We start from the raw sequence: 223258 nt of genomic DNA, 5'->3' as shown, positions 1-223258 counted from the left end.
AGCTGCAGGGCCTGCGCCAGGGCGGCAGCCTGGCATGCCCGCTGTGCCCGCGGCCCGACTGGCAGTTCGACCAGGCGCTGGGCGAGCGCAAGCTGCTCGAGCAGCTCGGCGCGGCCAGTCTGCAGGCCTGGAATGCCGAAGGCCTGGGCCTGGCGCATGCAGCCTCGGCCGCGCTGCTGTCGTACGCCGAACACACGCAGGGCCGCGCGCTGAGCCATCTGCACAGCGTGCAGGTGCAGCGCAACGATGAGCTCATCGACCTGCCGCCGGCCACGCGCCGCAACCTGGAACTGCTCAGGACCCTGCGCGGCGAGGACAGCCCGACGCTGTTCTCGCTGCTCGATACCTGCCAGACCGGCATGGGCAGCCGCCTGCTCAAGAGCTGGATGCTCGAGCCGCGGCGCGACCGCAGCGCGGCGCGCGAGCGCCTCGAGGCCACCGAAGTGCTGCGCGGCAGCCAGGCCGCGGGCGCGGCGCCGTGGCAGCTGCTGCGCGCCGAACTCAAGGGCGTGAGCGATGTCGAGCGCATCACGGCGCGCATCGCGCTGCGCCAGGTGCGCCCGCGCGAACTGGTGGCGCTGGGCAAGACGCTGGCCAAGGCCCAGCTGCTGGCCGGCACCGGCGCCTCGCCCTCGGCCTATCTGAACCAGGTCTTCGCCGATACCCTGCCGCCCGATGGTTGCGCGGCGCTGCTGCAGGCCGCGCTGCTCGAGGAACCCGCGGCGCTGGTGCGCGACGGCGGCGTGATCGCGGACGGCTTCGATGCCGAGTTGGACGAGTTGCGCGCCATCCAGACCAACTGCGACAGCTTCCTGCTCGACCTGGAAACGCGCGAGAAGGCGCGCACCGGCATTCCCAATCTGCGCGTGCAGTTCAACAAGGTGCACGGCTTCTACATCGAGGTCACGGGCAGCTATCTCGACCGCGTGCCCGACGACTATCGCCGCCGCCAGACACTGAAGAACGCCGAACGCTTCATCACGCCCGAACTGAAGAACTTCGAGGACAAGGCGCTGTCGGCCAACGAGCGCGCGCTGGCGCGCGAGAAGTGGCTCTACGAGCAGATCCTCGACCAGTTGCAGCCGCACGTGCCCGGGCTCACGCGCGTCGCGGGCGCGCTGGCCACGCTCGATTTGCTGTGCACCTTCGCCGAACGCTCGCTGACGCTGCAATGGTGCGCGCCCGAGTTCGTCAACCAGCCCTGCATCGAGATCGAGGCCGGCCGCCATCCGGTGGTCGAGGCGCGCCTGGCGGAAACCTCGAGCGGCGCCTTCATTGCCAACCACACGCGCATGAATGCCAATGCGCGCATGCAGATCATCACCGGCCCGAACATGGGCGGCAAATCGACGTATATGCGCCAGGTGGCGCTGATCGTGCTGCTGGCCAGCATGGGCAGCCATGTGCCGGCCACGGCCTGCCGGCTGGGGCCCATCGACGCGATCCACACGCGCATCGGCGCAGCCGACGACCTGGCCAATGCGCAATCGACCTTCATGCTGGAGATGACCGAGGCCGCGCAGATCCTGCATGCCGCCACGCCGCACAGCCTGGTGCTGATGGACGAGATCGGCCGCGGCACCAGCACCTTCGACGGCCTGGCGCTGGCCAGCGGCATTGCCAGCCACCTGCATGACAAGACGCGCGCGTTCACGCTGTTCGCGACGCATTATTTCGAGCTCACCGACCTGCCCGCCAAGGCGCGCCAGGCCGTCAATGTCCATGTCGGCGCCACTGAATCAGGAAGTGACATTGTGTTTCTACATGAAATACAGCCCGGGCCTGCCAGTAGAAGCTATGGCATTCAGGTGGCTAAACTTGCCGGAATGCCTACCGCAGTGCTCTACCATGCTAGGCATACGCTGGCAGCGCTCGAGGAGCGTGCCGGCGAGGACCGGCGCCAGGTGGACCTGTTTGCCGCGCCCCAGACGCCCGAGCCGCGCGCCGAAGCGAGCCTGTTGCAGCAACGCCTGCTGGACCTCGAACTCGACACGCTGAGCCCGCGCGAGGCGCTTGATCATTTGTACGCTCTTCAAGGACTTGCCAAGAAGCCATGACCTACTGTGTAGCCATCAAACTCGACGCGGGGCTGGTGTTCCTGGCCGACTCGCGCACCAACGCCGGCCTCGACCACATCAGCTCCTTCCGCAAGATGATGGTCTACGAGTCGCCGGGCGACCGCTTCATGGTGCTGTTGTCGGCAGGCAACCTGTCGATTTCCCAATCGGTGCGCGAGATCCTGCAGCAGCAGCAGCTGCGCGACGAGCACACCGGAGAAATGCTCACCATCTGGAATGCGCGCAGCATGTTCGATGCCGCGCGCATCCTGGGCGCGGCGGTGCGCCATATCTATGACCGCGACGGCGTGGCGCTCAAGCGCGCCGGCCTGGACTTCAATGTCTCGCTGGTTCTGGGCGGTCAGATCCGCGGCGAGAACATGCGCCTGTTCCAGGTCTATTCGGCCGGCAACTTCATTGAAGCCACGAACGAGACGCCCTACTTCCAGGTCGGCGAGTCCAAATACGGCAAGCCGGTTCTGGACCGCGTGATCACGCCGCAGACGCCGCTCGACGAAGCCGCCAAATGCGCGCTGGTCTCCATGGACAGCACCATCAAGTCGAACCTCTCGGTCGGCCTGCCGCTGGACCTGATCGTCTATGAAGCCGACCAGTTCGCGAGCGACAAGATCGTCTGCATCGACGAGAGCAACCCCTATTACCGGCTGCTGCACGACAACTGGGGCGAACGCCTGCGCCATGTGTTCGACAGCATCGAGGACCCGGCCTGGGATGGCGGCGCCACCAATGCGCCGATCCGCGTCACGAGCCGCCGCTGCCACCCGCTGGCCAAGATCACGCCCGCCACGGTGGCCGCCCAGCCCGCGCTGTCGGTGCCGACCGGCCTGGGCCAGCCCGGCGTCTATTCGGCCGGCGCCGCGCTGCGCCCGCCCGCGCACCTGCCGATCGCGCCCGTGCATCCGGACCATTTGATGGCGGGAGAAGCCGACGCCGCAGATGACGGCGCGCCCGATAACGACGATCACCCCGAACGCTGAGCCTGCGGCCTGCCATGCTGCCGCTGGTCTTCTCCCACGCCAACAGCTTTCCTGCGGCCACCTACCGGCTGCTGTTCGCGCTGCTGCGCGAGCGCGGCTGCGAGGTCCGCGCGGTCGAGCGTTTCGGCCACGACCCGGCCTATCCGGTCACCGACAACTGGCCGCATCTGGTGCAGCAGCTGGCCGACTTCACGCGCGCCGAGGTCGAGCGCCTGGGCGAGCCGGTGTTTCTGGTCGGCCATTCGCTGGGCGGTTTCCTGAGCGTGATGGCCGCGGCGCTGCACCCGGAACTCGCGCGCGGCGTGTTGCTCATCGATTCCCCGCTGATCAGCGGCTGGCGCGCCAACGCGCTGGGCATGGCCAAGCGCACGCAGCTCGTGGGCTCGGTATCGCCGGGCAAGATCAGCCGGCGCCGGCGCCACCAATGGGCCAGCAATGACGAGGCGCTGGACTATTTCCGCGCGAAAAAGGCGTTCGCGCAGTGGCATCCCGCGATGCTGCAGGACTATGTCGAGCATGGCCTCGCGGACCACGACGGCCAGCGCGTGCTGGGCTTTGACCGAGAGGTCGAAACCGCGATCTACAACACGCTGCCGCACCACCTCGACACGCTGCTGCGCCGCCACCCGCTGCGCTGCCCCGCGGCTTTCATCGGCGGGCGCGGCTCGCAGGAAATGAAGCAGGTGGGCATGGACATGACGCTGCGCATCACCCAGGGCCGCAGCATGATTCTCGACGGCAGCCACCTGTTCCCGATGGAGCGCCCCGAAGCCACGGCCGCGGCCATCGAGGCCTCGCTGCTCAATCTGCTGTCGGTGATTGCAGGTGAACACCGGCTCAATAGATAAAAGCTCGCATTACCCACATCCTTTGCTCTGGCGCGTACCAGCTCAGGGGCACCGAGCAAGGGCCGCCCCGCAGCGAGGGTGCCGTCCCCCTCCACCGAAGGTTGAGAGGGGGAAGCGACGAAGTCGCTCAGGGGGTGCTTTAAATTGAGCGCGACAGGCCGCCATCGACGCGGATGTTCTGGCCCGTGATGTAGCCCGCGCCTTCCGACAGCAGGAAGGCCACGGTCGCGGCGATTTCCTCGGCCTTGCCGTAGCGCGCCATGGGCACGGTCTCGCGGCGCGCGTCGGTCTGCGGCAGGCTGTCGATCCAGCCCGGCAGTACATTGTTCATGCGGATGTTCCTGGCCGCGTAGCGGTCCGAAAAGATCTTGGTGAAGCTGGCCAGCCCGGCGCGGAACACGGCCGAGGTGGGGAAGGTGTCGACCGGCTCGAAGGCCCAGGCCGTCGAGATGTTGACGATCGCGCCGCCGCCCTGCTTTTCCATGATCGGCACCACCAGGCGCGCGGGCCGCACGGCGTTGAGGAAGTAGACCTCCATGCCCTTGTGCCAGTCTTCATCGGTGATGTCCAGGATGGGCGCGCGCGGGCCGTGGCCGGCCGAGTTCACGAGCGCGTCGATGCGTCCCCAGCGCTGCATGGCCAGATCGACCAGGCGCTGCAGGTCGTCGGTGGACTGGTTCGACCCCGTGACGCCGACGCCGCCGAGCTCCTGCGCCAGGGCCTCGCCCTTGCCTGAAGACGACAGAATCGCCACCTGATAGCCGTCCTGCGCCAGCTTCTTCGCTGCCGCGGCGCCCATGCCCGAGCCGCCTGCGGTGATGAGTGCCACTTTTTCCTGCGTCATGAAAATCTCCTCTCAGTGATATGCAAATCCAGGCCGGCGCGCTGCGGGGCGCAGCAGGCTTGGCGGATTGCGCATCATAGGCAAGGCTTCAGCCGCCAATGCGCAGATTGCGCCCGGCCAGCGCCCCCATCGCGATGGCGCCCGCGGCCAGCATCGCGCACAGCAGCAGCGGCATCTGCCAGCCGCCGAGCAGGTCGTGCAGCTGGCCCATGAGCACGGGCCCGGCCGCGGCCAGCAGATAGCCCACGCATTGCGACATGCCCGACAGTGCCGTCGACTGCGGCACGTCGCGCGTGCGCAGCGCGACAAACGTCAGGCCCAGGATGAAGGTCGCGCCCGTGCCCATGCCCAGCAGCACCGCCCACAGCCAAGCCAGCGCCGGCAGCAGCCACAAGCCCAGCAGCGCCAGCGTCGACAGCACGGCGGCAAGTGCCGCCGCCAGGCGCTGGTCGGGCATGCGGCGCACCAGGGGCGCGAGCAGCAGGCCGGGAATCGCCGTGGCCAGTTGCAGCACGCCATGCAGCGTGCCGGCCTGCTGCGCCGAAGTGCCGGCCTCGGCCAGCATCGCCGGCAGCCAGGCAATCGCCACGTAATAGACCGTCGAGTTCAGGCCCAGGTAGAGCGTGACCTGCCACGCCAGCGCCGAGCGCCACAGCGACACCGGTGCCGCGCCAGCGGCGGCCTCGGGCACGGCCCTGCCGCCGGGCAGCAGGGCCCAGGCCGCGATGGCGGCCAGCGGCACCGCGATGAAGCACGCCAGCGCCGCTTGCCAGCCGATGGCATCGGCCAGCGGCACGGCCGCGGCCGAGCCCAGCGCCGCGACGATGCCCATCGACAGCGCGTAGGCGCTGGTCACCGCGGTCACGCTGCCCGGGAAGTCGCGCTTGACCAGGCTGGGCAGCAGCACATTGCCCACCGCGATGCCCATGCCCAGCACGCAGGTGCCCAGATAAAGCGCCCATTCCAGGCCGCTGGAGCGCACGGCAATGCCCAGCGCGACAGCCGCCATCGCGCCCAGCAGTGTCCGCTCCAGGCCCCAGCGCCGCGCCAGTCCCGCGGCAAAGGGCGACAGCAGCGCAAAGGCCAGCAGCGGCAGGGCCGTGAGGGCGCCTGCGGCCGCCGTGCTCAGCTGGAAGTGCGCACTGATCTGTCCCAGCAGTGGCGGCAGCCCGGTCGCGGGCACGCGCAGGTTGGCTGCAGCCAGCAGGATGGCGGCAAGAAGAAGCGCATTGCGCGCACGCGGTGGATGGGTCAGTGCGGTCATCGGTACGGCTCGAAGGACGGACCTCCACTCTACAAACCCCGGGCGTGGTTGAATATCGAAGAAAAGACAGATGATCGCTAAAAGATGACAACCCCTTCCGCCCTCTCCGACCTCCTTTGCCGCCACGACACCGATGGCGACCACTGTGCCGCCGTGGCGCTCAATGTCGAGATCGCGCAGAACGACGTGGAGCAGCCCGTGCACCGCCACCGCAAGGGCCAGCTGGTGCTGGCCCTGCATGGCAGCGTGACCTGCGAGGTGCCGCAGGCGCTGTGGATGGTGCCGCCGCAGCATGCGGTGTGGATTCCCGGCGGCATGCCGCACAGCAACCGCGCCACCGACAATGCGCGCATCTGTTTCCTGTTCATCGAACCCGATGCCGCGCGCATGCCGCAGCAGTGCTGCACGCTGGCCATCAGTCCGCTGGTGCGCGAATTGATCCAGCATCTGGCCGCGCAGCCGGCGCGCAGCGCAGCGCGCGTGACCGAGCTGTTGCTGGAACTGCTGGTGGAGGCGCCGGTGCAGCAGCTGCACCTGCCGATGTCGAACCACCCCAAGATCCGCCGCATGGCGCGCGCGCTCGGCAAGGACCCGTCGGACCGCACCCCGCTGGCCGAGTGGGCCGCGCGCCTGGCCATGAGCGAGCGCACGCTGGCGCGGCTGGTGGCGCAGGAAACCGGGCTCAGCTTCGGCCGCTGGCGCCAGCAGCTGCACCTGCTCGTGGCATTGCGCCAGCTGTCCGAAGGCGCCACCGTGCAGCAGGTGGCCGGCAATCTGGGCTACGACTCCGTGACGGCGTTCATCACCATGTTCAAGAAGGCGCTGGGACAGCCGCCGGGGCGCTACTTCTCACGCCTGACGTAGCGCGGCAGCCGCTTCGCGCAGCGCCGCCACGGCCTGCGCCGCGTCGTGCTGAAAATCGGCGCGCCAGGGTGCCTGCCAGTCGGTGGGCCGTCCCTCGGATTCCCAGCGCTCCAGCGCCAGCGCATTGAGGATTTCGGCGTCGAACCAGACGCTGGCATAGCTTTCGCGGGCGCCGGCGTCCGCTGCCTCGGCAAGCAGCGCTTCCCCCTGCTCGATGAAGCGCGCAAACGCCGCGACGTCCGCCGCGGCGCCGCTTGCCAATGCGTCGAAGTCGCGCGCCCGCATCACTCCCCGTGCCAGGCAATCACGCCGGTCCAGGCCGTGACCAGCACCACGATGCCGAACACGATGCGGTACCAGGCAAACGGCACGAAGCTGTTGCTGGAGATGTAGCGCAGCAGCCAGCGAACGCACAGCCAGGCACTGATGAACGAGAACAGCAGCCCGACCGCAAACATCGGAATATCGGCAGCGCTCAGCAGCGCGCGCTGCTTGTAGAGGCTGTAGACCCCGGCGCCGATCAGCGTGGGCATGGCCAGGAAGAACGAGAAATCGGTGGCCGCCTTGCGCGACAGTCCCAGCAGCATGCCGCCGATGATGGTCGCGCCGCTGCGGCTCGTGCCAGGCACCATGGCCAGGCACTGCGCCAGGCCGACCTTGAGCGCATCCATCGGGGTCATGTCGTCGACCGAATGCACGCGCACGCTGGTGGCCGGCCGGCGTTCGGCCCAGAGGATCACGAAGCCGCCCAGGATGAAGGTGGTTGCCACCACGATGGGCGTGAACAGATGCGCCTGGATCAGCTTGCCAAAGGCCAGCGCCAGCACCACCGCCGGCAGGAAACCGATGAACACGTTCAGTGCAAAGCGTTGCGCCTGCCGGCTCGTGGGCAGTTCGACCAGGGTGCTGCGGATCTTCTGCCAGTAGACCAGGATCACGGCAAAGATCGCGCCGGTCTGGATGGCGATGTCGAACACCTTGGCTTTTTCGCCTTCGAAGCCGAGCAGTGCGCCCGCCAGGATCAGATGGCCCGTCGATGAGATGGGCAAGAACTCGGTCAGGCCCTCGACCACGCCCATGACGGCGGCCTTGACCAGCAAAACGATATCCACGGAATAGTCCTGTTTGGCGGTTGAAAGCCAATGATTATCTACGCGCGGCGCAATAGCCCGGAGCAGGCACTGGCTTCGCCGGTGCGCCGCCGGCCCGCGCCCTGCAGGCAGCAGTTCGCGCCGCGCCCCGGCCATCCGTCGCATGGCGCTGGCAACCGCGCGGCGCGCGGCGCACAGTCAAGCCATTGCTTTGACTGAAAGGAGACCCGCCATGGCATTTCCCGATACTTGCGGATCGAACGACGACGCGCTGGAGCAGCTGGCGCGCCGGCGTGCCGGCGCCAAGCTGGGCTGGGCGATCCACGCCGCGGCCTATGTGCTGGTGAACCTGCTGCTGGCAGCGCTCGCGGCGCAGCAGGGCCGCCACTGGGCCATCTACCCGGCGCTGGGTTGGGGCCTGGGGTTGCTGCTGCATGGCGCGGCCGTCTGGCTGGCATTGCCCGGCGGCGGACTCCAGGCGCGCCTGCTGGCACGCGAACGCCAGCGGCTGCAAGCCGGCCGGGAGTGAACAGCAATACGCGACAATGCCTGCGATCATGCTGCTGCCCCATTTCAACGCGCGCACCTTTGCCCTCCATGGCCTGTGGACGGCGGTGCTGTGCTGCCTCACCGCGCTGGCGCTGCAGGCCGCGGGCCTGGGCCGCTGGCAGGCGCAACTGATGATGTCGCTGTGCGTGGGCGGGATCAGCTGGCTGGTCATCGACCTGGGCCGGCTGCTGCTCACGCGCCATCAGCCCATTCCCTGGCCCGCAGGCTGGCGCGGGCCGGCGCTGGTTGCGGCCGGCATTGCGGCGGGTGCGCTGCTGGGCGGTGGCATTGGCCGCCGGCTGCGCGGCGACGGCGCAGCGTTTTCACCGGGCGAGTCCCTGACCAGCGCGACGGGCCTGACCACGCTGGCGCTCACGGCAGCGATCAGCACCGTGATGTGCCTGGTGTTCTACCACCGCGGCAAGGCGCAGGAACTCGAGCGCGTCGTCGTGCAGAGCCAGCGCGACAGCGCCGAAGCCCGGCTCAAGCTGCTCGAAGCGCAGCTCGAGCCGCACATGGTGTTCAATACGCTGGCCAACCTGCGGGTACTGATCGCCAGCGACAGCGCGCGCGCCGAAGCCATGCTGGACCACTTCATTGCGTATCTGCGCGCCACGCTCGATGGCGCGCGCACGCCGCAGCACGCGCTGGAGGTGGAATACGCGCGGCTGCGCGACTACCTCGCGCTGATGGCGGTGCGCATGGGCCCGCGCCTGCGTTACCGGCTGGAGTTGCCGCCGGAACTGGCCTGCGCGCCGGTGCCGGCGCTGCTGCTGCAGCCGCTGGTGGAGAACGCCATCGGCCACGGCCTCGAGCCGCAGATCACGGGCGGCGAGATCGTGGTGCGGGCGCGCACTTCACAAGACGGCCAAGGATTGGTGCTCGAAGTCGACGACGACGGCGCAGGCCTGGCCGCAGCGCCCGCGCAGCCGCCGCAGGGCCGGCACTTCGGCCTGGCCCAGGTGCGTGAGCGCCTGCTGACGCTGCATGGCAATCGCGCTGCGCTGGCGCTCGAGGCGCGCCCGGAGGGCGGAACGCGCGCGCGCATCCACTTGCCGCTGGAAACGCCGTGAACATGCAGGCGCGCGCACTCATTGCCGAAGACGAGCCGCTGCTGCGCCAGGCGCTGGGGCAGGCGCTGGCGCATGCCTGGCCAGCACTGGAAATCGTCGCCAGTGTCGGCGACGGCCTGAGCGCGGTGCGCGAAGCGCTGGCGCTCAGGCCCGATGTGCTGTTCTTCGACATCCGCATGCCGGGCCTGGGCGGACTCGAAGCCGCGGCCGAACTGGCCGATGCCTGGCCCGCGGGCATGCCGTTTCCGGCCCTGGTGCTGGTGACCGCTTACGACCAGTACGCGCTGCAGGCCTTCGAGGCCCAGGCCATCGACTATCTGCTCAAGCCGGTGCAGCCGGCGCGCCTGCAGCAGACCGTGGAGCGGCTTCAGCGCCGGCTCGCGCCACACGCTCCGGCCGGCGGCACGCCGCGCGACCTGGACAGCGTCATGGCGCAACTGCGCCGGTTGCTGCCCGGCGCAGCGCAGCTTCCCATGTCGCGGCCAGAGCCGCCGCTGACCGTGATCCAGGCCGGTGCCGGCGCGCAGATCCAGCTGGTGCCGGTCGACGAGGTGCTGTATTTCGAGGCGGCCGACAAATACGTGCGCGTGCTCACGCAGCAGCACGAGTATCTGATCCGCATGCCGCTCAAGGAACTGGGCGCGCGGCTCGACCCGGCGCAGTTCTGGCAGGTCCACCGCGGCACGCTGGTGCGCGCCACGGCCATTGCCGCCGCGCGCCGCGACGAGGCCGGGCGGCTGCACCTGCAGTTGCGCGGCCGGGCCGAAACGCTGGCCGTGAGCCGCCTCTACGCCCATCGCTTCAAGGCCATGTAGCGCGCGCGGGCCACAATGGCGGTTTTGCGCGGAGGCGGCCATGGCACTGGACTATCTCGATTTTGATTACAGCGAAGACGATGAAGGCACGGGCACCTGGGATGCGCTGGCCAGCGTCACGGCACAGCGCCTGCCGGCGCTGGTGGCCGAAGTCGAGCAACTGCTGCGCTGGGCGCATCAGGCGTTCGCGGGCCGGCGCGGGCCCGTCGAGGAAGGCGGCGACTGGGACTACAACCTGCATGCGCAACTCGAGAACGGCCAGCCGCTGGCCATCGGTTTCGACGAGCGCAGCGGCCTGCAGCTGACCGCGCCGGCCGGCCAGCGCATCACGCTGGGACTCACGCTCAGCGCCAGCGCGGCCTTCAGCGACGCCTTGAGAGCCAGCTACGCGCTGGATTGAGACTGCTGGAAAAGCAACCAAAAAACGACAATTGACCCGCTAAAGGTAAACCCCTATTGCTACCAAAACAGTAGCACTGTAACCGCTGAAAATATAGTAAAACTCCTATATTTTTAGTGCTACTTAGCTGACAGATGCTCCTTAGAATCGGTCGTTGCAAAAAATTACGGCAAGCCTGCTACCCGCGGCCGGCCCGGCAACACAAACGGCCTTTCCATTGGAGACACCATGCAGGCTCTACTCAAGTTTTCGCGAGGCGTCGACTGGCTTAACACCCAGGTCGGCAAATACGTCATCTGGCTCATTCTGGCCTCCACCGTCATCAGCGGCGTGAACGCGGTGGTGCGCAAGGTGTTCAACACCAGCTCCAACGCCTTCCTCGAAGTGCAGTGGTACTTGTTTGCCGCATCCTTCCTGCTGGCGGCGGGCTACACGCTGCTGCAGGGCGAGCATGTGAAGGTCGACGTGGTCGCAAGCCGCCTGTCCAAGCGCAAGCAGATCTGGATCGACGTCTTCGGCTTTGTCTGCTTTCTCACGCCTGTGACGCTTGCCGTGCTGTGGTTCGGCATTCCATTTTTCTGGCAGGCCTTCCAGACTGGCGAGATGTCGAGCAACGCGGGCGGCCTGATCCGCTGGCCCGTCTATCTGATGCTGCCGCTGGGCTTTGCGCTGCTGCTGCTGCAGGGCTGGTCCGAGCTGATCAAGCGCATTGCTTTCCTGCAAGGCCTGATCGACGACCCGACCGCGAAGAGGACGGAAAAGTCGGCCGAGGAAGACCTCGCCGAAGCCATCCGCAATCTCGCAGGCCATGGCAAGAAGAAAGACGCCTGAGCGCGGGAGACATCCATGGAATTTTTGACCCATAACCTGGCCCCGATCATGTTCGCGGGCCTGATTCTTTTCCTGCTGCTGGGCTTTCCCGTGGCCTTCAGCCTGGGCGCCTGCGGACTCTTCTTCGCGTTCATCGGCATCGAGCTGGGCGTGCTGCCCGAAGCGCTGCTGCAGGCGCTGCCGCTGCGCATCTACGGCATCATGCAGAACGACACGCTGCTGGCGATACCGTTCTTCACGCTGATGGGGCTGATTCTCGAACGCAGCGGCATGGCCGAGGACCTGCTCGACACCGTGGGCCAGCTGTTCGGCCCGGTGCGCGGCGGCGTCGCGCTGGCGGTGATCTTCGTCGGCGCGCTGCTGGCAGCCACTACGGGTGTGGTGGCCGCCTCGGTGATCTCCATGGGCCTGATCTCGCTGCCTATCATGATGCGCTACGGCTACGACCGGCGCATTGCCTCGGGCGTGATCGCGGCGTCGGGCACGCTGGCGCAGATCATTCCGCCCTCGCTGGTGCTGATCATCCTGGCCGACCAGCTGGGCCGCAGCGTTGGCGACATGTACAAGGGCGCGTTCCTGCCCGGCCTGATGCTGACCGGCTTCTACGCGCTGTTCATCATCGCGCTGGCGATCTTCAAGCCGCACATGGTGCCGGCGCTGCCGCCCGAAGCACGCACGCTGCGTGAAGCTGATGGCAAATCGGGCATGCCGTCGCTGCTGGTGCTCACGGTGCTGTGCGTGGGCGCATCGATCTTCGTCGGCAAGCACATGGCCGAGCTGCATACCTGGTGGACCGGTGAAGCGGTGGAACGCGTGGCGCTCGATGAAACCATCGTGGTCGCGATGTGCTTCGGCGTGGCGCTGGCCTTCGTCGCCGCGTCGATCAACCGACTCACCCACCTGAACCTGCTGTCCAAGGTCGCCGAGCGTGTGACCTTCGTGCTGATCCCGCCGCTGCTGCTGATCTTCCTGGTGCTGGGCACCATCTTCCTGGGCGTCGCGACGCCCACCGAAGGCGGAGCGATGGGCGCGCTGGGCGCGATGATCATGGCGATGGCACGCCGGCGCCTCGACATGGCGCTGCTGCGCCAGGCGCTGATGTCCACCACCAAGCTGTCGTGCTTCGTGCTGTTCATCCTGATCGGCGCGACCATGTTCGGCCTGACCTTCCAGGGCGTCGACGGTCCGCTGTGGGTCGAGCATCTGCTCGCAGGTCTGCCCGGCGGCCAGCTCGGCTTCCTGATCGTCGTCAACGTGATGGTGTTCTTCCTGGCGTTCTTCCTGGACTTCTTCGAACTCTCGTTCATCATCGTGCCGCTGCTGGCGCCCGTGGCCGAGAAGCTGGGCATCGACCTGGTGTGGTTCGGCGTGCTGCTGGCGGTGAACATGCAGACCTCGTTCATGCACCCGCCGTTCGGCTTCGCGCTGTTCTTCCTGCGCAGCGTCGCGCCGGCGAAGGCCTATGTCGACAAGGTCACGAAGAAGATCATCGAGCCCGTGACCACCATGCAGATCTACGCCGGCGCGGTACCTTTCCTGGTCATCCAGCTGGTCATGGTGAGCCTGATCATCGCGTTCCCGGGCATCGTCTCCAGCGGCCTCGATGAAAAGGTCGATTACGACCTCGACAAGATCCGCCTGGAAATGGAAGCCAGCATGCCGCCGGCCATGGACTTCAACGATCCCACCTTTGGCGCACCGGGCGAGGCCGCCTCCCCCGATGCTGCACCTGAGGGCGCGGCGCCGGCTGGTGAAGACGATCCGCTCAAGGCCATGCAGGAATCGCTGCAGCGCGACGCGGCCAAACCCTGACCGGGCCCTGCCCTTTCTTCAGCCCCTGCCGGTTCGCCCGCAGGGGCTTTTAGTTTCCGGAGAGCCGCGAAATGGCGATCTGGGCGGCTTTCTGGATGTGCGCGCGCGAGGCCTGTTCGGCCGCGGCGCCATCGCGGCGCAGCAGCGCATCGACCAGCGCCGCCATTTCCCGCGCCGTATCGGCCTTGCGTCCGGCCGAGCTGATGGTCATGGCGCGCAGCCGGTTGATGCGCGCATTGAGCGATTGCACCATCTCCCAGGCCACATCGAGGCCGCTGCCGAGGAACATGCGCTCGTAGAACGCCGTGGTGCGCGCCATGACCAGCGTGAACTCGTTGCGCTCAAAGGCCTGCTGGATATGCTGGTTCAGCGCGGCGAGTTCCGCCAGCGTTTCATCCGAAGCCTTCTCGGCGCACACGCGTGCCGCCTCGCCTTCGAGCAGCGCACGCAGGTCGTAGATCTGCGCGGCGCGGCCGGCATCGATGCGTGCCACCATCGGCCCCTGGGCAATGGTCTCGACCAGGCCCTCGGACTCGAGCTGGCGCAGCACCTCGCGGATCACCGAGCGGCTCACGCCCAGCAGGTCGCAGAGCTTGCGCTCCACCAGGCGCTCGCCCGGCGCGAAGTAGCCGCTGAAGATGGCCTCGTGCATCTTCTCCAGCGTCAGTTCACGCAAAGTCTTGGCCGAGCGGTCTACCTTGAGCGAAGGCGTGGGAGAGTCAAGCACAGAAAGAGGTCCTAGTTCAGATCGCCGTGGCACAGGGATTTGATGCTCAAGTAGTCATCGATTCCGTAATGCGATCCTTCGCGCCCGTACCCCGACTGCTTGATGCCACCGAAAGGCGCCACTTCGGAGGAAATGAGCCCGGTGTTGATGCCAACCATGCCGCATTCTAGTGCCTGGGCCACGCGCGCCACGCGCGCAGGATCGGCCGAATAGAAATAGCCGGCGAGGCCGAAGTCGCTGTCGTTGGACTGCGCCAGCACCTCGCTTTCGCTCTCGAAACGGATCACCGGCGCGACCGGGCCAAAGGTTTCCTCGCGCGTGATCAGCATGTCCGCACGCACATCGGCAAGCACCGTGGGCGCGAAGAAATTGCCGCCCAGCGCATGTGCGCCGCCGCCCACCAGCACGCGCGCGCCCTGGTCCACCGCATCGCGCACGTGCAAGGCCGCTTTGGCCACGGCGCGCGCATCGATCAGCGGCCCGATATCGACGGCCTCAAGGCCGTTGCCCACCGTAAGCGCACGCACGCGCGCCACGAACTTTTCCAGGAAGCGGTCGTAAACGCCGGCCTGCACGTAGATGCGGTTGGCACAGACGCAGGTCTGCCCCGCGTTGCGGAACTTGGAATGCATCGCGCCGGTGACGGCCAGATCGAGATCGGCATCGTCGAACACGATGAACGGCGCATTGCCGCCCAGCTCCATGCTCAGGCGCTTGACGGTATCCGCGGATTGGCGGATCAGCAGCTTGCCGACATGGGTCGAGCCCGTGAAGCTGATCTTGCGCACCAGTGGATTGGCGCACAGCTGCGCGCCGATGGCCACCGGATCGCCGGTCACGACGTTGATCACGCCCGCAGGAACACCCGCCAGCTCGGCAAGCCGCGCCAGTGCCAGCGCCGACAGCGGCGTCTGCTCGGCGGGCTTCGCCACCACGGTGCAGCCCGCAGCCAGCGCCGGCGCAAGCTTGCGCGCGAGCATCGCACAGGGGAAATTCCAGGGCGTGATGGCCGCGACCACGCCCACCGGCCGTTTCACCACGACAAAGGTGCTGCCAGGGCGGCCGCTTTCGATCACGTCGCCGTGGATGCGCCGCGCCTCCTCGGCAAACCACTCGACATAGGCCGCGCCATAGCCGATCTCGGCGCGCGCTTCGGCCAAGGGCTTGCCCATTTCCTCGGTGAGGATCTGTGCCAGTTCCTCGGTGTGGGCGACGATCAGCTCGAACCAGCGGCGCAGCAGGCGCGCGCGCTGGCCGGCAGGCGTTGCGGCCCAGCCCGTGCCCGCGGCATGTGCGGCCTCGATGGCGGTGCGCGCCTGCGTGCCATCGCAGCGCGGCACCCGGGCGATCAGTTGCCCGGTGGCGGGGTTGTGGACTGGCAGCTGCTGCCCGGCGCCCATCCAGGCGCCATTGATGAAGCAGTGGGTCTGCTGAAGTTCCTGGCGGGTCAAGTGCGTCATGGGGTGAAGAATGAATGGCGGTCGGCCTGGGATGGCAGGCGAAAAAAAACCTGGCCCGCCAAGGCAGCGGGCCAGGCCAGGCACGGGGGCTCAGGCCGGCAGGGCAATGAATCGCAACAGGCGCGCATTGACCTCTTGCGCATTGGTCAGGTTCATCATGTGGCGCGCGCCGGGCACGGTCTGCGCCTGCCCCTGCGGCGCGAGTGCCGCCAGGGCCTCGGACATCGCCGGGCTGGAGTTCGGATCGCCTTCCCCGGTCATGAACAGCGCCGGCATGGCCAGCTGGGGCAGCCGGCTCGCATGCACCGCGTCGCAAGTCGCAAACAGGCGGTAGGCGCGCGCATAGCCCTGTGCATTCACATCCGCCAGGATGTCCATGGTCAGCGCCGCTATCTCGCGCAGCGGCGCCGGCACGGGCGCGCCGAACCAGCGCTCGATGGTCGAGTCCACGGTGGCCGCCACGCCCGCGCTTTGCAGCAGGCGCGCGCGCTCCTGCACGGCGGCGCGCTGCGCCGGCGAGCGCTGGAACACCGCATTCAGCGCCAGCAGCCGCGCGCAGCGTTCGGGATGGCGCAGCGCGAACTCGAGCGCCACGAGCGCGCCCATCGAATGGCCGACGACGTGGGCCTGGGCGATCTGCAGATGGTCGAGCAGTTGCAGCAGCTGCGCGGCAAAGTCCGCCAGCGCCACGCCCTCGTCGGGCAGCCGGCTTTCGCCGTGGCCCAGCATGTCGTAGGTCACGACGCGGTGGTGCTGCGCGAGCGCGGCGATCTGCGGCTGCCAGGCGCGCTGGTCCATGCCCACGCCATGGATGAGCACGATGGGTATCTGTGCGCCCTCTCCCGCGCCATGCACCTGGAAGGCCGTGCCCTCGAAGTGGCGGCTTTCCATGGGCTTAGACAGTTTCATTGGAGCCCAGCGCGGCCAGATCCTGGTAACGGTCGCCAATGCGGTGGTGCGGGCGCCCGCCGATCGAGGCGCCCAGGGCGACCACGATTTCATTCGGGCCGGGCGCATCGTTGATCGCGAACTGCAGCGTCAGGTAGTGCGAGCGCTTGCCCTCGTCGTCCTTGTGCATCATCGGAATCGCAATCGAGCAGTTCGGGCCGCCGCGCACATTGGTGAAGCTCAGATAGCTCTTGGCGCCCACGGCCTTGCGGTAGAAATTGCCGAAGTGCAGGGTGTGGATCAGCGCCGAGGCATGCTCGATCTCGCCGTCGATGCCCACCACCGCGGCCTTGCCATAGGCCTCGATCACGGCCGCATCGCCGGCCAGCGCCACGATGCGGTCGGTCAGTGCCTTGCCCAGCACCGGCGCGATGCGCAGGATCTCGGGCTTGAGGTTGTCCTCGAACGCCTGGCTGGCCCAGGGGTTGCGCAGCACGGCGGCGACACCGAACATCCTCAAAGGCGTGGCCGCGGCCTTGCCGCCCTCGATCAGGCTTTCCTCGGTATAGGCCACGATCTTGCGCACGCCAATCTCTTGCAGGTCCGTCATGGTTCTTCTCTCTTCGTTGCTTTGGATTACTGGGGCTTGATGTCCGCGGCCTTGACCACGGCACGGTATTTCTCGACTTCCTGGGCCATGAAGGCCTTGAGCTCGCCGGCCGAAGCGCCAGAGGCGGCCACGCCCTGCTCGGCAAGCTTCCTCACGATCTCTGGATTGGCCAGCACGGCGCGCGCCGCGGTTTCCAGCCGGGCCGTCACGTCATTCGGTGTCTTGGCGGGCGCAAACAGGCCGAACCACACGCCCAGGTCCACGGCTTCGAGGCCGGGAGTCTGGCCAATGGCGGCAAGATCGGGCGCGAGCGGCGACTTCTCGCGGCTCAGCACGCCATAGGCCTTGATCTTTCCGGCCTTGATGAAGGACTGCGCGGCGGTGAGCGTGGCAATGCCCAGCTCGATCTGTCCGCCCATCACATCGACCAGCGCCGGCGAGGCGCCGCGGTACGGCACGTGCGAGATCCGCGTCTGCGCCTTGAGGTTGAACAGCTCGCCCGCGACATGCATGGGCGTGCCATTGCCGGCGGAAGCGTAGTTCAGCAGGTGCTTGGGGTCCTTGGCATAGGCCGCGAGTTCGCTCGCGGTGTTGGGCGGCAGGGCCTTCTTGCCGACCAGCACCATCGGTCCGGTACCGACGAAGGCCACGGGCCTGAGGTCGCGCAGGCCGTCGAACTGCAGCGCGGGATTGATCAGCTTGTTGATCAGCACTTCCGAGCCCGAACCCAGCAGCAGGCTGTAGCCATCGGCCGTGGCCCGCACCGCGCGCGTCATGCCCAGCACGCCGCCCGCACCCGCATAGTTCTCGACGACGATGGGCTGGCCCAACCGGGCACTCAACTCCGGCGCAATGGTGCGCGCGATGATGTCCGAGCTGCCCCCGGGGGCAAACGGCACGATCAGGGTCAGGGGACGCTCGGGGTAGACCGCCCAGGCGCTGCCCACCGCGCCCACGAACGTTCCCAACGCCAGCCAGCGTGCTGCGCAGCGGCGGTTCATCCCGGCAAAAGGCCATGCATCCACTTGCTGTCTCCTTGAACTTTTTTTGTCAGATGGTATACCAACAGACAAATTAACGCGTCTTCATTTTGCTCGGGTTTTCCCTTGCAACCACTATAAAAAAAGCCAGGCGACGCCTGGCTTGGAGGTGGATGCGGCGAGCCTCAGAGCTTCTGGGACGCCATGTAGTTGTCGAAGCGCGACTCCGCGAAACGGAACCAGAGGATTTCATCGCGCTGGAAGTTGCGGTAATCGGCGTAGATCTTCTTCCATTCCGGGTTGCTGCCGTCCAGTTCGGCGTAGAGCGCCATGGTGGCCTTGAACGACGCATCCATCACGGACTGCGGAAACGGCAGCACCTTGGCCTTGGCGGCCACGAGTTGCTTGAGTGCGCCCGGGTTGCGCGCGTCGTAGCGGCCTTGTGTGACCACATGCGCTTCGTGGCTCGCGGCGCGCACGATGGCCCGCTGCTCGGGTGTCAACGCGGCCAGCGCCTTCTGGTTCACGTAGAACTCGAGGTTCAGGCTGCCTTCCCACCAGCCCGGGTAGTAGTAGAACGGCGCGACCTTGTTCAGGCCCAGCTTCAGGTCATCGTAGGGCCCGATCCATTCGGCCGCATCGATGGTGCCCTTCTCCAGCGACTGGTAGATCTCGCCCGCGGGAATGTTCTGCGGCACGCCGCCGAGGCGCTCGATCACGCGCCCGGCAAAGCCGCCGACGCGGAACTTGAGGCCGCTGATGTCGGCCGGCGACTTCACTTCCTTGCGGAACCAGCCACCCATCTGCGCGCCGGTATTGCCGCCGAGGAAGTTCACGATGTTGTACTTGGCGTAGAACTCGCGCATGAGCTTCTGGCCATTGCCGTCGACCATCCACGCCGTGAGCTGGCGCGAGTTCATGCCGAAGGGAATCGCGCCGCCAATGGCAAAGACCTCGTTCTTGCCGAAGAAGTAGTAGGGCGCGGTGTGCGCGGCTTCGACGGTGCCGTTCTGCACGCCGTCGACCACGCCGAACGCGGGCATCAGCTCGCCCGCAGCATGCACCGTGACTTCGAACTTGCCGCCCGACATTTCCTTGACGGCGCGCGCGAACACCTCGGCCGAGCCGTAGATGGTGTCAAGCGACTTGGGAAAGCTCGAGGCGATGCGCCAGCGCACGACGGGCTGGGCATGTACGGCGGGGGCAGCGGCGGCCGCCAGCACACCGGCAATGCCGGTATTCTTCAGAATGGAACGACGATCCAATTTATGTCTCCTTTGTAGTACCAAGCCTGTCCACCGGGTGGCAGCAGGGCGAAAAAAAACCGTTCAGGGCAGCGGTGGACAGCCCTGAGCGGTTTCGTGCCATGGGCTGGAGCGCGTCTGCGTTGCCAGCCATGTGTGCTGTTTACAGCTTGACCGAAGTCATGTAGCTGTTGTAGCGGAACTCGGAGAAGCGCTCCCACAGCAGCTGGTCGCGCTGGAAGGCGCGCATGTCCTGGTGGATCTTCTTGAATTCGGCCGACTTGGCTTCGTGTTCGGCGAAGACCTCCATCGAGGACTTGTAGCCCGCGTCCATGACGTCCTTGGGGAAGGCCTTGAGCTGGGTCTTGTCGGCCACGAGCTTCTTCAGCGCGATGGGGTTGAAGGCGTCGTACTTGGCGGTCATGTCGCGCGCCGCGACCTTGGTGGCCGCATCGACGATGGCCTTGTTCTCGGCCGACAGTGCGGCATAGGCCTTGGTGTTGACGAAGAAGCCGAGCTCGGCGCCGCCTTCCCACCAGCCGGGGTAGTAGTAGTAGGGCGCGACCTTGTTGAAGCCCAGCTTCTGGTCGTCGTAGGGGCCGACGAACTCGGTGGCGTCCAGCGTGCCCTTTTCCAGCGCCTGGTAGACATCGCCCGCGGGCATGTTCTGCGCGACCACGCCCAGCTTGTCCATGGCCTCGCCGAACAGGCCGCCGCCCAGGCGCATCTTCAGGCCCTTGAGGTCGGCCACCGACTTGATCTCCTTGCGGTACCAGCCGCCCATCTGCGTGCCGGTGTTGCCCGCGCTGTAGCTCTTGATGTTGTAGTTGGCAAAGAACGCGTCGAGCAGCTTGCGGCCGTTGCCGTGCTCCATCCACGCATCCATCTGGCGCGCGGTGAGGCCGAACGGCACGGCGCAGGCAAACGCAAAGATGGAGTTCTTGCCGGTGAAGTAATAGGGCGCGGTCTGCGCCATCTCGATGGTGCTGTTTTGCAGCGCATCGACCACGCCGAAGGCGGGCATCAGCTCGCCTGCGGCATGCAGCGAGACTTCGAACTTGCCGCCCGACAGCGCCTTGACGGTGCGGGCAAAGGTCTCGGCACTGCCGAAAATGGTGTCAAGCGATTTGGGGAAGCTCGAGGCCAGGCGCCAGCGCACGGCGGCCTGGGCATGCACTGCGGGGGCCGCACCTGCGGCCAGGACACCGGCAATACCTGCCTGCTTGATCAAAGAACGACGATCCATTTAAACACTCCGGTTGAACGCCTGGCCGCTCTGGTGGCGGCCTTGGTGGCTGGTTGTCAGAGATTGTAAAAACGCCCTTGCTGCGGACCTTCCTGGGTAAACCCGGTCTTTGCGCTATTCGCGACAGATTTTTCTCGCTGGCGCGCCCGCAGCGGCGAAAAAAGCCGCCTCGCGGCGGCTTCGGGCACGGGCTGGAGGCGTTCAGCCCGCGAGGAAACGCGCGCGTACCGATTGCTCGATGCCGGCGGCATCGAGGCCTTGCAGCGCCAGCAGGCGCGCCGGGTCGCCATGCTCGATGAACTGGTCGGGCAGGCCGAGCTGCAGCACCGGGCGCTGCACGCGCGCCGCCTGCAGCGCTTCGAGCACGGCACTGCCCGCGCCGCCCATGATCGCGCCCTCTTCCAGCGTCACCAGCGCGTCGTGGCGCGCCGCCACTTCCAGCAGCAGCTCGACATCGAGCGGCTTGGCCCAGCGCATGTTGACCACGGTGGCGTCCAATGCCTGCGCGGCTTCGAGCGCGGGATACAGCAAGGTGCCGAAGGCCAGGATCGCGATGCGCGGGCCCGCGCTGGCCACCTGGCCCGACTCGCGCCGGATCTCACCCTTGCCGAACGGCAGGCCTTCGAGGCTGGCCAGGGGCTCCACCCCCGCGCCGCTGCCGCGCGGGTAGCGCACGGCGACCGGGTGGTTCTGCGCAAAGGCGGTGCTCAGCAGCTGGCGGCATTCGCGCTCGTCGGCCGGGCAGGCGATCGACATGTTGGGGATGCAGCGCACGAACGGGATGTCATAGGCGCCCGCATGGGTCGCGCCATCGGCGCCCACGAGGCCCGCGCGGTCGAGCGCGAACACCACCGGCAGGTTCTGCAGCGCCACGTCGTGGATCAGCTGGTCGTAGCCGCGCTGCAGGAAGGTCGAGTAGATCGCGACCACGGGCTTGACGCCTTCGCAGGCCATGCCTGCCGCAAACGTGACCGCATGCTGCTCGGCAATGCCGACGTCATAGTAGCGCTGCGGAAAGCGCTGTTCGAACTCGACCATGCCAGAGCCCTCGCGCATGGCCGGCGTGATGCCCACCAGGCGCGGGTCGTGTTCGGCCATGTCGCAGAGCCAGCGGCCGAAGACCTGGGTGAAGGTGGTCTTGGGCGGGGTCGCGGGCTTGACGATGCCCACTTCAGGATCGAACTTGCCCGGGCCGTGGTAGGTCACGGGATCGGCTTCGGCCAGCTTGTAGCCCTGGCCCTTCTTGGTCACCACGTGCAGGAACTGCGGGCCTTCGAGGCCCTTGATGTTCTCCAGCGTCGGGATCAGCGAGTCGAGGTCATGGCCGTCGATCGGGCCGATGTAGTTGAAGCCGAAGTTCTCGAACAGCGTGGCCGGCACGACCATGCCCTTGGCCGACTGCTCCAGGCGCTTGGCGAGTTCGAGCAGCGGCGGCACCTGCTTGAGCACGCTCTTGCCCATGTCGCGCGCCTTGGCATAGAACTGCCCGCTCATCAGCTGCGCCAGGTAGCGGTTGAGCGCGCCCACCGGCGGGCTGATGCTCATGTCGTTGTCGTTGAGGATGACCAGCAGATTGGCGTCGGCCACGCCCGCATTGTTCAAGGCCTCGAAGGCCATGCCGGCGGTCATCGCGCCGTCGCCGATGATGGCCACCGCGCGGCGCTTCTCGCCCTTGCGCTTGGCGGCCAGCGCCATGCCCAGCGCCGCCGAGATGCTGGTCGAGGAATGCGCGGTGCCGAAGGTGTCGTATTCGCTTTCGCTGCGCAGCGGAAAGCCCGACAGGCCGCCGAGCTGGCGCAGGCTGGGCATGCGGTCGCGCCGTCCGGTGAGGATCTTGTGCGGATAGGTCTGGTGGCCCACGTCCCAGACCAGCCGGTCCTCGGGGGTGTTGAACACCGCGTGCAGCGCCACGGTGAGCTCCACCGTGCCCAGGTTGGAGCTCAGGTGGCCGCCCGTGCGCGACACGCTGTCGAGCACATAGCTGCGCAGTTCCGCGGCCAGCGTCTTGAGTTGCGGCCGCGTGAAGCGGCGCAGGTCTGCGGGGCTGTTCACGGTCTGCAGCAGGGGATAGGAATTCGTGGACATTTGCTATTTATCTAGTAGCAGCCAATGCTGGCGGCGCATATGTGATAGACCAATTTACTATAGTTCTCACAGGCGGGACACGAAACCTGCGACAAGACCCGCAAATGCAGGCCGCGGCGCAGGCTCAGTGCGAACGGCGGATCACCTGGTCGGCCAGGGCTGCGAGCGCGCGCGTATCGGCCAGGCCGCAGCGCGCGAGCGCCGCATGCGCCTCGCCCGCCAGCCGGTCGGCATAGGCGCGTGCACCGTCAAGCCCCATCAGCGCGACATAGGTCGGCTTGTCGTTGGCCGCGTCCTTGCCCGCGGTCTTGCCCAGCGTCGCGGAATCCGCCACCACGTCGAGAATGTCGTCCACCACCTGGAAGGCCAGGCCCAGCGCCGCGCCATAGGCCGCCAGCGCCGTGCGCGCGGTTTCATCCGCAGGACCGCAGGCGGCGCCCATCAGCACGCTGCCTTCGAGCAGGGCGCCGGTCTTGAGACGGTGCATCTGGCGCAACTGGTCCTCGGACAACTGCAGGCCGACGCTGGCCAGGTCGATGGCCTGGCCGCCGGCCATGCCGCGCGCGCCTGCGGCACGTGCCAGCAGGCTGCACAGCCGGGCCTGCATGGCCGCGGGAATCTGCGCCTGCTCGTCATCCGCAGGTGCAATCAGCTCGAAGGCCAGCGCCTGCAGCGCATCGCCGGCCAGCAGCGCGCCGGCCTCGCCGAACTGCACGTGCACCGTGGGTTTGCCGCGGCGCAGCACATCATTGTCCATGCAAGGCATGTCGTCGTGGACCAGCGAATAGGCGTGGATCAGTTCGACCGCGCAGGCCGCGCGCACAGCCGCCTCGCGCAGGCCGCCCACGGCCTCGCAGGCTGCGAGCACCAGCAGCGGCCGCAGGCGCTTGCCGCCATCGAGCACCGCGTAACGCATGGCTTCGCCGAGCTGCACCGGAGCACCCGCGCCGACCCAGCGCGACAGCGCCTGCTCGACCTCGGCCAGCGGCTGGCGCATCCAGCCGGACAGGTCCAGCCCCGCATCGGTCATGGTCGCGGCATTCATTCCTGGCTCCAGACCTGGAGTGCGCCATCGTCGAGCTGCTGGATCTGGTCCTGCACGGCATCGAGCTGGCCACGGCAGTAGGCCAGCAAGCTCGCGGCGCGCTGATAGCCGCTGAGCATCTGGTCCAGCGGCAGCTGGCCCGACTCGATGCGTGCGATCAGCTGCTCCAGTTCCTCCAGCGCAGCTTCGTAACTCGAGGGCTCGGACAAGGGGGGAGTGGCAGCGGAAGCCTTGGGCATGGGTGCGGGCGGAAGAAGATAAAGCGTTTGATTTTAGGCGCTGCGCGAAGCCCCGCACAAAGCCAGCGCCGCCGGGCTCGGCCTGCTTCCTGCACCACGGCCGCCAATACACGCACCCCCAGGGCGGAAATAACCCTTCCGCCTATAATCCCATTCCCGTCGAAACCGGCCTGGCGCATGGCCATCTGCCGCGGGTTTGCAGTGTTGCCGGCGTAGCGCGCCGGCACCGCAAGTCCCGCAGGATCCGCGTCCATGGCCGGTTTTATTTTTTCTTCGTGTGCGCACGCGCACCCTCCCTGTGGGGAGTCTTTAGGTCAGGTCCTCCATGTCTGATTTAAGTCTTCAACTGCAGCAGGCCGCAAGCCAACTACCAGTTTCAAGCTATTTCGACGAAGCGCTGTTCCAGCGCGAGTTGGATACCATTTTCAAGAACGGCCCGCGCTATGTCGGGCACCAGTTGAGCGTTCCCAACCCCGGCGACTACTACGCCCTGCCCCAGGAGGGCGAGGGCCGCGCGCTGGTGCGCAACGCGCAGGGCGGCATCGAGCTGATCTCCAACGTCTGCCGCCACCGCCAGGCCGTCATGCTCAAGGGCCGCGGCTCGCTGCAGGGCCAGGGCAAGGGCCATGCGGCCGGCAACATCGTCTGCCCGCTGCACCGCTGGACCTACAGCCCCGGCGGCGAACTGCTGGGCGCGCCGCATTTCAGCCACGATCCCTGCCTGAACCTGAACAACTACCGCCTGCGCGAGTGGAACGGCCTGCTGTTCGAGGACAACGGCCGCGACATCGCCGCCGACCTCGCCGGCATGGGCCCGCGCGCGCAGCTGAGCTTCGACGGCTACGTGCTCGACCATGTCGAGATGCACGAGTGCAACTACAACTGGAAAACCTTCATCGAGGTCTATCTCGAGGATTACCACGTCGGCCCGTTCCACCCGGGACTGGGCAACTTCGTGACCTGCGACGACCTGCAGTGGGAATTCCAGAAGGAATACTCGGTGCAGACCGTGGGCGTCGCGCCCTCGTTTGCCAAGCCCGGCTCCGACGTCTACAAGATCTGGCACGAGGTGCTGCTCAACTACCGCAACGGCCAGCTGCCCGAGCGCGGCGCGATCTGGCTCACCTACTACCCGCACATCATGGTCGAGTGGTATCCGCACGTGCTCACCGTGTCGACCCTGCACCCGGTGAGCCCGACCAAGACCATGAACATGGTGGAGTTCTACTACCCCGAGGAAATCGCCGCCTTCGAGCGCGAATTCGTCGATGCGCAGAAGGCCGCCTATATGGAGACCTGCATCGAGGACGACGAGATCGGCGAGCGCATGGACGCCGGCCGGCGCGCGCTGCTGGCGCGCGGCGACAATGAAGTCGGCCCCTACCAGAGTCCGATGGAAGACGGCATGCAGCACTTTCACGAGTGGTACCGCAATGCGCTGGGCCCCGGCCAGCCGCAACCCTGAGCCCGACTTTCCTTGACACCCCCGCTGCATCCGCTTGAACTGCCTCAAGCGCATGCAGTTTTTTTTTAGCGCCTGGTTTCCCGTATGCAAGTTCTATGGATGGTGCTCGCGGCCTTTTTCTTCGCCACGATGGGCGTGAGCATCAAGTTTGCGGCCGAATACTTCAACACCGCTGAGATCATCTTCTACCGGGGCCTGATCAGCATGGCGCTGCTCTGGGCGCTGGCGAGCCGCCAGGGCGTGTCGCTGCGCACCGCCTACCCGGGCATGCATGCCTGGCGCTCGCTGGTCGGCGTGACCTCGATGGCGGCCTGGTTCTACGCCATTGCCCACCTGCCGCTGGCCACCGCCATGACGCTCAACTACATGAGCAGCCTGTGGATCGCGGTGTTCATGGTGGCCGGCGCGCTGATGGCGTGGCGCCCCTCCCCGGCCACGCCGCGGCCGGCGCTGCACATGCCGGTGATCATCACCTTGCTGGTGGGCTTTGCCGGCGTGGTGCTGATGATGCGCCCGAGCATCGGCGCCGAGCAGGGCCTGGCCGGCATCGTCGGCCTGATGTCGGGAATGATCTCGGCCATGGCCTACATGCAGGTGGTCGCGCTGTCGCGGCTGGGCGAGCCCGAGCAGCGCGTGGTGTTCTACTTCTCCCTGGGCTCGGCGCTGGCCGGCGGCGTGGCGATGCTGTTCATCGGCATCTCGGACTTTCCCGGCTGGCCCGCGCTGTGGCTGATCCCGATCGGCATCTTTGCCGCCGGCGGCCAGCTGTGCATGACGCGCGCCTACGCCAATGCCACCACGCGCCGCGCGACCCTGGTCGTGGCCAACCTGCAGTATTCGGGCATTGCATTTGGCGGCGCCTACAGCGTGCTGGTGTTCGGCGACGTGATTCCGCCCATGGGCTGGATCGGCATGGCGCTGATCGTCGGCAGCGGCATTGCCGCCACCGTGCTCAGGGCTCGCAACTGATCGCGCGGCGTTCGCGCCGTCGGATAATGGACTGATCGAGCGCGGCCCCGGAGTACGGGGCTGCCATAGCTGCCATTGCCGAGGAAACGCCGATGCCCAAGACCACCTACACCACCCTGATTTCTCCCGAACAGCTGGCTGCGCTGCAAGCCAGCGGCCAGCCGCACATGGTGTTCGACTGCAGCTTCGACCTGGGCCAGCCCAAGCTGGGGCGCCAGCAATACGAACAGGCGCATATTCCAGGCGCGGTGTTTGCCGATCTCGACCAGGACCTGAGCGCCAAGCATGGCATGCCCGGCAGCGACGGCTCGGTCGCGGTCTTGCAGGCCGACCAGCCCGCGTCGGGCGGGCGCCATCCGCTGCCCAGCCGCGAGCGCTTCTCGGTCTGGCTGTCGGATATCGGCTTTTCCAACGACATGCAGGCCGTGGTCTATGACCGCAATGGCGCCAACTTCTGCGGCCGGCTCTGGTGGATGCTCAAGTGGGCAGGCCACGACGCCGTGGCCGTGCTCGATGGCGGCCTGCAGGCCTGGCAGGCTGCGGGCCAGCCGGTGAACCAGGGGGCCGAGCCCAGCCATTTCCAGACCAGCTTCGCGCTGCAGCCGCCGCTGCGCCGCCTGGTGAGCGCCGACACGGTGCTGAGCGGCCTGGGTTCGGCCACGCAGACGCTGATCGACGCGCGCGCCCCGGCACGCTACCGCGGCGAAGTCGAGCCGCTGGACCCGGTGGCCGGCCATATCCCGGGCGCGCTCAACCGCCCGTTCAGCGAGAACCTGGGCGCCGATGGCCGGTTCAAGCCGCGCGAACTGCTGCGCGCCGAATTCGAGCAGCTGCTGGGCGAGCGCGCGGCTGCCAGCGTCGTCCACCAGTGCGGCAGCGGCGTGAGCGCGCTGCCCAATCTGCTGGCCATGGAAGTCGCGGGATTGGGCGAGAGCGCGCTGTTCGCGGGCAGCTGGAGCGAATGGTGCGCCGACGCCACGCGGCCTGTGGCGCGGGGCTGACAACAAAAAACAACGCTGCGGATAAGCGCCGGCCGCGGCCGGCGCGGCACCAAGGGCAAACCCGCATCTCTATGCAGCAGCAACGCCAAGGTGTGCAATTCCAGATCTGCGACAGCGCTTGTAGGAATTTCCCTTACACACCCCCCGGCCGAACGAGACACCACGCACCTACGTCCCCCGACTTAATTTCTTTTTGACCCTGTTTGACAATCCATTTCAACAGATCGCGACACCAGACACCTGCGGTTTTTGTGCTCTGTTTCCCGTTCTGAGAGATTTGAAAAGGATTGACCATGACCAACGAACAACTGCTTGCCGAGATCCGCGAAGCCAACCTCACGTACCTCATGCTGGCCCAGACCATGATTCGCAAGGACAAGGCCGAGGCAGTGTTCCGTCTGGGCCTGAACGAAGAAGCCGCCGACATCCTGATCGCGCTGTCTTCGGCCCAGGTGCTCAAGCTCGCATCGCGCAACACGCTGCTGTGCAGCTTCCGCGTCGACGACGAACTGGTCTGGAGCCTGCTGACCAACCACTCGGCCAACAAGATCGGCAACGAAGCCACCAACACGCTGCACGCCAACATCCTGATGGCCAGCCGCGTCTCCGAAGTGCTGTAAGCAGCGCTTTTCGTTCCGCCCTTCTTCTGCCGCGAAAGTCCCGCCATGTCCGCCCCCACCAAAAGCGTCCTCAACGAATCCAAGCAGATCGAACGCGCTGCCATGCTCATTGAAATGGGCGCGCGCATGCAGGTCCTGGAATCCGAAACCACGCTGTCCTACGAGCGCCTGATCCGCCTGTACAAGGAAATCGCCGGCAAGTCGCCGTCCAAGGGCCAGTTGCCGTTCTCGACCGACTGGTTCCTGACCTGGCAGGAAAACATCCACAGTTCGCTGTTCCTGAACATCTACGAATACCTGTCCAAGGGCGTGAGCCTGGACTCCGCCGAACAGCTGACCAAGGCCTACCGCCTCTACACCGAGCAGATTGAAACCGCCGGCCTCGAAGCGCTGCTGTCGTTCACGCGCGCCTGGCGCCTGGTGAAGTTCGTCGACGCCAACATGCTGACGCGCACCGCCTGCTCGAACTGCAAGGGCCAGTTCGTGACCGAACCGTATGAGAACGCGCGCCACTACCAGTGCGGCCTGTGCAATCCGCCAGCCCGCGCGGGCAAGAGCAAGAATGCGGGTGCGCTGATGCTGCACTGAGCTTTCTGCTGCATTCGCTCACGCCCCGATGGCATGGCCTCGGGGCGTTTTTTGCTTTGGGGGTGGCGTTAGCTTAGCGGTGTTCGTGAACGAGGCGGCACTCTAGTCTTGCACACGCTATTTGACAGCAGGCCGTCCATGGTTCGACAGGCTCACCACGAACGGATTTTTAGGACGTGGCGCTTATTCACCCGTTCGTCCTGAGCTTGCCTCGCCGGCCGCGTCGAAGGATGAACGTCCTGCCCTAGAACGCAAGCCTCCCTCACTCCCCCTCCCCCTGCAAGCGCAGACACGCCTCCCGCAACGGCTCGAGCTGCTGGCACACCAGCAGCAGCGGGCTGAAGGGATCGGCCAGCGTGTCGATCTGCTGCTCCAGCTCCAAGCCCAGCGCGGCGGCACGGCCGTCGTCGGCGGGTACGGGCTGGCGCGTCTTCAGGGCCTGGGCCATTTGTTCGAGGCTGTCGGCGGCCTGCTGCGCGGCCTGCACGGCCAGGGGGTGGCTTTCGCCCTGGAACAGCTTGTCGCGGTGCGCGCCCAGCGCCGAGAGGTAGTTGAGCAGCGTGTGCGACAAAAGCAGCAGCTGCATGCCCACGCGCGCATGGCGGCGCACTGCGCGCGGCTCGAGCAGCAGCTGCGACAGCGCGGTCGACAGCGCGGCATCGGCGTTGTGCGCATTGCGCCGCGCCAGGCGGTAGTCGAGGTCGTCGTCCTTGCCGCTCGCGTACTGCGACATGATTTCCCGCAGGTAGGCCGCATGCGCGCCAATGGCCTGCGCGACCAGCAGGTGCAGGCGCCGGCCCTGCCAGTCGGGCAGCACCAGCAGCATCGCGGCGGCGGCAATCGCCGCGCCGATCACGGTATCGAGCAGCCGCGGCCAGATCAGCGCATAGGCGTCGCCCGTGGTCTGGTGAAAGCACAGCAGCACCAGCAGCGTGATAGCCGCCGTCGCCGTGACGTAGCGCCGGGTGCGCGTGATGAAGAACAGCACGCCCGCGGCCACGGTGATCAGCGCCTGCTCGGGCAGGCCGGGAAACAGCCGCAGCAGCGCCCAACCCGCAACCAGCCCGATCACCGTGCCCAGGATGCGCTGCGCGACGCGCTGCAGCGTCGCGCCATAGGTCGGCAGGCAGACGAACAGCGTGGTCAGCAGGATCCAGTAGCCATGCACCGGGTCGGTGAGCTGCATCGCGACAAAGCCCGCGCCCAGCGCCAGCGACAGCCGCAGCGCATGGCGCAGCAGCGGCGCGCTGGGATGCAGCTGCAGGCGGATGCGCGTCCAGGCTTCGGCCAGCGTGCGCGGGCGGCGGTTGAACAGGCTCGGATCGGCCAGCGCCGCACCCGCCGTCGGGTGGGCGGCCGCGGCCAGCTGCGCATCGAGCGTGCTCAGGTTGCGCACCAAAGCGCGCAGCGAGCGCAGCGCGCGCTGCCAGGCGGGCTGCTGCTGCGCCGCGAGGTAATCGATCGCGGCGCGCAGGTCCTCCATCGCGCGCGCGCCTTCGGCGTCGGGCATGAAGGGCTGGCGCAGCCGCAAGGCCTCGGCGAGCCGGGTGCAGGCTGCGCCCTGCAGGCCCAGCACGCGCTGGCAGCGGTAGAGCACGTCGCTGTGGAACAGCAGCTGCGCCCATTCGTTGTAGCGGTAGTGCGAGGAGCTGGCGCGCTCGTGGATGTCCTGCGCAATGAAGTACAGGTTCATGTGGCGCAGCATCTCGCCGTCGATCGCCGGCCCGGGCTTGGGCCCCAGGCGGTTGAACAGGCTTTCCTTGACGGTGTTGAGCTGCGCGACGACGCGGCCGTTGGTCTGCGCCAGCGCCATGCGCCGGCGCTCGAGGTCGACGGCGCGCACCGGCTCGAACAGGCTGGCCTTGAGCCGCAGATAGGCGCCCAGCTGCTCGAACAGCGCGGCCAGGTTCTCACGCACCGGCGCATGCGGAAACAGCGCGCACCAGCCGACCGACAGCAGCCCGTACCAGGCCGCTCCCGCGAGCAGCAGCACCGGCACGGACCAGGCGCCGGCGTGGGCCGCCCCCACGTGGGCCGCCCCTGGCGCCATGCTGATGGCCGTGTAGAGCGCGAGGATGACGCAGGCCGAGGCAATCGCGCGGTAGCGCTCGCCGGCCGCGCCCAGCAGCGTGAACACGAAGGTGAACAGCACCAGCGCCAGCGCGAAGCCCAGCGGCTGGCGCAGCAGCGCCTGCACGCCGAACGCCACCAGCGCGAAGCACACCAGCGTCGCGGCCAGCGCGCGCAGGCGGCCGCGCCAGCTGTCGTCGGTCTCGGCCAGCGCGCTCACGATGATGCCCAGGAACAGCGCGATCACCGAGGACAGGCGATCCTGCCACCAGCACAGCGCCATCACCGATCCCAGCGCAATGCTGATGCGCAGCCCGTAGGCCCAGGCCCCTTGTGCCCGCATGCGTTGCCAGGCTGTTGCAATACCGCTTTCCACCGTCATCCTTTCGATCCCCTACCTACCACCTGCTAGCAAGCTTCGCGCCGGCCGCGGCGCTCAGCCGGTGTTACGCAGACCCGCGGCAATGCCGTTGATGGAGATGTGGATGCCGGTCTGCACACGGTCGTCGCCCTGCCCCGCGCGCCAGCGCCGCACCAGTTCGACCTGCAGGTGGTGCAGCGGATCGATATACGGAAAGCGGTGGCGGATGGAGCGCGCCAGCGCGGCGTTGTGCGCCAGGCGTTCGGCGTCGCCGGTGATCTGCGCCAATGCCTGCGCGGTGCGCTGCCACTCGGCCTCGATGGCGTCGAAGATGCGCCGGCGCACGCGCGTGTCGCTGACCAGCTCGCTGTAGCGCGAGGCCAGCGCCAGGTCGCTCTTGGCCAGCACCATGTCCATGTTCGACAGCAGCGTGCGAAAGAACGGCCATTGCCGGTACATGCGCTGCAGCAGCGCCATCTGCGCCTTCTCGTCCTTGCCCGGCTGCTGCAGGAAGTCCTGCACCGCCGCGCCGAAGCCATACCAGCCCGGCAGCGTGAGCCGGCACTGGCCCCAGCTGAAGCCCCAGGGAATCGCGCGCAGGTCCTCGATCTTCTGCGAGGGCTTGCGCGAGGCCGGGCGCGAGCCGATGTTGAGTTCGGCGATCTCGCGGATCGGCGTGCTGCCGAAGAAATAGGAAGTGAAGCCCGGGGTCTCGTAGACCAGCGCGCGGTAGGCCGCCATGCTGGCTTCGGACAGGCGCGCCGCGGCGGCGAGAAACGCCGGCGTCGCGGACTTGGTCGGCTGCAGCAGCGTGGCTTCGAGCGTCGCCGCGACCAGTGTCTCGAGGTTGCGCCGGCCGATCTCGGGATTGGCGTACTTCGAGGCAATGACCTCGCCCTGCTCGGTCAGGCGGATCTGGCCGCGCACCGTGCCCGGCGGCTGGGCCAGGATCGCCTGGTAGCTCGGCCCGCCGCCGCGTCCCACGGTGCCGCCGCGGCCGTGGAACATGCGCAGCCGGATGCCGTGGCTGGCGGCCAGCTCGTCGAACAGCTCGACCAGCGCGATCTCGGCGCGGTACAGCTCCCAGTTGCTGGTGAAGATGCCGCCATCCTTGTTGCTGTCGCTGTAGCCGAGCATGATGTCCTGCTCGGCGCCCGAGCGCTGCACCAGCGCCGCGACGCCGGGCAGCTGGTAGTAGGCCCGCATGATGGGCGCGGCATTGCGCAGGTCCTCGATGGTCTCGAACAGCGGCACCACGATCAGCGCCGAGCGGCCGTCGCTGTCGAGCGTTCCGCGCATCAGGCCCACCTCCTTTTGCAGCAGCAGCGCTTCGAGCAGGTCGCTGACGGTTTCGGTGTGGCTGATGATGTAGTGGCGTATGGCCTCGGCGCCGTAGGTTTCGCGCATGCGCCGCGCGGTCTCGAAGATCGCCAGTTCGCCCTCGGTGTGCGCCGAATACTGCGCGCCGACCACGCGCAGCGGGCGCGCGTCTTCGAGCAGCCGCACCAGCAGCGCCTGCTTGGCGCGCTCGGACAGGCGCGCGTAGTCGGGTTCGAGCCGCGCCGTGGCGAGCAGCTCGGCAACCACCGATTCATGCTGGTCGGAGCTCTGGCGCAGGTCCACCGTCGCGAGGTGGAAACCAAACACCTGCACCGCGCGGATCAGCGGCCGCAGGCGCTGCGCCGCCAGCGGCCCGCCGTGGTGGCTGCGCAGCGAGCGGTCGATGGTCTGCAGGTCGGCAAGAAATTCCTCGGCCGTGGCGTAGCCGTTTTGTGGCGCCACCGCATGCCGCGCGGCCTCGCCGCCGGTCAGCGTCTTGAGGCTCGCGGCCAGGCGCGCGTACATGCCGGTCAGCGCGCGCCGGTAGGGTTCGTCGCGCCGGTGTTCGTTGGTGTCGGGCGAGCGCTCGGCCAGCGCCTGCATCTCGGGCGTGAGCCGCACCAGGTGCGCCGACAGCGACAACTCGCCGCCCAGGTAATGCACCTCGGTCAGGTAGTGGCGCAGCGCGACTTCGGCCTGGCGCCGCAGCGCGAGCTGCAGGCTGTCGGCGGTGACGTTCGGGTTGCCGTCGCGGTCGCCGCCGATCCACTGCCCCATGCGCAGGAAGCTGGCCACCGGCAGATCGCCCAGTTCCTGCTCGAGTTCGGCATAGAGCTTGGGAATCTCGCGCAGGAAGGTGGCCTCGTAATAGGTCAGCGCGTTCTCGATCTCGTCGGCCACGGTGAGCTTGGTGTGGCGCAGCAGCCGCGTCTGCCAGAGCTGGGCGACGCGTGCGCGCAGCTGGGCCTCGTTGTCCTCCAGCGCGCGCGGCGTGAGCGTGTCGCGCGCGCTGTTGTAGAGCTGGGCGCGCTCGCTGATGTCGTCGCGCGTGGCCAGCAGCTGGGCGATGTCGCGCTCGGCCGACAGAATGCTGTGGCGCTGCACTTCGGTCGGGTGCGCGGTGAGCACCGGCGCGACATAGCTCTCGGACAGCGTCTGGGCAATCGCGCCGGGCGCGATGCCGGCCCAGCGCAGGCGCGCGAGCGCCACGCCGATGCTGCCCTCCTGGGTGTTGCCGGCGCGCTCGTGCAGCGCGCGCCGGCGGATGTGGTGGCGGTCCTCGGCCAGGTTGGCGAGGTGGCTGAAATAGGTGAAGGCGCGGATCACGCTCACCGTCTGGTCGGCGCTCAGGCTCTTGAGCAGCTTCTTCAGCTGGCGGTCGGCATCGTGGTCGTCGTCGCGGCGAAAGGCCACCGACAGCTGGCGGATCTGCTCGACCAGTTCATAGGCCGCGACGCCGTCCTGTTCGCGGATCACGTCGCCCAGGATCCGGCCGAGCAGGCGGATGTCCTCGATCAGCGGCAGATCCTTGTCGGTCTTGCGGCCGTTCCTGGCGGCAAACGGTTCATCATTCTTGCGCGAAGCTTGGTTCATGCGGATATTTCCTGAGCCGGTACGAGTGCAGCGCACCATGCTAGCATTCCCCGTTGCCCCGAGGCCGCTTCCGTTGACGCCATGAATACCGCTACTTCCCCCGCTTCCCCCATCGTCATTGCCACGCGCGAAAGCCGCCTGGCCCTGTGGCAGGCCGAACATGTGCAGGCCCGGCTGCAGCGCCTGGGCCATGCGGTGGAACTGCTGGGCATGACCACCAAGGGCGACCAGATCCTCGACCGCTCGCTGTCCAAGGTCGGCGGCAAGGGCCTGTTCGTCAAGGAACTCGAAGTCGCGCTCGAGGAAGGCCGCGCCCACATTGCCGTGCATTCGCTCAAGGACGTGCCGATGGAGCTGCCCGAAGGCTTCGTGCTGGCCTGCGTGATGGAGCGCGAGGACCCGCGCGATGCGTTCGTCTCGCCGCACTACGCCACGCTGGCCGACCTGCCCCGGGGCGCGACCGTTGGCACCTCGAGCCTGCGCCGCCAGGTGCTGCTGCAGGCCCAGCGTCCCGACCTGAAGATCGCCCCGCTGCGCGGCAACCTCGACACGCGCCTGCGCAAGCTCGACGAAGGCCATTACGACGCCATCGTGCTGGCCGCCGCGGGCCTCAAGCGCCTGGGTCTGGACGAACGTATCCGCTGCGCGTTCGAGACCGAGGACATGCTGCCTGCAGCCGGCCAGGGCGCTTTGGGCATCGAAGTGCGCGCCGACCGCACCGACCTGATTGCCGCGCTCGCGCCGCTGGTGCATCAACCCACCTGGCTCGTGGTCGCCGCCGAACGCGCGGTGAGCCGCAGCATGGGCGGCAGCTGCTCGATGCCGCTGGCCGCGCATGGCGTGTGGCATGGCGACGAGCTGCATCTGCAGGCGGCCTGGGGCGACCTCGACGGGCAGCTCGCGCTGGTCCAGGTCGACGACCATGCCAAGGTCGCCACGCTGGCCGAGGCCGAGGCGCTGGGCGAGGCCGTGGCGGCGCAGCTGCGCGCGTCGGGCGCGCGCACGGCCACGGCGGGACACTCCTGAGCCGCGTGCGCAGCGCCCTGCCGCCCACCCCGGTCCTGGTCACCCGCCCTGCGCCCGATGCGCAGCACTGGGTGCAGCAGTTGCAAGCGCGCGGCATTGCCGCCAGCGCACTGCCGCTGATCGAGATCGCCGGCTTGCACGCCGGGCAGCTGGCCCAGGTGCAGCGCGACTGCGCCACGCCCGGCCGTTACCGCGCCGTGATGTTCGTCAGCGGCAATGCAGTGCAGTATTTCTTCGCGTCGGGCGCACGGCTTGCGCCCGGCACGCGCGCCTGGTCGCCCGGTCCGGGCACGGTGCGCGCGCTGCAGGCCGCAGGCGTGCCCGCGGCGCAGATCGACAGTCCGCCGGCCGATGCTGCGCAATTCGACTCCGAAGCGCTGTGGCCCGTGGTGCGCGCGCAACTCCAGCCCGGCGACCGCGTGCTGATCGTGCGCGGCAGCCAGGGCGATTCGGCGGGCGCCGCCGCCATCGCCGGCCAGGGCCGCGAATGGCTGGGCGAGCAGGTACGCCAGGCCGGCGCCGCGCTGGATTTCGTCGCCGTCTACCAGCGCCGCGCGCCGCGCTTGTCGGCGCCGGCGCAAGCCTTGGCGCAGGCCGCGGCGCACGATGGCACGCTATGGCTGTTCAGCAGTTCCGAAGCCATTTCCAATCTGCAGCGCGCACTGCCCGGCACCGACTGGCGCCAGGCGCGCGCACTGGTCACCCATCCGCGCATTGCCGCCGCCGCGCAACAGGCGGGCTTTGGCCATATCCAGGAATGCCGTCCTTCACTGAGTGACGTGGCGGCCTCGATAGAATCAGCACATGAGCACTGACGCCGTCCACGACCAGTCTGCCCCTTTGCCGCACGCGGCCCAGGGCCCTGCCGCATCCGCGCCGGCACCGACGCGCCCTGCCTCGTCCCTGGCCATGTACCTCGTGGGTACGGTGGCCGTGGTGGCGCTGGTGGGCAGCGGCATGCTGTGGCAGCGCATGAGCAGCATCCAGGAGCAGCTCGCGCGCCAGAGCGCCGACTCCGGCAGCCAGGCCATCGAGGCGCGCACCATGGCGCGCGACGCGCAGGACCTGGCCCGCGACAGCGCGGCGCGCATCTCGGTCATGGAAGCCCGCGTCGGCGAAGTGGCGTTGCAGCGCAGCCAGCTCGAGGAACTGGTGCAGAGCCTGTCGCGCACGCGCGACGACACGCTGATGGTCGACATCGACAGCGCCGTGCGCATGGCCCAGCAGCAGTCGCAGCTCACGGGCAGCCTCGAGCCGCTGGTGGCCACGCTGCGCAGCGCGGCCCAGCGCATCGAGCGCGCGGCCCAGCCGCGGCTCACGCCGGTGCAGCGCGCCATCGAACGCGACCTCGAAGCGCTGGCGCGCCTCGAAGTCACCGACACTGCCGGCCTGCTGGCACGGCTCGACGACCTGCTGCGCGGCGTTGACGACCTGACGCTGGCCAACGCCGTCGCCAAGCCCAACGCCGTGCGCGGCGCCACGCCCGCGGCCATGGCCGCGCCCGCACAGGATCCAGCGCTGTCGCCCGGCGACTGGGCCTGGTGGCAGGATTGGGGCACGCGCGGCTGGAACGTGGTGCGCGCGGAAATCTACGATCTGGTGCGCGTGAGCCGCATCGACCAGCCCGAAGCCGTGCTGCTGTCGCCCGACCAGGGCTTCTTCCTGCGCGAGAACCTCAAGCTGACGCTGCTCAATGCCCGCCTGGGTGTGCTCGCGCGCCAGTACGACGCCGCGCGCAACGACCTCGCGGCCGCCAACCAGGCCTTGACCCGGTATTTCGACCCCGCATCGCGCCGCACGCGCAACGCGCAGGCGCAGCTGCAGCAAATGCAGCTGAACCTGAAGAGCCATGAGCAACCCTCGCTGGATGAAACCCTCGCGGCGCTCGCAACAGCCGCCGCCGGACGCTGAGGAAACGACATGCGCGCTGCACTGTGGTTCATTGGATTGTTTGGCATCGCCGTGGCGGTGGCCCTGTTCGTCGGCAACAACCAGGGCACGGTCACGCTGTTCTGGCCGCCGTATCGCATCGACCTGTCGCTGAACATGGTGCTGCTGCTGCTGTTCGCGGCCTTCGTGCTGTGCCATGCGGCGCTGCGCGGTCTGTCGGTGCTGACCCAGCTGCCGCGCCAGGCGCGGCGCTGGCGCGAGCAGCAAAAGGAGCGCGCCATGCACCATGCGCTGCTCGACGCGCTGTCGCACCTGCAGGCCGGGCGCTTCCTGCGCGCGCGCAAGTCGGCGCTGGCCGCGCTGTCGCTGCAGGAATCGCTGCCCGACGTGCCCCACGGCCGGCATCTGCGCGCCACGGCGCACATGGTCGCGGCCGAAGGCTCGCATGCGCTGCAAGACACACCGCAGCGCGAGATCCATCTGGCGCAGGTGCTGGAATGCGCGCCGCTCGATGGCTCGGCCGTCGAGCAGGAAACGCGCGAAGGCGCGCAGATGCGCTCGGCGCGCTGGGCGCTTGACGACCGCGACGCGCTGCTGGCGCTCGAACGCCTGGCGGCGCTGCCCCAGGGCGCGGCCCGGCGCACGCTGGCGCTGCGCATCAAGCTCAAGGCGGCGCGCCTCGCGCGCCACACCGCACCCGCGCTTGAAACCGCGCGCATGCTGGCCAAGCACCGCGCGTTCTCGCCCGCGGCCTCGGCCAGCATCGTGCGCGGCTTGCTGCTGGAGCTGCTCCACGAAACACGCGACACCGCCCACCTGCAGCAGTTCTGGCTGGACCTCGATCCCGAGGAACGTGCCATGCCCGAGATCGCCATTCCCGCCGCGCGCCAGTTGGTGCGCCTGGGCGGCGACCGCTCGCAGGCACGCGCCTGGCTGCTGCCGGTATGGGAATATGCGACCGCGCGCCTCGACGGCTTGAACGACGGCCAGATGCAGACCCTGGTGCTGGCCCTGCAAGACTGCCTTGACGGCCTCGACAGCCAGTGGCTGGCGCGCATCGAGGCCGCCAGCCGCGCCAACCCGCGCGAGCCGCGGCTGCAGTACCTCGCCGGCATGGCCTGCGTGCAGCGCCAGCTGTGGGGCAAGGCGCACCAGCTGCTCAGCCAGAGCGCCCCGCAGCTGCCCGCAGGCCCGCTGCGCGTGCACGCCTGGCAGCAGCTCGCGCGCATGGCCGAACACCGCGGCGACAGCGAAGCCGCGGCAGCAGCGTGGAAGCAAGCCGCGCTGGCGCAATGAACGGCGCGCGGCGCCCGGAGTTTTCTGCAGAGCCGGTGCTGACTTCATCTTTTTTGAATTCAGCCATCAAACTCACTGAACTCTTTTCAACCGAACGCTTCCTATACTGGGAAAATGCATGCCACCCGGCATGTGACGGACACAACCAGCGCCCGCCTCTCCCATGTCTTCCAACACCGCCGTTTCCTCCGCGCCCACGCGCTATACCGCCACTGCCAAGCTGCTGCACTGGGTGCTGGCCATCGCGCTGATCGGCGCCATCGGCCTGGGCCTGTACATGGTCAGCCTGTCGTTCTCGCCGCTGCGGCTCAAGCTCTACAACTGGCACAAATGGCTGGGCGTTTCGATCCTGGTGCTGAGCGTGGTGCGCCTGGGCTGGCGCTTCGCGAACAAGCCGCCGGCGCTGCCGGCCGCGATGCAGGCGGCCATGCCCGCGTGGCAGCATCTGGCGCACCACGGCACGCACCTTGCGCTCTATGCCCTGTTCTTTGCCGTGCCGCTGCTGGGCTGGGCCTACAGCTCGGCTGCGGGCTTCCCCATCGTCTTCCTGGGCATGTTGCCGCTGCCCGATTTCGTCTCGCCCAGCCCGGAGCTCGCCGAGATGATCAAGCCGCTGCACCAGTGGAGCGCCTATGCGTTGGCAGCGCTGATCGTGCTGCACGTCGCCGCGGCGCTCAAGCACCAGTTCATCGACCGCGACGGGCTGCTGCTGCGCATGCTGCCCGGCCAGCGCTGATCCCTTTCCCGCCTCTCAGAACCTCTGCTTTTCGGAGTCTTTCATGACCATGCGTACCCTGGTTTCCTCCATCGTCCTGGCCGGCAGCGTGCTGGCACCCGCCGCGTTCGCACAGCAAAAGCTCGTGCCTGCACAAAGCTCGGTGGGCTTCACCATCAAGCAGATGGGGGTGCCGCTGCAGGGCCAGTTCAAGCAGTTCGATGCCAACGTCCAGTTCGACACCGCCAAGCCCGAAGCCAGCAAGATCCAGTTCACCGTCAACACCGGCAGCGCCACCATGGGCTCGAAGGAAACCGACGCCGAACTGCCCAAGCCCACCTGGTTCAATGTCCCGGCCTTCCCGCAGGCGCGCTTCGAGTCCACGGCCGTCAAGGCCCTGGGCGGCGGCAAGTACCAGGTCGACGGCAAGCTGAGCATCAAGGGCCAGTCGCAGAACGTGAGCGTTCCCGTGACGCTGACGCAAACCGGCGCCACCACGGTGGCCGCGGGCACGCTGCCAATCAAGCGTCTGGCATTCAAGATCGGCGAAGGCGACTGGACCGATACCTCGATGGTCGCCGATGATGTGCAAGTCAGCTTCAAGCTCGCCCTGACGGGCGTCGGCAAGCTCTGATTCCCTTCCCGGCCGGCGGCGCGCCGCAAGCCGGCCTTCCCTGTCACGCAACCCTTTTCCCCTTCAGGAGTTTTTCCATGCGCACTTCGCTGTTTGCACTTGCCGCCGCCGGCCTGTTTGCCACCGCTGTCCAGGCCGCGCCCGCGACCTATGCCATCGATCCGACGCACACCTTTGCGACCTTCGAGATCGACCACATGGGCACGACCACCAACCGCGCGCGTTTCGACAAGAAGCAGGGCACGGTCGAGTTCGACCGCGAGGCCAAGGCCGGCAAGGTCGAAGTGACGCTGGACATGACTTCCGTGAACTCGGGCACGCCCAACTTCGACAAGCACCTGCAAAGTGCCGACATCTTCAATGTCGCCAAGTTCCCGACCGCCAAGTTCGTCTCGGACAAGTTCGTGTTCGACGGCGACAAGCTCAAGGAAGTCACGGGCCAGCTGACGCTGCTCGACAAGACCCAGCCCGTGACCTTCAAGGCCAACAAGTTCAACTGCTACCCCAGCCCGATGCTGCAAAAGCGCGAAGTCTGCGGCGGCGACTTCGAAGCCACGATCGACCGTACCGCCTTCGGCGTGGACTACGGCGTGAACTTCGGCGCCTCCAAGCAAGTGCGCCTGGTGCTGCAGATCGAGGCCGTGAAACAGTAATCCAAGCCGCCTGCGGGCAGCCAGAGGGCCGGTGCTTCGCAAGAGGCACCGGCTTTTTTTGCGCCGGTAGCGCTGGCATGAAACTTCCTGCGCAATTACGTTTAGGTAAATTGATTTAATATGGAGGAAATTTTTCCAGGAGACATCCATGGCTGCCTTTCCTCCCCTTGACGCGCTGCCCCCTGCCGCACCGGTCCAGCAATTGCACCATTTCGCCTACAAGGCGCGCGATGCCGAGGAAACGCGCCACTTCTACGAAGACATCCTGGGCCTGCCGCTCTACCACATCATCCAGAGCGACTATGTGCCCAGCACGGGTGAATATTGCCCCTACACGCACTTCTTCTTCCGCCTGCAGGACGGCTCGTTTATTGCGTTCTTCGACCTGGGCGACGACGTCGCGGCAGCGCCTTCGCCGAACACGCCCGCCTGGGTCAACCACATTGCATTTCGCGTCAACACCGTCGAGGAACTGGAGAACACCAAGCTGCGACTGCAGGCGCATGGCATCGAGGTGCTGGGCGTGACCGACCACCACATCTTCAAGAGCATCTATTTCTTCGACCCGAACGGCATCCGCCTCGAACTGTCGGCCCAGCTGGCCGACGCAGTGCAGATGGAGAAGGACAGCACCACGGCCCACGCGCGCCTGGCCGAATGGACCGCACGCAAACAGCAGTGGCGCCGCGAGCGCGCCGACGGGAAAACCGGCGAAACCCTCAAGCCGCAAAGCAATGACCGGCCGGAATTCGCGCCTGGCAAGACCAAGGCCTGAGCGCAACGCCTGACGGCATCACCCGCGGATATTGCGCCCAGTGCCCCCACCCGCCAGCAGGGTCGGTAAAATCAGCGGCAATCCGTCATCTACAACCCCTGCGGACGGCATCCTCCTGTACTGGCGGATGCCGTTTGCATTGGCACCCCCCCCTCCATGAGCGACACCATTGCACAGCCGGGCCTCGACAGCCTCTCCAAATCCTTTGAACCCGCGGCCCTCGAAGCCCACTGGGGCCCCGAGTGGGAAAAGCGCGGCTATGGCGCGGGCGGCGTGCGCGGCACGGGCCGGCCCGATGCGTCGCAGCCCTCGTTCTCGATCCAGCTGCCGCCGCCCAACGTCACCGGCACGCTGCACATGGGCCATGCGTTCAATCAGACGATCATGGATTCCCTCACGCGCTACCACCGCATGAAGGGCTTCAACACCGCCTGGGTGCCGGGCACCGACCATGCGGGCATCGCCACGCAGATCGTCGTCGAGCGCCAGCTGCAGGAGCAGGGCATCAGCCGCCACGACATGGGCGCGACGCCCCCCGAAGCGCGCAAGAACTTCGTCAGCAAGGTCTGGGAGTGGAAGGAACAGTCGGGCAACACCATCACCACGCAGATGCGCCGAATGGGCGCGAGCGTCGACTGGGAGCGCGAGTACTTCACGATGGACCCGAAACTGTCCACCGTGGTCAACGAGACCTTCGTGCGCCTCTACGAGCAGGGCCTGATCTACCGCGGCAAGCGCCTCGTGAACTGGGATCCCAAGCTGCAATCCGCGGTCTCCGACCTCGAGGTCGAAAGCGAGGAAAAGGACGGCTCGCTGTGGCACATCGCCTATCCGCTGAGCGACGGCTCGGGCCAGCTGGTGGTGGCCACCACGCGCCCCGAGACCATGCTTGGCGACGTGGCTGTCATGGTCCACCCCGAGGATGAACGCTATGTGCACCTGATTGGCAAGACCGTGACGCTGCCGCTGGTCGGCCGCGAGATTCCGGTCATTGCCGACAGCTATGTCGACAAGGAATTCGGCACCGGCGTGGTCAAGGTCACGCCCGCGCACGACCCCAACGACTACCAGGTCGGCCAGCGCCATGGCCTGCCGATGATCGTCGTGCTGACGCTGCAGGCCACCGTGAGCGACGAGGCGCCCGAGAAGTACCGCGGCATGGACCGCTTCGTGGCGCGCAAGGCCATCGTGGCCGATCTCGACGCGCTGGGCCTGCTGGTCGAGACCAAGAAGCACAAGCTGATGGTGCCGATCTGCACGCGCACCGGCCAGGTCGTCGAGCCCATGCTCACCGACCAGTGGTTCGTGGCCATGACCAAGGTCGGCGAAGGCGACCCCACGGGCAAGTCGATCACGCAGAAGGCCATCGATGCCGTGGCCTCGGGCGAGGTCAAGTTCGTGCCCGAGAACTGGGTCAACACCTACAACCAGTGGATGAACAACATCCAGGACTGGTGCATCTCGCGCCAGCTCTGGTGGGGCCACCAGATCCCCGCCTGGTATGACGAAGACGGCAACGTCATCGTCGCGCGCGACGAAGCCGAAGCCCAGGCCAAGGCCCCGGGCAAGCAGCTGCGCCGCGACGAAGACGTGCTCGACACCTGGTACTCGTCGGCGCTGGTGCCGTTCAGCACCATGGGCTGGCCCCACCAGACCGACGCGCCCGACGACGACTTCAACCTCTACCTGCCCTCATCGGTGCTGGTCACGGGCTACGACATCATCTTCTTCTGGGTCGCCCGGATGATCATGATGACCACGCACTTCACGGGCCGCGTGCCGTTCCGGCACGTGTACATGCACGGCCTGGTGCGCGACGCGCAGGGCAAGAAGATGTCGAAGTCCGAAGGCAACGTGCTCGATCCGGTCGACCTGATTGACGGCATCGGCCTCGACGCGCTGCTCGACAAGCGCACCATCGGCCTGCGCAAGCCCGAGACCGCACCCCAGGTGCGCAAGAACACGCAAAAGGAATTCCCCGAAGGCATTCCCGCCTACGGCGCCGATGCGCTGCGTTTCACGTTCGCGGCGCTGGCCTCGCTGGGCCGCTCGATCAACTTCGACAGCAAGCGCTGCGAGGGCTACCGCAACTTCTGCAACAAGCTCTGGAATGCCAGCCGCTTCGTGCTGATGAACTGCGAAGGCCAGGACTGCGGCCTGCAAGCCCACACCAAGGAGCAGTGCCAAAGCGGCGGCGAATTCGAGGGCTACATGGAGTTCAGCCAGTGCGACCGCTGGATCACCTCGCAGCTGCAGAAGGTCGAGGCCGAGATCGAGAAGGGATTTGCCGACTTCCGCCTCGACAACGTCGCCAACGCGCTCTATGACTTCGTCTGGAACGAGTTCTGCGACTGGTACCTTGAAATCGCCAAGACGCAGATCCAGCACGGCAACGCCGCCCAGCAGCGCGCCACGCGCCGCACGCTGATCCGCACGCTCGAAGCCATCCTGCGCCTGGCCCACCCGATCATTCCGTTCGTCACCGAGGAGCTGTGGCAGAAGGTCGCGCCCGTCGCCGGCCTGCCGGGCGAATCGGTGAGCATTGCGCGCTACCCCGAAGCTCAGCCCGAGAAGATCGACGAAGCCGCGATTGCCCATGTGGCGCGCATCAAGTCGATGGTCGACGCCTGCCGCACGCTGCGCGGCGAGATGAACGTCTCGCCGGCCCAGCGCGTGCCGCTGTTTGCCGTCGCCGGCAATGCCGAGGAAAGCGCTTTCCTGCGCACCGTGGCGCCGGTGCTGCAGTCGCTGGCCAAGCTCAGCGAAGTCAAGGTGTTCGATGACGAGGCCGCGTGGGCCGCGGCGGCGCAGGCCGCGCCCGTGGCCGTGGTCGGCGACATCCGCCTGTGCCTGTTCATCGAGATCGACGTGGCGGCCGAAAAGATCCGCCTGGCCAAGGAAGCCGCGCGCATCGAAGGCGAGATCACCAAGGCCAACAACAAGCTCGGCAACGAGGCCTTCGTCGCCAAGGCGCCGCCGGCCGTGATCGACCAGGAAAAGAAGCGTGTGGCCGAGTTCGGCGCCACGCTGGCCCGCCTGCGCGACCAACTGGCCCGCCTGGGCTGATGCCAGCGCCGCCGTGGACCTGTCCGCGGCGGCCGGCGCGCTGCCCCATCCGTCCCCGCAAAGGAAGAAACATGCCCCTCAACACCGTCGTGCGCAAAGCCGTATTTCCCGTGGCCGGCCTGGGCACGCGCTTCCTGCCGGCCACCAAGGCCTCGCCCAAGGAAATGCTGCCCGTGGTCGACAAGCCGCTGATCCAGTACGCCGTCGAGGAAGCCTACGCTGCCGGCATCCGCAGCATGATCTTCGTCACCGGCCGCAGCAAGCGCGCGATCGAGGACCATTTCGATACGGCCTACGAACTCGAGAACGAGCTCGAAGCCGCGGGCAAGCAGGAACTGCTGGACCTGGTGCGCTCGGCGCAGCCCGACGACATGAACTGCGCCTTCGTGCGCCAGCACCGCTCGCTGGGCCTGGGCCATGCGGTGCTGTGCGCCGAGCCGCTGGTCGGCAACGAGCCGTTTGCGGTGCTGCTGGCCGACGACCTGATGGTCGGCCCGCAGGGCGGCCAGCCGGTGCTCGCGCAGATGACCGAGGCCTTCCAGAAGCAGGGCCGCTCGCTGCTGGCGGTGCAGGAAGTGCCGCTGGACCAGGTCAGGCGCTACGGCATCGTGGCCGGCGAAGCCGCTGGCGGCGCATTGATGCGCGTCGACCATATCGTCGAAAAGCCCGCGCCCGAAAAAGCGCCCTCGCGCATGGGCGTGGCCGGCCGCTATGTACTCACGCCGCGCATCTTCAACGAGATCCGCAACCAGCCCCAGGGCGTGGGCGGCGAGATCCAGCTCACCGACGCCATCGAACGCCTGATGGCGCACGAAGCCGTGTATGCGTTCCAGTACCAGGGCAAGCGCTACGACTGCGGCAGCAAGGAAGGTTTCCTGCAGGCCACCGTGGAGCTGGCGCTGCAGCACCCACAGGTCGGCGAGGATTTCCGCGCCTATCTGAAGACGCTCGCGCTCTGAGCGCTGGCACAGGCAGGCTTGGCGCGAAGCGGTGACCGTCAGCCCTGAGAGCGCATCGACCGTTCGTCTTGAGCGCTAAACCGTTCGCCCCGAGCGCATCAACCGTTCGTCTTGAGCGCTAAACCGTTCGTCCTGAGCTTGTCGAAGGATGAACGTCCTGCCCTCAAGCCCCTCAGCGCCGACGCAGGATATGAATGAACTCGCTGCCCTGCGTCTGCTGCTCGACCAGCTCATTGCCGGTCTGGCGCGCAAAGGCCTGGAAGTCGCGCAGCGAGCCGGTGTCCGTGGCCACCACCTTGAGCAGTTCGCCGCTGGCCATCGCCGCCAGCGCCTTCTTGGCCTTGAGGATGGGCAGCGGACAGTTCAGGCCGCGGGTGTCGATTTCTTTGTGGATGTCCATAACGCAGCATTTTAGGCGGGCTGCTGATTCTCTTCCCGGCGCCAGAAATCAATGAACTCGGGCTCATGGCCGCGGCTGCGCAGCCAGGTCGCGAGCGCCTGCCCCGTGCCCGCGGGCCAGCACTGCACCTTCTCGGGCGCCACCAGCCGGTACTCGAGCAGTTCGGGCGACAGCTTCACCTGCCCCGTGGCCTCGACATGGTAGGCAATGATCACCTGGTTCATGCGCAGGAATTCATAGGCGCCGATCAGCTGGTGCGACTGCACGACCAGCCCCGTTTCCTCGAGCACCTCGCGCGCGATGCCGTCCTCGGGCGACTCGCCGGCCTCCATGAAGCCGGTGATCAGGCCGAACACCTTCTCGGGCCAGGCCGCGTTGCGCGCCAGCAGCACCCGCCCCTCATGCTCGACGATGGCCGCCAGCACCGGCGTGGGATTGTTCCAGTGCGTCCAGCCGCAGCTGGCGCAGCGCAGGCGCTGCACCTCGCCGCTGTCTTCGGCCACCGTCAACCATTGCAGCGCACCGGCACAGTGGCTGCAAAACCGGACTTCATACTGCATGCGCAGCTCCTTGGAGACAAAGGCTGCAGGCGCAGCCGAGACGCCGTGCGCGCGCCGGTCAGGCCGGGAACACGCCGGTGGACAGATAGCGGTCGCCGCGATCGCAGACCACGAACACGATGGTCGCATTTGTCTCGCGCTTGGCAATCTCCTGCGCGACCCAGCAGGCGCCGGCCGCCGAGATGCCCGCGAAGATGCCCTCTTCGCGCGCCAGGCGGCGGCACAGGTCTTCGGCATCGTCCTGGCTCACCGACACCGTCTCGTCGACCAGCGAGGCGTCGTAGATCTTGGGCATGTATTCCTCGGGCCACTTGCGGATGCCGGGAATGCGCGAGCCTTCATGCGGCTGCGCGCCGATGATGCGGATCGCGGGATTCTTTTCCTTGAGGTACTTCGCCACGCCGGTGATCGTGCCGGTCGTGCCCATCGCGCTCACGAAGTGCGTGATCTCGCCACCGGTCTGCTCCCAGAGCTCGGGACCCGTGGTTTCATAATGCGAACGCGGATTGTCGGGGTTGGCGAACTGGTCGAGGATGCGGCCCTTGCCCTGGACCACCATCTGGTCGGCCAGGTCGCGCGCGTATTCCATGCCGCCGCTCTTGGGCGTCAGGACCAGCTCGGCGCCATAGGCCTTCATGGTCTGCGCGCGCTCGACGGACAGGTCCTCGGGCATGACCAGCACCATGCGGTAGCCCTTGATGGCCGCGGCCATCGCCAGCGCAATGCCGGTATTGCCCGACGTGGCCTCGATCAGCGTATCGCCCGGCTTGATCTCGCCGCGCTCCTCGGCGCGCCGGATCATCGACACCGCCGGACGGTCCTTGACCGAACCCGCCGGATTATTGCCCTCCAGCTTGCCCAGCACCACGTTGCCGCGTGCCTTGTTGTCCTCGGCGCCGATGCGTTGCAGCGCAACCAGCGGCGTCTGGCCGATTGCGTCCTCGATGGTCAAATACGTTTTCATAAGCCTCAAATGTGCCATAATTCCCGTCTGCGCAAATGCTAGCCCGGGTGGTGAAATTGGTAGACGCAGGGGACTCAAAATCCCCCGCCGCAAGGCGTGCCGGTTCGATTCCGGCCCCGGGCACCACTTCAAAAAGCCGTTAAGTTTCAATGACTTAACGGCTTTTTTCATTTCCGATCAGGAAGCGCCGCGCCGGCGAATTTGGCGCAAAAAATAAAAACGTAGGCGCAAAAAACCATAGCAGTCTCCGCACCCTGATCAGCAGCACCGCCAAGCGCCATCGTTCAAAGAAAATGTTTTGTTGCAACTGTAAGTACAAGTCCGTACATATATACTGTACGCAAATACAGTAACCAGCTATCCAAGGTGGCGCGATGCGTTTGATCCAGGCAGTTCGAGACGAGGTGGAAACAGCGAGTGGCAGCGTTGATGCGCTGTGCGACATCCTCGCGGCGGCGAGCGACGAGACCATCCGCGCGTCGTCGGTGCGAGCGCTGCTCCAGCCAGTCGCGCGTCAGCTGAACATGGCCGCCAGCCGCATTGCTGATCATGTGGAAGCGCCAACACCTGCAAGCAGCAATTTCCCGTAATTTCCCATAACGTGAAAAATGAGACCATCGGATCTCCAAGCCAGGGCTGGCGCGGAATCGGCAATGCCGACCAGCACGTAATTTGCGCGCCACGAAGCGCGGAGGCGCGGCGGGGGCGATGTGGCGCGCCGCGGGGTAAAGGGTCACGGCTTAGGGGGGGGAGGCCAAAAGCCCCATCCGCCCCGGAAATCGGGCCGTGTGGGCCACGCGCGCGGACGCTGCAGGGGTGGGGTGGTCGGGGCGTGAAAAAGGGCGCCTGGGCGCCCTGGTGAGGTTGAAAGGTGGCCGCAGTGGCCTAGCGTGTCAGCTCGCGCCCTGTCCGCCGGGCTGGTACGGCTCGAACCGGACTACTTCATCACCGGCCCAGTCGTTGAGGGTCTCGAAAAGCGTCTGCAGTGGCGCGATCTCGTTTTCCATGAACACGCCCAGGGCCTCCTTCGCATTGCCGAATCCGCCGGTGTTGTTCGGGATGATGCCCAGCAGCCCGGGCGGGACCCGGTGGGCCGCCAGCACATCGGCCATGCTGGCATTCTTGATTGCGCTGAAGTCGTCTTTGGCCGCGACCTCGCTGACGGGGATCAGCTTCAGGCCGTCCGGCTTGCCGTTGGGCGCATGCACGAACAGATTGCGGAAGTTGCCCGGGCCTTTGGCGCGGCGCAGCTGCTCGCGCAGCGTTTCCACATCCGCATTGCCGACGGAACCGTCCGACAGGTACATGATGAAGCCGGCATGGCTGCCGTTCTCGTAGTAGCGGCGGCGGAACATCGTGGCCGATTCGTTGAGCAGCGCGGACTGCAGCGCGCTTAGATACTCCGGCAGGCCGTAAAGCTCCTGGTTGATATCCGGCTCGCGCAGGTGGAACACCTGGTGCGCGGGAAACTCATGCTCTTCGTTCCAGCTTGGCACGTAGAAGTAGCGGTTGTCCTTTCCCCTGCGTGTGTACCGACTGAGCGCGTGCTCGAAACGCATGGTGCGGCCGGTGACGGCGCGCCGCCCTTCCAGATAGCCATTGCCGAACACCAGAAAATCGAGCGCAAATGCCTTGAAGGTCTCGCGCGACAGGAGCGGGTGCGGAATGAATGCCGCGGTCAAGATGTTGCGCTTGAGGTAGATAGCCGAGCCGTGGTGCGGCGACGCGCGGAAAGCGCTGGCCAGCCCTTCCAGCGGGAAAGGCGGCTCATACCAGCGACCATTGAACATGGCCTCGACGTAATCGAGCAGCCGCAGGCGGCTGATGGGTTCGGGCTCGCCAAAGGTGAACACCTCCAGGCCTGCGGGCTGGGTGGCGCCGGCAGATGCGGTGTGATGGGTTGCTTGAGGCGCGTGCGTCGTCATTCGTAGATCTCCACAGAAGAATTGCCGCCGAGGACATCCCCGGCAAGGTTTTCGTTGTCCAGTGCGTGCATCACCGCCCAGGCCAGGTCGGCGTGGCCGATGGCGTCCGAACGGCCGGATTGATAGGTCACGTGGCGCTGGCTCGGCGTCAGCACCTTCTTGATGGCCATGAAGGCTGCGGCCACATCGGTACAGTCCGCATCCATTTCCAGTCGGCCCTTGGTGATGACCTGCTGCGCCTTGAGCACCAGGCGCGACTTGAGCGCCAGGTCATAGTGGTAGGCGCGGGCCTGGGGATAGAACTTGATGACGTTCTGATAGACCCCCTGGCCCAGCCCGGTGGTGTCGATGCCCATGAACGCCACGTTGTATTGCTGGGTAATGCTGCGGATGTACTCGGACTGAGCCTCGAAATCCGCGCCGCGGAACTGCTGGCGGTGCAGGAGCCGGAACTTGCCGCCTGCCACCTTAGGCGGCGCGATGACCACCAAGGCGGCGGTGTCGCCCGTGTGGGATGGGTCATACCCGACCCAGACCGGCTGCAAGGCGAAGGGACGCTGCGCCAATGGCTTGAAGTCGCTGGCCCATGCTTCCCATGAATCGACCATGCACGACTGCATCAGCTTCAGGCTGAAAATCGAATTGCTGTCATCGATGAAATCGCACATGAACAGGTTGGCGAATTCGTCGTCGGGATATTCGGCCTGCAGCTCGGCCAGGTCGAACAGGTTGCAGCCCTGGCGCAGCGCGTCCTCGATGGTGACGATATGGCGGAAGCGGCCATCCAGACAGCGCATGCCGGCGGCCAGCGCCTTGTGGCTGAGATCCAGCTGCACATGCTTGGACCTATCCCGGCCGCGGTTGCGGTCCTCGCCCGTCCAGAAGGGATAGGCCTCGTGGCTCTTGGCTGAAGGCGTCGAAAAATAGGTCTTGCGCCAGTGCTTGTGCGTGGCCATGGCGCTGGCCACCTTGTTGAGTTCCTTGAAATTCCCGGTCCAGAAGAACTCGTCAAAGTAGAAGTCGCCGCTTCGGCCCTGGGCGGTCTTCGCGTTGGTGCCCAGGAAATGCAATTCGGCGTTGTTCCAAAGCACCATCGGGTCGCCGCTGAGGTCGACATCCACCTCGCGCGCAAACGCGATCATGTAGTTCTTGAACTGGTGCGCCTGGGCCTTGGATGCCGACAGGAAAATCTGGTTGCGGCCCTCGGTCACCGCGCGAATCAGCGCTTCGCGGGCGAAGTAGAAAGTTGCCCCGATCTGCCGCGACTTGAGCAGGATGCGCGTGCGCTCCTTCTGTGCCTCGAACCAGCGGTTCTGATAGCCGAAGTTCCCTTCGTGGAACAGCTCGACCAGGCGCTCGATCTGCTCGGCCGTGAACTCGTTGCGCTTGGGCTTGCGCTTCGGCGTGGCATTGCGCCGGGCAATGGCGGGATTGAGGTCGCCTTCCTTGCCGGTTTCCTGATAGCGCTCGATGCGCGCGGTGCGCTCCAGCTGGCGGCCCAGCAGGTCGATTTCCTTGAAATCGCCGCCGGACTTCTCCTCTTTCATGATGAGCTGGACCATGCGCAACTCAAGCGCGCCATTCACGCGCTCCAGCGGCGTGAACTTGTCCCACTCCTCCGCATCCCGCCAGCCGTAGACCGTAGTGGCTGGAACACCTAACTTCTCGGCGATCAGCTTGGGCCGCCAGCCCTGCCAATACAGATGGCGTGCCACGGTGCGCGGCTGCGATTGCGTGACCAATGCGGCGGCGTGGTGCGCGGTGCTCTGCGCCTGCGCCTGAGCGACAACCAGCGCGCCGAAGTCGGCGGCCGGCATTTCGGCCGCGGCAACCGCAGCAGGGTCACCAGCGGCAACAGGGGCGCGCGCGCGCCCCGAAGTCTTCTTTTGTGCCATGCCGGCAAGTCTTCCGGCTGCACCCGCGATCAACCAGCACTCGCATCCGTCCCCAGCCGCGCCACACATGCCATTGCTTGAGGCTGCAGGGCCGGCTGGACACCATGGGACTTCACCGCCACCACCCGGCAAATCCACCTGCGAGGTCCACACCACCATGGCCAAAAAATCCAAGTTCTTCCGCGTCGCTGTCGAGGGCGCTACCTCCGATGGCCGCACCATCGACCGCGACTGGCTGCTGCAAATCGCCAAGCACTACGACCCGAAGCTCTACGGCGCGCGCGTCAACATGGAGCACATCCGCGGCTATGGCGCAAGCGGCGAATTCCGGGCCTATGGCGATGTGCTGGCCGTGAAAACCGAAGAGGTCGAGATCGGCGGCAAGAAGAAGCTCGCGCTTCTGGCCCAGATCGACGCCACCGACGAACTGGTCGAGTTGAACAAGCGCAAGCAGAAGCTCTACACCTCCATCGAGGTCCGCCCGAGCTTTGCCGACCTCGGCGAGGCCTACCTCGTTGGCCTGGCCGTCACCGACAACCCGGCCAGTCTGGGAACCGAAATGCTGGAATTTGCAGCGAAGCACCCAGAAGCAAATCCTTTCAAGGCCCGAAAGGAGCAGCCCGAGGATGTGTTCGCTGTGGCCGAAGTCTTCACGCTGGAAATGGAGGAAGAAGCCGAAGCCGGCATGGCGGCCAAGTTCAAGGCCCGCATCGAAAGCGCGCTCGCGAAGTTCAAGGGCAAGACGGAAAGCGACGACGCCCGCTTCGACGCAATGGCCGACGGCATGCAGGAAATGGGCGACAGCTTCGCCGAACACGCCTCCGCGGTGAACAAGCACCAGGCCAAGACCGACAACTCCATCAAGTCGTTGCGCGCCGACCTCGACAAGCTGCAGAAGCAATACACCCAGCTCGACAACACCGAGCAGCCCGGCCGCCGTCCCGTGGCCAGCGGCGGCGGCGGCCAGCAGCAAGCCGACTTCTGACCGTACCGCCCCGTCCCACTCCCCGCCCATCACCGTCCCACCATCCGACAAGGAAACCCCTATGCGCAACGACAGCCGCCGCGTCTTCAACACCTACATGGCCCGCGTGGCCGAACTCAACGGCATCGACCTGGCCGATACGGACAAGTCCTTTGCCGTCATCCCCAGCGTCCAGCAGAAGCTGGAAACGGCGATGCAGGAGTCCAGCGAGTTCCTGAGCAAGATCAACGTCATCCCCGTGACCGAGCAGCAGGGCGAAAAGCTGGGCCTGTCGCTGTCGGGCCCCAGCGCTGGCCGCACCAACACCGCGGACAAGGAACGCAAGACGCGCGACCTGACTGCGCTGGGCGCACGCGGCTACCACTGCACGAAAACCAATTTCGACACGCATCTGAACTACGCCAAGATCGACGCCTGGGCCAAATTCAAGGACTTCCAGATCCGCGTGGCCAAGATGCTGGCCCAGCGTCAAGCGCTGGACCGCATCTGCATCGGCTTCAACGGTATCTCGATTGCGGCGGACACCGACATCGATGCAAATCCGCTGCTGCAGGACGTCAACAAGGGCTGGCTGCAGCACCTGCGTGAAGAAGCGCCCGAACGCGTCCTCGGCGAAGGCAAAGCAGGTGGCAAGCTGCTCATCGGCAAGACAGGCGATTACCGGAATCTGGATGCTGCGGTTTTTGATGCCCGCGAACTGCTGGACCCCTGGCACCGCAACAACCCGAATCTTGTGGTGATGTTGGGCAGCCAGCTGCTGCACGACAAGTATTTCCCGTTGGTCAACACCGACCAGGCACCCAGCGAAACCATGGCGGCCGACATCGTGATCAGCCAGAAGCGCGTGGGTGGGTTGGCAGCAGCCTCGGCGCCGTTCTTCCCCGAGAACGCCATGCTGATTACCACCTTCGACAACCTGTCGGTGTACTGGCAGGAAGGCGCCCGCCGCCGCCACATCAAGGAAAACCCGGCGCGGGATCGCGTCGAGGATTTCCAGTCCAGCAATGACGCCTACGTGATCGAGGACGTTGGCCAGGCGGTGCTTGTGGAGAACATCGAGATCGTCGAAGCCTAAGCCGCACGGGCCGCCCTTCGACGGGCGGCCCGCCTCCGCAACCCACACCAGACACCACCATGGCACTCACCCCCGCCCAGCGTCACCGCGCCCGCGTCATGGCCGAGAAGGCCCAGGCGGCCAGTCCCTTCGGCATCGAGCTGCAGGGCAGCGATTACCAGCTGATGCTGGCCAAGCTCGCCACCGACAAGCGCACGCTCAAAGCCCTGCAATCCGTCCAGCTCAAACGCCAGACCAAGGCGCAGCTGCTGCCTGAATACCTGCCGTGGATCGAGGGCGCATTGTCCAAGGGCCAGGGCGCGCGGGATGATGTGTTCACCACCACCATGGTCTGGGCCATCGACGCCGGCGCCTACGGCCTGGCGCTGCGCATGGCTGCCTACGTGCTGCAGCACAAGCTGCCGCTGCCCGACCAGTACCAGCGCGGCGCCGCGGCGGTGCTGCTGGACGAATACGCCGACGCCTATCTGCGCGGCCAATGGCAGCCCCTGCGCCCTGGCGCCGACGAGAAAGGCCAGCCGGCCCTGGTGGCCGACGAAACACACCCGGCCGAACACCTGACGGCCCTTGCCGGCCTCACCAACGGCCAGGACGCCCCCGACCAGGCACGCGCCAAGCTCCTGAAGGCTACGGCCTATGCGCTGCTGGGCAAGGTCCAGACCGCCGAGGATCCAAAGCTGGACGGCTTGCCGCCCGAGATCCTGGGCGATGTGCTGGCCCTGCTGGTGCAGGCCCTGCACCTCGATGCTCAATCCGGCGTGAAAAAGGACATCGAGCGCATCGAGCGCAAACAGCGCGCGCTGGCCAATCCCGCATCACCCGCGTCCCACGCGCTTCAGGGCGCTGCCGACCAGGCCAGCACGGCCGATACCGCGCCCGACGCCGCCGAGACCCAGCCGGCCACGGCTGCGGCCCGGCGCAAGACCCCAGCCAAGCCTCCCGCACGCGCCGCGGCCAAGACCGGGAAGGCCGCCAAGACCTGACAACCACCGAGCACCCCCAGTGCCGGGCGGCTCGCCAGGCCGCGCGAGGGTTCATTCCCTGCAGCAACGCCTGGCGACCACCGCCCACCTATTGACCCCAGCCACGCATCACCATGTCCTTTCTGATTGCCAACGGTCCTCCTATCGTGCGGACCACCCCGCCCGAAGACCCGGCCCCGCTCGGCACCCTGTCGGCGGGCGGCTTCTGGCCCGCGATTGACCTGGCGAAGCTGCGCGCCGACGTCGCAATCGATGGTGTCGTGACCGCCGCGCGCCTCACGCATGCCGCCACGGATGCGCTGGCGCATGTCCTTGATGAGCTCGACCAGTGGGCCATCGCGCAGCAGGCCGCAGGCCATGCCACCCTGGCCAGCGTGCCGGCGGCTGCCATCAACGGCGTGAGCGTCCAGGTCAGCCGCTTCGAGCGGGCCGTGTATGCCTATGCCAAGGCCAACATCACCGAACGCTATGCCGATGCCGACGCCACCGGCCGGGCCGAGCGCGGCGATGCGGGCCGGCGCCTGCTGGCCGACGAGTACCGCCGCGACGGCCTGCATGCGCTGCGCGACATCCAGCGCGTCTCGCGCATGACATCGGAACTGATCTGACATGCCCACGACCGTGCGCACCCAGCAAGGCGACACCGTGGACCTGCTGTGCTGGCGGCACCTTCGCGCCACGGCCGAAGTTACCGAAGCCACGCTCGCGCTGAATCCTGGCCTGGCTGCCCACGGCACCAACCTGCCCATGGGTCTGCTGGTCACCCTGCCAGACCTGCCCGCCGCCCCCACCGCAACCCAAACCGTAAAGCTATGGGATTGATCCGCCCCCGCCCTCTCACCCACCACCGCCACCACCACCAACCGACGCGCACCACCATGACCGAACCGACCTCCGCCGCCGGCACCTTCGCCGGCTACAAGCTCGCCCTTTTCTCGCTGCCGATTGCGGCAAGCCTTCTTGCGTTCTGGCTGGGCCTGCGCTTCGTGCCGCTGCGCGCCACCGACCCGCGCGGCGATCTGCTCAACCGGGTTCTGGCCTGCCTGGTCAGCGGCTTCGTTCTCGGCGTGCCGGCACTGGTGATGCTCATGCAGCACTGGCCGGGCATCTTCGACGCCGGCGCGCGCCTGGCCATCCTGGCGGCCCTGCCCGCCATCGCGGGATTCTTCGTCATCACCGGATGCGTGTTCGTGGTGTGTTCCATTCCTGGTCCGTGGGTGGTTGCGGGCGTGTTCCTGTGGCTCAAACGCAGCGAGGGCAAGACCATCACCGAGATTGCCCGGGACGCCCGGCACGACCTGGCCGAATCGAGCCGCGGCGCGTCTGCCGGCGGCAACGCGAACGCGACGGGAGGCCGCCCATGACTGCCGAAACCATCCGCTACATCAATGACCTCATCGAGCGTGAAGGCGGCTACGTCCATGATCCGCAGGACTCCGGCGGCGAGACCAATTACGGCATCACGGTGGCAACTGCGCGCGCCTATGGCTACAAGGGCGACATGCGCGACCTGCCGCGCGAAACCGCACAGAGCATCTACATCAAGCGCTATTGGGTCGAACCCGGCTTCCACCGCGTGGCGCAGCTGTACCCTGGCCTGGCCGACTGCATGATGGATTTCGGCGTGCTCGCAGGGCAAAGCACCGCCGTGCGCCACCTGCAGCGTGTCCTCAACGTGCTCAATCGCAACCAGGCCGACTACGCCGATATCACGGCTGATGGCCGCATCGGCACCCTGACCCTGGGCGCCCTGCAGGCCTTTCTGGGCAAGCGCGGCCGCGAAGGCGCGAACGTGCTTTTCGGCATGGTGGCCTCGCAGCAGTCGAACTACCTGCTCGAACTGGCGGAACGCCGCCCCAAGGACGAACGCTTCCAGTACGGCTGGCAGCTCAATCGCGCGCTGGGCGAACTGCTCAGCGACAAGCAGTTCCTGCCGGCATGAAAGCCGCCGCCACGATGATCCTGAAGGCGGTGCTTCCCCTGGCCGTGCTGGGCGCGCTCTACGGCGCCGACCAGCGCGGCGAGGAGCGCGGCAGCCTGCGCGTACAAAACGACCAGTTGGCCGGCACTGTGCAGCAGCTCGCCAAAACCCTGGAGCGCAGCGGCCAGTTGGCCGACTCGCTCGAACAGATCCTCGACACCAACCGCACAGGACAAAACGATGCGAAAAGCTCAATCGACAGCCTGGCTGCTGGCCTGCGCAGTGGCTCTATCCGCCTGTCAGTCCGCACCTCTCCAGAGCCCGGCCCTGGCGTCAGCGCCGAACGTGCCAGCCCTGGCAATCCCGAAGCGCGCGCCGAACTTGACCGAGAGGATGCTGCAGCGCTTCTTGGAATCACCGGCGAAGGCGACGCCGCAATCCGGGACCTCAACACCTGCATCGACGCCTATGGCGCCGTCCGGGCAAAAGTGAACGGCGCCGCACCATGAAAAAGCCGCACGCGCTCCGCGCATTCCTCGCCGGCGCGGTGCCCGCGCTGCAGACCGACCCGCAGCGCCTCAAGATGTTTGTCCAGGGCGGCAACGTCGTGGCGCGCAGCGGCGATACGCTCTCCTTCGAGTACCGCTACACGGTGCGCCTGGTGCTGCTGGATTTCACGGACGATCTGGACCTGATCACAGTGCCCCTGCTCGCCTGGCTCCACACCTACCAGAACGAGCTATTCCAGAACAAGGAACGGGCCGCCAAGGCTGTCCGCTTCGACGTAGAGCCGTTGGCCGACAACCTGATCGACCTGGCCATTGAGGTCGATCTGACCGAGGCAGTGACGGTGACAGAGGGGCGCGATGAACAGGGCCGGCAGACCCTGACTACCAGCCACCGCGGCGAGACCTATAGCCCCAAGCCCTACGCGGAAGGCGAGTACACCCTGTACCTTGGTGACAAGATCGGGGCCGAGTGGCACACCACGCAAGGTATCGGGTAATGGCCGAATCCATCGACCAGATCGCCGAATGGGCCACGCCGCTGCTCGCGCGCCTCGCGCCGGTCGCGCGCAAAGCCGCCATGGCCGAGGTGGCGGAATACCTCCGGCGCAGCCAGACCCAGCGGATCGCCAGCCAGCGCAACCCGGACGGCTCACCCTATGAGGCACGCCGGCCGCGCGCATCGTTGGCCGCCAGCAAAGGCGGCATCCGGCGCGGAATGTTCCTGGGCCTGCGCAAAGCGCGCAACCTGCAGCGCAAGGCCACCAGCGACTCGGCGATGGTGGCCATGCAGCCGCGTGCCTTGCGCGTAGCCCGAGTCCACCAGTTCGGCCTGACCGACAAGGTGGACCGGCGCGACCCGGGCAGTCCGTCGGTGCGCTACGCCCGCCGCGAATTGCTGGGCTTCATGGCGGCCGACCTTGAAGCGGTCGCGGACATCCTGATCCGGCACGCAATCCCCGCCTGAATCCGCCCCATTGGCGGGCCGCTTCCGTCCCGGCTCCCGCCACACATAGCATTCCTCGCGCGCCAGGGCGCCAACCGGCAAATTAGGGGGGATGTCTACGCCCGACCCCATCCTTGTCCTGTCCGAACTGCAGCGTCTGGTGCATAACCTCATCCGCGTGGGTTCCATCCATTCCGTGGATCACGGCGGCCCAGGCAAACCTGCCCGGGTGCGCGTGCAGATCGGCGAACTGGTCACCGACTGGCGCCCGTACCACGAATGCCGCGCGGGCGGCACCAAGACCTGGAACCCGCCCACCGCGGGCGAACAGGCAACGGTCCTCTCGCCCAGCGGCGACCTGGGCGCGGCCGTGGTGCTGGTCGGCCTGAACAGCACCGGCAACCCTGCGCCCAGCAACGACCCGAACAAGACCATTACCGAGTACCCAGACGGCACCGTCGTGGAATATGACCACGCCGCGCATGCCCTGCTGGTGACGCTGGCGGCTGGCGGAACAGCGACGCTGATCGCGCCCGGCAGCGTCACGGTCGACAGTCCCGAAGTCACGATGACCGGCAACTGCACCGTGGATGGATCGCTCACCTACAAGGGCGGCATGCGCGGCAGCGGCAAAGCGTCTGGCGCAGGAAGCTCCGCCGATATCGAGGGGACCCTGAGCACTACCCAGGATGTGGTGGCCAACGGCATCAGCCTTGCCGGACACGTTCACGGCGAAGTTCTGCGCGGCGGAGATAACACCAGCTCGCCGCGAGGTGCCGCATGATGAACGTGAACACCGGCCGCCGCATAGGCTGGAGCGACCATATCGGCCAGTCCATCACGGACATCATCACCACGCCCATCGGCTCGCGCCTGATGCGCCGCGGCTACGGCAGCTACATCCCGCAGATGATCGACCAGCCGATGACGCCAGCCAACATCCTGCGGCTGCAGGCGGCGACAGCGCAGGCCATCATGAAGCATGAGCCACGTACCCGGCTGCGCCGTGCCACGTTGGAGCTGGGCGCAGACGGCCGGACGGTGCTGTCCATCGAGCGCACCGACAAGGGCCAGTCCAGCATCACGCGCCAAACCGTCGAACTCCGCGGGGGCCAGGCATGAGCAGCGCCCAACTGATCGACATGAGCAAGCTGCCCGCTCCGGCAGTGGTCACGGTGCCCGATGCCGAGGCCATCCTTGCTGCGCTGAAAGCCGACCTCATCGCGGCCATGCCTGCCGAGCTGCGCACCCTCACCGCTGCCACCTTGGGACTGGAATCCGAGCCGCTGACAAAGTTGCTGGAGCGCCTGGCCTACCAGCTTGTGGTGGAGCGCAGCGCGCGCAACGACAGCGCGCATGCGGTGATGCTGGCATATGCCCACGGCAGCGACCTCGACCAGCTGGCGGTGTTTTTCGGCGTCCAGCGGCTGACCATCACCGAGGCCGACCCCGCCGCCGTGCCGCCGGTCGTGGCAGTGATGGAAGACGATGACACCTTCCGCACCCGCATCCAGCTTGCGCCGCGCGGCTACAGCGTGGCCGGCCCGGTCGGCGCCTACGTCTACCACGCCAAGACGGCCGACGGCCAGGTGCTCGATGCCGCAGCCACCAGCCCATCACCCGGCACTGTCATCGTGTCCGTGCTGGCGCGCGATGGCAGCGGCGTTCCGCCGCAGGCGCTGCTCGCCAAGGTGGCAGCCGCCGTGAATGCCGACGATGTGCGACCGCTCACCGATGAGGTCATCGTCCAGGCGGCCGGCATCGTGCCCTACCTGATTTCGGCCAAGGTCTACACCTTGCCCGGCCCTGATTCTTCGAGCGTGCTGGAAACCGCGCTGCTGCGCGTGCAGGCTTATGCCGCGGACATGCACCGCATCGGGCGCAGGCCCACGCTTTCGGGCATCTACGCGGCGCTGCACATCGAGGGCGTGCAGCGGGTGGAACTGACCAGCCCGGCCGCCGATGTGGCCGTGAGCGAGACCCAGGCCAGCTGGTGTACGGCCATCGATGTGACCTATGGAGGCACCGTTGACTGATTCGCTGCTGCCGCCGAATGCCTCGGCGCTCGACCGCGCGGCCGAGCAAGTCATGGCGACCCACCTGTCGGCCATTCCACAGCCGCACCGCGCGCTGTGGAATCCCGACACCTGCCCGCTGTCACACCTGCCCTGGCTGGCCTGGTCCATGGGCGTCGAGGCCTGGCGCAGCGAGTGGCCAGAAGCCATCAAGCGCGCCATCGTGCGCAACGCCATTCAGGTCCAGCGCCAAAGGGGAACCATCAAAAGCGTGCGCGACACCGTGGCCAGCTTCGGCGGCGCAATCAGCATCCGCGAATGGTGGCAGACCACCCCCCGGGGCACACCACACACCTTCGAGCTGGTCTTCACCATGACCGGGCAGGACGGCGCGCAGTCGAGCGCTGCATTTGTCCAGGACGTAATGGCCGAGGTGGCGCGCGTCAAACCGCTGCGGTCGCATTTCACCTTCATCCAAGGGCTCAACGCTTCGGCATCCATCAAGCTCGCGGCGGTCGGCCGGCCCATGGCTTATGCCCGCCTCGACATGGCCGTGCAGTGATCGGCGAATCCACATGAACATCATCTTCAAACTCACCAACGCCGGACGGCAAGCCCTCATCAATGCCAAGCAGGACGGCAGCCAGGCGCGCACCATCGTCAGCGTCGGAGTCACGGCCACCGCATTCACACCGACCGACGCGCTGGCCAGCATCCCGAACGAAATCAAGCGCCTGCCTTCCATTGCCGGCGATGTGGTGGCCAAGGACACCATCCACATCACCATCCGCGACGATGGCGAGGACACCTACACCGTGCGCGGGCTGGGCCTCTACCTCGACAACGGCGTGCTGCTGGGCACCTACAGCCAGGCCGCGGTGATCCTCGAAAAGTCCGTGGCGTCCATTCTGATGCTGGCGACCGACATGCGAGTGCTCGACGGCAGCGTGGACATCAGCACGCTGCAGTTTGGCGAAACCAACTTCATCAACCCGCCGGCAACCACCGAGCGCCAGGGCGTGGTGGAGTTGGCAACCGCGGCAGAGGCCGAGCAGCTGAAGGATGGCCAGCGCGCGCTGACGCCGGCCAGCGCGGCCAAGCTGTTTGCGGATCGCGCGCTGGTGGCCACCAAGATCAAGGCAGGCACCGGTTTGAAAGGCGGCGGCGACCTGGCCGCTGATCGCACGATCGAACTGGACAAGTCCGGCGTGACTGCCGGCGAATATGGCAGCGAGACCGAAGCGCCCGCCTTCAAGGTGGACGATTTTGGACGGGTTGTCGAAGCCGCCCGCAAGACGATGAAGCCCGACTGGAGCAACGTGCAGAGAAAGCCGACCACGCTGGGCGGCTATGGCATCACCGACGCTACGCCCAGCAACCATGTTGGCTCGCGCGGCGGCTCTCATGCCGTGGCTACCACGACAGAGGCCGGCTTCATGGCCGCCGGTGATCGCGTGACCCTCGACGCTCTGCCACAGGATCTGGCCAACCGCGTTGCTATCGAAAGCGGCAGCGCGGTGCTGATCGAAGGTCAGAACGTAAACGACCTGAACCGAACGGGCTTTTTCCGCGGCCACGGCATGCCTGGCGCGCCAAGCATGGGCTGGTGGTTCGTCATCCACATCCAGCACGGCGGCGATTGGGCAACGCAGTTTTTCACTTCGTTCGGCACGGATGGCCAGTATCCAGCTGGAGCGTCGCTCAAACGAATGCGAACAGGTGCCGCAGGCTGGCAAGCATTCCAGCGCGTGCTGGACAGCGACAACTTCAACAACTATGCGCCCACGCTCATGGGCGACGGTGCGATGGGCACTTGGCCCATCAGCGTTACAGGGAATGCTCAGACCTTTGGCGGCAAAGGCCAATCGGAATATCAACGCTATCGCGGCTCCATCACAGCGGAACAACTCGATGCAGCGCTGGAGCGTGGCACCTACCACGTCAATAAAGGCAATTTCTCCACTGCGCTGAACACCATCGCCGCGGGCGGCTCGACCTCTCGCGTGCAGACAGAATATAAGTACGACGGTGAAGTGCGTTGGCGCGTGCGCATCGATGACGCCGCTTTTTCGCCCTGGTGGTATTACCTGCATTCGGGCAATTTCACCAGCTATGCGCCCGCGCTCAATGGCACAGGTGCCTATGGAACGTGGAGCATCCGCGCTCTGGCGGCCAACCAAGCGGATAGCGCCGCCGCAGTGCCTTGGGCTGGGGTCAGCGGCAAGCCCCTCCATATCATGGCGCACGCCGGCTGGTCGGTGCATGCAGACAACATGGCGCCGAACAGCACAGGCTTCACCTACAGCGCAGGTGCGCCATTTCCCGGGCCAGTGGTTCGCTTCGACGCTGCGGGCGACAAGGCATCCAACTGCAGCTTGTGGCTGAATGCGATGCACACAAACAGCAGTGTCATTGCCATGCGCACGCAGTCGGAAAGCGGTGCCATGAATGCCTGGGAGCGCATCTCTATTTACCGCGATCGCGCCAACTGGGCTGGTGACGATGTAGCGAAAAAGAAGGTTGCAGGTGAGCTGGGTTGGACGGGCTACGGCAATGGGCACACCATCATCGATGCGAGCAGTTCAGTCGCGCCTGACGGTGTAGCCGTAAACCGAACGACACCCACGTTTAGCACGCAGAAGGCAATCGCCGATGGGGTGGCAATCCCCACACTCATGGGGTACAACGGCAGCAAGACCTACCCTGTGCGCGTGACACTGGCGCAATGCATGGAACGCGGGGAGCACTGGTCCGAGCAGGTAAGTGCCTATGGATCGGCTGCCGCTGGCATGGTTCGTGAGAATGCCTACGCAAGCTCCACGCAGACCAGCAACGACTATGCGCCGCGCTGGGCTTTCCAGTGGAACAGCCGTGTGCTGAACCAGTTCGGCATGGATGCCAATGGCATCTTCCACATGTGGGGCGACTGGGCGCGAGACACCCCACAGGATCACCGCGATCTGTGGCTGCGCAGTCTGCGCGCTCTGGGGAACGTGACCGTAGACGACGCCCTCATCGTCTCAGGCTGCAAGGGTGGCGTGGTGCCAGCAGGCTCATACCTTGACTACGCCGGCGAGGGCTCGCCTGTGGGATACCTGCGCTGCAACGGGGCGGCCTACTCGCGCGCGGTCTATACAGATCTCTTTGCAGCCATCGGAACCCGGTACGGCGCAGGCGACGGTTCCACCACCTTCAACGTGCCTGACCTGCGCGGCCTGGCGCGGCGCGATCTGGACGAAGGGCGCGGCGTTGACCCCAGCCGCGTGCTGGGCAGCTATCAAGCCAGCGCGCTGGGATCGCACAGCCATACCGGCACGACCGCCAGCGCGGGCGACCACACGCACAGCGGCTACACCACCACGGGCGGTGAGCACAGCCACGTCATGCGGCGAGATTCTGGCGGCGGCACCTGGGACGGGCAGCTCGGGATCGTCGCCGCCGAAGGCTGGGAGGGACTGGTCGCAACCGCCGAAGGCACCGGTACCCATTCGCACGGCGTGCAGACCTATGGCGGCGGCACGCACCTGCATACCTTCACCACGAACGCAACGGGCGCAAGCGAAACCCGCATGGCCAACCTTTCCGGCCGCGCATTCATCAAGTACTGACCATGACCAACAGCACCACCGAGACACCCGCGGCAGATGCCGCCGACATCGAGCAGGCGCCGCAGCAGGCCGCGCCGGAATTCAAAGTAGTTCCGCAGCTCAACATGGCCGGCTTTTTCCTGGGCGCCACCCGCGCCTATGCCAGCCCGCTGGAGCCCGGCTTCTACCCACTGCCCAGCCTGGCACTGGATGCACCATTGCCGCGCGCGCTGGGACCGCTGGAGTGCGCCCGCTACAACCCGGAAGGCGAGCCGGCCGACCCGTGGGACTACCTGCCCGACTACAGCGCGGCCACCGTCTACGACACGACCACGGGCGAACGCATCGGCGTGCCGCCTGGCTCGACCCTCGCCGACGTTGGCGGCACGCTGCAGGCGCCCGAGGAGGTCACCAGCACACCCCAGGCCGCCACGCTGGCCGACCTGCAGGGCGAACTGCTGCGCGCCGCGGCTGCGCACCGCTGGGCCGTAGAAACCGGCAGCATCGTCGTGGCCGGCGTGCGCGTGGCCACCGCCATCGAGGACCAGAACCGCATCACTAGCGTGGTGGCCAATGCCACGCTGGCCGGCGTCGAGTCGGTCGACTTCAAGGCCGCATCCGGCTGGGTATCGCTGTCCATCGCGCAGCTCACCGACATTGCCGGCGCCATCGCCCGCCACGTGCAGCGCTGCTACACCGCCGAGCGCGCCCACGCCGACGCCATCGACGCGCTGAAGTCGCTGGAAGAAGCGCGCGCCTACGACATCACCAGCGGCTGGCCCTCGGCCGAAGCCGCGGCCACCACGCAAACCACCACCACGCAACAGGAGTCCCAGCCATGAGCACCGAATATCACCACGGCGTTCGCGTCATCGAAACCACGGGCGCCGGCGCGGCCATCCGCGTGGTGTCCACCGCCGTCATCGGCCTGGTGGGCACCGCGCCCGATGCCGACGTCGACGCGTTCCCGCTGAACGTGCCCGTTCTGCTTACCAACCCGGCCGGCTCCGTCGGCAAGGTCGGCGCGGCGGGAACGCTGGCCAAGGCGCTCGCATCGATCAGCAAGCAAAGCCGCGCGCTCACCGTCGTGGTGCGCGTGGAGCAAGGCGTGGATGCGGCAGCGACCACGACCAATGTGATCGGCACCACGACCGCTGCCGGCCAGCGCACCGGCCTGCAGGCCCTGCTCGCGGCCGAGGGCGCGCTCGGCGTCAAGCCGCGCATCATCGGCGTGCCCGGCCTGGACACCAAGGCCGTGGCCACCGAAGTGGCCAGCATCTGCCAGCAGCTGCGCGCGTTCGGCTACGCCGCGGCGCGCGGCGTCAATGACCAGTACGCAGCGACCAAGGAAGAAGCCACGGCATACCGCGCCGAATTCGGCCAGCGCGAGCTGATGGTGATGTGGCCCAACTTCCTGGCGTGGGATGCCGAAGCCGGCGAGGCCGCCGAAATGCCAGCCGTCGGCTACGCGCTGGGCTTGCGCGCCAAGCTGGATCAACAGGTCGGCTGGCACAAGTCGATCTCCAATGCCGTCGTGAACGGCCCCGAGGGCATGACGAAGGATGTGTTCTTCGACCTGCAGAACCCTGCCAGCGATGCCGGCTACCTCAACAGCAAGGAAGTCACCACCATCATCCGCCGCAGCGGCTACCGCTTCTGGGGCTCGCGCACCTGCGAGGAACAGGGCGGCAAGTTCGCTTTCGAGAACTACACCCGCACCGCCCAGGTGCTGGCCGACACCATCGCCGAGGCGCATTTCACCTTCATCGACAAGCCCATGCACCCCAGCCTGGTGCGCGACATGCTGGGCTACATCAATAGCCGCTTCCGCGATCTGGTGGCCGGTGGCTACCTGATCGGCGCCGAAGCCTACTTCGACCCGGACCGCAACAGCAAGGAAGACCTCGCGGCCGGCCGCCTGCTCATTGGCTATCGCTACACGCCCGTGCCGCCGCTGGAAAACCTGATCTTCGAGCAGGCCATCACGGACGAGTACCTCGCCGAGTTCGCCCTGTCCATCCAGGCATAAGCCATCAACCACCCAACATAGGAGCACTACCCCATGGCACTGCCCTCCAAGCTCAAAAACTTCAACCTGTTCGGCGACGGCAACAGCTGGCGCGGCCTGATCGATTCCGTCACGCTACCCAAGCTCACGCGCAAAGTCGAGGAATGGCGCGGCGGCGGCATGCATGGCCCCATCGAAGTGGATCTCGGCCTGGAAAAGCTCGAGTTGTCCTTCAAGGCTGGCGGCATGCTGCTGGACGGCTACGTCGCCTTCGGCGGCACGACGCACAACGCCAACCAGTGGCGCTTTGCCGGCGCATATCAAGACGACAGCACGAACGAAGTGATGACCGTGGAAGTGATGGTCAGCGGCCGTGTGCGCGAACTCGATCCAGGCGATGCCAAGGCCGGCGACGACACCGAGCACACCCACACAGTCAGCGTCAGCTACTACAAGCTGACGATCAACGGCGCCGACGTCATCGAAATCGACATGCCGGGCATGGTGTTCCGCGTCAATGGCGTTGACCAGCTGGGCGCCATCCGCCGCGCCATCGGCATGTAAGCCTGCCCGCTCCACCACCATCGATCCACCAGGGCGGGCCGCAGGGCCCGGCCTTCAAGCCACATCCACCGAGAACCGACATGAACGAAAACCAGACCACCGCCAGCGACGAAAACACCGTGAAGCTGGACCAGCCCCTGAAGCGCGGCGAGCAATTCATTGAAACCGTGACCCTGCGCAAGCCGCGTTCGGGCGAACTGCGTGGCATCAAGCTGACCGAACTGCTCAACCTCGATGTGGTTGCGCTCCAGATGCTGATGCCACGCATCACCACGCCAACGCTGACCACCCAGGACGTCGCGGCGCTGGACCCTGCCGACCTCACCGAGCTGGGCGTGCGGGTGGCCAGTTTTTTCGTGCGCAAGAGCATCCGCGAGGAATACCAGACTGCATAGAGGAAGCCATGGCCGACCTGGCCATGGTCTTCCACTGGCGCCCGGTGGACATGCACGACATGGCCATCGCGGAGCTTATGGAATGGAGAGAACGCGCCCGCGTGCGGGCCCAGACGCAAAGCGTGTAGCATCATGACCCATGACATTCCTGATCGTCGTCCTCGCAGTCCTGGCAGCAATTGCCCTGCTGGGCTTCGCCCTGGCGCCGCTGATGGCGGCTTCCGGCTGGTGGGCCAGCACAAGCGCCAAGGACAATGCGGCCCGCGCCGACGAGATCCAGCGGCTACTGGACGCGCCCGACCGCTGACGCCCGCCGCCCTGCGCGCTCACCGTTTGAACGGGGGCGCCCATGGCTGATGCGCGCATGCAGTTGGTTCTGGACCTGCGCGAGAAAGTCCTTGAACCACTCAAACGAATCCGCGGCGGCAGCCAGGAAGCCGCCCAGGCCCTCAAGTCCACACGCGACCAACTGCGCGACTTGGAAAAGGTGCAGCAGGACGTCAACGGCCTGCGCAACACGCGCATCCAGCTGCGCGGCCAGCAACGCGACCTGCAGGAGCTGCAGGGAAAGCTGGGTGCCCATAACGCAGGGCTCCAAGATCAGCGCGAACGACATCGCCAGATCACGGCCAGCCTCAAGACAGCCCGAGAATCCCATGCGCAGCTGACCCGATCATTAGAGGATGGCGCCACCGCCACACCGGAGTTTTCGCGCCAGCTGGAGATGGCCCGCATTCGGCTGTTGAGCAGCCAAAGCGCCTACGAACGCTCTAACGCATCCATCAGCAAATACCGCTCGCAGATCAAGAACACGCAGGGCGATATCGGGCAGCTGACCGGAAAGATCACCGCCGGACAGGAACGCCTGCAAGGCTACGAGCGGCGGCTGCAGGACGCTGGCATGGGCACCGACCGCCTGGGCGCCAAGTCGCGCAGCCTGAAAACCCAGATCGACACGGCGACTGCGGCGGTGAACCGTCAAAAGCAGGCGCTGGCCACACTGAAGGCGCAGCAGGATCGCGTTGCCGCGCTCAAGGAACAGCACGGTAAGGCAATGAAGCACACCGGGATGATGGCCGCGACGGGCGTGGGCATGGTTGCCGCCGGTCGCACCATGGCGCGGCCCGTGAAGGCGACATTGGGCACCTATGCTGAACAGGAGAACGCATCCACCCAGCTGCGCGCCAGCATGATGCAGGCTGACGGCAGCGTCTCGGCCGAATTCGCGCAGATCGATGCGTTGGCCAAGCGCCTCGGCGACCGCCTCCCGGGCACCACGGCCGACTTCGTGAACATGATGACGGTGCTGCGCAAGGAAGGCATTTCCGCGCAGGCCATTCTTGGCGGCACCGGCGAGGCAGCGGCGCTGCTGGGCGTGCAGCTGGAGATGCCGGTGGTTGAGGCTGCTGCCTTTGCCGCCAAGATTCAGGACGCCACGCAGGCCACCGAGGGCGAGATGCTGGGCCTGATGGACATGCTGCAAAAGAACGCCTACCTCGGCGCCGATCAGAACTATCAGCTGTCCGGCATCACCAAGATGGCCGGCGCCATGAGCCTTCTGCGCAAGAAAGGGGTCGACGCATACAAGGACCTGTCCCCCCTGCTGGTGATGATGAATCAGGCCGGCATGACCGACGGGGCCAGCGCGGGCAATGCCATCGACAAGATTTTTGCTGCGGGTCTGAACGGCAAGAAGCTGCAAAAGACCAATGCGATGTTGAGCGGCAAAGGCATCAAGCTGAACTTCGCCGACAAGAAGGGGAAGTTCGCCGGCATCGAGAACCTGTTCAAGCAGCTGGACAAGCTGAAGGCGCTGGGCGACAACGACATTCTGAAAACAGCGGTGCTGTCCGAGCTGTTCGGCACTGATGCGCAAAACATGCAGGTGCTGCGCAACTTCATGGCCAAAGGCTTCGACGGCTACAAGGAAACCACGGCCAAGATGGATGCCCAGGCCAGCCTGCAGCAGCGCGTCGAATCGCAACTCGGCACACTGTCCAACGTGATGGAAGCGGCGCAAGGTGGCTTCACCAACGTGATGGCCAGCATTGGTGAAACGGTCCAGGGCGACGCCAAGGGCATCATTAACTGGATCGGCGAAATCACCAGCAGCATAGGTGCCTGGGTCAAGGAACATCCAGGTATCACCGCCGCCATTGTTCGCACCGTGGCTGCCTTGGCGACATTGACGGCAGGACTCGGCCTGTTGCTTGTTCCTTTGGCCCTTTTCGTGGGCAAGGTGATGCTGGTCCGTTTTGCTTTTGGGATGCTGGGCGTCAAGCTGCCAGGCATTATTGCGGCTCTGCGAGGGCTGACCATTGTGTTCATGCGCCTGGGGCTGGCCATGCTGACCACGCCGCTTGGCTGGTTCATCATTGCGGCGGCCGCAATGGGTACCGCTGCCTATTTCATCTACAAGAACTGGGAGCCGATAACACAGTTTTTCAGCAGCATGTGGCAGACGATCGCATCGACCATCGGCAGCGCCTGGCAGTCCATCACCGCCACGCTCGTCAACGCCTGGGCGCAACTGCTGGCCGGTGCCACCGGCATCTGGCAACGGCTGCGCGGGATGGTTTCCGGGGCGCTTCTTTCCATCGGTGCGGCTATCGTCAACTGGTCCCCCGCTGCCCTGTTACACCAAGCATTTGCGGCGGCGATGGCCTATCTGGGGTTCGAGTTGCCCGCGCGCTTCACCGAGTTCGGCTCCAACATCCTGCAAGGGCTGGCCAACGGCATCACCAGCCGACTCGGCGCGGTACGCGAAGCCATTGGCGGCGCTGCCGACTCCGCAATCGGATGGTTCAAGGAGAAGCTGGGGATCCACTCGCCAAGCCGCGTATTTATGGCGGCGGGCGTCAACGTCGGCGAAGGCGCGGCGCTTGGCATTGGCAGCACTTCCGATATGGTGCGCAAGTCAGCCGCGGCGATGGCGGCCGCTGCTGCGGTTTCGCTGCCAGCGGCAGTACTCGCCATGCCGGCGGTACCTGGATTGCCTGCTTTTCCAGCTCTGCCCGCCGTGTCGGCCATGGCACCCCAGGCGGACGCAATACAGCCAGGCCAACCGGATGCCTTCCGTATCGACAGGCGCCCCCCACTGGCCGCAAATTCGTCGCCCCGCCCGGCACCCATAATCCAAGGCGACACCATCACGCTGCAGATCCACGCCGCGCCCGGGATGGATGAACAGGCCATTGCCCGCATGGTGACCGCCGAACTCGAACGCCGCGAGCGCGCCAAAGCGGCACGCGCGCAATCTGCCTTCTACGACTGGAACAACTGACCATGCAGCTTTGCCTCGGCCTTTTTGTCTTCGGCCTCGACACCGCGTCCTATCAGGACCTGCAACGGCGCACTTCCTGGAAGCACCCCACCCAGGCCCGCGCCGGCGCGCGCGACGCTTCGCAGTTCATGGGCGCGGGCGAGGACACCATCAGCCTGCGCGGCAGCATCGTCCCAGAATTCGCCGGCGATGTTGCCAGCCTGGACGAACTGCGCCGCATGGCCAACACCGGCCATGCCTGGGCACTGGTCGAGGGAAGCGGCACCGTCTACGGCGCTTTCGTCATCACCGAGCTGGAGGAAACGAAAACCCTGTTTTTCGTGGACGGCACGCCGCGCAAAGTGGAATTCAGCCTGAACCTGCGCCGCGTTGACGAAGACGACAGCGAAGCCGATTCCGACGATTCCGATGAATCCAGCGAATACAACTCCATGGGGGAGTTGGCGGGATACGAGGGAATCAGCATCACCTGATGGAGTCACCATGAGCGACGTTTCCGACATCGACGCCACCCTGCCCAAGGCCAGCACCACCGGCCGCCGGCGTGGGCGCACATTGAGCCACCTGCGGCCCATCTGGCAGATCAACGTCAAAGGCCAGGACATATCCGCGCGGCTTAACCCGCGCCTGGTCAGCCTGACCATCACGGACAACCGCGACGGCGAGGCCGACGAAGTGGAAATCGTCATCAGCGACCATGACGGCGCCGTGGAACTGCCAGAAACCGGTGACCCGCTCACGGTGGCCATTGGTTGGGCCGTCAGCCCTTCCACCGGGCCATTTCAGGCAGCCACCCAGGCCGAAACGGGGGACTTCCCATTGGGCCTGATCGATAAGGGCAGCTACAGCATCCAGGCCGTCGAATACAGCGGCAGCCCCGACACCATCACCCTGCGCGCGCGGGCCGCCAACCTGCTCGATGAGCTGCGCACGGTGAAGGATCGCAGCTGGCACAAGACCACCCTGGGCACCATCGTCCGCAGCATCGCCGCGCAGAATAAGCTCAAGGTCAGCATCGACAAGGAAATCGCTGGGCGCAAGGTCACGCACGCCGATCAAGCGCATGAATCCGATGCGTCATTTCTGCGCCGCCTGGGCCGGCAGTTCGACTGCCTGTGCAACATCAAGGCCGGCACGCTGCTTTTCAGCCAGGCGCGCAAGACGCGCACGCCGAGCGGCAAGGAACTGCCCACCGCCAGCATCGTGCGCAGCGATGGCGACCAGCACCGCTGGGCCAGGTCAGACCGGGATGCCTACAGCGGCGTCAAGGCGTTCTACAACAACGTCAAAAAGGGAACCCGTTCCAGCGTGATTGCGGGCATCAGCGGCCGAGCGAAGACCCTGCGCCAGACCTTTGCCAGCGAGGCCGACGCGCTGGCCGCCGCGCGTGCCGAATGGCTGCGCATCCAACGCGGGATCTACTCTTTCGACATCGCCCTTGCCTACGGCCGCGCCGACCTGATGCCACAGCGGCCGGTGGTTGTCAGCGGCTACAAGCCCCAGATCGACAAGACAGCGTGGATCATCACGGCCGTGCGGCATTCACTGAGTAGCAGCGGCTATACCAGCCAGATCACGCTGGAGACGCTGCAGGCCGAGGGGGTGGATGGTGGGGATGAAGCCAGCGAGGATTAGAAGCCCCAGGCCCACGTATACGCTAGATGGACTGGGGTGCCTCATACATCGATCTGAAATTAAATTATCGAACAGCTGCCAGACATTGGTGTCTTGGCAACATCGCCCTTGCCAGTGCAAATTAACGTGATTTTGCTGCCCTTGGTCACATTGGCCAGTTGCGCGCTGGCACCTTTGTCGAAACTGAATTGTGGTTGATTAAAAGGGTTGCCACTCGCGCGCAAAACGAGATATGGGTTGCCCATAATGTCTGTGTTGATGTCGCCAATTGTTCCGGTGACTTTGAATTTCTTGCCCTTGAATTGCTGATCGGCCGCGATGGTATTGGCCTCATAAGCTTTGACCATTTCAGTTGCCGTGACGGTGGGCAAACTGTCGGCTTCCTGCTTAGCCTGTAATGCTCTAGCCTGAGCTTCATCGGCCTCTCGCTGCTGAGCATTAGCCTGATCGGCAGCTTTCTGCTCTGGAGACTTGGTCGACTCAATCACGAAACCCAGCACCAGTAAACCGAGAAAGCCAAAAGCAATCCACTTGAGCAATTTTTTCATTACCACTCCCTCCTGAAATGCGCCTTTGGGCGCTATAGAAAATTATTTTCTTTGCCAGAGTCAAACGATTCGCATCAATCGTCTTTGACCAATGCGGCAACAGCTTGCAGCGCAGCCTTGCCCTTAGCGGAGCCATCGCGCCACGCCTGCAGCAACTCACGCTCGGCCGGTGCCAGCGTGCTGGAAGACTCGGCTGAGCGGGCGCCCGTGACGACGTACAGCAGGTCCACACCAGCCCGCGCCATTACAGCCAAGACCGCAGCATTGGGGGACTGCTCTCCTTTCTCCCAGGTGGCCAGAGTCCCGCGGTTCACCCCGCAAGCATCGGAAAAAGCCAGCTGCGAAAAGGCGAGGCGCATGCGCTCCTCCCTCAGACGCTCGCCCATTTGTTGTAAATTTCCAGCGGTCATCTATTGACATGCTGGAAATTTCCAGCAATGATCCGTTTACGTTGTAACACCCAGTTCTCAATAGTACATGACCACCACCGCGCACCTCACCCGCCACCGCTCCGGCACGCTGGACGGCTTGGTAAACGACAAGCCCATCGCCCTGCGTTTGCCGAAGGAAGAGCTGGCCTACGCGCACGCGTGCGCTGCGGCTGAGGGGCGTTCGTCAAGCAACTTCGCGCGCATCGTCTACCTAATGGGCATGCAGGCCTACCGCGATGCCGGCCGGTTGAGCATGCCGGTGGCCGCCACCACAACGACCACCGGCACAGCCAACTGAGCCGCCTCCACCATGAGCAGCCCATTCACCACCGATAGCAACCAAGCACTACAGGCACATCATGGCTTCGCCCAGGCGGCCATGGGTGTAGGCGTGCGCAGAATCAGCATCAGCAACCAGTCTCCCAAAGCTGTCGGCACAAGCGCACACGGTTGTTACAAACCTGCACCTGCGAAATCTGAGGCATTGTTTAGCGATCGCGGTGATCTGGAATGCCCACATTGCGGTGCCGTCAGTGTGTTTCGTATCCGCCGCATCACGGACGAGAAGTTCTCACCAGAAGCGAGCTACTGCTGCACGAACAAGGATTGCGGCCATGCGTTTGTGGCACGTACCGAGTCAATCACCACGCCTGCACAGGAAGACAGGCCTTCGCACGCTCCAGAGTTGCCCAACGAACGCACGCGTCTGGAATGCCCTCACTGCGACACGCCCAGCTTGATCCGCAGCAGCCGCCGAATCACCAAGCTCACCCGCGAGGTGACCTATTGCTGCAACAACCCCGAATGCGGCCACACCTTCGTGGCGCACACCGAGATCGTCCGCACGCTTTCCCCCAGCGCCACCCCCGATCCATCGATTCACCTGCCGCTATCCACCCATGTGCGCCGTGACCTTGTGCGCGCGCAGATGGACTACGCGCAGCAGTCGCAACACTGCCCGGTGTTCACAAAGCCGTTGACCGGCGACCTGTTCGGCGGCAATCCGCCACCAGCCGACTAAGGCGCACGCCTTCCCCCTTTTCCTTGATCTTGCGGGGCCTGTTTCAGGCCCTGCGGGATTCGCTCACCCTAAAGAACCTGAAACCCGGCTATGACCACCACCGAAACCCCAGATAGCACTGGCTGCGCCACTCGCCAGTTGACGATTCCACGCCGTTATGGGCGCAAGCTGCTCGGTGCCTTTTTTGAGCATCTTGTCGAGGGACGAGAGCCGCATGAGAGCGACCTTCTCTACTACGTGCCAGTAGGCGTACAAATCAAAGGTGTGGCGGGAATATCGTCTGTCGGTGTACGCAGCGGCGTCACGCGCGGTGATACGCAATGCAAGCCCTCCATCACCGTAATTGTGGTGAGAGTGGATGGCTACGGCTTCCCGGTAGAGCTGACACCCATGCAGGCCCTGGTAATGGCAGAGCGGTTGAAGCTCGCAGCGCGCGATGCTGTCCGCGCTGCAAATACCTTTGACAGCTACGCACGCACCCACTGCGGCGAAGAGGCTTCTAAATGAGCAGTTTCGCCATCACCCATGTGGATGAAATGCGCGTGCGCCGCCGTTTGGTGGTCGGTGCAGCCAACCGCGACATGGCAATCGACTTTGCAGAGCGTCTGTATGGCCTGGCCCTGTACCTGTGCGCCGTGCGCGTGAAGGATGGCGCGCAATGAATCTGGCGGATGTGCGTCTCGACGAGTTCCTGCGGATGATGCAGAACACCGCGCAGCCGACCCAAGCGCCTGCGCTGGCGCCTGCGCAGCTGCTGCCCAAGGCGCGCGACCTGCCCGAGAACTACCGCAGCATGTCGCCGACAGAAGCCCGCGCACGGCTGCGAGACCTCAAAAGCGAGGCTGTGCAGCGCGCCAGCAATCAACGCTGGAGCGATGCCGAAAGCAAGGAGTGGGCAGCGCTTACCCGCGAGCACCGCATGTGCCTGCATCTGCTGGCAGGCATCGATGGCGAATTGACCGAGCTTGCGCTGCGCGAATGGCGCGAGCTACCAGGCCCGGAGCGCGCGGCGATCAAAGCCGAGGTGCGATCCCTGCGCGCCGCCATGGCTGGCGTTTTCAGCTTGTCGGGGAACTGGTAGCCATGTCCCGCAATTTGCCCACCGAAACCCTGAAGGCATGGGAGAAGAACAAGCCGCGCGCTTGGCATGTCTCCTTTGCGCTTGAAGCACTGCTCAAGGCCGTGCCGGCACAGTGGCACGAGCCCATGCAGCGCCTGGGCCTGGGGGAAATGGGCAAAGAAGGCCCTGAATGGCTCAACGCGCATGACGCGCTGCTGGCCATCGAGGAATTCGACGAGAACTATGGCCAGGCCGCGCGCTGGAACATGAGCGACGATGAGATCCGCGCCATGGCCAAGCGGCTGGCCGCGGAGGCCGACGAATTGGATGACTACGCCATTGGCAAGGGCTTGCCGCTGTCCGAGCGTGTGGACGCCATCCGTCTGCTGGTCCGAATGGTGGGACTGCAGGAAGAAAAGCCCATCGTTGGGGAACCAGCCATCAAGCGCGCGCAGGATGCTGCCTGGTGGCGCCGTGGACTGCGCAAGCATGTGGCGCGCGTGGTCGAGGCCGGCGCTGTGCGGCTGGGCATCGTGAACCGTCGCGCCGGCGGCTATGTCAGCAATGCCGGGCTGGCAAGGCGCACTGCCCAGCTGCAGCGAAACGCTGAAGGCCTGCAGCGCACCCTCTACCGCAACGAAGCTGGCCAGGTGTTCAACCTCGCCGAGCTGGCAGCCCTGTCGCCGTCCAACCCGGTAATCCGTGGCGGCGAGTTGATGACCCGCATCCGCGGCGCCGAGGAATACGCGGACCACCGCGCCCATGTGGGCCTGTTCCTCACGCTCACCACACCCAGCCGATTTCATGCCGTGAGCGTAGGCAAGAACGGACGCGGCCGGCCCCGTCCAAATCCGCGCTATGACGGCCATAGCACCCCGCGTGACGCACAGCTGTGGCTGCGCGACATGTGGGCCAAGGTGCGCGCGAAACTCAAGCGCCAGGGCGTCAATATCTACGGCATTCGAGTGGCCGAGCCGCACCACGACGCTACGCCACACTGGCATGCGCTGCTTTGGGCTGAGACCGAACAGCAGGCCCAACTGCTGGAGGCTGCGGTGCGCAAATACTGGTTGAGCGATGACGGCGACGAGCCAGGCGCAAAAGCCAACCGCGTGAATATCAAGCGCATGGTCGCTGGCGGCGCTGCGGGCTATGTGGCCAAGTACATCGCCAAGAGCGTGGGCCACGCCGCGCTGGCTGATCACCTGGATGTGGTGCAAGGCGACCTGTTCGACGTGTCCACTGGCGACGTGCCGGGCCATGTCCGCGTGGACGCATGGGCCAGCACCTGGGGCATTCGCCAATTTCAGGCCGTGGGCATGCCCAGCGTGACTGTCTGGCGCGAGCTGCGCCGCGTGGGCAAGGATCAGGTCGAGCGCCTGCACTTCGACGGCGACAAGACTACCTCCCAGGCTTGGCATGCATGCCACCGCACGGGCGACATCAAGGCGGACTGGTGCCGCTTCATGGGCGCCATGGGCGGCCACTGCGTACCGCGCGGCCGGTGGCACCTGCGCATCGCGCGCCGCGATGTGCCAGCCGGCGCCGTGAACGCCTACGGCGAAGAAATCACCGAAGGCCGCGTGGTCGGCCTCGAAGCACGCACCGGCCGCTGGCTGGTAAGCCGCCGCATTGCCTGGAGCCCGGTCGCCCAGGAAGCGCTTGCCGCCGATGTCGCCGCGCCTGCAGCAGCTGCGGCTCTGGATTCTGGCGCAGCGCCCGCGCTGGGCGCTGAACGGGCGCCGCTGGCGCCCGCTTGGACTCGTTTCAATAACTGTACGGCTCGCCTCGGCGGCGAGCTGCGCCGCGCCTTCATGGGCCGCGGCCGGCACGAAAAAGAGGACTGGTCTAGCCCCGACAGCCGTGATTCGGTGCTCTACCGGCCCGAATCGACTACCACCCCCGCCGTTTTTTCGCACTGATCCGTCAAAGGAGAAATCGCCATGCCCGCAGTACGCACGAACGCCCGTCACACCGGGCAAACCCGCCGACCTCCCGAAGACGCGAAAGCCTCATCCCTGCGCGCGCAAGTGCTGATGGCCGCCAGCCGTCGATGCGCTGACATGCAGGACAGCCAGCCGGCGCGCGACGAGATGGAGCGCGAGGTGATGGCGACGCCGCCCGAGCTGCTGGCGGATCTGCTGATCGCACTTTCCACCGTGCGCGTGCTGCGCACCGAATTTTTTCCCACCACTACCTGCTGGAGATAAGGCCATGCCCGCCAAACGCACCGAACCAACCCGCCGCGCCACCGATATGGCGGCCGGCTTCAAGTACACGAACGCCGTGAGCACCGACATCGGCAAACGCTTCGCCGCCATTCGCCGCGCAGAGGCAAAGACTGCGCGCGCGCAGCAGCCTGTGGCCCCTCACCCCGGCCAGGGCCAGCTTGATCTGGACAGCGGCGCCCAGGTGGTGCCGCTGTTCAAACAGGCCAGCGCCGCATAAGCCACCCGACCCGACACGCATCCAACCGGAAAGCCAACCATGCATCACAACATCCAGGCGCTCAAAAGCTACCGCGCCTACCTGATCCCCAAGAACGCCGACCCTGCCGGGCTGGAAGAACTGGCCGACGCCGGCCTGCTGCCCACGATCCGAGTGAAGGCGGCCAACGCAGACCAGGCCGAAAACCGCGCCCATCTGGTCAGCGGCAAGGGCGTGCTGCGTGTCGAACGTGTGGAGGCCATTCATGCGTGAACCGACGTTCCGCGAAGTGCTGGCGCACATCGATGCGAAGCACAAGGTTGCAGCCAGCGAGGTCGCACACCTGCCTGCTGCGGAATGGCGCACTGCTCGCGGCTACGAACTGTGCAACCGCGAAAAAGAGTTGCACATCGCCCTGGTGGTCCTGCTTGAGCTGGCCGCCGAAAACGCTCCCCAGGCCGCGCCCGTGGCCGCCTCACGCTGAAAGGAACCTGACCATGTGGACCCAAATTCTTCGCATCGTGCTGCTCAAGCTGGCCTTGGTCGGCGGTGGCGCCATGGGCTGGCGCATCGCGCGCCATGTGCTCGCCGATCAGGTACGCCGCGCGGGCCAGGTGCTGCTGGGTAAGCAGGACCTGCGCTGCATCGTCTCGATGCTGAGCGTCATCCAGGCGCGCCATGGCGCCAAGCGCGTCTACCTCGCTGGACCCATGTCCGGCCTGCCGGACCTGAACTACCCAGCATTCAACGCCAAGGCGGCCGAGCTGCGCGCCCGCGGCTGGCATGTCGAGAACCCGGCCGAGAACCCAGCCCCGCCCTGCGGGACATGGCAAGGCTATATGCGCATGGGCCTGTGGCAGCTGATGACCTGCGAGGCCATCTACCTGCTGCCTGGCTGGGCCGGCAGCAAGGGCGCGGCTATGGAATTCAGCATCGCCCAGGCGCTGGGCCTGGAAATCATTGAGGCCGTTTCGCAACTGACCTCCCCGTTTGCTAAGCCAGTCCAGGCGTAAGAAAAAAATGAAGCGTGACGACTTCACCCTACCGCTTGCCTTCCCGGGCGAGCTCATCATCGACAACTTCGCCGGCGGCGGCGGCACCAGCACCGGTCTGGAAGCCGCGTTCGGGCGCCCGGTCGATATCGCCATCAACCACGACCCGCAGGCCCTGGCCATGCACGCGCTGAACCACCCGCACACCCAGCACCTGTGCGAAAGCGTTTGGGAGGTCGACCCGATCAAAGTCACCCGCAATCAGCCCGTGGCGCTGGTCTGGCTGTCGCCCGACTGCAAGCACTTCAGCAAGGCCAAGGGCGGCACGCCGGTGGCGAAGCACATTCGCGGCCTGGCCTGGGTCGGCATGCGCTGGGCCGCGAAGTGCAAGCCGCGCGTGCTCATGCTCGAGAACGTGGAGGAATTCCAGGATTGGGGCCCGCTCATCATCGACGCGGGCGGCAATGCGCGGCCGTGCCCGCGGCGCAAGGGCAAGACCTTCGAGAGCTTTGTGCGCCAGCTGCGCGGCTTGGGCTACACCGTCGACTGGCGCGAGCTGCGCGCCTGCGACTACGGCGCCCCGACCATCCGCAAGCGCCTGTTCCTGATCGCGCGCCGCGACGGTCTGCCCATCGTGTGGCCCGAGGCCTCCCACGGCGAGCCCACTAGCCGCGCGGTGCTGGCCGGCAAGCAGGCCGCGCACCGGTCGGCCGCGGAGTGCATCGACTTCGACCTGCCCGCGGAAAGCGTCTTCGGCCGCAAGAAGCCGCTGGTGCCCAACACAATGCGCCGCGTGGCGAAAGGCCTATGGCGCCATGTGCTGACCAGTGCCAGTCCGTTCATCGTGGGCGTGGGCGGTCGCATGGGCCAGTCGCCGGAGCGATCAGTGCGCGCGCCGATGCAGACCATCACCTCGAAGGCTGACAGCTGCGTGGCAATGCCAATCCTGGCCGCGCTGCGCGGCACCAGCGAGCAGCATCTGGGCGGGCATGACGTCGGCGCTCCGCTGTCGACCATATCGGCCGGCGGGACGCACCACGCGCTGGCCGGGGCCCACCTGATCACGATCGGATACGGCGAACGCGAGGGCCAGGCGGCGCGGGCGCAGGACCTAAGCCTGCCGCTGGGCACGGTGGTGGCCGGCGGCGTGAAAAGCGCACTGGTCGCGGCCTACCTGGTTAAGTACTACAGCGAAGGCGGACAGGACAGCGCCTGCAACGAGCCCATGCACACCGTGCCCACCAAGGCGCGCATGGGCCTGGTGCAGACCCAGCAGGTGCCGGCCGCGCTGCTGAGCGATGAGCACCGCGAGCGCGCGCGCCTGTGCGCCGAACTGCTGCACCAGCACCTGCCCGAGCACTTCCCCGAGCCCGCCGCCCTCGTGCTGATGTGGCATGCGGAGCAATGGTGGGTGCTGGTCGACATCACGCTGCGCATGCTCAAGCCGCGCGAGCTCTACCGGGCCCAAGGTTTCCCCGAGGGATACCAGATCACCGAGATCCCGGACCCTGCCCTTCTGTTCATCGACGGGCAGCAAGCCGGCCATCCGCTGGCGCTGCCCCGCGTCCCGCTCACGGCAACGGCCCAAGTCCGCATGTGCGGCAACAGCGTTTCCCCGCCGGTGGCTGAAGCCCTGGTGTCCGCCAACTTCGCCCATGAGGCAATGATTTACGGAGTAACAGCAGCATGACCAAGACCCCCACCATCACCGGCATGAAATCAGCGCCCGATCCACAGCCCAAGGCCCTGCAGGTGGCCGCAATCCTGCGCGAGAGGCTGGGCATCGACTGCCTGGCGGCCGAACTGCTTGAGTCCCAGCATGCGCGCATCGTCGAGTTGCAACTCGCCCTGGCTGTGCAAGCCCAAGATGCGCGCGGCATGAGTTTGAACGACGAAATGCTGCAGAAGCTTTACGACCAGTTCCTTGTGCAGCACCCCGAAAGCACTGCCGAATTCTCGGCGTTCAACTGGTTCATGGCCGGTGCGACCATCGCTGATTGCTTCAGAGCTGTGCCAAGAGGCTTGTGATGGCGCTCCTCCAGTTCATTTTCCAAAGTGGCTGGCACTTCGTCGGCTCGCTTGTCCTGATCCATGTCGTTGGCAGTTGCATCGTTGACCTGGTGCGCGCAGCCCGGAAAGGCGTTGACCATGAATAACGAATATCTGAGCAACCAAGAAATCAGTCGCCTGACCGGCAGCAGCGAAAACCGCTGCAAGTCGAACTGGCTGCGCGGCCAGCGCATTCCCTTCAAGGAAGACGGAAAGCGCTTGATTGTGTCGCGCATGCATGTTCAGCAGTGGCTGGAAGGTAAGCCCGTGCTCACGCATAGCGGCCTGAACTTGAGCGCCATCCGATAGAGGGTAAGAGGAACAGCGTGCCGAAGATCACCAAATATCCGCGCCTGCGCACCAAGGTTTACAAGACAAAGGACGGCAAGGCCCATGTCTACTACGTCTACGACATGCGCAAAGAAGGAAAGCCAGACATCCGGCTTGGCAACGACCACGCCAAGGCACTGGTGCAGTGGGAGGAACTGCATAACAAACGCCCGCTGACCATAGGCCGACTGGAAGAAGCGTTCGCCCATTGGAAAGAGCGGGAACTGCCGAAATACAGTGGCGACACCCTTTCCGGGTACACCAAGAACCTGAAGACTATCTGGCCCGTGTTCGGCCAGATGGTATGGGAGGAAGTGGACCTACCGACGCTGCGGCAGTACTTGGACCTGCGCACCGGAAAGACCCAAGCCAACCGCGAAATGTCTTTGCTCCGGCTGATCTGGGGCAAAGCCAGGTTGTGGGGGATGACGCGGTGTCCGTGGCCGGCAGAAGGAATAAAGGGCTGGAAGAACGAGGAAAACGCCCGCACCTTCGAGGTCACTGTCGAACTGTTCCGGGCCGTCTACGCGCAGGCCGATCAGGTGCTGCGGGATGGCATGGACACCGCCTCCGCCACGGGCCTGCGGCTGAGAGACGTGATTGCCGTAGAGCTACCGAAAAACGGCCTCATCAAGCACATAGCGAACAAGACCAAAAAGACGAAAGGCGCTATCGAGTTTGCGGTGGCCGAGTCTCCGGTTCTGACCAGCATTGTGGAGCGCCGGCTAAAGATGAACTCGCTTTGCCGAAACCTTATCTGCCTGCCGGATGGCCGCCCTGTGACATCGCGCATGTTGTCCCGCCGCTGGGAAGATGCGCGCGATGCCGCTGCATATCGGGCGGAGGTCTCCGGCGATGAGGAACTTGCCAAGCTGATCCGCTCCATGTATCTGCGTGACATGCGCAGCTTTGCCGCCAACCTGGCAGATGACATTACGGAGGCATCGAAGCTGCTCGACCACAGCAATGTGAGCGTTACGCGAAAGCACTACAGAACCCGTGCCACAAGATTGAAAGCAGTGCGGTAACAAGCTGCTACAACAAAAAAGGGCCTGCACCTTCACCGGATGCAGGCCCTTTTTGCATGCGCTGCAGCTAAAGCGATAGGCGCAAAAGGCATTTGTTAGAAGGGGGCTTTGGGGTCTTTTTTGCGCCAAAAACAGGGTGAAAACCGCATGGATTCTCATGTTGCACTGTGACTCAAAATCCCCCGCCGCAAGGCGTGCCGGTTCGATTCCGGCCCCGGGCACCACAGATATAGTGCTATGAAATTTGAGGTGTTTTCCTCTTAGTTTCCTCAGCCGTTTCCTCAAAGCCTGCAACCTTCACTGGTTGCGGGCTTTTTGTTTTTTTAGCTAAGCGCCCGATCAACCCGCTATCGGCCGCGATCTGGCCCTTGAGCGCCTTCACCTGGGCGTCTCGGATTTCGACCAGTCCTCCAAGTCGGCCAACCCATCCCACGCCTCTTGCAGAAAGCCCGCCGAGCTCCTTGTGTCGATCTGCGAAACAGGCTGTTTATGTACGTACAAAAATAGATTGCACGACACTATTTATTGTGCGTACAATAAATAACATGAAAACAGAATTCGATGCCATCAAGGACGCCGCGAACCAGCAAAAGCATGGCGTGTCGCTTTCGCTGGCAAGCATGATCGAATGGCAGGACGTGCTCTGTTTCGTGGACGATCGCGCCGACTACAAGGAAGTGCGCGAAGTCGGTTTCGCTGTGATCGATTGGCGCCTGTACGTGGTGGTGTTTGTGCAGCGCGGCGACACGATGCGAATCATCAGCCTGCGCAAGGCCAACAAGAGGGAGTTAAAGCACTATGAACAAGCGTCTGAATAAATCGGGGCTCATCGCCCCTACCGATGCCGAGGATGCAGCGATCAATCGCGGTATTGCTGCAGACCCCCACACAGTGGAAATCACGGCGGAACTGGCTGCCCGGATGCAGCCATTACGCCGGCGTGGACGGCCGGCAGTCGAGCGCCCCAAAGCTCCGATGACCACGCGCGTCGATGCAGATGTCCTCGAGGCCATCAAGCACAGCGGCAAGGGCTGGCAAACCCGCCTGAACGATGTGCTGCGGGAGGCAGTTCAAAAGGGAAAATTCAAGGCTGCGGCATAACGTCCTGCCGGCCATCAGCCAATCCATTGAGGCCGGCACGCGCGGGCCTTGTCACATACAGCGGCCGCATACGGCCTCATGCTCAGGCTCAGTTGCAAACCTTCTTGCTCGCGCTGGTGGAGCCATCCTTGCAAATGAACTTCCCAGCGGAACAATGCGACACGCCGCCCTTTTTGCCCGAGCATGGGGTGTTGGCGGCGTAGCTCGCCAGGGGCACGGCGCATGCCATCAGCAGCGCTATGAGCTTCTTCAATGCGTTCGATGTCATCTCTCCCTCCCCTTATTGGTGAATTGGCCTCTGCGGTCCATCAATCGGTAAGTTAGCAACAACTTATTCCGGCTTCGGAACATTGCCGGCCGCCGTCAATAGCGCGCGCGCTTTTTCGGACCCATTGCGTCACATCTGCAGCAGCGCGCTCGGCTGGTGCCAGCGTGCTGGCGGACGCGCCTGAACGGGAGCAAGTGACGACACATAGCACACCTACGCATAGGGTTGAATTGGCCCGGGCACAACGAAAGCCGTCAAGTCTCAACGACTTGGCGGCTTTTTTCGTTGTCGCCCCTGCCTTTCATCGGCAGACCGCAAATAACTGTCGTAAATCCGACATAACAGCCTCAGCCCTGGCGGCTAACGGACGAAAGCAACACAGAAGCGCCAGTAGTATTGCCGGCGCCCACCATCCGTGAAAACCCTAGCCCATGCCTACTCTCTCTCTTCGCCAGAAACTCCTGGCGCCGCTGGCTTTTTGCCTGCTCGCGCTGCTTACGCTGACCCTTTTCAATGCCTTCGAGGCGCGCGGCAAGGCCTATGAGGCGCGCCAGACGGCGCTGCGCGATTTCGTCGATTCGGCCGACAGCATGATTGCGGCTATTGCCGCCGAGGCCAAGGCCGGCAAGCTGCCCGAGGAAGAAGCCAAGGCCACGGCCATTGCGCGCGTGGGCCAGCTGCGCTATGCCGGCGGCTCCGGCTACATCACCAACATCACCACCGGCTCGGTCGTGCTGAACAACCCCTCCACGCCGAAGTTCAACGGCAAGTTCATGGGCGATTTCCAGGATGCGAAGGGCGGCTATCTCTACCGCGACATCGCCGCCGTGGGCGCGTCGCCCAAGGGCAACGGCATCATCTCCTATTGGTGGCCACGCCCCGGCGCCACCGAGCCCAGCGAGAAGCTGGCCTATGTCAAACGCTCGACGGCGTGGAACTGGGATCTGGTCGCGGGCGACTATGTGGACGACATCCAGCAGGCCTTCGTGGCCTCGCTGCTCAAGTCGCTGGTGGTGCTGGCCGTGCTGGCGGCGCTGCTGGCCGTGATTGCCTGGATGGCGACGCGCAGCGTGCTCCATGCCATTGGCGGCGAGCCCGCGGTGGCGGCCGAGATTGCCAACCGGATTGCCAGCGGCGACCTGTCGCAGACCGGTCTCGAGGGCGCCGCACCCGCGCCTGAAGGCAGCGTCATGGCTGCCGTGCAGCAGATGAGCGTGCAGCTGCGCGATCTGGTGACACGCATCCACGCCACGGCGGGCGTCATCCACCACTCGGCTGGCGAGATTGCCACCGGCAGCCTGGATCTGTCGCAGCGCACCGAGCGCCAGGCCAGCGCGCTGGAGGAAACGGCGGCTTCCATGGAAGAGCTGACCGCCACCGTGCACCAGAACGCCGAGAATGCCCAGCGCGCGAGCCAGATCGCCACCGGCGCCTGCACGGTGGCCGAGCGCGGCGGCGCGGTGGTCGAGCAAGTGGTCGCCACCATGGGCGAGATCAACAGCTCCTCGCGCCGCGTCGTGGACATCATTGGCGTGATCGATGGCATTGCCTTCCAGACCAATATCCTGGCGCTGAACGCGGCGGTGGAGGCCGCGCGTGCCGGCGACCAGGGCCGTGGTTTCGCCGTCGTGGCCGGCGAAGTGCGCACGCTCGCGCAACGCAGCGCCTCCGCGGCGCGCGAAATCAAGACCATGATCCAGGCTTCGGTGGAACGGGTGGATGCGGGCGCCGCGCTGGTCGACGACGCTGGCCAGACCATGCGCGAAGTGGTCTCGACGGTGCGCAACATCACCGGCATCGTGACCGAGATTGCTGCGGCAAGCCGTGAGCAGAGCAGCGGCATCCAGCAGGTGGGACAAGCCGTGACCGATATGGACCGGGTGACGCAGCAGAATGCCGCCTTGGTCGAGCAATCGTCGGCCGCGACGCAAGTCTTGCAGGAAGAGTCGGAAAAGCTGTCGCGCCTCACGGCTTCGTTCAAGCTCTGAGCCGGGGCACTGTCTGAAACCACGCCAGCGGCGGCGCGCGTGGCGCCCGTCACTGACGTTTTTTCTCCACAAACGCACAGGACAAAGCTGTGGACAAGCTGTGCCCAGCCAGTGCAAAGCCACGCCAAGTCCTTGCCGGACCAGCAGCCCGGCTGGCGTGCCGCAATTTAAGGCATTGCCGCTATCGGAACGGGTTCAGCGATACGCGCTATTGCCCATCAGTCCTCCTGGCGGCGGATCAATTCGCGCCCCAGCGGAGTGATCGTCCACTTCTTGTCCTCGTCCTGCTTTGCGAGCCCGAACTCCAGCAGGCGCTTGGACAGATGTTCGCGGGCTGCGGTCTCGAATGAAATGACTTCGCCCATTTCCATGTTCTTGAGCGCTTCCAGTTCATCGATGGTGGGCTCGAAATGCGGCAGGTGGTCACGGGCGGTCATGGTTCTCTCCGGAAATCTGTAACAGGTGCCCCAGCGTAGCCTCTCGTCGGGGCCGGTGCAAGCGTGCAGCACGAGGTCGGCGCGACCGCTGACAAAAGCGCGCAGCAAGTTATCCCCGCTGCAGACGCCCAAGCATGTGGACAACTGCCGCCCTTGGCCGGGATAAGCATGCCAAGTTCTTGTCGCCAAAGGAAAAAACCCAGCCTGCCTGATTTTTAGGCAGTGAAAACCGGCGCCGGCGTCAGTTCTTCCAGCGCGCGCTGGCCCAGGCGCACCACAGCAGTCCGGCCAATGCCAGCGCACCGCCAGCCGTGCCGATATGCGTGAGCGATGCATGCTGGATCACTTGGTTGCCCAGCAGCGCGCCGCCGCCAATGCCGATGTTGTAGATCCCCGAAAACATGGCCATGCCGACATCGGTGGCGTCCGCTGCCTGGCGCAGCACCAGCGACTGCATGGCCAAGCCAAAGCAGATCATGCCGGCGCCCCATACCGACACCACGGCATACATCGACCAGGGATGGGCCGACGCGGGCAGCAGCAGCCACAGGCACAGCACCAGGCCGGCGCAGGTGGCCAGAAGAAAGCCGCGCGGAAAACGCATGCCGAAGCGGCTGAACAGCAGGCTGCCGCCCAGGCCCATGCCGCCAAACAGCAGCAGCGCCAGCGTGACGCTCTCCCCGCCCAGCCCGGCCACGGTGTGCACGAAGGGCTCGATGTAGCTGTAGCCCGTGAACTGCGCGGTGATCACCACCACCAGCAGCACATAGAGCCAGACCAGCGAACCACGGCGCAGCAGCATCGGCACGCTGGCCAGCGAGCCAGCGTTTTCGCTGGGCAGCAGCGGCAGCAGACGGAACAGGCTCAGCATGGCCAGCGCCGCGACCGCGCCAATGGCCAGGAAGGTCATGCGCCAGCCCAGCAGTTCGCCCACCACGCGCCCCAGCGGAATGCCCAGCACCATGGCCACCGACGTGCCCACGGCCAGCAGGCTCAGCGCCTGCGCCTTCTTGCCCTCGGGCGCCAGGCGCACCGCGAGCGACGCGGTGATGGCCCAGAAGATCGCATGCGACAGCGCCACGCCCACGCGGCTGACCAGCAGCATGGCGTAGCTGTTGGCAATGCCCGAGAGCATGTGGCTCGCGATGAACACCGCCAGCACACCCATCAGCAAGCGGCGGCGCTCGACATTGCGCGTGAGCAGCATGCAGGGCAGCGAGGCCAGCGCGACGATCCACGCATAGACCGTCAGCATCAGGCCGACTTCCTCCGCGGGCATGGCGAAGCTCGCGCCTATGCCGCTGAGCAGGCCGACCGGAACGAATTCCGTGGTGTTGAAGACAAAGGCCGAGATGGCCAGGGCGACCACCGCCATCCAGGAGGTGGGTTTTGCAGAGGGGAGAGTGGACATGGAGGGCGCGCGCAGCACGCAATTGAGACGCGGGAAACCGTGGCCTGCGCCCGAAGGGGCGCTCTCGGCCACGGCCCGGAGCATAGCGGTCCGGCGCCACCCCTGCGCCCATGCGGCAAGTGCCCTTATGCCGCACCAGGCTGAGCCTGCGGCTTCTCAATAGGCAATCGTGAAGCGCTGGCGCACATGGGCCGGGCGCTCGAGTTCGTCGACCACGGCCACGGCCAGGTCGGCGGCCGAAATGGTGCCGGGCTGGTCGCCATCCATCAGCGGCTCGTCCTTGCCCACGCGGTACTTGCCGGTGCGCTCGCCGCGTCCGCCGGGTACGAAGCCGATGGGCGGGCTCAGCAGGGTCCAATCGAGCTGCTGCTCCAGCTCCTGCAATTCCTTGAGCAGGTCGCGCGCCGCGCGCGCGCCGTCCAGGATCGCCGCCGGGAAACCCGGGGTATCGACGATCTGCACGCCGGGCGCCGCGTACAGGCTGCCGGCGCCGCCCACCACGATATAGCGCTTGACGCCCGCGGCTTTGATGCCGGCCTGGATCGCACGCGAGCCCTGCATGAAGTCTTTGTAGATGTCGGGATTGCCCCAGCCGGCATTGAAGCCGCTGAGCACGGCATCGCAGCCGGCCACCGCCTGCCGCACCTGCTGCGCGTCCTGCACATCGGCGCGCACCACGCTCAGGCCCGGGCGCGGCGTGTATTTGGCGGGGTCGCGCGCCAGCGCCACGACCTCGTGCCTGCGCCGCAGCAGTTCATCGAGCAGGGCCGAGCCGACAAAGCCCGTGCCGCCGATCAGTGCAACTTTCATGGAAACTCCTCGAAAAGACAGTGAAGAAGGCCTCACGATAGGCCTGTGGACGCCATGGCGGTAGAGGCCCAAAGGCACATTGACCTTGAAGCCGTGCTTCACAATCCACGGCATGGACGATTTCAAACGCATGGCGATCTTTGCGCAGGTGGTGGAACGGGGCTCGATGAGCGCCGCGGCGCGCGTGCTGGGCATGAGCCCCTCGGCGGTAAGCCAGCAGCTGCGCCAGCTCGAACGCGCGGGCGGCGTCACGCTGCTGCACCGCACCACACGCCAGCTCACGCTCACCGACGCCGGCAGCCGCTTCTATGCCCAGTGCGCGGCCATGTGCGCGGCCGCGGCGCAGGCCCGCGCCGAACTCGAGGCCGAGCGCGAGCAACCCGGCGGCGAACTGCGCATTGCCGCGCCCGTGGGATTCGCCCGGCATATCGCACCCGCGCTGGGGCAGTGGCTTGCAGGGCACCCGGCGCTGCGCCTGCTGTTGCTGGTGGACGATGCGCCCATCGATCTGGTGCAGGGCCGAATCGACCTGGCCATCCGCTTTGGCGATCTGCGCGACTCGGGCTGGGCCGCGCGCCGGCTGGGCCGCATGGCGTGGTGGCTATGCGCCGCGCCGCAGTGGGTCGCGCAGCATGGCGCGCCCCCGCACCCGGCGCAGTTGGCCGGCGCGCGCTGGCTCGGCATGAGCGGACGGCTGGATTGGGAATGCCGGCACCCCGACGCGGGCGTGCACCACTGGCAGCTTCAGCCGCAGGTGGCCAGCAACAACCATTGGTCGCTGCAGCAGATGTGCGAGGCCGGGCTGGGGCCGGCGCTGCTCGCCGCCATGGATGTCAGCGATGCAGTGCAGCAGGGCCGGCTGCTGCGGCTGCTGCCGCAGTGGACGCTGGGCGGGCTCGATATCTGGGCCATGACGCCGCAGCGCGACGCCCAGCCCGCCAAGGTGCGCCAGGCCATCGCGGCGCTGCAGGCCTATCTCGCGCAGCTGCCGGGCGTGCAGGCGCCCAGCGGGCCCGCGCCTTAGGCGAGAGACTTTACGCGCTGCAGCTGGGCCATGGCGCTAAGGCACGACTGTGCCACTTCCACGCCCTTTTTGACGAAATGCGTCCGGAAGAACTCCAGGTGGTCCGCGTGTTCGTGGAAATCGCGCGGCGTGAGCACCGCCGACAGCACCGGCACGTCGGTGTCGAGCTGCACGCGCATCAGGCCGTCGATCACGGCGCTGGAGACGAACTCGTGGCGGTAGATGCCACCGTTGACGACCAGCGCGCAGCCGATGATGGCGTCGAACTGGCCGGTTTGCGCGAGGCGCTTGGCCATCAGTGGAATCTCGAAGGCGCCGGGCACGTCGAAATGCGCGATGTGCGCCGCCGGCATGCCCTGTTCGATCAGTTCGGTCACGGCGGCATCGCGCGCCTGGTGCACGACATCGGTGTGCCAGCTGGCGCAGATCAGCGCGACGCGGCTGTCGCGTGCGACGGAAGTCCAGGCGGGCGCCTTGGCAACAGAGGAGGAAACGGAAGAAACGATGGCAGTGGAAGTCTGATTCATGACAAGTACAAGGTTGGCAACATGAATCAGGGCGCGCGCGAAGCTGCGCGGCCACAGGGCCGGAACTCCAGGCACACTGCGGCTGCGAGGGAATGCGCGATCTCTTGCATCCGGACTATGACCGTCGGCTCTGGCATCTCACCAGATCTGCTGACCCTGCAAGCTGTGCGTGCAGGAGTGCACGCTTCACCTCCAGGCGCTCGCGGGCTGCTGCGATCGGGTCGCAGATACCGCCGGTGGGGAATTGCACCCCGCCCTGAGAACGCTGGCCCCACGGGGAGGCCGAGGTCGATTCTAGCGCCACGGCTGCGGCGCCACGCGCAAAACAGTTATGCGGATACGGCTACATCTGGCAACAACCATGGAGCGCAGGCAAAGCTCAAGGCGATGGCGTCTTGACCGTCAACCAAACCCCGTGCTGCCGCGTATAAGAGGAAAGCATCGCGGTAGCCACCGCACTGCGCCCAGGGGCGCCCACTGCATCCACGGCACCAGCGCCCCGGGATGCCTTCCAAGACGGAGATACCTATGCGCCATCCTTCCACCCGCCTTCTGGCCGCCAGCGCGCTGGCCGCGCTGGTCGCGGGCTGCGTGGTTCCGCCCGAGCCCTACTACGACGGCCCGGGGCATGTTTACGAGTCGCGCAGCACGGTCATCTATGACCAGCCGGCCACCATCTACCGCAGCGCGCCGCCGATCTACGGCAGCCCGCCGCCGGTCTACGTCATACCCGACCGGCGCGACGAGCGCGCCTGGCGCGAGTACGAGCGCCGCCAGATGGAGCGTGAGCGCATGGCGCGCGAGCGCGAACGCGACCTGAACCGGCTGCAGATGGAGCAGCGCCGCGCCCAATCCGACCTGCAGCGCCAGCAATTCGAACGCATGCGCGACCAGCAGCGCGCGCAGGCCGAGCGCGAGCGCTTCCAAGCCGAGCGCCAGCGAGACCAGCAGCGCGATCAGCAGCGTGCCCAAGCCGACCGCCAGCGCGACCAGCAGCGCGCCGAAGCCGAGCGCCAGCGCGCGCAGCAGCAACAGCAGCAACAACAACGGCCGCCGCAAGACGACCGGCGGGGCCAGCGCGATGGCGAGAACCGCGGCTGGGGCCCGCGCGGCGACCGCGGCAGCTGATCGCCGCACGCCATGGCCTTGCACCCGCGTGCCCTCCTTGCCCGCGCCCTTGCCGGGGCGCTGGCGGCGCTGTGCCTGGGCGGCGGGCCGGCCCAGGGCCAGGTACTGCGCTGCACCGATGCGCGCACGGGTGCCGTGAGCTATACCGACGGCAGTTGCGCCAGCCCCGGAAAAGCCGAGCAGGTGCTGCCGGCCCTGAGCCCCGAGGCACTGGCCCGGGAGCGCGAGCAAGCGGCCCAGGCCATTGCACGCAAGGAGCAGCGCCTGCGGCTCGAAGCCGAAGCCGCCGCGCTTAGTCCCCCGACGCCGGCTCCGGCGCAGGCCCAGACCGCCGCCGAAACGCCGCGCTGCGGCGCATCACGCCAGCAGCTGCAGGGCCTGCTGGCCCGTCCCGGCAGCGATGCGGCGGTCTACAGCCAGCAACTGGCGGCCGCGCAGCAGCAGGTCGAGCGCGATTGCCTGGGCCCACAGGCCTATGGCGAACTGGAGCAGGCGCGCGCGCGCACGGCGGCGCCCATCGCACCGGTGATCGTGGTGCCGCCGCTGCGGCCGCCACGTCCGCTGCCACCGCCGGTGCAGCCGCCGCGCCCGCAGATGCAGCACTGCAACGTCTTTCGCTGCTACGACCGCCAGGGCAACACCTATCCGCACTAGCGCACTGGCGTGCCGCGCAGTCCCAGCTCCACCGTGGGATAGCGCAGCGCCACGCGCAGTTCGTGCGCCAGCCGCGTGGTGCGCAGCCGGCGCGACTCGCCCATGAAGCTCAGCAGCGTGAGCGGCAGTTCGCCCTGGGCCTGGCTGCGCGAGACGCGCTGCGGCCTGGGCATGCCATACAGGTCGGCAGCCAGGTCGAAGTAGTCGCCCATGCGCATGTCGCTGGCATCGGCCACGTTGTAGATGCGTTGCGCACGGCCACGCCACAGGGTCGCGATGCAGGCGCGCGCGAGGTCGTCGGCATGGATGTGGTTGGTGTAGACATCGTCCTCGGGGCGCAGCACCGGCGTGCCGCGCAGCAGCCGTGCGCGCGGCGTGCCGCCCGCGCGGTCGGGCGCATAGATGCCGGGAATGCGCAGGATGCTGGCGCGCAGGCCCTGGCGGCCCACCCAGCGCAGCGTGCGCTCGGCGTTGGCACGGCGCATGGCGCGCGCGGTATGCGCCGCGGCCGGCCGGCTCTCATCAACCCAGGCGCCGCCGCAGTCGCCGTAGACACCGCTGGTCGAGGCGTAGACCAGGCCCTGCGGCAGGGCGCGCCGGCGCAGCGCCTGCACCAGCGCCGTCGTGCGCGGATCGAGCCACCAGCGCGGTGCTTCCTCCGAGGCGGACGGCGGCGGCGCAAGATGCAGCACGCGCGTGCCCAGTCCCGCAAGGCGGCGCAGGCTGCGCGCATCGTCGAGATCGCCCAGCAGCGGCGTGATGCCCTGGGCACGCAGCGAGGCGCGGCGCGCGGGTGTCGAGGTCAGCGCCAGCAGGCGCACGCCGCGGTTGCCGCGCAGGTCGCGCGCCACGCGCTGGCCGACATCGCCGCAGCCGACGATCAACAGGCGCTGGCGGCGAAAGCGCGCTGGACGTGCCCCGAGAGGGTTTTGGTTTGAAGGCAAAATTCACCCTGTTGTGCAGGCAGGCCATGACCCCGGCCCGGCCCGCAAAAGCTCCTAGGATAACGAGAACATGACCCTGATTGCGAACCCCATCCACCAGATCACCGTGCAACCCAGCGGCCGAGCCTTCGCGAGCCAGGGCGAGGAAACCATTCTGGCCGCCGCCATCCGCGCCGGCGTGGGCCTGCCCTATGGCTGCAAGGATGGGGCCTGCGGTTCGTGCAAGTGCAGGAAACTCAGCGGCAGCGTGGTGCATGGCGAACACCAGGCCAAGGCCCTGACGCCCGATGAAGAAGCCGCCGGGTTCGTGCTGACCTGCTGCGCCACGGCGCAGACCGACGTGGTGCTGGAGTCGCGCCAGGTCACCGATGAAAGCGCGTTTCCCGTCAAGAAGATGCCGGTGCGCGTGGCGGCGCTGGAGAAGCTGGCGCACGACGTGATGCAGGTGCGCCTGCAGTTGCCCGCCATGGAGAAGTTCCGCTACCACGCGGGCCAGTATGTCGAGTTCATCCTGCGCGACGGCGCGCGCCGCGCCTATTCGATGGCCACGCCGCCGCACCAGCAAGACACGGCGCCGGGCATGGAGCTGCACATCCGCCACATGCCCGGCGGGCTGTTCACCGAACATGTGTTTGCCGGCATGAAGGAGCGCGAGATCCTGCGCATCGAAGGCCCGTTCGGCAGCTTCCACCTGCGCGAAGACAGCGACAAGCCCATCATCTTGCTGGCCTCGGGCACGGGCTTTGCGCCGATCAAGGCGCTGATCCTGCACATGCAGCACAAGCAGATCACCCGCCCGACCACGCTGTACTGGGGCGGCCGCCGGCCGCAGGACCTGTACCTCGACGGCTGGCTGCGCGAGCAACTGGCGCAGATGCCCTTCCTGACCTACGTGCCGGTGGTGTCCGAAGCCCTGCCCGAAGATGCCTGGACCGGCCGCACCGGCTATGTGCACCAGGCCGTGCTCGATGACTTCGAGGACCTGAGCGGCCACCAGGTCTATGCCTGCGGCGCGCCCATCGTCGTGGATTCGGCGCGCACCAGCTATATCCGCCAGGGCGGCCTGCCGGAGGAAGAGTTCTTTGCCGATGCATTCACGTCGGAAGCCGACAAGCACGGCGCATGATCCATGAGTAAAACTACGCATGTGCAGTGCGAATGATACAAAATTTACGATTTTTCTCAGGAAAGCTGCATTGAGACGTTGACCCAGGGGACAGAAAGCAGTTTTTTTGCAAGAATCGACGGGCAATGAACCGTCGCAACAGTCTCCTCTCGCTGCTCGCCGCCTGCGCGGCCCTCGCAGCCCCCCTCGCCCACGCCCAAGAACCCATCCGCCTGATCGTGCCCTATGCGCCCGGCGGTCCGCTCGACATCACCTCGCGCGCGCTGGCCGAGCGCGTGCGCGACACGCTGGGCGTGGTGATCATCGAGAACAAGGCCGGTGCCGGCGGCAACATCGGCGCCGATGCCGTGGCCAAGGCCGCTCCCGACGGCCTGACGATCGGCCTCGCGGCCACGGCAACGCATGCGGTCAACCCCTGGCTCTACTCGCGCATGCCCTTCGACGCGGCCAAGGACTTCGCCGGCATCACGCAGATGGTGCGCGTGCCCAACGTGCTCGTGGTCAACGCCGACTTTGCCGAACGCAACAAGATCAACAGCGTTGCCGACCTGCTGGCCTACGCCAAGAACAACCCCGGCAAGCTCAACTACGGCAGCGGCGGCAACGGCAGCGCCGGACACCTCGCGGGCGAGATGCTCAAGCAGAAGGCCGGCATCTTCGCGCTGCACGTGCCCTACCGCGGCGCCAACCCGGCGCAGCTGGCACTGCTGTCCGGCGAAGTCGACTTCAACATCGACAACCTGGCTGCGGCCTCGCCCAATATCCGCTCGGGCAAGCTCAAGGCCCTGGCCGTGACCTCGCTGGCGCCGTCCCCGCTGCTGCCCGGCGTGCCCGCGCTGTCCAAGACCTTCCCCGGTTTCTCCATCGACACCTGGTGGGGCCTGGTGGCGCCGGCCGGCACGCCGCAAGCCGTGCTCGACAAGCTCAACAAGGCATTCACCGACGCCCTCAAGGCGCCCGAAACCAAGACCCGTTTCGAGATGCTGATGGCCGAACCCGTGGCCTCGACCCCCGCCGCGTTCGACCAGTTCATGGCCGCCGAACGCAAGAAGTACCAGCAGGTGGTGAAGGCTTCCGGGGCCAAGGTGGATTGATATCTGCCGGCTTGGATGAAAAAACCCCGTCGCAGGTGACTGCGGCGGGGTTTTTCATTGGGGTTGGTGAATGGGTTTTCGTGCAGGCCCTCAGGCCCCGTTCAATCTCTGCACCCAGTCCGCCCCCTCGACCCGTTCGATGCGCTGGTCCGCCACGGCCTGCAACTGCGCCGCGGTCACCCGATTCGGTGCCAGCTCGGCCAGCGGCAACAGCACGAAGGCGCGCTCGCCGATGCGTGGATGCGGCAAGGTCAGGCGCTGCGTGTCCAGTTGCTGCTCGCCATGGGCCAGCAGATCCAGATCCAGCGTGCGCGGTGCATTGCGGTAGGGGCGCTCGCGCCCCGCGGCCTGTTCGATGGCCTGCAGCGCGTCCAGCAGCGCCAGCGGCGCCAGGCGTGTCGATAGCTCGGCCACGGCATTGAGGTAGTCGGGGCCGCCGGCATCGATGGGCGCGCTGGCGTAAAGCCCCGAGACCCGAACGTGCCGCGTTGCAGGCAGCGCCGCGAGGGCCCGCACGGCGCGCGTCAATGCCGCGCCGCGGTCGCCGAGATTGGCGCCCAGCCCGATCCAGGCCAGGACTTCAGGCGCTTGCGACACGGCTCAGTACGGCGAGGCGTCGTCGGTGGTGCCGCGGTGCAGGTCGCCCCCGGCATCGGCGGCGCCATCGGCTGCGCCATCGGTGGGCTTGCGGCGGCGGCGGCGGCGTTTCTTCGGCGCGGCGCCCTCTTCGCCCACGGCCGGCAGGGCATCGGCGGCGCCGGGCTCGGGCGCGGCGACAGGTGCCGGTGCCGCCTTGGCAACGCGTCGCGGCGCCGGCGCGGCGGTCTTCTGGCGCTGGCGCTGCTCCTCGCGCGCCTGCGCGATCAGATCGTCGCGGCGCAGGTCGTCGGCCTGCTGGAACTCCTGCCACCAGTTGGCCAGGCCTTCCTCGACCTCGCCCACGTCGGCGCGCAGGCGCAGGAAGTCGAAACCGGCGCGAAAGCGCGCCTGCTCGACCAGGCCCAGCGGCGTCGCGCCGCTGCGCTTCTCGAAGCGCGGCTGCATGACCCAGATCTCGCGCATGTCGGCGGCCAGCTTGCCGCGGCCGGAGACGTCGCCGATGCGCTGGTTAAACACGTCGTCGATCGCATCCTGCAAAGCCGGGAACGAATGCTGGCGCTGCTGCAGGCGCTGCTCCCAGCCCTGCTTGACGTCCTGCCACAGCACGCAGGCCAGCAGAAAGCTGGGCGCGACCGGCTTGCCCTCGCCCACGCGGCGGTCGGTGTCGGCCAGCGCGGCCTTGACGAAGGGATGGTCGGCACGCTCGACCACGACATCGAGCAGCGGATAGATGCCGCGGTCCAGGCCCAGCGAACGCAGTTGCGCCACCGAGGCCAGCGCATGGCCGGTCTGCAGCAGCTTGAGCATTTCATCGAACAGCCGGCTCTGCGGCACTTCGTTCAGCAGGTGCTGGCTGGCAATCAGCGGCGCGGCGGTCTTGGGCTCGAGCTTGAAGCCGACGTCATGCAGCTTGGCGGCAAAGCGCACGGCGCGGATGATGCGCACCGGGTCTTCGCGGTAGCGCGTGGCGGCATCGCCGATCATGCGCAGCACGCGCTTCTTCGCGTCCTGGATGCCCTTGTGGTAGTCGACCACGATCTGCGTGGCCGGATCGTAGTACATGGCGTTGATGGTGAAGTCGCGGCGCGTCGCGTCCTGGTCCTGCGGGCCCCAGACGTTGTCGCGCAGCACGCGGCCGCTGGCATCGACCGCATGCTTCATGCCGGCCAGCGCCGCCTTGCTGGTGCGCTCGTTGCCCGACACGCTCTCGGCCAGGCTGTTGTCGAGGAACGCGCGGAAGGTCGAGACCTCGATGACCTCGTTCTCGCGGCCGCGGCCATAGACCACGTGCACGATGCGAAAACGCTTGCCGATGATGAACGCGCGCCGGAACAGGCTCTTGACCTGCTCGGGCGTGGCATTGGTGGCGACGTCGAAATCCTTGGGCCGCAGACCCAGCAGCAGGTCGCGCACGGCACCGCCGACGATATAGGCCTCGAAGCCCGCGTCCTGCAGCGTCTCGACCACGTCGAGGGCGCGCCGGTCGACGAGTTCGGGATCGATGCCATGCACCGAGGCCGGCACTTCCTCGCGCTTGCCAAAGGGGTGCTTTTGCGCACGCGCGCTGGCGCCGGGCTTGCCCAGCAGTTTGTCGATGAAGGTTTTGATCATGGGTGTTCGGTAAACAGGTCCAGTATGCGCCAGCCGCGCTGCCGGGCCAGGGCGCGCAGGCGCGCGTCGGGGTTGGTCGCGACCGGGTGGTCGACTTTTTCCAGCAAGGGCACGTCGTTCATCGAGTCGCTGTAGAACGTGCTCTCGACATCGCCCCAGTCCAGCCCGCGCTGCGCCAGCCACTGCTGCATGCGCAGCACCTTGCCTTCGCGCATCGTCGGATGCCCGTCGATCTCGCCGGTGATCCAGCCCGACGCATCGCGCGCGAGCTGCACCGCCAGCAGTTCATCGACGCCCAGCGCCTGGGCGATCGGGCGGGTGATGAACTCGTTGGTCGCGGTGACGATCACGACCTGGTCGCCGGCATCGCGGTGCGACTCGATCAGCGCCAGTGCCGCCTGCCGGATCGCGGGCGTGATCACTTCCGCCATGAACTGCGCATGCGCCCGGGCCGAGGCCTCGGCGCCGCGCGCGCGCACCGCCTCGGTGGCAAAGCGCACGTAGTCATGCACATCGAGCGTGCCCGCCTGGTAGTCGGCGAAGAACGCGTCATTGCGGCGCCCGAATTCCTCCGGGTCCGTCCAGCCGATGCGGGTCGTGAAAACGCCCCACTCGTAGTCCGAGTCCAGGGGCAGCAGGGTGTGGTCCAGATCGAACAGCGCGAGCCGCGGGCGGGCGCTGGGCGCGTGAGAGGTTGGCATGGGGTTCCAGAAAAAGAGGCCGGCAGCGGTGGCTACTCGGTCTCCAGCATGGTCTTGAGCAGTGGAATGGTGATGGCCCGCTTGTTGCGCAACGCAAAGCCATCGAGCATGTCGAGCAACTGCATGAGGCTGCCCAGATCGCGCGAGAAGCGCTTGAGCATGTAGTCCATCACATCGTCGCCGAGAAACACGCCGCGCGAATCGGCCTCCTGGCGCAGCACCGCGCGGCGCGCGGGCTCGTCAAGCAGCCGCAGCTGGAACACATGGCCCCAGCCCAGGCGGCTGCGCAGGTCCTCGCGCAGCTTCAGGTCGGCCGGCGGCAGTTCGCCGGCGGCCAGCACCCAGCGCGGAATGCCCGTGGCCGGGCTGGTCGCGTTGACGAACCAGTTGAAAGCCCGCGCCTGCTGCATGGGCGTGTACAGATGGACATCGTCCATCAGCACGGCCGACCAGCGCTCGTCGAACTCCGGAGGATAGCCTATCGACGCATCCAGCCAGCCGACAATGGCCCCCTGCTCGCGCAGCGCTTCGCGCACCGACTTGAGCAGATGGGTCTTGCCAGAGCCCGATTCGCCCCACAGATAGGTCGGCACGGGCGAGCGCGGCATCTGGCCGCGGCCCTCGCCGACCCACAGCCGCAGGTGCTGGAGCACCGCCGTGTTCGGGCCGGCAAAGAACCGCGACAACGAGGGACTCGTCGCCAGGCCGATATCCAGCGCCATCTGCTTCATGAACGGCATGCGCGGCACGCCCTCCTGCCTGGAACCAGGGGAGGCCGTGCGCAACAGGCTGGCAAGGGAAAGTTCGGCAACATTACAGGCGACAGGACAAAAGGCCCCCGGCACAGAAGACTGCACCAGGGCTCGGAAGGCGCAACCAGGGTTGCGCGCCGCTGATTTTAGTCTGCGCGCGCGTCCACGGCACGCTGCCGCGCTGCACAGACCCGGGGAAAAGCCCTTGAAACCAGCCTCATGCCTCCCGCGAAGCAGGCGGTCGCCGTAAAATCCCGGAGTTCCGCCCCTGCCGGGCACACCTGCACTGACCCATCCATGAGCTCCTCCGCCACTCCCTCCACTCCCATTTCCTATAAAGACGCTGGCGTCGACATCGTTGCCGGCGATGCGCTGGTCGAGCGCATCAAGCCGCTGGCGAAGAAAACCATGCGTGAAGGCGTGATGGCTGGCATCGGCGGCTTCGGCGCGCTGTTCGAAGTGCCCAAGCGCTACCAGGAACCCGTGCTGGTTTCGGGCACCGATGGCGTGGGCACCAAGCTGCGCCTGGCATTCGAGTGGAACATGCATGACACCGTGGGCATCGACCTGGTGGCCATGAGCGTCAACGACGTGCTGGTCCAAGGCGCCGAACCGCTGTTCTTCCTCGACTACTTCGCCTGCGGCAAGCTGGACGTGGACACCGCTGCGGCCGTGGTCGGCGGCATCGCGCGCGGCTGCGAGCTCTCGGGCTGCGCGCTGATCGGCGGCGAAACCGCTGAAATGCCCGGCATGTATCCCGAAGGCGAATACGACCTCGCCGGCTTCGCCGTCGGCGCCGTCGAGAAGTCGAAGATCCTCACCGGCCAGAACGTGCAGGCCGGCGACGTGGTGCTGGGCCTGGCCTCGGCCGGCGTGCACTCCAACGGCTTCAGCCTGGTGCGCAAGTGCATCGAACGCGCCGAAGCCAATGGCAGCGTCCCCGCCACGCTGGACGGCAAGCCCTTCAAGCAGGCCATCATGGAACCCACGCGCCTGTACGTGAAGAACGTGCTGGCCGCGCTGGCCCAGCATCCCATCAAGGCGCTGGCCCACATCACCGGCGGCGGCCTGCTGGAGAACATCCCGCGCGTGCTGCCCGAAGGCCTGGCCGCGCACCTCGATGCGGGCAGCTGGCCGCAGACCGAGCTGTTCGCCTGGCTGCAGGCCACGGCCGGCATCGACGCGGTGGAAATGAACCGCACCTTCAACAACGGCATCGGCATGGTGGTGGTGGTGCCCGCCGAGCAGGCCGAGGCCGTCGCGGCAACGCTGCAGGGCCTGGGCGAAACTGTCTATACCATTGGACGCATCGCCGCGCGCGGTGACGGCGAACCCGTCGAAGTGCGCTGACCCAGCCCGTACCACGCCGCGCCCAGATGTCAGATTACCTTCCTGTTCCCCGAGAAGTACTTCCCCAGACACCTTCGCGCAGCGTGGTAAACGCCAGCTATCTGCTGATGGCCGGCACCTTGCTGCTGGTCATGTGGCAAGGCCTGCTGCCGGGCTTGCTGAGCGTCTGCGTCGGCTTCATGCTCACGCGCGCGCTGGCCCGGCTGCTGGCGCGTCTTTCGCGCCGCCGCGTTCCCGGCTACCTTCCGCACTGGGCCCAGGTGGTGGCCGCGGGCGTGGTCATGCTCGCACCGCTGGCGCTGCTGAGCAGCGCCCTGCCCCATACCCGCGGCTATATCGTCGAGGCCCCGCAGCAGTACAAGGAACTGCTCGACTACCTGGCGCGCACCGTGCTCGAGCTGCGCCACAAGCTGCCACCCGACATCGCCAGCCAGTTGCCCGATGGCGCGCGCGAGATCCAGACCATGATTGCCTCCTACCTCGGCGCCAAGGCCGGCGTGCTGGCCATGGCCGGCCGGGCCTGGTTGTCGGGGCTGCTGCATGCCTATGTCGGCCTGCTGATCGGCGCGCTGGCCGCGGTACGCCACATTCCGCTCAAGCGCCCGCCGCTGGTCGAGGCGCTCTACCAGCGCATCATGCTGTTCGGCGAGGCCTTCGGGCAGATCGTCGCCGCCCAGTTCTGGATCGCGGTCTTCAACTCCCTGCTCACGGCGTTGTTCCTGCTGCTGGTGCTGCCCTACTGGGACCTGGCGCTGCCCTATACGCCGGCGCTGATCACGCTGACCTTCGTGGCCGGGCTGATTCCCATCGTCGGCAACCTGCTGTGCAATGCGGTCATCACGCTGGTGGGCCTGTCCGTGTCGCCGGTCGCGGCCGCGGCCTGCCTGGGCTTTCTGATCCTGATCCACAAGGCCGAGTACGTGATCAACGCCAAGGTCGTGGGCCGGCGCACGCACATGGGCGTGTGGGAGCTGTTGTCGGTGATGTTCGTGGCCGAGTCGGTATTCGGCCCGGCAGGATTGGTGGCCGCGCCGCTTTTCTACGCCTACCTCAAGAAAGAACTCGAGGCGCGCAAGCTGGTCTAGTTCGGTCGGGCCTAACCGCGCAGCACCGCCAGCCGGTTGGCAATCAGTCCCGCATCGGGCCGGTCGCCAGCGTGCTCCAGATAGGTTTCCCAGTCCGACACGGCCTCGCGCGTGCGGCCCTGCTCGGCCAGCACCGCGCCGCGGTCGCGGTATTCGGCCCAGTCATCGGGCAGCAGCACGATCAGCCGGTCGAGCGTGGCGGTGAGCAGCGCCCACTGGCTTTGCGCGAAGTAGATTTCCTTGAGGTTGCGCAGCAGCCGCTCGAGGATGTCGCGCGGCGTGGCGGCCTGCAGATGCAAACCCAGCGGGATGTTGTCTTCGCGCCGCCCGCGGCCCAGCCCGAAGGGTTCGAGCCGCTGCGCCAGTTCCTGCGCGGAAAACGAGGTGCCGGTCAGCGGATCCATGACCACCTGGCCTTCGGGCAACCCGACCTTGAGCAGGAAATGGCCGGGAAACGCAATGCCCGACGCCTGCAGGCCCGCGGCCTGGGCCAGTTCCAGCCAGACCAGCGCCAGGCTCACCGGTATGCCGCGCCGGGTCGCCAGCACCACCGGGATATAGCTGTTCTCGGGCGCGTAGTAGTTGTTGACGTTGCCGCCAAAACCCATTTCGCCGAAGAAGAAATGGTTGAGGACCTTGAGCCGCTGCAAGGGCGTATGCACGCCCGTGAGATGGCGCGCGAGGCGCACCTGCATCTGATCGATATCGGCCAGCACCGCCTGGATATCGAGTTCGGGGAATTCATCCTGTGCAATGCAGACGGCCGCCTCCATCAGCGGCAGATGTTCATCGCTTTGCACCAGGGTGGCAAAGTATTGCAGCGAAGAAGGCGCATCGAAACGCAGTGACATGCTTTCCTTGTACGACCAGGCGGCGTCGAGTGCAAGAGGGAAGGCCGTTGGAATCCACCCGCCAACGGCCGCGGCAATGCCTACCTTATAACCAAAAACCGATACATGCCCTATCGGTGCAGCAACTGGCGCAGCTTCAGCCCTGCCGCCCACAGCGCGCCAAAGTACAGCGTGGCCGCCGCCGCGATGATCAACGCCAGCCAGCCCATGCGCTGCCACTGCTGCTGCTTGAGCGCGATCCAGTCCAGCGACTGGGCGCTCCAGGCCAGCAGCACGGCCATCAGCACGCTGGCCGCGACCACCTGCAGCAGCAGCCGGCCCCAGCCCGGCCGCGGCGCATAGGTGCCGCGGCGCAGCAGCACCACCAGCAGCCAGGCCGCGTTGACCAGCGCCGCGAGGCCGATCGACAGTGCGAGCCCGGTATGCGCCAGCCAGGGCACGAACGCCAGGTTCAGCAGCTGGGTGATGACCAGCACCGCCACCGCGATCTTCACCGGCGTGCGGATGTCCTGGCTGGCGTAGTACGCGGGTGCGAGCACCTTGATGGCCACCAGGCCCACCAGGCCGGCGCCGTAGCCGGCCAGCGCCAGCGCGATCTGCGCCACGTCGCGGTCGGTCAGCGCGCCGCGGTGGAACAGCGTGGCCACCAGCGGCTCGGCAAACACCAGCAGCGCCACCGCGCAGGGCACGGACAGCACCAGCACCAGCCGCAGGCCCCAGTCCAGCATGGCCGAATAGCGCTCGGCATCCGCCGCCGCCTTGGCGGCCGCCAGCTGTGGCGTAAGCACCACGCCCAGTGCCACGCCCAGCAGCGCCGTGGGAAATTCCATCAGCCGGTCGGCATAGAACAGCCAGGAGACGCTGCCCGGCGCGAGATAGGACGCGATCTGCGTGTTGATCATCAGCGAGATCTGGGCCACGCCCACGCCCAGCAGCGCCGGCGCCATCAGCGACAGGATGCGGCGCACGCCCGCGTCCTGCCAGGCCGCGTGCACCGTGCTCCAGCGCAGGCCGATGCGCGGCAGCAGGCCCAGGCGGCGCAGCGCCGGCAGTTGCACCGCCAGTTGCAGCACGCCGCCCAGCATCACGCCCGCGGCCATGGCATAGATCGGCTCGATGCCATGCGCCGCCAGGCGCGGCGCGCCGATCAGCGCCGCGCCGATCATGCTGACGTTGAGCAGCACCGGCGTGGCCGCGGGCACAACGAAACGCTTCCACGTATTGAGTACGCCGGCGGACAGCGCCACCAGCGACATGAAGCCGATGTAGGGAAACATCCAGCGCGTCATCAAGACCGCGGCGTCGTAGCCCGCGGCGTTTTGCTGCAGCCCGCTGGCCAGCAGCCAGACCAGCAGCGGCGCGCCGGCCACGCCCAGCACGCAGGTCAGCACCAGCGCCCAGGTCAGCACGGTGGCGACATTCGCAATCAGCACGCGCGTGGCCTCGTCGCCCTCCTTGGCCTTGGTCGCCGCCAGCACCGGCACGAAGGCCTGGCTGAACGCCCCTTCGGCAAACAGGCGCCGGAACAGGTTGGGAATGCGGAAGGCGACGTTGAACGCGTCGGTCAGCGCATTGGCGCCGAACATGGAGGCCATGAGCAGGTCGCGCAGCAGCCCGGTGACCCGGGAAGCAAGCGTGAGCAGCGAGACGGTGGAGGCGGCTTTGAACAGTGACACCCGCGCAGTGTATGCCTTGTACGGTCTTCGGACCCGAAGATTCCGTCGCACAGGCAACAGGTGCTACAATCGCCGGCTTCGCTGACATCATCCTCAGACACTAGGAATTTGAATCATGGCATCTGCTAAACCCAAGAAAAAGAACCCCCGCCTGGCATCGGGCCGCAAGCGCGCCCGCCAGAACGTCGCCCTGAACGCCGCTAACACCTCGCTGCGCTCGAAGTACCGTACCGCTGTCAAGAACGTCGAAAAGGCTGTTCTGGCTGGCGACAAGACCAAGGCATCCGAACTGTTTGCCAAGGCCCAATCCGTGCTGGATACCATTGCCGACAAGGGTATCTTCCACAAGAACAAGGCAGCTCGCGACAAGAGCCGCCTGTCCGCCAAGGTCAAGGCCCTGGCCCTCGCCGCCTAAACCATTTAGGCAATCGCACGGATGGCGCAAGCCATCTGCCGTTTGTAACGGGTGCGCTGTCAACGAACGTGAAAACCGCCTTAGGGCGGTTTTTTCGTTATGTTGCCCCCACGCTCCCCCACTGCGTGTGGGTCGCTGCCCCCCCGGGGGCCCTCGCCGCCTTGGGGCGGCCCGGCGGCGGCTCGATTCGCCCGCTTCAAACGCACTGCTTCACCGTGCGGCGCCCTCGCCAAGCTCACCACGGACGCTTTGTCGAGCACAGCACCCAATCACGCTGTGCGCTCTTTTCAAACCAACCAGACACCGTTCGCCCTGAGCCTGCCTCGCCGGCTGCGTCAAAAGGGGTTTCAAGTCGTGATTCGTGCCTAACGCTGGGCCCACAAAAAAGCCGGCATGAAGCCGGCCTGGTCGAGATGCCAAAGCAAGACGCGACTAGGCCTTCGGCGGCGCGTCCGGCAGCAGGCAGGCCTCGGCGATCTGCAGGTTGTTGTCCTTGGCGAAATTGATCACGAAGTCCCAGGCCATGGGCTCATGCTCGCGCAGATCGGCGTGCAGCACCACGCACTTGGTGCCGTTGAGGGTGGTGGGAATGCACCAGGGCGAATAGCTCAGATGGCTGCCAGGGCTGGCTCCCCCAGGGCGGAACTGGCTCATGACACCGGCCAGGCGCTCTGCCCAATCACTGGGCCGAAAGGTTTTTCCATCGCGGGTCAGGCCCTGGATGAACAGTTCTTGAGAATTGGGGGAGACCATCGATATCGTTGTGCAAAGTGATGTGACCGGGGCGGGATCGCCGCTGGCGGGTCAATGGGAGAGTTTAACTCTTATACAAGAGTCGAGCTTGCCATGGGTGCATTGCACGGCTGTGATGCGTATTCGTCAATTTTCATCGCGCCGCGTCCATCTAAAATTGTAGTTCGCTCAACCCGGCGCATGGATGCAATGTCCATGCCACCCCTGCATTCTTGGGAGATTTTTGCAATGACCGCTTTCATCGAGGCAGCCTCGCCCCACGTGATGAACACCTATGGCCGCGTCCCGATCGCTCTGGAACGAGGCCAAGGCTGCCGCGTCTGGGACGTGAATGGCAAGGAATACCTCGATGCGCTTGGCGGCATTGCGGTGAACACCCTGGGCCACAACCACCCGCGCCTGGTGCCCGCGTTGCAGGATCAGCTGACCAAGCTCATCCACACCTCGAACTACTACCATGTGCCCGGCCAGGAAATCCTCGCCAAGATGCTGGTCGAGCGCGCGAAGATGACCAACGTTTTCTTCTGCAGCACGGGCCTCGAAGCCAACGAGGCGGCAATCAAGATCGCGCGCAAGTACGGTGTCGACAAGGGCATTGCCCGCCCCGAGATCGTCGTTTATGACCATGCCTTCCATGGCCGCTCGATCGCCACCATGACCGCCACCGGCAATGCCAAGGTGCGCGACGGCTTCGGCCCGCTGCTCGACGGCTTCATCCGCGTGGCGCCCAACGATTACCAGGCGCTGCTCGCGGCCACCGAAGGCAACGCCAACATCACGGCGGTGCTGATGGAGCCCATCCAGGGCGAAGGCGGCCTGCACCCGATGCGCGCCGAATACCTGCAGCAGGTGCGCGCGCTGTGCGACGAGCGCGGCTGGCTGCTGATGCTGGACGAAGTGCAGGCCGGCATGGGCCGCACCGGCAAGTGGTTCGCGCACCAGTGGGCCGGCATCGTGCCCGACGTCATGTCGCTGGCCAAGGGCCTGGGCTCGGGCGTGCCGGTCGGCGCCGTCGTGGCGCATGGCAAGGCGGCCGAGGTGCTCAAGCCGGGCAACCACGGCTCGACCTTTGGCGGCAATCCCTTCGCCATGCGCGCGGGCATTGAAACCATCCGCATCATGGAAGAGGACGGCCTGCTCGAGCATGCGGCCCGCGTCGGCGAGCATCTCAAGGCCGCGCTGCGCGCCAAGCTGGGCGTGCTCGACGGCGTGGTCGACATCCGCGGCCAGGGCCTGATGATCGGCGTCGAGTTGAACAAGCCCTGCGGCCAGCTGATCGGCCAGGCGGCCGCGGCCGGCCTGCTGCTGAGCGTGACGGCCGACACCGTGATCCGCCTGGTGCCGCCGCTGATCCTCACCGAGGCCGAAGCCGACGAGATCGTGGAGCGGCTGCTGCCGCTGGTGCAGGCCGTGCTGGCCGCCTGAACATGAAAATGAACCTATGAAGCATTACCTCCAATTCAGTGATTTCACCGCCGAGGAATACGCCTACCTGTTCGAGCGCGCGGCGCTGATCAAGAAGAAGTTCAAGAACTACGAGAAGCACCATACGCTCAGCGACCGCACGCTGGCGATGATCTTCGAGAAGGCCAGCACGCGCACCCGCGTGAGCTTCGAAGCCGGCATGTACCAGCTTGGCGGCTCGGTGGTGCACCTGACCTCGGGCGACAGCCAGCTCGGCCGCTCCGAGCCCATCGAGGACAGCGCGCGCGTCATCAGCCGCATGACCGACCTGGTGATGATCCGCACCTTCGGCCAGGAGCGCATCGAGCGCTTTGCCGAGTACTCGCGCGTGCCCATCATCAACGGCCTGACCAACGAGTTCCACCCCTGCCAGATCCTGGCCGACATCTTCACCTTCATCGAGCACCGCGGCTCGATCCAGGGCAAGACCGTCGCCTGGGTCGGCGATGGCAACAACATGGCCAACACCTGGCTGCAGGCCGCCGACCTGCTGGGCTTCAAGGTGCACCTGAGCACCCCGGGCGGCTATGAGGTCGACGAGCGCCTGGCCTTCAACGGCAAGGCCGCCAACCCGGGCAGCTATGCGGTCTTCAAGGACCCGCTCGAGGCCTGCGCCGGCGCCGATCTGGTCACGACCGATGTCTGGACCAGCATGGGCTACGAAGCCGAGAACGAGGCGCGCAAGAAGGCCTTTGCCGACTGGTGCGTCGATGCCGAGATGATGGCCGCGGCGCGCCCCGATGCGCTGTTCATGCACTGCCTGCCCGCGCACCGCGGCGAGGAAGTCGAAGCCGAAGTCATCGACGGGCCGCAGTCCGTGGTGTGGGAAGAAGCAGAGAACCGCATGCATGTGCAGAAGGCGCTGATGGAGTATCTTTTGCTGGGCAAGCAGGCCGACTAAAACTTCGGGGACCGTCCATCCTTCGACAGGCTCAGGACGAACGGATAAAGCCCGTTCGCACTGAGCCTGTCGATGTGCTTTTGGCGCGCCCGTTTTCCCTATACCCTGCAAGCTGCACGCGCAGAAAGATTCCGGCCATGGCCACCTTCCAAGATATCCAGCAACGCGAAACCGGCCTGCAGCAGCACCTGAGCGGCGCGCAGATCGTGATGATCGCGATTGGCGGCGCCATCGGCACGGGCCTGTTCATGGGCAGCGCGTTTGCAATCGGCTTTGCCGGCCCGAGCGTGCTGTTGAGCTATGCGATCGGCGCGCTGATCGCGCTGCTGCTGATGGGCTGCCTGGCCGAGATGACCGTCGCGCATCCGACCTCGGGCTCGTTTGGCGCCTATGCCGAGCACTACATCGCGCCCTGGGCCGGCTTTCTCGTGCGTTATGCCTACTGGGCCGCGGTGGTGCTGGCCGTGGGCATGGAAGTCACGGCCGTCGGCCTCTACATGGGGTACTGGTTTCCCGACTCGCCGCGCTGGCTCTGGGTGGCACTGTTCTCGGCGGGCCTGATCGCGGTGAACGCCTCGAGCGTCAAGGCCTTCGGCCAGGTCGAGTATGTGTTCTCCATGGTCAAGATCGTGGCCATCGTGGCCTTCATTCTGATCGGCGCCTATGTGGTGTTCGGCACGCAGCGCCCCGACATCGGCTTTCACCTCTACACCGCGCAAGGCGGCTTCTTCCCCAACGGCCTGTGGGGCACCTGGGTCGGCGTGATCGTCGCGATCTTCAGCTATCTGAGCCTCGAAGCGATTGCCGTGGCCGCAGGCGAGGCGCAGGATCCGCAAAAGGCCATCACCAGCGCCTTCCGCACCACGGTGCTGCGGCTGGTGCTGTTCTATCTGCTGACGCTAGCGCTGATGCTGGCCATCGTGCCCTGGCAGGCGGCCGGCACCGACCGCAGCCCGTTCGTGCGCGTGATGGAGATCCTCGGCATTCCGGGCGCCGCGCATGTGCTCAATTTCGTCGTGCTGGTGGCCGCGCTGTCGGCCATGAACAGCCAGCTGTATGTGACCTCGCGCATGATGTTCAGCCTGTCGCGCGGCGGCTACGCGCCGCGGGGCCTGGGCCGGCTCAACGCGCGCGGCGTGCCCACGCGCGCGATTGCGGTGTCCTGCGCCGGCATTGCCGTGGCCATGGTGCTCAACGTCTGGCAGCCCGAGAAATCGCTGGTCTGGATGATGTCGATTGCGATGTTCGGCGCGATGTTCACCTGGTTCATGGTGTTCGTGACGCATCTGTTCTTCCGCGCGCGCTGGCAGGCCGAGGGCAACCGGCCGCTGGCGTTTCGCATGTGGGGCTTTCCGGTGCTGACGCTGCTGGGCGCGGCGCTGATGCTGGGCGTGCTGGTCACGACCTACTTCACCGCGGAATTCCACCTCACGCTGCTGACCGGCGTGCCCTTCCTGGGTGTGCTGCTGCTGGCCTACCGGCTCTGGTTCCGGCGCCGCGCCGTTTAAAGTCGACTCCCATGGCACAGCAACTCTGGGACATCTCCCCTCCGATCCACAGCGCCAGCCCGGTGTTTCCGGGCGACACGCCCTACAGCCAGCAGTGGTGCGCGACGATTGCGCCGGGCTGCCCGGTCAACGTCAGCGCCATCACGCTGTCGCCGCATGTCGGCGCGCATGCCGACGCACCGCTGCACTATGCGCCCGATGGCGCGGCGATTGGCGCGCTCGACCTGGAAAGCTTTCTCGGGCCCTGCCGCGTGATCCATGCGATTGCGCAGGGCCCGCTGCTGCGCTGGCAGCACCTCGAACATGCAATCACGGCCGACTTGCCGCCGCGCGTGCTGGTGCGCACCTATGCGCAGGCACCCACGGGCTGGGACGATGGCCTGGCCGCGTATGCGCCCGAAACCGTCGAGCGGCTGGCCGATCTGGGCGTGCGGCTGATCGGCATCGACACCGCGAGCATCGATCCCGCCAGCAGCAAGACGCTCGACAGCCACCAGGTCATTCGCCGTCGCGGCCTGCGCGTGCTGGAAAATCTGGTGCTCGACGCCGTGCCCGAAGGCGACTATGAACTGATTGCGCTGCCGCTCAAACTGACGCAGGCCGATGCCTCGCCCGTGCGCGCCGTACTGCGCACGCTGCGCTGAACCCATGGATGAAACACGCATGACACTGACCTTGCAAGACTGCCGCGACCGCGATGCCGAGGACCCGCTGCGCGCGCTGCGCGATCTGTTCGCGCTGCCCGCGGGCCAGATCTATCTCGACGGCAACTCGCTGGGCCTGGCGCCCCGGGCCACGGCCGCGCGCGTGGCGCAGGTCGTGCAGCAGGAATGGGCGCAGGACCTGATCACCTCGTGGAACAAGGCCGGCTGGGTCGATCTGCCGCAGCGCCTGGGCAACCAGTTCGCGCCCTGGCTGGGCGCGCGCCGGGACGAGCTGGTATTCACTGACACCACCTCCATCAACCTGTTCAAGGTGCTCACGGCCGCGGCGCGCATTGCCGCCGAAGACGCGCCGGCGCGCCGCCGGCTGCTGACCGAGCGCAGCAACTTCCCCACCGACCTGTACATCGCCGAGTCGGTCTGCGCCCAGCATGGGCTGCAACTGGTGCTGCTCGAGCCCGAGGAAATCCCCGCCGCGCTCGACGACCAGGCCGCCATCCTGCTGCTGACGCATGTGAACTACCGCACGGGAGCGATGCACGACATGGCCGGCCTCACGGCCGCGGCGCATGCGCACGGCATCCTGTGCGTCTGGGACCTGTGCCACAGCGCGGGCGCGGTGCCCATCGATCTGCATGCCGCCGATGCCGACTTTGCGGTGGGCTGCGGCTACAAATACCTCAATGGCGGCCCGGGCGCGCCCGCGTTCGTCTGGGCGCACCCGCGCGTCGTCAACCGCTGCGCGCAGCCGCTGGCCGGCTGGTTCGGCCATGCCGCGCCGTTCGCGTTCACGCCCGGCTATGCACCTGCGGACGGCATACAGCGCTATCTGTGCGGCACGCAGCCCATCATCAGCCTGTCGGCGCTGCAGTGCGGGCTCGATGTGTTCAGCGCCACCGAGCCGCTGGGCGGCATGGCGGCGCTGCGCGCCAAGTCGCTGGCGCTGACCGATCTGTTCATCGCGCTGGTCGAGCAGCGCTGCGCGGGCCACGGCCTGGGCCTGGCCACGCCGCTGGCCCATGAAAAGCGCGGCTCCCAGGTCTGCCTCACGCGCGACGAGGGCCTGGGCGTCGACGGCCAGGGCAGCGGCGCCTATGCGATCGTGCAGGCATTGATCGCACGCGGCGTGATCGGCGACTTCCGCCAGGGCGACGGCGGCGTGGGCCGGCACAAGGACATCCTGCGTTTCGGCTTCACCCCGCTGTACCTGGGCTTCGAGGATGTATGGAATGCCGCCGAACAGCTGCGCCAGGTGCTGGAGAGCGGCGAATGGCGCGAGGCGCGCTTCCACCAGCGCCAGGCGGTGACCTGATCAGGCGTTCAGCGCCTGCATTGCCCACAGGTGCGCCGCCACCAGCGCGCGCCATGGCGCAAACGGCGCAAGCCAGGCTTCGGCACGCGCCATGTCCACATCCTCCTGCAGCAGCCGCTCGATGCCGCGGCGCACCGCCACATCGCCATGCAGCGAACCATCGAGCCAGCCGAAGCCGCGCAGCAGTGTGTAGTTGACCGTCCACGGACCTATGCCCTTGATGGCCAGCAGGGCGGTGCGGATCTGCTCCACCGACAACTGCGGCGCCGCGGCCCAGGCATCGAGCGGCAGGCGTCCGGCCCGCACCGCCTCGGCCACTGCCAGCAGACTCTGCGCCTTGCCCTGTGACAGCCCTGCCGCGCGCAACGACTCCAGGCCCAGCGCCAGCACGGCATCGGCCTGGGGATGGCAATACAGGCCGCCCGGGTGGCGCAGATCGGCCGCCAGGATCAAGCGCCGGCGCAGCGACACCGCGGCCGCCACGCTGATCTGCTGGCCCATGATGGCCCAGGCCAGCGCCTCGAACGGCGTGCCCGCGAGCGGCACGCGCAGGCCCGACTGGCGCTGCAGCACCGGACCCAGCAGAGGGTGCGCGGCCCATTGCGCCTCGAAGCGGCCTATGTCCTGCGTCAATCCCAGCATGCGTTGCACCAGCGGCAAGACATCCTGCGCGGGCAGGCCCTCGGCATCCCACCGCACGCGGGCCCGTCCCGGCAGGAAATCGATCTGCAGGCACACCGGCCGGCCCTGCCTCCACAGCCCCTTGCGCAGCGTGTCCGCGGCCACCTGCTCGGCCAGCGCCTCGCGGTCGCGTGCATGGAAGGCCAGCAGTTCGTGCACGCGGAAGTTCACGGGCAAAGCCAGGGTTTCAAAGCAGTCGTTCATGGAGCGAGGGTGCGAAGACAATGCCGCAACAAGGCGGGAACAAAGGGGCACAGGACCAAGCGGCGGCCTATGATGTATCGACCGATTATTGCCCTGCTTCCATGACCGACCACCCCCCCGCACCCGAAGCCATCGTGCAGCAAGAGCGCGCGCAGCTCGACTTCAGCCAGAGCATGAGCTATGGCGACTACCTGCAGCTCGACCAGATCCTCACGGCGCAAAAGCCGCTGTCGCCGGACCACAACGAGATGCTGTTCATCGTCCAGCACCAGACCAGCGAACTGTGGATGAAGCTGATGCTGCACGAACTGCACGCCGCCATCGCGCATGTCGCCAAGGACGAGCTGCCGACGGCCTTCAAGATGCTGGCGCGCGTCTCGCGCATCATGGAGCAGCTGGTGCATGCCTGGGATGTGCTGGCGACGATGACGCCGCCCGAATACAGCGCGATCCGCCCCTATCTCGCGCAGTCGAGCGGCTTCCAGAGCTACCAATACCGCTGCATCGAGTTCTCGCTGGGCAACAAGAACGCGGCCATGCTCAAGCCGCACGCGCACCGGCCCGAACTGCTGGCCCTGGTCGATGCGGCCTACCGCGCGCCCTCGCTGTACGACGAGGCGCTGCGCCTGCTCGCGCGCCGCGGCATTGCGGTGCCCGAAAGCCATCTGCAGCGCGACTGGACCCAGCCCTACAGCGCCGATCCCGGCGTCGAGCAGGCCTGGCTCACGGTCTACCGCGATCCCGCCACGCATTGGGACCTGTACCAGCTGGGCGAGGAACTGACCGATCTCGAGGACGCGTTCCGGCTCTGGCGCTTTCGCCATGTGACCACCGTCGAGCGCGTGATCGGCTTCAAGCGCGGCACGGGCGGCACGGGCGGCGTGAGCTATCTGCGCAAGATGCTCGACGTGGTGTTGTTCCCCGAGATCTGGACGCTGCGCAGCGCGTTGTGAGCCAGGGTTTCCCCCAGCGCCGCAGGCGACAGCGCCGGCCCTGGCTTCAGGCTAGGCTCGGGCAATGAGGAACATTGTGCCGTGAACCAGCCTGCCGCCCCCGACCTGAATCCCGCTCCTGGCGCAAGCGCCGCCGGCTCCCCACCGCTGACCGCCAGCGGCGCCTGGTCCATGCTGCTGGTGCTGCTCAGCGGCTTTGCGCTGAGCCAGGCCTACCGCACCGTCACGGCCATCATTGCCGTGGCCCTGCAGACCGACTTCGGCCTCTCGCCCTCCTCGCTGGGCCTGTTTGCTGGCCTGTTTGCGCTGACCTTTGGCGCGGTGCAGCTGTTCATGGGTGTGGGCATCGATCTCTATGGCCTGCGCCGCACGGTGCTGTTGACGGCGCCGCTGAGCATCGTGGGCGCGGCCCTGTCCGCCTGGTCGCCCAGCTATGGCTGGCTGCTGGCGGGCCAGGCGCTGATCGGCCTGGGCTGCGCACCCGCCTTCCTGGCCTGCACGGTCTTCATCGCACGGCATTTTCCCGCCGCGCAATTTGCCGCGGTGTCGGGCATCAGCCTGGGGCTGGGCGGCATAGGCATGCTGTTCACGGGCTCGCCGCTGGCCTGGCTGGTCGAGCATTACGGCTGGCGCAGCGGATTCGCCACGCTCGGACTGCTGTCGGCACTGTCATGGCTGCTGATTGCCTGGAAAGTGCATGAGCCCGCCCCGGGCGCCGCCGCGGGCCCGCGCCAGAGCTGGCTTTCGGCGTCGCGCGAATTCGGCGCGCTGATGATGCAGCCCTACAGCTGGGGCATCCTGGCCATGGGACTGGTGACCTATGCGTCCTTCCTGACGCTGCGCGGCCTGTGGCTCGGACCGCTGCTGATGGAGCGCCACCACTGGTCGCTGGTGGCCAGCGGCCATCTGGCGCTGCTGGTGTCGCTGATCTCCCTGGTAGGCCCGGGCGTCTTCGGCCGCCTGGACCCGGGTCCGCTGCGCCGGCGCCGCCTGCTGGTGACCACGACGTCGATCATCGCCCTGCTCTACGCCGCGCTCGGGTTGATGCATGTCGGCTGGCTCACGGTGGCGTTGATCATCGCCATCGTCTGCATTTCGGGCGGCTCGGCGCTGCAATATGCGCATGTGCGCTCCTCCTTCCCGCCTGAAGCCACGGGCCGTGCCATGGCCCTGCTGACCATGGCCATGTTCCTGGGGGCGGCGCTGATGCAATGGCTGACCGGGGTGCTGGCTTCGTGGGCGGTGCACCATGGCTGGGATCCGTTCGCGGCGGTCATGCTGGGCATTGCGGTGATGCTGGGCCTGGGCGCGCTGCTGTTCCATACGCTGCCGGTGTCGCAGCGCCTGGGACAGGCGGGTTGAGCGCAGCGTCTTAGCTTCCGACACCTTCAGTACCGCCGACCGGACCCCGCGCCGCGCAGTTACAGCGAACTCGCGCTGGACCCATCGCCCCGGTAGAGCCAGGGCAGATCCATGATGCGCGCGCCCAGCAGTTTCAACGCGGTGTCGCGGCCCCAGCGCATGGGCCCGGTGGCATGGAAGATGCGGCCGTTGCGCTGCGAGCGCGCCTGCACGCGTGCGTTGCGCTGCCAACGGTTGAGCGCGTAGCGGCGCAGGCGCAGGTCCAGGTCGAGGTCGTGCATGGACAACGCGCGCTGCAATTCGGCAGCATCCTCGATGGCCATGCCTGCCCCTTGGGCCAGATAAGGCCGCATGGGATGGCTCGCATCGCCCAGCAACGCCACCAGGCCCTGCGCCATCTCGGTGGGGGCGCGCAGCGGCGGACGGTCGGCCAGCGGCCAAAGGCGCCAATCCATGCCCATGCGCGGCACGCTGCGCACCAGGTCCTGCAATGCGCTGCAGGTGCCGGACAGCGCGGCTTCGAGATCCTGCGCATTGGCCGCGTGGTCCCAGCGTTCCATATCCGCGGGTGCGGGGCCCTGAACGATCACCACGAGGTTCTGCAATTCGCCGCGGCGCACCGGGTACTGGATCACATGCAGGCGCGGCCCGAGCCAGGCGGTGACTTGCTGCGTGCGCAGCCGCTGCGGCAACTCGGCCTGGCGCACCATCGCGCGGTAAGCCAGATGGCCCGTGGCGCGCGGTGGTCCGTCGCCCAGCAACTGGCGGCGCAGGCGGCTGTGCACGCCATCGGCGCAAACCAGTGCATCGCCCTCGATCAGCTTGTTCGCCTGGTCGCGCACCGTCACCACCCCGTCGGCCTCACGGTAATGCTCTATCGTCTCGCCAAGGTTCAAATGCACGTCGGCATAAGCGCGCAGCGCGGTCAGCAGCAGCTGATGCAGGTCGGCACGGTGGATGGTGACATACGCTGCGCCATAACGCGCCACCGCCGCACTGCCCAGTGGCATGCGCGCCAGCGCCTCGCCGCTCAAGGCGCTGCGCACCTGCAGCGCCTCGGGTACCGCCACGACCGCCTGCAGGCTGTTCTGCAGCCCCCAGGCCTGCAGCCTTCGCACGACATTCGGCCCGAGCTGTATTCCCGCGCCCACTTCGCTGAAATGCTGCGCGCGTTCGAACAAGCGAACCTCGCAGCCGGCGCGCAGGGCGCCAATGCCTGCCGCCAATCCCCCAATTCCACCCCCGGCAATCAACACCTGCTTTTTCATGCGCTCCATTGTGCCCCGGCTTGCGCGGGTTTCATGGGTTTTGCTTATCGCACATAAGCGTTACCGCTCGCGGATTAAATGTAGGCAACAAATTGTTGCGACTGCGCAATCTCGCGCTTTTTTCTGACTTCTCTTGCCCGTTTATGCAGCCAGCATCCACGAAAACCGTTAGTTCCATAATATTGAACAACCGTGGTGAGCAAATCGATTCACGCCATAAATTCAGTCGACGGTATACCAAATTGCGCCGGCAACAAAAAAGGCCTGCAATGCAGGCCTTCTTCTTCAACGCGATGCCATTCAGATGGCAAACTTTTCGCGATCTTCGTTTTGAATCCACTTTGGCGCCTTGCCGCGGCCGGTCCAGGTCTGGCCGGTGTTAGGGTCGCGGTACTTGGGAGCCACCTTGGCACCGCTGCCCGAGCTGCGTGCGGCACGTGCCGGGGGAAAAACGTCTTCAGCCGTCATTTCATACTCGGCGACCAGCGAACGCACGCGTGCCACTGCATCGGACAGTTCGCGGCTGCGGGCCTCGTGGATCTGCTGTTCCAGGGCTTCTTTTTGCTTGAGCAGTTCTTTGTATGAATTCATGGTGTTGGTATCTTCTGAAGAAGTAGAAAGTGTCTGGATATTATAGAAAAATTAGAAACCACGCCAGCGAACTTGCCATACGTAATATCCACAGATTTCAAGCCTCCATTTTCAACCTTGGATCAGGCACTCTCCGCAGGTTTCTCGGCCAGCACCTTGTCGATTCGTTTTCCATCGAGATCCACGATTTCGAAGATCCAGCCGGCGCAGGCGATGCGTTCGCCAACCGCGGGCAATCTGCCGGTTTCAGCCAGCAAAAGCCCGGCAATGGTGTTATACCGTCCTCTTTCTTCATCTGGAAGATCGCGGATATCGAGCCGGGCCTTGAGTTCGGCAATCGGCATCAACCCGTCCAGAAGCCAGGAGCCGTCTTCACGCGGCGTGGCCCAGGCATCGGCATGCGCACCTGGCTTGAGTTCGCCAGTAATGGCTTCGAGCAAATCACGCGGCGTCATGATACCTTGCACCACGCCATACTCATCGACGACGAATACCATGCGGCCCGAACGCGCGCGCAATTGGTCCAGCAATTCCATGCCGGTCAGGGTTTCCGGTAAAAATGCCGCCGGCAATGCATGTTCACCCAGTTTGCCCTCGGCACCCGCCCCCAGCGCCAGCATGCGCGCCACGCTGATGACACCCACCACATCGTCCAGCGAACCGCGGCAAACCGGATACCACGAATGGCTGCCTTTTTCCTGGCCGTCAGCCGATAAACGCAAACCTTCGGCCACGGATATATCGGCGTCGAGCCATTGCACATCCGAACGCGGCACCATCAATGATGTCAGCGAGCGCTCGTCCAAGTGAAAAACATTCTGCACCATCTGATGCTCATGGAATTCAATGACGCCGGCATTGCGGCCCTCTTCGAGACTGGCGACGATTTCCTCTTCGGTCACCGCGCGGCTTGCCGAATCGTTGACGCGCAGCAGCGTCAATACCGCCTGGGTCGATGCCGCCAGCAGGCGCACGAAAGGCTTGGCCACCGAAGCCACCCAGGTCATGGGACGCGCAATCAGCCGCGCGACGGTTTCGGGATAAAGCTGGCCAATGCGCTTGGGCACCAGTTCGCCAAATACGATGGTGATGAAGGTAATCACTGCCACCACGATGGCCGTGGCGGTGATGCTGGAAGCACCTTCGGGCATGCCGACCGTTCGCAGCCAGGCGGCCAGGCCATCGCTGAATGCGGCCTCGCCAATGATGCCGTTGAGCATGCCGATGGAGGTAATGCCCACCTGCACCGATGACAGGAACTGGGTTGGATTATCCAGCAGCACCAGGGCCGCGGCAGCGCCCTTGTCGCCGTCTTCGGCCATGCTTGCCAGGCGCGCCTTGCGGCTCGACGCCAATGCCAATTCCGACATGGCAAACACACCATTGAGCAGGGTCAAGAGTGCAATCAGCAGAAAATCCATGAATCTATAAATAGAAAGAACACCATGTCAATGTACTGTATCGGCGATATCCAGGGCTGCGACGAAGCCCTCGGCCGCTTGCTCGATGTCATCGATTTCTCCCCGAGCCGCGATACGCTGTATCTGCTGGGCGATCTGGTCAACCGCGGGCCGACCTCGCTGCAAGTGCTGCGCCGCTGCATTGCGCTGGGCGATGCGGTACGCCCCCTGCTGGGCAACCACGACCTGCACCTGCTCACGGCCGCGCATGGCCTGCGCGCTCCCGGCAAGCGCGACACGCTGCAAGACATCCTGCAGGCGCCCGACCGCGCGCAGCTGCTGGACTGGCTGCGCCGCCAGCCGCTGGCGCGCCTGCACACCACGGCCGGCGGCGAACGCCTGCTGATGGTGCATGCGGGCGTGCTGCCCGCATGGAGCGTGGAGCAGACGCTGGCGTTGGCCGCCGAAGTCGAAGCCGTGCTGCGCAGCGACGCGCTGGTGGATTTCCTCGCGAAGATGTACGGCAACACGCCCGCGGCCTGGAGCGACGACCTGCAAGGCGCCGACCGGCTGCGCGTGGTCGTCAACGCGCTCACGCGCATGCGCTTTTGCACGCCTGACGGCCGGATGGATTTCGAGAGCAGCGAAAGCGCAAGCGATGCCCCGGCCGGCCTGCTGCCCTGGTATGACGCGCCCGGACGCCGCACGGCCGACACGCCGATTGCCTTCGGCCACTGGTCGACGCAGGGACTGGTGGCCCGCCATGACCTGATCGGCCTCGATACCGGCTGCGTGTGGGGCGGCTGCCTGAGCGCGATGCGCTTTGGCGCTGCGCTGGCCGAGCGCGAGCTGATCCAGGTCCACTGCGAGCAAGCCCAGCCGCCCAAGTAAATGGGCATAAAAAAACCGGGCCTGCGCCCGGTGTAAAGAGAAGTCCTGTGGCCTCTGCGCCGGCTTAGGCCAGCGTGTACGCGGTCTTCACCGTGGTGTAGAACTCCTGCGCATAGCGGCCCTGTTCGCGCGGGCCGTAGCTCGAACCCTTGCGGCCGCCAAACGGCACGTGGTAGTCGACGCCTGCCGTGGGCAGGTTGACCATGACCATGCCGGCCTGGCTGTGGCGCTTGAAATGGGTGGCGTGCCTGAGGCTGGTCGTGGCAATGCCCGCGGCCAGGCCGAAGGGCGTGTCGTTGGCCACGGCCAGCGCTTCTTCGTAATCGCGCACGCGGATCACGCTGGCCACGGGGCCGAACACTTCCTCGCGGTTGATGCGCATGCCGGCCGTGGAATCGACAAACAGCGCGGGCTGCAGGTAGAAGCCGTCCTTGCCGCTGCCGGTGTGGCACGCAATGCGCGCGCCGCCCGCAGCCAGCACCGCGCCTTCGGCCTTGGCGATCTCGACATAGCTCAGGTCCTGCTCGAGCTGGGCCTGGCTCACCACCGGGCCGATGTCGGTGCCCGCGGCGCGCGCGTCACCGACCTTGATCTTCGCCATGCGCGCCTGCAGCGCCTCGATGAACGCCGGGTAGATCCTGTCGGTGACGATCAGGCGGCTCGACGCCGTGCAGCGCTGGCCCGTCGAATAGAAGCAGCTTTGCGCCGACAGCTCGACGGCCTGGTTCAGATCGGCGTCGTCCAGCACGACTTGCGGATTCTTGCCGCCCATCTCGAGCTGCACCTTCTTGCCGCTGGCGACACACGCGGCGGCAATGCCCTTGCCCACCCCGACCGAGCCGGTGAAGCTGATGGCCGCCACGTCTTCATGCTGCACCAGCGCCTCACCGATCACGCGGCCGCGGCCCATGACCAGATTGAAGACGCCGGCGGGAATGCCGCTGCGATGGATGATGTCGGCCAGCGCCCAGGCGCTGCCCGGCACCAGGTCGGCGGGCTTGAGCACCACGCAGTTGCCAAAGGCCAGCGCGGGCGCGATCTTCCACGCGGGAATCGCGATCGGGAAGTTCCAGGGCGTGATCAGGCCGACCACGCCGATGGGCTCGCGCGTGATTTCCACGCCGATGCCCGGGCGCACCGAGGGCAGGGTCTCGCCCGCCAGGCGCAGGCATTCGCCCGCGAAGAATTTGAAGATCTGGCCCGCGCGGGCGACTTCGCCAATGGCTTCCGGACGGGTCTTGCCCTCCTCGCGCGCCAGCAGGTCGCCGAGTTCCTCCTTGCGCGCGAGGATCTCATTGCCGATCTTGTCCAGCGCATCGTGGCGCGCCTGGATGCCCGAGGTGCTCCACGCGGGGAAGGCGGCGGCAGCGGCAGCGACGGCGGCGTTGACGTCCGAGGCATCGCCCTGCGCATACTCGCCGACCACGTCGGACAGGTCGCTGGGGTTGGTATTCGGGCTGTAGCTCTTGCCCGCGGTCCACTGGCCGTTGATGAGATTGTCGAATTGGTTCATTGCATCGATTCCTGGAGAAAAAAACTTATGCCGCGCCATGGGCCTCGACATACAGCGCATACAGCGAGTGGCTGCTGGCCATGTAGAGACGGTTGCGCTTAGGACCGCCGAATTCGAGATTGGCGCAGCGTTCGGGCAGGCGGATGAAGCCAATCGGCTTGCCGCTGGAATTGAAGATCTTGACCCCATCCATTTCCTCGGATTTGCCCAGCGGCAGATGCGCGCGCATGCCGCCGCCGATGTCGCTGGCCTCGGGGCTGAAGGCGCCGCTGAAGCCCCAGCCGCACCACAGGTTGCCGTCGCGGTCGACGCGCAGGCCATCGAAGGCGCCCGGGCCGTCGGCATCGATCAGCCGGGTCTTGTTCGACAGGCTGGTGCCATCGGCCGAGACGTCATAGCTCCAGACGCCGCGGTTCGGATTGCCCTTCCACTCGACCACATAGAGCTTCTTCTCGTCGGGCGAAAACGCCAGGCCGTTGGGGTTGACGAGATCGGTGATGACGGCGCTGATCTGGCCGTCCTTGCCGATGCGGTAGACGAAGGTGCCGGGCTGCTCGGGCGTGGCGCGCGCGCCTTCCCATTCACCGTTGATGCCGAACAGCGGATCGGTGAACCAGATGCTGTCATCCGAGCGCACCACCACGTCATTGGGCGCGTTCAGGCGCTTGCCCTGGTAGCGCTCGGCCAGCACGGTGATGCTGCCGTCGCGCTCGGTGCGCACGACACGGCGCGTGACCGAGTGCTCGCAGGTGATCAGCCGGCCCTGGCGGTCGCGCGCATTGCCGTTGGCATAGTTGGCGTTTTCCTTGTGCACCGAGAACCTGCCGGTCTTTTCCTCGTACTTCATCAGCCGGTTGTTCGGGATGTCGCTCAGGATCAGCGTGCCGGTCTCGGGGAAATAGGCCGGCCCCTCGGCCCAGCGCATGCCGGTGCCGAGTTGCTCGACCGTGCTGCTGTAGATGCGGTACTTCGCAAAGCTCGGGTCGAGGATGTAGACCGACGGATCGGGATAGCGCTGCTGGGGCGTGAAGCCAAACGACTGGGCGCCGGCGGCGGCGCTCCAGGCGCCCACGGCGCTGGCACTGAAAGTCTTCAACAGCTTGCGGCGGTTCATGTGCAGTCTCCTGGGAAAGGGCAAGAAGGCCGGCGCACCACAGCGCGCCCGGCGTCGATCAGCGTGCGGCGGACCAGGGCACTTCGGCCGCGGGACGCCCGGTGGCGATGAACTGCTGCAGGTTCTGCAGCACCAGGTCGGCCATGGCGCGGCGGGTCTCATGCGTGCCACTGGCCACGTGCGGCGCAAGCACCACGTTCTCCAGCGCCAGCAGATCGGCGTGCGGGCGCGGCTCGTCCTCGAACACGTCGAGGCCCGCACCCGCGATGCGGCCGCTGCGCAGCGCCTCGGCCAGCGCTGCTTCGTCGACCACGCTGCCGCGCGCCACGTTGACCAAAAAGCCCTGGGGACCCAGCGCATCGAGCACCTCGGCATTCACCAGATGGCGCGTGTTGTCGCCGCCCGCGGCGGTGATGACCAGGAAATCGCACCAGCGCGCCAGCTCCAGCAGCGAATCCAGATAGCGGTGCGGCGCGTCCTCGACCGGGCGCCGGTTGTGGTAGCCGACCTCCATGTCGAAGCCCTGCGCGCGGCGCGCCACGGTGCTGCCGATGCGGCCCATGCCGAAGATGCCCAGGCGCTTGCCCGAGACCCGGGTGGTGACGCCGAAGCGCTGGCGGCTCCAGTCGCCGCGGCGCACGAAGCGGTCGGCGGCGCTCACGCCGCGCGCGCTGTCGAGCAGCAGCGCAACGGCCATGTCGGCCACGCAATCGTCCAGCACGCCCGGCGTATAGCCCACGCGCGCGCCGCGCCGCAGCAGCGCATCCTTGTCCAGCGCATCGAAGCCGACACCAAAGCTGCTGACGAACTTGAGCGCGGGCAGCGCATCGACGACGCGCGCCGGCAGGCCCATCGCGGCCGAGGTCACCGCATACTCGAACTGCGCGCCCTGCTCGGCAAGGAAACGCTGCGGATCCGCTTGCTCGGACAGGATCTGCACGTCGTAGGCCTGCGCCAGCTCGGCATCGAGCTGGGGCAGCGGCATCTTGCCGTATTGGAGAACGCGGGGTCGGGAAGGCGCCATGCCGGAAAATCCTGGGTAATGGATGGAAAAAAAGCCGGGCGCCTGCAGGAAGCTCCTGCCGGCACGCCGGCCTGCGGGGCACTTCGGCCCCGGCGCAAAGCGCTTACTGCTCGACCTTCTTGATCAGCGCGGCCAGTGCCTCGATCTCATCGGGCTTCAGGTCGGCCAGCGGCGCGCGCACCGGGCCCGCGTCGTGGCCGACGATCTTCGCGCCGGCCTTGACGATAGACACGGCGTAACCGGCGCTGCGGTTGCGGATCTCGAGGTAAGGCAGGAAGAAGGACTTGAGCAGCTCGTGCTGCGTGGCGTGGTCGTCGTTCTTTACCGCTTCGTAGAAGCGGATCGCGGTCTTGGGGATGAAGTTGAACACCGCCGACGAGTACACCGGCGTGCCCAGCGCCTTGTAGGCCGCGGCATAGACTTCGGCCGTGGGCAGGCCGCCCAGGTAGGCCAGGCGGTCGCCCATGGTCAGGAACATCGCGGACATGGCTTCGATGTCGCCCACGCCATCCTTGAAGCCCACCAGGTTGGGGTTGCGCTCGCACAGCTTGGCCACGGTCTCGGGCGTGAAGCGGCTGATGCCGCGGTTGTAGATGATCACGCCGAACTTCACGCTCTTGCAGACGGCCTCGACATGCGCGGCCAGGCCTTCCTGGCTGGCTTCGGTCAGGTAGTGGGGCAGCAGCAGCACGCCGTGGGCGCCGGCCTTTTCCGCTTCCTGCGCGCACTGGATGGCAAAGCGCGTCGGGCCGCCGGCGCCGGCAATGATCGGCACCTTGCCCTTGCAGGTATCCACGGCGGTCTTGATGATCGCCGGGTACTCGTCCGCCGTCAGCGAGAAGAATTCGCCCGTGCCGCCGGCCGCGAACAGTGCGGTCGCACCGAACGGGGCCAGCCATTCGAGGCGTTCGGCATAGCTCTTGGCATTGAAGTTGCCCTGGCTGTCGAAGTCGGTCACGGGGAACGACAACAGACCGGAACTCATCACGCTTTTGACATCTTGGGGGCTCATGGCAAATCCTTAGGGAGAAAACAAAAAAGGAAAAAAGAGGTGGGACGGTCAGTCCAGCTGCAGGTTGGCGCCCTGCACGACGCTGCGCCACCGCGCACGCTCGGCGTTGAAGAACTTGGTGGTCTCGGCGGGCGACATGGTCACCACTTCGGCGCCCTGGCCGGTCAGGCGAGCGCGCACGTCGGGCGTGCGGATGGCTGTCAGCAGCACCTGGTTCACGCGCTGCACGATGGCGTCAGGCGTCTTGCCCGGCAGCACCACGCCCTGCCAGGTGCCCGAGGCAAAGCCCTTGGCGCCCTGCTCGGCCAGCGTCGGCACGTCGGCAATCAGCGGCATGCGGGTTTCCTTGGAAATGCCCAGCAGCTTGAGCTTGCCGCTCTGCACATGCGGGTAGGTGGCCAGCATGCCGTTCATCAGCACCTGGGTCTGGCCGGCCACGGTGTCCTGCACCGACTGCACGCCGCCCTTGTACGGCACATAGACCCATTTCGCGCCCGTGAGGCGGGCCAGTTCCACGCCCGCCAGGTGCGGCGCGCTGCCGGTGGCCGTGACGGCAAAGTTCAGGTCTTCCTTCTTCGACAGCGCCACCAGCTCCTGCAGGTTGTTGGCCTTCACGCCGGGATGCACCACCAGCATGTGCGGCGAATAGGCCAGCATGGCCGTGCCGCGCAGGTCCTTGGACGGGTCGAAGCTGAGCTTGGTGTAGACCGAAGGCGAGATCGCCAGCGCGCCCAGGTCGGCCAGCAGCCAGGTGTAGCCATCGGGCTGGGCCCGGGCCACGAACTCCGCACCCAGGTTGCCGTTGGCACCGGGCTTGTTCTCGATGACCACGCTCTGCTTGAGTTCCTGCGAGATCACCTGGCCGATCGAGCGCGCAATGATGTCCGAGCTGCCGCCTGGCGGGTACGGCACGACCAGGCGGATGGGCTTGCTGGGCCAGGCATCGTTGGCCAGGACCGGAGTGGCGAATGCACTGGCGGCAGCCAGGGCCAGGGCGGAACACAGGAAGCGATTGCGGGTAAGCATGGCAGGTGTCTCCAATTTTTAGTGGTCAGTCATCATACAACTGGAAAGATGAAAACGGATCACCAAATTTCTAGGGGTAAACACGAGGACTGGGACGGCACGCGAACGCAGCGCCGCATCATGCCGCCGAACCGGACTCCGTACCCTGGCTCAAACGCTGCGCCAGTCGCAGGCGCTCGCGCGAGTTGGTCAGGTGGATGCGCATCGCGGCCCGCGCCGAGTCCGCGTCCTGGCGCTCGATGGCGGCATAGATCTCCTCATGCTCGCGATTGACGCGGCGCAGGTAGTCCGGATCGCGTGCCGGCGCGTGGATCGATGCAATGCGGTTGCGTGGAATCAGCAGGGTGCCGAAATGCTGCAGGATTTCCTGGAAATAGCGGTTGCCCGTGGCCTGCGCGATGCTCAGGTGAAAGGCCAGATCCTGGCTCACGGTCTCGTTGCCCAGCGCGAAGTGGTGCTCGAATTCCTGCAGCGCCGCGCGCATTGCCTGAAGGTGCTGCGCTTCACGGCGCTGCGCTGCCAGCCCCGCGGCCTCGGTTTCGAGGCTGATGCGCAATTCCAGCACCGCCAGCACATCGACCGACTCGCTGAGTTCATGTGCGTTGAGCCGCAAGGCGGCACTCTCGGGCGCAGGCAGTACGAAGGTCCCGATGCCGTGGCGCGTTTCCACCAGGCCCGCGGCCTGCAGCTTGGACAGCGCCTCGCGCACCACGGTGCGGCTCACGTCGTAGCTGCGCACCAGTTCCGACTCGGTGGGCAGCTTGTCGCCTTCGTGCAGCAGCCCCTGGCGGATCTTCTGGCCGAAGTCCTCCGACAGCAGATTCGCCAGGCTGCGGCTGCCGCGGCTGGCCTTGCTGCGCAGTGCCGACCCGTCCACCTCGGACAAAAATGCGGCGGATTGGGGTAATTCCGATGTCAGGGTGCTCATGAGACTGATGATAATGGTTTTTAGTTGTACGACAACATATCACTTATGACCGATTCGTAGGGGTTATCAACGGGGCGCAGCCAGCCATGGCCGGCGCCCCGCGAGCGTGCCGTACCGAATCGAAGAATGGAATGAAACGATGAGCAGTCCCCTTTTTATCCGCATGCATGCTGCCGACAATGTGGCCATCGTGGCCAACGATGGCGGCCTGCCCGCGGGCACGGTGTTTGCCGATGGATTGCGCCTGGTCGACCCTGTGCCGCAAGGCCACAAGGTGGCGCTCGAAGACCTCGCGCAAGGCGACGCGGTGCGGCGCTACGACGTGGTGATCGGCTATGCGCTGCAGGCGCTGCCGCGCGGCAGCTGGGTCAACGAGCGCGTGCTGCGCATGCCGGCAGCGCCCGAGCTCGAAGGCCTGCCCATGGCCACCGTGAAGCCGCCCCTGCTTCCTGCGCTCGAAGGCTATACCTTCGAGGGCTACCGCAATGCCGATGGCTCGGTGGGCACGCGCAACATCCTGGCCATCACCACCACGGTGCAATGCGTGGCCGGCGTGGTGGATACCGCGGTGCAGCGCATCAAGAGCGAACTGCTGCCGCGCTACCCGCAGGTCGATGACGTCGTCGGCCTCGAGCACAGCTATGGCTGCGGCGTGGCCATCGACGCGCCCGACGCGATCATTCCCATCCGCACGCTGCGCAACATCAGCCGCAACCCGAACTTCGGCGGCGAGGTGATGGTCGTGAGCCTGGGCTGCGAAAAGCTCCAGCCGGAGCGCCTGCTGCCCCGGGAAGCACCGCTGCTGCCCATGGCGCGCACCGCGGCCGCCCCTGCCCTGCCCCCAGACGATGCCGCCCTGGATGTGGTCTGCCTGCAAGCCGAGGAGCATGTCGGCTTCATGAGCATGATCGACTCCATCGTGCGCCAGGCCGATGTGCACCTGCAGCGCCTGAACCGGCGCCGGCGCGAGACCGTGCCCGTCAGCGAGCTGGTGGTCGGCGTGCAGTGCGGCGGCAGCGATGCGTTCAGCGGCGTCACGGCCAACCCGGCCGTGGGCTTTGCCACCGACTTGCTGGTGCGCGCCGGTGCGAGCGTGATGTTCTCCGAGGTCACCGAAGTGCGCGACGGCATCGACCAGCTGACCGCGCGCGCCAGCACGCCCGAAGTCGCGCAGGCCATGATCGACCAGATGGCCTGGTACGACAGCTACCTCGCGCGCGGCCGCGCCGACCGCAGCGCCAACACCACGCCGGGCAACAAGAAGGGCGGGCTGTCCAACATCGTCGAGAAGGCCATGGGCTCGATCATCAAGTCGGGCACGGCGCCGATCACCGGCGTGCTCGCACCGGGCGAGAAGCTGCAGCAAAAGGGCTTGACCTATGCGGCCACGCCGGCCTCCGATTTCATCTGCGGCACCTTGCAGCTCGCGGCGGGCATGAACCTGCACATCTTCACCACCGGCCGCGGCACGCCCTATGGCCTGGCCGCCTGCCCGGTGATCAAGGTCGCCACGCGCAGCGACCTCGCGCGCCGCTGGCACGACCTGATGGACGTGAATGCCGGGCGCATTGCCGACGGCGCAGCCACCATCGAGGAAACCGGCTGGGAGATGTTCCAGCTGATGATCGATGTGGCCAGCGGCCGCAGGAAGACCTGGGCCGAACAGTGGAAGCTGCACAACGCGCTGGTGCTGTTCAACCCGGCGCCGGTGACCTGATCCCTCCGCGCAAACCCCGTTTCGAAACCCGCACGCCTGAGCCTACAGGCGGCATCCATCAACCAGGAGACAACACATGCAACGCAGACAACTTCTCAAGGCCGCGGCCGCCCCGCTGGCGCTGGCCTGCCTGCCCGGCGCCGCGATGGCCCAGGCCAGCTGGCCCAAGGGCAAGGTCATCACCTATATGGTGCCGTTTGCCGCAGGCGGCACCACCGACCAGCTCGGCCGGCTGATCGCGCAGCAACTGGGCCCCGCGCTGGGCACGACGGTGGTCATCGACAACAAGGCCGGCGCCGGCGGCAGCGTGGGCTCGGAACTCGCGGCGCGCGCCCAGCCCGATGGCTTCACCATCCTGGGCGGCACCATCAGCTCGCATGCCATCAATGTGAGCCTGTACCCCAAGCTGGGCTACGACCCGCTCAAGTCGTTCACGCCGATCACGCTGATCGGCACCAATCCGCTGGTGCTGGTGGTGCCGGCCAACAGCCCCTACAAGACGCTCAAGGACGTGCTCGAAGCCTCGCAGTCCAAGTCCGGCGGCCTGTCCTCGGCCTCGGCGGGCGCGGGCACCTCGCAGCACCTGGCGCTGGAAATGCTGGCCTGGAAGTCGGGCGTCAAGTTCACGCACGTGCCCTACAAGGGCAGCGGCCCGGCGATCCAGGACGTGATGGGCGGCCAGGTCGACATGATGTTCGACACCACCGTGGTGGCAGCGCCGCACATCCAGAGCGGCAAGCTGCGCGCGCTGGCCGTGACCTCGAAGCAGCGCCTCGATTCGCTCAAGGACGTGCCCACGATCGCCGAGTCGGGCCTCAAGGGCCTGGGCGACTTCGAGGTCACGTCGTGGCAGGCCATCTTCGCGCCCAACAACACGCCCGATGCCATCGTGCAGCGCCTGCACCAGGAAATCGCCAAGGTGCTGGCCACACCGGACATGCAGGCGCGCCTCAAGACCATGGGCATGGAGCCCTCGACCATGTCCACCACGCAGGTCGCGGCCTTCCAGAAGGCGGAAGTAACCAAGTGGGCCACCGTCATCAAGGAAGCCAATGTCAAAGTCGATGGCTGAGCGGCCCATGCAGACACAAAAAAAAGCGCCTCACGGCGCTTTTTTTGCATTTGCCCTCGGCTCAGGACTCGGCGAGTTCCGGCGCGCGGAACAAGGCCGCGAGCTTGCGCTTGGGCTTGATCGAAGGACGCGCGGCCGGCTGGCGCGAGTCGTCCCACTTGGCCACCGGGGCCGTCGCCGGTGCCACATAAGGGCGGTCGAAGAACGGATCGGCCGAGGGGCGCGAAGCCGGGCGGGCCGAGCGCGGAGCCGGGGCAGAACGGCCGACGACACCACGCGCGGCGTCATCGCCCTCGCCGCGCCAGGCGCGGCGGCCGTCGTTCATGCGGCCACGCGGGCGCGCATCGTCGAGCTGCAGGGCTTCGACGTCGATCTTCTTCTTGATCAGCTTCTCGATCTCGCCGACCTGGCGTGCGTCGCGCGAGGACACCAGCGTGACCGCCAGGCCCGAGGCACCCGCGCGGCCCGTGCGGCCGATGCGGTGCACGTAGTCTTCGGCATTGAACGGCACGTCGAAGTTGAACACGGCCGGCACGTCCTTGATGTCGAGGCCGCGCGCGGCCACGTCGGTGCAGACCAGCAGGTCGACATTGCCGGCCTTGAAGGCTTCCAGCGCCTTCAGGCGCTCGTCCTGGCTCTTGTCGCCGTGCAGCGCCGTGGCGCGCAGGCCGTCGCGTTCGAGCGCGCGCGTGAGGCGGGCGCAGCCGAGCTTGCTGTTCGAGAAGATGAACGCCTGGCGGATGCCGCGCTCGCGCAGCAGCTTGTGGATGGCCAGGCGCTTTTCGTCGTCGTCGGCGGCGCTGAAGAAGCGCTGCTCGACGGTGGAAGCGGTTTCGTTTGGACGCGCCACCTCGATGGTGACCGGGTCCTGCAGGTAGCTGCCCGCCAGGCGCTTGATCTCGGGCGAGAACGTCGCGCTGAACAGCAAGGTGGTGCGGGTATTGGGCAGGTACGACAGGATGCGCTGCAGGTCGGGCAGGAAACCGATGTCCAGCATGCGGTCGGCTTCATCGAGCACCACGTATTCCACCTGGTTCAGGATGGCGTTCTTGGCTTCGATGTGGTCCAGCAGGCGGCCCGGCGTGGCGACCAGCACCTCGACGCCCTTCTTGAGCTCGAGCGTCTGGGGCTTCATGTCCATGCCGCCGAACACCACCGTGCTGCGCAGCTTGGTGTGCTTGGCGTAGAGCGCGATCTGCTGGGCGACCTGGTCGGCGAGTTCACGCGTGGGCAACAGCACCAGCGCACGCACCGGATGGCGCGCGGGCGAGGTCGAACTGTTTTCGTGCTTGAGCAGGCGCTGCAGCAGCGGCAGCGAGAACGCCGCGGTCTTGCCGGTGCCGGTCTGGGCCGCGCCCATCACGTCCTTGCCCGTCAAGACAACCGGAATGGCCTGCGCCTGGATGGGCGTCATGGACTCATAGCCCATCTCGGCAACAGCACGCGCCAGGGGTTCCGACAGGGATAGATTGGAAAAAGAACTTGTCATTTAGCCTGCTATTGTCGCACCGAGCGGAGAACACCCGTATTTATCCTGCCGATTCCAGGGGTTCAGCGATGGTTCCACGCGACAAATGCCGGCTTTCAGCCCGGCCTGCGGCTCACAGCTGGCGCGCGCTGAAGGTGTCGCAGCCCTTGAGTTCGCCGCGCTGCAAGCCGGTCTGGAACCAGCGCTGGCGCTGCGCGCTGGTGCCATGCGTGAAGCTGTCGGGCACGACGGCGCCGCCCGAGGCGCGCTGCAATGCATCGTCGCCGATGCGCGATGCGGCATTCATGGCCTCCTCGACGTCGCCCTGCTCCAGGATCTGGCGCGCGTTCTGGGCGTGGTGGGCCCAGACGCCCGCGAGGCAATCGGCCTGCAGCTCCAGCCGAACCGACAGCTGATTGGCTTCGGTGCGGCTGACGCGGCCGCGCATGCTGTCGACCTTCTCCTCGATGCCCAGCAGATGCTGTACATGGTGGCCGACCTCGTGCGCAATGACATAGGCCTGCGCGAAGTCGCCGGGCGCGCCCAGCTGGTTCTTCAAGGTTTCGTAGAAGCCCAGGTCGATATAGACCTTCTGGTCGGCAGGACAGTAGAACGGGCCCATGGCGGCCTGGCCCGTGCCGCAGGCAGTGCGCGTCGCGCCGCGGAACAGCACCAGCCGGGGCTGCTGGTAGCTGCCGCCGTTGCGCCGGAACACATCGGTCCAGACGTCTTCGGTATCGGCCAGCACGGTCGACACGAAGCGCGCCATGGTGTCGTCGGCGGGAGGCTTGTCGACGTGGGCGGGCTGCTGCACCGCGACCTGATTGCTGCCGCCGCTGAGCATGCCCAGCAGCGTCAGCGGATTGATGCCCAGCACCCAGCCACCGACCAGCGCGACCACGATGGTGCCGATGCCGATGGTGCGCCCGCCGAAGATCGGCGAGCCTGCGGCGTCGCCGCGGCGATCCTCGATGTTTTCCGACTCCCGATTGCCTTCCCAGCGCATGACGACTCCTTTGCGCCGGAACCCGCGGCGCCTGCCCGGGATATTACGTCGCCGCCGGCATCCGCGCCGCGAAATGGGGCTGAAAACGTGTAGGCAGAGATGCCGTCGCTCCTACATGCGCGGATCACTGGACCTGTGTACATTCGCATCATGCACTTCTCCCCTGCCTGCCATTCAGCGCTGCACCGGATGTTCCTGCATCGGCGTTGGCGAGCGGGGGCGCGCCCCGGTGAATCAGCGCCGAACGGGGTGCGCGCATGAGCGCGCCGGCGCCTGTCGGCGCACGCCGCCCCTGGAGCCTGCGCACGCAGATTGCCGTGGTTTTCGGCAGCCTGGTGTCGGTGGTGGCAATGCTGCTGTCGCTGGCCTTTGGCGAGCTGCTCAAATTGCGCGTGCAGCAGGAGGCGGCAGCGTCGCTGCACATGGTGGCCCACAATGCCGCGCGCGTGCTGGCCGACGAACTGTTCGAACGCAGCCGGCTCGTCCAGGTGCTGGCGTCATCGCAGGATCTCTGGGAAAAAGGCCTCGATGCGCCCGATGTGCTGCCGCTGTTGCAGCGCATGCAGACCACCCGGCCCTACAGCCGCTGGATCGGCGTGGCCAACGTCCAGGGCATCGTCCAGACGGATTCCAACCACCTGCTGCGCGGGCAGTCGGTGCTCGACGCATCCTGGTTCCAGGCCGGCATCAAGGACTTGTATGTCGGCGACGTCCACCCGTTTGCGGCCCTGGCCAGCCGCATCGCGCCCAGCACCACGGGCGAGACACAACGGTTTCTGGATTTCTCCGCGCCCATCCATCGCAACGGCGAGACCCTGGGCGTGCTCGGCCTGCATCTGAGCTGGGACTGGGCGCGCGATACGCTCGAAAGCCTGCGCCCGGCCTATGCCGACCACGCGCAGATCGAGCTGTTCGTGTTCGACCGCCATGGCGAGCTGATCTATGCGCCCGGCGGCCGGATCGCGCCCTTTGTCGCGCTGGGCCAGAAGCTGCCGCAGACCGTGCCGCCGCGCGTGACCGGGCGCGACAGCCTGACCATGCCGGGACAGGCGGGGCTGGCGTACTGGAACGATGCCCCGCAGCAGTTCCTGACCGCGGTGGAGCACCTGCCGGCGCGCAATCTCGCCAGCGACCTCGGCTGGTCCATGGTCGTGCGCCAACCCAAGGCCATGGCGTTTGTCGGCGCCGACAGCGCCGTGGCCAAGGCGCTGGCCGGGGGACTGGTGGCCGCGCTGCTGGCGGCGCTGATCGCCTCGCTCGCGGCACGGCGGCTCAGCGAGGATCTCAACAGCCTGTCGCGCGCGGCGCTGCATATCGAGGCCGGCACCCCGGGCGCGGTCGTGCCGCAGGCGCACAGCACGCGCGAAGTGCAGCGCCTGTCGAGCACGCTGGACCACATGACACGCCGTCTGCTGACCATGAACGAGGCCATGGAGGAACTGGTGCGCCAGCGCACGCTGGAGCTGGAGCACGCCAACCAGGCGCTGGAACGCCTGGCCAGCAGCGACCCGCTGACCGGGTTGCTCAACCGCCGCGGTTTCGACGCGCGCATGACTGCCGCACTGGCACTGGCGCGGCGCAGCGGCCGGCCGCTGAGCGTCATCACCATCGACATCGACCACTTCAAGCGCGTCAACGACAGCTTTGGCCACGAGATCGGCGACAACGTGCTGCGCAGCCTGGCCTACCAGCTCAAGGCCCGGTTGCGGGTCTCCGACGCGGTGGCACGCCTGGGCGGCGAGGAATTCATCGTGCTGCTGCCCGACACTGCGCTGGAGGACGCGCTGCAGATGGCGCACGAACTGGTGGCGATGGTGGGGGGCCGGCCGCAGGAACTGGTGGGACGCGTGACCATCAGCGCCGGGCTGTCGGCGTTGCGTGCGCAGGAGGAGGATGCAGGCCCGATGCTGCGCCGCAGCGACGACGCGCTGTACGCGGCCAAGACCGCCGGACGCAATCGCGCCCAGGCCCAGGCTTGAAGCGCCCGGCGCGGCCCTCAGTGGGTTTCAATGCTGCAGGCGCAGGGGGCTTGGTCGAAATACGCCGACAGGCGCTCGCCCAGCGCGCGCAGTTTGGGACAACCGGTGGCCACGGCCAGGGCCAGCTGCTCGCGCGCATAGTCGAAGTCGCCCAACATCATCGCGGAATGGACGCAATGGCCATGGCCCGCCATCTGCAGGATGAAGGAATCGAGTTCGTGCTGAGGCCAGTAGGCACTATGGCGCCGGCCTGCGCGCCAGGCGGGTGCGGCGGCTGGCGGCGTGCCGGGACCATCTGGGTCCACCACCTGCGCCTGCGTTACCCAGGCAAATCGCAACATCGCCAGCATAGAACCTCCTGATCTGATGGCGCAGCCGGACACGCTGTCGCCTTGACAACGCAATGATAGAGGCCGTAGGCGGCCGGGAGCCAGGACAAAGGCGCCCTGCCATGTCGGATGAATTCGACACCAGAGGTATTAAAGCGTCAGCACATGAAACCGTTGTGACGCCGCCCCGACGCAGTGCCTAGGCGCGCGGCAGCGTGACGCCGCTCTGGCCCTGGTACTTGCCGCCGCGGTCTTTGTAACTGACCTCGCAGACCTCGTCGCTTTCGAAGAACAGCACCTGCGCACAGCCTTCGCCCGCATAGATGCGCGCCGGCAGCGGCGTGGTGTTGGAGAACTCGAGCGTCACATAACCTTCCCATTCCGGTTCGAACGGCGTGACGTTGACGATGATGCCGCAGCGCGCATAGGTGCTCTTGCCCAGGCAGATCGTGAGCACATTGCGCGGAATGCGGAAGTACTCGACGGTGCGCGCCAGCGCGAAGCTGTTGGGCGGAATGATGCAGCTGTCGCCCTCGAAATCGACGAAGCTCTTCTCGTCGAAGTTCTTCGGGTCGACCACGGTGCTGTGGATGTTGGTGAACACCTTGAATTCAGGCGCGCAGCGGATGTCATAGCCATAGCTGCTGGTGCCGTAGCTGATGATCTTGCGGCCTTCGGCCTCGCGAACCTGACCGGGCTCGAAGGGCTCGATCATGCCGTGGTTCTCGGCCATGCGACGGATCCATTTGTCGCTCTTGATGCTCATGAAAACTCCTGCCAATTCGACTGTCTTGATAGCCGCAGGACCCGTGCTCGAGCCCCGCGCAATGCGGCTATTTTGCTTGAGAAATCACCGTCTGCTCGATCAGCCGGTCATCGCCGAGCACGATCAGCGCAAACAGCAGCTCGTCGAGATTGCGCGCCGCCTGCGTCTTGCGCGCCAGCATGGGCGTGGCGCCCGGGTCGATCACGACAAAGTCGGCTTCGCAGCCGGGCAGCAGATTGCCGACCACGCCGGCCAGGCCCATGGCCGCGGCCGCGCCACCGGTATGCTGCCACCACAGGTCGGCGGGACTCAGGCTCAGCCCGCGCTTGGTCTGGCCTTCGCGCCCCACGGCGTACGCTGCCAGCATGGTGCGAAACGGCGAAAAACTCGTGCCCGCGCCGACGTCGCTGGCCAGCCCATACTTGAAACCCGCCTCCTGCGCGCTGGCGTAGTCGAAGAACCCGCTGCCCAGAAACAGGTTGCTGGTCGGGCTCACGGCCGCGGCCGTGCCGCTGTCGCGCATCAGCGCGCGGTCTTCGGCATCGAGATGGATGCAGTGGGCATACACCGCCCGTTCGCGCAGCAGCCCGAAATCGCCATAGACCGAAAGATAGCTGCGCGCGTCGGGAAACAGTTCGCGCACCCAGCGCACCTCGTCGAGGTTCTCGGCGACATGCGACTGCACCCAGACATCGGGGTAGCGCGCCGCCAGCTCGCCCGCGCCGCGCAACTGGGCCACCGAGCTGGTGGGCGCGAAGCGCGGCGTGATCGCATAGCCGAGCCGGTCGACACCATGCCAGCGCTGGATCAGCGCCTCGGTGTCGAGCAGGCTCTGCTCGGTGGCATCGCGCACGCCGTCGGGCGAATGCCGGTCTTGCAGCACCTTGCCCGTGACCAGGCGCATCTGCGCCTTCTGCGCGGCCGCCATCAGCGCATCGACCGAAGCCGGATGGCTGGTGGCAAACGCCAGCGCCGTGGTCACGCCATTGCGCAGCAGCTCCTGCAGGAAGAAATCAGCCACTGCGGCCGCATACGGCCCATCGCAAAAGCGCTGCTCGTGCGGGAAGGTGTAGTTCTCGAGCCAGGGCAGCAGCCCGTCGGCGGGCGCGCCGATGACATCGGTCTGCGGGAAGTGGATATGCAGATCGACAAAGCCCGGCGCAATCAGCCGCCCGGGAAAGTGCTGCACCGGCAGCCCCGCGTACGCGGGCGCCAGCGCCGCCCAGCTGCCCGCGGCCTGCACGCGCGCGCGGCCGTCGGGCGTGCGCGCCACGGCCAGCAGGCCGTCTTCGTCATAAAGCGGCTGCCCCTCGGGCGTGAAGCGCAACAGCGCACTGCGGTAGATCTGCATGGTTTCCAAGCTTAACGCAGGCCTCAATGGTTGATATGGCCGCTCACACCTCCCACCAGCCAGTTCATGCCCAGGATCTGCGCATCGCTGAGTTGCGTACCCTTGGCGATCACTAGCTTGCCGGTGTTGTCGCGCACATCGGACCGGCCCGCGCCAAACGGCTGCAGGCGGCCCTGGGCCATGGCCTGCTGCTGGGCCAGCACTTCCTTTTGCACGGCGGCGGGCACCTTGCGGCCAAAGGCCTCGAGGCGGATCATGCCTTCGCGCACGCCGCCCCAGACATCGCCGCTTTTCCAGCTGCCGTCCTGCACTGCGCGCGCACGCCGCGTGTAGTAGTCGCCCCACTGGTGGGTCACGGCCAGGATCTGCGCGTCGGGCGCGACCGCGCGCATGTCGGAGTGGTAGGCCACGGCAAACTTGCCGCGCTCCTGCGCCGCGACCATCACCGCGTTGCTTGCCGAATGAAAGGACAGCACATCGGCGCCCTGGTTCATCAGCGTCATGGCCGCATCGCGCTCCTTGGCCGGATCGAACCAGGTATCGAGCCAGACCACCTTGACTTCGGCGCGCGGGTTCACCGAGCGCATGCCCAGCGTGAACGCGTTGATGCCCTGCAGCACTTCGGGAATCGGAAAGCCCGCGACATAGCCGGCCACGCCGCTCTTGCTCATGCGCGCCGCGGCAATGCCCGACAGGTAGCGGCCCTCGTAGTAGCGCGCATTGGCCGTGGCGACGTTGTCGGCGCGCTTGTAGCCCGTGATCGACTCGAACTTCACCTGCGGGAAGTCGCGCGCCACGCGCAGCGCCGGCTCCATGTAGCCGAAGCTGGTGGTGAAGATCAGCTGGTTGCCGCTGCGCGCGAGATCGCGCAGCACGCGCTCGGCGTCAGGCCCTTCGGCGACATCGGCAACGACGGTGGTCTTGAGCTGCTTGCCCAGCGCGGCCTCGGCGGCCTTGCGGCCTTCGTCATGCTGGTGCGTCCAGCCGGCTTCGAACACCGGCGTGACATAGACGAATGCGGCGGCAACCGGCTTGGCGGTGGCGGCCGACTGGGAAAAGGCGGGGGCGAAAAAACAGGCGGCCACGAATGCGGCTGCGAGGTTTTTATACATGGTAGTCCTCTACATGGCCCGGGGTGAGATGAAAAAAGCCTGTTTCCAGCGGGCACTGGAAACAGGCGCGGCGGATTCTAGCCCGTGCCGCGGTTACAGCCGGGCGCAGGGTTTTCCGCGCTGGCGCCCGGGCCGGGTCATGCCCTACCCTGGCATGCAAAGGAGACCCCAGCACATGCCCGAGTTTGTCGACCGTTCGCCGCCAGGCGAATGCATTTTCTGCCGCATCGTGCGCGGCGAGTTGCCCGCGGCCAAGGTCCATGAAGATGCGCTGACGCTGGCCTTCATGGACATCGGCCAGGTCACGCCCGGCCATGTGCTCGTGGCGTCGAAACGCCATGCGGCCACGCTGCTGGACCTGACGCGCGAGGAAGCCGGCGCCGTGATGCAGACCGCGCAGCGCATGGCGCAGGCGCAGCAGGCGGCGTTCGCGCCCGACGGCATCACGCTGCTGCAGGCCAATGGCGCGGCCGGCGGGCAGACCGTGGCCCACTTCCACCTGCATGTGGTGGCGCGCCATACGGGCGATGGGGTCAGTTTTGCCTGGCCGCGCCAGGAGCCGGGCGCCGGGGTGATTGCCGGCTATGCGCAGCAGCTGCGCGCGGCGCTGGATTGAATCGCTGGCCGCTCAGCCGGCGTCGATGGCCGCGGCAAAGCCGTTGCGCACGAAGCAGTCGTCCAGCTGCTGTACCCAGGCCTTCTTGCGCGCCTCGCCCACGAAACCCGCTTCGAGGCTGTTGCGCGCGAGCTGGTAGGCCTGCCGCGGGCCCATGCCGGTGGCCGCGAACAGCTGTTCGAAGTTCTCGTTGATGTAGCCGCCGAAATACGCGGGATCGTCGGAGTTGACCGTCACGGCCACGCCGGCGTCGAGCATCTGCGGCAGGTTGTGCAGCGCGAGGTCCGGGAACACCTGCAGCTTCTGGTTGGACAGCGGGCACACGGTGAGCGCAATGCGTTCGCGCGCGAGCCGCTGCATCAGCGCTTCATCCTGATGCGCCTGCACGCCATGGTCGATGCGCTCGACCTGCAAGGTGTCGAGCGCGCTCCAGACATAGGCCGCCGGGCCCTCCTCGCCCGCGTGCGCGACGAGGTGCAGGCCCAGTTCGCGGCAATGGGCAAAGACGCGCGCGAATTTCTCGGGCGGATGGCCCAGCTCGCTGCTGTCCAGGCCGATGCCGATGAAGCGGTCGCGCAGCGGCATGGCCTGGGCCAGCGTGCGGAACGCGTCGTCCTCGCTCAGATGGCGCAGGAAGCACAGGATCAGCGTGCAGGAGATGCCCCAGTCGCGCTCGGCGTCGCGGCAGGCGCGGTACAGCCCGTTGATGACCGAAGCCATGGGCACGCCGCGCGCGGTGTGCGTCTGCGGATCGAAGAAGATCTCGGCATGCAGCACATGGTCGCTGACCGCGCGCGCCAGGTAGGCCCGCGCCATGTCGTAGAAGTCCTGCTCGTGCAGCAGCACGCTCGCGCCCGCGTAGTAGATGTCGAGAAAGCTCTGCAGGTCGCTGAAGGCGTAGGCCTCGCGCAGCGAGGCGACATCGGCATACGGCAGATCGACCTGGTTGCGTTCGGCCAGCGCGAAGATGAGTTCGGGCTCGAGCGTGCCTTCGATATGCACGTGCAGTTCGGCCTTGGGCATGTCGCGCAGCAGGGCCGCGAGCGCGGGGTCGGGCAGTCGGTAGGACATCAGCAGACTCCGAAGGTGATGCCGCGCCCCTTGAGATAGCGGCGGTAGGCCACGGACAGGCGGTCGGCGGGCGAATTGAGTTCCGCGCGTGCATCGAGCGGCAGGCCCTTGGGCTGCTGCGATTCCAGCACCGGCTGGTCCTGGGTGAAGATGGTGTGCTGGAAAGCCTGCAGCTGCGCATCGGGCGTATCGAAGTCGGCCACGGCGAGGCGGAACCAGACGCGGCTGGTTTCGGGCGTCACCGGGCAGACGAACAGGCCGATCGACTCGTACCAGCCGTCGCGGCTGGTGCCGGCCTCGGGCAGCTTGTTGAGCAGCGCAGTATAGGGATCGGTCACCTCGTAGGTGTAGTGCACCTCGGCCGCGGCCGTCGAGTGCAGGTTGGACTGCGGCTGGCGCGCCTTGCAGTTGGTGGCGCGCACGCCGGTTGGCGTGTTCTCGACGTCGTAGCGCTCCATGGCGGTGGCATCGCGCGAACCAAGCCAGCCCTCGTGCACGAACCCGAAATGCGACATGTCGAGGAAGTTCTCGATGATGCGCGGCGCGCTGGCCGCGACGTCGTAGGGGCCGCAATTGAGCTTGCGCAGGCGTGCATCGCCCTCGGCTTCGAACTGCGGCGGCGGCACGTCGGCCGCGGCTTCGAGCTGCAGCCAGACCAGGCCATAGAGCTCCTGCACCGCGAACGAACGCACGCAATGCGCGGGCGGGGGTGCGAAGTCGGGCACGGCCGGCACGCGTTCGCAATGGCCGTCGCCGGCGAACTGCCAGCCGTGGTACGGGCATTCAAGCCGGTCCTGTTCGATGCGGCCCAGCGACAGCCGCGCGCCGCGGTGCGGGCAGCGGTCGACGAAGGCATGCACCTGCCCCGCCAGATCGCGCCACAGCACCAGTTCCTGTTCCAAAAGACGCACGGCCAGCGGTGCGTGCACGACTGCTTCGGCAAGAGCCACCGGGTGCCAGAGTGTTTTTTCCATCGCGCGAGTGTATGCGTACGTAAAAAGGGCTGCCGATGGCAGCCCTATGTCCCAGCGTACCAGTAAAGACTTACTTCTTGTCGCCGCCAGGCACGTTGCCTTCCACGCCCTTGACGTAGAAGTTCACGCCGGACAGGAACTTGTCATCGGCCACGGTGCCGTCGGCAACGACGGGCTTGCCGTCCTGGCCGGCGATCGGGCCCTTCCAGATCGAGAAGCTGCCGTCCTTGAGGCCGGCCTTGACCTGCTCGACCTTGGTCTTGATCTCGGCCGGCACGTCGTCGGCAATCGACACCAGGTCGATCGTGCCTTCCTTCACGCCCCACCAGCTCGAGCCCGTGGCCCAGCTGCCGCCCAGCGCTTCGTTGACGGCCTTGCTGTAGTAGGGCTGCCAGTTGATGATGGACGAAGCCAGGTGGGCCTTGGGGCCGTAGGCGGTCATGTCCGAATCCCAGCCGAACGCGCGCTTGCCCTTTTCCTGTGCGGTCTTGAGCACGGCGGGCGAGTCGGTGTTCTGGAACAGCACGTCGGCGCCGCCGTTGATCAGCGAGGTCGCGGCTTCGGTTTCCTTGGGCGGGCTGAACCATTCGTTGACCCAGACCACCTTGGTCTTGACGTTCGGGTTCACCGACTGCGCGCCCAGCGTGAAGCTGTTGATGTTGCGAATGACTTCGGGAATCGGCACCGAGCCGACCACGCCCAGCGTGTTGCTCTTGGTCATGGCGCCGGCAATGATGCCCGCCAGGTACGCGCCTTCGTAGGTGCGGCTGTCGTAGGTGCGCACGTTGGCCGCGGTCTTGTAGCCGGTGGCGTGCTCGAACTTCACGTCCGCGAAATCGGGCGCGATCTTCTGAATCGCTTCCATGTAGCCAAAGGTCGTGCCGAAGATCAGCTTGTTGCCCTGGCCGGCCAGGTCGCGCAGCACGCGCTCGGCGTCGGGGCCTTCGGGCACGCTTTCGACATAGCTGGTCTGGATCTTGTCGCCGAATTCCTGCTCGAGCTTCTTGCGGGCCTGGTCGTGGGCAAACGACCAGCCGCCGTCGCCGACGGGGCCGACATAGGCGAACGCGACCTTGAGCGGCTCGGCCTTGGCGGGTGCCGCGGCCGCCGGTGCGGCGGCGGGTGCCGGCGCGGCTTCTTCCTTCTTGCCACAGCCGGCCAGCGCCGCCGCGGCAACGGCGGCCACCGCCGCCAGCTTGAACATCGAACGCTTGTTCAGATCAGTCATGGGTCAATCCTTGAAAATGCAGGGTCTTGAAACAGGGGGGGTGCTCAGGCACGCCGGCCGGCCGGCACGTCCTTGCCCGACAAAAATGTGTCAGCAAGTAACGTGCCTGCCCGATGCCGGAGGCTTACTTGCCTGCGCCCGGCACGGCGCCTTCGATGCCGGCCACGTAGAAGTTGATGCCGCTGAGGAACGCATGGTCGCCATTGTTGCCCTCGGCCAGCAGGTCCTTGCCGGTGTTGTCCTTGAGCGGGCCCTTCCAGATGTGGAAGCTGCCGTCCTTGAGGCCGGCCTTGGCCGCGGCGACCTTGTCCTTGAGTTCCTGCGGCACGTCCTCGGCGATGTTCACCAGGTCCATCGCGCCTTCCTTCACGCCCCACCAGTCCTGGCCCGTGCTCCAGGTGCCATTGAGCGTGTCTTGCGTGATCTTCTTGTAGTAGGGCAGCCAGTTGATCTCGGCCGAGGCCAGGTGGGCCTTGGGCGCGTAGGCGCTCATGTCCGAATCCTTGCCGAAGGCGCGCACGCCGCGCTCCTGCGCGGTCTTGAGCACGGCGGGCGAATTGGTGTTCTGGTAGAGCACGTCGACGCCGCCGTTGATCAGCGTCGTGGCGGCTTCGGATTCCTTGGGCGGGCTGAACCACTCGTTGACCCAGACCACGCGCGCCTTGATGTTCGGGTTCACGCTCTGCGCGCCCAGCACGTAGCTGTTGATGTTGCGCAGCACTTCGGGAATCGGCACCGAGGCGACGACGCCGATCTGGTTCGACTTGGTCATGCCGCCGGCAATGATGCCGGCCAGGTACGCGCCTTCGTAGGTGCGCGCGTCATAGGTGCGCACGTTGTCGGCGGTCTTGTAGCCCGTGGCGTGCTCGAACTTGACGTCCTTGGCATCGGCCGCGACCTTCTGCACCGGCTCCATGTAGCCGAAGCTGGTGGCGAACACCAGCTTGTTGCCCTGGCCCACCATGTCGCGCAGCACGCGCTCGGCATCGGGGCCTTCGGGCACGCTTTCCACCAGCGAGGTCTGGATCTTGTCGCCGAATTCGGCCTGCAGTGCCTGGCGCGCCTTCTCGTGCTGGAAGGTCCAGCCGCCGTCGCCAACCGGGCTCACGTACATGAAGCCGATCTTCAGCGGTTCGGCGGCCGCCGCCGCGGCGGGCGCGGCAGCAGGCGCGGCGGCCTCTTCCTTCTTGCCGCAGGCAGCCAGCGTGGCCAGGGCCAGGGCCGACAGCGCGGCGGCTTTGAGAAGGGAGCGCTTGTGCAGGTTCGTCATTCTTGTTCCTCGGATTGATTGTTATGGAAAGGGATGCTTCAGGAGCCGGGATAAAACGGCTTGCCCAGCGAGGCCGGCATGTTCGCACGAATCCAGGCCGGATTGCGCGAAATCAGCACCAGCACGACGATGGTCGCGAGATAGGGCAGCATGCTCAGCAACTGGCTCGCCAGCTGCACGCCCGAGGCCTGCAGATGGAACTGCAGCATGGTCACGCCGCCGAACAAATAGGCGCCCAGCAGCACGCGCGCGGGGCGCCAGGTGGCGAAGGTGGTCAGCGCCAGCGCGATCCAGCCGCGCCCGGCAACCATGCCCTCGACCCACAGCGGCGTGTAGACCACCGAGATGAAGGCCCCGGCCAGGCCGCACATCGCGCCGCCAAACATCACGGCCGCCAGGCGGATGCGGCGCACCGGGTAGCCCAGCGCATGCGCCGATTCGGGCGACTCGCCGACGGCGCGCAGCACCAGGCCCGCGCGCGTGCGGTAGAGGAACCAGATCATGGCAATGGCCAGAAGCACGACGATGTAGACCAGCGGATGCTGGCGGAACAGCGCCGGGCCCAGCACCGGAATGTCGGACAGACCCGGAATCGCGTACTTGGGCAGTTCGGGCAGCTTGGCCTGCACATAGTTGAGGCCGGCAAACGCCGAGAACCCGGCGCCGAACAGCGTCAGGGCCAGGCCCGTGGCCTGCTGGTTGGTGTTGAGCCAGATGACGAGCACGCCAAACAGCCCGGCGAGCAGCGCGCCGGCCAGCATGCCGGCGCCAAAGCCGACCCAGGTATTGCCGCTGTGCACCACGGCCGCGAAGCCGGCAATGGCCGCGCACAGCATCATGCCCTCGGCGCCGAGGTTGATGATGCCGGCCTTCTCGTTGATCAGCAGGCCCAGCGCGGCCAGCGCCAGCACCGTGCCGGCGCTCAGCGTGGAGCCGAAAAGCAATGCGTACGACTCCATCACGCGCCTCCCTTGGCCACCGTCGCCGCGGCCGCGGCGCGCGGCGCGCGCTGCCAGCGCAGGCGGTAGTTCACCAGCGTGTCGCAGGCGAGCAACGCGAACAGCAGCAGGCCCTGGAACACGCCGGTCAGGGATTTGGGCAGGCCCAGGCGCGACTGCGCCAGCTCACCACCGATATAGAACATGCTCATGAGAATGGCGGAAAAAATCATGCCCACGGGGTGCAGGCGGCCGACGAAGGCGACGATGATCGCGGCGAAGCCGTAGCCCGCGGGAACATAGGGCGTGAGCTGGCCCATCGGGCCCGCGACTTCAAGCGCGCCGGCCAGCCCGGCTGCGCCGCCCGAGATCAGCAGCGCCGTCCAGAGCGCGCGGCGCGAGGAGAAGCCCGCATACAGCGCCGCGGCCGGCGCCAGGCCGCTGACCTGCAGCGCGAAGCCGGCGCGCGTGCGCGCCAGGAAGACCCACAGCACGCCCGCGCCCAGCAGCGCCAGGACCACGCCGATGTTCATGCGCATGCCGTCGATCAGCTTGGGGATCTGCGTCACGCGGTCGAAGGTCTTGCTCTGCGGGAAGTTGTAGCCCATCGGGTCCTTCCAAGGACCGTAGACCAGATAGCCCAGCACCAGGATCGCGACGTAGACCAGCATCAGGCTGACCAGCGTCTCGTTGGCATTGAAGCGGTCGCGCAGAAAGGCCACGATACCGGCCCAGAGCATGCCGCCCAGCACACCCGCCACCAGAATGGCGGGCACGATCCACGGCCCGGTGTTCTTGTCGGCCAGCAGCGCCAGACCGCCCGCAGCAATCGCGCCCATGACGAACTGGCCCTCGGCGCCGATGTTCCAGACGTTCGAGCGAAAGCACACCGCCAGGCCCAGCGCCACCAGCAGCAGCGGCGTGGCCTTCATCGCCAGTTCGCCCAGCGCGTAGCCGGACTTGATCGGCTCCCAGAAGAACGCCTGCAGGCCGCGCACCGGGTCCTTGCCCAGCAGCGCGAACAGCGCGACGCCGATCAGCACGGTGATCGCCAGCGCCAGCACCGGCGAGGCATAGGTCCAGGCCTTCGAGACCTGGGGACGGGGTTCAAGCTTGAGCATGCCGGCCTCCCTGCGCGCGCGCGGCCGCGTCGGCCTGCCACAGCCCGCTCATCCATTCGCCGATGCGCTGCACCGTGGCTTCGGCCCGCGGCACGGAGGGCGACAGCTGGCCCTTGGCCACCACATGCAGCCGGTCACAGATTTCAAACAATTCGTCCAACTCCTCGCTGAGCACCAGCACCGCACACCCCGCGTCGCGCAGCGCCAGGATCTCGCCCCGGATCTGCGCGGCCGCGCCCACGTCCACGCCCCAGGTCGGCTGCGAGACGATCAGCAGCCGGGGCTTGGCTTCGATCTCGCGGCCGACGATGAATTTCTGCAGGTTGCCGCCCGACAGCGACTTCGCGGCCGAATGCGGCCCGCCGGCCTTGACCTTGAAGCGCTCGATGATGCCGCGCGCCTGGCTGTTGAGCACGTCCATGCGCAGCCAGCCGCCGCGGCCCACGGCGTCATCGCGCGTGAGCAGCAGGTTGTGCGCCAGGCTCATGGTCGGCACCGCGCCGCGGCCCAGCCGCTCCTCGGGCACGAAATGCAGGCCCAGCGCGCGCCGCTGGCCCGGCGCCATGCGCCCGGCTTCGCGGCCCGCGACCTGGACCATGGCCGGCGCGGCGCGCCGGTCTTCGCCCGACAGGCTGTAGAGCAGTTCCTTCTGGCCGTTGCCCGACACGCCGGCAATGCCCACGACCTCGCCCGCGCGCACCTCGAAGTCGATGCCCGACAGATCGACACCGAACTGGTCGACACGCGGCAGCGTCAGCCCCTGCACGCGCAGCACCACGGCGCCGGTGGCGACCTCGCGGTGCGTCAGCGCCGGCGGCTCGGCGCCGATCATCAGCCGCGACAGCGAGGCATTCGATTCCTGGCGCGGCTCGCACACGCCCGTGACCTTGCCGCCGCGCAGCACCGTGCAGTGGTTGCACAGCTCGCGGATCTCGTGCAGCTTGTGGCTGATATACAGAATGCTGCAGCCTTCGGCGGCCAGCTTGCGCAGCACCACGAACAGCTTCTCGACGGCCTGCGGCGTGAGCACCGAGGTCGGCTCGTCGAGAATCAGCAGGCGCGGGCGCGTGAGCAAGGCGCGGATGATCTCGACGCGCTGCATCTCGCCCACCGACAGCGTGTGCACCGGGCGCTGCGGGTCGATGTCCATGCCGTAGACCTGGGCGGTTTCCTCGATGCGGCGCACCACTTCGGCGAGCGCAATCTGCTTGTCGAGGCCGAGCCAGACGTTTTCCGCCACCGTGAGCGTGTCGAACAGGCTGAAATGCTGGAACACCATGGCAATGCCCAGCTGGCGCGCTTCCTGCGGATTGCGGATCTGCACCACCTGGCCATCGACCTGGATCATGCCTTCGTCCGGCTTGACCGAGCCATAGATGATTTTCATCAGCGTCGACTTGCCCGCACCGTTTTCGCCCAGCACGGCATGCACTTCGCCGGGCTGGACGGTCAGCGAAACGCCGCTGTTGGCCACGACGGCCGGATAACGTTTGGTGATGCCCGTCAATTGCAAGCGCGGCGGTGCGTTACCGGGCGCGGAATTTGTTTCAGGGGGATTCATGGCCGCGATTGTCTCTCAATTTTCCAAACACCTTGCACAAGATACCCTGCAATTGCTTGCCTGGCGTGGCCCATAAGCTATTAAATATGTAGCAACAAAGTCCCGCTAGCTATCGGACGGAGCACTCCTTCGGCGGTGCCGGCGAGCCGTGATTTCACTTCTGGATGCAACTGTCTGCGGGACCGGGCCGCCAGCGCGCGTAGGCGGACGCCGGACGGACCAGTCTGACGCAAGCAAGACTCGTGCGCATTGGTGCTTTACCGCAAGCCCGGGCCGCCACCGATGGACGCGGACCGCGGTCAGCACGAAAATTGCTTGGCAGCTGTCGCCAAAAGCGCAGGCGCCGGGCCCACCCCGCGCCGCGCGCCGGCCGGCACTGCTACCCTTTTCCCATAAGCTGCCTTTTCCACGATCCATGACCCTGCCTGTTTTGCAATTCGTTCGCCGCGGCCAGACCGTGACACTGCGCAACGTGCCGCCCGAGCGCACGCTTCTCGAAGTCCTGCGCGAGGACATGGGCTGCACCGGCACCAAGGAAGGCTGCGCCGAGGGCGACTGCGGCGCCTGCACCGTGGTCATTGGCGAAGCCGTCGCGACGCCCGCGGGCGAGACGCTGCGCTACTCGGCGATCAACAGCTGCATCCGGCTTGCCCATTCGGTGAACGGCCTGGCGCTGTGGACCGTCGAGGACCTGGCGCGCGATCCGCTGATCGCGCGCGACACGCCGGCCAGCATCCACCCGGCGCAGGCCGCCATGGTCCACTGCCACGGCTCGCAGTGCGGCTTCTGCACGCCGGGATTCGTCATGAGCTTGTTCGGCATGTACCAGAACCGCGTCTGCCAGGGCCAGTCCATCACGCGCGAACAGGCCCAGCATGACCTGTCGGGCAACCTGTGCCGCTGCACCGGCTACCGCCCCATCCTCGACGCCGCGCAGCAGATGGAGCAGCTGCCGCGCGCCCAGGTCGACGAAGCCGCGGTGCTCGAACAACTGCAGCGGCTGGGCGCGCCCGCGCCGGCCGCAGCCGCCTATCTCGCGCCGCGTACCCTGGCCGAGCTGCTGGCGGCGCGCGCCGCCCACCCGCAGGCGCAGATCGTCGCCGGCGGCACCGATGTCGGCCTGTGGGTCACCAAGCAGTTGCGCGAATTCGGCCAGGTGCTGGATGTGACGCGCGTCGCCGAGCTGCGGCAGATCGACGACCAGGGCGAGCATCTGTCGATCGGCGCGGCGGCCACGCTGACCCAGGCATTTGCCGCGCTGCAGGCGCTGTGGCCGGAGCTCGATGAATTCGCCGCGCGCTTTGCGGGCCTGCCGGTGCGCAATGCCGGCACGCTGGGCGGCAACGTCGCCAACGGCTCGCCGATCGGCGACTCGATGCCGCTGCTGATCGCGCTGCGCGCGCGCATCGTGCTGGCCAGCCAGCGCGGCGAGCGCCGGATGCCCATCGAGGATTTCTACACCGGCTACCGCCAGAACCAGCTGGCCGCCGATGAAGTGCTGGCGCGCATCGAGGTGCCCAAGCCGCGCGCGGGCGAACTGCTGCGCGTGTACAAGGTCTCCAAGCGCACCGACGACGACATCTCGGCGGTCTGCCTCGCGATCCAGCTCACGCTGCAGGACGGCGAGGTTCAGGCCGCATCGATGGGCGTGGGCGGCGTCGCGGCCACGCCGGTGCGTGCGCGCGCCACCGAGGCGGTGCTGGCCGGCGCGGCCTGGAACGAAACCAGCGTCACGCAGGCCGCGGACACGCTGCGCCATGAATTCCAGCCGCTGTCCGACATGCGCGCCAGCGGCGACTACCGCCGCGCGCTGCTGGCCCACCTGCTAGAGCGCTACTGGCTTGAAAGCCAGGGTCCGGGCAGCACCCTGGCCACTCTTATTCCCCTGGCGCAAGCTGCTGCCGTCCAGAAAGCCCCGGTATGAAAGTCCTCCCTCCCCTGATTCCCGAAGCCGCGCAGGCGCTGGCCGCGCCGCGCGTGGCGCCGGCCATGGGCCGGTCGCACATCCATGAAAGCGCGCAGGCGCAGGTGCTGGGCGCGGCCCACTACATCGACGACCTGCCCGAACTCAAGGGCACGCTGTTTGCCGCGCCCATCCTGTCCAAGGTGGCGCACGGCCGGCTGCGCGGCGTCGACGCCGCGGCGGCCCTGGCGCTGCCCGGGGTCTGCGGCGTCGTGCTCGCGGCCGATGTGCCCGGCGACAAGATCCTCGCCGCGTTCGGCCACGACGAGCCGGTGTTCGCCCTCGACAGCGTGCAGCACGTCGGCCAGGTGATAGGCCTGGTGGTGGCCGACAGCCAGCGCCTTGCGCGCCGCGCGGCGCGCCTGGTGGTCTGCGACATCGACCCGCTGCCCGCGGTGCTCGACGTGCACACCGCGCATGCGCAGCAAAGCTATGTGCTGCCGCCGGTGTTCGTGCGCCGCGGCGATGCCGAAGGCGCGCTGCTGCGCAGCCCGCACCGCCTGGGCGGCCGGCTCGAAGTCGGCGGCCAGGAACATTTCTACCTCGAAGGCCAGATCGCCTACGCGCTGCCGCTCGAGCAGCGCCAGTGGCATGTGTACTCCAGCACCCAGCACCCGGGCGAGGTGCAGCACTGGGTCGCGCATGCGCTGGGCCTGGAGAACCATGCGGTCAAGGTGGAGTGCCGGCGCATGGGCGGCGGCTTCGGCGGCAAGGAGACCCAGGCCGGGCACCTGGCGGTCTGGGCCTGCCTGGCGGCGCACAAGTTCGGCGCTCCGGTCAAGCTGCGGCTCGACCGCGACGACGACTTCATGGTCACCGGCAAGCGCCATCCTTTTGCGTATGAATACGACGTCGGCTTCGACGACACCGGCCTGATCTTCGGCCTGCAGCTGGAGATGTTCGCCAACTGCGGTTTCTCGGCCGACCTGTCGGGACCGGTGGCCGACCGCGCGATCTTCCACGCCGACAACGCCTATTTCCTCAGCGACGTCGCCATTGCCTCCTACCGCTGCAAGACCAACACCCAGAGCCATACCGCCTTCCGCGGCTTTGGCGGGCCCCAGGGCGTGATCGTCATCGAGGCCATCATGGGCGACATCGCGCGCCAGCTGGGCCTCGATGCGCTTGCGGTGCGCATGCGCAATCTCTACGACGCCGATCCGCGCGGCCAGCGCAGCCTCACCCACTACCAGATGCGCGTCGAGGACAACATCCTGCATGCGCTGCTGCCGGCGCTGGCCAAATCCGCCGACTACCACGCGCGCCAGGCGGCGATCGGCGACTGGAACGCCGGGCAGCCAATCATCAAGCGCGGCCTGGCGATCACGCCGGTCAAGTTCGGCATCAGCTTCACGGCCACGCTGTTCAACCAGGCCGGTGCGCTGGTGCATGTCTACACCGACGGCAGCGTGCAGGTGAACCATGGCGGCGCCGAGATGGGCCAGGGCCTGAACACCAAGGTCGCGCAGATCGTCGCCGACGAGCTGGGCGTGCCGCTGGCGCGCGTGCTGGTCACGGCCAGCGACACCAGCAAGATCCCCAACGCCAGCGCCACCGCGGCCTCAAGCGGAACGGACCTCAACGGCCGCGCCGCGCAGTACGCGGCGCGCACCGTGCGCAACAACCTCGCGGCCTTCGTCGCCGGCCTCGACGGCTGCGGCGCGGGCGCGGTGGACTTCGCGGGCGGCCTGGTGCGCACGCCCAGGAGCGAGCGCCGCTGGGAGGATGTGGTGGGCGAAGCCTATGCCAACCGCATCCAGCTGTGGAGCGACGGCTTCTACCGCACGCCCAAGATCCACTACGACAAGCACACGCTCACGGGCCGGCCGTTCTACTACTTCGCCTATGGCGCGGCCTGCACCGAGGTCGCGCTCGACACGCTGACCGGCGAGAGCCGCGTGCTGCGCGTCGACATCCTGCACGACGTCGGCCACAGCATCAATCCGGCGCTTGACATCGGCCAGATCGAGGGCGGTTTCGTGCAGGGCATGGGCTGGCTCACGACCGAGCAGCTGGTCTGGAACGACCAGGGCCTGCTGACCACGCACGCGCCCAGCACCTACAAGATTCCCACGGCCGGCGACATTCCCGCGCACTTCCAGGTCGACCTCTGGCCCGAAGCCAACCGCGAGGACAACGTCGGCGGCAGCAAGGCCGTGGGCGAGCCGCCGTTCATGCTGGCCATCAGCGTGTACGAAGCCTTGCGCAACGCGGTGGCGGCCAGCCGGCCGCCCGCGCTCGCGCAGCAGCCGCTGACGCTCACGGCGCCGGCGACGGCGGAGAACCTGTTGCGGGCGATGGGAAGGGTCTGACAGGCTGGGGCCCGGTCACCCCGGCCCCGCCCCGTTCTCCGCGATCTCGCAGCGCTCCTGCACCTGCACCCGGCCGCGGCCCTGGCGCTTGGCTTCGTAGCAGGCCATGTCGGCGGCATGCAGCATGGCCGCAATGCTGCTTTGTGCATCGAGCACCACCAGGCCTATGCTCACGCCCAGCCAGAAGCGCTGGCCCTGGTAGGACGCCTCCCAGGCGCCCACGGCTTCGCACAGCTGGCTGGCATGGGCGCGGCCCTCGCGCAGGCTCGATTCCGGCAGCAGCACGGCGAACTCGTCGCCGCCCAGCCGCGCCGCGACGCCCGGGGCGGGCACCAGGGTTTCGAGAAGGCGCGCGAAATGCCGCAGCAGCGCATCGCCGGCGTCGTGCCCGGCGACATCGTTGACGCTGGCGAAATGGTCGAGATCGAGAAACAGCAGCACCCCGCCCTCGGCCGGCGCCTTGCGGCGCTCGTCCAGCCACTGCTGCAGCCGCAAGGTGAAGGATTCGCGGTTGGGCAGCTGCGTCAGCGCATCGTGCTGGGCCATCCACTGCGGGTGGGCGCGCGCCTTGCGCTGGTCGGTCACGTCCCTGACCATCCACACCATGGCCACGCCGGCCCCGGCATCGCGGCGCAGCGGCGAGGCCACGCGCCGGCCCTGCATGCGCAGCCACACCGGGTGGCCGTTCTTGTGCATCAGCGAGACTTCGCCGTTGAACTGCCCATAGGCGCGCATCTCCCAGTGGATGCGCTCCATCAGCCGCGCATGCTCGGCATCGCTGGCGCAGAGCTGGCGGATCGGGTAGCCCTGCAATTCATCGGGCGCATAGCCCAGCAGGCGTGCGGCCTGCATGCCCAGCAGCTCCACGCGGTCGTGGCGCGTGACGACGATGGCCACGGGTGCTTCCTCGAGGATGGTCTGCGTCTGGGCCTGAAAGCGCGCGGCGCGCCGCGCCTGGGTATCGCGCTGGCGCGACAGTGCATGCAGCGCGCGCCACAGCACCGCGACCTCGCCCCAGGCATGGGCCACCGAAGGCATGCAGCCGAGCCGCGGCATGCGTCCCGGCGCATGGCGCTGCAGCAGTTGCTCGGCACGCGCCGTGAGCTCCATCCAGGGATAGGCCAGCACGACCATCGCCGCCGCCGCGAGCAGCGCCAGCGCGGCCGCGCCCAGCAGCGCCGCGCTGCCCTCGCCCGACAGGCCCCACAGCGGCGGCGCCTCCAGGCGCGCCACGCGCACCACGAACCATTGCGGCAGCGGCATTCCTGCCAGCGTATAGAGATATCCGTCCTCGGCCTGGCTGGTGCTGCGGCTTTGCACCGGCAATTGCGCCTGCAGCGTGCGCAGGAAAGGCAGTCCCAGGCCGGCTTCGTCGCGCACATGGCCCAGCCAGCGCGCGGGGCTGGAGTGGGCGACGATGCTGCCGTCGGGCGCGACCAGCATCAGCCGGCTCGCGCTCCAGCCGTCGGCCGCGGTGGGGGGCAGCAAGGCCTGAGATGACAGCCGCATGCCGCCGGCCATGACGCCGACCACCGCGCCCGCGCTGGTGCGCAGCGGCGCGGTGAACAGCAGCCGCAGGTCCTCGCCTTCGGGCTGCAGCACCGTGCCGACCATGGGCTTGCCGCCCGCCAGCGTACGGCGCAGCAGTTCGCGCTCGTTGCCGTCGAGCGATTCCAGCGGACGGTCCTTGCCGGCGCGCATGTAGGCCATGACCCGGCCGTCGGCCAGCGCCACGCTCAGCGAATCGAACCAGTCGGCCAGCGGCAGTTCCTGGTGCAGTTCGCCGGCCAGTGCCGCACTGTCTTGCAGGCGCTTGAGCGGAAGGGAATCGGCCAGCGCCAGCAACACCTTCTGCTGCTGCTCGATGCGCGCGGCCAGCAGCCGCGCCACCACTTCGACCTCTTCGGCCTGCTGGTCGACAGCGCGCGCCACGAACTCCTGCGCAACGCCGCGCTGCACATACCAGGCACTGCCCGCGCCGGCCAGCAGCACGGCCGCGACCAGCAGCAGCAGCAGGCTGCGCAGCAGCGGCCCGAGCCGGGCTCGCGGCGGCAGGCGGCCCTCTTCGGACAGGCCGGCGGCACGGGAGAGGTCGGCATCAGGGGCCATGGGCGGGGGACGGAGCCAAGGTCCAGCCAATATAAACAGCCGCCGTGCCCGGCCCTATGGGTCGAACCCTCATACCGCGGGGAAACGATTTGTAAGCCCTGCTCGGCCCCCCGCGCGGCGGGACGCGCGGGCCTCAATCCGCGAGCAGCATCTGCAGCCCCGCGGGATGCGGCAGCTGCAGCAGGTTGCCCTTGCCGGCCACCAGCCCCTGATCGCGCAACTGGCGCAGCACGCGCGAGAAGGTTTCGGGCGCAATGCCCAGGCGCGCGGCAATCTGCCGCTTGCGCTCCTTGAGCAGCACCTGCACCCGGCCCTCGGGCCCGGCCTGCGCATGCTGAAGCAGCCATTGCGCGCAGCGCCCCTCGGCGTCTTGCAGCAGCCGGCTCAGTGCCAGGTCGGTCTGCGCGCAATACGCCTGGGCCAGGTCATCGACCAAGCCGCGCAGCAGGGGCGGCAGGCGCTGCACGCCGGCATCGAAGCTGCCCAGCGCCACGCGGCGCAGTTGCACCGGGCCCTGGGCCACCATGTCAAGGCTGCAACTGCGCCGGCGCAGCGCAAACGCCGCGTCGAGCCAGGCCGGTCCCTCGACCAGGCCCAGCTGATGCTGCAGCTTGCCCGTCGATTCGAGAATCCCGAGCGCGACCCGGCCACGGTCCAGATACAGCACGTCGGCGCAGCGCGTGTGGCGCGCGCGCAGCAGCGAACCCGCGCTGCGGTGCTCGGCAGGGGAAAGGGCATCGACGCTGGGCAGGGACAACATCCGCCCAATGTGCCGCGCCGGCGCGGCGCGGGTTTTGCGTTAGGTCAAGAATCCGCGCCGAGCACGAGCAACGCGCGGAAATCGTTGACATTGGTGAAGGTGGGGCCCGTGACCACCAGATCGCCGAGCTGATCGAAGAAGGTCCAGGCATCGTTGCGCTCCAGATGGTCGCGCAGCGACAGGCCCTGCGCGCGGGCGCGCGCCAGCGTATCGGGCGTGACCAGCGCGCCGGCGTTGTCCTCGACGCCATCGATGCCGTCGGTGTCGGCCGCCAGCGCCCAGATGCCGGGCTGGCCCTGCAGCGCCTGGGCCAGGCCCAGGCAGAACTCGCCCGCGCGCCCGCCGCGGCCCTTGGGCGCACCGGGCGCGCGTGGCCGCACCGTGACCGTGGTCTCGCCGCCGCTGAGCAGCACGCAGGGCGTCTGGAAGGGCTGGAACGGCTGGCCCGGGCGCGCCGCCGCGCGCGCCAGCGCCGCATGCACGCGGCCGACCTCGCGCGACTCGCCTTCGATCTCGTCGCTGAGCACATAGGCGTGCAGGCCCGCGGCGCGCACCTGCGCCGCCGCGGCTTCGAGCGCCTGCTGCGGCGCCGAGATGACGGCCAGCCCATGGCCGTCGAACATCGCTGCGCCGGGCTTGGGCGTTTCCAGCGCGCCGCTCTCCAGGCCCGCGCGCACCGCGGCGGGCAACTCGATCTTCAGCCGGTCGATGATGGCCAGCGCCTCGGCGCAGCTGCCGGCATCGGCCACCGTCGGACCGCTGGCAATCGTCGCCGGGTCGTCGCCGGGCACGTCGCTGATCGTCAGCGTGGCAACCTGTGCGGGCGCGCAGGCCGCGGCCAGGCGCCCGCCCTTGATGCGCGACAGGTGCTTGCGCACGCAATTCATCTCGGCAATGTCGGCGCCGCTTTCCAGCAGCTGGCGGTTGATGCGCTGCTTGTCTTCGAGCGTGAGTCCCTCGGCCGGCAGCGTCAGCAGCGACGAGCCGCCGCCCGAGATCAGGCACAGCACCAGGTCGTCGGCCGTGAGGCCCTGCACCAGCGCCAGGATGCGTTCGGCGGCCTGCATGCCCGCGGCATCGGGCACCGGGTGCGACGCCTCGACGACCTCGATGCGCGGCGCCAGGCCCGCGGGGCGTTCGGGCACATGGTGGTAGCGCGTGACGACCAGCCCGCTCAGCGGCGCTTCGGCCGGCCACAGCGCCTCGACCGCCTGCGCCATCGCGGCGCCGGCCTTGCCCGCGCCGATCACCAGCGTGCGCCCGCGCGGCGGCGGCGGCAGGTGCGCGGCCATCGCATGCAGCGGCTGCGCGCTGCGCACCGCCGTGGCAAACAGCGCCTGGAGGAATTCGCACGGCTGCCGGTGCGGATCGGGCAGCGCGCCTGTCTCGGAAGTATTTTTTGTAGTCATGGCCGGTCATTTTGCATGCTCGCGGCCATGCGGGTTCATTGCACGGGGGCGCCGCCCTCGTACCAGCGCTTGACCAGGCTGCGCTCGTCATCGGTCAACGCGCCCGGATTGCCAAACGGCATCTTGCGCAGCACCACGACCTGCTGGTAGACCTGCGCCGCATGCAGCTTGACGTCCTCGGGCGTGTCGAGCTTGACGTTCTTCTGCGCCAGCGTGGCCGCGCTGTGGCAGACCACGCAGTGCTGGGTGAACAGCGTGCTCATCGCGTCATAGCCGGGAACGCCCGCCGCCGGGGCCGCAGACGGCGCGGCTGCCGCCACGGGCGCCGCCGCCGCCTTCGGCACCGGCTTGAGCCACACGGCCGTGGCGATCAGCACCAGCACGCCGGCCAGCGCATAGGGCCAGGGATGGCGGTTGCGGCCCAGCTTGAAGCCATGGCGCATGACGAAGAACTGGCGGATGGCCGCGCCCGCGAACATCATCAGGATCAGCACCAGCCAGTTCTGCGCGTGGCTGTGCAGCCAGCCATAGTGGTTGGAGAGCATCGCAAACAGCACCGGCAGCGTGAAGTAGGTGTTGTGCACGCTGCGCTGCTTGCCGCGCTTGCCGTGGATGGGATCGACGGGCCGGCCCGCCTTCAGGTCCGCCACCACGGTGCGCTGGCCTGGAATGATCCAGAAGAAGACGTTGGCGCTCATCGAGGTGGCGAGCATCGCGCCCATCAGCAGGAAGGCGGTCTGGCCCGGGAAGATGTGGCAGGCCAGCCAGGCGGCCCCGCAGACCAGCACCAGCACCAGCGCGCCGACGATCGCATCGCCGCGCTCGCGCTGGCCGAACACGCGGCAGATGCCGTCGTACAGCAGCCAGAACACGACCAGGAAGGCAAGCGCCGCGGCAATGGCCGCATGCGGGTGCAGCGCATGCGGGTTGGACGGATCGACGAGGTAGATGTCGGCGTTCCACAGGTACGACACCGTGAGCAGCGCAAAGCCGCTGAGCCAGGTCGTATAGCTTTCCCAGTAGAACCAGTGCAGGTGGTCGGGCAGCTTCGGCGGCGATACCGCGAACTTCACGGGATGGTAGAAGCCGCCGCCGTGCACCGCCCAGAGTTCGCCGCTCACGCCCTGCTTCTTCAGGTCTTCGTCCTGGGGCGGCGTGAGGCTGCTGTCGAGAAACACGAAGTAGAACGACGAGCCCACCCAGGCAATCGCGGTGATGACGTGCAGCCACCGCAGCAGCAGATTGGCCCAATCGAGAAAGTAGCTTTCCATAGCTCTCAATCCTGGCAGCGTGGGGCTGCCATGTAGATCCACCTGCCCACCACTGCGGGCGCTCTGGGCAGGAGAAGATCGCGCACCTCGGGTGGCTGGACCACCGCCATGGGCACCGCTGCGACCAAGTCTGTTTGGCGAAAGTGTATACAAAAAGTCACGAAAACCGCGGTTCAGCCTGCGCACCAATTCAAGCCGGCGCGCACCCGCACAGTGCGCACGCACTCACCACCCTGGTGCGCAGCGAAAAACCGATCGCTACGCCTCGCATGGATCGAAAGCGATGACTCACATCGTAAATGATGACTTCAGCCAAGCATAGCAAGCAGCTATCGGGTCGAGCATTTTTTGCAAGCTATTTTCAATACCGCGCAACACCTGCCGCCATGCCTATCCCGTATGATTTACGAAAATACCGAACATAGTTCCAAAATATTGAACTGAGACATTGCCATGAGCATTCTGGAAAACGTGCAGCGCCTGCTGACGGTCTACGCCCAGGGCGTGACCGACCTGAGCTTCAGCGAGGTCGCCGAACAGCTGGATCTGCCGAAAAGCTCGGCCTCGCATCTGCTCAACCAGATGCACCGCTTCGGCCTGCTCGAGCAGAACCCGCAGACGCGGCGCTACCGCACCAGCGCGCTGCTGGCCCAGGCCTCGCACGCGCAGAACCACAGCAGTTCCTGGGACGATCAATGCCGGCAGGTGCTGGAGGAGCTGTCCGAGCGCACCGGCCTCACGGCCTATGTCTCGACGCTCAGCGGCGCGCAGACCATGGTCATCCAGCGGCTCGACGGCCGTTCGCCGGTGCAGGTGGTGTCGCCGCCGGGCTCGCTGCGCGCCGCCGGCGATACCGCGATGGGCCGCGCCATGCTGTCGCGCCTGAGCGCCAGCGAGTTCGAACTGCTGTATGGCAACGACCCGCTCGCGCCTCTCGATCCACCGAGCCAGGCCGGCCTGGCCCATGTCGGCGCGCTGGCCGAACAGGTGGCGCTGACCGCGCGCCAGCAGCATGCGGTGCTGGTCGACGCGGCGCTGCCCGGCGTGGGCGCGATCGCGGCCGCGGTGCGCCACCCGGTGAGCGGCGAGCTGCGCGGCTTCTGCCTGTCGTTTGTCGCCGGTGTCCATGCGCCCATGGATGCCCCCTCCCTCAATCAGTACCGGCAGCTGATGCTCGATGAGGTCGGCGCGCTCGGCCGCCGCGTCAGCGACCGCTACTGGAGCGAACCCGCACTGCCGCCCGCGCAGTGGTCCCCTTCCCTGTGAACCTCCGAACATGCAACTTCTTCTCCTGAGCAACTCCAGCAGCCCGCTGGGTTTCCTGACCCATGCGCTGCCCGCGATCGCCGAATGGGCCCAGCCGGCCGCGGGCACGCGCGTGCTGTTCGTGCCCTATGCGGGCGTGACGCGCACCTGGGACGCGTATGAAACCCTGGTTGCCGAGGCGCTGCAGCCGGCGGGCCTGGCGCTCGACTCGCTGCACCGCGCGCAACGTCCGCTCGAGGCCATCGCGCGCGCCACGCACATCGTGGTCGGCGGCGGCAACACCTTTGCGCTGGTGCGCGAACTGCGCCGCACCGGCCAACTGGCCGCGATTGCCGAGCGCGTGCGTTCGGGCGGCGCGCGCTATCTGGGATGGAGCGCCGGCGCCAACCTGGCCTGCCCGCGCCTGTGCACCAGCAACGACATGCCCATCGTCGACCCGCTGGGCTTCGACACGCTGGGCCTGGTGCCGTTCCAGATCAACCCCCACTACACCGAGGCCCACCCCGAGGGCCACCGCGGCGAGACGCGCCAGCAGCGGCTGCGCGAGTTCGCGCTGCTCAATCCCGGCGTGCCGGTGCTGGGCTTGCCCGAAGGCACGGGCGTGCGCGTCGATGCCGGCAGCTACACGCTGCTGGGCGACCCGCAAACCCCGGCGCGCTGGTTCACCGATGCCGATGTCCCCGCCATCCTGCCGATGGGCCCCTGGAAATTCTGACCCCATGAAACACACTTCCCACTTCATCGATCTCCTGTCCAGCGCCCATGTGAGCGGCGAGAGCATTGCCCAATACCTGCGCGGCTTCGGCGTCGGCAGCATCCGCGTGACGCCCGTGAGCCAGGACGGCTTGTCGACCGACTTCATCGCGATTGAAATCCCCGGCAGCAACCCCGAGGCGCCGCGCCTGGGCCTCGTCGGGCGCCTGGGCGGCGTGGGCGCGCGCCCCAGCGTCACCGGCCTGGTCTCGGACAGCGACGGCGCCGTCGTCGCGCTGGCCGCGGCCGCGCAGCTGATGGAGATGCACAACCGCGGCGACCAGCTCGAAGGCAGCGTGCTGATCCACACCCATATCTGCCCGCGCGCCGGCACGCGCCCGCACCACCCGGTGCCGATGATGAAGTCGCCGTTCGCGATGCGCGAGATGATGCGCCATGAAGTCAGCGCGCGCATGGATGCGATCCTGGCCGTGGACACCACGCGCGGCAACCGCCTGGTGAACCAGCGCGGCGTGGCGCTGACACCGGTCGCCAAGCAGGGCTACCTGCTGCCGATTCCCGATCTGATGCTCGACCTGATGGGCTGGGTCAGCGGCGAGCTGCCGTTGACGCTGCCGCTGACCACGCAGGACATCACGCCTTATGAAAACGGCCTGCCGCATGTGAACTCGATCATGCAGCCGACGATTGCCAGCGATGCTCCCGTGGTGGGCGTGGCGCTGACCGCCCAGACCACGGTGCCGGGCTGCGCCACGGGCGTGACCAACGCCTGGGACACCGATGTCGCGATGCGCTTTTGCATCGAAGTCGCCAAGATGTTCGGCGCCGGCAAGCTGCCGTTCGTGCATGCCGAGCACTGGGCCCAGCTGCAGGCGCGCTACGGCTCGCTCGCGCACCTGCAGACCGTCGGCAACGCGCCGGCGGGCGCCTGAGGAGCCGCAGATGGCACGCCGCATCGCGTTCTTCACCATTGGCGAATCGCCACGCTCCGACGTCGTGCCCGAAATGGCCCAATGCCTGGGCGCGGATGTGCGCATCGACGAGTTCGGTGTGCTGGACGGACTGGATGCCGCGCAGCGCGCCGCGCTCGCGCCCGTTGCGGGCCGGCACCGGTTTGCGACGCGGCTGCGCAGCGGCGGCCAGATCGAGCTGGACCAGCATGCGACCGAGGCGCGCCTCGCGGCGCTGATGCAGCAGGCAGACGGCAAGGGCTACGACCTGCTGGTGCCTTTGTGCACCGGCACGCTGATCCCGCGCATGCGCAGCCTGGTGGTCGAGCCGCAGCAGGTCGTCGACCACCATGTCGCGGCGCTGTCCGCGCACTGCACGACGCTGGGCCTGATCGTGCCGCTCGCCGCCCAGGTCGACACCTTCCACCTGGCCCAGCCCGTGGCCTGCGCGGTGCAGACCGTGCATGCCTCGCCCTACGAAGCCGATCCCGCGGCCGCGGCCACGGCATTCGATGCCGCGGGCCGCGCGCTGGCCGGCTGCGACCTGATCGTCATGCACTGCATGGGCTACAGCCAGGCCATGCGCGCACGCGTCGCCGCCGCCAGCGGCCGGCCGACGCTGCTGTCCAACCGCATCGTCGCCGATGCGCTGGCGCAGTTGCTGGCGTGAACCAGATCCGAGCATCCTGAGCCTGTCGAAGTTACCCCCCCTTTTTTCACTGTGATTTTGAGGAATTCTTCCATGTCGATTCGACCAATGATCCACGCCGGTGCCTGCGCCCTGACCCTGGCCGCCACCGCCCTTGGCTCCACCGCGGCCATGGCCCAGTGGAAGCCCGAGCGTCCCGTGAAGCTGCTGGTGGGCTTCGCGCCCGGCGGCTCGGCCGATACGCTGGCGCGCCTGATCGCCGATCCGCTGAGCCGCAGGATCGGCCAGCCTGTGGTGGTCGAGAACATCCCCGGCGCGGGCGGCAACATCATGGCCCAGCGCCTGTCCACCGCGCCTGCGGACGGCTACACGCTGGGCATGGGCGCCGCGGGTTCGATGTCGGTGACCTTCCACCTGAACCCTTCGGCCACCAAGTACAAGCCCGAGAGCTTCGCGCCCGTGACGCTGCTCGCGACCCAGCCCAACGTGGTCATCGTCAACAACAATGTGCCCGCGTCGAACATCAACGACCTCAAGAGCTACATCCAGAAGAATCCGCAGGCCAGCTACGGCATTGCCGGCATCGGCATCTCCAACCACCTGATTGCCGAGTCGATGCTCAGCCGCATGGGCGTGAAGATGGAAGCCGTGGCCTACAAGGGCGCGGCGCCCGTGATCACCGATCTGCTGGGCGGCCACATCGCGATGACGGTCGACAACATCACCACCGCTGCCGCGCTGGTCAAGGAAGGCAAGGTCAAGGCCCTGGGCGTGACCACCGCCAAGCGCGCGCCGCAGCTGCCCGATGTGCCGACGCTGCAGGAGCAAGGCATCCAGAACTTCGACATGCCCACCTGGCAAGGCCTGTTTGCGCCCGCCGGCCTGCCGGCCGACGTGATGAAGACCTATTACCAGGCCGTGCAGGAAGTGCTCAAGGACCCGGCAACGCATGAAAAGATGGCGCTGCTGGGCTCCGAGCCCGTGCCCGGCGTGTCGTCGGCCGAGTTCGTGAAGTACCTGGCCAAGGACCGCCAGCAGTGGGCGCAGACCATCAAGGCAGCGAATATCCAGCCGCAATAAGCGATGGGCCGTTTGCGCCGAGCGGACGGCCGCGTCGCACGGCCTGGGGCGGTGGCAAAGGCCGCTTGCCCGGCCGAGTTCAGGCCGTCCATGCTTCGACAGGCTCAGCACGAACGGACGGTCCTGTTCGTGGCTAACTCCACCTGTTCGTGCTGAGCCCCACCCGTTCGTGGTGAGCTTGTCGAACCACGGTCCCCGGGGCGACGCAAAACCCGCTTGCTTGGCCGAGTTCAGGCCGTCCATGCTTCGACAGGCTCAGCACGAACGGACGGTCAGGTTCGTGCTGAGCCCCACCCGTTCGTGGTGAGCTTGTCGAACCACGACCCCGGAGCGATCGCAAAGCCCGCTTGCTTGGCCGAGTTCAGGCCGTCCATGCTTCGACAGGCTCAGCACGAACGGACGGTCAGGTTCGTGCTGAACCCCACCCGTTCGTGGTGAGCTTGTCGAACCACGGCCCCGGGGCGATGGCAACGCCCGCTTGCACGGCCGAGCGCAGGCCGTCCATGCTTCGACAGGCTCAGCACGCACGGAGGACCCAGGCGGGGCGTCCATTGCGCGGCGTGAACGGATGAAGCCTCAACCCCGCCGCTGCAGCAGCTGCGCCGCCACGGCCACCGCAATCACTTCGGGCTCCTTGCCGGTGATGCCCGGCAGGCCTATGGGGCAGGTCACCTGATCGAGCTCTTGCTCGCTGAAGCCGCGCTGCGCGAGCCGCTTGCGGAACACCGCCCATTTGGTCGCGCTGCCGATCAGGCCGATGAAATCGAGGTCGGCGCGTTCGCGCTGGCGCTGCAGGCAGGCGGCCACCACTTCCAGGTCTTCGGCATGGCTGAAGCTCATGATCAGCACCTGCGCATGCGCGGCGAGATCGGCGACCGCGGCCTCGACCGGTGCGGAATGCTCGCAGTCCACGCCGCTGTCCGGCGCCAGCCACTGCGGCGCGAAGACCGCATCGCGGCTGTCGATCCAATGCAGCCGGCACGGCAGCCGCGCCAGCAACTCCACCAGCGCATGGCCCACATGGCCTGCGCCAAACAGTGCGACCTGCAGCGCCGGCCGCTGGCGTCCGGCGCTGCGCTGGCCCAATGCGCGCAGGCCCGCCATATCGCCCTGCGCCAGCGGTTCGAAGCGCAGCCACACCACGCCGCCGCAGCACTGGCCCAGGCTCGGACCCAGCGCGAAGCGCTGCTCGAATGCATTGCCGCCCAGCGCGAGCAAGGCGCGCGCGCGGGCCATGGCCTCGAACTCGAGGTGGCCACCGCCTATCGTGCCCAGCAACTTGTCGGCAAACACCAGCATCCAGGTCCCGGCGCCGCGCGGCACCGAACCCTGGGCGTCGATGACTTCGACCCAGCAGGCCGGCGCGGTGCCGAGGCTGTCAACGGCTGTATTCAATGTATTCAAATGAAAATCCCCCTCGGCTTTGTCAGCGTGGTGCATGGTCTTGGCCACTTTCAGCAGCGTTCGGGCAGGCTTTCAGGATAATCTTGCAACATGTCCGATAAGCGTTCATCTTCCCCGTCTTCTTCCCGCCAGCGCCCCTGGCTCTGGGGTGGCCTGATGGCCGCCATGGCCTCGCTGCTGCCGGCTTGCAAGTCGCCGCCGCGTCCGCCCGAGCCCGGCCCGGGTTCGGCCGTGCAGGGCCCCTCGGCAGGCCGGCCCGGTTCCTCCGATGCCGCCACCCCGCGCGCCTATCGCCAGGACGCGGCCCGGCATCTGTATGCACAAAACGCGCCACGCATCTACCAGGGCCAGCTGCCCGCGGTGCTGTATGCCATCGGCGTGCTCGAAGTCGATATCGACCGCAATGGCCGCGTGCAGCGCCTGCACTGGATGCGCGCGCCGCGCCATGCCCCCGAAGTCATTGCCGAGATCGAACGCACGGTGCGCGCCGGCGCGCCCTACCCCGTGCCGGCGCGCATGGGCAAGGTCACCTATACCGATACCTGGCTCTGGGACAAATCGGGCAAGTTCCAGCTCGATACGCTGACCGAGGGTCAGCTGTAGCCCGGCCCTGGTTCAAGAACCCCTGTAGGTCGAATAGCTCCACGGGCTGACCAGCAGCGGCACGTGGTAATGCTGTTCGGCATGCGCGACCCCGAAGTCCAGGCTCACGCGGTCGAGGAAATTCGGCTCGGGCAGCGCCACGCCGCGGGCCTTGAAATACGCGCCCACGTCGAAGCTCAGGCGGTAGGTGCCGGGCTGCAGGCTGGCGTTGTCGAGCAGCGGCCCATCGGTGCGGCCGTCGGCGTTGAGCACCAGCTGGCGCACCAGCGTGGCCTGGTCGCCCTCGGTGCGGAAAAAGGCAACGGCCATGCCTGCGGCGGGGCAGCCGTGCATGGTGTCGAGAACGTGGGTGCTCAGGCCCATGGGAAATCTCCTGGTGCGAAGGGCTTGCCGGCTGGCAGCCTGTGACGCAAAATTGTATACAATTTTAGTGTTCATTCGCCACGATCCGACCATGGAATCCACGACCACCCGCACCATTGCCGACGCGCTGACCCGCGCCATCGTGGAGCACCGGCTGCGCCCCGGCACCAAGCTCGGCGAGCAGAAGCTGGCCGACCATTTCGGCGTCTCGCGCACGCTGGTGCGCCAGGCGCTGTTCCAGTTGACGCAAAACCGCCTGGTCACGCTCGAGCCCGCGCGTGGCGCCTATGTCTCCACACCCTCGGTGCAGGAGGCGCGCGAGGTGTTTGCCGTGCGCCGCATGCTCGAGACCGAAATGGTGCGTGCCTTCATCGGCGAGGTCACGCCCGCCAAGATCGACGCCCTGCGCACCCATGTGGCCGCGGAGCAGGCCGCGCTCGACCAGCGCGATGTCGGCCAGCGCACCGAGCTGCTGGGCGACTTCCATGTGCGCATGGCCGAACTGATGGGCAACGAGGTGCTGGCGCAGCTGCTGGGCGACCTGACCTCGCGCTGCGCGCTGATCATGCTGATGTACCAGTCGCAGCTTGCCGCCGAGCACTCGCACGAGGAGCATGCGCAGATCGTCGAGGCCCTCGCGGCCAAGGACGCCGAGCTTGCCGTGCGCCTGATGCAGGAACACTTATTGCATGTCGAGTCTGGCCTGAGCTTCGAGCGCGAATTGCCCGTCAACGAGCTGTCCCAGGCCCTTTCTCCCCTCTGAACCCTTCACGCATGCTCTACGACGCCACCGCTTCCTACCCCCGCGACCTGGCCGGCTACGGCCGCAACCCGCCCCACGCCCAATGGCCGAAAAAAGCGCGCATCGCAGTGCAGTTCGTGCTCAACTACGAGGAAGGCGGCGAGAACAGCGTGCTGCATGGCGACCCCGCCAGCGAGCAGTTCCTGTCGGAGATGTTCAACCCGGCGGCCTATCCCGAGCGCCACATGAGCATGGAAGGCATCTACGAATACGGTTCGCGCGCGGGCGTCTGGCGGCTGCTGCGTGAGTTCGAGAAACGCGGCCTGCCGCTCACGGTGTTCGGCGTGGCCAGCGCGCTGCAGCGCCATCCCGACGTCACCCAGGCGTTTGTCGACCTGGGCCATGAAATCGCCTGCCACGGTCTCAAGTGGATCCACTACCAGGGCGTGCCCGAGGAAGTCGAGCGCGAGCACATGCGCCAGGCCATGGACATCTTCGCGCAGCTGTTCGGCAGCCGCGCCGAGCACGGCCTGGGCTGGTACACCGGCCGCGACAGCCCCAACACCCACCGCCTGGTCGCCGATTTCGGCGGCTTTGCCTACGACAGCGACTATTACGGCGACGACCTGCCGTTCTGGATGAAGGTCGCCCGGAGCGACGGCAGCCGCACGCAGCAGCTGATCGTGCCGTACACGCTCGACTGCAACGACATGCGCTTCGCGCTGCCCCAGGGCTTCTCGCATGCCGACCCGTTCTTTCAATACCTCAAGGACACGTTCGACGTGCTCTACGCCGAAGGCGATCCCGCGGGCGACAACGCGCCCAAGATGATGAGCATCGGCATGCATTGCCGGCTGCTGGGCAAGCCCGGGCGCATCGCCGCGCTGCAGCGTTTTCTCGACCATATCCAGCAGCACCGCCATGTCTGGATCTGCCGCCGCATCGATATCGCGCGCCATTGGGCGCTGACCCACCCCTGCCAAGACTGAACCACATGCCCCTGACGCTGGAACAACTCAATCGCGCCGACCCGGTCGAGGCGCTGGCCCTGCTCGACGGGCTCTACGAACACTCGCCCTGGATCGCCGCCGCCGCGCTGGCGCAGCGGCCGTTCCGCTCGCTGGCCCACCTGCGCCAGGCGCTGATCGCGGTGCTGGCCGCGGCGCCCGCGCAGGCGCAGCTCGACCTGATCCGCGCCCACCCGGAGCTGGCCGGCAAGGCCATGGTCGCGCGCAGCCTCACGGCCGAGTCGACCAATGAGCAAAACCGCGCCGGGCTCACGCAATGCACGCCCGAGGAATTCGCGCGCATCCAGCAGCTCAACGCCGACTACAACGCGCGCTTCGGCTTCCCGTTCATCCTGGCGGTGCGCGGCCCGCGCGGGCTGGGCCTGAGCAAGCAGGAAATCATCGACACGTTTGCGCGGCGCCTGCAGCACCACCCCGACTTCGAACGCGCCGAGGCGCTGCGCAACATCCACCGCATTGCCGAGATCCGTCTGAACGACAAGTTCGGCATCGAACCCGTGCTGGGCAACGATGTCTGGGACTGGCAAGAGGCGCTGGCCGAATACTCCGACCCGGGCTTTGCCGAAAAGGGCCAGCTCACCGTCACCTACCTCACCGATGCGCACCGCGCCTGCGCCCAGCGCATCAGCGCCTGGATGCGCGACTGCGGTTTCGACGAGGTCTTCATCGATGCCGTGGGCAATGTCGTCGGCCGCTACCACCCGGCCGCGCCGGACGGCCGCTACCTGCTGACCGGCAGCCACTACGATACCGTGCGCAATGGCGGCAAGTACGACGGCCGCCTGGGCATCTTCGTGCCCATGGCCAGCGTTCGCGAGCTGCATCGCGCGGGCCGGCGCCTGCCGTTCGGCATTGAAGTGGTGGCCTTTGCCGAAGAGGAAGGCCAGCGCTACAAGGCCACCTTCCTGGGCTCGGGCGCGCTGATCGGGGACTTCGAACCCGAATGGCTCGAGCAGCAGGACGCCGATGGCATCACCATGCGCGCCGCCATGCTGCATGCGGGCCTGAACCCGGACGACATTCCCGCCATAGAGCGCGATCCGTCGCGCTACCTGGGCTTTGTCGAAGTGCATATCGAGCAGGGCCCGGTACTCAACGAGCTGGACCTGCCGCTGGGCGTGGTGACTTCGATCAACGCCGGCGAGCGCTACTTCTGCGAGATGACCGGCATGGCCAGCCATGCGGGCACCACGCCCATGAACCGGCGCCGCGATGCCGCCATGGCCGTTGCCGAACTCGCGCTGTACGCCGAGCAGCGCGCCGCGCGCGACGGCGATTCGGTGGCCACCATCGGCCAGTGGGAAGTGCCCAACGGCTCGATCAACGTCGTGCCCGGGCGCTGCCTGTTCAGCCTCGACATGCGCGCGCCCACCGATGCGCAGCGCGATGCGCTGGTGGCCGACGTGCTGGCCGAACTCGAAGCCATCACCGCGCGCCGCGGCGTGCACTGCAGCTGGGAACGCGCGATGAGCGGGTCCGCCGCGCCCAGCCATCCGGCCTGGCAGCAACGCTGGGAGCGCGCCGTCGAGGCGCTGGGCCTGCCGGTGCTGCGCCTGCCCAGCGGCGCCGGCCACGATGCCCGAAAGCTGCATGCCATCATGCCCCAGGCCATGCTGTTCGTGCGCGGCCTCAATGCCGGCATCAGCCACAACCCGCTGGAAAGCACCACCGCCGACGACATGCAGCTCGCAGTCGATGCCTTCACCCATGTCCTGAACCAATTGAGCGAGCAAGCCCCATGAGCCAAGCCACGACCTACAGCGCACTCGATGCCTGGATCGACCAGCATTTCGACGAGGAAGTGCGCTTCCTGCAGGCCCTGGTGCAAATTCCCACCGACACCCCGCCGGGCAACAATGCGCCGCATGCCGAGCGCACCGCCGCGCTGCTGCAAGACTTCGGCATGCAGGCCGAGAAGCATGCCGTGCCCGCGGCCGAGGTCGAGGCTTATGGCATGCAGTCGATCACCAACCTCATCGTGCGCCGGCCTTATGGAAAGCCAGGAACGGGCCGCACCATTGCGCTCAATGCCCATGGCGACGTGGTGCCGCCCGGCGAAGGCTGGAGCCGCGACCCATATGGCGCGCAGATCGAGGACGGCAAGCTCTACGGCCGCGCCGCGGCCGTGAGCAAGAGCGATTTCGCGAGCTTCACCTTTGCCGTGCGCGCGCTCGAAGCCGTGGCACGCCCGGCGCAGGGCGCAATCGAGCTGCACTTCACCTATGACGAGGAGTTCGGCGGCGAACTCGGCCCGGGCTGGCTGCTGGACCAGAAGCTGACCAAGCCCGACCTGATGATTGCCGCGGGTTTCAGCTACGAAGTGGTCACCGCGCACAACGGCTGCCTGCAGATGGAAGTCACGGTGCACGGCAAGATGGCGCATGCGGCCGTGCCGCATACCGGCGTCGACGCCCTGCAGGCCGCCACCGCGCTGATGAACGCGCTGTATGCCGAGAACGCCAGGTACCGCCAGATCACCTCGGCCGTGCCCGGCATCTCCCATCCGTATCTCAACATCGGACGCATCGAGGGCGGCACCAATACCAATGTGGTGCCGGGCAAGGTCGTGCTGAAACTCGACCGGCGCATGATTCCCGAGGAAAACCCGCAGGACGTCGAAGCCAGCATCCGCGCCGTGATGGCCGGTGCCGTGGCCGCGTTCAACCAGCTGCACGGCCTTGAAGGCGACGCCGCGGTGCGCATCGACATCAAGCGCCTGCTGCTGGCGCGCGCCATGACGCCGCTGGCGGGCAACCAGCCGCTGGTCGATGCCCTGCAGCAGCATGGCGAGGCGGTATTCGGCAAGAAGCCGCCCGCCGTGGGCACGCCGCTCTACACCGATGTGCGCCTCTATGTCGCGCACGGCATCCCGGGCGTGATCTATGGCGCGGGTCCGCGCACGGTGCTGGAGTCCCATGCCAAGCGCGCCGACGAGCGCCTCGATCTCGAAGACCTGCGCCGCGCCACCAAGGTCATTGCGCGCAGCCTGCACGACCTGCTCGCCTGAGCACGCCAGGGTCCGCCCCGTATGGAGGCGCGCCCTTGACCCGCATCAAGACCCCCCTGCAATACGGGACATTGGCCGACATGGGCACGGCCCGTGCGACGGCCTGGGCGCTCGCGGCGCCCCGGTACAAACAAGGCATGGCGCGCCATTGCCCGGTGCGCCTTCCATTTGCCAGGAGCGCCGCATGAGCACACAGATCCCTCCCCCAGCAAACCCCGTCCCCGCCGATCCGGACCTGGCCGAGCAGGCCGTTCCCGGCCATGGCGTCCCGTCCCAGGATCCCAATCCCGCGGCGCAGGTGGCGCTGACGCCGCAGGAGGCGGAACGTGAATCCAAGTCGGTGCTGATGGGCGGCGGCCTGGTCGCGGGTGCCGCCACCGGCGCGGCCGTCGGCGCCGCGGTGGCCGGGCCCGTGGGTGTCGTGGTCGGCGGCATGATAGGCAGCGTGGCCGGCACGCTGGGCGGCGCGGCCGCCGGCGGCGCCGCCGATGCCGATGGCCCTGCGCACCCCGCCGCACCGGGCGAAAAGGCATAAGCCGCCTGCAACAACCCTGTCTCCGTGCCGGCTCCCGGCCTGCACTTGCCCGCCCGGCCAGCCCCGGCGGGCTTTTTTGCGCGCGCGGCCGTGGCTGCGGCCATCGATTTGCTTGTCCCAGTGCCCCGCGATGGCACTTGAGCCCTGTCACGCCGCCGTCATCAGGTAAGCTCGCAACAAAAGCCATTTGTTGTCGAGACTCTTTCGTATGACCCAGAACCTGTCCACCGCCGAGCAAGCCCTGCGCGATGCTGCGCGCGAATACCACCGCAGCCCGAACAAGGGCAAGATCTCGGTGACCCCGACCAAGCCGCTGTCCAACCAGCGCGACCTGTCGCTGGCCTACTCCCCGGGCGTGGCCTATCCCTGCCTCGATATCGAGGCCGATCCCTCGCTGGCCGCCGAGTACACCGCGCGCGGCAACCTGGTCGGCGTGGTCACCAACGGCACGGCCGTGCTGGGCCTGGGCGACATCGGTCCGCTGGCGAGCAAGCCGGTCATGGAGGGCAAGGGCTGCCTGTTCAAGAAATTTGCGGGTGTCGACGTGTTCGACATCGAACTCGCCGAACGCGATCCGGACAAGCTGATCGAGATCATTGCCGCGCTCGAGCCCACGCTGGGCGGCATCAACCTCGAGGACATCAAGGCCCCCGAGTGCTTCTACATCGAGCAGGAGCTGTCCAAGCGCATGAACATTCCGGTGTTCCATGACGACCAGCACGGCACCGCCATCATCTCCAGCGCCGCGCTGCTCAACGGCCTGGAACTGGTGGGCAAGGACATCGACAAGGTCAAGGTCGCCGTGTCGGGCGCAGGCGCCGCGGCGATTGCCTGCGTCAACGTGATGGTGGGCCTGGGCGTGAAGCGTGAAAACGTGTTCATGTGCGACTCCAAGGGCCTGATCTACGAAGGCCGCCCCGGCGGTCTCGACGCCTCCAAGGCGCAGTACGCGCAAAAGACCGAAGGCCGCACGCTGGCCGACGCGGTCGACGGCGCCGACGTGTTCCTGGGCTGCTCGGCACCCGGCGTGCTCACGGCCGAGATGGTCAAGACCATGGCCGACAAGCCGATCATCCTGGCGCTGGCCAACCCCGAGCCCGAAATCCGCCCCGAGCTGGCCAAGGCCATCCGCCCCGACTGCATCATCGCCACCGGCCGTTCGGACTACCCGAACCAGGTGAACAACGTGCTGTGCTTCCCCTACATCTTCCGCGGCGCGCTCGATTGCGGCGCGACCAAGATCACCGAGGAAATGAAGCTGGCCTGCGTGCGCGAGATCGCCAACCTCGCCAAGGCCGAGATGAGCGATGAGGTCGCCGCCGCCTACCAGGGCAAGGAACTGTCGTTCGGCCCCGACTACATCATTCCCACGCCCTTCGACGTGCGCCTGATCCTGCGCATCGCGCCCGCCGTGGCGCGCGCCGCCGAAGCCTCGGGTGTGGCCACGCGCCCGATCGCCGACTACGACGCCTACCGCGAGAGCCTGTCGCGCTTCGTCTACTCGACCAGCATGTTCATGCGCCCGGTGTTCGCCGCGGCCAAGCAGAACCTGCAGCGCGTGGCGTATGCCGAAGGCGAAGACGAGCGCGTGCTGCGCGCCGTGCAGGTCGCGGTCGATGACGGCCTGGCACTGCCCATCCTGATCGGCCGCCCCGCCGTGATTGCCACGCGCATCGCCAAGGCCGGGCTGCGCCTGCAGCCGGGCAAGGATGTCGAGGTCTGCGACCCCGAGGACGATCCGCGTTTCCGCCAGTACTGGGAGACCTACCACAAGCTGATGGGCCGCAACGGCATCACGCCCGAGAACGCCAAGGCCGCCGTGCGCCGCTCGAACACGCTGATCGCCGCGCTGATGGTGCACCTGGGCGATGCCGATGCGATGCTGTGCGGCCTGGTCGGACGCTTCGACAGCCACCTCGAGCATATCGAGAAGGTGCTGGGCCTCAAGGACGGCGCGCCGGGCTTTGCCACCGTGAACGCGCTGATGCTCGAAAGCCGCACGCTGTTCATCGCCGACACCTACATCAACGACAACCCCGACGCCGAACTGCTGGCCAGCATCGCGCAGATGGCGGCCGAGGAAGTGCAGCGCTTCGGCCTGCCGCCCAAGGTGGCGTTCCTGTCGCACTCGAACTACGGCTCGTCGACACGTCCCTCGGCGCTGAAGATGCGCGCCGCGCGCGACCAATTCGCGCAGAACGTGCCGCACATCGATTGCGACGGCGAAATGCACGGCGACGCCGCGCTGTCGCCCGAAGTGCGCGCCCGCGCGCTGCTGGAAACCTCGCTCGACGGCGAAGCCAACGTGCTGATCTGCCCCAACCTCGACGCCGCGAACATCCTGTTCAACGTGCTCAAGATCACGGCCGCGCACGGCACCACCATCGGCCCGATGCTGCTGGGCAGCGCCGCCGCCGCGCATGTGCTCACGCCTTCGAGCACCGTGCGCCGCGTCGTCAACATGACGGCGCTGGCCGCGGCCCAGGCGCAGACGCTGCACGCCGCCTGAACCGGCACCCTGCGCTGGCAGGGGCTGCGCTGAAGAAGCACGCTTTCGGGCGTGCTTTTTTGATGCGCAGCGCCGGGGTTGGGGCGCGCTTGGAGGTCATCGGACAGTGCGCCCGCCCATCCTTCGACAAGCTCAGGACGAACGGGATTTTTAGGTTCCGTTGTTTCTCAGAATGCATTGCGAGGCGTCTCCTCGCTTACCTCGCTCAGCGCGAAAGGGTTACCCGTTCGTGGTGAGCTTGCCTGGCCGGCCGCGTCGAACCATGAATGGCCTGCGCTACGACAAATCCTAGTCTTGTTTCCTGAGACCGGCCGTCCACCCTTCGACAGGCTCAGGGCGAACGGGGAGGCGTGGCTAGATCTCATCAATTGCCGTGCTGGCCTGCGCGGTCTGCGCCGAATCGGCGGCAATCGCAAAACGGTCGCGGCAGGTCACATAGAAGCTCGCGCCAAAGCGGCCCACGGGGAAATAATCCTGCAAGGACACGCGCCACTTGTCGGTGTCGACCAGGCCGTCGCGCACCGCGAGCCAGACCACGCGGCCGATGAACACATAGCGGCTTTCGGTTTCCATCACCTCGTGCAGCACGCATTCGAAGGCCACGGGCGCTTGCGCGATGCGCGGCGGCTTGACGCGCAGCGAGGGCATGGCGTCCAGGCCCACGTGCACCAATTCGCTTTGCGTCACCGGCAACCGGTCACCACAGCGGTGCATGGCCTCGGCAATGGCTTCGTCGGCGATGTGCACCACGAACTCGCGCGTGCGCAGGATGTGCGCGGCGGTGTCCTTGAGGTGGCCGTCGCTGAGCTTGTTGATGCTCACCATCACGATCGGCGGGTCCTCGCCGACCATGTTGAACATGCTGAACGGCGCGGCGTTCACGGTGCCGTCCTCGGCCAGCGTGGTGATCAGCGCAATCGGCCGCGGCACGATCAGGCTGGCCATCAGCTTGTAGCGGGCGTAGCTGTCTATCTGGGTGAAATCGATCTCGGTCATGGCACGGGCCTGGCATTTGAAGAATGGGAAAGCACGCCCTGCATTGCAAGCACGGTGGCTGGCGAGATTTTCGCAATAAGCATGCCGTGCCCAGCGCGCACGGGCGCACCAATTCGGCACACACATATGCCCTAAAAAGTGTATGCAGTCACTGTATGCAAATTTCGTCGCACCGCATCGGTGCAGCGCTGCCTGCCCCCGCTGCGCGCACTGCAATTTGCAAGCTGGCATTGTTTTTGCGCTGTCATGGTCAACAACCTTTCAAGGACCACCATGCACAAGCGTTTCTTCCTGAAGGCCGGCGCGGCCGCCCTCGCCCTGTCGTGCGTTGCCGCCCACGCGGCCAATACGCCGATCAAGTTCCAGCTCGACTGGCGCTTCGAGGGCCCGGCGGCATTCTTCCTGCACCCCGTGGCCAAGGGCCACTTCAAGGCCGAAGGCCTGGATGTGCAGGTGGACGCGGGCAGCGGCTCGGGCGGCGCGGTGCAGCGCGTGGCTTCGGGCACCTACGACATGGGCTTTGCCGACCTGGCCTCGGTGATGGAGTTCCACGCCAACAACCCCGATGCGCCGAACAAGCCGATTGCCGTGATGGTGGTCTACAACAACACGCCGTCGTCGATCATGGCGCTGAAGAAAAGCGGCATCAAGGCCGCCGCCGACCTGTCGGGCAAGAAGCTCGGCGCGCCGGTATTCGACGCCGGCCGCAAGGCCTTTCCGATCTTTGCCGCGGCCAACAAGATCAGCAACGTGACCTGGACCACGATGGACCCGCCGCTGCGCGAGACCATGCTGGTGCGCGGGGATATCGATGCGATCGCGGGCTTCACCTTCACCTCGCTGCTCAACCTCGAGGCGCGCGGCGTCAAGCCCCAGGACGTGGTGGTCATGCAGTACGCCGATCACGGCGTGAAGATGTACGGCAACGTGATCATCGCCAGCAGCAAGCTGATCCAGGAGAACCCCGAAGCCGTGCGCAAGTTCCTGCGCGGCTTTGCCAAGGGCGCGAAGGAAGTCATCGCCAAGCCCGCCGACGCGATTGCCGCGGTCAAGGCGCGCGACGGCATCGTCAACGTGCCGCTGGAGACACGCCGCCTGCAGCTGGCCATCGACACCGTGGTCAACAGCCCCGATGCGCGCGCCGAAGGCTTCGGCCAGCTCAACGCCTCACGCCTGTCGCTGATGGCCTCGCAGGTGTCCGACGTCTACGCCACCAAGCAGCGCGTGCAGCCCGCCGTGGTGTGGAACGGCAGCTTCCTGCCCGACGCCGCCACGCTCGACATCCTGCCGCGCAAGTAAGCACTCCTTTCCGCCCTCTTCACCAGGAACCTCCCGTGAACAAACGCTCTTTCCTGCAGACCGCCATTGCCGTCGCGTCGCTGACCGCCTCCGCCTGGAGCATCGCCGCGGCGCCGGCGCTCACGCCGCTCAAGTTCCAGCTCGACTGGCGCTTCGAAGGCCCGGCCGCGTTCTTCGTGCACCCCGGCGCCAAGGGCTACTACCAGGAACGCGGACTGGATGTGACGGTGGAGGCGGCCAGCGGCGCGGGCGCGATCCAGCGCGTGGCCTCGGGCACGCATGACCTGGGCTTTGCCGACCTGGCCGCGCTCATGGAGTTCCACGCCAACAATCCCGATGCGCCGATCAAGCCGGTGGCGGTGATGGTGATCTACAACACCACGCCGGCCTCGGTGATGGCGCTGAAGAAAAGCGGCATCAAGACCGCCGCCGACCTGACCGGCAAGAAGCTCGGCGCGCCGGTGTTCGACGCGGGCCGGCGCACGTTCCCGATCTTCGCGCAGGCCAACAACGTCGGCGCAGTGCAGTGGACCACCATGGACCCGCCGCTGCGCGAGACCATGCTGGTGCGCGGCGATGTCGATGCCGTGACCGGCTTCACCTTCACCAGCCTGCTCAATCTCGAGGCGCGCGGCGTCAAGCGCGAGGACATCGTCGTGCTGCCCTATGCCACGCATGGCGTGAAGCTCTACGGCAACGTGATCATTGCCAGCCCCAAGCTGATCGCCGAGAAGCCCGAAGCGCTCAAGGCCTTCCTCGAGGCCTTTGCCAAGGGCGCGAAGGAAGCCATTGCCCAGCCCGCGGCCGCGATCGCCTCGCTCAAGGCCAAGGACGGCCTGGTCAACACCGATGTCGAGACCAGGCGCCTGCAGCTGACCATCGAGACCGCCATCGACACGCCCGGCGCGCGCGAGGAAGGCTTCGGCCAGCTGCGCCTGCCGCGGCTGCAGCTGATGGCCGAACAGGTGGCCAAGGCCTATGGCACGAAGAACCCGGTGCCGGCCAATGCGGTCTGGAACGGCAGTTTTCTGCCATCCGCCGCTGCCCTCGACGTTCTCCCGAAAAAATGAGACCTGCGGGCTGACCGCCCGCCAAAGAAAAGAACCGCATGACGGACACCGCACCCCCCTTTGTCGACTTCCGCAACGTCTGGCTGGCCTATAACGACGAGCTGCGCGCGCAGAACCACTTTGCCGTCGAAGCCATCGACCTGCAGTTGCAGCAAGGCGAATTCATTGCCATCGTCGGGCCTTCGGGCTGCGGCAAGTCGACCTTCATGAAGCTCGCCACGGGCCTGCGCATGCCGTCCATCGGCCGCATCCTGATCGACGGCGAGCCCGTGACCGGCCCGCTGAAGATCTCGGGCATGGCCTTCCAGGCGCCTTCGCTGCTGCCCTGGCGCACCACCGTCGAGAACGTGCTGCTGCCGCTGGAGATCGTCGAGCCGCACCGCAGCCAGTTCAAGGCGCGCCGCGCGGAGTACGAGGAGCGCGCGCGCCGGCTGCTGCAAAAGGTCGGCCTGGCCGGCTACGAAGACAAGTTCCCCTGGCAGCTGTCGGGCGGCATGCAGCAGCGCGCGAGCATCTGCCGCGCGCTGATCCACGAACCCAAGCTGCTGCTGCTCGACGAGCCCTTTGGCGCGCTCGACGCGTTCACGCGCGAGGAGCTGTGGTGCATCCTGCGCGACCTCTGGACCGAGCAGAAATTCAATGTGATCCTGGTCACGCACGACCTGCGCGAATCGGTGTTTCTCGCCGACACGGTGTATGTGATGAGCAAGAGCCCGGGCCGCTTTGTCGTCAAGCGCGAGATCGAGCTGCCGCGACCGCGCGATCTGGAGCTGACCTATACCAAGGAATTCAGCGACATCGTGCACGAACTGCGCGGCCACATTGGCGCATTGCGCCATGCGACCCCAAGCATTGCAGCCAGCGTCTGAGCGCCAGCAGAAAGCCATCCATGAAAGTCTCCCCCCGTTTCCAGCGCTGGTCCCCGTGGCTGCTGATGCTGGCCATCGTGATCCTGTGGCAGGTCATCTGCTCCGCCTTCCAGGTCTCCGAGTTCATCTTTCCCAGCCCCTGGCTGATCCTCACGCAGTTCGTCGAGTTCAGCGGCGTGATTGCCATGCATGCCTGGCGCACCTACTGGGTGACCATGGCCGGTTTCGGCCTGGCGATTGTCGTCGGTGTGCTGCTGGGTTTCCTGATCGGCAGTTCGCGCCTGGCCTATGCCGCGCTGTACCCGCTGATGACGGCCTTCAACGCGCTGCCCAAGGCGGCATTCGTGCCGATCCTCGTGGTCTGGTTCGGCATCGGCGCGGGCCCGGCCATCCTCACGGCGTTCCTGATCAGCTTCTTCCCGATCATGGTCAACATCGCCACCGGCCTGGCCACGCTCGAGCCCGAACTCGAGGACGTGCTGCGCGTGCTGGGCGCCAAGCGCTGGGACGTGCTGACCAAGGTCGGCCTGCCGCGCTCGCTGCCCTACTTCTACGGCTCGCTCAAGGTCGCGATCACGCTGGCCTTCGTCGGCACCACGGTGTCGGAGATGACCGCCGCCAACGAGGGCATCGGCTATCTGCTGATCTCGGCCGGCTCGTCGATGCAGATGGGCCTGGCGTTCGCGGGCCTGCTGGTCGTGGGCGCCATGGCGATGGTCATGTACGAGCTGTTCAGCTGGGTCGAAAAGCGCACCACGGGCTGGGCGCACCGCGGCGCGCAGAACCACTGAGCCATTGCGTCAACCTGGGAGACATGACTTGAATCAGCCCTGCTCCCCCGCCGAGTCCGGCGCGCCCCCGCCCGTGCCGGGCGAGCCGGCCCATGACCTGGCCTGGCTGCGCCAGGCCATCCAGTGGGCGGCCACGGCGCGCGCGCGCGGCAACCGGCCGTTTGGCGCGGTGATCGTCTCCGCCGAGGGCCTGCTGCTGGCCGAGGCCTATTGCAACACCAGCGAGAGCGGCGACTGCACGGGCCATGCCGAGATCAACGCGCTGCGCCAGCTGCGCACCCCGGCCCAGCTCGAATGCCTGGCCCAGGCCACGCTTTATGCGTCGGCCGAGCCGTGCATGATGTGCGCGGGCGCGATACTGTGCAGCGGCATCCGGCGCGTGGTGTATGGCGTGTCGAACGACCGCCTGCGCCAGCTCTGCGGCCAGCGCATCGACGCCTTCCGCAGCAATATGGCGGCCGTGGAGCTGCTGGCGCTCGCGCCCCAGCCGATTGCCTGCGTCGGGCCGCTGCTGGCCGACGAGGCGCTCGAGCCGCATGCCGGCTACTGGGGCCACTGAGCCACCGCTGAACATTGGAATCCGCCGCATGGCATGGCTTGCAACACTGGAAATCGATTACGCCGTCTCGCACGGCAAAAGCGTCGTGCACCACCGCCACGACGGCCCGCTGCGCGTGCTGCGCAGCCTGTATCCCGAAGGCGCTGCGGTATGCCACAACGTGCTGGTGCACCCGCCCGGCGGGCTGGTGGGCGGCGACACGCTGGATATCCGCGCCCATGTGCAGGCCGGCGCGCATGCGCTGGTGACCACACCGGGCGCCACGCGTTTCTACCGCGCCGAGGGCGCTGCCGCCGTGCAGCAGACGCGGCTGGCGCTGGACGCAGGAGCGCGCATGGAATGGCTGCCGCTGGAAACCATTGCCTACAGTGGCTGCGAGGCGCACAACCGGCTGCGGCTCGAGCTGGCACCGGGCGCCGAGATGATCGGCTGGGATCTCACCGCGCTGGGACTGCCGAATGCCGGCCTGCCCTTTCTCGCGGGACGCTATACCCAGCATCTGGAGATCCCGGGCATCTGGCTCGAGCACGGCACGCTGGCCGCCGACGACACGCTGCTGATGGATGGCGCTCTGGGCCTGGCCGGCCAGCGCTGCTTCGCATCGCTGTTTTTCGTCGCCGGCAGCCCGATCGCACGCGAGCGCCGCGAAACCGCGCTGGAGCGGACGCGCGAACTCATCGAAGCCCATCCGCTGGCGGCGCGCTGCGGCGTCACCAGCCCGCACGATCAGGTGATCGTGCTGCGTGCGCTCGCGCCCGTGGTCGAGCCCGCGATGCAGCTGTGGCAGCAGGTCTGGCGGCTGTGGCGCGCGCATTTCTGGGATCTGCCCGCCGTCGCGCCGCGCATCTGGTCGATGTAGGGCGCGCCGCAGCCGCTTTGCCGCGCCGCGTTGGGTGAGAATGCAGCACTTTCCCCCAACGTTCCAGGAGAAAACCACTGCCATGCGCGTAGCCCTACTCACCGGCGGCGGCGACTGCCCCGGCCTCAATGCCGTCATCCGCGCGGTGACCAAATCGCTCATCCACCATGGCAACGCCGAGGTGCTGGGCATCGCCGACGGCTTCGAAGGCCTGATGGGCGAGAATCCGCGCGTCAAGCCGCTGGCCTGGGACGAGGTCTCGGGCATCCTGCACCAGGGCGGCACGATTCTCGGCACCAGCAACAGCGCCAACCCGCTGCGCGACGCGGCCACGCTGGCGCAGACCGGCGAGAACATCCGCCAGCTGGGCCTGGACGTGGTGGTGGCCATTGGCGGCGACGGCACGATGAGCCTGGCGCATGGCCTGGAGCAGGTCGGCCTGCGCTGCGTGGGCGTGCCCAAGACCATCGACAACGACATTGCCAACTGCGAGCGCAGCTTCGGCTTCGACACCGCCGTGGCCACGGTCACCGAAAGCCTGCGCCGCATCGAGAGCACGGCCATGAGCCACCACCGCGTGATGATCGTCGAGACCATGGGCCGGCATGCGGGCTGGCTCGCGCTCGAGGCGGGCATTGCCGGCGCGGCCGACATCATCCTGCTGCCCGAGATCGACTACGACCTGCAGGCGGTGATCCACGTCTGCCGCGCGCGCGAGGCGCGCCAGCGCTACACCATCATCTGCATCGGCGAAGGCGCGAAGGAAAGCGGCGCGAGCCAGACCGTGCGCGAGCAGGTGGCCGGCAGCCCGGACCCGGTGCGCCTGGGCGGCGTGGGCCATGTGCTGCGCGCGCGGCTGCAGCCGCACCTCAGAAGCGAAGTCCGCACCACGGTGCTGGGCCATGTGCAGCGCGGCGGCGACCCCACGCCCTTCGACCGCGTGCTGGCCACGCGCTTCGGCCACCACGCGGCGCAGCTGGTGATCCGCGGCGAATTCGGCCGCATGGTGACGCTGCAGGGTGGCCAGATCGGCAGCGTCGACATCGCGCGCGTGGCGAATGTGCAGCGCACGATCGCGCTCGATGACGGGCTGCTGGTGATGGCGCGGGATATCGGGATTTCGCTGGGGGAAATGCACACCCCCTGAGCGGCTTACGTCCTTGGCGGGCCCCCGCTTCCCCCTCTCATCCTTCGGTGAAGGGGGAGGCCCGCTCAGGGACGGCAGCCTCGGTGCGGGTGGCCCGCCTAGGGGCGGCTCTTCTTCGCTGCCCCCTTGCGGGGCTGCGCCAGTTTCACGCATCGCGCAGCATGGCAACCGTTCAAATCGCCACCAGCTGCCGTATCCCCTTCTCCTGCATCTCGCTGCCCGGCCCCTGCGCGATCACGGCGCCGCGCTGCATCACCAGGTACTGGTCGGCCAGTTCCTCGGCGAAGTCGTAGTACTGCTCGCACAGCAGCACCGCCATGCCGCGCTCGCGCGCCAGCATGCGGATCACGCGGCCGATGTCCTTGATGATGCTGGGCTGGATGCCCTCGGTGGGTTCATCGAGGATCAGCAGCTGCGGCCCGGGCGCGAGGGCGCGCGCAATCGCCAGCTGCTGCTGCTGGCCGCCCGAGAGATCGCCGCCGCGGCGCTGCAGCATCTGCTCGAGCACCGGAAACAGTTCGAACAGATCGGGGGGAATCGCCGTCCTGGCGCTGCGATACGCCAGCCCCATGCGCAGGTTTTCCTCGACGCTGAGGCGCGGGAAGATCTCGCGCCCCTGCGGCACGAAGCCGATGCCGGCGCGCGCGCGTTCATAGGGCGTGAGGCGCGATATCTCGCGGCCCTGCCATTCAATGCTGCCGCTGCGGATCGGCACGCGGCCCATCAGGCTCTTGAGCAGCGTGGTCTTGCCCACGCCGTTGCGCCCGAGCAGCACGGTGACCTGGCCCGGCTCGGCCTGCAGGCTCACGTCGCGCAGGATGTGCGAGCCGCCGTAGTACTGGTGGAGATTCTTGACTTTCAGCATGATTTCAGCGCCCCAGATAGACCTCGACCACGCGCTCGTCGGCCTGCACCTGGGCCAGCGGGCCCTCGGCCAGCACCGCGCCGTCGCACAGCACCGTGACCTTCTCCGAAATCGCGGCGATGAACGACATGTCGTGCTCGACCACCATCAGCGAATGCTGGCCCTTGAGGCGCAGGAACAGCTCGGCCGTGCGCACCGTTTCCTCGTCGGTCATGCCGGCCACGGGTTCGTCGAGCAGCAGCAGCCTGGGCTCCTGCATCAGCAGCATGCCGATCTCCAGCCACTGCTTCTGGCCATGGCTCAGCACGCCGGCCAGGCGCCCCACGGCAGCCGCGAGATGGATGGTGTGCAACACCTCGGCCAAACGGTCCTTTTGCGCGCTGTCGGGGCGAAAGAACATCGAGTGGCGCACGCCCTTGTGGGTCTTCAGCGCGAGTTCCAGGTTCTCGTACACCGTGAGGTTCTCGAACACCGTGGGCTTCTGGAACTTGCGGCCTATGCCCAGCTGCGCGATCTCGGGCTCGTTGTGGCGCAGCAGGTCGATGGTCGAGCCGAAGAACACCGTGCCGCGGTCGGGCCGGGTCTTGCCGGTGATGATGTCCATCATCGTGGTCTTGCCCGCGCCATTCGGGCCGATGATGCAGCGCAGCTCGCCGGGTGCGATATCGAGGTTCAGGCCGTTGATGGCCTTGAAGCCGTCGAAGCTCACGTGCACGTCTTCGAGGTACAGGATGCGTCCGTGGGTCACATCGACTTCGCCCGGCACGGCCATGCGCGCGTAGCTCGCGCTGCGCCCGCCCGAGTCGCCCGGCACCTGGGCCGCGCGCCGCGCCGCGAGCGCTTCGAGGCGCTCGGCGCCAGCATCCATCTGATCGGGGGTCATGGCAATTCTCCTGCCTCGGGTTTGGAGCGGCGCAGGCCGCGCAGCTGGCGCACCAGGCCGACGACGCCCTGCGGCAGGAACAGCGTCACACCGATGAACAGCGCGCCGAGGAAATACAGCCAGATCTCGGGCGCGCTCACGGTGAGCCAGCTCTTGGCGCCGTTGACGATGAACGCGCCGACGATCGGCCCGATCAGGCTCGCGCGCCCACCCACCGCGGCCCAGACCGCCATCTCGATGGAGTTGGCGGTGCTCATCTCGCCCGGGTTGATGATGCCCACCTGCGGCACATAGAGCGCGCCCGCGATGCCGCACATCATGGCGCTGATGCACCAGATCGTGAGCTTGTAGGGCAGCGGCGAGTAGCCCGAGAACATCACGCGCGTCTCGGCGTCGCGGATCGCCTGCAGCACGCGGCCGAACTTGCTCTGCACCAGCCAGCGCGCAAACAGGTAGCAGGCCAGCAGCATGCAGCCGGTGAGCACGAACAGGAACATGCGCATCTGCGGCGTCGCGATCGCCACGCCCAGGATGCGCTTGAAGTCGGTGAAACCGTTGTTGCCGCCAAGACCCGTCTCGTTGCGAAAGAACAGCAGCATCGCGGCATAGGTCAGCGCCTGCGTGATGATGGAGAAATACACGCCCTTGATGCGCGAACGGAACGCAAAGTAGCCGAACACGAAGGCCACCAGGCCCGGCACCGCGACCACCAGCAACAGCGTCGCAATGAAGCTGCCGCTGAGTTGCCAGTGCCAGGGCAGTTCCTTCCAGTCGAGGAACACCATGAAGTCGGGCAGCGTGCTGCCCGAATTGCCGTCGGCGCCGATCTGGCGCATCAGGTACATGCCCATCACATAGCCGCCGAGCGCGAAGAACAGCCCGTGGCCCAGGCTCAGAATGCCGGCGTAGCCCCAGATCAGGTCCATGGCCAGCGCGCAGATCGCGTAGCACATGATCTTGCCGAGCAGCGAGACCGCGTAGTCGGACAGATGGAACGCACTGCCGGCCGGCACCCACAGATTGAGCAGCGGCGCGACGGCGCAGATGGTGACCAGCGCCACCAGGAACAGCGCCCAGCCGCGGCGCGACAGCAGCGGCTTGGGGCCGGGCAGCACCAGAGAAGGAGTGGAATTATTTGCCAGCATTTCAAGCCTCCGCGCTGCGGCCCTTCATTGCAAAAATGCCTTGCGGGCGCTTCTGAATGAAGACGATGATGAACACCAGCACCGCGATCTTGGCCAGCACCGCTCCGGTCCAGCCTTCGAGGAATTTGCCCAGGATGCCCAGGCCCAGCGCCGCATAGACCGCGCCCAGCAACTGGCCCACGCCGCCCAGCACCACGACCATGAACGCATCGACGATGTAGCTCTGGCCCAGGTCGGGGCCGACATTGCCGACCTGGCTCAGCGCGCAGCCCGCCAGGCCGGCCACGCCCGACCCCAGCGCAAATGCCATGGTGTCGACGCGCGCCGTGTTCACGCCCACGCAGGCCGCCATGGCGCGGTTCTGCGTCACGCCGCGCACGAACAAGCCCAGGCGCGTGCGGCCGATGGTCCAGGCCATGGCCAGCAGCACCGCGGCCGCGAAGACGATGATCACCAGCCGGTTCAGCGGCAGTGTCAGATTGGGCAGCAGCTGCCAGCCGCCGCTCATCCAGGACGGGTTCTCGACGCCGACGTTCTGCGCGCCGAACAGGCTGCGCACCAGCTGCATCAGCACCAGGCTGATGCCCCAGGTGGCCAGCAGCGTCTCGAGCGGGCGGCCGTAGAGGAAGCGCAGCACCGTGCGTTCCATCAGCGCGCCGACCGCGGCCGCGGCCAGGAAGGACAGCGGCACGGCGGCCAGCAGATACGCGTCGAAAGCATTGGGCAGATAGGCCTGGAACAGGTTCTGCACCATATAGGTGGCATAGGCGCCGATCATCATCAGTTCGCCATGCGCCATGTTGATCACGCCCATCAGGCCGTAGGTGATGGCCAGGCCCAGCGCCACCAGCAGCAGGATGGAGCCCAGGCTGATGCCGGTGAACACCACGCCCAGGCGTTCGCCCCAGGCCAGGCGGTCATCGACCTGCGCCAGCGAGCGCCGCAGCTGCGCCTGCACGCGCTCGTCGCTTTCCTCGGCGAGGCGCGTCTGAAGCAGCAGCCGTGCCTGCGGCGAGCCGCTGTCGCCGAGCGCGGCGGCCGCGTCGCGGCGCTGCAGCACATCGCTGCTACCCAGCTGCGCGGCGGAGCGCGCGAGTTCCAGCGACTGGCGCGCCTGGGCATCCTTTTCCTGGGCCAGCGCGCGGTCCAGCAGCGGCAGGCGCTCGGGCGAGGGCTGCTTGAGCATGGCCTGCGCGGCCTCGCGCCGGCGCACGGTGTCGGGCGCAAACAGATCGAGCGCGGCCAGCGCGGCGGAGATCTCGCCGCGCAGCCGGTTGTTGTTCATGACGTCTTCGGCGCCTTCGGGCAGCGCCACGGCGGCGCCGCTCACGGGGTCGCTGGCCTGGCCGCCCTGCACGACGAGCGCGCGGCCGTCGGCGACCACCACGGCATCATCGGCCATGGCGCGCAGATAAGGGCCCAACGGCGCAGTGGGTGAGGCCAGCGCAGCTTCGATGGCGGCAATGCGCGCATCCGAGTCGCCCTGGGCCATGGCCAGCGCCTGCGCGGGCGTGAGCGCATGGGCCGCCGTCGCGCCCAGCAGCGCACAGGCCAGCGCCGCGCGGCGCAGCAGCGCTGCAGCGGCCGGGCGCAGGCCGGTGGTCAGAAAGTATCCAAGCATGGTGGTGCCGATTCCAATAAAGACGCGCGGCCTGCACTGCAGACCGCGCCAAGTGAGGCGCAGCAGCGGGATGCGCTGCTGCCGCGGTCAGATCACTTCTTTTCTGGTTCGTCTTTTTTCTTGTCGTTGCCGGGGATGTAAGGGCTCCAGGGCTTGGCCTTGATCGGCGCGGGCGTCTTCCAGACCACGTTGAACTGGCCGTCGGCCTTGATCTCGCCGATGAACACGTTCTTGTGCAGATGGTGGTTCTTCTCGTCCATCTTGCTGACGATGCCGCTGGGCGCCTTGAAGGTCTGGCCGGCCATGGCGGCAATCACCTTGTCCACGTCCGTGGACTTGGCCTTCTCCACGGCCTGCTTCCACATGTGGATGCCGATGTAGGTGGCTTCCATCGGGTCGTTGGTCAGCGGACGGTCCTTGTGGCCCGCAATGTTCTTGGCCTTGGCGTAGTCGCTCCACTTCTTGATGAACGCGGTGTTCTCGGGGTTCTTGAGCGACATGAAGTAGTTCCAGGCCGCGAGGTGGCCGACCAGCGGCTTGGTGTCGACGCCACGCAGCTCCTCCTCACCCACCGAGAAGGCCACGACGGGCACATCGGTGGCCTTGAGGCCGGCGTTGCCCAATTCCTTGTAGAACGGCACGTTGGAGTCGCCATTGATGGTCGAGACCACGGCAGTCTTGCCGCCCTGGCTGAACTTCTTGATGTCGGCGACGATGGTCTGGTAGTCGCTGTGGCCGAAGGGCGTGTACTTCTCGTCGATGTCGCTGTCCTTCACGCCCTTGGACTTGAGGTAGGCGCGCAGGATCTTGTTGGTGGTGCGCGGGTAGACGTAGTCGGTGCCCAGCAGCACCCAGCGCTTGGCGCTGCCGCCGTCCTTGCCCATCAGGTAGTCGACCGCGGGAATCGCCTGCTGGTTCGGCGCGGCGCCGGTGTAGAACACGTTCTTCGACAGCTCCTCGCCTTCGTACTGCACGGGGTAGAACAGCAGGCCGTTCATTTCCTCGACCACGGGCAGCACCGACTTGCGGCTCACGCTGGTCCAGCCGCCAAAGATCACCGCGACCTTGTCCTGGCCCAGCAACTGCTTGGCCTTCTCGGCAAACAGCGGCCAGTTCGATGCCGGATCAACGACCACCGGCTCGAGCTTCTTGCCCAGCACGCCGCCCGCGGCATTGATCTCCTCGACGGCCATCAGCACTGTGTCCTTGAGCACGGTTTCCGAGATCGCCATCGTGCCCGACAGGCTGTGCAGCACACCGATCTTGATGGTGTCGGCGGCCCAAGCCGGCAGCGCGCCAAAGCCGAGACCAGCGACGGCTGCCGCGGCAGCCAGGGATTGAAGGGTGAAACGACGTTGCATGGTCAGCGGCTCCTGAAGGGGTTGGACAGGTGCCGCAAAAGCCCTCGGCTTGGTTCAGCACCTTGGAACCAATGCTAGGGAGCGAGCCGCTTTCGGGATATACGCCGGATGGCGTATGGGGCGGCGATTCCTTTTGCCTGTCTTGAAGAATGCGCCCTCTTCCGGCATGCCGCACCCGCGATCCCGGTTCACTATCAAAATCTGCACCGGCTTCCGCAGGCTACCCGCACCATGCTGTTTCGCGACAAGCACCTTCTTTGCGCACTGGGGCTGACGCTGGCCCAACAACTGCTGCTCGCGTTTTCCACCTATTGCATCGCCAAGGCAGGTACCGCGTTGGCGCAAGGACACATCGGCCGCGTGCTGCGCGACATATCGCTGTTTTTCAGCTTGGCACTGGCGGCATACGTCACAAGTTCAATGGCAGCTTTTGCCGCCACCCGTGCTGCCGACCATATCTGGAAGGAATACGCGAACGCCACGCTTTCCAGCGCCACCGCCAGCCTGCAATACGCTTCGCAGAGCAACCGCAGATCCATGGCCCCATGGCTGGGCGGCGAAGCCTTGCCGACCATCGGGCATGCCTGCAATTTGTCGGTCGAACTGCTGTCGGCGAGCCTCAACATCGTGTTCACGCTCGCGGTGTTCCTGTTTGCCGTCGGCTGGCAAATCGCTTCAGCCATGGCGGCTGCGCTGGTGCTTTCCTTTGCGCTGGTCATGGTGCTGCGGCGCCGCATTGAATCCACCGCGGGAGAAATGCAGCAACGGCGGCAGCGCATGCTGGTGGGCATCGAACCTGCATGGGACCGCGCCATGTTTGGAACCCCGGCGATGCGTGCGTCGGGCTTTTGCACGCTGGAAGCGAAGATGCAGCGCTACTTCGGCGCGCTCAACCGGTATGTGCTGCTGGAGCAGGTGGTTGCCTGCAGCCCCATCATCATTTCCACCCTGGCCTTGATTGCGCTCCTGCAGTTCACCGATCTGTTCACCGCCTCGATTGCGGGCGCGCTGGTAGCCCTGCTGCCGCGCAGCCTGCAAGTATTTGGCAATGTCCATTCGCTCAGCGCCTCCCTGAGCCAGCTGTTGCTGGTGCGTGCCAGGCTGCGCAATCTCGCCGGGTTCTGCGCCGGGCTGGACCGATTCCGCATGCATGAGCTGCCGCTGCAGGCCATTTCCGTGGAGGGCGTAGAAAGGACGTGGGCGCCCGCGGAGCTGCTGGAGGCATTGGGTCGAAAAGGCCTGACACGCGGGCGCTTCACCGTGACGGGAGCCAATGGCGCGGGAAAATCCAGCTTCCTCAAGGCCATCAAGGAGGTGGCCGCGGACGCGCTGTTGCTCAACCCGGAGACCAGTTTCCTTGAGGCCGACAGCAGCCTGTCAACGGGCCAGAGACGCGTCAAGGAGATCGAGAATGCGCTTTCAATGGCGCCGACCTTGCTCATGCTCGATGAATGGGATGCAAATCTGGATGGAGACAATTGCCGGAAGATCGATCAGTTGCTGGACGAAGCTTCGCGGAAAATGGTCGTGATCGAGGTGAGGCATCTGCGGCCCGAGGAGCATTCGAGCACAACGTCCATCCTTCGACCGGGCCGCGCAGGCGGGCTCAGCAGGAACGATCGTCGAGGGGTGCCCTAAGCCGCCTGCGCGCGCAACACGGCCGCCGCCTCCTGTGCACCCATTGCCAGCGCGCAGCCCAGCGGCGTCGTGCCCTGGGCATCGGTGGCGTCGATGCGCGCACCGCGCGCGATCAGCAATTGCATGATGTCGAGGCGGTTGAACATAGCCGCGAACATCAGCGGCGTGCGGCCATCGGGCGAGGGACTGTCGACGCCGGCGCCATGGTCGAGCAGCAATTCGGCCATCGCCAGATCGCCCTTGAAGGCCACGCCGGCCAGCGGCGTCTGGCCGCGCAGATTGGCCAGCGCGGCATCGGCGCCGTGCTGCAGCAGGACCCGCGCCGCATCCGCATGGCCGTGGTAGCTGGCGAGCATCAGCAGGCTGTCGCCCTTGGCGTTGCGCAGATCGGGCGGCAGGCCCGCGGCCAGCCATTGGGCGAGGCTGTCGGCGTCGCCATTGCGCGCGGCATCGAACACCTTGTCGGCAAAGGCCAGGGTGGCGTCATCAAGATTGGCAGCAGCAGTGTCGTGGGCGGAGGAGCTTGAGGTCATGCGCCCGAGTTTAGGCAAGCCGGCGCAGTTGCGGGTTTGGAAATCTGGATGGCGGAGATTGCCGATTTCGATCACCCCGGCAGCCGCGCCATCGCCATCGCCGCGGCCGCGGTGCGCGTCTCGACGCCCAGCTTGGCGTAGATGCGCTCCAGATGCTTCTTCACCGTCGCCGGGCTGCTGCCGACGATCTCGGCGATGTCGCGGTTGATCTTGCCCTGGGCCAGCCAGTAGAGCACCTCGGCTTCCTTGCCGGTGATGCCGAAGCCCTGGCGCAGCGTCTCGCGCGCCGCAAGGTCGGACTCCTCGCGCATCACCAGCAGCAGCTCGCCCGGGCCGGACTCCTCGGCTTCGGGTGACGGCGGGTGCAGGCGCAGCACCAGCGTGCCCAGGCCCGGCGGGTCGCCCGGGTCCAGCGTCCAGCGCGGCGGCTCGGGCTGCTGCGCCAGCGTCGGCTGCTGGCGCTGCATCCAGGCGGTGATCTCGGCGGGCAGCGCCGGGCGCGGGCCGTCGATGCCCAGGTGGCGGCGCAGCAGCTCGCGCGCCAGCGGCGTCTGCCACAGCACGCGGCCGTCGGCGATGCGCACCGTGAGGCTGGCGTGGCCGAAGGCATCGAGCGCGCTGCGCGCCTGCAGCGCCTGCTGCTGCTGGGCGCGCGCGCGCCGCGCCGTGCCCAGGTGCACGCCCATGCGCGCCAGCACCTCGGCGGGCTTGATGGGCTTGGTCACATAGTCGACGCCGCCGGCCGCGAGCGCGGCGATCAGGTGCTCGGTTTCGGTCAGTCCGGTCATGAACACGATGGGAATCTGGGCCGTGCCGGCATCGGCCTTGAGCCGGCGCGCGACCTCGAAGCCGTCCATGCCGGGCATCAGCGCATCGAGCAGCACGATGTCGGGCCGGGCCTGCGCGGCACGCGCAAGAGCCGCCTCGCCGTTGGTGGCCACCAGCACCATGTAGCCGGCGGCATCGAGCGCGTCATGCAGCATGGCCAGGTTGTCGGGCACGTCGTCGACGATCAGCACCAGGCTGGCATCACGCGCGGTCGCAGGGAAGGAATCCATCATCAAGCCTTGTCATTCAATTGCGCCGCCATGGCCTCGAACTGGAACTGCTGCGCCTGCGCTTGCAGCCGCTGCCACAGCGCAGCGGCCTGCGGATGCTCCAGCGCGAGCTGGGCCAGCGCCTGCTCGACGCCGCGCATATAGCCCCAGTCCAGCGCCTGGCGCAGCGCGGCCAGCGCGGCATCGGGCACGCCGGCCAGTGCGGCGGCGGCCGGCGCCGCTGCGGCCGGAGTGGGCGATTGCTGCGCGGCGGGCGCCAGCGCCACCGGCGCGCTGCGCCACACCAGTTCCAGCCGGTCTTCGAGCCACTGCAGCAGCTCGCTGTGGCGCACCGGCTTCACCAGGAAATCCTGCGGCGTGATGCCCACGTCGTTGGGCATCTCGCGGTCGAACGCGTTGGCGGAAACAATCGCGCAGGCGACTTCGCCCAGCGACATCTCGCGTATCCGGCGCAGGCATTCCCAGCCGTCCATGCCCGGCATCGCCAAATCCATGAAGATCGCCTGCGGCCGGTAGCCCGCGCCCAGCAGCGCCAGCGCCTCGGCGCCGTTGGCCGCGTGCTGCACGGCAAATCCCAGCGGCACCAGCAGTTGCGCCAGCAGTTCGCGGTCGGCCTCCTCGTTGTCGACGACCAGCAGCCGGCGCGCCGCGCCCAGATAGCCCACGGGCCGCGGCATGACGGGCTGCAGCGTGGGCCCGCGCTCGAGCGAGGGCAGGAACAGGCGGATATGGAACGACGCGCCCTGCCCCGGCTGGCTGCTCACGGTGAGCGCGCCGCCCATCAGCTCGGTCAGCATCTTGGCCATGGTCAGCCCCAGGCCCGCGCCCGCGCTCGACTGCGCGCCCGAGCCGCGCGCGAAAGGCTCGAAGATCTGCGCCTGCTCGTCCTCGCCCAGGCCCGGGCCGGTGTCGATCACCGACACATGGGCCATCTGCCGGCTGTAGCGCACGCGCAGCGTCACCGAGCCGCGCGCGGTGAACTTGATCGCATTGCCCAGCAGATTGAACAGGATCTGGCGCAAGCGCTTTTCATCGCAGCGCACCCATTCGGGCAACTGGCCCTCGGGCGCGTAGTGAAAGGCCAGGCCCTTGGCCGCGGCCTGCAGCTCGAACATGCCGGCCATCTCCTGCAGGCCCGCGGCAAACCGCATCGGCTGCACCTGCAGCGCGAGCTTGCCCGACTCGATGCGCGCGATGTCCAGCGTGCCCTCGATCAGCGACAGCAGATGCTCGCCGCCGCGCCGGATCACGGCCACCGCCTGGCGCCGGTGCGGCGGCACGTCCGGGTCCTCGCCCATCAGCTGGGCATAGCCCAGGATGCTATTGAGCGGCGTGCGCAGCTCGTGGCTGATGGCGCTGATGTAGCGGCTCTTGGCCTGGTTGGCGAGATCGGCCGCGCGGTGCGCATCCTCGGCCACGGTGCGCGCGTCCTCGGCGGCGCGCCTTGCCTGCTGCAGCTGGCCGTCGGTGGCGCGGTGCAGCGCGATCTCGCGCACCAGCAGGCCGGTCTGTCGGTTCGACTCCTGCTGCGCGACCTTGCGGCTGTGCTGGGCCAGCACCAGCCACCACGCCACGACGCCCGAGACCAGCACCAGGCCCACGCCGACTTTGAGCAGTGCTGCCTGCAGCACCGCCTCGGCGCCGGTCAAAGCACTGGCCGGCAGGCTGCGCCCCAGCGTCTGCAGTTCCAGCAGATACAGCAGCCCGACCACCGCCGCCAGCGTCGGCACGATCAGCAGCATCAGCAGCAGGAAGTGCATCAGCCCCTTGTCCAGCAGCCGCCACATCTTCACCGGCAGCAGCCGGCGCAGCACCGTGCGCCATTGCACCGCGAGATGCGCCTGCGGCCGGCACAGGTCGCCGCAGCGCGCATCGAGCGTGCAGCACAGCGAGCAGATGCCGCCCTGGTAGGCCGGGCAGTGCACCATGTCGGGCGCTTCGTATTCGCGCTCGCAGACCACGCAGCGCTGCAGGCGCAGCGGCCCCGTGGAGGGCATGGCGGCGCACGCCGTGTTCCTGGCCGTGGGCACGAGGTAGTAGCGCCCGCGCGTCCACCACGCCAGCAGCGGCGAGGTGACCAGCGCCACGCCCATGGCAATCAGCGCCGAGAACGCCTGCGCCAGCGGTCCGAACGCGCCCAGGTGCGCGGCCACCGACAGCAGCGACGACAAAGCCATCGCGCCCACGCCCACGGGGTTGATGTCGTAGAGCCGCGCGCGCTTGAACTCGATGCCGCGCGGCGACCAGCCCAGCGGCTTGTTGATCACCAGATCGGCCACCACCGCCATGATCCAGGCGATCGCCAGGTTCGAGTACAGCCCCAGCACCTCGCCCAGCGCGCGGAACACGTTCATCTCCATCAGCATGAAGGCGATCAGCGTGTTGAACACCACCCACACCACGCGCCCCGGGTGGCTGTGCGTGATGCGCGAGAAGAAGTTGCTCCAGGCGAGCGAGCCCGCATACGCATTGGTGACATTGATCTTGAGCTGCGACAGCACCACGAACAGCGCCGTCGCCGCGACGGCCCAGCCGTAGTCGGGGAACACGTAGTTGTACGCCGCGAGGTACATCTGGTTCGGGTCCACGGCGTGGTCGGGCGGCACGGCCTGCGAGATCGCGAGATACGCCAGCAGCGCGCCGCCCAGCATCTTCGCCACGCCCAGCAGCACCCAGCCGGGCCCGCCCAGCATCACCGCGCCCCACCAGCGCCAGCGGTTGGCGGGCGTGCGCACCGGCATGAAGCGCAGATAGTCGGCCTGCTCGCCCATCTGCGTGATCAGCGCGATGCCCACCGTGAGGCCTGCACCAAACAGAGGCAGGCTGAAGGCCGCCGTCTGGCCTTCGCGCTGCGCGGCTGCACCCGGATAGTGCAGCACCTCGGAAAACACCCCAGGCTGGTGCATCAGCACGAACGCGAAGGGCACGATCAGCATCAACAGCCACAGCGGCTGGGTCCAGACCTGCAGCCGGCTGATGGCCGAGACGCCATGCGTGACCAGCGGAATCACCACCAGCGCGCAGATCAGATAGCCCCAGCGCGGTGGAATGTCGAGTGCGAGTTCGAGCGCATAGGCCATCACCGCGGCCTCGAGCGCAAAGAAGATGAAGGTGAAGCTGGCGTAGATCAGCGAGGTGATGCTCGAGCCGATGTAGCCGAAGCCCGCGCCGCGCGTGAGCAGGTCCATGTCCACACCGTGGCGCGCCGCATAGACGCTGATCGGCAGGCCCGCGGCAAAGATGATCAGTCCGGTGCAGACGATCGCCCAGAAGGCGTTGACGAAGCCGTACTGCACCAGCAGCGTCGCGCCCACGGCCTCGAGGATCAGGAACGACGCCGCGCCAAACGCGGTATGCGCCACGCCCCACTCCGACCAGCGGCGCGCGCGCTGCGGCGTGTAGCGCAGCGCGTAGTCCTCGAGCGTCTCGGTGGCCACCCAGCGGTTGTAGTCGCGCCGCACCTTCACCACGCGCTGCTGCGCGGGCGCGCCCAGGGGTTCAGCCGGCGGGCAATGGGGAGCGGGAGTGGCTTCAATCATGGCATTCGGACCGCGTGCAGCTTCCATGCCATGTCGCAGCATGGCACGTACCTTGCTGCAAACCCGGCATCTGCACCGCCTTCGCATCTACGCCATGGAACTGACTCCGCGCGAAAAAGACAAGCTGCTTTTGTTCACCGCCGCCCTGCTGGCCGAGCGCCGCAAGGCGCGTGGGCTCAAGCTCAACTACCCCGAGGCCATGGCGCTGATCAGCGCGGCCGTGATGGAAGGCGCGCGCGACGGCAAGACCGTGGCCCAGCTGATGAGCGAGGGCCGCACGGTGCTCACGCGCGCCGATGTCATGGACGGCATTGCCGAAATGATTCCCGACATCCAGGTCGAAGCCACCTTTCCCGACGGCACTAAGCTCGTGACCGTGCACGACCCCATCGTCTAAAACTTCCCATCCGCCATCGCCATGCAAGCCAAACCCCTCATTGCCACCGCCGCCGCGGCCCTTGCCGCGCTGCCCCTCGCCGCCCTGGCCCACCCGGCCGCGGGCGGCGCGCATTCGCACGGCCTGCTCGACACCGCGCTGCATGCCTTTGCCCACCCGTTCACCGGCGCCGACCACCTCGCGGCCATGGTCGCCGTGGGCGCATGGAGCGCACTCACGGTGCGCCCGGCCTGGCGCGCGCCCGCGGCGTTTGTCGCGCTGCTCGTGGCCGGCGCGCTCGCGGGGTTCGCGGGCCTGGCGCTGCCCGGCGTCGAGCCCATGATTGCCGCCTCGGTGCTGGTGCTGGGCCTGCTGCTGGCACTGCAGAAAAAGATGCCCTGGGGCGCGGCCGCGGCGCTGGCCGGCGTGTTTGCCTTCTTCCATGGCGCGGCGCATGGCTATGAACTCGCGGGCGACACCGGCCTCGCGGCGTTTGGCGCGCTGGCCGGCATGGCGCTGGGCTCGGCCGTGCTGCACCTGGCCGGCATGGCGCTGGGCCGCGTCGTATTGCAACGCCACCGCCTGCTCACGGCGCTCGGCGGTGCGGCCACGGCCGCGCTGGGCGTGTTCATGCTGGCCCGGCTGGCCTGAAGGAGCGCGCCATGGTGCCGGGTGAACTGCTTCTCGACACGGGCGAACACGCCCTCAACACGGGCCGCCGCTGCACCACGCTGCTGGTGCGCAACGCCAGCGACCGGCCCATCCAGGTCGGCTCGCATTACCACTTTGCCGAAACCAATGCCGGCCTGGACTTCGACCGCGGCGCGGCGCATGGCATGCGGCTGAACATCGCCAGCGGCATGGCCGTGCGCTTCGAGCCCGGCCAGCAGCGCACCGTCGAACTGGTCGACTTCGCAGGCGCGCGCCTGGTCTACGGCTTTCGCGGCCTGGTCCAGGGCGCGCTGGATCCACAGACTGGAGAACGCTGAGATGGCCACCATGGAACGCCGCGCCTACGCGGAAACCTTCGGCCCCACGACGGGCGACCGCGTGCGCCTGGCCGACACCGACCTGCTGCTCGAAGTCGAGCGCGACTACACGCTGGCCGCGGGCAGCTACGGCGAGGAAGTCAAATTCGGCGGCGGCAAGACCATCCGCGACGGCATGGCGCAAAGCCAGAAAAGCCGCGCCGAGGGCGCCATGGACACGGTGCTGACCAATGCGCTGATCGTCGACCACTGGGGCATCGTCAAGGCCGACATCGGCCTCAAGGGCGGCCGCATCGTCGCCATCGGCAAGGCCGGCAACCCCGACACCCAGCCCGGCGTCGACATCGTCATCGGCCCGGGCACGGAAATCATCAGCTGCGAAGGCATGATCGTCACGGCGGGCGGCGTCGACACGCACATCCACTTCATCGCGCCGCAGCAGATCGAGGAAGCGCTGACCAGCGGCATCACCACCATGATCGGCGGCGGCACGGGCCCGGCCACGGGCACCTTTGCCACCACCTGCACGCCCGGCCCCTGGCACATGGAACGCATGCTGCAGGCCGCCGATGCGTTTCCGATGAACCTGGGCTTCCTGGGCAAGGGCAACACCAGCCTGCCCGCGGGCCTGCACGAGCAGATCGATGCCGGCGCCATCGGCCTGAAGCTGCACGAGGACTGGGGCAGCACGCCCGCGGCCATCGACAACTGCTTGAGCGTGGCCGAGGCCACCGACACCCAGGTCGCCATCCACACCGACACGCTCAATGAAAGCGGCTTTGTCGAAGACACCGTGGCCGCGTTCAAGGGCCGCACCATCCACACCTTTCACACCGAAGGCGCGGGCGGCGGCCATGCGCCCGACATCCTGAAAGTGGTGGGACTGGAAAACGTGTTGCCCAGCTCGACCAATCCGACCCGGCCCTACACCATCAACACGCTCGACGAGCATGTCGACATGCTGATGGTGTGCCACCACCTCGACCCGTCGATCGCCGAGGACCTGGCGTTTGCCGAAAGCCGCATCCGCAAGGAGACGATTGCCGCCGAGGACATCCTGCATGACCTGGGCGCGATCAGCATGTTCAGCTCCGACAGCCAGGCCATGGGCCGCGTCGGCGAAGTGATACTGCGCACCTGGCAGACCGCGCACAAGATGAAGCTGCAGCGCGGCGCGCTGCCCGGCGACACGGCGCGCCACGACAATTTCCGCATCAAGCGCTACATCGCCAAATACACCATCAACCCGGCCATCGCGCATGGCATCAGCCATGAAGTCGGCAGCCTGGAGATCGGCAAGTGGGCCGACATCGTGATCTGGAAACCCGCGTTCTTCGGCGTCAAGCCGGCGCTGATCCTCAAGGGCGGCAGCATTGCGATGGCGGCGATGGGCGACCCGAACGCCTCGATCCCCACGCCCCAGCCGGTGCATTACCGGCCGATGTTCGCGTCGTATGGCGGCGCGCTGGCCCGGTCGTCGCTGACCTTTGTCTCGCAGGCCGGCCTGGCGAACGGCATTGGCGAGCGCTTCGGGCTGGCCAAGCCACTGTCGGCCGTGAAGCACATCCGCGGCATAGGCAAGCGCCACATGCTGCACAACGACTACGTGCCGGCGATGGAAGTCGATCCGCAGACCTACAGCGTGCGCGCCGACGGCCAGCTGCTGACCTGCGAGCCAGCGGTGTCGCTGCCCATGGCGCAGCGCTATTTCCTGTTCTGAAGGTGGCGCGGTGACGGCTTCAGCGCTCCTGGCGTGTCCACCAGCCCAGCCAGTCGTCGTCATCGATCAGCGCGCGCTCGTGCACCCCCGCGGGCTGCGCCTCGTAGACCAGCACCTGCACGGGCCGCGGGTCGCCGCCATCGAGCGGCAGCAGCTCCACATCGATGATGCGCTTGGCGTATTCGCCGATGTCCACGGGCCAGACTTCCTCGACGCGGTCCAGTTCGCGCTCGAGCCGGGGCGTGAGTTCATAGACCTCGGCCAGCACCTTGCAGCTGCCATCGAGTATCAGTCCAGGGTAGTGCCCCAGGTCATAGAGCTGCCCCGGCAGCCGGCAATGCCCGAGCCAGCGCACATCGGACTGCCAGCGCCGGATATCGTTGCTGCCGCCGCGGCGCAGCGTGCCATACACGGCCACCAGCGGGCAGCCGCAGGGGATATGGGGAGGAAGTTCGGTCGGGGTGGTCATGGGGGACATGCTAAAACGATTTGCCGTTACGCCCTAAAGCGTCCTTCGACAGGCTCAGGACGAACGGCGGTTATTTCCGTTCGTCCTGAGCTCCGTCGAAGGATGAACGTCCCCGCTCAAGTGCCCCACTGACGCCACCTCACTCCACAAGTACCCATGCTCTCCCTCCAGAAACTCATCCCCCAAGGCAAAGGCCTGGCGCGCGTTCTGCTGCAGCGCGCCGCCACCATCGAACTCGACTGGGACGTGCGCCAGAAAAGCCGCTTTGCCGCCACCGATTCGCAAGGCCGCTCGCTGGCCGTGTTCCTGCCGCGCGGCCAGGCCGTTCGCGGCGGCGATGTGCTCATTGCCGAAGATGGCTCGATGGTGCGCGTCATTGCCGCGCCGCAGAAGGTGCTGCACATCACCGCCTGCGCCACGCATGGCACGCCCTTCGACCTGATGCGCGCCGCCTACCATCTGGGCAACCGCCATGTGCCGATCGAACTGCAGCCCGACCATCTGAAGATCGAACCCGACCATGTGCTCGCAGACATGCTGCGCAGCATGCATCTCACGGTCGTTGCAAGCGAACTGCCGTTCGAGCCCGAGGGCGGCGCCTATGGCGGCCATGTGACCAATGATGGCCACAGCCACCACGGACATGGCCACGCGCACGGCCATGACCATGACCATGGGCACAGCCACGTGCATGGCCCGGGCTGCAATCACGCGCACTAATCCAAAACCATGGCCCTGCGTACCTCGAGCCCCACCGCGACACGCGCTCCCCTGCCCTGGCGCCGGCGCCAAGCCGCGGCCGCTGCCGCGCGGGCCGCGCCCGCCGTCGCGCCGCAAAGCCTGCTGCAGCTGATGTGGCTGGCCTCGCCCGCGCTGCCGATCGGCGGCTTCTCGTACTCGGAGGGCCTGGAAGCGGCCATCAGCAGCGGCTGGGTCCAGAGCGAAGCCGATGCCGCCCACTGGCTGGTGCAGCAGTTGCAGCTGACCCAGGCGCGCGGCGACATGGCAGCGATGGCCCAGGCCCTGCCCGCGTGGCACGCCAACGACCGCAGCCGCCTGGCCGCGCTCAATGCCTGGGTGCGCGAGACGCGCGAAAGCAGCGAGCTGCGCCTGCAGACCGAGCAGATGGGCCGCTCGCTGATCGCCTGGCTGCGCAACCAGTACAGCGAAGACGCGGCGCGGCTCGATGCCATCGAATGGCTGGCGGCGCAGGACGCGAGCTACCCGCTGGCCTTCTCGCTGGCCGCGCATTTCAGCGGCGCCAGCGCGCGCCCGGCGCTGCTGGCCTATAGCTTCGGCTGGGCCGAGAACATGGTGCAGGCCGCGATCAAGGCCGTGCCGCTGGGCCAGAGCGCGGGCCAGCGCATCCTGTCGCAGCTCAGCGCCGCCATCCCTGCGGCCGTCGACCACGCCCTGGCCCTGCCCGATGCGCAGCGCCAGGCCTTTTCTCCCATGCTGGCGATTCTTTCGGCCCAGCATGAAAACCAGTACTCACGACTGTTCCGATCATGAACTCGCCACTACACCACATCCCCCGCCGCAGCAAGAAGCTGCCCCCGCTGCGCGTCGGCATCGGCGGCCCCGTGGGCTCGGGCAAGACCACCCTGCTGGAAATGCTCTGCAAGGCCATGCGAGAGCAATACGACCTCGTAGCCATCACCAACGACATCTACACCAAGGAAGACCAGCGCCTGCTGACGATCAGCGGCGCGCTGCCCGCCGAACGCATCATGGGCGTCGAGACCGGCGGCTGCCCGCATACCGCGATCCGCGAAGACGCGTCGATCAATCTCGAAGCCATCGACCGCATGCTGGGCCAGTTTCCCGATGCCGACATCGTCTTCATCGAGTCGGGCGGCGACAACCTGGCCGCCACCTTCAGCCCGGAACTCTCCGACCTGACGATCTACGTGATCGACGTCGCCGCGGGCGAGAAGATCCCGCGCAAGGGCGGCCCGGGCATCACCAAGAGCGACCTGTTCATCATCAACAAGACCGACCTGGCGCCGCATGTGGGCGCCAACCTGGAAGTGATGCATGCCGACACCGTGCGCATGCGCACCACGCCCAAGGGCCTCAAGCCCTTTGCCATGACCAATCTCAAGACCCAGGAAGGCCTGGCCCAGGTGATCGCCTTCATCGAGACCCAGGGGCTGCTCAAGGCCTGACGCCCCTATGCCACGGCGCGGCGCGGGCCGCTTGACCGTGGTTCGCCGTGGCAAGCAGAATCGGTGGCGGTCGCCTGCCGCGACCCTCTGCTGCACTTGCTTTCGGGCGGGCGCATCCGCTGCCTCCTTTCCCCTTGCTGCCCGATGCCTCCCAACCTGCTGCGACGACCTGCGTTCTTCTGGATTGCCACGGGCGGCGTGGTGATGCTTCTGGCCGCGGCGGTTTCCTTCGTGCATCAGCTGCGCGAAGTGCAGCTCCAGGCGGAGCACAACTTCAGCAGCCGGACCGCGCTGGTGCAGAAGTTCGTGACGCTGAACCTCGACAAGCTCGAGGTCATGTCCTTGCTGCTGCGCCAGCATTACCATGCGCCGCCAGCACCCGGCGCCACAGCGCTGCCCGCCACGCAGCCGCATGGCGCGTTATGGGAGATCCAGCTGCCGTTGGTGCTGCCTGGTACCGACGAAGGCGATGCGCAGCGCACGGCCGTGGTGACCGGCCCCATGCCGCAGCAGCCATCGCCGCAGCAGCAGCGCGAAATCCTGGCCGCCGCGGCCATGGCGCCGCAGATACGCTCGGCGTTCAAGTACGACCCCGACGTCTTTCGCCTGTACTACCTCTCGGCACAGAAATTTCTCTACCTCGCCTCCCGGTCCGGCGACGAGCATGTGCATTTTTCCGAGGCGCTCTACCAGCGCCGCTATTGGAGCGTCGCGGGCCCGGCCAACAATCCCGCGCGGCGCACCGTGCTGCACGGGCCGTATCCCGATGCCGGCGGCCTGGGCATGGTCGTCACTTTTGCCCAGCCGGTCCATGACGGCGACCGCTTCCTGGGCATCGTTGCGCTGGACCTGGGCGTGGACAAGCTCCAGCGTCTCACCACGGTAGGCCGCAGCGCGGGCAGCAGCCTGCTGATCGACGCCAGCGAGGGCCTGGTCATCAGCGCGGCGGATATGACCCCGGGCCAACCGGTGCGCGCGCCGCTGCCCGACGGGACGCTGCGGTGGCAAAAAGACAGCGACGGCACGCGCTGGCTGCACAGCCAGGTCGCCAAGGACGATCTGTCGCTGGTGCACCGTCTCCCGCGCAACACCCTTTATGCGGCCGCCGCGGCGCGCAGCGTCGATACCTGGATCATCGTGCTGCTGTCGGGCGGCCTGTTCGTGCTGGCGCTGCGGCTCAGGCGCGCGGTGTCGGAAGTCCAGTGGCTGACCCAGATCGATCCGCTGACGCAGGTCTTGAACCGGCGCGGCTTGCAGCAACAGTCACGGGCCCTTCTGGCCCTGGCCCGGCGCAAGCGCCTCGCGGTGGCATTGGCGATCTATGACATCGATCATTTCAAGAAGATCAACGATAGCTACGGCCATCCCATTGGCGATGAAGTGCTCAAGCAACTCGGGAAGAACCTGCAGGCCGGCCTGCGCAAGAGCGACCTGTTCTGCCGCTGGGGCGGCGAGGAATTCGTGCTGCTCATGGTGCTGGACGTCCCGGAAAACGCTTCCGTCGTCGCGGAACGCATGCGCCAGATCGCGCAGCAGGCCCGTATCCCGACCGACGGCTCGGGCATCACCTTGAGCGCAGGCGTCGTGGTGCTGGCAGACGGCGAAAGCATCGACGCCGCGGTGACGCGTGCGGACCAGCATCTCTACGCCGCCAAGGCGGCCGGACGCAACCGTATCGTGTTTGGCGGCGCAAACTGAAGCCGTGGGCCGCCGGCCTCCGAACTATGTGTAAAATTGCGTCCTTCAGGAGGTTTGGGTGAGCGGTTTAAACCAGCAGTCTTGAAAACTGCCGACGGGCAACCGTCCGTGAGTTCGAATCTCACAGCCTCCGCCAAGAATACTTCTAAGCCCCTGTTTTCAGGGGCTTTTTTATTTATCACCCTAGTCTTTCTACCATACCATCTACCATTAGATTTCTGATTGATCCGGTCCTGTTCGGGCTGCATCGGACTGCAACTAGCAATCTTGTTTTTTCATTTCTAATTTTTTTGAACCACATATCACGAAGCTGAGGTCATCTACAGATCCTCACCAACCCAACGTCTCAAGCCCCTGTGTATCTGCGCAGGGGCTTTTTTGTCGCTGTGTATAGGAGACCACTTTGGAAATATCCATACCCTCGCTTCTGTCTTGCCCCTTCTGTGAGCACGCGGAAGTCACCCATCGAACACCTGTCACATATGCCTGTGCCGTACTTGGGTGTGCTGTCGGTGCTGCAGGAGGCTTTCTCGCCTCGAACAGAGGACTAGCAATTGCGAGTCCCCCCAGCACATCTCTTGCTTCAGCAGGATTCGCTTTCAATGGCGTTGCCGGCGCCGTGGTTGCTGCCATGACGGCTGCAGCCATTGGGTGTGAACTTGGCGCTAAAGCTGGCGCCAAGATTGACCTCGTGCTGTTTGATAACTATCGCTGCTGCGCATGCGGAAAGACTTTTAAGGTCTGAGTCGTTTATTAGCGCGACGCTTCACATTCTTTTTTTGAATACGTCTCATTTATTAATTAAGGAGAAATCTGATGGCACACCTCATTGAAACCATGGCCTACGCTGGCCAAACCCCTTGGCATGAACTGGGCAACTCCCTTCCAGCCAAACAAAGCATTGATGTCTGGGCACAAGCTGCGGGTATGGACTGGCGCATTCAGGAAACGCCGGTGCGTTATCTCGCCTCCGATGGAAATACAGGCCTATCTGGTCTATATGCCGAGCCCAAAGAGTTTCCAGAACAAAAGGTGCTCTACCGCAGCGACACGCAGGCACCCCTGTCCGTAGTGGGCAGTCGCTACAACGTGGTTCAGCCCCGCGAGGTACTGGAGTTCTACCGCGACCTGACTGAAGTAGCTGGTTATGAGTTGGAAACTGCAGGCGTGCTCAAAGCTGGCCGCAAGTTCTGGGCATTGGCGCGCACTGGTAAATCTGTTGCGTTGAAAGGCAATGATGTGGTCAACGGCTATTTGTTGCTGGCTACGTCGTGTGATGGTTCTCTGGCTACGGTGGCCATGCCAACCACAGTGCGCGTGGTGTGCAACAACACATTGACAATTGCCCTGCGTGATGGCGTGGGTGCAGTCAAGGTGCCACATAGCACCTCGTTTGATCCCCAGGCCGTTAAACGCCAGTTGGGGGTTGCAGTTGGCCAGTGGGACAGCTTTATGTACCGCATGAAGACACTGGCTGAACGCAAGGTCAAAACCCACGAGGCGATGAACTACTTCCTCAAGGTGATCTGCAACACAGATGCCAACTCTGACTTGTCTGTGGGTCTGACCAATGAGCGGGCACTCAAGAAAGTGCAGATGCTCTACGAAGGCCATGGGCGGGGAGCTGAAATGCATGCCGCTAAAGACACTGCCTGGGGCTTGCTGTGCTCTGTGACCGAGTTCATTGACCATGAAAAACAAGCCCGCAGCCAAGACAACCGTCTCGACAGCGCTTGGTTTGGCCAAGGTGCTGTGATCAAGCAGCGTGCTTTGGACCACGCTTTGCAGCTGGTGTCTTGATCATGCTCAGACGCTGGCTTACATGGCCCTACTGGCCTTCTCCTCTGGGCTTTCCCATCTACTTTCCACCACCACGAACCGCCTTCTAAGGCGGTTTTTTATGCCCGCAATTTCTGCGGGCCAAGGAGATTTGTATGTCTGTTCACTTGCTCAGCAATGCCAATCTGGATCTGCAGAGCCTGTCTACCGTACGTGCACCTGCCACCCGCAAAGGGGCTGCGTTGCGCCTGGTCTCGACCAAGGATCTAGCCAGAGACGATTGGCTGGAGGTTCGTCGTACAGGCATTGGTAGCTCCGATGCCGCTACAGCAGTGGGCCTTAACCCTTATCAGTCCCAACTGGAGCTGTGGATGCAAAAGACGGGCAAGGCTGACTTGCTGCCAGCGGTAGACCCCAACGATGACACCAGCCCCATGTTCTGGGGCACGCTGTTAGAACCCATAGTGGCTGCGCACTACACCAAGCGCACAGGCAACAAGGTACGCCGTGTGAATGCCGTGCTGCAGCATCCCAAGCATCCCTGGATGCTGGCCAATGTGGACCGTGAGGTGGTGGGTTCATCCGAGGTGCAAATTCTGGAATGCAAGACTGCAGGCATTCACGGTGCACGCCTTTGGAAGGATGGCGTGCCTGAGTATGTGCAATTGCAGGTCATGCACCAGTTGGCTGTCACGGGCTACAAGGCTGCAGATGTGGCCGTGCTCATTGGGGGACAAGAGCTGCGCATCTTCCGCATTGAGCGGGATGAGGCATTGATTGCCCGTTTGATCGAGATGGAGCGCGCATTCTGGCAACTGGTAGAAAGCAATACGCCGCCTCCCGGAGATGGCTCTGACAGTGCTGAGAAAGCGCTGCGCTGCCTCTATCCCAACAGTGGCGGTGAAGAAGTGGACATGAGTGACAACCCAGAGCTCAATGCCACGTTCGACGCCTTGCTGATTGCACGGGAGCAGCTTGATGCCGCTCAAAAGCAGGAAGCACGCCTGCGCCAGGCCATTCAGATCCACATGGGCGAAGCAGACAAAGCCACGTTTGCCTGTGGTGGTAGCGTGACCTGGAGGCGCAGCAAAGACGGGCAAGCCTTCGACACAGCGCAGTTCGTCAAAGACCATCCCGAGCTGTCCAAAGCCTACCTCACCACACGGCCTGGATCTCGGCGGTTTTGCGTGTATCCAGCTTGAGCTGACCATCCTTCCCACATCCATCCCCCTCTCGCTCCCTGTGGCCCATGCCACCGGGAGCTTTCTTTTTTTGGAGCAAAACATGATCAAAGGTTTGATGATTACCCCGCCCGTCATTGGCCGAATTTCTATTGGCAAAGTCGTGGAAAAGAATGGCAAGCGCCTGCCAGAGAAAGACGATGAATTCACCATCACCACCCAAGTCCAGCAGCGCGGACAATGGGTGCTACACCCGTTGGATGAGGCTTTGCGCCAAAGCCAACCAGATGCCTTCACCGTTGGCGGCATAAAGGAAGGCGCTGAGCCTTCCGACAGTCAAAGTGAAAGTATTCCCGCACGCAGTGCCAAGCGCACGCTCAAAGACAAGATGGGAGTTCCAGGTGAAGCGTCTTCAGATGCCAGTACGCCACGGCGCAAGCTGCGCAGCATTCCTGTACGCGTTCTGTTCAATGACCCAGATCTGAACCTGCGGGCCAACTACTGCATGTTTGACCGCAGCACAGCGCGTCCTGTCTGCGTGGGTGACGGGGAGAGCTGCAAGCGCGTCACGGATCAAGGGCTGGAGACGATGGAATGTCCCGGTCCTGATAGCTGTCGTTTTGGGCTGGGTAACTGCAAGCCTTATGGGCGGCTGAACGTCAGCATCGGTGACAGCGATGAATTGGGCAGCTTTGTGTTTCGCACCACGGGCTTTAACAGCATTCGTACCTTGGCTGCACGACTGCAGTACTTCGCTGCTGTCTCTGGTGGGCACCTGGCCTGTATGCCGCTGGAGCTCAAGCTGCGGGGCAAATCGACTACGCAGTCACACCGCGCAGCCATTTATTACGCAGACTTGGTCGTGCGCTCAGGGCTATCGCTCAATGCTGCCATTGGGCAAGCCAAGGACTTGGCTGCAGAGCGCTTGGCTGCAGGCTTTGACCAGATGGCTTTGGACAGTGCTGCACGCCACGGCTTTGCCAATGGCTGCTTCGAAGACGCGCCGGATGAAGTCGCTGAGATTGTGGAGGAGTTTTATCCCGATGGCACTCCAACGCTCACTGGCTCTGGCATTGAGGCCGCCGATGATGGCACCCTAAACCGGCTGCGCCATGGTACGCATAGTCCGTCATCTTAAAGACCGTGATCGCATAGACCGTAGTGTTTAACACCGTGTATTTGCACACCGTGATGCTTTGTCACGTGTGCAGATGCACTGTGGTCAAGACTGCTACGAATCGTAACCATTGCGCCCCATGGCAAGCAAACCAATGACCGATGCAGACCGCTCCCCCTTGCTCAAGGCTTTCGGGAATGCCGTACGCGTGTATCGCAAAGCACAGGGATTTTCTCAAGAGGGTTTTGCGCATTACTGCGGCTTGGATTCGTCCTCATACGGCAGCCGTGGCATAGCCACGGCCGGGGTTGGGGGTAACTCGCCTCAAACTGGATTTGAATACGAAAGACTTCCCACTTTCTTGACTCTGTTTGCAGGGCAGTGTCAGGTACAAAGTAAGTGAAGTTCATTCGTCATTCACTAGGAGCTGTGCCATGCAAACCATCGTCCGTGTCGGTGTGGATATCGCCAAGAATGTGCTGCAAGTGCATGCGGTAGATGCTCGAGGCAGCGTCGTGACCAACCGCCCAATTCAACGCAGCAAGTTCTTGGCATGGTGCGCTCAATTGCCCGCTGGGTGCTTGGTTGCCATGGAGGCTTGCGGTGGAGCTCACCACTGGTGCAGACAATTGCAAGGCATGGGTCTAGACGCACGAATGATCGCTGCCGCCTTGGTAACTCCATATCGCATGCAAGGCAAAGGCGGTAAAAACGACGCCAATGATGCTGCGGCCATCTGTGAAGCCGCTAGCCGCCCGCAGATGCGCTTTGTATCCGTTAAATCCATCGACCAACAGGGCATGCTGTGTGTGCACCGGCTGCGTGAAGGCTTCAAAGAAGAGCGCACAGCATGTATCAATCGTATCCGTGGCCTGCTCGCTGAGTTCGGGATTGTCTTGCCGCAAAGCCCCAGAGTGTTGCGTGCGCATTTACATGACATCTTGGAGGATGCCAGCAACGAGATTGCTGGCACAGCTCGCCTTGTGCTCCACCAAGCATTGATGCACTGGCAGGAACTCGATAGCCATATTCATTGGTGTGAGCAGCGCATCAATGCTCATTACAAAGATGATGAGCAAGTTCAGCGTGCTGCTGGCATCAAAGGGCTTGGGCCGCTAAGTGCATCGGCTGTTGTGGCCACCGTTGGCGACTTCAAACAATTTAAGAATGGATCCCAGTTCGCCGCTTGGCTGGGATTAACGCCCAGACAAAACTCCAGCGGGGGTAAATCCAGTCTTGGCTCTATCACCAAGCGTGGTGACAGCTACTTGCGCTCTCTGTTGATACAGGGTGCTAAAGCCGTCGTTCTCACAGGTAAATACAACCTTGATCCCATCTCACAATGGGCCATAGCATTGAGGCAGCGCAGTGGATGGCAAAAAGCTGTCGTGGCTCTTGCCAATAAAAATGCTCGCATCCTCTGGGCGTTGATGACACGTCAGCGCAGCTACGAAACCAACCATATCAGTACCAGGCCAAGCGAGCTCATCGCTTAAGCCCCAATCCTTAACTTGCCAGACGTGAAATCAAAGATGCAATAGACAGGTCAGACCAGCAGCAGACAAGCTCGCTTGTTGCATTGTGAGTCCAAGGACATCACGAGATTTGAATGGAGCCCTGCTGCGCGGTTTGTTTCTTGGGGCGCACACCAAAGTGCAAAACCCCGTCTGTAGATGTGCAGTCTGTTCCTCGTTTTACGCATCGTGATCACACGGCAGTCAGGTCTATCAAAAAAGAAAACCATCAGCGCTTGCTTTTATGGGAAGTCTCTGTAATGCAACAACGCCGCCCACGAAAAAAATCGCATCGCATTTCATCGGTAAAAAATTGATCTATTGAGATCGAAAATGATCGATGTCATGAATATTTCATGATCCATTGATAAATTTCGATCATGAAATTTGCAAAACCATTCAAAACTGTCATCTTTGATCTGGATGGCACCTTGCTCGACAGTTGGCCCAGCTTGCAGGCCACGCTGCACGAGGGCTTAAACAGCCGCACGCTGGATATGCCCTCTCTCAAGCTCGAGTTGAGCGCAGGCATCGCTCCCATGTTGGCACTGGCTGCTCAACAAGCGGATCTTCGAGGCTCCGAACAAGAAGCAGCGCAAACCCAACTCATGCGCAGCTACCTGAGCCGCTTTGTGCTGAACGCCACCGTGTACCTGGGCGTACCCGAATTGCTGGCCCGACTGCAAGCTCAAGGCCTGAAGCTGGGCATCTGCACCAACCGCGACCGTGCAAGTAGCCTGCAACTGCTGCGCCACCACCAACTTAGCGATTTTTTTGAAGCCGTGGTCTGCATCGATGACACACCTTTTCCCAAGCCCAGCCCCGAGCCTTTGCATACCTGTCTGCAACTGCTGGGTGCCACACCATCCGAGACCTTGTTCGTAGGTGACTCGGGAATCGACGCCAGCTGCGCACACGCCGCGAAAGTTGCTTTTGCAGCCCATGTACGCGGCTATCACCGCAATATGCATGAGCTTGAGCCCAGCGTACTGAGGTTTGATGCTTATGAGCAGTTGAACGACATGTTGGAGGCTTGAAGCCATGGCTGACATCCACCTTCGTAGCATTTCTAAACGCTATGGCGACACGACCATCCTCGATCAGTTGGACTTACAGATTCACGACGGAGAATTTTTGACCTTGCTGGGTGCGTCTGGCTGCGGTAAATCAACCTTGCTCCGCTTGCTCGCTGGCCTCGAAGCACCAGACAGCGGTGACATTCAAAGCCAAGGCCAAAGCATGCTGAGCCAAAAACCTGCACAGCGCGATTGCGCCATGGTGTTTCAAACCTACGCGCTGTATCCACACATGACTGCAGGCGAGAACATTAGTACGCCTTTGCTGATGCGCAAGCTCTCGTTTTGGCAGCGCCTGCCGGGCATAAAGTACCTCAACCCTTCGGTACGTGCTCTTCGCAACGAGATTGAGCAAGAGGGTAAACAGGTGGCGCAGGTCTTGGGCATTGAGCACCTGTGGCAACGCAAGCCTTCGCAGTTGTCGGGCGGACAGCGACAACGCGTAGCACTCGCTCGCGCCATGGTACGCAAGCCTTCGCTGTTTTTATTCGACGAGCCTTTGTCCAACCTCGACGCCAACTTGCGTCAGGCCTTGCGCGCCGAGATTCGCGCGTTGCACCGCAAACTCGGCGTAACCTTTGTGTACGTGACGCACGACCAACACGAAGCCATGTCCATGTCTGACCGTGTGGCTGTGATGAAGAACGGAAAGATCTTACAGCTCGACACCCCTGAGGCTTTGTTCAAGCGCCCTGCCAGCCAAGAAGTGGCGAGCTTCGTGGGCTCACCTCGCATCAATCTGTTGCCGCTTTCTGCGGTGAAGCTGAATGATGGTGTGTTGCCGCCAACTTCGGCCGTTGTCGTAGGCATTCGCCCGCACCAATTCATGTGGACAACACAAACAGGTTGCTGGAGCGTTTTGGCACAGGTGCAGTCGGTAGAGTACGCGGGCAGCGAAAAAGTAGTGGTGGCACAAGGCGAGCATCACGAAGCCATGACCATACAAACCGAGGCCACCCAGCCAGTACATGAGACACAAACCGTCACCCTATACATACAGCCTTCAGAGCTGATATTTTTTGATGCGCATGGTCGCCGTCTGGAGGCATAAGCATGCACATCTCACGTCTGCAAACCTCGCTCATGCTGCTACCCAGTTTGATCTTGACGGTTTTGCTGCTGCTGGTGCCCATGTGCCTGGTGGCAGTGATGTCGCTGACCGACTGGCAGTTTGGATCCGACCAGTTTGCATGGGTCGGCCTGGACAACTACCGCGAACTGTGGGACGACGCAGGATTTCGCAAGTCCTTTACCAACACGGTGCACTATCTGCTGTGGGTGTCACTGGGCAGCATCACCGTGGGTTTGGTCAGCGCCTTGCTGGTTGAAAGCCATACAAGTTGGCGCGGCTTCTACCGCACGGCACTATTTTTGCCCGTGGCCTCTACCCTCATTGGCATGGCGGTGGTGTGGCAGTTCATATTGCACCCCACGATGGGATTGCTCAATCAGTTGCTCGCATTGATTGGGGTCGGGCCCTTCAACTGGCTCAAAGATTACGAACTGGCGTTACCAACGTTGGCTGCCATTGGCATCTGGCAAATGTCAGGCTTAGCCATGGTGATGTTTTTGGCGGGTCTCAAAGGTATTCCAGATGAGCTGCGCCAAGCTGCTTGGCTTGATGGTATGTCACATCCGCTGGATCGCATGTTTCGCCTGACCTTACCTTTGCTCGGCCCCACCATGTTGTTCGTGGTGACGATCTGTGCCATTCGCGCCCTACAGGTATTCGACACCGTGCATGTGATGACACAGGGTGGTCCCAACAAGGCCACCGATGTGCTGCTGCACAGCATTTACGCCGAAGGATTTGGATTTTTCAAGATGGGCTATGCCTCGGCTATGACGGTCGTGTTTGTGACCGGCATCTTTGTGCTCACGCTTATTCAGCACAAGGGCATGGAAAAAAGGACGCACTACTGATGATGGCCGATCCCTTATCCCCCTCCTTGGCCAGCCGCTTTGCGCGCCATGTCGTGTTGATGAGTCTAGCCCTCATTTATCTGCTGCCTTTTGTGTGGATGCTATCGATCTCACTCAAGCCCGCGAGTGAGATTTTCGATGCAGGTTTTAACCTCATCCCCCGCGAATGGGCTGCCTGGGAAAACTACAGCGCAGCGCTCACACGCGTACCGCTGCTGCGATATTTGCTCAACGGTGTGGTGGTGTGCGCTGGCATTTTGGTCGTACAAATTGCGCTGGCATTTCCGGCCGCCTACTGCTTCGCCAAGATCAAGTTTCGCGGCCATGACCTCGCATGGGGCTTAACCATGCTGTCACTGATGGTGCCATTTCAGGCCACTGCCATTCCGCTGTACATCTTTTTGTATCACTTAGGTTTGCTCGACAGCTACTCGGCCTTGATCCTGCCCTTCATCGCGTCTGCCTTTGGCATGTTCATGTTCCGGCAGTCCATCAAAAGCATTCCCGATGACCTCATCCACGCCGCAAGGCTAGATGGCATGGGTGAGTTCGAGTTGGTGTGGCGCGTGCTGCTGCCGGCCTGCATGCCTACCGTGATCGCTTTTTCGATCTTCTCGGTGGTCTGGCACTGGAACGACTACTTCTGGCCCCTGCTCGTCATCAATACCCAAGACCTCGCTACACCCCCGCTGGGAACCATGTTCTTTGCCAACGAAGAAGCCGGCAACGATTACGGCCCGCTGATGGCCGGCACGGTACTGATCACCATTCCCCTGGTTGTTTTTTTCTTGTTCGCGCAAAAGCGCTTTATCGAAGGTGTCACCTTTTCAGGTGTCAAAGCTTGAAGGAAGTCATGATGAAACTGAAATTCATTGCAGCTGTTACAACCGTGCTCTGCACCATGGGTGCTGCCCATGCCGCCAAAATCGAGCTCGTGGTGGACTACGTCTACCCTGAGATGTTCAACGAGACTCAAGAAGTCATCGCCAAAAAGTTCAACGAGAAGTTCCCTGATTACTCGGTCAAGTTCCGTGCACCCACGCCTGACTACGAAGTGGCCGCCCAGCAAGCACTACGCCATGCAGTGACCAAGCAACTGGCCGATGTGTCTTTTCAAGGTCTGAACCGCCAGCGCATCTTTGTGGACCGCGGCATTGCTGTGGATCTGAAGCCCTTCATCCAAGCCGAAAAGAACTGGGACAAGAGCGGCTACAGCGCATCGCTGATGGAGCTGGGGCAAATTCAAGGCAAACAGGTCGGCATTGGCTTTGCTCTGTCCACCCCCATCGTCTACTACAACATGGACTTGGTGAACAAGGCAGGTACCACCGTCGATCAACTGCCCAAGACCTGGGACGATATCATCAAGCTCGGCGAAGCTTCACGTAAAGCCAGCCCACAAACGGGCGGCATTTACTTCGACTGGGGCATCACCGGGAACTGGTTGTGGCAGGCGCTGCTGTTTGCCGATGGCGGCAAGATTCTCGACAGCACCGAAAAGAAGGTGGCATTTGACGATGCCAAGGGCCTCAAAGCCATGAACACCATGAGCTCCATGGTGCAAAACGGCACCATGGCCAACATCAGCTACAAAGAAGCAGCGCAAATGTTTGCGGCTGGCAAGCTGGCCGTGCTGTCGTCGTCCACCTCACGCTTGGGCGTGATGGAAAAGCAAATTGGCGACCGTTTCAAACTGGTGACCGGGATGTTCCCCGTAACCACTAAAGGCGGCAAAGTACCTGCAGGAGGCAACGTAGCCATGATGTTTGCCAAGGACCCCGAGCGCCAAAAGGCCGCGTGGGAGTTCATCAAGTTCGCCACCGGCCCCGAAGGAGCCACGGTTATGACCAAAAACACCGGCTACTTCCCAGCCAACACCTTGCCAATTGACGACCCCAAGGCACTCAAAGGCTACTACGAAAGCAACCCCAACCAGTACACCGCGGTGAAGCAGATTCCTTGGTTGACTGGCTGGTATGCCTTCCCTGGCCAGAACGGCTTAAAAATCACTGACGTAATTGATGACCACGTGCAAACTGTGTTCGACCGCTCGAAGCAACCCGCCGATGCACTCAAGGCCATGTCTGCCGACGTGCAAAAACTTCTCGACTAAACATCAGAACTGCACGCTTTGGAGCATGCGCTTGCACGCCTTGTGTGAGCACATGCCCCGACCTCACGCAGCCTAGCCCCCAGCACGCTAACAGCCACATCACTGCCCATGCCTCATTTCGACAAATACATCCACCTGACAGACACCCACCTCGTGCAAGACGGCAACGGCCTGTTATACGGACTGAACCCTAAGCAACGCCTGCAGCAAGCCGTGGCCCACATTCAGCAACACCATGCCGATGCACGTGCGGTGTTCATCACAGGCGACTTGACCCACTACGGCCACGAGCAAGCCTATGTGCATTTACGCGAGTGCCTAAGTGGCTTGTCCATGCCCGTCTACCCCATCTTGGGCAACCACGACAGCCGCAACAACTTCCAGCAGCACTTTGCCCACATTGCACGAGACGAGCACGGCTTTGTGCAATATGTGCTTGAACTCGAACATCAAACCGCCATTTTTCTCGATACCAACGAGCCTGGCGTGCACTGGGGCGTGTTTTGCGAGAAACGTGCTCTTTGGCTGCGAGCTCAGCTTGAGCAAGCTAACAAGCCCGTGTTGCTGTTCATGCACCACCCCTTCTTCCCTATTGGCATAACCAGCATGGACAAAATCTCCTTGCTGAACACCAAACCCTTTGAAACTGCCATCGAAGGACTTCAGCACAAGATCGCACACTTCTTCTTTGGACACATCCATCGCCCGATTTTGGGATCCTTCAAAGGTATCCCCTACTCCACCTTGCGGGGCACCAATCACCAAGTGGCATTGGTGTTACAAGACCCCTCGCTGCGCATCGTGGGCAAAAACGAAGGTCCCCAATACGGCGTGCTGATGCTTTCGCCCGAGCAAGTACTGATCCACCTGGAAGACTTTTTGGACCAAGAGCCCACTTACCTGCTTGGTGGCTAATGTTGCACACCGCTGCCTCGTAACAACCAGTAAGCGCTAGGTGGACGAATGTCATGTGCAAGCCCAATCGACATCGTGGATCAACCACTTGCTGAGTGGCGCGCACGTGCTTGATGTATCGCATCACAGGGTGATAGGCTATGCTTGGTAGCGCAACTAGCCGCTCAGGCAGCGACTACCACCTCCACTCCTTGCTGGCGAAGGAGATTGAGGATGTCGGGGTCGGCCTTCGCATCGGTGACTAGCCGTTGTACCGAAGACCAGTCGTTAATGCGGAAGCTGGCAAAGGCGTGTAGCTTGGTGTAATCAGCCAGCACCGTTACGCGGCTGGCAGCGCCCATGAAGGCCTTGTTCATGTCGGCGTCTTCCGGGTCACGCATGTAAATTCCTTGGGCAGACAATGCATGCACGCCCAAGAAGGCCTCACGCACTTGCAGATGAGGCAGGCCTTCGTCGCTGGGGCGGCTGACAGTGGCTTGTTTGCGGGCATCTAGGCGGCCGGCCAGCACGTAGACATTAGCGTGCAGCCCTTGCCCGAGCACGTTGGCCACGGAAAGGCCATTTGTGATCACGTACAGATTCTGATGACCTCGCAAAGCTTGAGCCAGCGCGTGGGCCGTAGTGCCTCCGTTGATCAGAATATTGTCGCCATCGCTAATGAACTGGGCTGCGCATTCCGCAATCGCCGCTTTCTCCTGTGCCTGCTGATCGTTGCGCTCGCCATAGTTGTACATCTCGTAACGCGCAGAGCCTTCGGCAAAGACCTCCTGAGCGGCTATGGCACCACCGTGGGTACGTTCCAATAGGCCGAGCTCGCCCAGTTCAATGAGGTCGCGCCGGATGGTTATGGGGGAAGTGGAAAAGACCTTGGCTAGGTCCTTGACGGTGACCGAGGTGGTCTCTTGCATGCGCGCCAGAATTTTCTGTTGTCGTTCAGCCTTGAACATGAAGCGTCTCTCCATAGGAGCATTGTCGGCCGAAAAACCCTACACATAGATGAATAGTGTTGATTTCCACGCAGAACTGACCCGCCGGGCATGCGGACAAAAACTTGGACTATCAGAGGAGATAGTTCATGTACACATACGCAGACAGGATGCGAGCGGTTGAGCTTTACATCAGACTTGGATTGCGTGTCAGGGCCACGATCCGCCAGTTGGGATACCCAACGAAGAACGCATTAAAAGGTTGGTATCAGCAGTATGAATCGCACCGGCTTCCGTGGAGGCTCAACTCCTGAGAGGATTGAGTCATGAACACTAAAGCTGCTCGTTTTAGCCCCGAGGTACGTGAACGTGCCGTACGTTTGGTGCAGGAATGCCAAGCGGATTACGCATCACTGTGGGGTGCATGTGAGTCGATAGCCCCCAAGATTGGCTGCTCTGTTAGCACCCTGCATGGATGGGTGCAGCGCAAAGAAATAGATGCAGGCCAACGGCCAGGGTTGACCACGGATGAACGTGAGCGACTCAAGCAACTTGAGCGAGAGAACAAGGAGCTGCGCCGAGCCAATGACATCCTCAAGGCTGCGAGCGCTTTTTTTGCGCAGGCGGAGCTGGACCGTCGCATCAAGAGCTAATTGACTTTGTAGACCAGTATCGCGATGCCTATGGGGTCGAGCCAATTTGTAGGCTGCTGCAAATTGCCCCATCGGGCTACAGGCGCAGGGTTCAGCAAAGAAACTGCCCGTGGCTGCGCTGTAAGCGCAGTCAATCGGACGAAGAACGCTGCACCCATATTCAACGTGTGTGGCATGCCAACTGGCAGGTTTATGGGACGGTCAAAGTCTGGAAGCAGATGCACCGAGAGGGCTTACCCATTGCCCGCTGCACCGTACAACGACTGATGCGCAAGCTGGGCCTGAAAGGCGCAAGGCGTGGCAAGAAGGTGCGCACAACACGTCCAGATGCAGCAAGGCCATGCCCGCTAGACCTCGTCAACCGCCAGTTCACAGCTCAGCGCCCTGACCAACTTTGGGTCGCAGACTTCACCTATGTATCAACGTGGCAAGGGCAGATGTTTGTGGCCTTTGTGATTGATGTGTATGCCCGCCGCATAGTGGGCTGGCGGGTTAGTAGCCACATGCGCACGGACTTTGTGGTGGATGCTTTGGAGCAGGCGCTGTATGCAAGGCGGCCTTCAAGTGACACGGAGCTCATTCATCACTCCGACAGGGGCAGTCAGTACGTTTCCATTCGCTACACAGAACGTTTGGAGGAAGCTGGCCTGATGCCTTCGGTGGGTAGCACTGGAGATTCCTACGACAACGCTCTGGCCGAAACCATCAACGGGCTTTACAAAACGGAGGTCATCTACAAGCGAGGGCCGTGGAAAACACGGGAATCACTGGAGCTGGCAACACTGCAATGGGTGCACTGGTTCAACCACGGCAGATTGCTGGAATCCATAGGACATATACCGCCAGCGGAGGCTGAGGCAAACTACTGGCGGCAAGTTGCCAAGACCGTGCAGGCTGACGCCTGCACTTCAACAAACTAGCCTCCACCAAACCCGGTGTGATTCACACCTGACTACCGAAAGCATAGACAGCAGTAAGACTTGGGACCATGTCCTTCAGTGCAGTGACTACAGCGGAAAAATCAATGGGACGTGAGGCAGGCATGAACAGCTTGGCAAAGTATTCGGTAAAAGGGGAAGGCTAATGATTCTGGAGTATGCCAGCATGACATGTGGCATACCTACATCAGCCCGATCCACCTAGGACCAGGAGCGACGCCCCTTGGGCAAATTGAGACGCCTATAACGTAGCTCTTTGACAAACAAGTCGTCTACCAGCTTATAAATAGCTTGTGTGGGAGAGCCTGGCTGTTTCCTCAGCGCTTCGGTCAAATCAGCCACATCAAGCCGCACTGGCGCAACGCCTTTGCTCATACGCTTATTGTTGAAATCAACATTAAATGCTTGCAGTAGTGTTTTCCAACTAGCTGGCCCCGATGCCTGTGGAAGGAAAAATAGCATCACGCACTGCGGGCGAGCTTCCTCCGATTGCGTAACCCTTGCTAGTTTTCCTAGCAACGCTTCAGGCCACACCTTCTGGAACTGCGTAATGTATGAAGACGCATTTTTGAAAAAATCCACGTACGAAAGCGCACTGCACTGATCCAGTGATGAAGCTTTAAGTTCTGTGGACCCACCTCCTTCGTGCACCTTCATCTTCACCAAGACTGTCACTGCATTGGGCAGTTTGGATTCCAGCGTTTGGACGTACTTCTCGATGGAGCGCTCGGTCTTCGTCTTCTCGACGGACAAGCGTCTGTTCAGGCCACATGACTGCGACTTCGCCATCCAACGCAACGCAACACTCACACCCCTATTGAGCAAATCGATGTCTTCTTGCTTTAACCTGCGACAGTCCACATAGTTCAGCCCTTGCTTGCCGCGAACCTGGTCAGCAGCAACAGCGACTGTTGCACGAAACAATGTGACATAAGCACTATGAAGGTGAACATCACCATCATTCCAACCCAGAGGAATTCGAGACCCTAGGTACTCATCCAAGAGGTCTGCGCACAGTAACAATCTAGCGCCAAGCGCCGAACTCTGCGCACACTGCCTAGCAGCATCCCACTCGAAATGCGGTCCCGCGACCTTTAAAAGGAGCCCCATGTACGTGTGCATGGCAATGCACAGCCTGAGCTGGCCATCGTCAAGGTGACGAGTAACCTCCAAGGAAATACTTCCAGACTGCACCTTAGACATCAAGGGAGCAATCACCGCTGCGTTTGTGCTCTGCTCAGGCTTGAAAAGCTGAACTTTTAATCCGACCTTACTCTCTTCCCTCTCTATCAAACTTCTCTTCTTATCCACGGTTTAGTCGCATGCAGCCTTGATGCATCAAAGATACCACCTAGCGCTGCATGTCCCGCTTACGCTGTCTAGGATTCATTTAGAAGGATCAGAGCTAAAGGCACTGAAGTCTGCTTTGCAGAGTGAGCAGTCGATCGTAACCAAATTACGGGCGACGGGTTTGGAGGGCAAAGCGGCTCGTCGCGAAGAGCCTGCCGAGTCCTTTCGATCAAGCACAGCGCTCTGATAGGACTCTCTGGAGCCGCTCAACGGCTCCACGACCAGCGACCGAGAAGCATTGAGCTCTGCATAGGAGAGGTACATGCCCGGGCACTGGAATACCTCTCAACGCGTTGTGCAGAGCCTTCTTAACTGTGCAGGCCCAGGATTGCCTCAGCGACGCGTCGGGCACCTGCGATGGGGTTGTTCAAGCTGATCGTCGCGGGAAGTTCGACGCGGAAGGTAAGCGACTGGGCATCCACATGCTGGTGGGCGACCACGTCATCGCGCCGCAGCACCTCGATTGCAGGGTCTGCCATATCGTAGCTCCGGACGAAAGTCACGCTAAACGGGGTTGTGAACGGCGCCTCGTTGGCCATCGTGGCATGCTCGTATCCGATACCCGACTCCGAGCCGTACATGGCTACGCGTTTAAGAAGCTCGTCGACTAAACCGCTAGCTCCGCTCGAGGTGAGTCGCGCGACGATGCTCTCCACCAGGGATGGGATCGACAAGGCAGGCACGTTGGGATCTGTCTGTTGCAGGCCGACGCTTACGAGGAGCAGGCGCGACTCCCCGGGGGCATCATCACTGGCAGGGATAGGCTCGATTTGGTGGACGCCATGAATGGCGTGACTTGAGGTTGCGCGAGTAGTGGTCTTTATCTCTACACCCGTGCCCTCCCATCTGAAGTCCCTTGCAGAGCGGCGCCAGCCATCCCAAGCCAGGACGACTGATCCGACCTGGGGATCGGCCGCGCGGCGGCAGAGAGCGTCGAGAAGGAGCAGTTCCCCGACGAGTCCGAGGATGGCGTTCTCAGAGATCTCCAGGCGCTTAATGGCGAGTTCAATCAGCGGCTCGGTGACGGCAAAGGCGCGCTCCAAATTTGCGTCAGCTTTTTCCCGCAGCAGTTCAGCGGCAATGAATGCACCGACCTGGTCGAAATGCCCCAGCGCGGGCAAGCAAATGCGGTTTGCGTTCAGCGGAGGCAGGCTGTCACGGTGCCAGGAGTGGTAGTGCATTGCAGACTTCACTACGCCGGTCCGAGGCCTCAACTCGTCGCCTGAAAGGAACAGCTCCAAGTGACCGCGACTATTCCGAGCGATCCCAACCACCTTTGCATCGGTCAACCAGGTAATGGCTCGGTTATCTCCAGTGGTGCCTGCCGGAACGACGTTGATCTGGTTTAGAACTGCTTCGTAGCTGATCATGGGAGTCCCTTCGTAACGATGGTTGCCCCAGCACGGGTGGCTGAGAACTGCTCCGGACCTCCTGCAGGGAGGCAGACTCCGACTGCGATCGTGGGGTGCTTGTCGCCCGGATGTTGATTGACGTAGAAGAGGATTTGACCGTCGGAGCCGCTGGGTCGCCACGCCATGCTGCTGTTCGATGGCACGGCAGCGCGGTGATGGTAGTAATCGAAGTAGACGTCACCGCGATACTGGTCCGGGCCGGCGTTAGGGTCGCTCGCTCCCCAAGTCGTCTTGAGTTCGCCTCCGATCACCATCTTGGTGGTGGCGCGTATGTTAAATGGGAGCAGTGCCAGTGGACCATTGGACACGGTGGCACCATCTCCGTAACGAATGCCGATCCAGAACCGAGGTCGCTCAGCATTCTTGCGCTTGAGGTCGGCATAGGACCATAGAGCGCCGGGGTGGCCGGTGACAAAAAGGCCCGTGATCGGCCGAGTGAGGCAGGCCGACCATAGTCGAAGGTAGGCGGCGATGGAATAGGGGCAGGCACGCCGTGGCTGGTCTCCCTTATCAAGCTTCCCCGGCGGGCGATAGAAAGGTGAATCCCGCAGCGGGGCAACTGCGTTTGCTCGGGCTTCGATACCGCTCCAGAAGTCCGCGTGGAACCCCTTGCTTCCCGGCTGGTAGTCGGCGAAAGTGAGGCGATCCAAGAGTTCGGCGGCCTCGGTAAGTTCGAGTGGATCGTCTAGGATCCGGCCCCGCAGCACATCAGCGACAGCGAGGTCGCTGGAGGGGCGGGCGAAGAGTCCAGCCACTATGTCTGCATTGGGATCCGCCTGCCAACTGCCATTGATGACTGTAACGAAGGGACGAGCCCCTGGTGATAGGGGAAGGTTTCCCACGCCCGCGATCTTGCCTGTGGCCTCGAAATTGAGTCCTTGCAGGACGGTAGGTTCAGGAGCGCCGCTCATCATGCGCTCGGTGATGGCTGTGCGAACCGCTTCGTCAACATCGTGATAAGCACGGAAGAGGGAGAGTTGGTCGCTGGAAGCGAAGACGCGGCACAACTCAATATATGACCCGCGGTAGCCGAACCAGCGCTGCATCTGCATCTGGGTGTCGGCCAGGGGGTTGGCAGATGAACGCTGGAACAACGCCGTGGTCATCCCTTCCAGCGTCAGTCCACGGGCCATTACGTTACCTGAGACGAAGATCGTGCTGATGTCGCGGGCGGCGCTCCACTTACAGGTTTTCGGGTCCTGGCTCGGCGCGTAGGCAGGACGGTCATCAGCGTTGGGGTCGCTATTGACCACGGCGACCCTTGTCCCCGGGATCACCTCGTCGATGAGCAGGGTTTCGATGGTCTGCCAGTCCGGGAAAACCGTCGGTGGCAGGACATCGAACTCGTCCTCGATTGCTCTGGCGGAGGCACGGTACTTGTCGAGCCATTGCGCCCATGGGGCAGGATCCGCCTGCAGGTCATCCGCCAAGGTGTTTGGGAGCCTGGCGTCACCTGCGTCGAGCAAATTTCGCGCCGTCGCCCGGTCCTGGATCCCTGCCCAGAGCAAGATGTCCTCAGCGCCCCTGAAGTGATCCGTGATCGCGGCTGAGGGGTGGTAGAGCATCGAGTGAGGAGGAACCACGCAGACAAGGGCTTCGTGCTCGGCGTCGAACTGGGCAGTGATTGCGGATACCGGGCCAAGCCTGCCAGAACGGTGCAGGCGGATGGCGCCCGCCACCAAGAAAGCTCGGACGGCGTCGGCAAGATCTTGCTGCACAGAGTTGGTGGTGGGCACGCACAGTTTGGCTGCCTCTGCGCGGCGGTAGAAGACCTCACCGCCGGTGTAGTAGGAACGGATCCCCACAGCCTCTGGGTAGGTCGATGAGCGGGGGGCGTTGAGGTTGCCAGGATCGCTTGTGTCTACTGGATGGCCGACATCGAGCGGCGTGCGAAGAGAGATCAGGAAGTCTCGCGGCGCTAGGGGGTTGTGGTCCTCCTGAAGGAGGTTGGCCTGGGGTGTCGCCGTGTAGGCGATGTAAGTCGAGAAAAGATTTTCAGGCGCCCCCTGAGGCGGATCCCAGAGGTTAGCGATCGCACGCGGGATCTGCTTCAATCTGCCGTAAATGGGGTCCTGCGAAGACTCAACTATGGCATCGAGAATAGATCCATCGTCGGCCTCGTCGTCAAGCACGAGCATTTGGACGGAGCGATCAAGCTCCTTGACCGCGCTAAAGACGTTGGCGCGGAGGCTTGCTGCCAAGGCATGCAGATGGTCAGTCTGCTTCATCGCCACAATGATCAGTGGCCTGCCCTGACTCAACCGTTGTCTAACCTGAGCCGGCGGCAGCCGGTAGGTGGCTTGCAGTGGATGCGCCTGCTCTGAAAGTGCAATGCCCGGTGGTGGGCACAGTAGGCGGCGTTTAATCTTCTGTGCGCTCTCCTCTCCCGAGTCCAACTGCTGCACCAGCCTCTCATAGGTCTGGCGCCACAAGGAGAGACGGGTCCCGGCGAGTACGACGATGATGTCTATGCCGTTGTCGATGGCCAGGGCTGAGACACCCAGCATAGAAGCGGTCTTGCCTGACTGGACCGAACCCATTACAAGTCCCGTACGCGAGCGGCGGGATGACCAATCTTCGGGTTTCGCGGTGTCGGCTGACATGATTCCGCGCTGGAGAATGTAGCGGGAGTCTGCCTCAACTGAGGCACGCGCTGTATCGGTCAAGCCGGTGAGTTGAGCCTTGTAGCGGGCCCACCACGAGTCCGCCTCCTGGGGCGCTGGCGGATTGAAGTAGACGTGCTCGACGAGTGGGGAACTTCCTGGCACCGCTCTCAACTCTTCGGTTTGATGAGCATCCGCTGCAACGACGCGTACCCAGAGGACCCGAACTTCAGACGTACTGCCTCAGCTGCTTGATCAGGGTCGATGTCCAATAGTTCGAGGAGACTTTTGCTGATTCTGGCGATGTAGTCCCACTGGGTCTTGGTCTGCGTCTTACTGGGGCGTTCCCAGTCCGCGGACTCTTCGCTGGCCACGCGGATAGCATCACCCTTCGCCTCGATGCGGTCCACGATGTCTTGCGGCGAGGCCGCCAAGGCCATGGAGATGCCTACGAGAGAACCCACAAGCTGGAGTTCCTGCCACTTTGCACCTTTGCCACCGTCCATGAATTTCTCGGACCACAACTCATTGTGCGATGAGTGGAGTTCGACGGCGTCCGACAGCAACTCGAACAGTTTGGTCAAAGTTGAGGACTGGGCAAGCGGGTGGGACGGGTACTTTTGAATCTCGATCAGTAATTGGTCGATGTTACGGCTGGTCGAACCCAGATCCTTTCCAGCGGTGTCATACACCAAGACCGAGATAACCCATAACAGAACCTTCGTGCGCTTGTAGCGCGTGTCGCCGAACTGGTAGCTCGTCAGCGCCTCGCCGATGCGGGCAAGATTCGGGACCCCTGCTAACGACTTGGCAATTTTGGCGACATCGTTGTTCGGGTCGGCGTCGCCGGCGGCAGCGAGAGTCGCACGGGTGAGTTCGACCTCGTGGTAGACCGCGTTGCGGATCTCTTCAGCGTTCAGGTGCACACCCTGCTTGTTGTAAAGGCGAAAGACCTCATGAATCTGAGCCTGGGTGGCCTGGGTGTACTCGATGACGGGAATGCCGTAATCCCCAACGTCATCGAACAGACCTTCGATGGTGGTTTGTTGGCCAGCGACGTTAATCTCACGGCCCTTAATCTGCGTGTAGTACTTACCGCGGAGAGGCTCAAGGTAGGGACCGACCAGCCCGCCATCTCCAGTCGTGCGAAGCTTAAACGGGAAGTAATAGTCGTCCTCATCCGTGGCCTTGAGTGCGTAACCCTCAAGCGCTTTCCACGCACGACGGAAGGCTGGATAGTCGTCGTTGAACAGATCCGCCAGATTCCTGTCGCCTTTCTCGTCGAGACGTCCTTGTTCGTTGAACATCTTCCCCCTGTGCCGGGCGGCGACCTCAGTAACTTTCTGTTTGGCGACAGGATGCTTTCCTACAAACCGGAGGATGGCCGTGAGCCGCTGCTTGCCATCAACGACTTCGTGCGGGGTGGACGATCCGGTGCGCAGTAGGATGATGGAGGGCAACGGGACGCCCCGGAGGATGGACTCCATCAGGGACTGCCGGTCACCGCTGCGCCAGACGTCGCCCCGCTGGTAGGACGGCGTTAGGTTCGGCGGCTTCTTGGTGAGTTGGAAGATCGGCCAGACTGCGGCCTTTGCCGTGACCGGTTCCGGGCTCACCGCATCTTCACGCGCGTCGAACTCGGCCCACGCGTCAGCCCAGGATTGAGTGGCCGTCGCACGGCTAGTGCCCTTGGTCTCAAGCTCTTCGAGGAAGTCGGCCTGCAGCCGGCAGGCGATGTCCACGCGCTCTCTCAGACGCTCCAGCGCGCGGATGGAGAGCGGCGGGGAGGCAGCCCCGAGGGGGAGGAGGTCGGTGGGATCGAGTTCGAGTTCAGCGATGAGCGCCTGAAGGAAGGGTTCGCCGCCCGTTAGCGGGAGGTCATCGCTGAGGTTTAGCCAGCCTTGAATCTCAGCCAGTTGGTTCGTCCATGCGCCGGAGGCGAAGTCGACGTCGACGCTGCTGAACATCGAAGACACTGGGGAAACGCCGTTGGGCGTGTCTGAGGCCTCCGAGAGGGTCGCCAACCCGTCGGCAAGGCTCTCCAACAATTGGAACCGCGGATCCTCTTCGTCGAAGTCGTCTTCGTGTTCGTTATGGTTAGTCACGCGGTAGCTCCCAATGGTTCAAGGTCAGGGGTGATGCTTGATGTGGGCCGGATGAGCCCGTACAACAATCGTTCGGCGATCGCTTTGACGACGCGGGCGTTGACTGCGTTGCCCAGGGCCTTATACGCGTCGAGGTCGGACGCGGGCAACTGGATGCCGCCGAGACACTGCAGCTCGGCACACTCGGCTGGGGTCATGTAGCGACGTTTGCCTGTCAAGTTAGCACCGAGAATGGGAACTTGGGTCTGCGTGAAGGCTATGAGACTTGGGGAGGTCGTGGGGCGCTTGACCCGCAGTCCAGATGCACGAACTTGCAGCACGAAGTTGTCGATGTCGCGCCCTTCACCCTGCGCGTTCCACTCCATCTTCTGGAAGCTAGAGGAAAAGTCTTGAGGGCGCCACTTTGCAAGCCAGGGATCAATCCAGGAACGGTTGGCTTGGTAGAACTCACGGTTCTGCCTGATGAAAGTCCGCTTCCACTGTGGGAAATCGAAATCGCCAGCACGGTTGGCATGGCTAGGTATTCTCTTGATTTGTTCGTCAACAGAGCATTCGAGAGATTGTCCAAAGTTGCCCTTAAAGCCCATCTCTCGCATACCCAACAACGGCCTGCGAGCCCAAACCCCTGAAGGAGTTTCTTCCTCGTAGGGATAGGTTGCCCCGAATTCCATCGCCCAGATCGGGAAGGAGGGCAGCTTCAACTCGGCCGGAGAGTGGCGTAGGAAGTCTCCCCACATGTCGATGGCTCGGAGCGTCTGTTCCGGTATAGCGCGAGTGGAAGGTACGTCGTGACGCAACACACTACGAATTTCGGTTTGACCCTTGTGCTTCGTCGGCCACTCGAAGTGATCGAGCCCCTCGAGCGAACCTACGAAGTAGGCGCGGTCCCGCACTTGGGGAATCCCGAACTCGTGGGGCGAGAAGTGCTCGACGTCGACGGAGTAGCCAAGCTCTTCCAGCATGCGGATGATCGTGGCCTTGGTGCGGCCGCCGTCGTGCTTGAGGATATTGGGCACATTCTCCAGAATGAAGTATTGTGGCCGCTTGACGCTTAAGATCTCGTGAACCTTGAAGAAGAGATTCCCTTGATTGGAGTCCTTGAAGCCCAGTTGATCTCCTGCTTTGGAGAACGGTTGGCACGGAAAACCAGCGGTAAGGACGTGGTGATCGGGCACACTTCGGGCAATGATCTCGTCGTTGCTGAGGGCGTTAAGGTCACCCCAAGCGTCGATACCGAAGTTGACCTTATAGAGGGCGTTCAGCTTGGGCTCCCACTCAGCAGCGAACACGCCACGTCCACCCAACTCATCGAGAGCGACGTGGAAGCCTCCCAGCCCAGCAAAGAGATCGACGAAACGGAAGGCCTCGCTACTAGTTCCAATCACTTCGGTCTCGTCTTTCCCCGCCGGATCGAGCGAGATTTTATATAGCTTGTTCAAATGTTCGTATTTTGTCACATCTTGCTGTACACAGAAATGAGGCAGGGACATGATGGCCGTCTTAGTGAATAACCGCTGTACGGCCGACAACGGCTATTGAGCAGCTGCACAGGACTGGCTGCAACCAGCCTATACCTGCCCTTCAAACCGGCTCACCACTCAGTCACCGACACCTACCTAGGCCTTTTCACTCATACGCCTCCTCTTTTCAATACGAGAGCGCTGCTCTTGCCTGATAGTGCCTTTGCGCAGGGTACGTGACAGCCCTGGCACGGCAAATCGCACCGCGAGATCTTGTTCGGTGAGGTACTTAGCGATGCACTCTAGCCCTTTGCGAGTACGTTCATCAAACTGGTGAAAGGTACCTACTGCTGGATAGCTCATGTTCCTTAGGTGCTCTGGAGTGTTGCAGTTGCTATAGGCGCCCTTGCCATTGGTCACAGAAGCATTCCAGTACTCTCCTATGGCCTTGGCCATCGTTACGTCCTTGCGTACGACAGAGCCGTTAAAAAACAGCAGGGTGTGCATGTGCACCCCTCTTTTCTCCCCGTATTCAAACTTCACCGCATAGCCCACGTAAGAGCTCATATAGCGGTCTTCCACATACTTCTTCAAACGCTCCCAGCTTCGTGGAGCTCCTTCGCTATCCTCTGTGTAGAGGTCTAAGCGAATGATCATCAGCTTGGAATAGGCCGCCTTCAGGTCTAGGATGTACTGAAGCAGTGACTTGCTGGTTGCACGCTCATTGCGCTTAAGGTTGTCCAGCTCATCACCGAAGTCCTTACTCTCTAGACCATCCCGAACACGTTGGAGTAACAGACTTGCTTGCACCTGCTGGAAGTGATCAACATTCTGGTACACGACCTCTTGCTCAAGGCTGGCAATGAAACACTTTAGATATGGGTTAGAGTTAGGACCTTGGCCTAAGCTGAAGGGGTCATCTACGGGACAGTTCTGAACCAAGGCATTGAGATCTTGCTCAAGACCTTGGTCAAATGAATCCCTATCGAAGTTTTCTTCATCTAGGTACTCTTCCAAATCTTTCCGGATATCCTTCATCTTTTTGTTGAGCTGGCAAACCCATGCAGCCAGCACTGCATGGTCTACATCAGATTCGATATACTGCTGAGAGAAGTCCTTGTTAAAGCGCATTAATTTACCCGGTAAGTGAATGAAGTTAAACGCTCAAACCTCCTAAGAGTTTGAGCTCTGCATCAGATACTTATCTTGAGTAAAAATATGCCTAGTAACCTAGCTACACCAAGTAGGTAGCTAGGGTTAAAAACTATCATTTCATCATTAGGCAAAGAAAAATCTGGCTGACTGCCATGTGAATGGCTGACACCGTCAAGCTATCTAAGATCTTATTATTTTTACATCTACCCTGTCTATGCATCTGCTAGAACAGATGCTAGAAATCATAGACTATCATTTAAAATATAAAAAACCAACCTTCGAATGGTTATTTGGCATTAGTAGCAATTACTACTTAAACTATTAATAAATAATATTTTTACTATTAATAACCTACACTCCCAATACTGCAAAATCAAAAACAAGTAAAAACAAACAAAAAACCTTGAGCAAACAATGAAAATATAGTCCCAGTTTTATCTAGGACTATAAAAGTTATATCCTATTCATACAGCAGATAGTTTACTTGATATCCAGCTATCAACCTGGTGCTCTATCCAAGCCACCGAGTTGGCCCCGATAATTATTTGCCGTGGAAAATGTGGATCGTAGTATTTAGAGCTTTTATCTAGTTTGGCGTACAAGGTAGTTTTCGAAATATTTAGCTTATTGCAAACTTGGGTTGCACGCAAGAGCTTCAGAGGGGTAGTGGCTGCAGTAGACATCGTAGGACTCGCTGTATGTATGCCCCAGTGCAAGCTGGGAGCAATGCTGTGAAATGAGCCAACGAAACCGTTTCGAAGCGTCCGAAGCGGTTCGGCTCAAAACATCTGTCAGCGGGTAAAAAAACACCTATCCACCTGTGCGGCCTGTGGGTCTATAGCGCCCCCGCTATGAAAGCCCCTCTCACCGTCAGACCACTTCTTTAACGTCTACCCATGACTCAACTCCTTAGCCGGAGGATTCGATAAAAGTCTCAGTAAAGCACACGAATTTCCTAAAAAAGATACTTAACTTTTCAGAAAAAAAGAAGAATTTTCACTAAAAAAAGAATTTTTTAATCTCAAAAAAGAAGAGCTTAAAATTACCGCTTGAGCTTCACATCTCTCATGCAGTGAATTGATCCAGCGTTAGCATCATCAGTCTTTCCTGGAGCAACAAAGCGCCTCTCCAGGGTTAAGAACTCTGCCAGCCAGCCGATTCCTTCAGCTGTCGCTGGCGTGAACTGGCACAGCCCATCAACAGTTGGCACCAAGCCCTTCGCAAGGGGCTGCGTTGGAACAAAGTCCAACAGACCACGACACTTGGTTTGCCCCGCAAACTCTTTGAGTTGTTTTAAGTTGGCAGTTACTTTTTCAGTGGAAACTAGTAAAATTTGCCCCACAGGTGAACTTGATGGCTTTAGCTTCCCTTCAAGCACTGCCGATGGGAAAAGCACTTCTAAAGCACAGTCGAACAATCCTAGACTTTCAAAGAATTGCCCAACATTTCTTCTATAAGTCTCCAGCGAAATTCTCTCTGAGACTCTAAAGCTCCCGTCTCCTCGCAGAAGAATATCCAATCTACAAACAAATATATTTTTCTTGCCGATGAACTTTTCACTCAAAAAATCATTAACTCGCTTTCTCTCACTATTTGCAGAGCGAATAAAATAAGCTTCCGATTGCTTATATTCTTCGGAAGCTATTGCTTGAAGCAAATATTCATCATTAATATTCAAAACTAGATTGATGTATGGGTGAAAGCAATTTTCAAATATTTTTTGATTTATATATTTTTCAAAACCATTTCTAATGATAAGATTAGAATCTCTTAGATATTTGCCCAATAAATTAATATCATTGAAATAATTTGTTGTTTTTCCTTGATTTTTTAATCTAATCAATATTTTAGCAGCAGTAGATGCAACATTAACCTGCGCAAAAAGATCATAAAACTCACAATAATCAGCACCAAGATCTAGAAAATCATCTTCTAGCAAGAGAATGCTGTTATAGTGTTTTTTGTATTCAAATATTATTTTTGCTATACGCGCTTCAAAATTCAATCTTTTCCTAGCGCTTGCATTATTTATCCAATATCCATGCTGCTTAGCGTAAGCATCGTCAAAAAATTGATACTTCGCTGGATAAGTAATTTTCTTTTTATCCGAGTCAGCAGTAGCGCGTGTTCGCCCTGACAGCGTCGGGTTACTTTGTGTCATACAAGAAATCGCTCCACTCCTGCATCATTGTTCTACGCTTCTCCAACGCATCCCCGCGCCGATAAGCTGCTTCAACTTTGTTCTCTAGCGTGTGTGCAAGAGCTTGTTCAGCAAGCTCTCTTGGATAGTCTGTACGCTCTCCAACCCAGTCTCTAAAAGTTGAGCGAAAACCATGTGGGACCGCATCCACCTCCATACGCCGCATAACAGTCAAGAGCGCCATATCAGACAATGCCTTGCCACGTGGCGATGGAAAAACATGCTCATTACCAACAAATCGTGGCATTTTTTTAAGCAGTTCAACTGCTTGTGTACATAGCGGCACACGATGTTCACGCCCTGCTTTCATCCGGTCACCAGGAACCACCCACACCGCTGCGTCCAAATCGATTTCACCCCACGTTGCCCCTCGGACCTCCCCACTGCGTGCGGCAGTAAGAACAACGAACTCCAAGGCTCTAGCTGTAACGCCCTCTTTATCCCGCAGATCACGCATGAACTGTGGGACAGCATCAATGGGCAAAGCCTTCCGATGTACCGTTTTTTGAATTTTTGCGGGAGCTGGCAGCAACTTATCTAAGCGCCCTTTCCATCTGGCTGGATTTTCACCCTCACGATACCCTCGAACGGTAGCCCAATCTAGTACTGCTTCAATCCGTCCGCGCAGGCGTGCGGCCGTTTCGTTTTTAGTCTTCCAGATAGGTTCCAGAACAGCAAGAACATGCGCCTGGGTTACATGCGCAGTTTGCAAGTTTCCAATTACTGGAAATGCATACGTAGCAAGGGTTGCTGACCACTGTGCTCTATGTTTAGGATTCTTCCAGGTGTCACCATGGGCATCGATGTAAGCCTTCGCCGCACTCTCAAACGTGACAGCGTTGAGTTGTTCTGCCAAGAGCTTGCTCACGGCCTTATGACGGGCAGCGATAGGATCCAACCCGGCTCTAAATTCGCTTCTTGCCGTACGAGCTTGCTCACGAGCCATTGCTAAAGTGACTGATGGGAATCCCCCCAGTCCCATGTGCCTTCTCTTTTTCCCTACCCCGATTCTTAAGACCCATGAACGAGCACCAGTTGAAGTGACATAAAGGTAAAGCCCCGTGACGCCACCTACGGCATGATGTCCCTCATCGAGGAGTCTACTAACTTGTAAAGCAGAAAGTTCTTTAGCAATCTTAGGCATTCAACGTATCTTCAAATTTTAAGTATCTACCATCCTTTCTACCATAAGAGATTGAAACAGTCAGGAGTGAATTGAACCATTTCGGACAACTTAGCAGGCTAAAGTATTGTTTTTACTTATATTTTCTTATCGCCTCTTACTGCTTCGAACTAAGGCTCAGCGGACACAGCCTCCGCCATCCCCCATTGGGGAAGGCATCAATGACGGCCTGCAGCATCGCGCCTGCCTCGGCCTGGGTCTGATCGTTCTGATCGAGGCCTTCAATCACTTGCTCGAGGAGCGCCACTTTCAGGTCGTCGACAGTGGCCTTGCACAGCGACACGCCCACCAGTCGAAACCACGTAAAACTATCATCTCCGTCGTTGAACTTCGCCTTGTTTCGGTGGCTTATAGCTGCACAGAGGGTAATTGGAGCATGAGCGAAACTCACCATAAGGGCCCGTTCGCAGCAACAGTACTCCTTGCTTGCAGCCGGGGCAGGTCTGCTCTTGTATTGACTTACCGTCAGTATCGGTGATTGCCACCCCGCCGCCGTCTGTGAGTTCCCGAAGGAAGGTAGAACATCGACCACGAACAGTGAACATCGCCACCATGCGGCGCGCCCTGGTCAAAGCTACATAGAACAGGCGACGCTCCTCTCCCAATGGTGTCAACGCCGATGTAAATCTGACCCACTTTTCACTAAATCGCCGAAGTAAATCTGACCCACCTGGGTCCTTCGTTTTGGGTTGTTCGCCGGCGTTTTCTTAGCCTGGTGATCGAACAGCCCTGCGCCGGTTATGCCCCCGACGTTGCCCTCCTCACTGCCTGGCCGGCCTTGCGTTTTTCCTTCAGCCGGAAGCTTTCTCCGGTGATCTGCACGATGTGTGCGTGGTGCAGCAACCGGTCCAGCATCGCTGCCGTCAGCGTTTGGTCGTCGGCGAACGCTCCTGCCCACTGCGTGAACGGCAGATTGCTCGTTAACACCATCGAGCCGCGTTCATAACGCTTGGCCACAACATTGAAGAACAGATTGGCCTCATCTCGCCCGAAGGGTAGGTAGCCGATCTCGTCGACCACCAATAGCTTGGGCCCCAGCACCGCGCGGTTGAAGTACTCCTTTAAACGGTTCTGCGCCTTGGCCGCTGCCAATTGCATCATCAGGTCGGCCGCCGTAATGAACCT

At 65.3% G+C, this 223258-nt stretch carries 218 protein-coding genes, 2 tRNA genes, 1 riboswitch and 1 other annotated feature (2 of these 222 running past the window's edge); of the genes, 132 read left to right on the top strand and 88 right to left on the bottom strand.

Annotation, left to right across the window (positions count from 1 at the left end; translation table 11 throughout):
* The 3 genes in view from mutS to HUK68_RS05680 are tightly spaced (at most 14 nt apart) and all read left to right on the top strand, a layout consistent with a single transcriptional unit that may run on beyond the window.
* Positions 1–2057, top strand: the 3' portion of a protein-coding gene (mutS, locus tag HUK68_RS05690) for a DNA mismatch repair protein MutS (protein WP_175503317.1). Its footprint begins 535 nt before the window's first position; the window shows 2057 of its 2592 coding nt (coding positions 536–2592); the start codon falls outside the window, past its left edge; the stop codon is at positions 2055–2057.
* Positions 2054–3055, top strand: a complete 1002-nt coding sequence (locus tag HUK68_RS05685) for a proteasome-type protease (protein WP_244146266.1) — start codon at positions 2054–2056, stop codon at positions 3053–3055. Before mutS ends, HUK68_RS05685 begins: the two co-directional genes overlap by 4 nt.
* Positions 3056–3069: 14 nt before the next feature.
* A complete protein-coding gene (locus HUK68_RS05680) occupies positions 3070–3903 on the top strand; it encodes an alpha/beta fold hydrolase (protein WP_175503316.1) in 834 nt (277 codons plus the stop codon).
* A gap of 139 nt (positions 3904–4042) precedes the next feature.
* Here the strand turns inward: HUK68_RS05680 and HUK68_RS05675 are convergent, their stop codons facing one another.
* Entirely contained in the window at positions 4043–4747 is a 705-nt protein-coding gene (locus HUK68_RS05675; protein WP_175503315.1) for an SDR family oxidoreductase, read from the bottom strand.
* Between the two features lie 88 nt (positions 4748–4835).
* The gene (locus HUK68_RS05670; protein ID WP_175503314.1) at positions 4836–6011 is read right to left on the bottom strand and encodes an MFS transporter; all 1176 of its coding nucleotides are present in this window, start codon (positions 6009–6011) and stop codon (positions 4836–4838) included.
* 84 nt (positions 6012–6095) lie between these two features.
* On the opposite strand from HUK68_RS05670, the gene HUK68_RS05665 reads away from it, so the two are divergent.
* Positions 6096–6875 carry an AraC family transcriptional regulator gene (locus HUK68_RS05665; protein WP_175503313.1) on the top strand — a complete coding sequence of 260 codons (780 nt, stop codon included), beginning with the start codon at positions 6096–6098 and terminating at the stop codon, positions 6873–6875.
* Here HUK68_RS05665 and HUK68_RS05660 read toward each other — a convergent pair.
* Positions 6861–7160, bottom strand: coding sequence for a hypothetical protein (locus tag HUK68_RS05660; RefSeq protein WP_175503312.1), 300 nt, complete (start codon positions 7158–7160; stop codon positions 6861–6863). The two genes, HUK68_RS05665 and HUK68_RS05660, sit on opposite strands and share 15 nt — an antisense overlap.
* The gene (locus tag HUK68_RS05655; RefSeq protein ID WP_175503311.1) at positions 7160–7987 is read right to left on the bottom strand and encodes an undecaprenyl-diphosphate phosphatase; all 828 of its coding nucleotides are present in this window, start codon (positions 7985–7987) and stop codon (positions 7160–7162) included. Before HUK68_RS05655 ends, HUK68_RS05660 begins: the two co-directional genes overlap by 1 nt.
* Before the next feature lie 211 nt (positions 7988–8198).
* Between HUK68_RS05655 and HUK68_RS05650 the strand changes: the two genes are divergently transcribed.
* From HUK68_RS05650 to HUK68_RS05625, 6 genes are all read left to right on the top strand, one after another.
* On the top strand, positions 8199–8495 hold the full coding sequence (locus HUK68_RS05650; RefSeq protein ID WP_175503310.1) for a 2TM domain-containing protein: 297 nt from the start codon (positions 8199–8201) through the stop codon (positions 8493–8495).
* 28 nt (positions 8496–8523) lie between these two features.
* The gene (locus tag HUK68_RS05645) at positions 8524–9588 is read left to right on the top strand and encodes a sensor histidine kinase (RefSeq protein ID WP_244146265.1); all 1065 of its coding nucleotides are present in this window, start codon (positions 8524–8526) and stop codon (positions 9586–9588) included.
* 2 nt (positions 9589–9590) lie between these two features.
* Complete coding sequence (locus HUK68_RS05640) at positions 9591–10403, top strand: LytR/AlgR family response regulator transcription factor (RefSeq protein WP_175505747.1); 813 nt, start codon at positions 9591–9593, stop codon at positions 10401–10403.
* 40 nt (positions 10404–10443) lie between these two features.
* The gene (locus HUK68_RS05635) at positions 10444–10803 is read left to right on the top strand and encodes a hypothetical protein (RefSeq protein WP_175503308.1); all 360 of its coding nucleotides are present in this window, start codon (positions 10444–10446) and stop codon (positions 10801–10803) included.
* 228 nt (positions 10804–11031) lie between these two features.
* Positions 11032–11634: a TRAP transporter small permease subunit gene (locus HUK68_RS05630; RefSeq protein WP_175503307.1), complete on the top strand. Its 603-nt coding sequence runs from the start codon at positions 11032–11034 to the stop codon at positions 11632–11634.
* A 15-nt stretch (positions 11635–11649) separates the two neighbouring features.
* The gene (locus HUK68_RS05625) at positions 11650–13446 is read left to right on the top strand and encodes a TRAP transporter large permease (RefSeq protein WP_175503306.1); all 1797 of its coding nucleotides are present in this window, start codon (positions 11650–11652) and stop codon (positions 13444–13446) included.
* Positions 13447–13495: 49 nt separating this feature from the next.
* On the opposite strand, the gene HUK68_RS05620 is transcribed toward HUK68_RS05625, so the two are convergent.
* The 10 genes from HUK68_RS05620 to xseB form a co-directional block, all read right to left on the bottom strand.
* A complete protein-coding gene (locus HUK68_RS05620) occupies positions 13496–14098 on the bottom strand; it encodes a GntR family transcriptional regulator (RefSeq protein ID WP_175505746.1) in 603 nt (200 codons plus the stop codon).
* A gap of 86 nt (positions 14099–14184) precedes the next feature.
* On the bottom strand, positions 14185–15633 hold the full coding sequence (locus tag HUK68_RS05615; RefSeq protein WP_175503305.1) for an NAD-dependent succinate-semialdehyde dehydrogenase: 1449 nt from the start codon (positions 15631–15633) through the stop codon (positions 14185–14187).
* 90 nt (positions 15634–15723) lie between these two features.
* Entirely contained in the window at positions 15724–16542 is an 819-nt protein-coding gene (locus HUK68_RS05610) for an alpha/beta fold hydrolase (RefSeq protein ID WP_175503304.1), read from the bottom strand.
* The gene (locus tag HUK68_RS05605) at positions 16529–17131 is read right to left on the bottom strand and encodes an amino acid synthesis family protein (protein WP_175503303.1); all 603 of its coding nucleotides are present in this window, start codon (positions 17129–17131) and stop codon (positions 16529–16531) included. Before HUK68_RS05605 ends, HUK68_RS05610 begins: the two co-directional genes overlap by 14 nt.
* 26 nt (positions 17132–17157) lie before the next feature.
* Entirely contained in the window at positions 17158–18156 is a 999-nt protein-coding gene (locus HUK68_RS05600) for a Bug family tripartite tricarboxylate transporter substrate binding protein (protein WP_244146264.1), read from the bottom strand.
* 140 nt (positions 18157–18296) lie between these two features.
* A complete protein-coding gene (locus tag HUK68_RS05595; protein WP_175503302.1) occupies positions 18297–19376 on the bottom strand; it encodes a TRAP transporter substrate-binding protein in 1080 nt (359 codons plus the stop codon).
* A 142-nt stretch (positions 19377–19518) separates the two neighbouring features.
* Positions 19519–20601, bottom strand: coding sequence for a TRAP transporter substrate-binding protein (locus HUK68_RS05590; RefSeq protein WP_175503301.1), 1083 nt, complete (start codon positions 20599–20601; stop codon positions 19519–19521).
* Positions 20602–20802: 201 nt separating this feature from the next.
* Positions 20803–22686 carry a 1-deoxy-D-xylulose-5-phosphate synthase gene (gene dxs / locus HUK68_RS05585; protein WP_175503300.1) on the bottom strand — a complete coding sequence of 628 codons (1884 nt, stop codon included), beginning with the start codon at positions 22684–22686 and terminating at the stop codon, positions 20803–20805.
* A gap of 124 nt (positions 22687–22810) precedes the next feature.
* Positions 22811–23731 (bottom strand): polyprenyl synthetase family protein, encoded by a 921-nt coding sequence (locus HUK68_RS05580; protein ID WP_175503299.1) that lies wholly within the window; start codon positions 23729–23731, stop codon positions 22811–22813.
* Entirely contained in the window at positions 23728–23970 is a 243-nt protein-coding gene (gene xseB, locus HUK68_RS05575; protein ID WP_175503298.1) for an exodeoxyribonuclease VII small subunit, read from the bottom strand. Before xseB ends, HUK68_RS05580 begins: the two co-directional genes overlap by 4 nt.
* Positions 23971–24295: 325 nt before the next feature.
* Here xseB and HUK68_RS05570 point away from each other — a divergent pair, with 325 nt between their 5' ends.
* From HUK68_RS05570 to flhC, 5 genes are all read left to right on the top strand, one after another.
* Positions 24296–25435, top strand: coding sequence for an aromatic ring-hydroxylating oxygenase subunit alpha (locus HUK68_RS05570; RefSeq protein WP_175503297.1), 1140 nt, complete (start codon positions 24296–24298; stop codon positions 25433–25435).
* Positions 25436–25519: 84 nt separating this feature from the next.
* Positions 25520–26404 (top strand): DMT family transporter, encoded by an 885-nt coding sequence (locus tag HUK68_RS05565; RefSeq protein ID WP_175503296.1) that lies wholly within the window; start codon positions 25520–25522, stop codon positions 26402–26404.
* Between the two features lie 92 nt (positions 26405–26496).
* A complete protein-coding gene (locus HUK68_RS05560; protein ID WP_175503295.1) occupies positions 26497–27405 on the top strand; it encodes a sulfurtransferase in 909 nt (302 codons plus the stop codon).
* A 293-nt stretch (positions 27406–27698) separates the two neighbouring features.
* On the top strand, positions 27699–28025 hold the full coding sequence (gene flhD / locus HUK68_RS05555) for a flagellar transcriptional regulator FlhD (protein WP_175503294.1): 327 nt from the start codon (positions 27699–27701) through the stop codon (positions 28023–28025).
* Positions 28026–28070: 45 nt separating this feature from the next.
* Positions 28071–28613, top strand: a complete 543-nt coding sequence (flhC, locus tag HUK68_RS05550) for a flagellar transcriptional regulator FlhC (protein ID WP_175503293.1) — start codon at positions 28071–28073, stop codon at positions 28611–28613.
* A 262-nt stretch (positions 28614–28875) separates the two neighbouring features.
* On the opposite strand, the gene yccS is transcribed toward flhC, so the two are convergent.
* Entirely contained in the window at positions 28876–31026 is a 2151-nt protein-coding gene (gene yccS / locus HUK68_RS05545; protein WP_244146263.1) for a YccS family putative transporter, read from the bottom strand.
* A gap of 93 nt (positions 31027–31119) precedes the next feature.
* Positions 31120–33957: a phosphoenolpyruvate carboxylase gene (gene ppc, locus HUK68_RS05540; protein ID WP_175503291.1), complete on the bottom strand. Its 2838-nt coding sequence runs from the start codon at positions 33955–33957 to the stop codon at positions 31120–31122.
* 81 nt (positions 33958–34038) lie between these two features.
* On the opposite strand from ppc, the gene hemC reads away from it, so the two are divergent.
* The 10 genes from hemC to galU all read left to right on the top strand — a co-directional run bounded on the left by hemC (position 34039) and on the right by galU (position 44971).
* Positions 34039–34983, top strand: coding sequence for a hydroxymethylbilane synthase (gene hemC / locus HUK68_RS05535; RefSeq protein ID WP_175503290.1), 945 nt, complete (start codon positions 34039–34041; stop codon positions 34981–34983).
* A 5-nt stretch (positions 34984–34988) separates the two neighbouring features.
* On the top strand, positions 34989–35798 hold the full coding sequence (locus HUK68_RS05530) for a uroporphyrinogen-III synthase (protein WP_244146262.1): 810 nt from the start codon (positions 34989–34991) through the stop codon (positions 35796–35798).
* A complete protein-coding gene (locus HUK68_RS05525) occupies positions 35788–36894 on the top strand; it encodes a uroporphyrinogen-III C-methyltransferase (protein WP_175503289.1) in 1107 nt (368 codons plus the stop codon). Before HUK68_RS05530 ends, HUK68_RS05525 begins: the two co-directional genes overlap by 11 nt.
* A gap of 9 nt (positions 36895–36903) precedes the next feature.
* Positions 36904–38169, top strand: coding sequence for a heme biosynthesis HemY N-terminal domain-containing protein (locus HUK68_RS05520; RefSeq protein WP_175503288.1), 1266 nt, complete (start codon positions 36904–36906; stop codon positions 38167–38169).
* Positions 38170–38332: 163 nt separating this feature from the next.
* On the top strand, positions 38333–38905 hold the full coding sequence (locus tag HUK68_RS05515; protein ID WP_175503287.1) for a cytochrome b: 573 nt from the start codon (positions 38333–38335) through the stop codon (positions 38903–38905).
* Between the two features lie 49 nt (positions 38906–38954).
* Positions 38955–39518, top strand: coding sequence for a YceI family protein (locus tag HUK68_RS05510; protein ID WP_390887721.1), 564 nt, complete (start codon positions 38955–38957; stop codon positions 39516–39518).
* A gap of 77 nt (positions 39519–39595) precedes the next feature.
* The gene (locus tag HUK68_RS05505; RefSeq protein WP_175503285.1) at positions 39596–40171 is read left to right on the top strand and encodes a YceI family protein; all 576 of its coding nucleotides are present in this window, start codon (positions 39596–39598) and stop codon (positions 40169–40171) included.
* A gap of 148 nt (positions 40172–40319) precedes the next feature.
* A complete protein-coding gene (locus tag HUK68_RS05500) occupies positions 40320–40946 on the top strand; it encodes a VOC family protein (protein WP_175503284.1) in 627 nt (208 codons plus the stop codon).
* Between the two features lie 156 nt (positions 40947–41102).
* Positions 41103–44012 carry a valine--tRNA ligase gene (locus tag HUK68_RS05495; protein ID WP_175503283.1) on the top strand — a complete coding sequence of 970 codons (2910 nt, stop codon included), beginning with the start codon at positions 41103–41105 and terminating at the stop codon, positions 44010–44012.
* Between the two features lie 71 nt (positions 44013–44083).
* A complete protein-coding gene (gene galU / locus HUK68_RS05490) occupies positions 44084–44971 on the top strand; it encodes a UTP--glucose-1-phosphate uridylyltransferase GalU (protein WP_175503282.1) in 888 nt (295 codons plus the stop codon).
* A 172-nt stretch (positions 44972–45143) separates the two neighbouring features.
* Here galU and HUK68_RS05485 read toward each other — a convergent pair whose 3' ends face one another.
* Genes HUK68_RS05485 through cysM form a run of 3 tightly spaced genes read right to left on the bottom strand, consistent with a single transcriptional unit; the run spans position 45144 to position 46895 of the window.
* Entirely contained in the window at positions 45144–45371 is a 228-nt protein-coding gene (locus tag HUK68_RS05485; protein WP_175503281.1) for a sulfurtransferase TusA family protein, read from the bottom strand.
* An 11-nt stretch (positions 45372–45382) separates the two neighbouring features.
* Positions 45383–45931, bottom strand: a complete 549-nt coding sequence (locus HUK68_RS05480; RefSeq protein WP_175503280.1) for an NUDIX hydrolase — start codon at positions 45929–45931, stop codon at positions 45383–45385.
* A 58-nt stretch (positions 45932–45989) separates the two neighbouring features.
* Positions 45990–46895 (bottom strand): cysteine synthase CysM, encoded by a 906-nt coding sequence (gene cysM, locus HUK68_RS05475; RefSeq protein ID WP_175503279.1) that lies wholly within the window; start codon positions 46893–46895, stop codon positions 45990–45992.
* A 41-nt stretch (positions 46896–46936) separates the two neighbouring features.
* Between cysM and HUK68_RS05470 the strand changes: the two genes are divergently transcribed.
* Together HUK68_RS05470 and HUK68_RS05465 are read left to right on the top strand one after the other, a co-directional pair.
* Positions 46937–47021, top strand: a tRNA-Leu gene (locus tag HUK68_RS05470).
* Positions 47022–47269: 248 nt separating this feature from the next.
* Positions 47270–47485, top strand: coding sequence for a hypothetical protein (locus HUK68_RS05465; RefSeq protein ID WP_175503278.1), 216 nt, complete (start codon positions 47270–47272; stop codon positions 47483–47485).
* A gap of 303 nt (positions 47486–47788) precedes the next feature.
* Here the strand turns inward: HUK68_RS05465 and HUK68_RS05460 are convergent, their stop codons facing one another.
* A complete protein-coding gene (locus HUK68_RS05460; RefSeq protein ID WP_175503277.1) occupies positions 47789–48820 on the bottom strand; it encodes a phage portal protein in 1032 nt (343 codons plus the stop codon).
* Positions 48817–50715, bottom strand: a complete 1899-nt coding sequence (locus tag HUK68_RS05455; protein WP_208458682.1) for a terminase large subunit domain-containing protein — start codon at positions 50713–50715, stop codon at positions 48817–48819. The genes HUK68_RS05460 and HUK68_RS05455 overlap by 4 nt, the downstream gene beginning before the upstream one ends.
* 157 nt (positions 50716–50872) lie before the next feature.
* On the opposite strand from HUK68_RS05455, the gene HUK68_RS05450 reads away from it, so the two are divergent.
* From HUK68_RS05450 to HUK68_RS05335, 24 genes are all read left to right on the top strand, one after another.
* Positions 50873–51700 carry a GPO family capsid scaffolding protein gene (locus HUK68_RS05450; protein ID WP_175503276.1) on the top strand — a complete coding sequence of 276 codons (828 nt, stop codon included), beginning with the start codon at positions 50873–50875 and terminating at the stop codon, positions 51698–51700.
* A 61-nt stretch (positions 51701–51761) separates the two neighbouring features.
* The gene (locus HUK68_RS05445; RefSeq protein ID WP_175503275.1) at positions 51762–52775 is read left to right on the top strand and encodes a phage major capsid protein, P2 family; all 1014 of its coding nucleotides are present in this window, start codon (positions 51762–51764) and stop codon (positions 52773–52775) included.
* 59 nt (positions 52776–52834) lie between these two features.
* A complete protein-coding gene (gpM, locus tag HUK68_RS05440) occupies positions 52835–53758 on the top strand; it encodes a phage terminase small subunit (protein ID WP_208458681.1) in 924 nt (307 codons plus the stop codon).
* Between the two features lie 113 nt (positions 53759–53871).
* Positions 53872–54366 carry a head completion/stabilization protein gene (locus HUK68_RS05435; protein ID WP_175503274.1) on the top strand — a complete coding sequence of 165 codons (495 nt, stop codon included), beginning with the start codon at positions 53872–53874 and terminating at the stop codon, positions 54364–54366.
* Between the two features lies 1 nt (position 54367).
* Complete coding sequence (locus HUK68_RS05430; protein WP_175503273.1) at positions 54368–54580, top strand: tail protein X; 213 nt, start codon at positions 54368–54370, stop codon at positions 54578–54580.
* Between the two features lie 56 nt (positions 54581–54636).
* Positions 54637–55122, top strand: coding sequence for a hypothetical protein (locus HUK68_RS05425; RefSeq protein WP_244146261.1), 486 nt, complete (start codon positions 54637–54639; stop codon positions 55120–55122).
* A complete protein-coding gene (locus HUK68_RS05420; RefSeq protein ID WP_175503272.1) occupies positions 55119–55700 on the top strand; it encodes a glycoside hydrolase family 108 protein in 582 nt (193 codons plus the stop codon). Before HUK68_RS05425 ends, HUK68_RS05420 begins: the two co-directional genes overlap by 4 nt.
* Positions 55697–56188, top strand: coding sequence for a lysis system spanin subunit (locus HUK68_RS05415; protein WP_175503271.1), 492 nt, complete (start codon positions 55697–55699; stop codon positions 56186–56188). Before HUK68_RS05420 ends, HUK68_RS05415 begins: the two co-directional genes overlap by 4 nt.
* A complete protein-coding gene (locus HUK68_RS05410) occupies positions 56185–56685 on the top strand; it encodes a phage tail protein (protein ID WP_175503270.1) in 501 nt (166 codons plus the stop codon). Before HUK68_RS05415 ends, HUK68_RS05410 begins: the two co-directional genes overlap by 4 nt.
* Complete coding sequence (locus HUK68_RS05405) at positions 56685–57152, top strand: phage virion morphogenesis protein (protein ID WP_175503269.1); 468 nt, start codon at positions 56685–56687, stop codon at positions 57150–57152. Before HUK68_RS05410 ends, HUK68_RS05405 begins: the two co-directional genes overlap by 1 nt.
* Positions 57153–57243: 91 nt before the next feature.
* Positions 57244–57915 carry a phage baseplate assembly protein V gene (locus HUK68_RS05400; protein WP_175503268.1) on the top strand — a complete coding sequence of 224 codons (672 nt, stop codon included), beginning with the start codon at positions 57244–57246 and terminating at the stop codon, positions 57913–57915.
* Positions 57912–58253, top strand: a complete 342-nt coding sequence (locus tag HUK68_RS05395) for a GPW/gp25 family protein (RefSeq protein ID WP_244146260.1) — start codon at positions 57912–57914, stop codon at positions 58251–58253. Before HUK68_RS05400 ends, HUK68_RS05395 begins: the two co-directional genes overlap by 4 nt.
* A complete protein-coding gene (locus tag HUK68_RS05390; RefSeq protein WP_175503267.1) occupies positions 58250–59167 on the top strand; it encodes a baseplate assembly protein in 918 nt (305 codons plus the stop codon). Before HUK68_RS05395 ends, HUK68_RS05390 begins: the two co-directional genes overlap by 4 nt.
* Positions 59160–59708 carry a phage tail protein I gene (locus HUK68_RS05385; RefSeq protein WP_175503266.1) on the top strand — a complete coding sequence of 183 codons (549 nt, stop codon included), beginning with the start codon at positions 59160–59162 and terminating at the stop codon, positions 59706–59708. The genes HUK68_RS05390 and HUK68_RS05385 overlap by 8 nt, the downstream gene beginning before the upstream one ends.
* A gap of 13 nt (positions 59709–59721) precedes the next feature.
* A complete protein-coding gene (locus tag HUK68_RS23215) occupies positions 59722–62754 on the top strand; it encodes a phage tail protein (RefSeq protein ID WP_244146259.1) in 3033 nt (1010 codons plus the stop codon).
* 2 nt (positions 62755–62756) lie between these two features.
* The gene (locus HUK68_RS05375; RefSeq protein WP_175503265.1) at positions 62757–63575 is read left to right on the top strand and encodes a DUF4376 domain-containing protein; all 819 of its coding nucleotides are present in this window, start codon (positions 62757–62759) and stop codon (positions 63573–63575) included.
* Complete coding sequence (locus HUK68_RS05370; RefSeq protein WP_175503264.1) at positions 63572–64762, top strand: phage tail sheath protein; 1191 nt, start codon at positions 63572–63574, stop codon at positions 64760–64762. Before HUK68_RS05375 ends, HUK68_RS05370 begins: the two co-directional genes overlap by 4 nt.
* 33 nt (positions 64763–64795) lie before the next feature.
* Entirely contained in the window at positions 64796–65305 is a 510-nt protein-coding gene (locus tag HUK68_RS05365; protein ID WP_175503263.1) for a phage major tail tube protein, read from the top strand.
* A gap of 80 nt (positions 65306–65385) precedes the next feature.
* Complete coding sequence (locus HUK68_RS05360) at positions 65386–65700, top strand: phage tail assembly protein (RefSeq protein WP_175503262.1); 315 nt, start codon at positions 65386–65388, stop codon at positions 65698–65700.
* Positions 65701–65708: 8 nt separating this feature from the next.
* Complete coding sequence (locus tag HUK68_RS05355; protein WP_175503261.1) at positions 65709–65828, top strand: GpE family phage tail protein; 120 nt, start codon at positions 65709–65711, stop codon at positions 65826–65828.
* Between the two features lie 11 nt (positions 65829–65839).
* Positions 65840–66007 (top strand): hypothetical protein, encoded by a 168-nt coding sequence (locus HUK68_RS05350; RefSeq protein ID WP_175503260.1) that lies wholly within the window; start codon positions 65840–65842, stop codon positions 66005–66007.
* Positions 66008–66049: 42 nt separating this feature from the next.
* The gene (locus tag HUK68_RS05345; RefSeq protein ID WP_175503259.1) at positions 66050–68983 is read left to right on the top strand and encodes a phage tail tape measure protein; all 2934 of its coding nucleotides are present in this window, start codon (positions 66050–66052) and stop codon (positions 68981–68983) included.
* A 2-nt stretch (positions 68984–68985) separates the two neighbouring features.
* The gene (locus HUK68_RS05340; protein ID WP_175503258.1) at positions 68986–69456 is read left to right on the top strand and encodes a phage tail protein; all 471 of its coding nucleotides are present in this window, start codon (positions 68986–68988) and stop codon (positions 69454–69456) included.
* Between the two features lie 10 nt (positions 69457–69466).
* Complete coding sequence (locus HUK68_RS05335; protein WP_175503257.1) at positions 69467–70618, top strand: contractile injection system protein, VgrG/Pvc8 family; 1152 nt, start codon at positions 69467–69469, stop codon at positions 70616–70618.
* 59 nt (positions 70619–70677) lie between these two features.
* Here HUK68_RS05335 and HUK68_RS05330 read toward each other — a convergent pair whose 3' ends face one another.
* Complete coding sequence (locus tag HUK68_RS05330; RefSeq protein WP_175503256.1) at positions 70678–71166, bottom strand: OB-fold protein; 489 nt, start codon at positions 71164–71166, stop codon at positions 70678–70680.
* A 74-nt stretch (positions 71167–71240) separates the two neighbouring features.
* Positions 71241–71552, bottom strand: coding sequence for a helix-turn-helix domain-containing protein (locus tag HUK68_RS05325; RefSeq protein WP_279614302.1), 312 nt, complete (start codon positions 71550–71552; stop codon positions 71241–71243).
* Positions 71553–71643: 91 nt separating this feature from the next.
* Between HUK68_RS05325 and HUK68_RS05320 the strand changes: the two genes are divergently transcribed.
* From HUK68_RS05320 to HUK68_RS05240, 17 genes are all read left to right on the top strand, one after another.
* A complete protein-coding gene (locus tag HUK68_RS05320; RefSeq protein ID WP_175503254.1) occupies positions 71644–71895 on the top strand; it encodes a hypothetical protein in 252 nt (83 codons plus the stop codon).
* Positions 71896–71907: 12 nt separating this feature from the next.
* Entirely contained in the window at positions 71908–72618 is a 711-nt protein-coding gene (locus HUK68_RS05315; protein WP_175503253.1) for an ogr/Delta-like zinc finger family protein, read from the top strand.
* Positions 72619–72708: 90 nt separating this feature from the next.
* Complete coding sequence (locus HUK68_RS05310; protein WP_175503252.1) at positions 72709–73125, top strand: hypothetical protein; 417 nt, start codon at positions 72709–72711, stop codon at positions 73123–73125.
* Positions 73122–73280 (top strand): hypothetical protein, encoded by a 159-nt coding sequence (locus tag HUK68_RS05305; protein ID WP_175503251.1) that lies wholly within the window; start codon positions 73122–73124, stop codon positions 73278–73280. Before HUK68_RS05310 ends, HUK68_RS05305 begins: the two co-directional genes overlap by 4 nt.
* Positions 73277–73699 carry a hypothetical protein gene (locus tag HUK68_RS05300; protein ID WP_175503250.1) on the top strand — a complete coding sequence of 141 codons (423 nt, stop codon included), beginning with the start codon at positions 73277–73279 and terminating at the stop codon, positions 73697–73699. Before HUK68_RS05305 ends, HUK68_RS05300 begins: the two co-directional genes overlap by 4 nt.
* Before the next feature lie 2 nt (positions 73700–73701).
* A complete protein-coding gene (locus HUK68_RS05295) occupies positions 73702–75600 on the top strand; it encodes a replication endonuclease (RefSeq protein WP_175503249.1) in 1899 nt (632 codons plus the stop codon).
* Between the two features lie 21 nt (positions 75601–75621).
* Positions 75622–75888 (top strand): hypothetical protein, encoded by a 267-nt coding sequence (locus HUK68_RS05290; protein WP_175503248.1) that lies wholly within the window; start codon positions 75622–75624, stop codon positions 75886–75888.
* Positions 75889–75892: 4 nt separating this feature from the next.
* Positions 75893–76126, top strand: a complete 234-nt coding sequence (locus HUK68_RS05285) for a hypothetical protein (protein ID WP_175503247.1) — start codon at positions 75893–75895, stop codon at positions 76124–76126.
* A 39-nt stretch (positions 76127–76165) separates the two neighbouring features.
* Positions 76166–76378, top strand: coding sequence for a hypothetical protein (locus HUK68_RS05280; protein ID WP_175503246.1), 213 nt, complete (start codon positions 76166–76168; stop codon positions 76376–76378).
* Positions 76371–76589, top strand: coding sequence for a hypothetical protein (locus tag HUK68_RS05275; protein ID WP_175503245.1), 219 nt, complete (start codon positions 76371–76373; stop codon positions 76587–76589). Before HUK68_RS05280 ends, HUK68_RS05275 begins: the two co-directional genes overlap by 8 nt.
* 13 nt (positions 76590–76602) lie before the next feature.
* The gene (locus HUK68_RS05270; RefSeq protein WP_175503244.1) at positions 76603–77118 is read left to right on the top strand and encodes a DUF4406 domain-containing protein; all 516 of its coding nucleotides are present in this window, start codon (positions 76603–76605) and stop codon (positions 77116–77118) included.
* A gap of 7 nt (positions 77119–77125) precedes the next feature.
* Positions 77126–78787, top strand: coding sequence for a DNA cytosine methyltransferase (locus HUK68_RS05265; RefSeq protein WP_175503243.1), 1662 nt, complete (start codon positions 77126–77128; stop codon positions 78785–78787).
* Positions 78784–79125 (top strand): hypothetical protein, encoded by a 342-nt coding sequence (locus tag HUK68_RS05260; protein ID WP_175503242.1) that lies wholly within the window; start codon positions 78784–78786, stop codon positions 79123–79125. The genes HUK68_RS05265 and HUK68_RS05260 overlap by 4 nt, the downstream gene beginning before the upstream one ends.
* 120 nt (positions 79126–79245) lie before the next feature.
* On the top strand, positions 79246–79455 hold the full coding sequence (locus HUK68_RS05255) for a DUF4224 domain-containing protein (protein WP_175503241.1): 210 nt from the start codon (positions 79246–79248) through the stop codon (positions 79453–79455).
* Between the two features lie 17 nt (positions 79456–79472).
* Positions 79473–80504: a site-specific integrase gene (locus HUK68_RS05250; RefSeq protein WP_175503240.1), complete on the top strand. Its 1032-nt coding sequence runs from the start codon at positions 79473–79475 to the stop codon at positions 80502–80504.
* 545 nt (positions 80505–81049) lie between these two features.
* The gene (locus HUK68_RS05245; RefSeq protein ID WP_175503239.1) at positions 81050–81322 is read left to right on the top strand and encodes a BrnT family toxin; all 273 of its coding nucleotides are present in this window, start codon (positions 81050–81052) and stop codon (positions 81320–81322) included.
* Positions 81303–81605 carry a BrnA antitoxin family protein gene (locus HUK68_RS05240; protein WP_175503238.1) on the top strand — a complete coding sequence of 101 codons (303 nt, stop codon included), beginning with the start codon at positions 81303–81305 and terminating at the stop codon, positions 81603–81605. Before HUK68_RS05245 ends, HUK68_RS05240 begins: the two co-directional genes overlap by 20 nt.
* Before the next feature lie 88 nt (positions 81606–81693).
* On the opposite strand, the gene HUK68_RS05235 is transcribed toward HUK68_RS05240, so the two are convergent.
* Positions 81694–81873 (bottom strand): YdcA family protein, encoded by a 180-nt coding sequence (locus HUK68_RS05235; protein ID WP_175502326.1) that lies wholly within the window; start codon positions 81871–81873, stop codon positions 81694–81696.
* A 431-nt stretch (positions 81874–82304) separates the two neighbouring features.
* Between HUK68_RS05235 and HUK68_RS05230 the strand changes: the two genes are divergently transcribed.
* Complete coding sequence (locus HUK68_RS05230) at positions 82305–83861, top strand: methyl-accepting chemotaxis protein (protein ID WP_175503237.1); 1557 nt, start codon at positions 82305–82307, stop codon at positions 83859–83861.
* Between the two features lie 218 nt (positions 83862–84079).
* Here HUK68_RS05230 and HUK68_RS05225 read toward each other — a convergent pair whose 3' ends face one another.
* From HUK68_RS05225 to HUK68_RS05215, 3 genes are all read right to left on the bottom strand, one after another.
* Positions 84080–84298, bottom strand: coding sequence for a hypothetical protein (locus tag HUK68_RS05225; RefSeq protein WP_175503236.1), 219 nt, complete (start codon positions 84296–84298; stop codon positions 84080–84082).
* A gap of 241 nt (positions 84299–84539) precedes the next feature.
* Positions 84540–85709, bottom strand: a complete 1170-nt coding sequence (locus HUK68_RS05220) for a sugar transporter (protein WP_175503235.1) — start codon at positions 85707–85709, stop codon at positions 84540–84542.
* Positions 85710–85865: 156 nt separating this feature from the next.
* A complete protein-coding gene (locus HUK68_RS05215; RefSeq protein WP_175503234.1) occupies positions 85866–86519 on the bottom strand; it encodes an NAD(P)-dependent oxidoreductase in 654 nt (217 codons plus the stop codon).
* Positions 86520–86631: 112 nt separating this feature from the next.
* Between HUK68_RS05215 and HUK68_RS05210 the strand changes: the two genes are divergently transcribed.
* Entirely contained in the window at positions 86632–87543 is a 912-nt protein-coding gene (locus HUK68_RS05210) for a LysR family transcriptional regulator (RefSeq protein ID WP_175503233.1), read from the top strand.
* On the opposite strand, the gene HUK68_RS05205 is transcribed toward HUK68_RS05210, so the two are convergent.
* The gene (locus HUK68_RS05205; RefSeq protein ID WP_175503232.1) at positions 87540–88070 is read right to left on the bottom strand and encodes a 6,7-dimethyl-8-ribityllumazine synthase; all 531 of its coding nucleotides are present in this window, start codon (positions 88068–88070) and stop codon (positions 87540–87542) included. The two genes, HUK68_RS05210 and HUK68_RS05205, sit on opposite strands and share 4 nt — an antisense overlap.
* 94 nt (positions 88071–88164) lie before the next feature.
* Positions 88165–88338, bottom strand: a riboswitch (FMN riboswitch).
* A gap of 260 nt (positions 88339–88598) precedes the next feature.
* On the opposite strand from HUK68_RS05205, the gene HUK68_RS05200 reads away from it, so the two are divergent.
* The gene (locus tag HUK68_RS05200) at positions 88599–89198 is read left to right on the top strand and encodes a hypothetical protein (protein ID WP_175503231.1); all 600 of its coding nucleotides are present in this window, start codon (positions 88599–88601) and stop codon (positions 89196–89198) included.
* A gap of 12 nt (positions 89199–89210) precedes the next feature.
* Positions 89211–89852, top strand: a complete 642-nt coding sequence (locus tag HUK68_RS05195; protein ID WP_175503230.1) for a DUF4124 domain-containing protein — start codon at positions 89211–89213, stop codon at positions 89850–89852.
* On the opposite strand, the gene HUK68_RS05190 is transcribed toward HUK68_RS05195, so the two are convergent.
* On the bottom strand, positions 89849–90796 hold the full coding sequence (locus HUK68_RS05190; RefSeq protein WP_175503229.1) for an NAD-dependent epimerase/dehydratase family protein: 948 nt from the start codon (positions 90794–90796) through the stop codon (positions 89849–89851). The genes HUK68_RS05195 and HUK68_RS05190 overlap by 4 nt on opposite strands.
* Before the next feature lie 70 nt (positions 90797–90866).
* Between HUK68_RS05190 and HUK68_RS05185 the strand changes: the two genes are divergently transcribed.
* Positions 90867–91922 carry a CDP-6-deoxy-delta-3,4-glucoseen reductase gene (locus HUK68_RS05185; protein ID WP_175503228.1) on the top strand — a complete coding sequence of 352 codons (1056 nt, stop codon included), beginning with the start codon at positions 90867–90869 and terminating at the stop codon, positions 91920–91922.
* Positions 91923–92047: 125 nt separating this feature from the next.
* Positions 92048–93016, top strand: coding sequence for a Bug family tripartite tricarboxylate transporter substrate binding protein (locus tag HUK68_RS05180; protein WP_175503227.1), 969 nt, complete (start codon positions 92048–92050; stop codon positions 93014–93016).
* A gap of 90 nt (positions 93017–93106) precedes the next feature.
* On the opposite strand, the gene folK is transcribed toward HUK68_RS05180, so the two are convergent.
* Genes folK through hda form a run of 4 tightly spaced genes read right to left on the bottom strand, consistent with a single transcriptional unit; the run spans position 93107 to position 96659 of the window.
* A complete protein-coding gene (gene folK / locus HUK68_RS05175) occupies positions 93107–93613 on the bottom strand; it encodes a 2-amino-4-hydroxy-6-hydroxymethyldihydropteridine diphosphokinase (protein ID WP_175503226.1) in 507 nt (168 codons plus the stop codon).
* A 3-nt stretch (positions 93614–93616) separates the two neighbouring features.
* On the bottom strand, positions 93617–95227 hold the full coding sequence (gene pcnB, locus HUK68_RS05170) for a polynucleotide adenylyltransferase PcnB (protein WP_175503225.1): 1611 nt from the start codon (positions 95225–95227) through the stop codon (positions 93617–93619).
* Positions 95224–95928 (bottom strand): histidinol-phosphatase, encoded by a 705-nt coding sequence (locus tag HUK68_RS05165; protein WP_175503224.1) that lies wholly within the window; start codon positions 95926–95928, stop codon positions 95224–95226. The genes pcnB and HUK68_RS05165 overlap by 4 nt, the downstream gene beginning before the upstream one ends.
* Positions 95929–95960: 32 nt before the next feature.
* The gene (gene hda / locus HUK68_RS05160) at positions 95961–96659 is read right to left on the bottom strand and encodes a DnaA regulatory inactivator Hda (RefSeq protein ID WP_175505740.1); all 699 of its coding nucleotides are present in this window, start codon (positions 96657–96659) and stop codon (positions 95961–95963) included.
* A gap of 318 nt (positions 96660–96977) precedes the next feature.
* Here hda and purM point away from each other — a divergent pair, with 318 nt between their 5' ends.
* The gene (gene purM, locus HUK68_RS05155; protein WP_175503223.1) at positions 96978–98030 is read left to right on the top strand and encodes a phosphoribosylformylglycinamidine cyclo-ligase; all 1053 of its coding nucleotides are present in this window, start codon (positions 96978–96980) and stop codon (positions 98028–98030) included.
* Positions 98031–98056: 26 nt separating this feature from the next.
* Positions 98057–99115 carry an AI-2E family transporter gene (locus tag HUK68_RS05150; RefSeq protein ID WP_175503222.1) on the top strand — a complete coding sequence of 353 codons (1059 nt, stop codon included), beginning with the start codon at positions 98057–98059 and terminating at the stop codon, positions 99113–99115.
* Positions 99116–99126: 11 nt separating this feature from the next.
* On the opposite strand, the gene HUK68_RS05145 is transcribed toward HUK68_RS05150, so the two are convergent.
* Both HUK68_RS05145 and murJ read right to left on the bottom strand, forming a co-directional pair.
* A complete protein-coding gene (locus tag HUK68_RS05145) occupies positions 99127–99966 on the bottom strand; it encodes a SirB1 family protein (RefSeq protein ID WP_175503221.1) in 840 nt (279 codons plus the stop codon).
* Between the two features lie 110 nt (positions 99967–100076).
* Complete coding sequence (gene murJ / locus HUK68_RS05140) at positions 100077–101642, bottom strand: murein biosynthesis integral membrane protein MurJ (protein ID WP_175503220.1); 1566 nt, start codon at positions 101640–101642, stop codon at positions 100077–100079.
* A 115-nt stretch (positions 101643–101757) separates the two neighbouring features.
* Between murJ and rpsT the strand changes: the two genes are divergently transcribed.
* Positions 101758–102057, top strand: coding sequence for a 30S ribosomal protein S20 (rpsT, locus tag HUK68_RS05135; RefSeq protein ID WP_175503219.1), 300 nt, complete (start codon positions 101758–101760; stop codon positions 102055–102057).
* Positions 102058–102489: 432 nt separating this feature from the next.
* Here the strand turns inward: rpsT and HUK68_RS05130 are convergent, their stop codons facing one another.
* Positions 102490–102810 carry a DUF3579 domain-containing protein gene (locus HUK68_RS05130; RefSeq protein ID WP_175503218.1) on the bottom strand — a complete coding sequence of 107 codons (321 nt, stop codon included), beginning with the start codon at positions 102808–102810 and terminating at the stop codon, positions 102490–102492.
* A 228-nt stretch (positions 102811–103038) separates the two neighbouring features.
* Here HUK68_RS05130 and HUK68_RS05125 point away from each other — a divergent pair, with 228 nt between their 5' ends.
* The 5 genes from HUK68_RS05125 to kynU all read left to right on the top strand — a co-directional run bounded on the left by HUK68_RS05125 (position 103039) and on the right by kynU (position 108657).
* Positions 103039–104235, top strand: a complete 1197-nt coding sequence (locus HUK68_RS05125; protein WP_175503217.1) for an aspartate aminotransferase family protein — start codon at positions 103039–103041, stop codon at positions 104233–104235.
* A 16-nt stretch (positions 104236–104251) separates the two neighbouring features.
* Positions 104252–105175 carry an ornithine carbamoyltransferase gene (gene argF, locus HUK68_RS05120; protein WP_175503216.1) on the top strand — a complete coding sequence of 308 codons (924 nt, stop codon included), beginning with the start codon at positions 104252–104254 and terminating at the stop codon, positions 105173–105175.
* 137 nt (positions 105176–105312) lie between these two features.
* Positions 105313–106683 carry an amino acid permease gene (locus HUK68_RS05115; RefSeq protein ID WP_175503215.1) on the top strand — a complete coding sequence of 457 codons (1371 nt, stop codon included), beginning with the start codon at positions 105313–105315 and terminating at the stop codon, positions 106681–106683.
* A gap of 11 nt (positions 106684–106694) precedes the next feature.
* On the top strand, positions 106695–107327 hold the full coding sequence (gene kynB, locus HUK68_RS05110) for an arylformamidase (RefSeq protein ID WP_175503214.1): 633 nt from the start codon (positions 106695–106697) through the stop codon (positions 107325–107327).
* Positions 107328–107346: 19 nt separating this feature from the next.
* On the top strand, positions 107347–108657 hold the full coding sequence (gene kynU / locus HUK68_RS05105) for a kynureninase (RefSeq protein WP_175503213.1): 1311 nt from the start codon (positions 107347–107349) through the stop codon (positions 108655–108657).
* Here kynU and HUK68_RS05100 read toward each other — a convergent pair whose 3' ends face one another.
* Positions 108658–109542, bottom strand: a complete 885-nt coding sequence (locus HUK68_RS05100) for a DNA-3-methyladenine glycosylase family protein (RefSeq protein WP_175503212.1) — start codon at positions 109540–109542, stop codon at positions 108658–108660. It lies immediately after the preceding gene.
* A gap of 101 nt (positions 109543–109643) precedes the next feature.
* Between HUK68_RS05100 and kynA the strand changes: the two genes are divergently transcribed.
* A complete protein-coding gene (gene kynA / locus HUK68_RS05095) occupies positions 109644–110495 on the top strand; it encodes a tryptophan 2,3-dioxygenase (protein ID WP_175503211.1) in 852 nt (283 codons plus the stop codon).
* Positions 110496–110576: 81 nt separating this feature from the next.
* Positions 110577–111857 carry an MFS transporter gene (locus HUK68_RS05090; RefSeq protein ID WP_434082458.1) on the top strand — a complete coding sequence of 427 codons (1281 nt, stop codon included), beginning with the start codon at positions 110577–110579 and terminating at the stop codon, positions 111855–111857.
* A gap of 59 nt (positions 111858–111916) precedes the next feature.
* On the opposite strand, the gene HUK68_RS05085 is transcribed toward HUK68_RS05090, so the two are convergent.
* From HUK68_RS05085 to HUK68_RS05075, 3 genes are all read right to left on the bottom strand, one after another.
* Positions 111917–113125: an FAD-dependent monooxygenase gene (locus tag HUK68_RS05085; protein ID WP_175503210.1), complete on the bottom strand. Its 1209-nt coding sequence runs from the start codon at positions 113123–113125 to the stop codon at positions 111917–111919.
* A 300-nt stretch (positions 113126–113425) separates the two neighbouring features.
* Complete coding sequence (locus tag HUK68_RS05080) at positions 113426–113716, bottom strand: H-NS histone family protein (protein ID WP_175503209.1); 291 nt, start codon at positions 113714–113716, stop codon at positions 113426–113428.
* A 122-nt stretch (positions 113717–113838) separates the two neighbouring features.
* Positions 113839–115137: a hemolysin family protein gene (locus HUK68_RS05075; RefSeq protein WP_175503208.1), complete on the bottom strand. Its 1299-nt coding sequence runs from the start codon at positions 115135–115137 to the stop codon at positions 113839–113841.
* 24 nt (positions 115138–115161) lie between these two features.
* Between HUK68_RS05075 and HUK68_RS05070 the strand changes: the two genes are divergently transcribed.
* Positions 115162–116007, top strand: a complete 846-nt coding sequence (locus tag HUK68_RS05070; RefSeq protein ID WP_175503207.1) for a symmetrical bis(5'-nucleosyl)-tetraphosphatase — start codon at positions 115162–115164, stop codon at positions 116005–116007.
* A gap of 64 nt (positions 116008–116071) precedes the next feature.
* On the opposite strand, the gene HUK68_RS05065 is transcribed toward HUK68_RS05070, so the two are convergent.
* From HUK68_RS05065 to HUK68_RS05040, 6 genes are all read right to left on the bottom strand, one after another.
* Entirely contained in the window at positions 116072–117520 is a 1449-nt protein-coding gene (locus tag HUK68_RS05065) for an aldehyde dehydrogenase family protein (protein WP_175503206.1), read from the bottom strand.
* Positions 117521–117545: 25 nt separating this feature from the next.
* Positions 117546–118634: an SMP-30/gluconolactonase/LRE family protein gene (locus HUK68_RS05060; protein WP_175503205.1), complete on the bottom strand. Its 1089-nt coding sequence runs from the start codon at positions 118632–118634 to the stop codon at positions 117546–117548.
* Positions 118635–118692: 58 nt separating this feature from the next.
* The gene (locus HUK68_RS05055) at positions 118693–119658 is read right to left on the bottom strand and encodes a 2-hydroxyacid dehydrogenase (RefSeq protein ID WP_175503204.1); all 966 of its coding nucleotides are present in this window, start codon (positions 119656–119658) and stop codon (positions 118693–118695) included.
* 103 nt (positions 119659–119761) lie between these two features.
* The gene (gene kdgD / locus HUK68_RS05050; RefSeq protein ID WP_175503203.1) at positions 119762–120670 is read right to left on the bottom strand and encodes a 5-dehydro-4-deoxyglucarate dehydratase; all 909 of its coding nucleotides are present in this window, start codon (positions 120668–120670) and stop codon (positions 119762–119764) included.
* 48 nt (positions 120671–120718) lie between these two features.
* Positions 120719–121696, bottom strand: coding sequence for a Bug family tripartite tricarboxylate transporter substrate binding protein (locus tag HUK68_RS05045; RefSeq protein WP_175503202.1), 978 nt, complete (start codon positions 121694–121696; stop codon positions 120719–120721).
* A gap of 118 nt (positions 121697–121814) precedes the next feature.
* Positions 121815–122624: a FadR/GntR family transcriptional regulator gene (locus HUK68_RS05040; protein WP_175503201.1), complete on the bottom strand. Its 810-nt coding sequence runs from the start codon at positions 122622–122624 to the stop codon at positions 121815–121817.
* Between the two features lie 139 nt (positions 122625–122763).
* On the opposite strand from HUK68_RS05040, the gene garD reads away from it, so the two are divergent.
* Together garD and HUK68_RS05030 are read left to right on the top strand one after the other, a co-directional pair.
* Complete coding sequence (gene garD, locus HUK68_RS05035; RefSeq protein WP_175503200.1) at positions 122764–124341, top strand: galactarate dehydratase; 1578 nt, start codon at positions 122764–122766, stop codon at positions 124339–124341.
* Positions 124342–124417: 76 nt separating this feature from the next.
* The gene (locus HUK68_RS05030) at positions 124418–125413 is read left to right on the top strand and encodes a Bug family tripartite tricarboxylate transporter substrate binding protein (RefSeq protein ID WP_175503199.1); all 996 of its coding nucleotides are present in this window, start codon (positions 124418–124420) and stop codon (positions 125411–125413) included.
* A 61-nt stretch (positions 125414–125474) separates the two neighbouring features.
* Here the strand turns inward: HUK68_RS05030 and HUK68_RS05025 are convergent, their stop codons facing one another.
* Entirely contained in the window at positions 125475–126902 is a 1428-nt protein-coding gene (locus tag HUK68_RS05025) for a DEAD/DEAH box helicase (RefSeq protein WP_175503198.1), read from the bottom strand.
* Positions 126903–127014: 112 nt separating this feature from the next.
* Positions 127015–127887 (bottom strand): KPN_02809 family neutral zinc metallopeptidase, encoded by an 873-nt coding sequence (ypfJ, locus tag HUK68_RS05020; RefSeq protein ID WP_175503197.1) that lies wholly within the window; start codon positions 127885–127887, stop codon positions 127015–127017.
* A 257-nt stretch (positions 127888–128144) separates the two neighbouring features.
* On the opposite strand from ypfJ, the gene HUK68_RS05015 reads away from it, so the two are divergent.
* Complete coding sequence (locus tag HUK68_RS05015) at positions 128145–129866, top strand: sensor domain-containing diguanylate cyclase (protein ID WP_175503196.1); 1722 nt, start codon at positions 128145–128147, stop codon at positions 129864–129866.
* Between the two features lie 17 nt (positions 129867–129883).
* On the opposite strand, the gene HUK68_RS05010 is transcribed toward HUK68_RS05015, so the two are convergent.
* The 4 genes from HUK68_RS05010 to HUK68_RS04995 form a co-directional block, all read right to left on the bottom strand.
* Positions 129884–130207 carry a hypothetical protein gene (locus HUK68_RS05010; protein ID WP_175503195.1) on the bottom strand — a complete coding sequence of 108 codons (324 nt, stop codon included), beginning with the start codon at positions 130205–130207 and terminating at the stop codon, positions 129884–129886.
* 187 nt (positions 130208–130394) lie between these two features.
* Positions 130395–130961 (bottom strand): dCTP deaminase, encoded by a 567-nt coding sequence (gene dcd / locus HUK68_RS05005; RefSeq protein ID WP_175503194.1) that lies wholly within the window; start codon positions 130959–130961, stop codon positions 130395–130397.
* A gap of 67 nt (positions 130962–131028) precedes the next feature.
* Positions 131029–132312 carry a guanine deaminase gene (guaD, locus tag HUK68_RS05000; protein ID WP_175503193.1) on the bottom strand — a complete coding sequence of 428 codons (1284 nt, stop codon included), beginning with the start codon at positions 132310–132312 and terminating at the stop codon, positions 131029–131031.
* 23 nt (positions 132313–132335) lie between these two features.
* Positions 132336–133424 (bottom strand): BMP family ABC transporter substrate-binding protein, encoded by a 1089-nt coding sequence (locus HUK68_RS04995; RefSeq protein ID WP_175503192.1) that lies wholly within the window; start codon positions 133422–133424, stop codon positions 132336–132338.
* 175 nt (positions 133425–133599) lie between these two features.
* Here HUK68_RS04995 and HUK68_RS04990 point away from each other — a divergent pair, with 175 nt between their 5' ends.
* Positions 133600–134040, top strand: a complete 441-nt coding sequence (locus HUK68_RS04990; protein ID WP_175503191.1) for an HIT family protein — start codon at positions 133600–133602, stop codon at positions 134038–134040.
* A 12-nt stretch (positions 134041–134052) separates the two neighbouring features.
* Here the strand turns inward: HUK68_RS04990 and HUK68_RS04985 are convergent, their stop codons facing one another.
* The 7 genes from HUK68_RS04985 to HUK68_RS04955 form a co-directional block, all read right to left on the bottom strand.
* On the bottom strand, positions 134053–135111 hold the full coding sequence (locus HUK68_RS04985; protein ID WP_175503190.1) for an adenosine deaminase: 1059 nt from the start codon (positions 135109–135111) through the stop codon (positions 134053–134055).
* On the bottom strand, positions 135111–136085 hold the full coding sequence (locus tag HUK68_RS04980; RefSeq protein ID WP_175503189.1) for an aromatic ring-hydroxylating dioxygenase subunit alpha: 975 nt from the start codon (positions 136083–136085) through the stop codon (positions 135111–135113). Before HUK68_RS04980 ends, HUK68_RS04985 begins: the two co-directional genes overlap by 1 nt.
* 70 nt (positions 136086–136155) lie before the next feature.
* Entirely contained in the window at positions 136156–137313 is a 1158-nt protein-coding gene (locus tag HUK68_RS04975; protein WP_175503188.1) for a BMP family ABC transporter substrate-binding protein, read from the bottom strand.
* Between the two features lie 124 nt (positions 137314–137437).
* Positions 137438–138583, bottom strand: a complete 1146-nt coding sequence (locus HUK68_RS04970; RefSeq protein ID WP_175503187.1) for a BMP family ABC transporter substrate-binding protein — start codon at positions 138581–138583, stop codon at positions 137438–137440.
* Positions 138584–138621: 38 nt separating this feature from the next.
* The gene (locus tag HUK68_RS04965) at positions 138622–139542 is read right to left on the bottom strand and encodes an ABC transporter permease (RefSeq protein WP_175503186.1); all 921 of its coding nucleotides are present in this window, start codon (positions 139540–139542) and stop codon (positions 138622–138624) included.
* Positions 139542–140642, bottom strand: a complete 1101-nt coding sequence (locus HUK68_RS04960) for an ABC transporter permease (RefSeq protein WP_175503185.1) — start codon at positions 140640–140642, stop codon at positions 139542–139544. The genes HUK68_RS04965 and HUK68_RS04960 overlap by 1 nt, the downstream gene beginning before the upstream one ends.
* Complete coding sequence (locus HUK68_RS04955; RefSeq protein ID WP_175503184.1) at positions 140629–142203, bottom strand: ABC transporter ATP-binding protein; 1575 nt, start codon at positions 142201–142203, stop codon at positions 140629–140631. Before HUK68_RS04955 ends, HUK68_RS04960 begins: the two co-directional genes overlap by 14 nt.
* Before the next feature lie 415 nt (positions 142204–142618).
* Here HUK68_RS04955 and xdhA point away from each other — a divergent pair, with 415 nt between their 5' ends.
* Complete coding sequence (gene xdhA / locus HUK68_RS04950) at positions 142619–144127, top strand: xanthine dehydrogenase small subunit (RefSeq protein ID WP_175503183.1); 1509 nt, start codon at positions 142619–142621, stop codon at positions 144125–144127.
* 65 nt (positions 144128–144192) lie between these two features.
* Positions 144193–146478 carry a xanthine dehydrogenase molybdopterin binding subunit gene (gene xdhB / locus HUK68_RS04945; protein ID WP_175505738.1) on the top strand — a complete coding sequence of 762 codons (2286 nt, stop codon included), beginning with the start codon at positions 144193–144195 and terminating at the stop codon, positions 146476–146478.
* 15 nt (positions 146479–146493) lie between these two features.
* Here the strand turns inward: xdhB and HUK68_RS04940 are convergent, their stop codons facing one another.
* The 4 genes from HUK68_RS04940 to HUK68_RS04925 form a co-directional block, all read right to left on the bottom strand.
* The gene (locus HUK68_RS04940; protein WP_175503182.1) at positions 146494–148587 is read right to left on the bottom strand and encodes a sensor domain-containing diguanylate cyclase; all 2094 of its coding nucleotides are present in this window, start codon (positions 148585–148587) and stop codon (positions 146494–146496) included.
* 133 nt (positions 148588–148720) lie between these two features.
* Entirely contained in the window at positions 148721–149347 is a 627-nt protein-coding gene (locus tag HUK68_RS04935) for a Crp/Fnr family transcriptional regulator (RefSeq protein WP_175503181.1), read from the bottom strand.
* Between the two features lie 44 nt (positions 149348–149391).
* The gene (locus HUK68_RS04930; RefSeq protein WP_175503180.1) at positions 149392–150756 is read right to left on the bottom strand and encodes a glycerate kinase type-2 family protein; all 1365 of its coding nucleotides are present in this window, start codon (positions 150754–150756) and stop codon (positions 149392–149394) included.
* Positions 150757–150791: 35 nt separating this feature from the next.
* Positions 150792–152027, bottom strand: coding sequence for a urate hydroxylase PuuD (locus HUK68_RS04925; protein WP_175503179.1), 1236 nt, complete (start codon positions 152025–152027; stop codon positions 150792–150794).
* A 453-nt stretch (positions 152028–152480) separates the two neighbouring features.
* Here HUK68_RS04925 and HUK68_RS04920 point away from each other — a divergent pair, with 453 nt between their 5' ends.
* The 5 genes from HUK68_RS04920 to HUK68_RS04900 all read left to right on the top strand — a co-directional run bounded on the left by HUK68_RS04920 (position 152481) and on the right by HUK68_RS04900 (position 156686).
* Positions 152481–153293, top strand: coding sequence for an IclR family transcriptional regulator (locus HUK68_RS04920; RefSeq protein WP_175503178.1), 813 nt, complete (start codon positions 152481–152483; stop codon positions 153291–153293).
* 10 nt (positions 153294–153303) lie between these two features.
* Positions 153304–154008, top strand: a complete 705-nt coding sequence (gene pepE / locus HUK68_RS04915) for a dipeptidase PepE (protein WP_175503177.1) — start codon at positions 153304–153306, stop codon at positions 154006–154008.
* Positions 154009–154012: 4 nt separating this feature from the next.
* The gene (locus HUK68_RS04910) at positions 154013–154939 is read left to right on the top strand and encodes a DUF1177 domain-containing protein (protein WP_175503176.1); all 927 of its coding nucleotides are present in this window, start codon (positions 154013–154015) and stop codon (positions 154937–154939) included.
* 10 nt (positions 154940–154949) lie between these two features.
* Complete coding sequence (locus HUK68_RS04905; RefSeq protein ID WP_175503175.1) at positions 154950–155627, top strand: AroM family protein; 678 nt, start codon at positions 154950–154952, stop codon at positions 155625–155627.
* Between the two features lie 72 nt (positions 155628–155699).
* On the top strand, positions 155700–156686 hold the full coding sequence (locus HUK68_RS04900; RefSeq protein WP_244146257.1) for a Bug family tripartite tricarboxylate transporter substrate binding protein: 987 nt from the start codon (positions 155700–155702) through the stop codon (positions 156684–156686).
* Between the two features lie 576 nt (positions 156687–157262).
* Here the strand turns inward: HUK68_RS04900 and xdhC are convergent.
* Positions 157263–158126: a xanthine dehydrogenase accessory protein XdhC gene (xdhC, locus tag HUK68_RS04895; RefSeq protein ID WP_175503174.1), complete on the bottom strand. Its 864-nt coding sequence runs from the start codon at positions 158124–158126 to the stop codon at positions 157263–157265.
* A gap of 54 nt (positions 158127–158180) precedes the next feature.
* On the opposite strand from xdhC, the gene HUK68_RS04890 reads away from it, so the two are divergent.
* Positions 158181–158693: a hypothetical protein gene (locus HUK68_RS04890; RefSeq protein ID WP_175503173.1), complete on the top strand. Its 513-nt coding sequence runs from the start codon at positions 158181–158183 to the stop codon at positions 158691–158693.
* A gap of 12 nt (positions 158694–158705) precedes the next feature.
* On the opposite strand, the gene uraH is transcribed toward HUK68_RS04890, so the two are convergent.
* Positions 158706–159056 carry a hydroxyisourate hydrolase gene (gene uraH, locus HUK68_RS04885; RefSeq protein ID WP_175503172.1) on the bottom strand — a complete coding sequence of 117 codons (351 nt, stop codon included), beginning with the start codon at positions 159054–159056 and terminating at the stop codon, positions 158706–158708.
* A gap of 91 nt (positions 159057–159147) precedes the next feature.
* Here uraH and HUK68_RS04880 point away from each other — a divergent pair, with 91 nt between their 5' ends.
* The 7 genes from HUK68_RS04880 to HUK68_RS04850 all read left to right on the top strand — a co-directional run bounded on the left by HUK68_RS04880 (position 159148) and on the right by HUK68_RS04850 (position 166877).
* Positions 159148–159819, top strand: a complete 672-nt coding sequence (locus HUK68_RS04880) for a GntR family transcriptional regulator (RefSeq protein WP_175503171.1) — start codon at positions 159148–159150, stop codon at positions 159817–159819.
* 11 nt (positions 159820–159830) lie between these two features.
* Positions 159831–160787 (top strand): allantoinase PuuE, encoded by a 957-nt coding sequence (gene puuE, locus HUK68_RS04875; protein ID WP_175503170.1) that lies wholly within the window; start codon positions 159831–159833, stop codon positions 160785–160787.
* A gap of 5 nt (positions 160788–160792) precedes the next feature.
* Positions 160793–162568 carry a 2-oxo-4-hydroxy-4-carboxy-5-ureidoimidazoline decarboxylase gene (uraD, locus tag HUK68_RS04870; RefSeq protein WP_175503169.1) on the top strand — a complete coding sequence of 592 codons (1776 nt, stop codon included), beginning with the start codon at positions 160793–160795 and terminating at the stop codon, positions 162566–162568.
* The gene (locus tag HUK68_RS04865) at positions 162565–163833 is read left to right on the top strand and encodes a M20 family metallopeptidase (RefSeq protein WP_175503168.1); all 1269 of its coding nucleotides are present in this window, start codon (positions 162565–162567) and stop codon (positions 163831–163833) included. The genes uraD and HUK68_RS04865 overlap by 4 nt, the downstream gene beginning before the upstream one ends.
* Before the next feature lie 35 nt (positions 163834–163868).
* Positions 163869–164021, top strand: coding sequence for a hypothetical protein (locus tag HUK68_RS04860; RefSeq protein WP_175503167.1), 153 nt, complete (start codon positions 163869–163871; stop codon positions 164019–164021).
* Entirely contained in the window at positions 164018–164368 is a 351-nt protein-coding gene (locus tag HUK68_RS04855) for a hypothetical protein (RefSeq protein WP_175503166.1), read from the top strand. The genes HUK68_RS04860 and HUK68_RS04855 overlap by 4 nt, the downstream gene beginning before the upstream one ends.
* Positions 164369–164576: 208 nt before the next feature.
* Positions 164577–166877 (top strand): NADP-dependent malic enzyme, encoded by a 2301-nt coding sequence (locus tag HUK68_RS04850; protein ID WP_175503165.1) that lies wholly within the window; start codon positions 164577–164579, stop codon positions 166875–166877.
* Between the two features lie 354 nt (positions 166878–167231).
* Here HUK68_RS04850 and HUK68_RS04845 read toward each other — a convergent pair whose 3' ends face one another.
* Positions 167232–167873, bottom strand: a complete 642-nt coding sequence (locus tag HUK68_RS04845) for a flavin reductase family protein (protein ID WP_175503164.1) — start codon at positions 167871–167873, stop codon at positions 167232–167234.
* A gap of 273 nt (positions 167874–168146) precedes the next feature.
* Between HUK68_RS04845 and HUK68_RS04840 the strand changes: the two genes are divergently transcribed.
* The 7 genes from HUK68_RS04840 to HUK68_RS04810 all read left to right on the top strand — a co-directional run bounded on the left by HUK68_RS04840 (position 168147) and on the right by HUK68_RS04810 (position 174467).
* Positions 168147–169172, top strand: coding sequence for an ABC transporter substrate-binding protein (locus HUK68_RS04840; protein WP_175503163.1), 1026 nt, complete (start codon positions 168147–168149; stop codon positions 169170–169172).
* Between the two features lie 35 nt (positions 169173–169207).
* The gene (locus HUK68_RS04835) at positions 169208–170242 is read left to right on the top strand and encodes an ABC transporter substrate-binding protein (protein WP_175503162.1); all 1035 of its coding nucleotides are present in this window, start codon (positions 169208–169210) and stop codon (positions 170240–170242) included.
* A gap of 38 nt (positions 170243–170280) precedes the next feature.
* Positions 170281–171111, top strand: a complete 831-nt coding sequence (locus HUK68_RS04830) for an ABC transporter ATP-binding protein (RefSeq protein ID WP_175503161.1) — start codon at positions 170281–170283, stop codon at positions 171109–171111.
* A gap of 20 nt (positions 171112–171131) precedes the next feature.
* Entirely contained in the window at positions 171132–171902 is a 771-nt protein-coding gene (locus tag HUK68_RS04825; RefSeq protein WP_175503160.1) for an ABC transporter permease, read from the top strand.
* Positions 171903–171930: 28 nt separating this feature from the next.
* Positions 171931–172461, top strand: a complete 531-nt coding sequence (locus tag HUK68_RS04820; RefSeq protein ID WP_244146255.1) for a nucleoside deaminase — start codon at positions 171931–171933, stop codon at positions 172459–172461.
* A 28-nt stretch (positions 172462–172489) separates the two neighbouring features.
* Entirely contained in the window at positions 172490–173320 is an 831-nt protein-coding gene (locus HUK68_RS04815) for an urease accessory protein UreD (protein WP_175503159.1), read from the top strand.
* A gap of 82 nt (positions 173321–173402) precedes the next feature.
* On the top strand, positions 173403–174467 hold the full coding sequence (locus tag HUK68_RS04810; RefSeq protein ID WP_175503158.1) for a 6-phosphofructokinase: 1065 nt from the start codon (positions 173403–173405) through the stop codon (positions 174465–174467).
* Positions 174468–174639: 172 nt separating this feature from the next.
* Here the strand turns inward: HUK68_RS04810 and urtE are convergent, their stop codons facing one another.
* From urtE to urtA, 5 genes are all read right to left on the bottom strand, one after another.
* Positions 174640–175332: an urea ABC transporter ATP-binding subunit UrtE gene (gene urtE / locus HUK68_RS04805; protein WP_175503157.1), complete on the bottom strand. Its 693-nt coding sequence runs from the start codon at positions 175330–175332 to the stop codon at positions 174640–174642.
* A 4-nt stretch (positions 175333–175336) separates the two neighbouring features.
* Positions 175337–176215: an urea ABC transporter ATP-binding protein UrtD gene (urtD, locus tag HUK68_RS04800; protein WP_175503156.1), complete on the bottom strand. Its 879-nt coding sequence runs from the start codon at positions 176213–176215 to the stop codon at positions 175337–175339.
* A complete protein-coding gene (gene urtC, locus HUK68_RS04795; RefSeq protein WP_175503155.1) occupies positions 176212–177360 on the bottom strand; it encodes an urea ABC transporter permease subunit UrtC in 1149 nt (382 codons plus the stop codon). The genes urtD and urtC overlap by 4 nt, the downstream gene beginning before the upstream one ends.
* A 1-nt stretch (position 177361) precedes the next feature.
* Positions 177362–178981: an urea ABC transporter permease subunit UrtB gene (urtB, locus tag HUK68_RS04790; protein WP_175503154.1), complete on the bottom strand. Its 1620-nt coding sequence runs from the start codon at positions 178979–178981 to the stop codon at positions 177362–177364.
* Positions 178982–179073: 92 nt separating this feature from the next.
* A complete protein-coding gene (urtA, locus tag HUK68_RS04785) occupies positions 179074–180342 on the bottom strand; it encodes an urea ABC transporter substrate-binding protein (RefSeq protein WP_175503153.1) in 1269 nt (422 codons plus the stop codon).
* A gap of 231 nt (positions 180343–180573) precedes the next feature.
* On the opposite strand from urtA, the gene HUK68_RS04780 reads away from it, so the two are divergent.
* A complete protein-coding gene (locus HUK68_RS04780) occupies positions 180574–181980 on the top strand; it encodes an ATP-binding cassette domain-containing protein (RefSeq protein ID WP_175503152.1) in 1407 nt (468 codons plus the stop codon).
* On the opposite strand, the gene HUK68_RS04775 is transcribed toward HUK68_RS04780, so the two are convergent.
* The 3 genes from HUK68_RS04775 to HUK68_RS04765 all read right to left on the bottom strand — a co-directional run bounded on the left by HUK68_RS04775 (position 181977) and on the right by HUK68_RS04765 (position 187110).
* A complete protein-coding gene (locus tag HUK68_RS04775; protein ID WP_175503151.1) occupies positions 181977–182513 on the bottom strand; it encodes an ankyrin repeat domain-containing protein in 537 nt (178 codons plus the stop codon). The genes HUK68_RS04780 and HUK68_RS04775 overlap by 4 nt on opposite strands.
* Positions 182514–182584: 71 nt before the next feature.
* On the bottom strand, positions 182585–183571 hold the full coding sequence (locus HUK68_RS04770) for a response regulator (protein ID WP_244146254.1): 987 nt from the start codon (positions 183569–183571) through the stop codon (positions 182585–182587).
* Positions 183572–183573: 2 nt separating this feature from the next.
* Complete coding sequence (locus HUK68_RS04765) at positions 183574–187110, bottom strand: hybrid sensor histidine kinase/response regulator (protein ID WP_244146253.1); 3537 nt, start codon at positions 187108–187110, stop codon at positions 183574–183576.
* A 94-nt stretch (positions 187111–187204) separates the two neighbouring features.
* On the opposite strand from HUK68_RS04765, the gene HUK68_RS04760 reads away from it, so the two are divergent.
* Genes HUK68_RS04760 through ureC form a run of 4 tightly spaced genes read left to right on the top strand, consistent with a single transcriptional unit; the run spans position 187205 to position 190195 of the window.
* On the top strand, positions 187205–187507 hold the full coding sequence (locus HUK68_RS04760; protein WP_175505735.1) for an urease subunit gamma: 303 nt from the start codon (positions 187205–187207) through the stop codon (positions 187505–187507).
* 21 nt (positions 187508–187528) lie between these two features.
* Positions 187529–188137: a HupE/UreJ family protein gene (locus HUK68_RS04755; RefSeq protein WP_175503148.1), complete on the top strand. Its 609-nt coding sequence runs from the start codon at positions 187529–187531 to the stop codon at positions 188135–188137.
* Between the two features lie 11 nt (positions 188138–188148).
* Positions 188149–188475, top strand: coding sequence for an urease subunit beta (locus tag HUK68_RS04750; protein ID WP_175503147.1), 327 nt, complete (start codon positions 188149–188151; stop codon positions 188473–188475).
* A gap of 1 nt (position 188476) precedes the next feature.
* A complete protein-coding gene (ureC, locus tag HUK68_RS04745; protein ID WP_175503146.1) occupies positions 188477–190195 on the top strand; it encodes an urease subunit alpha in 1719 nt (572 codons plus the stop codon).
* Positions 190196–190214: 19 nt separating this feature from the next.
* On the opposite strand, the gene HUK68_RS04740 is transcribed toward ureC, so the two are convergent.
* The gene (locus HUK68_RS04740) at positions 190215–190664 is read right to left on the bottom strand and encodes a gamma-glutamylcyclotransferase family protein (RefSeq protein ID WP_175503145.1); all 450 of its coding nucleotides are present in this window, start codon (positions 190662–190664) and stop codon (positions 190215–190217) included.
* Between the two features lie 156 nt (positions 190665–190820).
* Between HUK68_RS04740 and ureE the strand changes: the two genes are divergently transcribed.
* The 15 genes from ureE to HUK68_RS04665 all read left to right on the top strand — a co-directional run bounded on the left by ureE (position 190821) and on the right by HUK68_RS04665 (position 206148).
* On the top strand, positions 190821–191384 hold the full coding sequence (ureE, locus tag HUK68_RS04735) for an urease accessory protein UreE (protein ID WP_175503144.1): 564 nt from the start codon (positions 190821–190823) through the stop codon (positions 191382–191384).
* Positions 191385–191516: 132 nt separating this feature from the next.
* Complete coding sequence (locus HUK68_RS04730) at positions 191517–192176, top strand: urease accessory protein UreF (protein WP_244146322.1); 660 nt, start codon at positions 191517–191519, stop codon at positions 192174–192176.
* Entirely contained in the window at positions 192173–192832 is a 660-nt protein-coding gene (ureG, locus tag HUK68_RS04725) for an urease accessory protein UreG (RefSeq protein ID WP_175503142.1), read from the top strand. Before HUK68_RS04730 ends, ureG begins: the two co-directional genes overlap by 4 nt.
* A gap of 144 nt (positions 192833–192976) precedes the next feature.
* Positions 192977–194530 carry a GGDEF domain-containing protein gene (locus HUK68_RS04720; protein WP_175503141.1) on the top strand — a complete coding sequence of 518 codons (1554 nt, stop codon included), beginning with the start codon at positions 192977–192979 and terminating at the stop codon, positions 194528–194530.
* 48 nt (positions 194531–194578) lie between these two features.
* Positions 194579–194666: transfer RNA gene (locus HUK68_RS04715), tRNA-Ser, on the top strand.
* Between the two features lie 680 nt (positions 194667–195346).
* Positions 195347–196330 carry a DUF932 domain-containing protein gene (locus tag HUK68_RS04710; RefSeq protein WP_019043822.1) on the top strand — a complete coding sequence of 328 codons (984 nt, stop codon included), beginning with the start codon at positions 195347–195349 and terminating at the stop codon, positions 196328–196330.
* A 134-nt stretch (positions 196331–196464) separates the two neighbouring features.
* Positions 196465–197511 carry a YqaJ viral recombinase family nuclease gene (locus HUK68_RS04705; protein ID WP_050872040.1) on the top strand — a complete coding sequence of 349 codons (1047 nt, stop codon included), beginning with the start codon at positions 196465–196467 and terminating at the stop codon, positions 197509–197511.
* Positions 197512–197593: 82 nt separating this feature from the next.
* Positions 197594–198628: a recombination directionality factor gene (locus tag HUK68_RS23210; RefSeq protein WP_050872055.1), complete on the top strand. Its 1035-nt coding sequence runs from the start codon at positions 197594–197596 to the stop codon at positions 198626–198628.
* 413 nt (positions 198629–199041) lie between these two features.
* Positions 199042–200103: an IS110 family RNA-guided transposase gene (locus HUK68_RS04695; RefSeq protein WP_019042130.1), complete on the top strand. Its 1062-nt coding sequence runs from the start codon at positions 199042–199044 to the stop codon at positions 200101–200103.
* Between the two features lie 398 nt (positions 200104–200501).
* Positions 200502–201158, top strand: coding sequence for an HAD family hydrolase (locus tag HUK68_RS04690; protein ID WP_019042131.1), 657 nt, complete (start codon positions 200502–200504; stop codon positions 201156–201158).
* Positions 201159–201162: 4 nt separating this feature from the next.
* The gene (locus tag HUK68_RS04685; RefSeq protein WP_019042132.1) at positions 201163–202248 is read left to right on the top strand and encodes an ABC transporter ATP-binding protein; all 1086 of its coding nucleotides are present in this window, start codon (positions 201163–201165) and stop codon (positions 202246–202248) included.
* Positions 202249–202250: 2 nt separating this feature from the next.
* Complete coding sequence (locus HUK68_RS04680; protein WP_019042133.1) at positions 202251–203120, top strand: carbohydrate ABC transporter permease; 870 nt, start codon at positions 202251–202253, stop codon at positions 203118–203120.
* On the top strand, positions 203120–203965 hold the full coding sequence (locus HUK68_RS04675) for a carbohydrate ABC transporter permease (protein ID WP_019042134.1): 846 nt from the start codon (positions 203120–203122) through the stop codon (positions 203963–203965). Before HUK68_RS04680 ends, HUK68_RS04675 begins: the two co-directional genes overlap by 1 nt.
* 11 nt (positions 203966–203976) lie before the next feature.
* Complete coding sequence (locus HUK68_RS04670) at positions 203977–205233, top strand: ABC transporter substrate-binding protein (protein ID WP_141567795.1); 1257 nt, start codon at positions 203977–203979, stop codon at positions 205231–205233.
* A gap of 108 nt (positions 205234–205341) precedes the next feature.
* Positions 205342–206148 carry a phosphodiesterase gene (locus HUK68_RS04665; protein ID WP_019042136.1) on the top strand — a complete coding sequence of 269 codons (807 nt, stop codon included), beginning with the start codon at positions 205342–205344 and terminating at the stop codon, positions 206146–206148.
* Positions 206149–206312: 164 nt separating this feature from the next.
* On the opposite strand, the gene HUK68_RS04660 is transcribed toward HUK68_RS04665, so the two are convergent.
* Positions 206313–207095 (bottom strand): DeoR/GlpR family DNA-binding transcription regulator, encoded by a 783-nt coding sequence (locus HUK68_RS04660; protein WP_141567796.1) that lies wholly within the window; start codon positions 207093–207095, stop codon positions 206313–206315.
* Positions 207096–207400: 305 nt separating this feature from the next.
* Here HUK68_RS04660 and HUK68_RS04650 point away from each other — a divergent pair.
* A protein-coding gene (locus HUK68_RS04650; RefSeq protein ID WP_085960132.1) for an IS3 family transposase occupies positions 207401–208647 on the top strand; the annotation gives its coding sequence in 2 pieces (ribosomal slippage) (positions 207401–207692 and positions 207692–208647; 1248 coding nt in all).
* Positions 207682–207798, top strand: a sequence feature (AL1L pseudoknot). Its footprint overlaps the gene before it by 117 nt.
* Before the next feature lie 219 nt (positions 208648–208866).
* Here the strand turns inward: HUK68_RS04650 and HUK68_RS04645 are convergent.
* From HUK68_RS04645 to istB, 12 genes are all read right to left on the bottom strand, one after another.
* Complete coding sequence (locus HUK68_RS04645) at positions 208867–209976, bottom strand: hypothetical protein (protein WP_019042511.1); 1110 nt, start codon at positions 209974–209976, stop codon at positions 208867–208869.
* Positions 209977–210323: 347 nt separating this feature from the next.
* Positions 210324–211385: a PD-(D/E)XK motif protein gene (locus HUK68_RS04640; RefSeq protein ID WP_019042510.1), complete on the bottom strand. Its 1062-nt coding sequence runs from the start codon at positions 211383–211385 to the stop codon at positions 210324–210326.
* Positions 211382–214030, bottom strand: a complete 2649-nt coding sequence (locus HUK68_RS04635) for a Z1 domain-containing protein (protein ID WP_141567817.1) — start codon at positions 214028–214030, stop codon at positions 211382–211384. Before HUK68_RS04635 ends, HUK68_RS04640 begins: the two co-directional genes overlap by 4 nt.
* Positions 214031–214200: 170 nt before the next feature.
* Positions 214201–216135: a DUF262 domain-containing protein gene (locus HUK68_RS04630; RefSeq protein WP_019042508.1), complete on the bottom strand. Its 1935-nt coding sequence runs from the start codon at positions 216133–216135 to the stop codon at positions 214201–214203.
* The gene (locus HUK68_RS04625; RefSeq protein ID WP_141567816.1) at positions 216132–217625 is read right to left on the bottom strand and encodes a DNA cytosine methyltransferase; all 1494 of its coding nucleotides are present in this window, start codon (positions 217623–217625) and stop codon (positions 216132–216134) included. The genes HUK68_RS04630 and HUK68_RS04625 overlap by 4 nt, the downstream gene beginning before the upstream one ends.
* A 126-nt stretch (positions 217626–217751) precedes the next feature.
* A complete protein-coding gene (locus HUK68_RS04620; protein WP_019042506.1) occupies positions 217752–218726 on the bottom strand; it encodes a YagK/YfjJ domain-containing protein in 975 nt (324 codons plus the stop codon).
* A 488-nt stretch (positions 218727–219214) separates the two neighbouring features.
* Entirely contained in the window at positions 219215–219433 is a 219-nt protein-coding gene (locus HUK68_RS23485; protein WP_029158396.1) for a helix-turn-helix transcriptional regulator, read from the bottom strand.
* A gap of 359 nt (positions 219434–219792) precedes the next feature.
* Positions 219793–220911 carry a hypothetical protein gene (locus tag HUK68_RS04610; RefSeq protein ID WP_158387227.1) on the bottom strand — a complete coding sequence of 373 codons (1119 nt, stop codon included), beginning with the start codon at positions 220909–220911 and terminating at the stop codon, positions 219793–219795.
* A complete protein-coding gene (locus tag HUK68_RS04605; protein WP_158387229.1) occupies positions 220898–222094 on the bottom strand; it encodes a tyrosine-type recombinase/integrase in 1197 nt (398 codons plus the stop codon). The genes HUK68_RS04610 and HUK68_RS04605 overlap by 14 nt, the downstream gene beginning before the upstream one ends.
* Before the next feature lie 136 nt (positions 222095–222230).
* Positions 222231–222422 (bottom strand): hypothetical protein, encoded by a 192-nt coding sequence (locus tag HUK68_RS04600; protein WP_175503140.1) that lies wholly within the window; start codon positions 222420–222422, stop codon positions 222231–222233.
* Between the two features lie 22 nt (positions 222423–222444).
* Positions 222445–222678: a topoisomerase DNA-binding C4 zinc finger domain-containing protein gene (locus tag HUK68_RS04595; protein ID WP_491523267.1), complete on the bottom strand. Its 234-nt coding sequence runs from the start codon at positions 222676–222678 to the stop codon at positions 222445–222447.
* Between the two features lie 193 nt (positions 222679–222871).
* Positions 222872–223258: the 3' end of an IS21-like element helper ATPase IstB gene (gene istB / locus HUK68_RS04590; protein WP_175503139.1), read on the bottom strand. 396 nt of this gene lie beyond the right edge of the window; the window shows 387 of its 783 coding nt (coding positions 397–783); its start codon lies off the right edge, out of view — the gene reads right to left on this strand; it ends in the stop codon at positions 222872–222874.

The organism is Comamonas antarctica (assembly GCF_013363755.1).
GTDB lineage: Bacteria > Pseudomonadota > Gammaproteobacteria > Burkholderiales > Burkholderiaceae_C > Comamonas > Comamonas antarctica.
Note: the sequence above shows the minus strand (reverse complement) of the source record. Positions and strands in the feature narration are given on the sequence as shown.

Excerpts from the sequence above, each read along its gene's own strand:
- HUK68_RS05220 (WP_175503235.1), bottom strand. The coding sequence starts at position 85,709 with ATGTCCACTCTCCCCTCTGCAAAACCCACCTCCTGGATGGCGGTGGTC.
- cysM (WP_175503279.1), bottom strand. The coding sequence starts at position 46,895 with ATGAAAACGTATTTGACCATCGAGGACGCAATCGGCCAGACGCCGCTG.
- HUK68_RS05070 (WP_175503207.1), top strand. The coding sequence starts at position 115,162 with ATGTCAATGTACTGTATCGGCGATATCCAGGGCTGCGACGAAGCCCTC.
- HUK68_RS05355 (WP_175503261.1), top strand. The coding sequence starts at position 65,709 with ATGGCCGACCTGGCCATGGTCTTCCACTGGCGCCCGGTGGACATGCAC.
- HUK68_RS05445 (WP_175503275.1), top strand. The coding sequence starts at position 51,762 with ATGCGCAACGACAGCCGCCGCGTCTTCAACACCTACATGGCCCGCGTG.
- HUK68_RS05660 (WP_175503312.1), bottom strand. The coding sequence starts at position 7,160 with ATGCGGGCGCGCGACTTCGACGCATTGGCAAGCGGCGCCGCGGCGGAC.
- HUK68_RS05610 (WP_175503304.1), bottom strand. The coding sequence starts at position 16,542 with ATGAAACTGTCTAAGCCCATGGAAAGCCGCCACTTCGAGGGCACGGCC.
- HUK68_RS05425 (WP_244146261.1), top strand. The coding sequence starts at position 54,637 with ATGACCGAACCGACCTCCGCCGCCGGCACCTTCGCCGGCTACAAGCTC.
- HUK68_RS05295 (WP_175503249.1), top strand. The coding sequence starts at position 73,702 with ATGTCCCGCAATTTGCCCACCGAAACCCTGAAGGCATGGGAGAAGAAC.
- HUK68_RS05330 (WP_175503256.1), bottom strand. The coding sequence starts at position 71,166 with ATGAAAAAATTGCTCAAGTGGATTGCTTTTGGCTTTCTCGGTTTACTG.
- HUK68_RS04995 (WP_175503192.1), bottom strand. The coding sequence starts at position 133,424 with ATGTATAAAAACCTCGCAGCCGCATTCGTGGCCGCCTGTTTTTTCGCC.
- ppc (WP_175503291.1), bottom strand. The coding sequence starts at position 33,957 with ATGAACCAAGCTTCGCGCAAGAATGATGAACCGTTTGCCGCCAGGAAC.
- HUK68_RS05245 (WP_175503239.1), top strand. The coding sequence starts at position 81,050 with ATGAAAACAGAATTCGATGCCATCAAGGACGCCGCGAACCAGCAAAAG.
- HUK68_RS04710 (WP_019043822.1), top strand. The coding sequence starts at position 195,347 with ATGGCACACCTCATTGAAACCATGGCCTACGCTGGCCAAACCCCTTGG.
- HUK68_RS23485 (WP_029158396.1), bottom strand. The coding sequence starts at position 219,433 with ATGTCTACTGCAGCCACTACCCCTCTGAAGCTCTTGCGTGCAACCCAA.
- HUK68_RS05055 (WP_175503204.1), bottom strand. The coding sequence starts at position 119,658 with ATGGCGCCTTCCCGACCCCGCGTTCTCCAATACGGCAAGATGCCGCTG.
- HUK68_RS05015 (WP_175503196.1), top strand. The coding sequence starts at position 128,145 with ATGAGCGCGCCGGCGCCTGTCGGCGCACGCCGCCCCTGGAGCCTGCGC.
- HUK68_RS05360 (WP_175503262.1), top strand. The coding sequence starts at position 65,386 with ATGAACGAAAACCAGACCACCGCCAGCGACGAAAACACCGTGAAGCTG.
- urtC (WP_175503155.1), bottom strand. The coding sequence starts at position 177,360 with ATGCTGGCAAATAATTCCACTCCTTCTCTGGTGCTGCCCGGCCCCAAG.
- urtB (WP_175503154.1), bottom strand. The coding sequence starts at position 178,981 with ATGCTTGGATACTTTCTGACCACCGGCCTGCGCCCGGCCGCTGCAGCG.
- HUK68_RS05100 (WP_175503212.1), bottom strand. The coding sequence starts at position 109,542 with ATGAACGACTGCTTTGAAACCCTGGCTTTGCCCGTGAACTTCCGCGTG.
- HUK68_RS05520 (WP_175503288.1), top strand. The coding sequence starts at position 36,904 with ATGCGCGCTGCACTGTGGTTCATTGGATTGTTTGGCATCGCCGTGGCG.
- HUK68_RS05115 (WP_175503215.1), top strand. The coding sequence starts at position 105,313 with ATGGCCACCTTCCAAGATATCCAGCAACGCGAAACCGGCCTGCAGCAG.
- HUK68_RS05080 (WP_175503209.1), bottom strand. The coding sequence starts at position 113,716 with ATGAATTCATACAAAGAACTGCTCAAGCAAAAAGAAGCCCTGGAACAG.
- HUK68_RS05300 (WP_175503250.1), top strand. The coding sequence starts at position 73,277 with ATGAATCTGGCGGATGTGCGTCTCGACGAGTTCCTGCGGATGATGCAG.
- HUK68_RS05630 (WP_175503307.1), top strand. The coding sequence starts at position 11,032 with ATGCAGGCTCTACTCAAGTTTTCGCGAGGCGTCGACTGGCTTAACACC.
- xseB (WP_175503298.1), bottom strand. The coding sequence starts at position 23,970 with ATGCCCAAGGCTTCCGCTGCCACTCCCCCCTTGTCCGAGCCCTCGAGT.
- HUK68_RS05085 (WP_175503210.1), bottom strand. The coding sequence starts at position 113,125 with ATGAAAAAGCAGGTGTTGATTGCCGGGGGTGGAATTGGGGGATTGGCG.
- HUK68_RS05605 (WP_175503303.1), bottom strand. The coding sequence starts at position 17,131 with ATGACGGACCTGCAAGAGATTGGCGTGCGCAAGATCGTGGCCTATACC.
- HUK68_RS05225 (WP_175503236.1), bottom strand. The coding sequence starts at position 84,298 with ATGACCGCCCGTGACCACCTGCCGCATTTCGAGCCCACCATCGATGAA.
- HUK68_RS05265 (WP_175503243.1), top strand. The coding sequence starts at position 77,126 with ATGAAGCGTGACGACTTCACCCTACCGCTTGCCTTCCCGGGCGAGCTC.
- HUK68_RS04920 (WP_175503178.1), top strand. The coding sequence starts at position 152,481 with ATGAGCATTCTGGAAAACGTGCAGCGCCTGCTGACGGTCTACGCCCAG.
- HUK68_RS04605 (WP_158387229.1), bottom strand. The coding sequence starts at position 222,094 with ATGCCTAAGATTGCTAAAGAACTTTCTGCTTTACAAGTTAGTAGACTC.
- HUK68_RS04720 (WP_175503141.1), top strand. The coding sequence starts at position 192,977 with ATGCCTCCCAACCTGCTGCGACGACCTGCGTTCTTCTGGATTGCCACG.
- HUK68_RS04695 (WP_019042130.1), top strand. The coding sequence starts at position 199,042 with ATGCAAACCATCGTCCGTGTCGGTGTGGATATCGCCAAGAATGTGCTG.
- HUK68_RS04905 (WP_175503175.1), top strand. The coding sequence starts at position 154,950 with ATGGCACGCCGCATCGCGTTCTTCACCATTGGCGAATCGCCACGCTCC.
- HUK68_RS04750 (WP_175503147.1), top strand. The coding sequence starts at position 188,149 with ATGGTGCCGGGTGAACTGCTTCTCGACACGGGCGAACACGCCCTCAAC.
- HUK68_RS04810 (WP_175503158.1), top strand. The coding sequence starts at position 173,403 with ATGCGCGTAGCCCTACTCACCGGCGGCGGCGACTGCCCCGGCCTCAAT.
- HUK68_RS05185 (WP_175503228.1), top strand. The coding sequence starts at position 90,867 with ATGACCCTGATTGCGAACCCCATCCACCAGATCACCGTGCAACCCAGC.
- HUK68_RS05465 (WP_175503278.1), top strand. The coding sequence starts at position 47,270 with ATGCGTTTGATCCAGGCAGTTCGAGACGAGGTGGAAACAGCGAGTGGC.
- HUK68_RS05400 (WP_175503268.1), top strand. The coding sequence starts at position 57,244 with ATGTCTACGCCCGACCCCATCCTTGTCCTGTCCGAACTGCAGCGTCTG.
- HUK68_RS05670 (WP_175503314.1), bottom strand. The coding sequence starts at position 6,011 with ATGACCGCACTGACCCATCCACCGCGTGCGCGCAATGCGCTTCTTCTT.
- HUK68_RS05480 (WP_175503280.1), bottom strand. The coding sequence starts at position 45,931 with ATGCAGTATGAAGTCCGGTTTTGCAGCCACTGTGCCGGTGCGCTGCAA.
- HUK68_RS04620 (WP_019042506.1), bottom strand. The coding sequence starts at position 218,726 with ATGCGCTTTAACAAGGACTTCTCTCAGCAGTATATCGAATCTGATGTA.
- HUK68_RS05495 (WP_175503283.1), top strand. The coding sequence starts at position 41,103 with ATGAGCGACACCATTGCACAGCCGGGCCTCGACAGCCTCTCCAAATCC.
- HUK68_RS05460 (WP_175503277.1), bottom strand. The coding sequence starts at position 48,820 with ATGACGACGCACGCGCCTCAAGCAACCCATCACACCGCATCTGCCGGC.
- HUK68_RS04910 (WP_175503176.1), top strand. The coding sequence starts at position 154,013 with ATGAAACACACTTCCCACTTCATCGATCTCCTGTCCAGCGCCCATGTG.
- HUK68_RS04665 (WP_019042136.1), top strand. The coding sequence starts at position 205,342 with ATGCCTCATTTCGACAAATACATCCACCTGACAGACACCCACCTCGTG.
- HUK68_RS04930 (WP_175503180.1), bottom strand. The coding sequence starts at position 150,756 with ATGACTACAAAAAATACTTCCGAGACAGGCGCGCTGCCCGATCCGCAC.
- HUK68_RS05270 (WP_175503244.1), top strand. The coding sequence starts at position 76,603 with ATGTGGACCCAAATTCTTCGCATCGTGCTGCTCAAGCTGGCCTTGGTC.
- HUK68_RS05280 (WP_175503246.1), top strand. The coding sequence starts at position 76,166 with ATGCATCACAACATCCAGGCGCTCAAAAGCTACCGCGCCTACCTGATC.
- HUK68_RS05525 (WP_175503289.1), top strand. The coding sequence starts at position 35,788 with ATGAGCACTGACGCCGTCCACGACCAGTCTGCCCCTTTGCCGCACGCG.
- HUK68_RS04640 (WP_019042510.1), bottom strand. The coding sequence starts at position 211,385 with ATGATCAGCTACGAAGCAGTTCTAAACCAGATCAACGTCGTTCCGGCA.
- HUK68_RS05180 (WP_175503227.1), top strand. The coding sequence starts at position 92,048 with ATGAACCGTCGCAACAGTCTCCTCTCGCTGCTCGCCGCCTGCGCGGCC.
- HUK68_RS05680 (WP_175503316.1), top strand. The coding sequence starts at position 3,070 with ATGCTGCCGCTGGTCTTCTCCCACGCCAACAGCTTTCCTGCGGCCACC.
- HUK68_RS05335 (WP_175503257.1), top strand. The coding sequence starts at position 69,467 with ATGAGCGACGTTTCCGACATCGACGCCACCCTGCCCAAGGCCAGCACC.
- HUK68_RS23215 (WP_244146259.1), top strand. The coding sequence starts at position 59,722 with ATGAACATCATCTTCAAACTCACCAACGCCGGACGGCAAGCCCTCATC.
- HUK68_RS05315 (WP_175503253.1), top strand. The coding sequence starts at position 71,908 with ATGAGCAGCCCATTCACCACCGATAGCAACCAAGCACTACAGGCACAT.
- HUK68_RS05455 (WP_208458682.1), bottom strand. The coding sequence starts at position 50,715 with ATGGCACAAAAGAAGACTTCGGGGCGCGCGCGCGCCCCTGTTGCCGCT.
- puuE (WP_175503170.1), top strand. The coding sequence starts at position 159,831 with ATGCTCTACGACGCCACCGCTTCCTACCCCCGCGACCTGGCCGGCTAC.
- HUK68_RS05620 (WP_175505746.1), bottom strand. The coding sequence starts at position 14,098 with ATGCACGAGGCCATCTTCAGCGGCTACTTCGCGCCGGGCGAGCGCCTG.
- kynA (WP_175503211.1), top strand. The coding sequence starts at position 109,644 with ATGACCGACCACCCCCCCGCACCCGAAGCCATCGTGCAGCAAGAGCGC.
- HUK68_RS04985 (WP_175503190.1), bottom strand. The coding sequence starts at position 135,111 with ATGTCCTACCGACTGCCCGACCCCGCGCTCGCGGCCCTGCTGCGCGAC.
- HUK68_RS05645 (WP_244146265.1), top strand. The coding sequence starts at position 8,524 with ATGCTGCTGCCCCATTTCAACGCGCGCACCTTTGCCCTCCATGGCCTG.
- HUK68_RS05205 (WP_175503232.1), bottom strand. The coding sequence starts at position 88,070 with ATGAATCAGACTTCCACTGCCATCGTTTCTTCCGTTTCCTCCTCTGTT.
- HUK68_RS04840 (WP_175503163.1), top strand. The coding sequence starts at position 168,147 with ATGCACAAGCGTTTCTTCCTGAAGGCCGGCGCGGCCGCCCTCGCCCTG.
- flhD (WP_175503294.1), top strand. The coding sequence starts at position 27,699 with ATGACCAACGAACAACTGCTTGCCGAGATCCGCGAAGCCAACCTCACG.
- HUK68_RS05395 (WP_244146260.1), top strand. The coding sequence starts at position 57,912 with ATGATGAACGTGAACACCGGCCGCCGCATAGGCTGGAGCGACCATATC.
- HUK68_RS04970 (WP_175503187.1), bottom strand. The coding sequence starts at position 138,583 with ATGACGAACCTGCACAAGCGCTCCCTTCTCAAAGCCGCCGCGCTGTCG.
- HUK68_RS04635 (WP_141567817.1), bottom strand. The coding sequence starts at position 214,030 with ATGTCAGCCGACACCGCGAAACCCGAAGATTGGTCATCCCGCCGCTCG.
- HUK68_RS05640 (WP_175505747.1), top strand. The coding sequence starts at position 9,591 with ATGCAGGCGCGCGCACTCATTGCCGAAGACGAGCCGCTGCTGCGCCAG.
- ureC (WP_175503146.1), top strand. The coding sequence starts at position 188,477 with ATGGCCACCATGGAACGCCGCGCCTACGCGGAAACCTTCGGCCCCACG.
- HUK68_RS04975 (WP_175503188.1), bottom strand. The coding sequence starts at position 137,313 with ATGACTGATCTGAACAAGCGTTCGATGTTCAAGCTGGCGGCGGTGGCC.
- urtE (WP_175503157.1), bottom strand. The coding sequence starts at position 175,332 with ATGCTGAAAGTCAAGAATCTCCACCAGTACTACGGCGGCTCGCACATC.
- HUK68_RS04770 (WP_244146254.1), bottom strand. The coding sequence starts at position 183,571 with ATGGATTCCTTCCCTGCGACCGCGCGTGATGCCAGCCTGGTGCTGATC.
- HUK68_RS04775 (WP_175503151.1), bottom strand. The coding sequence starts at position 182,513 with ATGACCTCAAGCTCCTCCGCCCACGACACTGCTGCTGCCAATCTTGAT.
- HUK68_RS05365 (WP_175503263.1), top strand. The coding sequence starts at position 64,796 with ATGGCACTGCCCTCCAAGCTCAAAAACTTCAACCTGTTCGGCGACGGC.
- HUK68_RS05505 (WP_175503285.1), top strand. The coding sequence starts at position 39,596 with ATGCGCACTTCGCTGTTTGCACTTGCCGCCGCCGGCCTGTTTGCCACC.
- ureG (WP_175503142.1), top strand. The coding sequence starts at position 192,173 with ATGAACTCGCCACTACACCACATCCCCCGCCGCAGCAAGAAGCTGCCC.
- HUK68_RS04900 (WP_244146257.1), top strand. The coding sequence starts at position 155,700 with ATGTCGATTCGACCAATGATCCACGCCGGTGCCTGCGCCCTGACCCTG.
- HUK68_RS05430 (WP_175503273.1), top strand. The coding sequence starts at position 54,368 with ATGCCCACGACCGTGCGCACCCAGCAAGGCGACACCGTGGACCTGCTG.
- urtD (WP_175503156.1), bottom strand. The coding sequence starts at position 176,215 with ATGACCCCCGATCAGATGGATGCTGGCGCCGAGCGCCTCGAAGCGCTC.
- HUK68_RS04935 (WP_175503181.1), bottom strand. The coding sequence starts at position 149,347 with ATGTTGTCCCTGCCCAGCGTCGATGCCCTTTCCCCTGCCGAGCACCGC.
- HUK68_RS04610 (WP_158387227.1), bottom strand. The coding sequence starts at position 220,911 with ATGACACAAAGTAACCCGACGCTGTCAGGGCGAACACGCGCTACTGCT.
- HUK68_RS05255 (WP_175503241.1), top strand. The coding sequence starts at position 79,246 with ATGAATAACGAATATCTGAGCAACCAAGAAATCAGTCGCCTGACCGGC.
- HUK68_RS05010 (WP_175503195.1), bottom strand. The coding sequence starts at position 130,207 with ATGTTGCGATTTGCCTGGGTAACGCAGGCGCAGGTGGTGGACCCAGAT.
- HUK68_RS05040 (WP_175503201.1), bottom strand. The coding sequence starts at position 122,624 with ATGAGCACCCTGACATCGGAATTACCCCAATCCGCCGCATTTTTGTCC.
- rpsT (WP_175503219.1), top strand. The coding sequence starts at position 101,758 with ATGGCATCTGCTAAACCCAAGAAAAAGAACCCCCGCCTGGCATCGGGC.
- HUK68_RS05405 (WP_175503269.1), top strand. The coding sequence starts at position 56,685 with ATGGCCGAATCCATCGACCAGATCGCCGAATGGGCCACGCCGCTGCTC.
- HUK68_RS05260 (WP_175503242.1), top strand. The coding sequence starts at position 78,784 with ATGACCAAGACCCCCACCATCACCGGCATGAAATCAGCGCCCGATCCA.
- HUK68_RS04955 (WP_175503184.1), bottom strand. The coding sequence starts at position 142,203 with ATGAATCCCCCTGAAACAAATTCCGCGCCCGGTAACGCACCGCCGCGC.
- HUK68_RS05325 (WP_279614302.1), bottom strand. The coding sequence starts at position 71,552 with ATGGGCGAGCGTCTGAGGGAGGAGCGCATGCGCCTCGCCTTTTCGCAG.
- HUK68_RS04845 (WP_175503164.1), bottom strand. The coding sequence starts at position 167,873 with ATGACCGAGATCGATTTCACCCAGATAGACAGCTACGCCCGCTACAAG.
- flhC (WP_175503293.1), top strand. The coding sequence starts at position 28,071 with ATGTCCGCCCCCACCAAAAGCGTCCTCAACGAATCCAAGCAGATCGAA.
- HUK68_RS05635 (WP_175503308.1), top strand. The coding sequence starts at position 10,444 with ATGGCACTGGACTATCTCGATTTTGATTACAGCGAAGACGATGAAGGC.
- HUK68_RS04740 (WP_175503145.1), bottom strand. The coding sequence starts at position 190,664 with ATGACCACCCCGACCGAACTTCCTCCCCATATCCCCTGCGGCTGCCCG.
- HUK68_RS04880 (WP_175503171.1), top strand. The coding sequence starts at position 159,148 with ATGGAATCCACGACCACCCGCACCATTGCCGACGCGCTGACCCGCGCC.
- HUK68_RS04850 (WP_175503165.1), top strand. The coding sequence starts at position 164,577 with ATGACCCAGAACCTGTCCACCGCCGAGCAAGCCCTGCGCGATGCTGCG.
- ypfJ (WP_175503197.1), bottom strand. The coding sequence starts at position 127,887 with ATGCGCTGGGAAGGCAATCGGGAGTCGGAAAACATCGAGGATCGCCGC.
- HUK68_RS05340 (WP_175503258.1), top strand. The coding sequence starts at position 68,986 with ATGCAGCTTTGCCTCGGCCTTTTTGTCTTCGGCCTCGACACCGCGTCC.
- HUK68_RS05565 (WP_175503296.1), top strand. The coding sequence starts at position 25,520 with ATGCAAGTTCTATGGATGGTGCTCGCGGCCTTTTTCTTCGCCACGATG.
- xdhB (WP_175505738.1), top strand. The coding sequence starts at position 144,193 with ATGGGCCGGTCGCACATCCATGAAAGCGCGCAGGCGCAGGTGCTGGGC.
- pcnB (WP_175503225.1), bottom strand. The coding sequence starts at position 95,227 with ATGATCAAAACCTTCATCGACAAACTGCTGGGCAAGCCCGGCGCCAGC.
- HUK68_RS04765 (WP_244146253.1), bottom strand. The coding sequence starts at position 187,110 with ATGATTGAAGCCACTCCCGCTCCCCATTGCCCGCCGGCTGAACCCCTG.
- HUK68_RS04815 (WP_175503159.1), top strand. The coding sequence starts at position 172,490 with ATGGCATGGCTTGCAACACTGGAAATCGATTACGCCGTCTCGCACGGC.
- kynU (WP_175503213.1), top strand. The coding sequence starts at position 107,347 with ATGACACTGACCTTGCAAGACTGCCGCGACCGCGATGCCGAGGACCCG.
- dcd (WP_175503194.1), bottom strand. The coding sequence starts at position 130,961 with ATGAGCATCAAGAGCGACAAATGGATCCGTCGCATGGCCGAGAACCAC.
- HUK68_RS05200 (WP_175503231.1), top strand. The coding sequence starts at position 88,599 with ATGCGCCATCCTTCCACCCGCCTTCTGGCCGCCAGCGCGCTGGCCGCG.
- uraD (WP_175503169.1), top strand. The coding sequence starts at position 160,793 with ATGCCCCTGACGCTGGAACAACTCAATCGCGCCGACCCGGTCGAGGCG.
- HUK68_RS05165 (WP_175503224.1), bottom strand. The coding sequence starts at position 95,928 with ATGCCAACCTCTCACGCGCCCAGCGCCCGCCCGCGGCTCGCGCTGTTC.
- ureE (WP_175503144.1), top strand. The coding sequence starts at position 190,821 with ATGCTCTCCCTCCAGAAACTCATCCCCCAAGGCAAAGGCCTGGCGCGC.
- galU (WP_175503282.1), top strand. The coding sequence starts at position 44,084 with ATGCCCCTCAACACCGTCGTGCGCAAAGCCGTATTTCCCGTGGCCGGC.
- HUK68_RS05045 (WP_175503202.1), bottom strand. The coding sequence starts at position 121,696 with ATGCTTACCCGCAATCGCTTCCTGTGTTCCGCCCTGGCCCTGGCTGCC.
- HUK68_RS05515 (WP_175503287.1), top strand. The coding sequence starts at position 38,333 with ATGTCTTCCAACACCGCCGTTTCCTCCGCGCCCACGCGCTATACCGCC.
- HUK68_RS05665 (WP_175503313.1), top strand. The coding sequence starts at position 6,096 with ATGACAACCCCTTCCGCCCTCTCCGACCTCCTTTGCCGCCACGACACC.
- HUK68_RS05675 (WP_175503315.1), bottom strand. The coding sequence starts at position 4,747 with ATGACGCAGGAAAAAGTGGCACTCATCACCGCAGGCGGCTCGGGCATG.
- HUK68_RS05195 (WP_175503230.1), top strand. The coding sequence starts at position 89,211 with ATGGCCTTGCACCCGCGTGCCCTCCTTGCCCGCGCCCTTGCCGGGGCG.
- HUK68_RS04690 (WP_019042131.1), top strand. The coding sequence starts at position 200,502 with ATGAAATTTGCAAAACCATTCAAAACTGTCATCTTTGATCTGGATGGC.
- HUK68_RS05030 (WP_175503199.1), top strand. The coding sequence starts at position 124,418 with ATGCAACGCAGACAACTTCTCAAGGCCGCGGCCGCCCCGCTGGCGCTG.
- HUK68_RS04965 (WP_175503186.1), bottom strand. The coding sequence starts at position 139,542 with ATGGAGTCGTACGCATTGCTTTTCGGCTCCACGCTGAGCGCCGGCACG.
- HUK68_RS04855 (WP_175503166.1), top strand. The coding sequence starts at position 164,018 with ATGAGCACACAGATCCCTCCCCCAGCAAACCCCGTCCCCGCCGATCCG.
- HUK68_RS05215 (WP_175503234.1), bottom strand. The coding sequence starts at position 86,519 with ATGAAAGTTGCACTGATCGGCGGCACGGGCTTTGTCGGCTCGGCCCTG.
- yccS (WP_244146263.1), bottom strand. The coding sequence starts at position 31,026 with ATGCGGGCACAAGGGGCCTGGGCCTACGGGCTGCGCATCAGCATTGCG.
- HUK68_RS05435 (WP_175503274.1), top strand. The coding sequence starts at position 53,872 with ATGTCCTTTCTGATTGCCAACGGTCCTCCTATCGTGCGGACCACCCCG.
- HUK68_RS04990 (WP_175503191.1), top strand. The coding sequence starts at position 133,600 with ATGCCCGAGTTTGTCGACCGTTCGCCGCCAGGCGAATGCATTTTCTGC.
- HUK68_RS05570 (WP_175503297.1), top strand. The coding sequence starts at position 24,296 with ATGTCTGATTTAAGTCTTCAACTGCAGCAGGCCGCAAGCCAACTACCA.
- HUK68_RS05290 (WP_175503248.1), top strand. The coding sequence starts at position 75,622 with ATGCCCGCAGTACGCACGAACGCCCGTCACACCGGGCAAACCCGCCGA.
- HUK68_RS05210 (WP_175503233.1), top strand. The coding sequence starts at position 86,632 with ATGGACGATTTCAAACGCATGGCGATCTTTGCGCAGGTGGTGGAACGG.
- hemC (WP_175503290.1), top strand. The coding sequence starts at position 34,039 with ATGAATACCGCTACTTCCCCCGCTTCCCCCATCGTCATTGCCACGCGC.
- HUK68_RS23210 (WP_050872055.1), top strand. The coding sequence starts at position 197,594 with ATGATCAAAGGTTTGATGATTACCCCGCCCGTCATTGGCCGAATTTCT.
- HUK68_RS05125 (WP_175503217.1), top strand. The coding sequence starts at position 103,039 with ATGACCGCTTTCATCGAGGCAGCCTCGCCCCACGTGATGAACACCTAT.
- HUK68_RS05065 (WP_175503206.1), bottom strand. The coding sequence starts at position 117,520 with ATGAACCAATTCGACAATCTCATCAACGGCCAGTGGACCGCGGGCAAG.
- HUK68_RS05130 (WP_175503218.1), bottom strand. The coding sequence starts at position 102,810 with ATGGTCTCCCCCAATTCTCAAGAACTGTTCATCCAGGGCCTGACCCGC.
- HUK68_RS05240 (WP_175503238.1), top strand. The coding sequence starts at position 81,303 with ATGAACAAGCGTCTGAATAAATCGGGGCTCATCGCCCCTACCGATGCC.
- HUK68_RS05285 (WP_175503247.1), top strand. The coding sequence starts at position 75,893 with ATGCCCGCCAAACGCACCGAACCAACCCGCCGCGCCACCGATATGGCG.
- HUK68_RS04940 (WP_175503182.1), bottom strand. The coding sequence starts at position 148,587 with ATGGCCCCTGATGCCGACCTCTCCCGTGCCGCCGGCCTGTCCGAAGAG.
- HUK68_RS04705 (WP_050872040.1), top strand. The coding sequence starts at position 196,465 with ATGTCTGTTCACTTGCTCAGCAATGCCAATCTGGATCTGCAGAGCCTG.
- HUK68_RS04960 (WP_175503185.1), bottom strand. The coding sequence starts at position 140,642 with ATGCTCAAGCTTGAACCCCGTCCCCAGGTCTCGAAGGCCTGGACCTAT.
- kynB (WP_175503214.1), top strand. The coding sequence starts at position 106,695 with ATGGCACAGCAACTCTGGGACATCTCCCCTCCGATCCACAGCGCCAGC.
- garD (WP_175503200.1), top strand. The coding sequence starts at position 122,764 with ATGAGCAGTCCCCTTTTTATCCGCATGCATGCTGCCGACAATGTGGCC.
- guaD (WP_175503193.1), bottom strand. The coding sequence starts at position 132,312 with ATGCAGATCTACCGCAGTGCGCTGTTGCGCTTCACGCCCGAGGGGCAG.
- HUK68_RS04625 (WP_141567816.1), bottom strand. The coding sequence starts at position 217,625 with ATGTCCCTGCCTCATTTCTGTGTACAGCAAGATGTGACAAAATACGAA.
- HUK68_RS05390 (WP_175503267.1), top strand. The coding sequence starts at position 58,250 with ATGAGCAGCGCCCAACTGATCGACATGAGCAAGCTGCCCGCTCCGGCA.
- HUK68_RS04595 (WP_491523267.1), bottom strand. The coding sequence starts at position 222,678 with ATGTTCACTGTTCGTGGTCGATGTTCTACCTTCCTTCGGGAACTCACA.
- HUK68_RS05060 (WP_175503205.1), bottom strand. The coding sequence starts at position 118,634 with ATGAACCGCCGCAAGCTGTTGAAGACTTTCAGTGCCAGCGCCGTGGGC.
- HUK68_RS05625 (WP_175503306.1), top strand. The coding sequence starts at position 11,650 with ATGGAATTTTTGACCCATAACCTGGCCCCGATCATGTTCGCGGGCCTG.
- HUK68_RS05590 (WP_175503301.1), bottom strand. The coding sequence starts at position 20,601 with ATGGATCGTCGTTCTTTGATCAAGCAGGCAGGTATTGCCGGTGTCCTG.
- HUK68_RS04865 (WP_175503168.1), top strand. The coding sequence starts at position 162,565 with ATGAGCCAAGCCACGACCTACAGCGCACTCGATGCCTGGATCGACCAG.
- HUK68_RS05420 (WP_175503272.1), top strand. The coding sequence starts at position 55,119 with ATGACTGCCGAAACCATCCGCTACATCAATGACCTCATCGAGCGTGAA.
- HUK68_RS05375 (WP_175503265.1), top strand. The coding sequence starts at position 62,757 with ATGACCAACAGCACCACCGAGACACCCGCGGCAGATGCCGCCGACATC.
- purM (WP_175503223.1), top strand. The coding sequence starts at position 96,978 with ATGAGCTCCTCCGCCACTCCCTCCACTCCCATTTCCTATAAAGACGCT.
- uraH (WP_175503172.1), bottom strand. The coding sequence starts at position 159,056 with ATGGGCCTGAGCACCCACGTTCTCGACACCATGCACGGCTGCCCCGCC.
- HUK68_RS05615 (WP_175503305.1), bottom strand. The coding sequence starts at position 15,633 with ATGACGCACTTGACCCGCCAGGAACTTCAGCAGACCCACTGCTTCATC.
- HUK68_RS05685 (WP_244146266.1), top strand. The coding sequence starts at position 2,054 with ATGACCTACTGTGTAGCCATCAAACTCGACGCGGGGCTGGTGTTCCTG.
- HUK68_RS04755 (WP_175503148.1), top strand. The coding sequence starts at position 187,529 with ATGCAAGCCAAACCCCTCATTGCCACCGCCGCCGCGGCCCTTGCCGCG.
- HUK68_RS05415 (WP_175503271.1), top strand. The coding sequence starts at position 55,697 with ATGAAAGCCGCCGCCACGATGATCCTGAAGGCGGTGCTTCCCCTGGCC.
- HUK68_RS05310 (WP_175503252.1), top strand. The coding sequence starts at position 72,709 with ATGACCACCACCGAAACCCCAGATAGCACTGGCTGCGCCACTCGCCAG.
- HUK68_RS05500 (WP_175503284.1), top strand. The coding sequence starts at position 40,320 with ATGGCTGCCTTTCCTCCCCTTGACGCGCTGCCCCCTGCCGCACCGGTC.
- HUK68_RS05150 (WP_175503222.1), top strand. The coding sequence starts at position 98,057 with ATGTCAGATTACCTTCCTGTTCCCCGAGAAGTACTTCCCCAGACACCT.
- HUK68_RS04760 (WP_175505735.1), top strand. The coding sequence starts at position 187,205 with ATGGAACTGACTCCGCGCGAAAAAGACAAGCTGCTTTTGTTCACCGCC.
- xdhA (WP_175503183.1), top strand. The coding sequence starts at position 142,619 with ATGACCCTGCCTGTTTTGCAATTCGTTCGCCGCGGCCAGACCGTGACA.
- HUK68_RS04675 (WP_019042134.1), top strand. The coding sequence starts at position 203,120 with ATGATGGCCGATCCCTTATCCCCCTCCTTGGCCAGCCGCTTTGCGCGC.
- HUK68_RS04825 (WP_175503160.1), top strand. The coding sequence starts at position 171,132 with ATGAAAGTCTCCCCCCGTTTCCAGCGCTGGTCCCCGTGGCTGCTGATG.
- HUK68_RS05350 (WP_175503260.1), top strand. The coding sequence starts at position 65,840 with ATGACATTCCTGATCGTCGTCCTCGCAGTCCTGGCAGCAATTGCCCTG.
- HUK68_RS04830 (WP_175503161.1), top strand. The coding sequence starts at position 170,281 with ATGACGGACACCGCACCCCCCTTTGTCGACTTCCGCAACGTCTGGCTG.
- HUK68_RS05345 (WP_175503259.1), top strand. The coding sequence starts at position 66,050 with ATGGCTGATGCGCGCATGCAGTTGGTTCTGGACCTGCGCGAGAAAGTC.
- urtA (WP_175503153.1), bottom strand. The coding sequence starts at position 180,342 with ATGCAACGTCGTTTCACCCTTCAATCCCTGGCTGCCGCGGCAGCCGTC.
- HUK68_RS05485 (WP_175503281.1), bottom strand. The coding sequence starts at position 45,371 with ATGGACATCCACAAAGAAATCGACACCCGCGGCCTGAACTGTCCGCTG.
- HUK68_RS05275 (WP_175503245.1), top strand. The coding sequence starts at position 76,371 with ATGCGTGAACCGACGTTCCGCGAAGTGCTGGCGCACATCGATGCGAAG.
- HUK68_RS05410 (WP_175503270.1), top strand. The coding sequence starts at position 56,185 with ATGAAAAAGCCGCACGCGCTCCGCGCATTCCTCGCCGGCGCGGTGCCC.
- HUK68_RS05560 (WP_175503295.1), top strand. The coding sequence starts at position 26,497 with ATGCCCAAGACCACCTACACCACCCTGATTTCTCCCGAACAGCTGGCT.
- HUK68_RS04685 (WP_019042132.1), top strand. The coding sequence starts at position 201,163 with ATGGCTGACATCCACCTTCGTAGCATTTCTAAACGCTATGGCGACACG.
- HUK68_RS05235 (WP_175502326.1), bottom strand. The coding sequence starts at position 81,873 with ATGACATCGAACGCATTGAAGAAGCTCATAGCGCTGCTGATGGCATGC.
- kdgD (WP_175503203.1), bottom strand. The coding sequence starts at position 120,670 with ATGAGCCCCCAAGATGTCAAAAGCGTGATGAGTTCCGGTCTGTTGTCG.
- HUK68_RS04980 (WP_175503189.1), bottom strand. The coding sequence starts at position 136,085 with ATGGAAAAAACACTCTGGCACCCGGTGGCTCTTGCCGAAGCAGTCGTG.
- HUK68_RS05145 (WP_175503221.1), bottom strand. The coding sequence starts at position 99,966 with ATGTCACTGCGTTTCGATGCGCCTTCTTCGCTGCAATACTTTGCCACC.
- HUK68_RS05075 (WP_175503208.1), bottom strand. The coding sequence starts at position 115,137 with ATGGATTTTCTGCTGATTGCACTCTTGACCCTGCTCAATGGTGTGTTT.
- HUK68_RS04680 (WP_019042133.1), top strand. The coding sequence starts at position 202,251 with ATGCACATCTCACGTCTGCAAACCTCGCTCATGCTGCTACCCAGTTTG.
- gpM (WP_208458681.1), top strand. The coding sequence starts at position 52,835 with ATGGCACTCACCCCCGCCCAGCGTCACCGCGCCCGCGTCATGGCCGAG.
- xdhC (WP_175503174.1), bottom strand. The coding sequence starts at position 158,126 with ATGCACCACGCTGACAAAGCCGAGGGGGATTTTCATTTGAATACATTG.
- dxs (WP_175503300.1), bottom strand. The coding sequence starts at position 22,686 with ATGTCCACGAATTCCTATCCCCTGCTGCAGACCGTGAACAGCCCCGCA.
- HUK68_RS05450 (WP_175503276.1), top strand. The coding sequence starts at position 50,873 with ATGGCCAAAAAATCCAAGTTCTTCCGCGTCGCTGTCGAGGGCGCTACC.
- HUK68_RS05305 (WP_175503251.1), top strand. The coding sequence starts at position 73,122 with ATGAGCAGTTTCGCCATCACCCATGTGGATGAAATGCGCGTGCGCCGC.
- HUK68_RS04925 (WP_175503179.1), bottom strand. The coding sequence starts at position 152,027 with ATGGAAAGCTACTTTCTCGATTGGGCCAATCTGCTGCTGCGGTGGCTG.
- HUK68_RS05320 (WP_175503254.1), top strand. The coding sequence starts at position 71,644 with ATGACCACCACCGCGCACCTCACCCGCCACCGCTCCGGCACGCTGGAC.
- HUK68_RS05370 (WP_175503264.1), top strand. The coding sequence starts at position 63,572 with ATGAGCACCGAATATCACCACGGCGTTCGCGTCATCGAAACCACGGGC.
- HUK68_RS05580 (WP_175503299.1), bottom strand. The coding sequence starts at position 23,731 with ATGAATGCCGCGACCATGACCGATGCGGGGCTGGACCTGTCCGGCTGG.
- HUK68_RS04660 (WP_141567796.1), bottom strand. The coding sequence starts at position 207,095 with ATGTTCAAGGCTGAACGACAACAGAAAATTCTGGCGCGCATGCAAGAG.
- HUK68_RS05510 (WP_390887721.1), top strand. The coding sequence starts at position 38,955 with ATGCGTACCCTGGTTTCCTCCATCGTCCTGGCCGGCAGCGTGCTGGCA.
- HUK68_RS04670 (WP_141567795.1), top strand. The coding sequence starts at position 203,977 with ATGAAACTGAAATTCATTGCAGCTGTTACAACCGTGCTCTGCACCATG.
- pepE (WP_175503177.1), top strand. The coding sequence starts at position 153,304 with ATGCAACTTCTTCTCCTGAGCAACTCCAGCAGCCCGCTGGGTTTCCTG.
- HUK68_RS05650 (WP_175503310.1), top strand. The coding sequence starts at position 8,199 with ATGGCATTTCCCGATACTTGCGGATCGAACGACGACGCGCTGGAGCAG.
- HUK68_RS04780 (WP_175503152.1), top strand. The coding sequence starts at position 180,574 with ATGCTGTTTCGCGACAAGCACCTTCTTTGCGCACTGGGGCTGACGCTG.
- argF (WP_175503216.1), top strand. The coding sequence starts at position 104,252 with ATGAAGCATTACCTCCAATTCAGTGATTTCACCGCCGAGGAATACGCC.
- HUK68_RS04890 (WP_175503173.1), top strand. The coding sequence starts at position 158,181 with ATGTCCGATAAGCGTTCATCTTCCCCGTCTTCTTCCCGCCAGCGCCCC.
- hda (WP_175505740.1), bottom strand. The coding sequence starts at position 96,659 with ATGAAGCAGATGGCGCTGGATATCGGCCTGGCGACGAGTCCCTCGTTG.
- HUK68_RS05025 (WP_175503198.1), bottom strand. The coding sequence starts at position 126,902 with ATGACAAGTTCTTTTTCCAATCTATCCCTGTCGGAACCCCTGGCGCGT.
- HUK68_RS05230 (WP_175503237.1), top strand. The coding sequence starts at position 82,305 with ATGCCTACTCTCTCTCTTCGCCAGAAACTCCTGGCGCCGCTGGCTTTT.
- HUK68_RS04730 (WP_244146322.1), top strand. The coding sequence starts at position 191,517 with ATGTGGCTGGCCTCGCCCGCGCTGCCGATCGGCGGCTTCTCGTACTCG.